The following is a 227,430-nucleotide window of genomic DNA, read 5'->3' on the forward strand; positions in this document are numbered from 1 at the left end:
TGCCGTGCCGGGTCCGGCTGCACCGGTCCCTGCCGTGCTGCGTCCGGCTGCACCGGTCCCTGCCGTGCTGCGTCCGGCTGCACCGGCCCTTGCCACACCGCGTCCCGCTGCACCGGCCCCTGCCGTGCCGCGTCCGGCCGCTCCGGACCCTCGTGTGCCGTTCCCGGCCTGACCGTTCCCCTGTCGTCGGACATGGCGCCGACTCTGCCACCGGGGGAGCCGGCCCGCCCAGGGATCCGTTCGATTCCCCGTCCCGACCACCGGGCTGACGTGCTCTCATCCGGCTCTCACGCGGGCCTTATCCCACCATCACGCGCCGCTCCTACCTTCGCGCCATGTTCTTCACCTACCTCCGGCGCGAGCTGCGCCGCCGCAGAAAGGCGGCGCTCGTCGTCGCCTCCGGGCTCGCGCTCGGGATCGCGCTGGTCATCGTCGTCAACTCCGTCTCCTCCGGCATGAAGGTCGCCCAGGGCAAGGTGCTCGAGTCCTTGTACGGGCTCGGTACGGACCTGACGGTGACCAAGGCCCAGGAGCAGCTCCAGGAGGGCGCGCGGCCGCAGCGGCCCCGGTTCGAGTTCGAGGGCCAGGGGGAGGGCGAGGAGAAGCAGAGCAGCGACCGCCTGATGGTCCAGGGCTTCCAGACCCTCGCGGACTCCACCGTCGCCACGGTCGCGAAGCAGCAGGGCGTCGACCGGGCGGTGGGCGGGCTGAGCCTCGTCAACCTCAAGATCGACGGCGAGTTCACGCGCGGCCGGATCCAGCGCGGCGAGCAGCAGCCCGGGCAGCAGGCCCAGCCCGCCCAGCCCGTTCAGCCGGGCGATGCCACAGGAGGAGGCTCGGGCGGTCCCGGCGACACGGTCACCGGCGGCGGCGCGGCCTTCGACGTCGACTCCTTCACGCTCTACGGCACCGATGTCACGGCCCCCGATCTCGGCCCCCTCACCACCTCCACCGTCTCCAAGGGCCGTACCTTCAAGATCACTGAGACCGACGCGAAGGTCGTCGTCCTCGACAGCGCCTACGCGCAGCAGGAGGGTCTCGCGGTCGGCGGGAAGCTGACGGTCAAGGGTGTGTCGTTCGAGATCATCGGGATCGCGACCGCCGACAGTGGCCAGTCCGCCGCCCAGGTCTACCTGCCCCTGAAGCAGGCGCAGACGCTCTCCGCCTCCACCGGCAAGATCACCACGATCTATGTGAAGGCCAACGACTCGACGAGGATCGAGGCGGTCAAGACCGCCATCCAGAAGAACGTCTCCGGTACCACCGTCACCACCTCGGCCGATCTCGCCCAGACGGTCTCCGGCTCCCTGGACACCGCCGCGAACCTCGCCTCCAGCATGGGCAGGTGGCTCTCGTACGCGGTGCTCCTCGCCGCCGTCCTCGTCGCCGGCCTGCTCACCTCCTCGGCGGTCGGCCGCCGCGTCCGCGAGTTCGGCACGCTCAAGGCGCTCGGCTGGACGAGTGGCCGGGTCACCCGCCAGGTCGTCGGCGAGGCCCTCGTCAACGGCGTCGTCGGCGGAGCCCTCGGTATCGCGATCGGCCTCGCCGGGGCGTACGCGGTCACCGCCGTCAGCCCGAACCTCACCGCCGAACTCGGCTCGAGCGTGGGCGGCTTCGGCGGTCGGGGCGGCGGCGGGGCGGTCTTCGGCGGCGCCGCGGGCGGCGGCCCCGGCGGAGCCCGTACGGCCGTCGGCAAGACCGTCGACATCGCCCTCACCGCCCCGGTCGGCGTCACCACGGTCGGTCTCGCCGTGCTCCTCGCGCTCGGCGGCGGTCTCGTCGCGGGCGGCTTCGGCGCGTGGCGCGCCTCGCGCCTGCGCCCCGCCGACGCGCTGCGCCGCGTCGAGTAGCCGAGCAGCCGGGCACGCGCGTGGTCGCGGGGCCGGGCAGCCAGGTACTCGCGTGGCCGAGCGCCCGCACCGCACCACCTCACACAGGAGTCGCACCATGTACGAACTCATCGGCGTCACCAAGCAGTACCGGCGCGGCCGGACCAGAGTCGACGCACTCGCCGGCGTCGACCTCGCGATCGGCCAGGGCGACCGGCTGGTCATCCAGGGCCCCACGGGCGGCGGCAAGTCCACTCTCCTCCAGATGCTCGGCGGCCTCGACCGCCCCACCTCCGGCAGCGTCCTCCTCGACGGCACCGACCTGGCGAAGCTCTCGGAGCGCCGGCTGACGGCCGTACGCGGTCAGAACATCGGCTTCGTCTTCCAGAGCTTCAACCTCATCCCCACCCTCACCGCCCTGGAGAACGTGGAGACCGCCCTGGTCCCGCTCGGCGTCAAGTCCGCCGACCGCCGCGACAGGGCGGCCGAGGCGCTGGAGTCGGTCGGGCTCGGCGAGCGCCTCGGGCATCTGCCGTCCGAGCTCTCCGGCGGTCAGCAGCAGCGCGTGGCCATCGCCCGCGCGCTGGTGAAGCGGCCGAAGGTGCTGCTCGCCGACGAACCGACGGGCAATCTCGACGAGTCGATGCGCGACGAGATCGTCGACCTGCTCGAAGGGCTCTGCGAGGAGCACGGGCTGACCTTCGTCATGGTCACCCACGACAGCGCCGTCGCCCGCCGCGCACCGCGCCTGGCCACGATCCGCAAGGGGCGGATCACGGTGAAGGAGAACCGCCCGGTCGGCTGAGAGGTCGAGTGGTCGGGTGGCTGAGACGGGGATCACTCCACCGTAACGGTGTTCGGCATTGTCGAACGCCGTTACGGTGTCCGGGCGTCAGGAGCCAGGATTCCGGCGCCAGCGGTCCGCAGTCCGCAGTCCGCAGTCCGCAGTCCGTAGTCCGCAGTGCGCAGTGCGCAGTCACGAGTCAGGAGAGCCGCGATGTTCACCTTCACCTCCCGGGACGGGATCGCCATCCACGTCCACACGTGGCTCCCCGAGGGGGACGCGCGGGGCGTCGTGCAGATCGCGCACGGCATGGGCGAGCACGCCGCCCGCTACGCCCCGCTCGCCGAGCACCTCACCGGCCTCGGCTTCGTCGTCTACGCGGGCGACCACCGCGGCCACGGACTCTCGATGCACGCGGGCGCGGGCCACTTCGGCGAGAACGGCTGGAACCTCCTCGTCGAGGACATCGCCGCCCTCACCCGGATCGCCCGCGACCGGCACCCCGGGGTGCCGGTGATCCTGCTCGGGCACAGCATGGGCTCCTTCGCCGCCCAGCAGTACCTCCTCGACCACGCCGCCCTCGTCGACGGAGTCGCCCTCTCCGGCACCACGGCCGTGGACGGGCTCCTCACCGGGCTCGCCGAGGCCGCCCGGCAGGCCGCGGAGGCGGGCGTCGAAGGAGGCGGGGTCTTCGACGCCTTCAACGCGGGCTTCGCGCCCAACCGTACGGAGGCGGACTGGCTCAGCCGCGACGAGAAGCAGGTCGACGCGTACCTCGCCGACCCGCTCTGCGGCTTCGCCGCCGACGACCGGGGGATGGCCGACATGGGCGCCGCCGCGGGCCGGCTCGCCGCACCCGAGGGCATCCCGGCGGGCCTGCCGGTCTACGTCCTCGTCGGCGACCACGACCCGCTCAACGCCCGCCTCGCCCTCTCCGACCTGCTGGTCGCCCGCTACCGCGAGGCCGGGCTCACCGACCTCACGTACCGCAGCTACGAGGGCGCCCGCCACGAGGTCCTCAACGAGACCAACCGGGACGAGGTCGTCGCCGACCTCACCGCCTGGATCGAACGCGTGGCGGGCTGACCCCTCTTCCCCTACTTCGCCTCACGGCTCCCTAGATGCGCACGCCGTGGCCGCGCAGATAGGCCAGCGGGTTGACGTCCGAGCCGAAGTACGGCGTGGTCCGCACCTCGAAGTGGAGGTGCGGACCCGTCACCCGCCCCGTCCTCCCGGACCGCGCGATCCGCTGACCCGCCGACACGCTCTGCCCGGGGGACACGTCGATCCGCGAGAGATGGGCGTACTGGCTGTAACGGCCGTCGGGATGGCGGATCACCACCTCGTAGCCGTACGAGCGGCTGTACTGGGCCGTCACGACGCGCCCCGGGCCGACCGAGCGGACCGTCGTACCGATCGGCACCGCGAAGTCCTGCCCCGTGTGGTAGCCCCGCGACCACGCACCCGGCTGGCCGTAGTACCCCGTGAAGACGTACGAGGAGACCGGCGCCGTCCAGCCCCGCGAGGACGGAGCGGTCGGGGCCGTGGGGCCGGTCGGCTTCGAGGTGTTCCCCGAGGTGCCCGTCCGCTGCTCGTACTTCGACTGGTGACTCGTCCAGTACCAGTGGCCGCGGTACTTGTACCAGTAGACGCGGTCCTGGGCGTCCCAGCCCTGCCGCCCCCGGAAGACGGGCTCGCCGGTACGGCCTCCGCCGGCCGCGGTCCGCTGCCCGCCGCTTCCGGAAGCGCTGCCGCGGTCGCCGCCGCCGGCCGTGCGCTGGACGTACGTGGAGTGGTGGCTGGTCCAGCGCCATTCGCCTGCCGCGTTCCGGAACCAGTACTTCGAGCCGTCCCAGCCGGCGTGCGCCGGGGCGGGTTCGGCGAGTGCCGCTCCGCTGCCGGCGCCCACCAGGGCGACCGCGCCGACGGTCGCGACGACGGCGCGGCGCACCCCGTGCAGGGTCGCGGCGCCGGAGCGCACGCCGTCCGTGCCCAGGCTCCGGGCGGCTGCGCCGCAGCCCGCGCAGGAGCAGTCCAGAGGTATCTCGTCGGTGAAACCGGGTGCGGCCAGTTCGAGTTCGAGTGCAGTGAGGTCGGGTGCGGTCGGTTCGGGTGCAGTGAGTTCGGGTGCGGTGAATCCGGGGGTGTTCACGATCCTCGTCACTCCTGATTCTGTGGGGCCGGCCCGCCACGCCGGGTGTAGAAGGCCACGGTCAAGTCCTTGACCAGGGCCTGGCGTTCGAAGTCGTCGAGTTCGACGAGTCCGCGTGTGGTCAGCCGGGTCACCGTGTCGTCCACGGCGTCGATCACGCCGGTCAGGACGGTGTCCCGGTGCTTGGCGTCGAGCGCCGCGATCTGCCGCCGCTGCATCGCGGCGGCCACCTCGGGGGCGTACTCGATACGCGTCGGCTGGGCGGAGAAGACCGCGATGCCGACCGGCCGGCACTCGGCCGCGAGCATGCAGGTGAGGGCGTCGCCGACCGCCTCGGCGTTCCGCAGGGTCGGCGCGCCACCCCGGAAGGCGTCGGCGGGCAGCTGGGAGAGGACCCGCGCGGCGGCCGCCTCCACCTGCTCCCGCAGATAGCCGAGATGGTCGTCGACGGCGAAGAGCGCCCGGGCGGTGTCCCGTACCGACCAGACCACCAGGACCACGACGCGCAGCGCCGAACCCTCGGCGTCGACGACGGAGATCGGTTCGCTGCGCCAGTGGCGCAGCCTGACGTCGATCCGGCGGCGCAGCACGAACGGGCTGATCCAGGCCAGGCCGGTGCGCCGCACGGTGCCGCGGTAGCGGCCGAAGAGCGACAGCACCCAGGCGGAGCCCGTGCGTCCGCGGGTCAGGCCGCCGAAGGCGACGACGGTGACGACGGCGCAGCCGGCGAGCGCGGCCCACTGCCAGGGCGGCAGTTGCGCGCCGCTCAGGGGGCGGGCCCGCCACAGCGTCGCCGCCGCCCCGGCGAGTGCGGTCAGGCCGGTGAGCACGGCGAGCCAGCCGGGGGCGGCGGGCCCGCGGCGCTCGACGAGGTCGGGGTCGGGGTCGGAGGGCGGCGGACGCCGGGAGACGGCGACCGCAGGGACGGTCTGTGGTGACTGCGGGGACTGTGGTGACTGAGGGGGCTGCGGGGAGTGTGCGGCCCGTGAGGCCCGTACGGACGCCGGCCGGCCGTGGGCCTGCTCGGCGGACTCGGCCGCTCGTACCGCTCCGGTCAGTCCGCTTGATTCGGTCAGTTCCGCCGCCTCCGGCCGGTCGTCGGGCCTGAGCAGGGTGCCGGTCGGTAGCGCGGGATCCGACCGGAAGAGGTCGTCCATCGGTATGCCGTCGGGGTGGCGACGCACTCGGACGGGCAGGGGCCGCTTCTGTGGCTCGGTCATGAGGCCCTTCCGGCCGTCGTCCGGAGATGACGGCACGTCGGATGATCTTCAAAGACCATCGTCACAGGGGTGAATGTCCGGAATGCCGCGACGAAAGTCCCGAATGTCCGGGACTTTGGTCCCTTGGCCAAGGCTTCACGGCGGGCTGATGTCAGTGGCGGCCCCTACCGTTTCCGTATGACGACGACGAGCGGTGGGGGAACGTTCGAGGCGGCGACGGGGGACGGCCCGCCGCTGCCCGCGGCCGAGGCCGAGCAGCGTTCGCGAGAGGTCCGGACGGCCCGGGACGGCCTGCTCCAGATCAGACGGCTGACGAACGGTCAGGGTGGCGACCCGAAGGCCGTCCCCGCCGAGTGGGAGCGCGGCAGACCGGTCCGCGCGGTGGCCCTGGCCCTGGAGTCCGGCGGGCTCACCCCCTCCTCCGTCGACGCCTCGGGCACGCGGGTCGACACCGGCTACCGGGTCCGGACGGGGGACAGGCCGGCGACGGCCGTGGTGGAGTGGCTGGGCCCGCCGGGCTCGGGGGCCGCCCAGGAGGAGGCGGAGGCACTCGCCGCGTGCATGGCCGCCCTCACCCGCCTGGGCTGGGACGCGCTCCTCTACCGGGGCCCGCGGGGCCGCCGCTTCCTGGAGGTGGAGCCCATGAATCCGTGACTGCGTGAAAATCCTGAGGGCAGCCGGTGACGGCGTGCCAGAATCCGGCGCATGGCGATCCGTTATCCCCAGCCCCTGCGCCCCGGCGACCGCATAGGTGTCACCTCTCCCTCCAGTGGGGTGTCGAAAGACCTGCGGGCGCGCCTCGACGTGGCGATCCGTGACGTGGAGGCACGGGGGTACGAGGTGGTGGTGGGCGACTGCATGGATGGCGACGGTCACCTCAGTGCGCCCGTCGCCGATCGCGCGGGCGAGCTGATGTCGATGCTGACCGACCCCGCCATCAGGGCCGTCGTGCCGCCGTGGGGCGGCGAGACCGCGATCGACCTGCTGCCGCACCTCGACTGGGACCGGCTGCGGGACGCGGAGCCGACCTGGCTCGTCGGGTTCTCCGACATGGCGACCGTCATGACCCCGCTGACGCTCCTCACCGGGACGGCGACCCTGCACGGCAACAACCTCATGGACACGCCCTACCGTGCGCCGGACGGGCTCCTGTCCTGGCTCGACATCGTCACCGCCCCCCGAGGGCACCGGTTCACGCAGGTCCCGCCGAACCGCCACCGAACCGACGGATGGGACGACTACGCGGTCCACCCCGAGGTGCGCGAGTTCACGCTCGACACCCCAGGGCGGTGGACCCGGCTGGACGGCGACGGGGACGTGGACGTCGAGGGGCGCCTCATCGGGGGCTGCATCGAGATGCTGTGCAACCTCGCGGGAACGCCCTACCTGGACGCCTCGGGTTTCGCCCGGGCCGAGGCCCCCGAGGGGCTCCTCGTCTACGTCGAGGCGGGCGGCGACGACTCCTTCGCCATCTGCAGGTACCTGCACGGGATGCGGCTGGCGGGCTTCTTCGACCAGGCGAACGCCGTCCTCGTCGGCCGGACCTCGGCACCCGGCCACGAGTCGCTCGGCCAGCACGAGGCCGTGCTCGACGCCCTCGCGCCGCTGAACGTGCCGATCATCGGCGACGTCGAGTGCGGGCACGTGGCGCCCTACCTGCCGATCGTCAACGGAGCGCGCGGCCGCGTCGTCCACACGGCGACGCACAGCGAACTGACCCAGACTCTGGACTGACGCCGGACCGACGGGCTCGGCCCGACGCAGAGAGGACGCGACCCGATGGGGGCCGCGTCCTCTCGTACGGACGACGATCGACAGGCGATCGTGCGGGGCGATCGTCAGGCGATGGAAGGCGTTCGTCAGGCGATCGAGGCGGAGACGATCGCCGAGACCGCGAGGTTGCAGGAGGCCGTCACCCACACCGCCGGGTGCGGCTCGGGGTCGACGAGCGTCGCGCCGAGCTTGCCCGGCGTCACCAGGTCCAGGACGAGGAAGGCGACCGCCATCATCACGAGGCCGAGCAGGCCGAACGCGGCAGTGGAGACGAGGCCCTTGCCGAAGTTGTCGTACGTGGTCCAGATCGAGGTGAAGACGATGCCGCCTATGCCGAGGAGCGCCGAGCTCAGCAGGATCGCGGCGTTGCGGTTGCGCTCTTCCCAGATCTGCCGGCCGAGCTTCCCCGGCGTCAGCAGATCCACGAGCACGATGCCGAGGATCAGCAGGACCACGCCGAGGGCGCCGTAGGCACCTGCGCGGCCCAGGCCGTTGACGATGTCGCTCATGGGATGCCGGCTCCGAAGGGTTGCGATCGCGGGGGATCGGTGGTCAAGGACCGGCAAAATGTAGCGCACAGGTCAAGCGCCCCCGCCGCCCGCCCGGGAATCGGGCGGACGGCGGGAGCGCGGTGGGGGTGTGGAGAGGCGGCGGGCAGCGGCGACGGGCCGCTCCGTCAGGCCCCCGGAGGCAGGTTCCCGGCGCGCGAGCGGATCATGAAGGCGGTGGCCGCCTCGACCAGGCCGACCATGATCAGCCAGATCCCGGCGAGGACGGTGAGCACCTCCGCCGACTCCAGCGGCGACACGATGAGCACCACACCGGCCACCGCGCTCACGATGCCGAGGAAGATCTGCCAGCCTCGGGCCGGCATCGTGGGGTCGGAGGCCGCGGCCACCGTCTGCGTGATGCCCCGGAAGAGCCAGCCGATGCCGATCCAGAGCGCGAGCAGCAGGGTCGACTGCATCGCGCCCCGGAAGCAGAACAGGCCGAGCAGGATCGAGAGCGCGCCGCTGATGAACGCCATGACCCGCAGCGCGGTCGTCGCATGCGTACCGAAGGCCGTGACCAGCTGCATCACGCCGCTGAAGAGCAGATAGAGGCCGAAGAGCACCCCTGCCACGCGCAGGGAGGCATCGGGCCAGACGAGCACCATGATGCCCAGGACCACCGAGACGAGCCCGGCCACGAGCAGTGCCTGCCAGGCCGCGCCCGCCAGGACGCCGAGTGGACCGGGCGGTACGTCGTTCCGGGTGGGTCCGTCATGAGTCTGTGTCATGGAACCATCGCTCCCTTTCCGTTCGGGGTCGCCGGGGCCGCCGCAGTCGACGGGGTCGCCGGGGTCATCGGGCCGCCGCCGCGTAGCCGCTCAGGAACAGCGCCTCGGCCAGCGCCATGTGCTCGATCTCCGAGGGGTCCACGCTCTCGTTGGGCGCGTGGATGAGGCAGCCGGGCTCCTCGACGCCGATCAGCGCGATCTCCGCCTCCGGGAAACGGTCGGCCAGGACGTTGCACAGCGGGATCGACCCGCCCTGCCCGGACTCGACCATCTCCTTCCCGTACGCCTCGCGCAGCGCCGACGCCAGGGCCCCGTAGGCCGGGCCGTCGGTGCGCGCCCGGAAGGGCTGCCCGGCGCTCTCCGGCTCCACGTCGACGCGGGCGCCCCAGGGCGCCATCGCGGTGAGATGGTCGGTGAGCGCGCGGAGCGCGTCGTCCGAGTCGATGCCCGGCGGGACCCGCAGGCTGACCCTGGCCCGTACCTTCGCCTGGACCGCGGCCGAGGAGCCCACCACCGGCGGGCAGTCGATGCCGAGGACGGTGACGGCGGGCCGGGCCCAGAGCTCGTCGGCGACCGAACCCGTACCGACGAGGGACACGCCGTCCAGGACGCCCACGTCGGTGCGGAACTGCTCGACCGGGTAGTCCACGCCGTCCCAGGAGCCGTCGCCCGGCAGTCCCTTGATCGCGGTGTTGCCGTCCGCGTCGCGCAGGCTGTCGAGGATCCGTACGAGCGCGGCCAGCGCGTCGGGCGCGGGGCCGCCGAACATGCCCGAGTGCATCTCGCCCTTGAGCGTGGAGACGGTGACCACGACATTGGTCAGCCCCCGCAGCGAGGTGGTCGCGGTGGGCAGTCCGAGCGCGAAGTTGCCGGTGTCGCAGATCAGCAGGGCGTCGGCGGCGAAGAGGTCGGGCTGGAGCGGCACCAGCTGCTCCATGCCGCCCGTGCCCTGCTCCTCCGAGCCCTCCGCCACGAACTTGATGTTCACGGGGAAGCCCTTGCCCTCCGGCCCGCCCAGCGCGCGCAGGGCCGTCAGGTGCATGGCGATGTTGCCCTTGCAGTCGGCGGAGCCCCGCCCGTACCAGCGCCCGTCGCGCTCGCTGAGCTCGAAGGGCGGTGTCCGCCAGGCCGCGTCGTCCAGCGGGGGCTGGACGTCGTAGTGGCAGTAGAGCAGCACCGTGGGCGCCCCCTCGGGGCCGGGCGCGTGGCCGACGACCGCGTCCGTGCCGTCCGGGGTCGTCACCCGCCGCATGTCACGGAGCCCGGCCTCGGTGAAGGCCCGGACGAGGAAGTCGGCGGTCTTCGCGCACTCCTCGGGCGGGAACTGCCGGGGGTCCGCGACGGAGCGCATCGCCACCAGCTCGGTGAGGTCCTCCTTCGCCCGGGGCATCAGCGCCCGGACCTTCTCCCGCAGGGCTGCGGTCTCGGGGGACTCGGCGGTCATGCGTACCCACTTTCATCGGGACGGCCACAGCACCCTCACTTAAGCAATGGAGGACAAACGCCGCAAAAGATGACTCCGATGGAGCAGAGGACGGCGGTCCCGGGCGGCGCGGCCCGGGGAGCGGGCCGAGAGTGGACGGCGTACGAGTCCGCGCCCCCGACGTTACGGAGACCCCCTCATGGCCGACCTCAACCGACGCGACCTCGGGCTGCTCGTGCTGCGGGTCGGCACCGGCGCCGTACTCGCCGCCCACGGCGCGCAGAAGCTCTTCGGCTGGTTCGGCGGTGGTGGCATCGAGGGCACCGCCAAGGGCATGGAGGCGATGGGCTTCTCACCCGGCCGGGAGAGCGCGATCGCCGCCGGTCTCGGCGAGGCGGGCGGCGGTGTCCTCCTCGCCCTCGGCCTCGCCACCCCGGCCGCCGGCGCCGCCGCGGCCGGCGCCATGACGGGAGCCGTCGCCGTCCACGCCCCGGCCGGCTTCTTCGCGCAGGGCGGTGGGTACGAGTACCCGGCCTTCCTCGGCTTCACCGCCGCGGCGATCGGGATCGCGGGCGCCGGACGGTACTCCCTGGACCACGCCACCTGCCACGTCCTCGACCGGCCGTGGGTGGTGGCGACCGCCTTCATCGGCACCGCGCTCGCGGCGGCGGCCGTGGTGGGCCGCCGAGCCCAGGACCAGGCGTCCCCGTCGAACGGCGAGTCGGCGGACACCGAACCGGCCGACGCCGCACCGGGCGAGGAGCGTTAGGCTCGCCGCAGAGGAAGGGACGGCGCCGCGCATGAAGATCGATCTGACGGACACCAACTCCAGCGAGATCAACAAGGCGATCCTGGAGGGCCGGCGGGCCGTCGGCACACCCGCCGTCGGCGTCGTGCTCACCCTCCTCGTCGTCACCGACGAGGAACACGCCTACGACGCGGTCAAGGCCGCCAAGGAAGCCTCCCGGGAGCATCCCTCCCGGACCCTCGTCGTCATCAAGCGCCATGCCCGCACCCCCCGCGAGCGGCACGAGACCCGGCTCGACGCCGAGGTCAGGCTCGGGTCCGACGCCGGCGCGGGCGAGACGGTCCTGCTCCGCTTCCACGGCGAACTCGCCGCCCGCGCCGACTCCGTGGTCCTGCCGCTGCTCCTGCCGGACGCGCCCGTCGTCGTCTGGTGGCCCGTCGACGCCCCGGAGGTCCCCTCCCGGGACCCGCTGGGCGCCCTCGCGCAGCGCCGCATCACCGACATGTACGCGGTCGAGGACCCGCTCGCCGCACTGGAGGCCCGGGCCGCCTCGTACGCCCCCGGCGACACGGACCTCGCCTGGACCCGGCTCACCCCGTGGCGTTCGATGCTGGCCGCCTCGCTCGACCAGGCCCGGGCGACCGTGACCTCGGCCGCCGTCGAGAGCGAGGCGGAGAACCCCAGCGCCGAGCTCCTCGCCCGCTGGTTCGAGGTCCGGCTCGGCGTCCCCGTCGACCGGATCGTCACCGACGGCCCGGTCGTCACGGCCGTCCGCATGGGCACGCCCGACGGGGAGATCCGCATCGACCGGCCGGAGGGCCCGGTGGCCCGGCTCGCCATCCCCGGCCAGCCCAGCCGGGTCCTCGCCCTCAAGGTCCGGACGACCGCCGAGCTGATCGCCGAGGAACTGCGCCGTCTCGACCCCGACGAGGCCTACGCGGCCGCTCTGCGCGGCCGCGTGTGACGTACTCCGTACGTCGACCTCGTCGGCTCAGCCCTCCGGAGTGAAGGCCACCGGCAGCGTCGCCATGCCCCGCAGGATGCCCTCGCGCCGTGAGAGATCCGCGTCCGGGTCCGCGAGCCGCAGATCCGGGAAGCGGCGGAGCAGGGTGCCGATGGCGATCCGGGCCTCGGCCCTGGCCAGCGGGGCACCCAGGCAGAAATGCACACCGTGGCCGAAAGCGAGCTGTTGTGGGACCTCGCGGCGTGCGATGTCGAGGATGTCGGCGCGGTCGTAGCGGGCCGGGTCGCGGTTGGCCGCGGCGAGCCCGATGATGATCATCTCGCCCGCCGGGACGGTCACCCCGCCGATCTCGTAGTCGTCCACGGTGAAGCGCGCGACACCCCGGCTCACGGGGCCCTCGTAGCGCAGCAGTTCCTCGATCGCGCCGGGGAGCAGCGAGGGGTCGTCGCGGAGCGCGGCGAACTGCTCCGGGTGGCGCAGGAGCGCGTGGACGCCGTTGGCGATGAGGCTCGCCGTCGTCTCGTGGCCGGCCAGCGTGAGCAGGATCGTCATGGCCGTCAGCTCGCGGTCGCTGATCCGCTCCTCGGCCTGCGCGGCACACAGCGCGCTCAGCAGGTCGTCCTTCGGGTCGGCCTTGCGCTGGGCGATCAACGGCAGGAAGAACTCGGCGAGTTCGGCCCGGGCCTGTGCCCCCTTGGCGAGGCGCTCGGGTGTGTTGGGCGGCATGATGAGGCCGACCGCGAGGCGGGCGAAGTCGGGCTGTCCCTCGGCCGGGATGCCGATGAGTTCGCTGAGTACGGCCATGGGCAGCGGGAGCGCGAACTCGGAGACGAGATCGGCGGATCCGCGGGTCGCGAAGGCGTCGATGAAGGCGTCGGTGTGTGCCTGGACGCGGGGCGCCATCTGCTCCACGCGACGGAAGGTGAAGGCCTTCGAGACGAGGTTGCGCAGCCGCGTGTGGTCCTCGCCGTTGGCGACGAGCATGCTGGCCATCAGGACGTTGGTGCGCTCCTGATGGGCCATCTCCTCCTCAAGTCCGTTGACCCCGACCGGGCTACTGCTGAGCCGGGGGTCGGTGAGCGCCGCCACCGCCTCGTCGTAGCCGGTGACCATCCAGACTTCAAGGGTGGGATTCAGCCGGACACGCTGGACGACTCCGTGTTCGCGGATGCGCTCGAAGAGGGGGTAGGGGTTGGGCTGTTGGGCGACGTTTACCGGGACATCGTGAACTATCGTCTGGTCTTGGCCGGTCATCTTCCGTAACTCCCCGAAGATTTGTGAAGGATCTCTGGCAGGTAGTCATACCAGCCACCTCAGTTGCGTGGTAGCGTCACCGGCGCTCGGCTCGAATGATGTACGGGGAAGGACCGGCGAACCGCCGGTGACACACCAGCGAGGCGCTCCGCCCACCGGCGGATCGGCGTCTCGCACAGCTCGACTCGTCAGCAGTCAAGGCCTCAACCAGGCCCTATGCGAAGGGGGAGATGTTTCGTGGAGCAAGCGACAGGCGTGGACCCGATCCTGGACCTGATCCGTCCGTCGAACCTGCGGAACCCCTACCCCGCGTATGCCCGGATGAGGGAGTCCGCCCCCGTCTACTGGCACGAACTGCTCGGTTCCTGGGTGCTCACCCGGCACGCCGACTGCCTCGCCGTACTCACCGACAGTCACCGCTTCGCCTCCGACTGGCGCCGCGCCGGGGAGGACATCCCCGCGCCGCTGCTGAGCGTGCAGACCCTCGACCCGCCGGAGCACACGGCGATCCGGCATCTGCTCCTCGACGGCTTCCGGGCCCAGGACCGACGGGCGTTGCACGACGGTCTGGACCTCCAGATCGACGACCTGCTCGCGGAGTTGGCCGAGCGGCCCTCGTTCGACTTCGTCGGAGAGCTGGCCGAACCGGTCGCGCTGCGCTTCGTCACCGCCTTCCTCGGCGTCCCGGCGCCCGAGCTCGACTGGTTCGTGCCCATGTCCCGTACCGTCGTCGACGGCATGGACGCCGGCCTGTGGCCGGAGAAGCACGAGCCCGCCGTCGCGGCGCGGGCACGGCTCGCCGAGTACGCCGGCGGGTGGCTCGCGGACCCGCCGAAGGAAGGGCTCATCGCCTACGTCGCCGAACACGCGGCGGACAGTGGCGTAGAGGAAACGATTCTTCGGAACAGTCTGCGCGCGGTCCTGCACGCCGGCTACGAATCCGCCTCACGGCTCCTCGGCAACGCCGCGGCGGCCCTGCTCACCACCCCCGGCGCGATGGCCGCCTTCCCGGCGACCCCGGCCTCCGCCGTGGACGAACTCATCCGGTACGACGCACCCGTCCAGGCGGACGCCCGGGTCTGCGTCACCGATACCGAACTGGGTGGCGTCACGATGAGAGCGGGTGATCCGGTCACGCTCTTCCTGGGCGCGGCCAACCACGACCCGCTCCGCTTCGACCACCCCACAGAGCTGCGACTCGACCGCGCCCCGAACCCACACCTCGGGTTCGGACGCGGGGCCCATGCCTGTCTGGGCGCGTCCATGGCGATCCGGCTTGCCGGATCGGTCCTCGGGGCCCTGGCCAGGGACTACCCGGACGCACGGGGAGTCGCGGAACCGGAACACCGGCGCAATCTGACCCTCCGCGGTCTCGACCGCTTCGAGGTCACTCTGCGCCCGAGAGCGGGGGAGGGGGTACGACCATGAAGTACTGGCACTGAAACCAGTGAGCGGGGCGCCCGTCCGGGAGGCGCGCGCCACGCCTCGTGCACGACCGTGCACGACCTGAAGCCCGAGCCTGTTGTACGGCTCGGGCTTCAGCCCTGTCCGGAGCGGGACGGACGACGGACGCGGAGGGATCCGGACCCGGACCCGGGCGGAATCGAACCGGACCCGGACCCGGGCGGAACCGAACCGGAGCCGAACCCGGTCGGACCGACCGGACCCCGGACGGGTCATCGGCGTCAGCCGCGCAGCCTTCCCGGCAGCCAGCGGAGCTGGGCGGCCTGCTGGAAGGAGCCGCCGCCCTCGTGGTCGTTGAAGTCGTAGACCTCGATCTCCTTGTCGTCCTCCGCGTACGCGTTGAAGGCCGCGAACACCGTGGACGGCGGGCACGTCTGGTCCTCGAGGGCCGTCGAGAACAGCGCCGGCGCGGTGGCGCGGGCGGCGAAGTGGACCCCGTCGAAGTACGCCAGGGTGTCCCGCGCCCGCTGGACGCGGCCCCGGTGGGCCTTGAGGTAGTTGCCGATCTCGCGGTACGGCATGCGGTCCGTGAGGGTCGTCGCGCGCGGGAAGTCGCAGAGGAACGGCACGTCGGGGGCGACGGCCACCAGGTCCCGTACGAGCCCGGCCACCGCGAGGGTGATGCCGCCGCCCTGGCTTCCGCCGGTCACCGCCGTGCGGCCGGCGTCCACCAGCGGGTGCGAGCGCGCCGCCTCCACGGCGCGGACCGCGTCCGTGAAGAGCCGCCGGTAGTAGTAGGTGTCCGGATTCTCGATGCCCCGGGTCATGAATCCGGGGGCGGCGGGCGCGCTGCCGACCGGGTCGGGGGTGTCGCCGGTGGCCCACCCGCTGCCCTGCCCCCGGGTGTCCATCACGAAGTGCCCGAACCCGGCGGAGGCCCAGAGCAGATGCGTGTGCGGCAGCCCGCGCCCGCCTCCGTAGCCGAGGAACTCGACGACCACGGGCAGCGGTTCCGAGATGCCCGCGGGCAGCGCGAACCAGCCCTTGACCGGCTGGCCGTCGAACCCGGCGAACGTCACGTCGTACGTCTCCACCGTGGCGAGCCCCGTGGCGACGCGCTCGAAGCGCGCGTCGAGCGGGTGCGCGCGCGTCTCGGCGAGGGTCTTCGCCCAGAAGGCGTCGAAGTCCTCCGGCTCCACGGACGCGCTGCGGTACGTCCGGAGTTGGTCGATGGGCAGGTCGAACTGGCTCATGGAAACCGCCTGGTGAGTGAGGGTCGCGTTCGAAATCTCGACCGGTCACTCCGGTCCTCCCCACCCTAGTAGGACCCCTCGGCCGATTCATATACGTGAATCGGTCGAGGTGCCATCCAGCGGCGCCGCACCGACACATCACACGGAGCGCGCCACGAGAACGCCCCCGGGGCAGTCCCCGTGGCATCCTCGGACGATGCCCCACCGCGTCCGGCTGCGGGCCTTCGTCGTCCTGCGCGGAGGAACACCATGCTCATCAGCCACACCGTTCGCCACCACGTCCTGCACGTGGCGCTCCACCGCGACCTGGACGTCACCAACAGGGCCGCGGCCGCCCTTCAGATCCAGGCTCTGGTCCAGACCCACCGCCCGACCCGGGTGGTCATCGCACTCCCGGCAGCCGACCCCACCCCGGCCACCCTCAGCGCCCTCGCCCGCGCCCACCGCATGTGCGGAAGCCTCGGCATCCCCCTCACCCTGACGGGCGCGAGCACCCGCACGAGCCGCCTCCTGGAGGCGAACACGCCTTAGGGGCCGCGGAGAATTCGCATGCGGCGGCACCGGCCGTCTGCTGAGCATGCGTCGCTGTGGAGATCGACGACTCACTCGTCCGCCGCGCTGTCGACCATGTGTGGTGCCCCGAGGATCCCCAGCGCTCCGGCCGAACGGTCGGAGCGCTGGGGAAAGCCGCCTGACCGTGAACCGAACGGGGGCTAGGCTCGCACCGTGACTGCTGTATGGGAACCCACGACGGCGGGCGTGCTGCGACTGCCCTCAGGCCGGCTCGTCCGCGGCCGGGGACTGAACTGGCCGCTCCCGCAGGGCCCGCAGCCCACCTTCGCGCTCTACCTGCTGGGCCACCGGCCACCACCGGTCGCCTGGGAAAGCCGCTGGCTGCGCTGGCCCGACTTCCGGCTGCCGTCCGACCGCGCCACAACCGCCGAAGCGTTGCGCGAGGCATGGGAGCGTGCCGAGAGCGAACGTGTCGAGATCGCCTGCGCCGGTGGACGCGGACGAACCGGCACCGCACTCGCATGCCTCGCCGTGCTCGACGGAGTACCCAGCCGCGAGGCCGTCGCCTACGTCCGGGAGCATTACGCTCCGCGCGCCGTGGAGACACCCTGGCAACGCCGTTACGTCACCCGCTTCCCGTAGCGGCATCGCTCATCCGTCACAGACACCACCCGACGTGACCGACAGGCGGTAGGCGGAGCCCGAGGTGAGCTCGGGGCCGGGTTCGTGTTCCTCGAAGGAGAGGTTCTCGGCGGTCAGGAAGTAGACGTCCAGCTGGGCCGACTCCCCGCCTTCGGTACGCGAGAAGCACAGGCCCTCCGGCTTCCCGGGCGGCGGAGGAGTGGGGTTCGAGGGCGCCTTCCAGCCGTCGCGCTCCGCCGCCGTCCGGTAGTGCCGGAGCACTTCGGCCCGGGTGCCGGGGAACGCGTACGTCCGGTCGGCGTACACCATGACGTCTCCGCTGTCCGCCCAGCATCCGGCGTCGACGTTCTCGTAGTGCACGGGGCTGGTGGCCCCCACGGGCCGGGAGTCGAGGATCGCGAGCGACTCCAGTTCCTTCACACGCCCTTCGGTGCCCTCGCAGTCCTTGAGCAGGTCGAGCGCGGCCGAGCAGCCGGTGAGGCCCCCGACCCCCAGCACCGCCGACAACAGCAGAGCGGTCGGGCGGATCCGTATCGGCAACGTCGGCTCCCGGGTGAACGTCGAGGTGGGTGAGTGGCGCACGCCATCCGCGGAGAAGGCTATCCCCACGCCCGGGTCAGGGATTCCTCTGAACTTCCCGGCCGTACACATGGAACCCCCGGCCGGTCTTCCGGCCGAGCAGCCCCGCCTCCACCATCCGCTGCAGCAGCGGGGGAGGGGCGTAGAGCGGCTCCTTGAACTCCTCGTAGAGCGACTCGGCGATCGAGTGGACCGTGTCGAGTCCGATGAGGTCGGCGAGCCTCAGCGGTCCCATCGGGTGGGCGCAGCCGAGTTCCATGCCGCGGTCGACGTCCGTGGCGGAGGCGTGGCCCGACTCGGTCATGCGGATCGCGGAGAGCAGGTACGGGACCAGGAGCGCGTTGACCACGAATCCGGCGCGGTCGGTGGAGCGGACGACGGTCTTGCCGAGGGTGAGGGTGGCGAAGTCGTGGACGGCTGCCGTGGTCGCCGCCGAGGTGTGCAGCGTCGTGACGAGCTCGACCAGCGGCAGTACGGGGACGGGGTTGAAGAAGTGGAGACCGACGACCCGGTCGGCGCGGCCGGTGGCTCTGCCGAGGCGCATGACGGGGAGCGAGGAGGTGTTGGTCGCCAGGATCGCCTCCGGATCGGCGACGATCTTGTCGAGCGCCGCGAAGACCTCGGTCTTCGCCCGGGCGTTCTCGGTGACGGCCTCGACGACCAGCTGCCGGTCGGCGAGGTCGGCGAGTTCCGCGGTGACCGTGACACGGGCCAGGGCCGTCTCGGCGGAGGACCGGTCGAGCTTACCGCGCTGGACGGCCCGTTCCAGGGACACGGCGATCCGCTCGCGGGCCGCCGTCGCGGCTGGACGGGAGGTCTCGGAGACGATCGTGTCGAGTCCGGCGCGGGCGCAGACCTCGGCGATGCCCGCTCCCATCCGGCCGCCGCCGACGACGCCCACGCGCCGGATGTCCAGGTGCTGGATGTCGACGTGCTGGATGTCCACGCCTCGGGCGCGCGCGCCGCTCATGACCGGTCCTCGGCAATCCGGACGAGGTGGCGCTCGTACGCGGAAGGGGTGAAGAACGAGGGCAGCTCGGTCGCGAGCGTCGTCTCGGTGAACAGGTCCCGTACCTCGTCGAGCGCGGCCCACGGGAACTCGGCGCCGAGCGAGGCGAGTTCCTCCTCCAGGATCCGCAGGACGGTGTCACGCTCCACCACCCGGTGGCGGAGCCACTGCCAGATCTGGACCCGGGCGATCTCGGCGGTGGCGGCGTCCTCCATGAGGCCGTACAGCGCCACGGCGCCCTGGCCGCGCAGCCAGGCGTCGAAGTACCGGAGGGTGACGGCGATGTTGGTCCGCACGCCCTCCTCGCTGGGCGGGCCGCTGATCCGGCGTACGGAGAGCAGACCGGCCGCCGTGGCCTCCACGTCCTCGCGGGTCCGGTGGAGCTGGTCGGGGCGGTCGCCGAGGACACCGTCGAAGACCTCGCGGCAGGTCGGGACCAGGCCGGGGTGGGCCACCCACGAGCCGTCGAAACCGTCCTCCGCCTCCCGTTCCTTGTCGAGCCGCACCTTCGCCAGGGCAGTGGCGTTCGCCTCCTGGTCCTTGCTCGGCACCTGGGCGGCCATGCCGCCGATCGCGTGCGCACCGCGCTTGTGGCAGGTGCGGACGAGGAGGTCGGTGTACGCCCGCATGAAGGGGGCCGTCATGGTGACCTTGGCCCGGTCGGGAAGAAGGAAGTCGGTGCGGTGTCCGAAGGTCTTGATCAGGCTGAACAGATAGTCCCAGCGGCCCGCGTTGAGCCCGGAGCTGTGCTCGCGCAGCTCGTGGAGGATCTCCTCCATCTCGAACGCGGCGGTGATCGTCTCGATGAGGACGGTCGCGCGGACCGTGCCGCGCGGGATGCCGAGGAGCTCCTGGGCGAGGAGGAAGACGTCGTTCCACAGCCGGGCCTCGTAGGCGTTCTCCAGCTTGGGGAGGTAGAAGTACGGTCCGTGGCCGGCGTCGATCTGCCGCCGGGCGCAGTGGAAGAAGTACAGGCCGAAGTCGACGAGCGAGGCCGGCACGGGGCGTCCGTCGAACAGCAGGTGGTGCTCCTCCAGATGCCACCCGCGTGGCCGGACCACGATCGTGGCGGGGTTCTCGCGGAGGCGGTACTCCTTGCCCTCCGGTGTGGTGAAGTCGATGCGCCGCTCGATCGCGTCGAGGAGTACGAGCTGTCCGCCGATCACGTTCTCCCAGGTGGGCGCGGTGGCGTCCTCGAAGTCGGCCATCCACACCCGGGCACCGGAGTTGAGGGCGTTGACCGCCATGCGCCGGTCGGCGGGCGGGCCGGTGATCTCGACCCTGCGGTCGGTGAGGCCGGGCGCGGGCGGCGCGACCCGCCAGGAGGCGTCGGAGCGGACGGCGGACGTGGTCAGGGGAAAGTCGAGAGGGGTGCCTGTGGCGAGGCGGATCGCCCGCCGCCGGCGCTCCTTCAGGAGCCAGCCCCGGCGCGGGGCGAAGGCATCGACGAGCCGGGCGACGAAGTCGAGGGCCTCGGGGGTCAGGATCTCGTCGTGACGCTCGCCCGCGGCGGCGAGGACACGGAGGGAGCGCGGTGGGGCACTGGGAGGCATCGGTTCTCCTGAACGGCGGGGCGAGGGCGGGCCGAGGTGGGGGTGGGGCGGGGGAGGAGGAGTACGGGGCGGGCGGTACGTGGAGCCGCCCGCCCCGTACGGCTGTGGGCCGCGCGACGCGCGAGGCGTGGGCCGTGTCCGGCGGCCCGCGGCCTGACAGGCCCTAGTGGAACTGCTCCTCTTCGGTGGAGCCGCTGAGCGCGGTGGTGGAGGAGGCGGGGTTGACGGCGGTGGAGACCAGGTCGAAGTAGCCCGTACCGACCTCGCGTTGGTGCTTCACGGCGGTGAAGCCCTGAGCCTGGGCGGCGAACTCCCGTTCCTGGAGGTCCACATAAGCGGTCATGCCGTGCTGGGCGTAGCCGCGGGCGAGGTCGAACATGCCGTGGTTGAGGGAGTGGAAGCCGGCCAGCGTGATGAACTGGAACTTGTAGCCCATGGCGCCGAGTTCGCGCTGGAACTTGGCGATCCGGTCGTCGTCCAGAGCCGCCTTCCAGTTGAACGAGGGCGAGCAGTTGTACGCGAGCATCCGGTCCGGGTACCGGGCGTGGATCGCCTCGGCGAACTCGCGGGCCTGGTCGAGGTCCGGGGTGCCGGTCTCGACCCAGATGAGATCGGCGTACGGGGCGTAGGCCAGGCCGCGGGCGATGACGGGGCCCATGCCGTTGCGGACCCGGTAGAAGCCCTCGGCCGTGCGTTCTCCGGTGACGAACTCGGCATCCCGCTCGTCGACGTCGCTCGTGAGCAGGTTCGCGGCGAGCGCGTCCGTACGGGCGATGACGAGTGTCGGGGTGTCCGCGATGTCGGCGGCGAGCCGGGCCGCGTTGAGGGTCCGGACGTGCTGGGAGGTGGGCACGAGGACCTTGCCGCCGAGGTGGCCGCACTTCTTCTCGGAGGCCAGCTGGTCCTCGTAGTGGATGCCGGCCGCACCGGCCGCGATCATCGCCTTCGTGAGTTCGAAGGCGTTCAGCGGGCCACCGAAGCCGGCCTCGGCGTCGGCGACGATCGGCGCCAGCCAGTCCGTGCCCCCGTCGGTCGAACCGGTCGTGCCGCCCTCGGCGGTGGCGATCTGATCGGCCCTCAGCAGCGCGTTGTTGATCCGACGCACCACCTGGGGAACGGAGTTGACCGGGTAGAGACTCTGGTCGGGATAGGTGTGACCGGCCTGGTTGGCGTCGGCGGCGACCTGCCACCCCGACAGGTAGATCGCCTGGAGCCCGGCCCGTACCTGCTGCACCGCCTGCCCGCCGGTCAGCGCGCCCAGCGCGTGCACGTAGTCCAGCTCGTGCAGCTGCCGCCACAGCCGCTCGGCGCCGCGGCGGGCCAGCGTGTGCTCCTCGCGGACGCTGCCGGAGAGCCGGACCACGTCCTCGGCGGAGTACGTGCGCTCGATCCCCCGCCAGCGCGGGTCCGTCGCCCAGCGCCGGGCCAGCTCCTCGGCCGCCCGTGTCGTCGCCGCTGCCTGCGCCATGATGTTCTCTCCTCGGGTGTGTCGAATCCTGCAAAGATTCGTGGGAGGTGAAGGACGGCCCGCAGGTCGCGGTGTGGAGGCGTCCGAAACCGGCGGTGTCAGGGCATGAACCGCGCCCCGGTTTCCGCCTGTCAGAGCTGCTCTCGGCGGGCCGTTGCCATGACTTTCGCAGTGGCACCCCGTGCCAACAACCGTGGCCGACTGCCAAGTTCTGCGAATCTTCCCGCGCGATTCCGCGAAGTCTGCGAAGCCCTGAGCCAGGCGCGACCCGACTAGGCTGCCGACGACCCGTAGCCGCGACCCGAGGGAGGACCATGAGCAAGATCTACGCGGGCGGGAGACTGCGCAGGCTCCGTGAGGAGCGCGGGCTGAACCAGGCCGACCTGGCCAAGGTCCTCAGGATCTCGCCGAGTTACCTCAACCAGATGGAGCACGACACCCGGCCGCTGACCGTGCCGGTGCTCCTGCGGCTCACCGAGTCCTTCGGCCTCGACCCGGAGTTCTTCTCCGAACGGGACGCCAGCCGGCTCCTCGCCGACCTGCGCGAGACCCTGGCCGACGAACTGGACCGGGCCGCGCTCTCCGCCGCCGACCTCAAGGACCTGTCCGGCCGCCTGCCCCACGTGGCGGCCCTCCTGCTCGACCTCGGCCGGAGGAACCGCGCCCTGACCGAGAGCCTCGCCGAACTGACCGGGGCGCGCGGCGGTACGACCGCCCCCGGCGCGGCCCGCACCCCGCACGAGGAGATCCGCGAGTTCTTCCACCGGCGCCGCAACTACCTCCACGACGCCGACCGTGCCGCCGAGGACCTCGCGCATGAGATCGGCGTCCGCCCCGGCGAGGTGGGACGGGCCCTCGCCACCCGCCTCGACGAGCACCACGGCGTGCGCATCGCGAACGACGCGGGCGACCGTCTCCACCGCTACGACCCCGGCGCCCGGATCCTGCACCTCTCGCCCCGACTGCGCCCCGGCCAGCAGGCGTTCCGCATGGCCGCCCAGCTCGCCCTGCTCGAACACGACGACCTGCTCCGCGCGTACGCCTCCGAGGACTACGAGGAGGCCACCACGACCTGGTCACTGGCCCGCATCGGCGTCGCCCAGCACTTCGCCGCCGCCCTGATCCTCCCGTACCGGGTCTTCCACGCGGCCGCGGAGGAGAGCCGGTACGACATCGAGCGGCTCGCCGACCGCTTCGGCCTCGGCTACGAGACCATCTGCCACCGCCTCAGCACCCTCCAGCGCCCCCGGCTGCGCGGTGTCCCCTTCTCCTTCGTACGGGTCGACCGCGCCGGCAACATGTCCAAGCGGCAGTCCGCCACCGGATTCCACTTCTCCCGCGTCGGCGGCACCTGTCCCCTGTGGAACGTCTACGAGGCGTTCGCGGCGCCCGGACGCATCCACGTCCAGGTGGCGGCCATGCCCGACGCACAGCGCTACCTGTGGACGGCCCGGACGGTCACCCGCCACGGCGGCGCGTGGGGCGCCCCCGGCAAGACCTTCGCCATCGGCCTCGGCTGCGAGGTCCGCCACGCCTCCCGCCTGGTCTACTCCGACGGCCTCGACCTCGACAACCGGGCCGCCGACACCCCGATCGGCATGGGCTGCCGAGCCTGCGAACGCCTCGACTGCACCCAGCGCGCGCTGCCGCCGGTGGGTCGCGCACTGGCCGTCGACGAGAACGTGGGCAGCTTCGTGCCGTACGTCGTGGAGGACACCTGACCGCATTCGATACGGATTACCATGTGTGAAAGCGCACCAAAGGCGCATAAGCACCTACGAAAGACGCAGGCAACGGAAATCGACTTTCCGCTACCACCGCCCGACGTTCGGTGACCGGGAGGAGATGGCCGTGACACTCGGATCGCGCCGCCACGGTCGCCGGAGAAGGCGTCGTGCGCGGGCCCGACGGACTCCGGGCGCTCTCGTTCGCCGAGGTGTCGTGCGCGTGGCGAAGTGGGAGCTCCGCCTGATGGCCTGGAGCGTCCGGACGCGGTTCCGGGCGGCATGCCAAGCGGCGCTGCCGACGGCGGTCCGGCGCAGGCTGTAGGGCTCTGGGGCGGGCCGGTGCGAGTACAGCAGGATTCACGACACGGGACCTCGCGTCCGTCGGGGCGTGCGCGGGCCCGTGGCTGAACGCGTGCCCCGTCCGTCCATGAACATCCCCTGGAGGACAGCGAATCGACGGTTCCGGCGTGCTCGCGGGCCGGGAGGGATCCGGGCCGAACGTCTCCGAGGACGGACGGAATGATCCCCGGAGACCCGGGTAGGCGGACGCTGTCCAACCCGCAGGGAGGAGCAACCAACCATGGGTCTGGGACTGTTCATCATCATGATCGCCGTCGGCGCCATCCTCACGTTCGCGACCGACTGGGAGCTCGCAACGGTCGACCTCGATCTGGTCGGCCTGATCCTGATGGGCGTCGGCCTGCTCGGGACCGCCGTCTACAGCAGCGTTCTGCGCCGCCGCCGGATGGTGGTCCCGCCGGTGGCGCCCACGGTCACCGACGACGACCGTCGTGGCCGGCTCTGAGGCGGCCCACACGTCCGGCGCCGCGCCCTGCACGAACACACGACAGAGGAGTGACAGCGATGACCGACCATCTGTGGTCCTTCAGCACCGAGTCCGGCCACCTGGCGGGTACCGATCTCACCGGGTGGCGCGTCGAGGCCTCCGACGGGCACATCGGCAAGGTGGACAAGCACTCCGACGAGGTGGACGACTCCTATCTGGTCGTCGACACGGGCGTCTGGATCTTCGGCAAGGAGGTGCTCATCCCGGCGCGGGCGGTGACCCGCATCGACCTGGAGGAGCAGACCCTCCACCTCGCCCTGTCGAAGGAACAGGTGAAGGACTCGCCCGAGTTCGTCTCCGACAAGCACCTCGCGGACCGCCAGTACCGCGAGGAGATCGGCCAGTACTACCGCACGTCCTGGCCCTTCCCGGGAGGTATGGGCGGCTTCTGACGGGCCGTCGGTCCACGCCGGTACTCGGGTTCGTCGAGCGTAAGGCGGCCGACGACCTCAAGCGGTCACGTCGTTCATCGAGGAGCGGCGGCCTGCAGGCAGGCGGCCGGCGCGGATCGGTCCGATGATCCGGCGCCGGCGCGCCCTTGGCAGGGGTGACAGGAGTCGAACCTGCGGCATCCGGTTTTGGAGACCGGCGCTCTGGCCAGCTGAGCTACACCCCTTCGGTGTGCGGCAAGCGTGCCACTCCGACGGGAGGCGGCGCCACCGGATATCGCGGCGGGGAGCGGACGACACCGCGCACCCGGTACCTGCCGGGTCGACCATGGATCGGACGAGGATCCACCTGAGGTTCGTCGGGGAACTGGCCCAGGATCAGATCGGTGGGTGCTGGCCCCGCCCCACCGGAGGGCCGGCCAGTGGCGTGGGGGAGAGTGCCGACGGTTCCTCTCCCGGTTCCAGGAGGGTGTCGGCGGCGCCCACGATCAGGGGATCGGGCCGGCCCACGGCCTCGGCGTCCTTGTTGGCATAGTCGATCCGCCACAGCAGATAGCGCATCGCCTCCAGCCGCGCCCGGCGCTTGTCGTTGCTCTTGACGACCGTCCACGGCGCGTCGGCGGTGTCGGTCGCGCGGAACATCTCGATCTTCGCGGCGGTGTACGCGTCCCACAGGTCCAGCGAGGCCAGATCCGTCGGCGACAGCTTCCACTGGCGGACGGGGTCCACCTGCCGGATCGCGAACCGGGTGCGCTGCTCCGCGCGGGAGACCGAGAACCAGAACTTGACCAGGATGACGCCGTCCTCGACCAGCATCGACTCGAAGGCCGGGCACTGCCGGAGGAAGAGCGCATGCTCCTCCTCCGTGCAGAAGCCCATGACCTTCTCGACACCCGCGCGGTTGTGCCAGGAACGGTCGAAGAACACGATCTCGCCGCGCGCCGGCAGGTGCGGGACGTACCTCTGGAAGTACCACTGTCCCGCCTCCCGCTCGGTCGGCTTGTCCAGAGCGACGATCCGCGCCCCACGGGGGTTCAGCCGCTCCGTGAAGCGCTGGATCGTGCCGCCCTTGCCCGCGGCGTCCCGCCCCTCGCAGATCACGACCAGCCGGGCCCCCGTCTCCTTGGCCCAGCGCTGGAGCTTCAGCAGCTCGATCTGCAGGACCCGCTTGGTCCGCTCGTACTCCCGGCGGCGGACCTTCCGGTCGTAGGGGTAGTTCTGGCGCCAGGTCCGGATGGGTCCCCCCTGCGCGTCCAGCAGGACGGGCTGCTCCGGCTGGCTGGTGTCCACCCTCAGCCCGGCCAGCAGGTCGTCGGCGGGGTCGTCGGCGTCCGGGGCGGCGGATCCGGGGTCGTCCCGGTCGCCGTCGTGAGTGCTCATGGGGGCCCCTTCCCCCGTCGGCGGACCGACACGAGCGTGACAGCCGATACATCACCCGGACGGCGCGGTCGGGCCGGAGGGCGCCCCGCTCCGCGGAACGCGCTCCGGCCCGGCCCGGCGGATCCCGCTCAGACGAAGGTCACCGTCACCCGCTCGAAGCCCAGGCCCCGCAGCAGTTCCCGCAGCATCGCGGCGGTGTTCCGTTCCGCCCGGGACGTCAGGTCGGACTCGCGGGCCGCGTCGCCGATGCGCCGGGCGGCGAGGACATGGACGGCCTGCTCGCTCGCGGGGTTGTCCGAGAAGAGGTCGCCGATCCGGTCGAGCAGACCGCGCTGCTTCGACACGGCGTACGACCGCTCCGGATCGAGAGCCGGGTCGGCCAGCCGGGCGTGCGGCAGCCGGAGGGTGGCCTCGGTCCGGTCGGCGTCGACGGTCACGGCGTCGTCCCCGAGGCCGCCGAACTCGACGTAGGAGGCGACGCTGCCGCTCGCCACGTACAGGATGCGGGTGCCGCGGATCGCGTCCGGCAGGAGCCGCGCGTCGTGCTCCAGGTCGACCACCACCTGGTAGGTCCCCGCCGCCCCCTCGTACCGGCTCAGGTCCTGGACGGACTTCAGGACGGCGGGGCCGGAGCGGTCCTTCACGTCCGTCCCGAAGACGTCCAGGCCGGGGACCCGGAGGAACTGGCCGATCAGCATGAGGGCGACGGCGAGCACGAGCAGGACGACGACGGCGAGGCGCCACCTCCCTCCGGGGCGCTTCCACGATCGGCGGGCCGGCGCGGGACTGTTCTCGGTCTCTTCTCCCATGCGGGCCGGATGCCCGAGTCCGCCGCTCCCACACCCGACTCCGCCCGAAACGCGCTCTGTTGGGGCCCGAGGGGAGGGTGGTTCGGAGGTGAGCGCCCCGGGGGACCGCAGGGCATGCGGTCCCCCGGCGGGGGTACGCGGGATCCGTTCGCACCAGGGCACCAATGGGAGGAGACGGCTCATGTTCGGTCGGAGAGCGTCCAAGGGACGGGGCGGTGCTGCGCCCGCCGGAGGTGACGGGGGCGACGGGGGCGAAGGAGGAGCCGCGGGGGGCGCGGGCGGTGTGGCGCCGGCCGGCGGGAGCCCGGAGCGGAAGGAGCCGGACACCGCGGCGCCCCCGGCGGCGGTCCCGGTCCGGCGCGGCCCGGGTCGGTTCGTGCGGACGCTCGTCGCCCTCACGGCCCTCGCGGGCATGGTGGCGTTCGCCGTGGTCCTGGCCCGGCTGACGCTGGAGGCCTCGCCGGCCTCCGTGCCCCTCACCCACAGCAACCTGACGCCCGGGCGCTCGATCGAGGCCTACCTCGGCCGGCCCGCGTTCGTGGACACCGTCAAGCAGCTCGGGGGCAACATCCTCCTCGGCGTCCCCTTCGGGATCCTGCTGCCGCTGCTGTCCCGCAAGGCCCGCGGCTTCCTCCGCGTCGCGCTCCTCACGTCGGCCACCATGCTGCTCGTGGAGCTGGTGCAGGGGGCGCTCGTCACGGGCCGTGCCTTCGACATCGACGACGTCCTCCTCAACACGACGGGAGCACTGCTCGGCTACGTGACCGTCGGCCGGAGGCTGGGCCGTGCCGTGCACCCCCGCCCCCGCCCCCGCCCCCGCTGGTGGCAGCGCCGGCGCCCGGCCCGTACCTCGCCATGACAGCCGGGACGGCGGGCTCCGGCGTAGGACCGGCCGAGGGGGGTAGCCGCCCGGGCATGGCCGAACGGAACGTCCCGGAACGGCGGGCTCCGGAGTCACGGACCCCGCCCCCCGACCCGTCCGACGCCGAGGGCCCCGGGCCGGGCCCCGGCGTCGAGGAGCGAGCCCCCGATTCGCCCGCCGACCTCCCCTGGGCCTCCTGGTTCGCGGTCCTGAAGGGGTCGGTGCGCGAGTTCACGGACGACGAGCTCATGGACCGGGCGGCGGCGCTGACGTACTACGGCGTCCTGTCGCTCTTCCCCGGACTGCTCGCCCTGGTCTCGCTGCTCGGGATCAGCGGGCAGCGGACCACCGACCGGGTGACGGAGAGCCTGCGGGAACTGGCGCCGGGACCGGCCCGCGACGTCCTGGAACAGGCGCTGGCGGCCCTGAGCGGCAACACCGGCACCGGCGCCGTCATGGCCGTGGTCGGACTCCTGGTGGCGCTGTGGTCCTCGTCCGGCTACGTCGGCGCCTTCATGCGCGCCGCGAACCGCGTCCACGACGTCCCCGAGGGGCGCCCCGCGTGGAAGCTGCTGCCGATCCGGCTCGGCATGACGGCGGCGCTCATGGTGATGGCCGCCGCCGGCGCCCTGATGCTCGTGCTCAGCGGTGACGTGGCACGCCGGGCCGGAGAGGCGCTGGGCGTCGGCGACACCGCCGTGACGGTCTGGTCGGTGGCCAAGTGGCCCGCCCTCCTCCTTCTCGCCGTGGTGATGGTCGCCCTGCTGTACTGGGCGAGCCCGAACGCCAAGGGCCGCGGATGGCGCTGGATCACCCCGGGCAGCGTGCTCGCCCTGCTGATCTGGATGGCGGCCTCGGCGGGCTTCGCGGTGTACGTCTCCGAGTTCGCCTCGTACAACCGGGTCTACGGCACCATGGCCGGCGTCGTCGTCTTCCTCGTCTGGCTGTGGATCAGCAACCTGGCCGTGCTGCTGGGCCTGGAGTTCGACGCCGAACTGCTGCGCCGGCGCGCGGTGGCCGGTGGCATGCCGCCGGACCGGGAACCGTACGTCAGGCCGCGCGACACGCGGACGTGGAGCGACGAGGAGCGCCGCGAGGCAGGCCTGCCGGAGAAGTCGCACCACCACGACGGATGAGCACGACGTACGGGACCGAGGACCGCCGCCGGCGCGGCGACCCGGAGCGACGGCATCGGGCCCGGGTTCGGAGCGCCCCGCTGCATCCGTCACCCGCCCGGCGGCGGAACTGGATACGAGTCCCTCGACGCCGCCGAAGAACCGGAGGCCCTCATGCCCCGCACCTGGGAACCTGAAGGACGTACCGCCGTCGTCACGGGCGCGGCCCGCGGGCTGGGCGCCGCACTGGCCCGCCGGCTCGCCGGGCGCGGGATGCGCGTGGCGCTGCTCGGGCGGGAGCACGCCACGCTCGCCGCCCTGGCCGAGACGCTCGGCACGGAGAGCCACGCCGTCGAGGTCGACGTGACCGACGACGCGGCGATGGAGCGGGCCGCCGGGGAGGTGACCCGGGTCCTCGGCGCCCCGTCCGTCGTCGTCGCCAACGCGGGCGTCGCCGAGGGCGGGCCGTTCGAGACCTCCGCCCCCGAGACCTGGCGCCGCGTCGTGGAGGTCAACCTCGTGGGCAGCGCGATCACCGCGCGCGCCTACCTGCCCGGTCTGCGTGCCAGCGGGGGCTACTTCCTCCAGGTCGCTTCCACCGCCGCCTTCGGCGCGGCCCCGATGATGAGCGCGTACTGCGCCTCCAAGGCGGGTGCCGAGGCCTTCGCCCGCTCCCTGCGGGCCGAGGTGGCGCACCAGGGCGTCGGCGTGGGCGTGGCGTACCTGCACTGGACCGACACCGACATGGTCCGCGACGTCGACCGCCACCCGGTGCTGCGCGAACTGCGCGGGCACATGCCCGGACCCGCCCGCCGCGTGTATCCGGTGGACCGGGTGGCGTCCTGGCTCGTGCGGGGAGTGGAACGGCGCTCCGCCTCCGTGTACGCCCCGCCCTGGCTGAGGCTCGCCCAGGCCGGCCGGCCGTTCTTCCCCCTCGCGGTGGACCTGCTCTCCCGGCGCGAACTGCCCCGTCTCATGCGGGCGCACTCGTTCGAGCAGACCGGACTGCTCGGCGCGGGCGGCCGCATCGAGGAGAGGCTGATCGACCGGACGCCCGCCGGGCCGCCCGCGGACGGGCACGGAAGGTGACGAGGAGCGGGATTGCGACGCCGAGCCGAGCCGTCGGCTCACCACGACCCACCACGAGGTCGGTTACTCGTCGTCCTCCTCGTCTTCGTCGTACCAGCCTTCGATCATGCCGACGAGCCGTTCGTCGATCGGGTTGTCGAACTCGTCCTCGGTGACGAGGAGTCGGCGAAGCGTGTTCAGGGGGTACCAGTGCTCGCCGGGCTTGGCGTCGGGCGCGCCGACGCAGGGGGTATCCAGGTATGCGGGGTCCGGGACCGCCGGATAGAACGCCGGGAGCAGGCCGAAGGTGACGTCCGGTTCGAACTTCCATACCCAGCCCTCGCGCCGTCGGCGCAGGGTCTCGCCGATGTACCACACGGCACCCTGGACGAAGGGGGAGCGGCGCTGTGCGGTGATCTCCTCCGACTCGGCGAATGACTCCTTGACGAGGTCTTCCAAGGCATCGAGGGAGGCGTCGGAGAAGTCGAACCGGTCGACGCCGCCGGCTTCCCGAGCCCAGCGTTCGAAGGCGGCCTGGCGTTCGGTGAGCCAGACCAGGAGGTCGGGGTGGCGGGTGGAGTCGTAGTCGGAGTGGGGTGTGGTCATGGCCAGAACCTACCGAACCGCGCTGTCACCCACGCAGGATCTTCGCGGAGTCATCACACGCCACGTCAACAACGCCTTGTACGCGCGGTGTTGACGGCCTCTAGTGTGGTGGGTGGGCAGGAGTGGGCACGATACGGGGGCCCCATGTCCGGCCTGCCCTCCCAGTCTTGAGTCCCGTGGCCCCCACGACCAGGGACACTAAGTGAGCACATCCATACGACAGCGCCTGAAAAGGCGCCTCTCTGCCGCGCTGGCGGTCGTTTCCTCGGCGGCGGTGCTGCTGGTCGGCCTGCCGTCCGTGGCGTCGGCCGCGCCCGGGGACTACGCGAAGATCAGCGGCGGCAAGCGGTGCGATCAGATGCACCTGAAGAGGACCGTCCCGCGTACGCCCAACAACTCGGGTGCGCCGACGGGTCAGCACCAATGGACGAAGTCCGGGCCGGACGAGGAGTACTACTACAACAACGCGTTCAAGGGCTTCGAGAACGTTCCCGCGCCCACTGCGGCCGAGCTGGGGCAGGTCACCGGCAGCCGCGCGGACATCGACAAGTGGGACAAGGCGTACGCGGCCTCCAAGGACCCGGAGGACATGCGCAAGGCGATCTACTCCCGCTATCAGCGGCACCGGAACGAGTCGAACAACCCCAAGCCGTTCGGCAGCTGGAAGGTCAACCTGATCAGCGCGCAGGTCAGCAAGCAGAAGGGGGGCGTGTTCGAGGTCAAGGCGGTTCAGGACTTCAACATGGTCGGCCCCGACTGGCTGTGCGAGGTCACGATCGAGATCTTCGACAAGGACGGCAAGAAGATCGCCTCCCGGCGGTACGACTCCTACAACCAGCGCACCGGTGAGCTGGGGGAGTTCAAGTCCGACGGGAAGCGCAAGCCGGCCCAGCTCCGGGCCGACAGGATCATCCTGCGGCACAAGGACGCGAACCACGACTTCACCCGGCACCGCCTGACGATGTTCACGTCGGAGAAGCCGAACGGGGCCACCCTCCGCGACTACAAGGCCGAGAACGACAAGCTGCGGGCGGAGCGGGGGACGGGGAACAACCCGATCCGGATCGCGGAGCGCCGGGCGACCGCGAAGGGCCTGTGGCCGGAGACGAAGTACACGAAGACGTACAACGTGTTCAACCCGCTGCCGAACCGCGGCACCCAGGGCCCGGGCGCCTCGATCGCCTACGGGTCGGGACAGAACCCCGCCCAGGCCCGGCAGTTGCAGAACCAGTACCTGGCGGACAACGCCCGGTCCGCGCTCGGCCGGGGCCCGGGCGGGGTGGACTTCTCCACCCTGGAGCTCCAGTACGTCGGCAACCCGGTCAAGGGCAAGGCCCTGGACTACTCCATGAAGGCCGACCTCATGCCCGATGAGGACGACAACCCGGGCTGGGGCGGACAGGCGAAGCTCGAACTGGCCTCCGATGCCCTGTTCACGTGGCTGGCGCTCACCCCGGACCGGCAGTGGGTGAACCTCAACCCCGACCAGCCCGACACCATCATGGACAAGGCGTTCGGTGAAACCGACGCCGGCCGTGTCCTCCTCGTGGCCGACATGGAGATGAAGCGGGACTTCTCCCGCGCCATGGACCCCAAGAAGTCCCCGGGCAAGGAGTTCATGGAAGCCGCCCCCAAGGTCGACGGGGTGCCGTGCTGGGGATCGGGACGCAACTGGATCGTTCCCGGCCGGGCGAAGGTCCGCGAGCAGGACGGCGGGATCTACATCCTCGACGCCCCGCTGGAGGTCAACCACGCGGCGATGGACTTCGACACCCCCGTACAGGGAGAGGACTGCTCGAAGAAGCTCAGCAAGGAGGAGAACGAGCGCAGCCACCGGCTGATCACCCAGTACCTCGTCCCGCATGTCGAGAAGCAGATCAACACCGACCCCAAGTACGCCGACCTGCGCCGCGTCTACAAGTCCCGCGTCGCGGCCGAGTGGATCCGCCAGCAGGACGCGAGGAAGGCCACCGACTTCCGTCCCCTCATCAACAGCAACAGCCTGAAGCGGTGGCCGCTGCGCGGTGAGAATGCCCACTGGGACAAGCGGACCGTGTGGCGGGAGATGGTGAAGTCCTTCACCGAGGGCGACTTCACCTACGAATGGCCCCTCGGTGACGGCCGGATCTACACGTTCTTCGTCGGCGGCATCGACTTCGCGAAGGCCCCCAAGCGGAACGTCACCGCAGTCGAGTTCACCGCCCAGCACCGTGAACTGCCCCGCACGACGAAGGACTCCGTCCGCACGGAGACCTCCGCCCGCGACAGCGACACCGCGTTCCTGGGCGGCAACGGCATCGCCCCGGCAGATGACGGGAAGCCCGACCCGACACCGACGCCGACGCCAAAGCCGACGCCGACCGACCCGACACCGACCGACCCGACGCCGACCGACCCGCCCACGTCGCCGGGCCCGGACCCGACCAAGCCCGGCAACGGCGACACCGGCGGCAGCGGGGGCGCGACGCCTCCGGCGAACCGACCGGACCCGGACGGCGGCCTCGCCGACACCGGATCGGACACCCCGATCGGCCTGATCTCCGGCATCGCCGCGGCGATCGCCGCCACCGGCGCGGCCCTGGTGTGGTGGACGCGGCGTCGCCGCACCGTCCAGGAGTAGCCAGAACGAGCAGCAAACAGGAAGGGCCCCACCCCGGTTCGCCCCGGGGCGGGGCCCTTCCCATGTGCACTACCGGTGTCACAGATCAGGTCGCTCGACCGTCCACGACCTTTCAGCACGGCGTGAAAGCCCAGGTGTGAAGCCGTCCAGCCTGACCGGAAGCGATGTTCCTCACAACCATCGAATAGGGGTGTCGGTGTAGGGCCGAGAAAGCCCGTGACCTGCACAAAGCAGGCAGGGAGCCGTCTCGGAGGAGTCCCGAATGCTGCGCATTCTGTTCAAGTCCAAGATCTGACTATTTGGCGTCGCCGCAGGTCAGGGGCATCATGTGCCCTCCTCAGGTCAGCAAACGGTCAGCATGCGTCCGCATGGTGTCCCCGCTCGCTGACCTTCGACCTGCAGTGCGGTGCCTGAGCATGATTCCTGGGCTGGATCGGATGGGTCGCCACATCGCCCGACAGCTCGCCCGCGGCATGGGTTCCTTCTTCAAGGACTGCGTCTGCGCCAAGCCCACCCACTGCCCCCACCCCTACTCGATCCGTTTCCGCGACGCGCGCGGCAAGCAGCGAGAGGAGTCCGGATACGGCACGCAGGACGACGCGATCGAACGCCTCACGCAGCTCTATGCGGAGAAGAAGACCACGGTGCCCTCAGTGGCGGTGGCCCGCCGTGAGCTGGGTCAGCTGACGATCGAGGAGTACGCGATGCAGTGGCGGCCCCGGCAGCGAAGGATGACGGACTAATCCACCGGCTGGCACGTCGACAGTTCGATCAACGTCCACATCGTCCCCCGCCTCGGATCGCGGAAGCTGAACGCGGTCACGCCGATCGTGGTCGAACGGTTCCTGGACGAGATGGAGAACGATGGATGCACGATGCGACCGCAGCACGCAATGAAGGCATCGCCGTCTGTTTCCAGCACTTCCCAGGGGTGGAAGTGCTTCTGGATGACGGCTACCTCGGCCTCAGACGCGACCACCTCGATAAGGCGATCACACCGCTCAGAAAGCCCAACAAGATCGCCGTCTCGCAGGTGCACGCCGCCAGAGAAGAGGCCCGGCACCGGCACTCATCGAAGCGCATCACCGGCGAGCACGCGCCCGCCGACCACAAACGCTGGAAGCAGCTGACCCGCTGGACCCACCGGCGAGAGGTCTTGCCCGACACCTACCGGGTCATCGCCGGCCTCGTCTCCGGACCGCAACACCATCGCCTGACAAAACCACCAGCTCAGGACCGTGCATCTCCAACGCAATCACGCACCAGTTTGTCAGCGCCGGACAGTTCCCATGCCTTGCAGTCGTTGTACGGCTCCTGATCCCTGCGCCGGCTCCGGCGCTGGGGTCACAGGTCCCGGTGCCCGCCGGGTGGGGCTGCCCGGCTCTCGGCGGTGCCGGGTGGACCCGGCGAGGACTCGCCCGCCGCGAGGTGCTCCAGGACCTCCGCCAGTTCCTGGCAGGCGCGGCGCACCGACCGGCGGGTCGCACGCTGCTCGGTGATGACGGAGGAGAGAAGCAGGGCGGTCAGGGCGGCGGAACCGTTGAACGCCTGGAGCTTGGCCATGATCTCGACGTCCGTCAGGTGGAGGAACGCGCCCCGCCCGGAGGTCGCCTCGAAGGTGGTGAGCACGGAGGCGAAGAGCGCGCACAGCATGCTTCCGGCGAGCTGGAAGCGGAGTGCTGCCCAGATCAGCAGGGGGAAGACGAGGAAGAGCATGCTCATCGGGCTGAGCACGGCCATGGGCATGAGGACCAGGGTCGTCAGCCCCAGAAAGGCCGCCTCCTTCCAGCGCCGTACCCGGAACCGTCCGGCCGGCCCCGCGAGGACGAGCAGGAGCGGGGCGACGAGCAGCACCCCCATCGTGTCGCCCACCCACCAGGCCAGCCAGACGGGCCAGAACTCGCTCTTGTCCAGGGAGCCCTTCGCCACCTGTAGTCCGACCCCCGCGGTCGCGCTGATCAGCATGGCGCCGAACCCGCCGAGGAAGACCAGGGAGAGTCCGTCCCGCAGCCGCGCCATGTCGCGCCGGAATCCGGCCCGTCTCAGCAGCAGGAAGGCGCAGAGCGGCGCGACGGTGTTGCTCACCACGGTGACCACTGTGGTGGGCCCCGGAGCGGTGAGGGAGGTGATGACGAGGAAGGAGCCGAGGGCGATCCCAGGCCAGACCCGCGCGCCGAGCAGCAGCAGGGCGGCGACGGCGACGCCGGTGGGCGGCCAGATGGGGGTGGCCACCACGTCTTCGACGACGAGGCGGCCCATCAGGCCGAGTCGTCCGGCCGCGTAGTAGCAAACCGCCACGGCCAGCGACATCAGAGCCGCCTCCGTAGCGGACCGGAACTGCCGAGTATCCAACACGTCAGCCATCAGACACCGGCCGGGCCGCCACGACCGGGCAAGGCCCCTGCGTGTCGGGCGCCGCCGTCCGGCACGGGCCCGGGCCGGTCCGAGGACCGACCCGGCCCGAGGAGAGCCCCCTCCCCTCACTCCTCGGCCGCCGACCGCGCCGGACCGCCGTCATGGCCGACGACCAGGACGGCCGCGTCGTCCTCGTGCCCCACCGTGGCCGCCAGCTTCATGACGGCGGTGGCGAGCGCGTCGACGTCCAGCCCGGCGACGGCGGTGATCCCGGCGAGCCGCGTCACCCGGTCCAGACCCTCGTCGACGTGGAGCGAGGGCCCCTCCACCACCCCGTCGGTCAGGAGGACGAAGACACCGTCGGCGGTGAGCCGGTGGCGCGTGGCCGGGTAGTCGACGCCGCGGAGCACACCGAGCGGAGGCCCGCCCTCGCTGTCGTCGATACCGGAGCGGCCATCGGTGGTGGCCCAGATGTAGGGGATGTGACCGGCCCGGGCGCACTCCAGGGTGCCGGCAGCGGGGTCGAGCCGCAGGAAGGTGCAGGTGGCGAAGAGGTCGGCGCCCAGAGAGATCAGCAGGTCGTTGGTGCGACCGAGCAGCTCTCCCGGGTCTCCGGTGACGGAGGCCAGCGCGCGCAGTGCCACGCGGACCTGTCCCATGAAGGCGGCGGCCTCGATGTTGTGCCCCTGCACGTCACCGATGGACATGCCGATCTGCCCGCCGGGCAGGGAGAAGGCGTCGTACCAGTCACCGCCGACGTTGAGCCCGTGGTTGGCGGGCTCATAGCGGACGGCCAGCCGGGCGCCCGGAAAACTGGGCAGGTCCGAGGGCAGCATGTCGCGCTGCAGGGCCACGGCGAGCTCGACCCGGGAACGCTGCGTCTCGGCCAACTCCCGCGCCCTGGCGGTCAGCGACCCGAGCCGGACCAGAAGGTCCTCGCTGTTGTCGGCCGGCCGTCTGCGGAACATCGATCACTCCGACGTCACGACAATCCTCGCATCACTCCGTCCCGTCTCCAGCACGCGGGACCACAGGGGACCACCTCGGTACGAACAGGTCCTTCCCCACTCTGCCCGGAGGGGACGGCGTCCGCATCTCATCGGCGGAGAACGCGGCGGATCCCAGCCGGGCCACCCCACACCGCCGGAAACGAACAGCGGTTCGGCGAGATCGAAGGCATCGCCCGCCCCTGACCTCTGTCCGGACCGAGCAGGCCGACGCCGCGCGACTCGCCCGGCGGTCACCCGCCGCACCCGCCACCCCGGCGCCCGGTGCCTGCCTGACCTGGCGGCAAGGCACCGGCGGCCCCAAGAACGGCGGGCACGACCACGAACCACACCCTCGCCCCCCGGGCGCGCCGGCCGGTCTCGCGGGCGCCGCTCAGCACACCTTCCGGTAGAGGATGCCGGAGGCGCTGCCGCGGTCCTCGACACCGACCGGCGCGTCCCGCAGCACGAGCCGGTCCCGGTCTGGGGCTCCGCACACCCCCGTCGCCACCTCGGGGCCAGTGCGTCCCGCGCCGTGACCGGCCCGAGGACGTCGCGGCCCTGGTGGCATACCTTGTGGGCCCCTCCGCCTCGTTCATCGCGGGGCAGTCCGTCCACGTCTACGGCGGCTGGCTGCTGCACTGAAGACCGTCAACAAGCAAGGAGACGAACCGAAATGATCGAACGAGTCCGCGCCGTCCTCGTCACCCCCGACGACACGATGCTGGTCATCCGCCGCACCCGGCCCGGCATCCCCGAGTACTGGGTCCTTCCCGGCGGCGGCGTCGAACCCGGCGACGCGACCCGGGAGGCCGCCCTCCATAGGGAGATCCACGAGGAGATCGTGGGGAAGCCCAACATCGTTCGCCTCCTCCACACGATGGAGTCCGACGACGAGCGCCAGCTCTTCTACCTCGCCCGCATCGCGACCTGGTCCTTCGACGACCGCACCGGCCCCGAGTTCAGTGCCGAAGGCCGCGGCGAGTACGCGCTGGAGGAGGTCCCGCTGACTCTGGAGGGGCTCGACGGCATCGACCTCAAGCCCGAGGAGATTACCAACGTGTTGAGGGGAGCCATCGGCGCCGGGAGCCTTGGAGCCGGGGTACCGCTCTGAGCCTGCAAGCAGATCGAGATCGACATCCCGTCGGGGCCGGCTCCGAGGAGGGTCGGCCCGGACGGCGATCCCCGGTCCTACCGGGGCTTCTCGTCCTGCCCCGGCAGCAACCGCAGGGCGAAGACGGAGCCGTCGGCGTGGACGGAGACGGGGCCTCGTCAGCTCTTGTCGAAGGTGAGCCGGGGGCGAGTGTCGCGGCCGGCGTGGACGACGGCGCGGTACTCCTCGACGTCGCCCCTGGCGAGGAGACGGAAGAGTGCCTGGTCCACGCCGGAGAACGCCTCGACGTGAGGACCGTTCAGGCGGAAGACGTGGTCGGTGCCGACGTACTCGGTCCCCAGGAGCTTGTGGGCAGTGTCCTGCACACTCGTGCTGGCCGCGTGTCGTAGGCCGGTGAAGCGTTTGTGACCCTGCGGCTCGGTGAGGTAGCGGGCGGATGGCGCGGCCGGAGCCCGTAAGGGCCATGAGGCCCGCCGCGGTGGTGTGGGCCAGGGACTCCTGGAACCAGGCGAAGTCCTTCGGCTGCACGTGGCAGCCCCGCACCGGATCGGGAGCCACCAGGCCCTGGCCGGCGGGTGGATGTCCGGCATCACGTTCGCTTGCGTCGGAGACGCGTCCAGGTTCGGCTCCCGGCCCTCCGCCGGGGACAACCGGCCGCCGCTGCCCGGCGCCTCAAGGGCGTGGACGGCCATTGTGCCCCCGTCCGTCGGGATCTCCGTGCTGCACAGCAGGGCCGGGGTCTCGTTCCACGCACCGATGTGGACCGCTTCGGTGTGGACGGAGGCGGAGGCCAGCTGGTCGGCGGAGGCAGCGGAGTTGCCGTGGTCGCCCTTGCAGGCGAGGGGGAAGACGCGGGACGCCTCGCCCGGCCGCCAGACCTCGGCGAAGTACTGGGGCCAGTAGCGGTACTTCACCTTCTCGCCCTTGTCCCGGCTGGTGAGGGCCCAGCCCGCGCGCGATGCCGTGTCGGCGGGGACGATCGTCACCGAGTGGCCGGGGAAACGGCGGCGCAGCATGTGCTCGGCGGGGGTGAGCGCGAAGCCGATGTCGAGCTCGCCGGACTGCAGCGACTTGTTGTCGCAAGCACCGTCAGCTGGGAACCGGCCCTGGGCAACGTCTCTTCCTCAGGTCGTTCGAGGGGTTCCTGTTGACGCTTCATCCCATCGGCGTAGCGTGAATCTAGGCCCTGTCCATTGGCAGGCGGCCTCGGGGCTCGCGGGAAGTTCCACCGTTGGACGCCGCGCCGCTGCCACAGGCACCACGCCTTCCGAGCCAGGGCAAGAGGAGCGATGGCCATGGGTAACCTCTCTGTGGACCAGCTGCGCCAACGTGTGCGTGGCGCGGTCGTCACTCCCGGGGACAAGGCCTACGACGAGGCCCGCAAGGTATACAACGCCATGATCGACAGACGGCCGGCCGCTGTCGTGCGTTGCGTCAACGCGGGTGACGTCATGGCGGCCGTCGACTTCGCCCGGGAGAACGGGCTCGACCTGGCGGTCCGTGGCGGCGGGCACAGCGTGCCCGGCTTCGGCACCTGTGACGATGGCGTGGTCGCCGACCTGTCCGCAATGCGTGGCGTCCGCGTCGACCCCGTGCGCCGGACGGCGCGTGCCGAAGGCGGCGCGACCTGGGGCGACTTCAACGCGGCCACCCATGCCTTCGGCCTGGCGACGACCGGCGGGATCATCTCCACCACCGGCGTCGGCGGCCTCACCCTGGGCGGCGGCCTCGGTTACCTCGACCGCGGACTGGGCCTGAGCTGCGACAACCTGGTATCGGCCGACGTGGTGACCGCGGACGGCCGGCTCGTCGTGGCGAGTGAGCAGGAGCACGAGGACCTCTTCTGGGCGCTGCGCGGCGGTGGTGGCAATTTCGGCGCGGTGACCTCCCTCGAATTCCGGCTCAGCCCCGTCAAGGACATCTACGGCGGGCCGATCCTCTTCGAACTGGACAGCGCCGGCACGGTCCTGCGCTCCTTCCGGGACTTCATCGCCGACGCGCCGGAGCAGCTCGGCGGGTTCCCGGCCTTCCAGATCGCCCCGCCGCTGCCGTTCATCCCCGAAGACCGGCACGGCGAGCCCTTCGTCCTGATCGTGTCGTGCTGGGCGGGTCCGCCGGAGGAGGGCGAGCGGGCGCTCCAGCCCTTCCACGACTTTGCCCCGGTGGTCGCGGAGCACGTCGGCGTCATGCCGTACCCGGCACTCAACAGCGCCTTCGACGCGCTCGTGCCGCCCGGTCTCCAGCACTACTGGAAGGCCAACTTCGTGACGGAGCTGAGCGACGCCGCGATCGAGGCGCACTTGGTGCACGGCCCGCGCCTGCCCGCCGTGAACTCGACGGTCCACATCTACCCGATCAACGGCGCCTGCCACCGGGTCGCCCCGGATGCGACGGCCTTCGCCTACCGGGACGCCTCCTTCGCCACCGTCATCGCGGGCATGTGGCCGGACCCCGCCGACAACGAGGCCAACACCGCCTGGGTCCGCGACTACTACGAGGCCACCGCCCCGCACTCGGAGGAGGGCGGCTACGTCAACTTCATGGCGGACGACGACCAGGGCCGCATCCGTGCCAACTACAAGGGAAACTACGACCGCCTCGTCGAGGTCAAGCGCACGTACGACCCGGGGAACCTCTTCCACCTGAACCAGAACATCAGGCCTTAGCGGGTGTCTCACGTGGCGGGATTTGCGAGCCTCTGCGTTCGCCGGACTCGATGCCGGGCCGAGCGATGTGCGTGACGATCCGGTCACGCTGCCACGCACCATCGCGGTCGCGGCTTGGGTCAGGACGGCGACGGCCCCGATGACGGCTGTGATCCGCTGTCCGGCGATGAGGCAGTGATGGCGGGGGCGGAGACCAGAAACGGGGCGTTGCCCGGGGCCCTCCCCATGCGAGGAACCTCTTCGACCGCGGGTCACATCGGTCCGTGCTGAGGCCAGGGCCCGGTCTGGCCACGGCGGATGTGCGGCCCGCATCGGATCTCGTCTTGGCCGGTGCTCTCGGCCGGGCTGCGAGGGGGCGGGGGCCCGTGCATGCTGGCTTTTGAGGCGGTGAGTGTCGGGCCCGCCGGGCCGGCCGTCCTGGATGAGGGTGAATGCCGGTGTGGGGCGAAGGGGAAGCGTACGAGCCCTACATCGGGCGGTGGAGCCGGCAGGTGGCGGTGGAGTGCGTCCGCCGGCTGGACGTCGCGGAGGACAGCGACTGGCGGGACATCGGCTGCGGGACGGGTGCCGTCACGCGAGCGGTCCTGGACGTGGCCGACGCCCAGCGGATGGCCGGGCGTCGGTGGCGATCAGCGGCCTGGTCCTCAACTTCGTCCCTTGCTCCCGAGCGGGCCGTCGCAGAGATGGCCCGCATCGTGCGCCCGGGCGGCACGCTCGCCGCGTACCTCTGGGACTACACCCAGGGGGCATGGAACTCATCCGCTACTTCTGGGAAGCCGCCGTCTCCCTGGACGAGGGCAGCCGGGAGCTGGACGAGGCCCTCCGGTTCCCTCTGTGCGCGCCCGGTCCGTTGGACGAGTTGCTGCGAGCGGCCGGCCTGGCGGACGTGGAGGTCGACGAGATCAACATCCCCACACGCTTCAGGGATTTCGACGACTGCTGGGCCCCGTTCCTGGGCGGGCAAGGGCCTGCCCAGTCTTACCTCGCTTCACTGCCGCCGAAGGGGCAGGACGCGTTGCGCGAGCGTCTGCGCGCTCGCGTACCCATCGAGGCCGACGGTTCGATCGCCCTCACCGCTCGCGCCTGGAACGGCCGGGGAAGACGTCCGACCCGCTGACGTCAGGTTACGGGCCTCACGCCCCCTACGGGGAGGGGAGTGGGAGCAGGCCGGGACAGACGATTCGCCCCGCCTGCGCCGTGCCAGCCGGTCGCGACGGGGTACCAACCGACGTTCCCGCCTGCGGCGTCCCGTCTCTCGCCGACCCTGGCGCTTCAGGCATAGGCACGCGAGTCTGCGCTAGCAGATGAGGGTGCAGGCGATGCTGGTGAAGGCGAGGAAATGCTCGGCTTTGCGCCGGTCGAGCATCATGTGGCCAGCGTCCTCCCCGTCACCGTCGCGACGGCCCAGCCGACACGCCCGGCTCCGCGCATGAGGTGCCTCCTCATCCGGCTCTCACTTCCCTCCTGGACCGCTCCGTTCCGTACAGCGTGCACATGTGGCACCCGCACGATGACGAAGCGCAGCCGGGAGAACCCCCGATCGGCGGCGAAACAGACGCTGCCGCCGCGGCCACCTCCATCCGCCGGTCGATCCTGTCCCGCTCCCAGGTGCTGGTGTCGACGTACTTGTCGTGGCCGTAGCCGCGGTCACCCAGCACCACGTCAGGCCGGCGTCGAGGTCGGCCACGCCGGCCGCGCACGGGCGGCACGGCCTGGAGGAGCGGGATCAGCTGGGTGACGTCGCTGCGGGTTGCCACCGGTCAGGTGGCTGGAAGCGGGATGCCGGTGGCGTCGGTGATCAGGTGGTGCTTGCTTCCCACCCTGCCCCGGTCCACTGGGCTTCGTCCGGTATTGGGTCTCCTTTTAACGCCCGGATGTGGGACCCGTCGACCGCCGCACGGGAGAAGTCCAGAACGTTCGCGCCGCGGAGTCTGGCGAGGAGGACCTCGCGCAGAGGACCTCGCGCAGAGGTTCCACACACCAGCCTCAGCATCATCAGGAGTCCTAAGCGCCGGTGGGCTCGGGGTTCGGTTCCAGCAGTCGCTCGGCGAGCTGTTGGAGCTGGACCCCGCGGGATGCCTTGACCAGGACGACGTCCCCGTGTCGGAGCGTGTCGCCGAGCAGCTGGAGGGCGGTGTCCTGGTCGGGAAGGTGGACGGCGCGCGTGGTCCTTCGCATGCCTGATGGCTCATCAGGTAAGTCAGCATCCGGTCAGCATGAGTCGCCAGGCAATCCCGAGCGATTGCCTGTAAAGGCGTCGGTGACGGCGCGAAACCCCAGGTAGGGAGCCATCTCGCCTGACCGGAGCGATGTTCCTCACAAACATCGAATAGGGGTGTCGGTGTAAGGTCGAGAGCGCCCTTGACCTGCACAAAGCAGGCAGGGAGCCGTCTCAGAGGAGTCCCGAATGCTGCGCACTCTGTTCAAGTCCAAGATCTGACTATTTGGCGTCGCCGCAGGTCAGGGGCATCATGTGTCCCCCTCAGGTCAGCAAACGGTCAGCATGCGTCCGCATGGTGTCCCCGTTTGCTGACCTTCGACCTGCAGTGCGGCGACTGAGCGCGGTTCTTGGGCTGGAACGGATGGTGCGTCACATGGCTCGACAGCTCGCCCGCGGCATGGGGTCCTTCTTCAAGGACTGCGGCTGCGCGAAGCCCACCCGCTGCCCTCACCCGTACATGATCCGTTTCCGCGACGCCCTCGGCAAGCAGCGCGAGGAGTCCGGTTACGGCACGCAGGACGATGCGATCGAGCGCCTCACGCAGCTGTATGCGGAGAAGAAGACCACGGCGCCGTCCGTGGCGGCGGCCCGCCGTGAGCTGGGTCAGCAGACGGTCGAGGAGTACGCGAAGCAGTGGCGGCCTCGGCAGCGCAAGATGACGGACTACTCCACCGGCTGGCACGTCGACAGCTCGATCAACGTGCACATCGTCCCGCGCCTGGGGTCGCGGAAGCTGAACTCGGTCACGCCGCTGGTGGTCGAGCGGTTCCTGGACGAGATGGAGAGCGACGGGGTTGGCCGAGGCAACCAGGTGAACATCTTCCGGGTCCTCAAGACCATCCTTCGGGACGCGTACGCCAAGGGGGGGCATGGCGGACGACCCGGTGAAGGGAGTCCAGGAACCGGAGTACGTCCGCGAGCAGGTCGCCATCCCATCCCTCGCCTACGTGAAGAAGGCACTGACGGTCGCCGACGAGGACCTGGCACTGGAGATCGTCATGATGGCGGGATGCGGCCTGCGTAATGGTGAGGCGCGGGCGGTGAACGTCCACAACGTCGTGGCCCAGGACGTGTACCGGGTGCGCGAGCAGATCCACTCCAACACGCTCAAGCCGGCGAAGCTGAAGCACCGCAAGACGGGGGAGTTCCGGGAGGTTCCTCTGCCACGATCGGTCCGGGAGGCGATCGAGCACTACGCGGCCAAGCACGGCACCACGAAGGAGGGCTACCTCCTGTGCGGCCCGGGCGGCTATTTCACCGAAGGCATGGAGCGACGCCGGGTGAAGAGGCTCTTCGAAGACCTCCCGCCGGAAGAAGGTGTCGGGATGTACGGCTTCCGGCACTACTTCGCCTCGAACGCCCTCGACAGCGGCATCCCGATCACCGACGTGGCGGAATGGATGGGCCACAAGTCCATCGAGGAGACGTACCGGACCTACCGGCACCTGATGCCGGGCAGCATCACCAAGGCCGCACGGATCCTGGACGCCGGCCTCTGGGAAGCAGCCTGAAGGGCGGTTAGAGCGACACATGACCTGTTGAGGTGGCGAGGAGATCTTCTTGAAGTCGTCGCCCTCAATGCGCTGACCTGCGAAGATCGCTGTACGAGGTGTGCTGACCTGGGGCTTTGCTCGTTTCTGGGGCTTTCACGGTGACGCCGTTTTACGCGTTCGATTCTCCCCAGCCACTCCCCGGGGCAGCTCCATTCTCCCCAGATTCTCCCCAGCGAACGCTGGTTCCGGGTGGTGTTTCCGCTGGTCATTCGGCTCTTCCTGGACCTGCGAGACGCTTACGCGCTGTATCGGCGGGGCGCGCGGCGTGTGTCGGACCGGTAGGTGATACCTGACTGTTGGAAGCAGGGTCATGGCTGTGGAGGGAAGGGTGGGGCGGTTAGCAGGGAATACAACCACCACCGTTTTCGCTGAGATCGGAGGCTCGGCGTACCCCGGGGTTCGTGCTGGTCGAGGGGTGCGTCTACACGGCGCGGCGCTGGGTCCTGAAGGCAACCGCCGCTTGGACATGTACACAGGCCCGCCCGTGGAGCGGAGGCGTCATCCGCGCGGGCCCGCGAGGCGAGGCCAAGGCGTCATACGAGGCCGCCGTCGACACCATGCTGAATCCCGGCGTGTTGCCGTCGAACGGTGCCCGCGTGGAGTTCCTCGCCACGCCGCTGTTCCACCGCGACGGGGCGCTCGTCGCCACACCGGTGTTCGTCGCCCTCTCCACCTGCCGGCGGAACGGGGACGCCGGCGGCTGATGCGCCCGTGTCCTCCGAGCGGCCTGCGTTGGGCCAGTGACGCGTGCACTGGTCTGGACGCCCCACGTCGGGGCCGGTGCAGTCCGCGGCCCCCGATTCCGTGCTCTGGCGTCGGGGCCGTGTCAGCTCCCCCGATGCATGCGAAGGTCCCGATCTCCCCGAGCGGTCGGGGCCTTGCTCATCGTGTCCATCAGGCCCCTGGTCCGTGATCGCCAGAACCGGCCCCTACCCGTCCGTGGCGTGTGCCCGGATATGCGGTGAGTAACCCGGCGATGACCGCCCCGCGACCCTCCGCGTCACCGTTCGAGGTCGATTACCTGCCCACCGGACACACGGAAATCTATGTCGGCCGGAGTAGACATTGGGTGGTGGCGTGGTTATGGTTTCTCTCGTAGCCCAGAGAGACGGCAGGGCCTGGCAGGGACGAACTGCCGGCAAGCAGTACCAGCAGTACAGGTAGTTGCAGTGAGCAGGACGGTGCGGCGGTGGAGTTTCGAAGCCAGGTTGTTGCAGGACGGCGACGGGACCGACGGCCGGACCGGGTGGCCCGCAGTGATCAGGGGCCGCCGTGAGCGGGACCGCGGTCATGGCAGGTGCGGTACCCGTGAGTGCAGTGCGCAGTACCCAGCAGTGAAGTCAGTGAGCAGTACCCCTGGTGAAGGCGTCGGCTGCGGACGCGCGCACCGGGAAGTTCGGCAGTGGGGTTCTAAGCCAGAGCAGACGCAGGACGGGCGACGGGGCTGGCTGCCGAAGTGTGGCGCTTTCACAGGCCACTGAGTGGTTCGCATCACCAGCAGTACCCGCAGTACGCAGTACCCCGTAGTAAGTAGTTGATCACCGAGGAAGAATGGAGGAACTCGCGCCATCAGGATCGCCCGGGCGGAAGTCTGAGCCCGGGTACCGCAGGACATCGATATCGAGGTGGTCTCCGGTCAAGCAACCGCGATCCCCGCACCCCCGACAGCAGCCAGGTCGGGTACGCGGACACAGAACGCCGGCGCAGTATCAGGGCCGGCAGGTGGTGTAGAAGTTCCTTCGGGGCCCTGGTGCCAGTACGGCACCAGGGCCCCTCCACGCGTTCCACGAGAGAGGTGCAGATGACAGCAGACGACTCGTACGGCCGTCTCGACGACGACGACTACCCCGCCTACACGATGGGCAGGGCCGCCGAAATGCTCGGCACCACACAAGGATTCCTCCGCGCCATCGGCGAAGCCCGCCTCATCACCCCGCTGCGCTCGGAAGGCGGCCACCGCCGCTACTCCCGCTATCAGCTGCGCATCGCCGCCCGCGCCCGCGAACTCGTGGATCAGGGCACACCGATCGAAGCCGCCTGCCGCATCATCGTTCTGGAAGACCAGCTCGAAGAGGCCCAGCGCATCAACGCCGAATACCGCCGCGCCACCGAAACGGCCCACCCGCCGGCCCCGGCCTGAGGCGGTGCCAGCCCGCCGGGACCGCGCACTCACCCAGGGATACGTTTCCTCTGGTGACAGGCTGTGCGGACGTGTACCGTCCCCGTTAGCTGTCGTGGTTCGGAAGTTCCCTTTGCCCACGCCTAGGCGTGGGCGTTTTGCTGTGCTGTGCCGCAGGAACCAGGGCGATCACCTCCGTCTTCCGCAGGGTGCGGGAGGCGTCCATCGACTGGAAGGCATGAACATGGCTACCGGAACTGTGAAGTGGTTCAACGCTGAGAAGGGCTTCGGCTTCATCGCCCAGGACGGCGGCGGCCCGGACGTCTTCGCCCACTACTCGGCCATCAACTCGACGGGCTTCCGTGAGCTCCAGGAAGGCCAGGCCGTCACGTTCGACGTCACCCAGGGCCAGAAGGGCCCCCAGGCGGAGAACATCAACCTCGCCTGACCCGTTCCACCCGCCGGTGGAGGTGGAACCGGGGGCACTGGGCTCAGGGCGCACGGCTGCTTCGCGTGTTCCGGGTTGAGTGTCCCCGGAACCCGCTCATGGCCTCGTCGCCACCGTGGCACTGGCGGTATGAGCAGGGCCCGGCGATGCCGGGGGGACCTGGCGCAGTGGGCGCTGGTCGAGGCGAGCGCGCGCCGGTCGCCGAGCTGCATCGATGTTCACCGCGGCCCTACTGCCAGTAACGTGCCGCGCCGCGATGCGGCAGACCTGTGGCCGACTCTCTCCTGGGGGATGATGTGTATGTGAAGAGCCTGGCTGCTGGCGCTCACCCTGGCGGATTGCCGTGTCGGCGCGGGCGGGGCTCGTCGAAGGGACCGTGGCCGTGGCTGCTGGGCAGAGTGAGCTTCCTCGGCTTCTGACCGCAGCGGAGACGGCCGCGCCGGTGGAGGCCGTCGACGTCGTTGCGCGGGATCTGCGTCGGCGGTTCGAGGCCGTCGAGGGCTCCTTCCTCATCGTGGACCTGACGGGGAGGGCGGTGGCCCGGCTGTCCACCACCGCTGCGGGGGAGGGCGGCCGGGGAGCGGAACGGATTCCCTTGCTCGGCAGCGTGTACGAACATGTGCCGTACCCAGCGGCTGTACCAGGAGGCGACCCACCGCGGACACCGCGTGATCGCGCCGGTCACCAACCGGGGGGACGCGATCGGGCTCCTGGAACTCCTTCTGCCGGCCGGACCCGGCGAGGGCACCCTCACCGCGGTCGAGGAAGCCGCGCACGTACTGGCTTACGTCGTGATCGCCAACGGTCGCTTCACCGACCTCTACACCTGGGGCAAGCGCTCCAGACCGCCCACCCTGGCCGCGGAGATCCAGTACCAGCTGCTTCCCCCGTCCCTGTCGTGCGAGGCGGCCCAGTTCACCCTGTGCGGGAGCCTCGAGCCCTCCGAAGACCTCAGCGGCGACACCTTCGACTACACCCTGGACCGCGACACCCTGCACGTGTCGGTGACCGACCCCATGGGGCACGACATCGACGCGGCCCTGGCCGCCACCGTGCTGGTCGGCGCCTTGCGGGGCGCCCGTCGCGCAGGTGCCGGCCTGGTGGAGCAGGCCCATCTGGCGGACCAGGCCCTGGCCGACCACGGCCAGGGCCACGCCACGGGGCAGCTGTTGCGCATCAACCTCCACACGGGGCGGTCCCAGCTCGTCAACGCCGGTCACCCCTGGCCACTGCGACTGCGCCAAGGGGTCGCGAAGGCGATCACCTGCGAGGTGGACCACCCCTTCGGACTGTCCGTCCCCGTGCCCCACCCGTACCGCGCTCAGGACGTCGACCTGCGCCCCGGCGACCGACTGCTCATGTTCACCGACGGCATGCTCGAGCGCCACGGAGAGAACGTCGATCTCCCCGGCCTGTTGGAGCGCACCCGGAACCTGCACCCCCGCGAGGCCGCTCTGGCCATGACTTCAGCGGTACGGGGCGCAGCCGGCGACCGACTCGAGGACGACGCCACCGTGATGTGCCTGGACTGGCACGGCCCTCAGGAGACCCAGCGGCAGGTCAGCTCCGGGGCGGACACCCACCAAGCCTCGCCCGACCGCCCGAAGCCGTAGGCTCGGCCGTACCGGCCGCGAGAGCGAACGCCGCAGAGCAGCGTGGTTGCCTTCGGCCGACGCGGTCGGCCGGCCTTCGGGGTCTTCTCCCGGATGCAGCCGCGCTCGATCCGTCTGGCCCCACGGCAAGCACGGCGAAAAAGCCTGGCGTCGATGCCGTTGGGGTCGTAGATGCCGGTGAGCGGGCCTGTGAGGAGTTCGAGCTGGATACCGCCGGCCTGGAGCTCGGCGGACATGCCATCCCTGGTGAGAGCTCAACCCCTGTCGCGACCCTGGCACTGGTAGTCCCCCCGAGAGCGCTGGGCCAGGTCCTGCCCGCTCCCCACTCAGCCCGCGCTGAACGCGCTGCCCGACATGGCCGCCCCTCGGCCCCAACGGCCTGCTCGCGGAGAACAACCTCTGCTCCCCGCGTTAGAGGCGACGGGCTGGTACTGGGACGAGGGCGAGGTCGCCGACCTCGACTCGACAGCGGAGCGCATCAGCGCGCACGACGACCTGCACATGGGAATGGACGGCCGATGACCCGCCTCTACCACTTCGCATGGGGTGACAATTCGGGCGGTGAGGGCTCCCGAGTGTCTTCTCGTGGCCGGCTGGCCGGGGCGGCCGCCTCCGCCTACGGCATCCGCCGGTTCACCGTATGTCCCGGCTGATGAACATCTCTGCGGGGTGGCGAAGCGGCCCTCGGTGCGTATCGAGCTGGGACCTGACCTGGCCGGCGCGGATGTGCACCAGGTAGGCGAGGTGCTCGCCGCCCGGGCGGGAACCCGACGCGTAGCCAGAGGTGGTCGGCAAACACGGCATCCCGGGAGACGCTGACGACAGCACTGTCAGCGGGCCGGGTCACCGCGGCGGAAGGGCCGGACGGGTGACGTCAGGGCACGGCGGGACGGGCGGCGGCGATCCACCGCTCCGAAGGGGCCGATGGTCGGGCATGGACAGTGACGCGGCGTGGTGTCAGACCGACCTTCCCGGCCTCGAAGTCCACCGTGAGGGAGACGCGGTGCTGGGGGTCCGTCTGTTCGGATGGCAGGAGGTGCTGCCGCGATCTCTTGTCGCCGCCCTCCATGTCGATGGCCACTGACGATCGACGTCCACGCAAGAGGGCGACCAACCGAGAATCCCCCGTCCTTAAACCGGTCCGCTGCCCCTTCTGCGCTGATGATGGACCTCTGCCGCCGGATTGAAGCCCGGCGAACGGTCCGCGCGTGACGTCGACCGGGTTCGCGACGGCCCGACGTGACGGCCTTCTCGGCGTGAGCGTGAGCGAGCAGGCATCCTCCGGCTCGCCGGCCTCGGCTCATCGTGGCTCGGCGGTCAGCCGCACTGCCGTGCTGCACATGGACTACGTTCCGCGTTCTTGCGCACTGGCGTCCCTACCTCCGAATCGTGGCCGAACCGCTCAGGCCGGCCCGGGCCGGCACGACCAGCGATTGGATCGCCCGCCTTGTGAGGGCCTGCCAGGTCGTTGGCCGGAGGGGCGATAGGGGTTCTCATAGGGGTGCGGCGCAGCGGAAGCCCGCGTGCCCGCTGGAGCTGTCCGGGCTGTTGGCGCTGCGGGCCGCGACGCGGTAACGGTTGCAGTAGGACTTGTGGCACATGTGGGAGCCGCCTCGGATGACCTTTTCGGTACCGGCGGCCGGGCCCTTGGGATTCACCAGGGGGCGGGCTGCGTCGTGGTCGGTGGTCCACCAGTCGGTGCACCACTCCCATACATTGCCGGCCATGTTCCACAGGCCGAACCGGTTGGGTGAGAAGGCGTCGACGGGGGCGGTGCCGCGGTAGCCGTCCTCGGCGGTGTTCTTCGCGGGGAAGTGCCCGCGCCAGATGTTGCAGCGAAAGGCTCCGTCCGGGTTCAGCTCGTCGCCCCATGGATAGCGCTTCTGTTCCAGGCCGCCGCGCGCCGCGTACTCCCACTCGGCCTCGGTCGGTAGCCGCTTGCCCGCCCACCGCGCGTATGCCGCCGCGTCGTTCCAGGACACGTGCACCACCGGGTGCGCGCCGCGACCCTCCAGCGTGCTGCCCGGCCCCTCGGGGCGATGCCAGGAGGCGCCCTCGACGCCGCACCACCACGGGGTGCCCTCGGGCCGCGGTGCGCCGCGCCGTAGGTCAGCGGGGAGGAAGCCGGCGAACACGTACGACCAGCCGAACCGCTCGGCGTCGGTCTGGTATTCGGTGTCGGCGACGAAGGCCGCGAACCGTTCGTTGCTGTCCCCCGCCTCGGATCACGAAAGCTGAACTCGGTCACGCCGCTGGTGGTCGAGCGGTTCCTGGACGAGATGGAGAGCGACGGGGTCGGCCGAGGGAACCAGGTGAACATCTTCCGGGTCCTCAAGACCATCCTGCGGGACGCCTATGCCAAGGGGGGCATGGCGGACGACCCGGTGAAGGGCGTTCAGGAACCGGAGTACGTCCGGGAGAAGGTGGCCATCCCGTCTCTCGCCTATGTGAAAAGGGCGCTGCTTGTCGCTGACGAGGACCTCGCGCTGGAGATCGTCATGATGGCGGGATGCGGCCTCCGGAACGGCGAGGCGCGGGCGGTGAACATCAACTATGTCGTGGCGCAGGATGTCTACCGGGTGCGTGAGCAGATCCATTCCAACACGCTGAAGCCGGCGAAGCTGAAGCACCGCAAGGTGGGGGAGTTCCGAGAGGTGCCCCTGCCACGGTCGGTGCGGGAGACGATCGAGCGCTACGAGGCGAAACACGGCACCACGAAGGACGGCTACCTGCTGCGCGGTCTGGGCGGCTACTTCACTGAAGGCATGGAACGGCGCCGTGTGAAGAGGCTCTTCGTGAACCTTCCGGCGGAGGAAGGGGTGGGGATGTACGGCTTCCGGCACTACTTCGCCTCGAACGCGCTTGGGAACGGGATCCCCATCACCGACGTAGCGGAATGGATGGGCCACAAGTCCATCGAGGAGACGTACCGGACCTACCGGCATCTGATGCCGGGCAGCATCACCAAGGCCGCACGGATCCTCGACGCTGGCCTCTGGGAGGCAGCCTGATTGCACCGTTTCGGGGAACAACAGGTTCTTCGTCTCCTGGTGGCACAGGCTTCGTGTGGCCGCCGACCAGCGGAGACGGCAGAGAATCGGTCGACCAGCAGCTGGCTGGGCAGCGCACGGTCCGGATCTTGGTTTGAGCCTGCGCGAACAGGTCGTCGACGCGGGAACAGCCTGCGGTGAACTGGGGCTTGGGCACGGGCAGCACGTAGCCGAAGTCCCGACTGCAGCAGCCGACGGAAGCGGCTCTCCTGCCCGTAGGCAGCGTCCGCGGTAACCCAGGTGATGGGCATCGGCGAGGTGACGGCGCGCAGCACCATGCGCCGGGACGGTTCGTCATTCGTGGCGAGCTCCCGGTCGTCGGGGACTTTGGCGGCGCGGCATCGTTCGCGGTCCTCGGTCCAGGACTTGGGCAGGTAGAGCTAGCGGTCGGCCAGGGCCCGGCCGCGGGTGGCGACATAGGCGGCGAAGACGTTGAGCTGGCAGTTTTCGGTGCGTCCGAGGGTCCCGGAGTGCTGAGGCTGGAGCCTGGCGTGGCGGGGACGGGGTCGCCGATGGCTTCTCTATGGACCGTTGACTGCCTGTAGCGCTGGATCCCGATGCTCGCCGGAGTCGTCGCCGCGTTCGTCGCAGGCAGCAGGGCCGCCCGGGCTGTGGCGGGCGTCCTGTGGAGCGTCATCTCCCCGACGGCCGCCTTCAGTCACCTCATGGCACGCGACGATCCGGCGGGAGTCGCGCAAGCACACCAGGCGGCTCGACAGCCCCGTCGCCGCCGCATCGTCCGTTCCCGCCGGACACGAGGGCGAGAGTTCTTACTCTCGGGAAGGGAGCTGCTCCGGGACGTCGCCGGGCTCGACGTGCTTCTCCGGTGCGTCCTCCTTGCCGAACTGGCGGGCGGCGCGGTCGAAGTAGCGGAGAAGTTCCACCGGGAAGGGCATGACGAGCGTGGAGTTCTTCTCCGCGGCGACCTCGACGACTGTCTGCAGCAGGCGCAACTGCATGGCCTCCGGGGTGTCGGCCATGATCCGCGACGCGTTGGCCAGCTGCTGAGCGGCCTGGAACTCGCCGTCCGCGGTGATCACTCGGGCCCGCCGCTCGCGCTCCGCCTCGGCCTGCCGGGACATCGATCGCTTGAGCGACTCCGGCAGCTGTACGTCCTTGATCTCGACCCGGTCGATGTGGACGCCCCAGCCGGCCGCCGGGCTGTCGATCATCAACGCGAGGCCCTCGTGGAGTCGTTCGCGGTCGGAGAGGAGGTCGTCCAGGTCGCTCTTGCCGATGATCGAGCGGAGGGAGGACTGCGCGACCTGGCCGACGGCGAAGACGTAGTCCTGCACCTCGATCGTGGCCTGCGCCGGATCGACGACCCGGAAGTAGACGACCGCGTCGACCTTGACCGAGACGTTGTCCCGGGTGATGCCCTCCTGCGTCGGGATCGGCAGGGTCACGACCTGGACGTTCACCTTCCGCATCCGGTCGGCGAAGGGGACCAGGAAGGTGATGCCGGGCTGTCGATGGCCAGGCAGCGCCTTGCCGAGGCGGAACACCACGCCCCGCTCGACCTGATTGACCACGCGCAACCCGCTGCGCAACAGCAGCAGGATGAAGACGACGGTGATCACGGCTCCGACGACTGCGCCATCCATGACGGCTCACTCCCTCTTGAATTCGTTCTCGACATTCGGCAGGACGTCCGTGGGGGAGTGTCGGATGCAGGGCGAGACGTCAGGAACGTGTCAAAGTCTGCGTGCGCCTCGGCCCATTCCTCGCATGTCCAGAAGGAGACGCTGCCGGTTCCGCCGGGATGGCCCGTCCCGTACAGGCCGTGCGAGCGGGGAGGCCACGCTCTGCTGATCCGGCTTCGCAGAGCGTGGCGGAGGTCGGCGCGCATGATGGAAGGAGAGCGTGTGGGTGCGACAGACCGGCAGGAGCTCGTCGATGCCGCGTGGACGATTGCGGATCTATCTCGGGGCAGCCCCTGGGGTGGGAAAGACGTATGCCATGCTCGAAGAAGGCCAGCAGCTGCGCTCGATCGGGGCCGACGTGGTCGTCGGTTTCGTCGAGCCGCATGGGCGGCGGCCGACCGCCGCCCTGGTCGAAGGGCTGGAGACCATTCCCCGGCGGAGCATGACGCATCGCGGAGCGGCCTTCACGGAGATGGATCTGGACGCGGTGCTCGCCTGCCGCCCGCAGGTCGCCCTGGTCGACGAGCTGGCCCACACCAATGTGCCCGGCTCCCGCAACACCAAGCGATGGCAGGACGTCGAGGAACTCCTGGACGCGGGTACGGATGTCGTCACCACGCTCAACGTCCAGCACCTGGAGTCCCTGGGCGACGTGGTCCGGCAGATCACCGGCGTACCGCAGCGTGAGACCCTGCCCGACGAGGTCGCGCGCCGCGCGGACCAGATCGAGCTGGTCGACCTGGAGCCGGAGCTGTTGCGCCGTCGCATGCTGCACGGCGAAATCTATCCCTCGGACCGCGTCGAGGCCGCCCTCACCCACTACTTCCGCGTCGGCAACCTCACAGCTCTGCGGGAGCTCGCCCTGCTGTGGCTCGCGGACCGCGTGGAGGAAGGCCTGCAGCGCTACCGTGCCGAGCACGGCATCACCGCCCCCTGGGAGACCCGCGAACGCATCATGGTCGCCCTGACCGGTGGCCCGGAGGGCGAGACTCTGATCCGCCGGGCTGCCCGCGTCACCGCCCGCACTCCCGGCAGCGAACTCCTGGCGCTTCATGTCGTGCCGAGCGACGGACTCGTCCACGCCGATCCGGCTGCCCTCACCGCCCAGCGTGCCCTGGTGGAGTCGCTGGGAGGCAGCTACCACCAGACGTCCGGCGAAGACCTCCCCGCGACCTTGGTGCAGTTCGCCGAAGCCGAGAACGTCACCCAGATCGTGCTGGGCGCCAGCCGGCGGGGACGGCTGTCCACGTTCCTGTACGGAAGTGTGGGACACCGGACGATCCGGCGATCCGGCCCCATCGACGTACTCGTCGTGACCCACGAGCACGCCGCAGGGGAGTCCTCCCCCCTGCGGCTGCCCCACCCGACCCGAGCCACCGGGCCGCGGCGCTTCTGGGCCGCGATGCTGATGACGGCGGTCGCACTGCCGGCCCTCACCCTGTTGCTGGCCGCCCTCCGTGACGACGTGGAGCTGGCCTTTGTTCTGGTGCTGTATCTCCTGACCATCGTCGTCATCGCACTCGTCGGTGGGCTTGTCCCTGCTCTGCTCGCCGCTCTGGCAGCGGGCCTGCTCGCCGACTACTACTTCACCGCGCCACTGCACTCGCTGCATGTCGAGCGCACCTCCGACGTCCTGGCCCTCGTCGTGTTCGTGGTCACGGCCGTCGTGGTCGGCATGGCCTCGGGCACGGCCGCGCGCCGCACCTACGAGGCTGTCCGCGCGAGATCCGAGGCTCGGGCGCTGAGCAGGCTGGCTGCCGCCCTGATGCACGGCGAGGGCCTGGCGTCTCTCCTCGAACAGGTCCGGGAGGACTTCGGCCTGGATGCGGTCAGCCTGCTGGCGGAAGACACGGAGCACCCAGCCGCGCCTCGTTGGCACATGGTCGCCGGCGCCGGTGAGGATCCCCCGGAACGCCCGTACGACGCGGATGTGGAAAGCCCCGCCGCCGACGGACTGATACTGGCCGCCCGAGGCCGATCGCTGAGCAGTGACGACCGGCTTGTACTCGAAGCGTGTGCCGCGCAGTTGGTGATGGCACACGTGCACGGCCGGCTTGCCGCCGTGGCGGCCGAGACCGGCCTTCGTGCCGAGGCCGAACACACCCGGGCGTCCCTGCTCCTCGCCGCGAGCCGTGACCTGCGGGCCCCGCTCCGCACCGCCGATGAGGCGCTCCACCGCCTTTCCAGCCTCCCTGCCGGGCCGGACAGCCGGCCGCCCGTCCGGGAAGTGGAGCGGTTCCTCGCCACAGCTCGATCGTCGGTGCGCCGTGCCGTCCAGCTCGTCACGGACCTCGACGACCTCAGCCGTCTGCACGCGGAATCCCTCGACATGTATCCGCGCCCGGTCGACCTCGACGAAGTGCTGACCGCGGTCCTGGACATCCTCGGTCCCGGCAGCCAGCGGATCCGCTGCAGCCTGCCGGAGCAGTTGCCCGACGTGATCGCCGACGCGGCAGTGCTCACCCGCGTTCTGGCCGCGCTGGCGGCGGAAGCCCTGCGCCACGCCCCACCCGAGCGGCCCGCGGACCTGACCGCCGAGACGGGGCCCGGACGCCTGGCCATTCTCGTGACGGACGGGACCACTGGCGATGCCGACGGTGTGGTGTCCGGGAAGCAGGAGGGCCGAACGACGGACAGCGTGATCCTGCGGCTGTCCCGCGACCTGGCCGAGGCCATGGGCGGCACCCTGGCACCCGTCGCGGCCCTGCCGGGATTCGCGATGGTGCTCACGCTTCCGACGGCGGGCCCCCTGGCGTCGCGGAAACCGGCGTAGGCGCGTCAGAGAAGTGTCAGGCGCACGCGGAGGCCATGGTCTGCCGCTGTCCTCGGGCGTATGCAGGGAGCGCAGATGTCCGAAGGTGCGTACGCCGAGGGGTGATGGAGCGATGAGCGGTGCCGAGGGGCGGCGCGTCGTGGTCGGAGTGAGTGGTTCGATGGGCAGTCTGACAGCGCTGCACCGGGCCGTGGACGAGGCACGGCGTATCGGGGCGGAGCTGGTGGTCGTGCTGGCCTGGCTGCCACCGGACGGTGAGGCGGCTCAGCGTCACGTGGTGACCCCTCCGGCGATCGACTTCCGCCGGGCGGCGGCGGACCGGCTGCTCGAAACCATCGAAGACGCGTTCGGCAGTGACGGCCCGGGGGTGCCCTGGCAGGGCATGATCGCGCGTGGTCATCCGGGCCCCGCACTCGTGGAATCGGCTGACCGCGACGGTGATCTCCTGGTGATCGGCGCGGGGCGACGCGATGGTCTGCGGCGGCTGCTGTTCCCGTCGGTCGTCCGGTACTGCGTCGCCCATGCCGCCTGCCCGGTCCTCGCCGTACCGCCCTCGCCCCTGCTGAGCGACCTCGCTTCCGCGCACCGCCGGTTCAACCGGTGGCTGCGGTTCGACGCCCGTCAACTGACGGAGGGCACGCCCTGACCGAGCCCCGCTCCTCCTGCCGCCTGCATTCCGTCAGGAGCGCGTTACGGGGCAGGGGAATCCCGTCAAGCGCCCGTCAGCGGAGTGGCCGGACCCCATCCCGGCGGGCATAGCTTCATCTCGGAGCAGGCACGGCCGATCGGCCGGGCGTGCGATGGCCGGCTTCAACGGAGCCACCGACTTCCACAACCTGCTGATGGTGGTGGCGATGCCGGCCGGGCGTTACCTGCCGAGGGTCTGCGTCCTGGCTCTCGCCGGGAGGCTTGCCAAGCAGCAGCCCGGTGTCGTCACGGTGGGCACCCTCCGCGCGCGCACGGCGTGAGCTTCGTCGTCCTGGCCACGGCGGCTTCGGTGATCCTGGCGTTGCTGAACTTCCTCCCCGCCCTCTCGCTCGGATCGGTGGCGGACGGACTGCTCCAGCTGCTCCGGCGACGACCGAGCTCGACCGCCGGTTCCACGGGCGCACGGCCCTCGTGAAACCGGCGGGAGCGTATGTGCTGCCGGGGAGGGCAGGTGCCAAGGGGTGCGGCGGGAACGGTCGTTCATCCGCCCGGTGGCCTGGGGTCGCTGCCCGTCCCGGGCGCCCGCTCAGCCGACCAGGTGGCCGACGAGGTCGGCGAGGCGGTCGGGTTGTTCCTCGATCACGAGGTGTCCGGCGCCCTCGACGACCCCGAGTTCGACGTCGAGCGTTCGGCGCACGGCGGCCCGGAGCCGTCGCGGAGGCAGGAACACATCATGCTCGCCGGTCACGACGCGCCGGGGGACGGACCGGCTCGCCACGTGGGCAAGCCCCGGGGCGCCGCTGGACCGGGCGTGGCGGGCGACGAGCGTCATCCAGTCCACCAGCGCGGGCCGGGGAGTGCCGCCGGTGCCGTACATGGTGCGGAGGAGCCAGGCGCTGTGCCGTGGCCGGGGAATCGCGAGCCAGGTGGCGGAAGCACACAGAACACCGGGCGTCAGCCGCAGCCCGGTGAGGCCGCCGGGGGAGACGAGGATCTGCCCGTCGATGCGGGGAGAGGCGCTGGACAGCGCGATCGCCGCGCCGAAGGAGTGGCCCAGCACGATCACCGGCCCTGACGCGCAGGCCTCGACGGCGTCGGACAACCATGCCCCGTACCAGTCGAGCCGGCCCTCCGCCAAGCCTCGCTCACCCGAGCTCAACCCCGGCTGACCCGGTACGTCGATCAGGACGGTCCGGTACCGGGTGGCGAGGGCGGTGGCCAGAGGCAGGCAGGTCGCCGCGTTGAAGTTCGTCCCGGGTACGACCACCACCGTCGGCCCGCCGCTGCCGGCGACGACCGCATGGGTCTCGACACCGCCTGCCTTGAACACCCGGCATTCATGCGGTACTTGCCATGCAGCCAGCTCTTCGACACACCAGCGCCGAACGGCTTCCCGGCCCTCCGCGCTTCGATAGATCGACATCACGCGGCGAGTATCACACGGGCTGTCCGGGGCAGAGCGGTGTCTTCACGCTCGCTTGACGGCCCATGCATCCACAGGATTCAGAGAGGATCTCCGTATGAGCAAGGTGACGAACAGCGGAACCGGTGACACCAGTGGTCTTCCGGAGTTGTCGATCCTCGACGGTCGGCACCGGTTGGCGGTGCACGGTCTGACCATCCATCAGGACTCCTTCACCATCCGGTACACGATCACTCCGCCCCTGCCGGGAGGGGACGACGAGGCGTCCATCCTGCTGTTCCTCGAGGCGGAGGACGACCTCGGTCGTACGTACTCCGACTGGGGTGGCGCCTTCGGACGCAGTCCCGACGGCACGCACACCGACGGAAGCATCACGGGGCAGCCGGCCGTCGCTGCCGGGGCCGGCGAGATCCGGGCGCGGATCACCTTCCTGCGCGACGGGGAGGAGTTTCCGTACGCCCTGACCCTGCCCCTGCCCTGACGGGCTCCGGGCTGCCCCCGGGTCACGGCGGGGAGTCTCGCTGCGGGCGCGGGAGGCATGTCGAGGCATGACGACGGGACGAGTCACCGCCATGACTCGTCCCGTCGGAGGTCTGGCCGATGGGGCGGCCGGAACCTCACGCCACCGGACATTCAGGTTGTTCGGCGACTGAAGAGGAACCTAAGGCTCCGTCGGGCTTCAGAGGCGTTGCGCGGGACAAACTTGCGCACTCTTGACGGTCACCCCGCCCCGTCGTCAACAACGCGTGAATCCGGCCCCGAACAGCATCAGAACCACGTAAACGAGCGCCGCTCCTGGCCAGAACAGATCACAGAATGATCGACGCGGGGGACGGAAGACCCTTCGTGGCGTGGGTCGGAGGCGATTGACCATCACCTCCGGAGAAACACGAAGTCCGGAAGCGGGGGCCCGGACAGGCGTGAAAGACCTGCCACGGACGGTCTCCCCGAGGGGGACCGCCCGGGCCGAGCTGAGGGGCAAGGGCCGGGCGGTCCCCGTACTCGGGTACAGCGGCGGACCGCCGCCGCAGCGGGGTCCCTTCCCGCGCCCTATCCGTATGGGAATCGTCAGGACTGCGTCAGCATCGCCCCGGACCGCGCAAGAGAGCCGTCAAGCTGACTGTGCGCCCCGGATGCGGCGCGGTTCTGTGTACCTGAATCCGTACTCCAAGGTACGTACGGGCAAGGGGAGTTGATCGTGCATGGGCGTGGAGAACGTCGTCGGCCTCATCGTGGCCATCAGCCTGGTCGGCCACCTGGTGGCCGCCCTGATCCGCCCGGAGAAGTTCTGAAGCACGAAGAAACCCCGGCTGCCTCGCCTCTGCCCGCGACGCGCCCGGGAACGCTCAAGGTCTTTCTCGGCGCGGCACCAGGAGTCGGGAAGACGTACCGCATGCTGGACGAGGGTCGGCGCAGGGCCGCACGTGGCATAGATGTGGTCGTCGGATACGTGGAGTGCCACGGCCGGCCGCACACCGAGGCGATGCTGGACGGCCTGGAGGTGCTGGAGCGAGCCCGGCGGGAGTACCGCGGGAGTACGTATCCCGAGCTCGATCTCGACGCCGTGCTGCGGCGCCGACCGGACGCCGTCCTGGTCGACGAGCTCGCCCACTCCAACGTGCCGGGCTGCCGGAACGCCAAGCGCTGGCAGGACGTGCAGGAGTTGCTGGCCGCCGGCATCGACGTCGTCGCCACCGTCAACATCCAGCACCTGGAGTCCCTCAACGACGTCGTCGTGAAGATCACCAGGGTTCCGCAGGTGGAGACGGTGCCCGACGACGTCGTACGCCGAGCGGACCAGATCGAGCTCGTGGACATGCCTCCGGAGGCGCTGCGCCGCAGGATGGCGCACGGCAACATCTACCCGCCGGAGAAGATCGACGCCGCGCTCGCCAACTACTTCCTGCCGGGCAACCTCACCGCGCTGCGCGAACTGGCCCTGTTCTGGACCGCCGACCGCGTCGACGAGGCCCTGCGGAAGTACCGCTCCGAGCACGGCATCGGCCGGGTGTGGGAGACCCGGGAGCGGGTCGTGGTGGCGCTGACCGGCGGGCCGGAGGGCGAGACGCTGATCCGCCGCGCCGCCCGGATCGCCGACCGCACGGCCCAGGGCGGCGCCCTGCTCGCCGTACACGTCGTCCGCAGCGACGGTCTCGCCGCGGGCGCCTCGCACTCGGCGCTCGTCCGGCAGCGACGCCTCGTCGAGAGCGTGGGCGGCAGCTATCACACGGTCGTGGGCGACGACGTGGCCACCGCGCTGGTGGAGTTCGCACGCGCCGAGAACGCCACCCAGCTGGTCCTGGGAACGAGTCGGCGCGGTCGGCTCGAACGCTTCCTCACCGGCCGTGGTATCGGCGAGACGACCGTCGCGCTCTCCTCCGACATCGACGTCCACATGGTCACCCACGAGCGGGCCGGCCGCGGCCGACTGCTGCCCTCCCGCCGCCGTACGCTGCCGACCTCCCGGCTCGTCGCCGGTCCCGTGGCGGGTCTCGTCCTACCGGTACTGCTCACGCTCTTCCTCGACCGCACCCGGGGCACCTTCAACCTGACGAGCGAGGCGCTGCTGTTCCTGGTGACCGTGGTGGGCGTGGCCTCCATCGGCGGGGTCGTCTCCGCGCTCGTCGCCGCGGTGACCGCGTCCCTGCTGCTCAACTACTGGTTCATAGCGCCGATCGGCGAGTTCAGCTTCAGGGATCCCGACAACCTGCTCGCGCTCGTCGTCTTCGCCCTGGTCGCGGGCACGGTGGCCGCGATCGTGGACCGCTCGCTGAGAATGTCCCGGCGTGCCGCGGCGGCCACGGCCGAGGCGGAGACGCTCTCCTCACTCACCGGCGACGTCGTGCGGGGCGACCAGGCGATTCCGGCGCTCCTGGCCCGTACGCGGGAGACCTTCGCGATGGACTCAGCCGAACTCGTCGAGCAGCAGGTGGACGACCCCGCCGCGACCCAGGTGTCCGTGGGCCCCGGTCTCCACCTCGTCCTGCGCGGCCGCGCCCTGCCGTCCTCCGAGCGCCGGGTCCTCGCCGCGTTCGCGGCCCATGTCTCCGCGGCCGTCGAGCGGGCCCGGCTCGCCGAGGCCGCCGCCGAGGTCGAACCGGTCAAGGCCGCCGACCGGATGCGCACCGCACTGCTCGCGGCCGTCAGCCACGACCTGCGCACCCCCCTCGCCGCGGGCTGGGCGGCGGTCGGCTCCCTGCGCAGCCCGGACGTGCAGTTCACGGACGAGGAGCGGGGCGAACTGCTCGCCACCGCTGACGAGTCCATGGCGCGCCTCAGTCGGCTCATCGACAATCTGCTGGACATGAGCAGGCTCCAGGCCGGAGCGCTCACCTTGAACCTTCGCGCGACGAGCCTGGAGGAGGTCCTGCCCTCCGCCCTGGACTCGCTGCCCCCGGACGCGGCACCGCCCGTGCTCCACGGCGTGGAGGCGATCCCGCTGGTCCTCGCCGACCCGCCACTCCTTGAACGCGTCATCGCCAACCTCATCGGCAACGCCGCGCGCTTCGCCCCACCGGGAACCCCGGTGCTGGTCACCGCGAGCGCGCTCGCCGACCGCGTCGAAGTGCGCGTCGTCGATCGCGGCCCCGGCCTTCCGCCCACCGACCGGGAACGGGTCTTCGAACCGTTCCAGCGGTTGGGCGACACCGACAACTCCACCGGCGTGGGCCTCGGGCTCGCCTTGTCGCGCGGCCTCACCGAGGCCATGGCGGGCACCCTCACCCCGGAGGACACCCCGGGCGGTGGCCTGACGATGGTCGTCTCGCTGCCCGTCGCGGAACCACCGGGAACGGCCGCAGCGCGGACACCGTACGGCGTCGGTACGCAAGGAGCCGCCGGCATGTGAGGAGCTTGTAGGCCGGGTTGGTTTCCCGCTGTGGGCCGACTGGGTGTAGGAGGTTCGTCAAGACGGTGCATGGCCTCGTAAGGGCGTCGTCAACGGAAGCCGCGACGTGGCCGAGAAATGATTCTCTCCAACCGTCCCGCAGTTGCTTCTTCCCCCCCCGACGCCCCACCCCGGTTCTCAGCTCCCTGGAACAGAAAGGCCGCACGTCGATGAGCCAGGTGCTCGTGGTCGAGGACGATCCCCGGTTGGTTCGGACTCTCACGATCAATCTGAAGGCACGCAACCACGAGGTGGCAGCCGCGACCGGCGGTGTCGCGGCGCTGAGGATCGCCGCGGGCGTCCCTCCGGACGTGATCCTGCTGGACATGGGTCTGCCGGACATGGACGGAATCCACGTGATCAAGGAGTTGCGTCGTTGGAGCAGAGTACCGATCGTGGTCGTCTCCGCTCGTCGAACCTCCGGCGAGAAGATCGCGGCCCTCGACGCCGGCGCCGACGACTATGTGACCAAGCCCTTCGACATGAACGAACTCCTTGCCCGGCTGACGGCCGCTGTCCGCCGCAGGGAGACCACCGGGCCGGCCGCTGACGAAGTGCAGGTCGTCACCACCGACGACTTCAGCGTCGACCTCGTGGCGAAAAAGGTCCGGCGTGCCGCCCACGACGTGCGGCTGACGCCCACCGAGTGGCACCTGCTGGAGACCCTGATCCGCAACCCGGGCCGGCTCGTCAGCCAGCGGCAACTGTTGGAGGAGGTGTGGGGTCACCATGCGGGAGACAGGACCAACTACCTCCGGGTCTACATGGCGCATCTGCGGCGCAAACTCGAACCCGACCCGTCGCAGCCGCGGCACTTCATCACCCAACCGGGCATGGGCTACCGCTTCGAGACGTGACCCGGACAAGAGCTGACCGAGGCCACCTCATGACGTACTGAAGTGTCTTGTGGTGCTGGAGAGTCCGGGCATCGTCCGTGCCCGGTCGGCCGCAGGGCGTATGCATCACGTTGGGTGGCGGTCGTCCTGCGTCAAGAGATCGCGAATGATTCCGGCCAGAACGTGCTGGGGGCTCCGGGGGATCGAGGATCGACCCTCATGGGAGCTGATGTTCGATGACAACAGAGGTCATGTACGCGATGACGGACGGCGCGTGGGAGCAGCCGGTCCGCTGGTACTCGGCGAACGGGGCCCCGCAACCGCAGCACATCGCCACCGTCGCGGACACCATCAGTGTCGCCGCGGCGCACCGCCTGATGGCCGAGGGCACCGCCCTGCTGTGGTCCGGGGACTACGAGTCCGCGCGCCGGCTCCTGGCGGCCCTGGGCCGTCGCAGCGAGCGCAGGCAGCCCGCTCTGGCCCAGAGCCCTGCCGAGGCGTTCGGGCGGCACCGTCGTGAGCAGGAGAGGCGTGCACGGCTGCTGGGGATGCTGCTCGTTCCGTACGGCGGCGACTGGATAATCCCGCTGCGCCGGGCGCCCCGTGTCCGCGAGGCATGCCTGCACGCCTACGGCCCGTCCGGCGGCCCTGGCGTCGGCTCGTTGCGGGAGCTGCTCGGCGTGATCGGCGCGTACGAGTGGTACAGGAAGGGCGTGGAGATCCCGGCGCTCGGCGGTGAACGCATCCATCCGCACTACGGTGTCTTCTCGCCGGTCCGGGGCGAGTACGTGGATCTGGTGGCCGAGGCGAAACTCCCCAGGGGAGCCACGGCCTTCGACATCGGCACGGGCACGGGCGTGCTGTCCGTCCTGCTCGCCCGCCGCGGGTTGCGCCATGTCGTCGCCACCGACCAGGACGCCCGCGCCGTGCACTGCGCCCGCGACAACGTCGCCCGGCTCGGGCTGGCCGACAGGATCGCCGTACGGCACGCCGACCTGTTCCCCGCGGGCCGTGCCCACGTGATCGTCTGCAACCCGCCCTGGCTCCCGGGCCGTCCCCGTACCCCGCTCGACCAGGCGGTCTACGACCCGGACAGCCGGATGCTGCACCGCTTCCTGACCGGTCTCCCACACCGTCTGGAGCCTGGCGGAGAAGGCTGGCTGATCCTCTCCGACCTGGCCGAACGGCTCGGGCTGCGGGGCCGTACGGAACTCGACGACGCCATCCGGGCCGCGGGCCTGCGCGTGCTGTCCCGCACGGTCACGAAGCCGCGCCACCCGCGTGCGTCGGACCCATCGGACCCCCTGCATCGGGCCCGCGTGGGGGAGGCGACCTCTCTGTGGCGCCTCGGAGTCGCCTGACCCCCCACTGCTCCGGGTCCCGCAGGGCGGTCGAACCGCCGCGGTCGATGCCGACCCTGGGGACGCGGGCGCTCGTGAGACTCGGAGGGACCGTCAACGGCACTCCGCCCTCCCGCCAGAGGACCTTGCCCAGCCGGATCGCACGGCGCTTGCCGACCGGCCTGAGCGTGTCAGGGATTCGCATGAAGACGACCGGTGGCCGTCAAGGTCCTGTCAGGGCCCGGCCGCAGGTGTGGGGACCTGGGCATAGCTTCGAAGCCGTGCCGGATCACGCTCACGCGTACGGCAGGTATCCACCCGTTTCGAGGTTCCTCAAGGAGCGCCTCATGTGCCTCTTCCAGTACGACGACGATCCCGAGCCCGAGGAACCCGGCCCGGCCGGGCTCCTGTACGTCCCGGTCCGGCCGGGAACACACGCGGTGGCGGTCCGCGTCTTCCGCACGCCGCTGGGCAGCCGTACCGCTGTCGGGTTCACCACCGTGGCGAGGCTGGCCGTCACACTCGGCGCGGAGCAGCCTTGGATCCGGCTCTCGGAGTCGGTCCTGCGCTCTTTGGCCGAGCCGCTCGGCGCAGAGCTGCTGACCGTCGACCCGACGCTCACCGCCCCCGCGGTCACCAGTCCCGCGGCCTCCGCCCTGGCGTCGCGGAAGGAGCCGGCTGCCCAGGAGGTCGGTCAGACGGCCCCGACCGCCTGACCGTGCTGCACTCCGCGCCTCGCCGACTCCGCCCCGCCGGTACCGGCGGGGCGCGGTAGTGACCTGCACGGTGCGGCCGGACACGTGACGCGGTGGCTTCCGCGATGTGGCTCGCGGGCCGGCTCCGGTGTCAGCCGACGTGGACGCGGGGGCGGCGGTCGCGGTCGGGTTCCGCCTCGCGCAGGACCTCGCGGGTGACCGGGGCGACCTCGCCCTGGCCGAGGAGGAAGAAGCGGAGGAAGTTGGCGAACGGGTTGCCCTCGGTCCACTCGAAGTAGATGTGCGGGCGGGTGCCGGTGGTGTCGCGGGCGTGGAGGAGGAGCGCGGCGAGGCCGTTGGGGATGGAGGAGGACTCGATGGTGAGGACGCGGTAGCGCCCGTGCAGGACCTCGCCCCGTACGGTCAGACCGGCCTCGAACTCGGACGGGTCGGTGACCGTGACCTCGACGAAGACGAAGTCCTCGGAGGTCGGGATGTCGTTGTCGGCGCGGATCTGCTCGATCTTCTCGCGGTACTCGGCGATGTCCCTGCGGTCGGGCTCGTTGGCGATGAAGCGCGGTGTGCGGCGTGAGATGTCCTGGATGAAGCGCTCGGCCAGCTCGTCCAGCTCGACGTGCGTGACGCGCAGCTCGAAGGCGCGGCCGAGGCGGGAGAGGAGGGAGATGAGGATGATGCCGGCGATGAAGCAGGCACCGATCTTCACGCCGTCGGGGCGCTCGATGACGTTCACGACGGTCGTGTAGAGGAACACGACCGAGATGACGCCGAAGCCGATGGTCCAGCCGCGCTGGCCGGCCTTGCGCGCCGCGATGGTCACGGCGATGGCGGCCGAGCAGATCAGGACGAGGACACCGGTGGCGTACGCGCCGCCCTGGGCGTCCACGTCCGCGTCGAAGATCCACGTCACCAGGAACGCGACGAGGGTGAAGACGATGACCATGGGGCGCACGGCGCGCGCCCAGTGCGGGGCCATGCCGTACTTGGGCAGGTAGCGCGGCATCAGGTTGAGCAGGCCGGCCATGGCCGAGGCGCCGGCGAACCAGAGGATGGCGATGGTCGAGACGTCGTAGACCGTGCCGAAGGTGTTGCCGAGGTACTCGTGGGCGAGGTAGGCGAGGGCGCGGCCGTTCGCCTGACCACCCGACTCGAACTCCTTCTCCGGGATCAGAACCGTGGTGATGAAGCTGGTGCAGATCAGGAAGACGCTCATGATCAGCGCCGCGGTGGTCAGGAGCTTCTTGGTGTCGCGGATCCGGCCGGTCGGCTTCTCCTCGGTGTCGCCCGGGTCGCCCTGGACGTGCGGCATGACGGCGACGCCGGTCTCGAAGCCGGACAGACCGAGCGCCAGCTTGGGGAAGACGAGCAGGGCAACGCCGATCATGGCGAAGATGTTGCCGTGCTCGGCGGTCAAGGCGCTGGTCCAGTCGGTGACCACATGGCCCTCGGTCACGACGTGCCAGAAGCCGGTGACCACGACGACCGCGTTGAGCGCGAGGTAGATCCCGACGAGGACGACGGCGACGCCGATGGCCTCCAGGAACCCCTTGAGGAACACCGCGCCGAGCAGCGCGATCAGGACCATGGTGATCAGGACCTGCTTGTTGTGCAGGGCCTCTTCCAGGTGAGGGTTCTCGACGAGGTGGGTGGAGGCGTCGGCGGCCGACAGGGTGATGGTGATGAGGAAGTCGGTGGCGGCGAAGCCCAGCAGCGTCAGGACGAACAGCTTCCCCTTCCAGAACGACAGCAGTCGCGACAGCATCGCGATCGAGCCCTCGCCGCTCGGGCTCTCCTCGGCGACCCGGCGGTAGACGGGCAGTGCGCCGGCCAGGGTGACGATCACCAGCACGATGGTGGCGATGGGGGAGAGGAGACCGGCCGCGAGGGCGGCGATGCCGGGCTGGTAGCCGAGGGTCGAGAAGTAGTCGACACCGGTCAGACACATCACCCGCCACCAGCGCTGTCCCCGATGACCGGCATCCGGCGCCGACTCGACGGGCCGGGAGGGTTTGCCCTTCCCCATGTCGGAGAGGCCCTCCAGCATCCACGCGCGCAATCGTCCCGTGCGCGCGTCCTTCGTGGTGGCCATGGGAGTACTCCTGAGCTGCTGCTGGGTGAGGGGTTCCGGCCATCGTGCGGACGGCCGGGCCAGCGTAAGCAAGGCGTCAACGGCGGATCGGGGCGGGCGCGTCAGGAAAGCGTCAAGATCCACCGGGCGGGCTCATCCCGGGTGCTCACCGACCGAGGGCGCGCTCGGTGAGGCCTCAAGGCCGACACGTGTGCCCGAGGAGGCCGAGGAGGCGAGCTGGACGGCAGGGTGCCGACGCTGCCTCACGGGCGGTAGACGAGCTCGATCAGGACGGCCGCGATGAGGAGCCAGGCTCCCACGCCGAGCAGCCACATGGCGTCGTAGACGACTCCGAGGACGCAGACGGGCAGGCCCGCGGCGGCGAGCGACAGCGACATGCGTCGCATGCGCCTGTCGGCGGGTGTCCGCGCGCTGTTCCGGCTCATGGCATGACCGTAGACCCGAAGGACGTCCATGGGGCGCTCGATGAGCGGCGGTTTCCGGCCGCTCGCGTCAAGAAGGTGTGAAGAGAGCGCCGTCGGGCGCCAAGAACCCGCCAGGGACTGTGGGGAGCGCGCTGACCAGGGCACACCCTGAGCGGACCTGAGTACGAAGGAGAACCCCCGCATGTCCGCTCTGACCACCGAGAACGGTGCCACGCCCGCCGTCGAGGAGCCCCCGGATTCCGGTGCGCGCCACAAGCTGACGACCGTCACCGGGCTCGCCGCGCTGTCGCTCGACGCGATGGCCTCCGTGGCGTACGGCCCCGAGGCGATCGTCCTGGTCCTCGCGGCGGCCGGCGGCTACGGCCTCGGCTTCACGCTCCCGGTCACGCTGGCCATCGCGGGCCTGCTGGCCGTCCTCGTGGCCTCGTACCGGCAGGTCATCGCGGCCTTCCCGGACGGCGGCGGTTCGTACGCGGTGGCCAAGACGCATCTGGGCCGTCGCACCAGCCTGGTCGCGGCGGGCTCGCTCGTCCTCGACTACGTTCTGAACGTCGCCGTGGCCGTCACCGCCGGCGTTGCCGCCCTGACCTCCGCCTTCCCCGAGCTGTACGGCGACCGGCTGTGGATATGCCTGGCGGTTCTCGTGCTGATCACGGCGGTCAACCTGCGAGGCATCGTCGACTCGGCGCGTGCGTTCATCGTCCCGACCGCCGTCTTCATCGGCGCGATCCTGGTCATGATCGCCGTCGGTCTCTTCCGCGACGGCCCGGTGTCCACGGCAGCGTCCGCCGGCCATGCATCCGTCCTCGCGGACAACGCCACCACCGTCGGCGCGCTGCTCCTCCTGAAGGCCTTCGCCTCCGGCTGCTCGGCTCTCACGGGTGTCGAAGCGATCGCCAATGCCGTCCCGTCGTTTCGCGCCCCCGCGGCCAAGCGGGCGATGCGCGCGGAGGTCGCGCTCGGCGCGCTGCTCGGCGTGATGCTGATCGGCCTGTCCGTCCTGATCTCCCGCTTCGGCCTCCAGCCGGTCGAGGGCGTCACTGTCCTCGCCCAGCTCACCGACGCTTCCCTCGGTCACAACTGGGCCTTCTACGTCGTGCAGTTCGCGACCATGGTTCTGCTCGCGCTCTCCGCGAACACCTCCTTCGGCGGCCTTCCCGTCCTGCTGAAGCTGCTGGCCCGCGACAACTACCTGCCCCATGTCTTCGGTCTCAAGGCCGACCGTCAGGTCCACCGCCACGGCGTCGTCTGGCTGGCGGTCGTCTCCGCGGCCTTGCTGGTCTTCTCCGGTGGAGACACCAACACCCTGGTCCCGCTCTTTGCGATCGGTGTCTTCGTCGGCTTCACGATCGCCCAGACCGGCATGGTGCTGCACTGGCGCCAGGAGAGAGGCCCCAAGTGGGTGGCGAAGGCCCTGCTCAACGGTCTCGGCGCCGTCCTCACCGGTGTTTCCGCGGTCGTCGTCACGGCCACCAAGTTCCATGACGGCGCCTGGCTGATCGTGATCGCGCTGCCGGTTCTCGTCCTCGCCTTCGAGGCCGTGCACCGGGCGTACGGCAAGATCGGCGAGCGCCTCGGCGTCGGCCGGATCCCCGAGCCCCCGCACCGCGAGCGCTCGCTCGTCCTCGTCCCGGTCTCGTCCCTCACCCGGCTCACCAGCGAGGCGCTGACCGCCGCTGTCTCCCTCGGAGACGAGGTCCGCGCCCTCACGGTCTGCCACCCGGATGCCGAGGACCAGGCGGCCACCGAGGCCCTGGAACGCGACTGGGCCCTGTGGAACCCCGGCGTCCCGCTGGTCCGGCTTTCCTCCGAGCGCCGCTCGCTCGGCCGGCCCATCACCGCGTACGTACGCGATCTGGGGACGACCGAACCCGGCACTCAGGTCACCGTCCTCATCCCGGAAGCCGAGCCCGAGCGTCTCTGGCAGCGTGCCCTGCAGAACCAGCGGGGCGCGGTCGTCGCCCACGCTGTCCGTCGCGACACGAACGCTGTCGTCTGCCGGCTCCGCTTCCGCTGCTGACGTCGACCGCTGCCCGTCAGGGATCCGTCAAAGACACCTCCGCCCGGTGCCACCCACGCCGCACCGGGCGGAGGCTTGACGTGTCGGGGGATAGCGGGGGGCTGGATCCTGCGAGGTGGATCATGAGGATTCCGCTTCGGGACACGGTCGCCGTCGCCGCCGGAGTCCTGGCACCGTTCGTCGTGGCCCGTGTTGATCCCGCTGCGGACGTCCGTCACGCACACCAATCTCGCGCTGCTGCTGGTCGTCGTGGTCGTCGCCGTGTCGGCGTTCGGCAACCGGTTCGCCGGCGCGCTTGCCGCGCTGTCGGCTGCCGCGTGGTTCGACTTCTTCCACACCGAGCCGTACCAGAGCTTCCACATCGAGGACCGGGCGGACATCGAGACCGCCGTCCTGCTGCTGGTCGTCGGCCTGATCGTGTCCCAACTGGCGGCGCGCGCCCGGACGATGAAGCGGGTCGCGGTCACGGACGCCACGCATCTGGAGCGGCTGCACGGCACGACCCGCCTGGCCCGTTCCGGCACGTCTTCCTCCGACGACGTCGTCCAAAGGGTGCGGCACGAACTCGTCGAGGTGCTGGAGCTGAGGGCGTGCCGTTTCGAGTACGGCACGCTCATGGGGCGTCCGCCGCGGCTCGACCCGGACGGGACGGTGAAGGTGGACGGCTGGATCTGGGACCTGGAGCGGCAGGGCTGGCCGGAGGGTGAGACCGAACTGCGCGCCATCGTCCACGGGCGGTACCAGGGCCGCTTCCTTCTGACTCCCGAACCCGGCTCCGTACCGCCGCCGCTGGAGGCGCGGCTTGTCGCCGCCGACCTGGCGGGCCCAGGCAGCCGCCGCGCTGGACGACGACGAGGTCAGTGCAGGCCGGAGATCGTGAAGACGGAGTGCGCGGTGTCCCGTTCGACGTGGCGGGCAAGCCGGTCGAGGTCCCGCACACCGTGCCTGAGGGTGCCGTTCGCGTAGGAGGTTCTCGCGTCGGTTTCCAGGAGCAGCCAGAGCGGCGGGTTGGCGAGGAGCACACGCAGGTCGATCCGGGCCCGGCCGCCGTCCGTGTCGGTCAGCGTGAGGCGCCGCTCGATCCCGTCCGGCCAGTGGAGGGTGGCGAGCCGGTCCGTGCGTACGGACGTCCGGGTCCAGAGGGTCCGGACGGTCAGCCGGCCCGGTGCCGCGACGACCCTCGCGGGCAGCAGGGCCATGAAGAGGGCGACGGCCAGGGCGATCCACAGCAGCGCCGCAGGCAGGTTCAGGCCGCCGTCGCAGGCCTCCACGATCAGTGAGACGACCAGCAGGAGGCCGGCGCAGCCGACGGCGGCCCGGGCCTCGCCGGCCCATGTGTTGTCCTGGACGGTGAGACCGTCGGATTCTGACTGCGGGACGAATCGTGGCTCCATGGAACGGACGCTAGAACCGCGGCGGAACGCCACCGGTCCGTCCTGACGCCGTTCCTACGCGGCCTCGGTCAACTTTGACGCGTGGCTGACGGGTCCGGCGACGTGGTGGACGTACTCGTGCTCCAGGCGGAAGCCGGCGGTCCAGGCGAGGAGACGGCTGGGGCGGTTGTCGCGGGAGCAGCTCCAGCTGGCGAGCCGGCCGCGCGCCGCGATGTCGGCGGTCAGTCCGGCGACGCAGGCCAGGGCGAGGTGCTGACGGCGCTCGTCGGGCGCGGTGGCGCAGGCGACGTCCTCGTAGCGGTGGCCGAGGTACCGGCTGCAGGCCACGGCGAGGACCTTTCCCTTGCGGACCGCCACCCAGCCGAGCCCCGACGCGGCGAGGGCAGAGGGTCCTTCCCAGCTCTCGTGGATCCAGGCCATGGACGGGTCGAGCGCCGCGAGTGCCGGGGCGTCCTCGGGGGAGAGCCGGCGCACCGTCACGCCCCGGGGCACACGAGGCGTGACGGCCTCGGCGCGGTGGAGGTAGAGCATCCGCTCCCAGGGGACGAGCTGCTCGAAGGCGGCGCCGAGGACGGGGACGAAGCGGCCCGGCGTGTCGACGTAGTGCCGGGCGAGCGGGGCCAGTTCGTCGGGGGTGACGGCGCTGGGGTCGCCGGCCAGGAGGGCGTGTCCGCCGCAGGTCACCGCCACCACGCGGGGCTCTTCGGCCCGGTCGGTCCACCACTGGCCGTGGCCGGTGGTGAGGACGTGCTCGGCGAGGGCCCCGGTGCCGGGCGCGCCGGACAGGAACACACGGGCAGGGGCGGGCGGTTGGTGGGACGCGTGGGGGATCACGGGCACCTCCTGGTGCGGGAAGGACGCGGAAGAGGGGGCGGCCCGGGTGCGGGCCGCCCCCGGGGGGTTCAGCGGGCGCCGGCCCTGCGGCCGTGGTTCGCCTTCTTCTTGCGGCGGTCCTTCTTCTTGCGGGCGCGCTTGGACATGGCGGTACGGGTTCCTTTCAGGTCGTGCAGGTCGTGCAGGCCGTTCACGGCGTGCGGGGCATCAGGAGTTCTGGCCGACGAGGAGGTCGGCCAGCTTGGTGAGGCGCTTGACGGTGCGTTCCTCGGAGGCGGCGGGTGCGGGGGCGACGCGGTGGTCGCGGTCGTAGTAGGCGCCGTTGACGATCTCGACGGCCGGGTCGCAGAGCCGTACGACGTGGGCGGCGCCCTCGGCCGGCGCGAGCCCCTCGTGGGCGTACAGGGGGAGGAGGCTGGTGGTGCAGATGCCGGGGTGGACGGAGACGGCGGTGACCCGCGGGTCGGCGGCAAAGACGGTGAGGGCGAGCTGCGACTGGGCGTAGGCGGCGAGGCGGGAGTAGCGGCGGACGCGGTTGGGGTCGTTCCACTGGATGGAGCCGGTGCGGTGCAGGGAGGACGAGACGTTGACGACCCGGCCGCCGGGGTCGCTGGTGAGTGCCGGCTCCAGGAGGTGCGTGAGCAGGTAGTGGGCGAGGAAGTTGACCTGGAACGCGATCTCGTTGCCGTCGGCCGTGACGGTGTGCCGCTCGGGCGCCGCCATGCCCGCGTTGTTGACGAGGACGTCGAGGCGCGGGTGCTCGGCGAGGATGCGGGCCGCGAGGTGCTCGACCTCCTCCAGGTGCGTGAAGTCGGCTTCGAACGCACACAGTCGGTTCGCGTCGACCCCGGACAGGGTGACGAGCCGGTCGGTGGCGGCGAGCGCCTCCTCGGCCGTGCGGCCGTGGACGAGCACCGTGGCTCCGCGCTCGGCGAGGAGCCGGGCGGTCTGGTGGCCGATGCCGGAGGTGGCACCGGTCACCAGGACAGTGCGGGAGGAAAGGTCGGATTCGGGCATGACTGGTCAGTCCCTCAGGGATGAAAGGTGTGTACGGGTACGAGGAAGGGGCGCCGGACAGGGATGTCACGACGCCCCCGGAACTCCGGAGACTTCGGTCAGCGGTGGGCTGAGGTCTCCGGGCAGCGGGGCTCGCGACGGGGCGCCTGATGAGGCGGCCGGTCGGTCAGGAGCCACGCGCTGTTCATGCTTCCCATCGAAGCCGCACGGGAAGACCCGGGCAAGCGGGGCGGGAGATCCCTGACGCCGCCCTGACGGAACTTCATCCCAGGCCGGGGATACCGGTGATGAGCAGGTCGATCGCCTTGATGCCGAGGAAGGGGAGGGCGAGTCCGCCGAGCCCGTAGACGGTCAGGTTGCGGCGTAGCAGGTCGTGCGCCGAGGCGGGCCGGTAGCGGACGCCGCGCAGCGCGAGGGGGATCAGGGCCACGATGATCAGGGCGTTGAAGATGATGGCCGAGGTGATCGCCGAGGTCGGGCTGTGCAACCCCATGATGTTCAGTGCCTCCAGCCCCGGGTAGGCGCCGGTGAACATGGCCGGGATGATCGCGAAGTACTTCGCGACGTCGTTGGTGATCGAGAAGGTCGTCAAGGCACCTCGGGTGATGAGGAGTTGCTTGCCGATCTCGACGATCTCGATGAGCTTGGTCGGGTTGGAGTCGAGGTCGACCATGTTGCCGGCCTCCTTCGCGGCCGACGTACCCGTGTTCATGGCCACGCCGACGTCCGCCTGCGCCAGTGCGGGGGCGTCGTTCGTCCCGTCGCCGGTCATCGCGACGAGCTTGCCGCCCTCCTGCTCCTTCTTGATGAGGGCGAGCTTGTCCTCGGGGGTGGCCTCGGCGAGGAAGTCGTCGACGCCGGCTTCGTGGGCGATGGCGCGCGCGGTGAGCGGGTTGTCGCCGGTGATCATCACCGTACGGATGCCCATGCGGCGCAGTTCGGCGAACCGTTCCTTGATGCCGTCCTTCACCACGTCCTTGAGGTGGACGATCCCGAGGACCCGTGGGCCGTCCCAGTCGTTGACGGCCACCAGGAGCGGGGTGCCGCCGGCCGCCGAGATCTGGTCGCTCCAGGCACGCGCCTCGCCCGGCACCTTCCCGCCGTACATCTCGACCCAGGCGACGACCTGCGCCGTCGCACCCTTGCGGATGTGGCAGGCGGCGCCGTTGTCCCAGCGCAGGTCGATGCCGCTCATCCGCGTCTGTGCGCTGAACTCCACGAACCGGGCGTTCGCCAACTCGCCCTCGGCCGGGGCCCGCAGCCCGTACCGCTCCTTCGCGAGGACCACCACGGACCGGCCCTCGGGCGTCTCGTCGGCCAGCGAGGCCAGTTGCGCGGCGTTGGCGAGCTGCGCCTCGTCGATCCCCGGCAAGGGGACGAAGTCGGCGGCCTCCCGGTTGCCGAGGGTGATGGTGCCGGTCTTGTCGAGGAGGAGGGTGTTGATGTCGCCGGCGGCCTCGACCGCGCGGCCGGACATGGCGAGGACGTTGCGCTGCACGAGCCGGTCCATGCCCGCGATGCCGATCGCCGAGAGCAGCGCGCCGATCGTCGTCGGGATCAGGGTCACGAGCAGGGCGACGAGCACGGTGGTGGAGGGGACGGCGCCGGCGTAGGTGGCCATGGGCTGGATCGCGACGACGACCAGGACGAAGACGACGGTGAGGGCGGCGAGGAGGATGTTGAGCGCGATCTCGTTGGGCGTCTTCTGCCGGGAGGCGCCCTCGACCAGGGCGATCATCCGGTCCATGAAGGAGTGGCCGGGGCGGGAGGTGACCCGTACGACGATCCGGTCCGACAGGACCGTCGTCCCGCCCGTCACTCCCGTCCGGTCGCCGCCGGACTCGCGGATGACGGGGGCGGACTCGCCGGTGACGGCGGACTCGTCGACCGCCGCAACGCCGTCGACGACGTCGCCGTCGGCCGGGATCAGCTCGCCCGCCTCGACGAGCACGAAGTCGAAGAGCCGCAGGTCGGTGGCGGCGACGGCCTCCGTCTCGGCCCGGTCGAGGTCGGTGCCGTACCGCCAGTGCTTCAGCCGCAGCGCCACCGTGTCCGTGCGTGCCTTGCGCAGCGACTCGGCCTGCGCTTTGCCGCGGCCCTCCGCCACGGCCTCGGCGAGGTTGGCGAAGATCACCGTCAGCCAGAGCCAGACGCTGATCACCCAGGTGAACACGGACGGGTCGTAGAGCGCCGACAGCGTCGTGAGGACGGAACCGACGCCGACGACGAAGAGCACGGGATTGCGCACCAGGGCCCGTGGATGCAGCTTGCGTACGGCCTCCGGGAAGCACTTCACCAGCTGGACAGGGTCGAGCAGGCCACTGCTCTGTGCGGAGTGCCGCCGCTTCGGCCCGGGGTTCGGGTTGCGGGGTGGAGCAGACGGCGGAGCCGACATGGGCGGAGCGGAGGGCGCCTGCTGGGGCGCGCGGGAATGCATCGCGGAAGACCTTCTGATGAAGCCCGGCCCGCCCGATCGGCGCCGGCCGGGGAGAGCACGGCAGGGCCGCCCTCGTCCGCGCCCCGTGGGCGCACAGGGAATTTCCCGGCGCCCACAGGACGGCTGCGGACGGACAGCGACGCTCGCGGAGCGGGGGCACGGCAGCCGGATGGGAGGGGCAGCCGTGCCCCCGCGGTCCGGGGACGATCAGGCCACTGACGTCCGCGGCCCGGTGAGCGACCGAGAAGAAAGCTAGGCCCACGGCAAGGCGGAAACGGCATCGGAACGCCCGAATTGACGTCTCTCTGACGGACGTTGGCCCCGGCCGTCAAGGGACCGTCAAATCGGACCCGAGAACCGCCAGGGGCACGTCAATGCCGTTGGGTGGTGGCCGCATCGGACCCCAGACTCCTCGGCACGGGGGATCGGACAACCGTCCGAGTCGTGAGGGTGGGAGGGATGCGTGGCCACCACAACCGGTAGCGCGCACGGTCCGGAGACGACGGCCCGGACCGTCACCACCACACCCACGACGGTTGTACGACCGGTGGGCCGTCCCGGTCCGCGACCACGAGCACGTCGCGGACCGGGCGGCCCGTCCGCCGGCCCCGCCGGCAAGGGCTTCGAACGCGTGAAGAACCGCCTCAGCACGCTGCGGCGCCGCTCCTGGGGCACGCAGCCCGCTCGCCTGCGCCTGCTGCGTACGGCGATCCTGCTGCTCACGGCGGCCTGCGCCGGGTTGATGATCACGGCCGGACTCACCGCCTCCGACACCTGGGACGCCGTCACCGGCCATCACGCCCCGCGCACCGTGAGTGCCGCAGGCCTCAACCTCGCCCTCAACGACATGGACGCCCAGGCCGTCAACTCCCTCCTGGCGAACGGCGACGCGGGCAAGGGCCGGATGACCGTCCCGTACGACAAGGCCGTCCAGCTGTACGACGAGGCACGCGAGGCCGTCAGCCGAGACCTGCGTACTCTCGGCGTGGCAGCGGAGGGCGACATCGAGGCCGAGCGCACCGTCGAACGCCTCACCGCCGACTTCGCCCGGTACCAGGAGTTCATCGGACGAGCCCTGGAGAGCGACACCCGCACCGGCGGCAAACCGGACGCCGTCGAGAACTACCGCACGGCCAACGACATGCTCACTCAGCGGCTCCTGCCGGAGGCCCGCACCCTCGTCGACGGCACCAACCATCAGTTCGAGGACGCCTACGCCGCGGAACGATCCGACCTCGGCACACAAACGACCCTGCTCCTGGCCCTCGGCCTCACCCTGCTCGCCGTACTCGCCCTGCTCCAGCGGTACCTCGCGCGCAGCTTCCACCGCATCCTCAACCCGGGCCTGCTCGCCGCCACCGCCTGCGCACTCCTCGCCGTCGTCCTCGGCTCCCAGGCGCTCACCACCACCTCCGAGCAGCTGAGGGTCGCCCGCCGCGACGCCTTCGACTCGACCGTCGCGCTCTCCCGCGCCCGCGCGATCGCCTACGACGCCAACGCCGACGAGAGCCGCTACCTCCTCGACCGGGACCACCGGACCACCCACGAGACGGCGTTCCTGACCAAGTCGCAGAGCCTGTACGGGATCACGGGCGCCGACCTTCCCTCGTACGAGCCACGGCTCGCCGAGACCTGGAAGGCGTACCAGGAGGACCACGAGGACAAGCGGTTCACCGGCGAGTTCCGGCGCGAGCTGGACAACATCACGTTCCCCGGCGAGCGGGCCGCCGCCGAGCGGACCGTCGAGGCGTACGCGGTGTACCAGCGCGACGACCGCACCATTCGCTCCCTGGTCGCCGCCGGCAGGGAAGGGGAGGCCGTCTCGTTCTGCATCAGCTGGGAACCGGGGAAGTCCAACGCCCACTTCGGCACGTGGATGAAAGCACTCGACGAGGTCACGGCCGTCAACGGCCGGGCCTTCGACACGGCCGCCGACGACGGCAGGGACACGCTCACCGGGCGCCTGCCCTGGGCCATCGCCTGCCTGCTCGCCGCCGCCGTCCTGGCCGCCCTGGGCCTGCGCCCGCGCCTTGCCGAGTTCCGCTGACCGCGCTGCTCCGCTAGAGAACCGCCAAGACGCCGTCAGCATGCGAAGGCGCCTCGCAAGGGACCCGTCAAAGTGCTCGTACGCGCGCCGCGCACCGGGTTTCCTCGCAACAGGACACCCGCAGGGACCCACCAGGAAGTGAATCGCTCATGAGCGTGGAGAAAGTGGTCGGACTGATCGTCGCCGCCAGCATCGTCGGCTATCTCGTCGCCGCGCTGATCCGCCCGGAGAAGTTCTGAAGCGGCCCGCGCCGCCGGGGCCCGTCGACCCGGAGGTCCGTCCGGGGAGGCTCAAGGGCTGCCGACCATGCACGTGACCTTCGCCCGCCACGACTGACCACGCCTCGTGAACCGACGAAGGCTCCTGCCGGGACTTGGTTCAGGCGAGGTCAGTGGCCTCGTGGGGCGTACATGATGACCGCCATCCCGGCGAGGCAGACCAGCGCGCCGATGATGTCGAAGCGGTCGGGACGGTAGCCGTCGGCGACCATGCCCCAGGCGATCGATCCGGCAACGAAGATCCCGCCGTACGCGGCGAGGATGCGGCCGAAGTTGTCGTCGGACTGGAAGGTGGCCACCACCCCGTAGAGGCCGAGGGCGATGACTCCGGCGCCGATCCAGATCCAGCCCCTGTGTTCGCGGATGCCCTGCCAGACCAGCCAGGCGCCCCCGATCTCGAACAGCGCGGCGACGGTGAACAGGGCGATGGAGCGGGCGACGAACACGGGCGGGACTCTCCGGGGCAGGGGAAGCTGGAATCGGGTGCCGGTCAGGCGACCGGTGCGCGGTCAGGCGGCCGGGCCGAACAGGGCGGTGAGCAGGCCGGAGGCGTCGGCCGGCGCGCGGACCTCCAGGTGCAGGTGCGGGCCGTCGAGGTGGATCCGGAAGTCGAAGAACGGGCAGCCCTGCTGCTCGGCCGCTGCCAGCGTGGCCACCCGGGCCGTCCGATCGACGGGCAGCGTCAGCCGCAACCCGTCGGGCACCGCGTTCCGAACGGCGCCGTCGACCGCATCACGCCACTGTGCGGTCCGCTCGTGCAGGCCGTTGCCGGTCAGGGAGCAAGCCACCGGCGCCGTGCGCCACCCCTCCACCTCCGCCTCGGTGGCCTGTCGGCTGGGCGCGAGCACCACGTCCACCGGCCGCGTACGTGCGGCGGGCGGAGACGAAGGGGAGAGGAAGCCGCACTCGGGATCACAGGGGCTCGCACGGTCAGGCAGCGCGTCCAGGTGCTCCATTGCCGTGTGCAGGGAGGCGGTGAAGGCGGCCAGCTCGGCCGCGCGGGACTCGGCCTCGGCCAGGCGGGCGGCGATCCGCGGCCGCAGATCGGCCTTCACGTCCCGACAGGCACCGGCCTCCCACACCGAGAGCAGCTCGCTGATCTCCTCCAGCGGCAGCCCCAGGTGCTTGGCCGCGCCGATGAACGCCAGCCGCTCGACCGCGTCCTCGCCGTACACCCGGTACCCGCCCGGAGTCCGGTCAGCGGGCAGGAGACCGGCGCTCTCGTAGAAACGCAAAGTGGTCGCCGGCACGCCAGAGCGCTCAGCGAGCCTGGAGATCCGCATCATGCTCACGCCGTCGACGATAGACCTTCGCCCCAGGTCGAAGGTCAAGCCCAACCACGGGCCGTCTGCGGCTACGGTCGGTCACGACTCCGTTCGTGCGCCCCCGCGGCAGGGCAGCCGGGAGATGGTTCAGGGCCTGCAGAGGAAGCCATTCTGCAGGCAGAGAACCGAGTGTTGGCCACGGCTGATTCGAGGCTCTCCGGCGATCCTGACGCGATCTTGACGTCGAACTCTCGTGCGAAGGGAGACGTGGCGGGCTCCGTTCGGCAGGGTTGCCGGACGTGACGTCAACGATCCATCTCCGTATGCCACTTGGGCAGCGTTCCCAGCACATGGTGATCTGTGGGGACGACGGTCTCGCCCATCGCCTCGCCGTCGAACTCGACGCCGTGTGCGGCGAGGCGGTCACCGTCGTCCTCCCTTCACGGCGCGACCAGCACGGCGCCGACATCGCCGCCCTGCACCGTGACCCGCACTCTCCGGTCGAACTGATCGTGGCCCCGGGCCCCGACGAGCGGACGCTCCGGGCCGCGGGCGTCGAGCGCGCCGCCGCCCTTGCCCTCACCTATGCCGACGACCAGGTGAACATGACGGCCGCGCTCCTCGCCCGCAGTCTCAACCCGTCCATACGCCTGGTCATCCGCATGTATCACCGCGAGCGAGGGCGTCACCTGGAGCGGCTCCTGGACCGGGCCGCAGGTGTTCAGGGTGAGTCGGACGCCTCGACGACCGTCCTCTCCGACAGCGACACGGCCGTCCCCGAGCTGGTGGCCGCCGCCGTCGGCGAGGGCCACACCCTTCAGGTCGAGGGAAAGGTCTTCCGCGGCGTGGTGCGCGCGGCCGGAACATCGCCGCACACCGCCGACCTCGCCACGCTCGCCATCCTTTCCGGGGCGCACGAGAACGACCCGGCGAGCGAGGACAGCGCCGAGACCGCCGGCCTCGGAGGCACCCAGCTGCTGCCCGACACCAGGACCGCGGACCGCCGTCAGTTCACGCACGGCCGTCTCATGCTCGAAGAGGTCACTCACCACCACGCGCCGAGAGTCCCGGACGACCGGAGCGCCAGCCGTGCCTGGCTGCGCGCACGGCTCTCGCACCTGCCCTGGAAGGTGTTCCTCGCACGCGAGGTCCTGGCCGTCTTCGGCGTACTCGCCGCGATCGTCGTCGCTCTCTCCGTGGCCACCTGGCTGGTCGAGGACGGCCCCCTGTGGAGAGCCGTCTATCTGCCGCTCCTGGACATCTTCACCATGGGCGACCCGGCGACAGGGGAGGGCGAGTCGCCGGCACGGCGGATACTCCAGCTCATCGCCGGCTTCGTGGGGCTCGCCATCCTGCCGCTGGTGGTCGCCGCGACCATGAACGCCACCGAAGCCTTCCGCTCCGGCTCGGCGAACCAGCCACCCGCTCCGGAGATGGCCGACCACATCGTCCTCGTCGGCCTGGGGAAGATCGGCACCCGCGTCCTGGCCCGCCTGCGGTCCACCGACCACAGGGTCGTCGTCATCGAGCGCGACCCGGCGGCCCGCGGCGTCGCCTACGCCCGTGAGCTGGGCATTCCTCTCCTCCTTGAGGACGCGACCGCGCCCGGGGTCCTGGAGCAGGCCAGGATCCGGCACAGCAAGTCCCTTCTGGTCGTCACGCACGGTGATGGGGAGAACCTGGACCTCGCGATGGCCGCGCGGGAGATCAACCCGGCGATCCGGGTGGTCATGCGCCTGTACGACGACGATTTCGCCGCCACCGTGTCCGCCACCATGCGTGCCTCGTACCCCGACGCGCTCACCCGCAGCCGCAGCGTCTCCGCCCTCGCCGCTCCGGCGTTCGCCGCCGCCATGATGGGCCGCCACGTCCTCGGTGTGATGCCGGTCGAGCGGGGATCGCTGCTCTTCACGGCTGTCGACGTGGCCGGACACCCGGAGCTGGAGGGGCGCTCGGTCCACGAGGCGTTCCGGGAGAACGAATGGCGGGTCCTCGCCGTAGGGGCGGGGAGTGTTCCACCGGCGGCCGCAGGGGACACCCTGGCGGGGATTCGATACGACCGGGCCACCGGCTTCGACTGGCGTCCGGTGCACGGCCGTGTGCTGCGCGCGGGTGACCGCGTGGTGCTGGCGACCAGCCGACAGGGCTTGGACGTACTAATGTCCGGGGTCCAGCCGCACCCGGGGCGCAGACGCGAACGGGCGGGGGAGTGACCTGGTTCCGCGTCGCGAGCCAGGGAGCCGTAGGAGACGCGTCAAGACCGCGCTGCGGGACGTAAGAGCGGCGTTAACGAAGGCCGATCCGTGGCCGAAAGGCGATTTCCTCATCTCGTCCGAGAATCCGTTCTTCCTTCTTCCTGCATCCGGGAGCTCACGATGGCCGACGTGGCCTTCGTCGTCACCACGATCGCGATCTTCGCGCTGGTGGCCTTCATCGCCAAGGGGGTGGCCAAGCTGTGAGTGCCGAGAACATCATCGGTCTGATCGTGGCCGCCGCCCTGCTGGTCTATCTCGTCCTCGCCCTCGTCAAGCCGGAGAGGTTCTGAGTACGGATATGAGTCCTGTTCTTGCTGGAGTCCTCCAGCTTCTGGCGTTGATCGTCGCCCTGGGTCTGTCGTACCGGCCGCTGGGTGACTACATGGCGAAGGTGTACTCCTCGGAGAAGCACTACAAGCCCGAGAAGTGGATCTACAAGGCCATCGGGGCCAACGCGAACACGGAGATGCGCTGGCCCGCGTACCTGCGCGGTGTCTTGGCCTTCTCCGCGGTGAGCGTCCTCTTCCTGTATCTGCTGCAGCGGGTGCAGGGTTCGCTGCCCGGCTCGCTGGGCTTCGTGTCGATCGATCCGGACCAGGCGTTCAACACGGCGGCGTCGTTCGTGGCGAACACCAACTGGCAGTCGTACTACGGCGAGCAGGCCATGGGCCACGTCGTGCAGACCGGCGGCCTCGCGGTGCAGAACTTCGTGTCGGCGGCCGTGGGTATGGCCGTGGCCGTCGCGCTGGTGCGTGGCTTCGCCCGGTCCCGAACCGGTGAACTGGGCAACTTCTGGTCCGACCTGGTCCGGGGAACGGTCCGCATCCTGCTGCCGATCTCGGTGATCGGCGCGCTCGTGCTCGTCGCCTGCGGCGCGATCCAGAACTTCGCGGGCATCCACGAGGTCGGTCAGTTCATGGGTGGCGCGCAGCAGTGGAACGGCGGGGCGGTGGCCTCGCAGGAGGTCATCAAGGAGCTGGGCACGAACGGCGGCGGTTACTTCAACGCCAACTCGGCCCACCCCTTCGAGAATCCCAATCCGCTGTCGAACCTCTTCGAGATCTACCTGATCCTGGTCATCCCGTTTGCCCTGACCCGGACGTTCGGCCGGATGGTCGGCTCGATCAAGCAGGGGTACGCGATCCTCGGCACGATGGCCACCATCTGGGTCGTCTTCACCGGCCTGATGATGTGGACCGAGTTCGCCCACAACGGTCCGGCCTTCGACCTGGCCGGCGGTGCGATGGAGGGCAAGGAGACCCGCTTCGGGATCGGCGGTTCGTCGCTCTTCGCGGTGGCGACCACGCTCACCTCGACCGGTGCGGTCAACTCCTTCCACTCCTCGTACACGGGCTTCGGCGGCGGGATCACGATGCTGGGCATGCAGCTCGGCGAGATCGCGCCCGGCGGTGTCGGTTCCGGCCTCTACGGCATGCTGATCATGGCGGTCATCGCGGTGTTCATCGCCGGTCTGATGGTGGGCCGCACCCCCGAGTACCTGGGCAAGAAGATCGGCACTCGCGAGATCAAGTTCGCGGCCTGCTACATCCTGATCACCCCGGCTCTGGTGCTCTGCTTCACGGCGGTCGCGATGGCCCTGGACACCCCGTCGAACTCGATGACGAACTCCGGCGCGCACGGCTTCTCCGAGATCCTCTACGCCTACACCTCGGGTGCGAACAACAACGGTTCGGCGTTCGCGGGTCTGAACGCGGACACGCAGTGGTTCAACTCGACCATCGGCATCGCGATGCTGCTCGGCCGGTTCCTGCCGATGGTGTTCGTGCTCGCGCTGGCCGGCTCGCTCGCCGAGCAGACCCCCGTACCCGAGACCGCGGGCACGCTCCGGACGGAGAAGCCGCTGTTCACCGGCCTCCTGGTCGGCACGATCATGATCATCACCGGTCTCACCTACTTCCCGGCCCTCGCGCTGGGACCGCTCGCCGAAGGGCTCGCGGCATGACCCACGACGTAAAGAAGCACGAGGACGGCATGTCCACCGCGACTGCGACCAAGGCGCCCCACGGCGACCTGTCCGGGGGGCATCATGCCCCGGGCCGGGTCGGTGGAGGTCTCTTCGACCCCAAGCAGCTGATCAAGTCCTTCCCGGACGCGGTCAAGAAGCTCGACCCGCGGGTGATGATCAAGTCGCCCGTGATGTTCGTGGTGCTGATCGGCTCGGTGGTCACCACCGTGCTGGCCGTCAAGAACCCGGGGGACTGGTTCGGCTGGGCGATCACGGTCTGGCTGTGGCTGACGACGATCTTCGCCAACCTGGCGGAGGCGGTCGCCGAGGGCCGGGGCAAGGCGCAGGCCGACACCCTGCGCAAGGCCAAGACCGACACGGTCGCCCGCCGTCTCATCGGCAGGAACGAGGAGCGGGTCCCGGGCACCGAGCTGCGCATCGGTGACCTGGTGGTGTGCGAGGCCGGCGACATCATCCCCGGCGACGGTGACGTCGTCGAGGGCGTCGCCAGCGTCGACGAGTCCGCCATCACGGGCGAGTCGGCCCCGGTCATCCGCGAGTCCGGCGGTGACCGCTGCGCGGTCACCGGCGGTACGAAGGTGCTGTCGGACCGCGTCGTCGTCAAGATCACGACGAAGCCGGGCGAGACGTTCATCGACCGGATGATCAACCTGGTCGAGGGCGCGTCCCGGCAGAAGACGCCGAACGAGATCGCGCTGAACATCCTGCTCGCCTCGCTGACGATCGTCTTCCTGCTCGCAGTCGTGACTCTGAAGCCGTTCGCGATCTACGCGGGCGCCGACAAGCAGACCTCGATGATCGTCCTGACGGCCCTGCTCGTCTGTCTGATCCCGACGACGATCGGCGCGCTGCTCTCCGCGATCGGCATCGCGGGCATGGACCGGCTCGTGCAGCGCAACGTCCTCGCCATGTCGGGCCGCGCGGTCGAGGCCGCGGGCGACGTGTCGACGCTGCTGCTCGACAAGACCGGCACCATCACCCTCGGCAACCGCCAGGCTTCGGAGTTTGTCCCCGTCAAGGGCACCACCGAGGCCGAACTGGCCGACGCCGCCCAGCTCTCGTCCCTCGCGGACGAGACACCCGAGGGCCGCTCCATCGTGGTCCTCGCCAAGGAGAAGTACGGCCTGCGCGAGCGCCACCAGGGCGAGCTCGCCCACGCCACCTGGATCGAGTTCACCGCCCAGACCCGCATGTCGGGTGTCGACGTCGACGGCAGGCAGACCCGCAAGGGCGCGACCGGCTCGGTCGTCGCCTGGGTCCGCGAGCAGGGCGGCACGGTCGCCGACGACGCCGAGACCCTGACCGACCGGATCTCGCAGGCCGGCGGTACGCCGCTGCTCGTCGCGGTCAAGGACGACAAGGGCGCCCGCGTCCTGGGCGTCATCCACCTGAAGGACGTCGTCAAGGAGGGCATGCGGGAGCGGTTCGACGAGCTGCGCCGCATGGGCATCCGCACGGTCATGATCACGGGCGACAACCCGCTGACCGCGAAGGCCATCGCCGAGGAGGCGGGTGTCGACGACTTCCTTGCCGAGGCCACCCCCGAGGACAAGATGGCCCTCATCAAGCGCGAGCAGGCGGGCGGGAAGCTCGTCGCGATGACCGGCGACGGCACCAACGACGCACCCGCGCTGGCCCAGGCGGACGTCGGTGTCGCGATGAACACGGGCACGTCGGCCGCGAAGGAGGCCGGCAACATGGTCGACCTCGACTCCAACCCGACCAAGCTCATCGAGATCGTCGAGATCGGCAAGCAACTCCTCATCACCCGAGGCGCGTTGACGACCTTCTCGATCGCCAACGACGTGGCGAAGTACTTCGCGATCATCCCCGCGATGTTCGCCGTCGCCTACCCGAGCCTCGACAAGCTCAACATCATGGGCCTGGCCTCGCCCGAGTCCGCGATCCTCTCGGCCGTTATCTTCAACGCCCTGATCATCATCGCCCTCGTGCCGCTCGCCCTCAAGGGCGTCCGCTACCGGCCGTCCAGCGCCGACTCGATGCTCCGTCGCAACCTAGGGATCTACGGACTCGGCGGCCTGGTCGCCCCGTTCATCGGCATCAAGATCATCGACCTGCTCCTCTCTCTCATCCCCGGAATCGGCTGACCACGATGAACAACTCAGCAGCGAACACCGGCCGCGTGCTCTGGGCGGGCCTGCGCGCCCTCCTCGTCCTCACCGTGATCACGGGTGTCCTCTACCCGCTGGCCGTCACCGGGATCGCCCAAGTGGCCTTCCCTGGCAAGGCGAACGGCTCCGAGGTGAAGGTGGACGGCAAGGTCGTCGGCTCCGAGCTCATCGGCCAGACGTACAACCTGCCCCTCAAGGAGGGTGAGGAGACCGCGGCCCCGGACCTGAAGTGGTTCCAGCCGCGCCCCTCGAACGGCCTGGGCTCCAACAGCGTCAACACCCAGTACTCGATCATCCTCTCCGGCGCCACGAACCGTTCCGGTGACAACGAGGATCTGATCACCTGGGTCAAGGACGCGAAGGCGGCCGTGATCAAGGACAACTCGGTGAACGGCTACACGGTGAAGCCGTCGGACGTGCCCGCCGATGCGGTCACCTCCTCCGGCTCCGGCCTGGACCCGCACATCTCCCCGGAGTACGCGAAGCTCCAGGTCCACCGGATCGCCGAGAAGAACAACCTCGACGTCAAGCCGGTGGAGAAGCTCGTCGCCGACCACACCGACGACCGGATCCTCGGCTTCATCGGTGAGCCGCGCGTCAATGTCCTCCAGCTCAACATCGCGCTCAAGGAATTGACCAAGGGCTGATGGCCTTATCGAAGCGGCATGGGAGCCGGCGGACCCGGGAGTGCCCCGGGTCCGCCGGCTCCCGCAGCACGACGAACGACACGAACTACACGAACCGCACGTACAAGAGGAAGGCAGCACGCCGATGACGCGGGTGCTGGTGGTCGAGGACGACGCGCAGCTCGCACGAGCGCTGGTGATCAACTTGCAGGCGCGCCGATACGTGGTGGATGCGGCACCGGACGGTGCCACGGCGCTGTCCCTCGCCGCTTCCGAGCCACCGGACGTGTTGATCGTCGACCTGGGGCTGCCGGACATGGACGGCGTCGACGTCATCAGGGCGTTGCGGCGCTGGAGCCGTTCCCCCGTGCTCGTCCTTTCGGCGCGTAGCGGTTCCGAGGACAAGATCCGTGCCCTCGACGCGGGCGCGGACGACTACATGACCAAGCCCTTCAGCATGGACGAGCTCCTGGCCCGGCTGCGGGCCGCCACCCGGCGTACGGCCGAGGCGCCGGCGGAGTCACCGGCCACGGGTGGCGGCCGGGTCGTCACCGATGAGTTCACCGTCGACCTGGTGGCGAAGAAGGTGAAGCGTGTGGACCGGGACGTACGGCTCACCCCGACCGAATGGCATCTGCTGGAAATACTGATCTGCAACCCGGGGCGGCTCATCAGCCAGCGCCGGCTGCTCCAGGAGGTATGGGGCCCGAGCTACAGCACCAAGACGAACTACCTCCGGGTCTACATGGCCCAGCTGCGGCGCAAACTGGAAGTGGACCCGTCGCATCCTCGCTATTTGATCACCGAACCCGGTATGGGTTACCGGTTCGAACCGTAGGAGAGACGCAGTACATGGGACGCGGAAAGCTGCGCATCTACCTGGGAGCGGCGCCGGGCGTCGGCAAGACGTACTCCATGCTCTCCGAGGGGCACCGGCGCGTCGAACGCGGTACGGACTGCGTCGTCGCCTTCGTGGAGCACCACAACCGGCCACGGACCGAGGTCATGCTGCACGGCCTGGAGATGATTCCGCGCCGGACGATCGAGTACCGAGGCACCTCCTTCACGGAAATGGACGTGGACGCCATCCTGGCGCGGCGGCCCGCCGTCGCGCTCGTCGACGAGCTGCCGCACACGAACGTGCCGGGCTCGCGGAACGCCAAGCGCTGGCAGGACGTCGAGGAGCTGCTCGCGGCTGGTATCGACGTCGTGTCGACCGTCAACATCCAGCACCTGGAGTCCCTCGGGGATGTCGTCGAGGCGATCACGGGTATCCGGCAGAAGGAGACCGTCCCCGACGAGGTCGTCCGCCGCGCCGACCAGATCGAACTGGTCGACATGTCGCCCCAGGCGCTGCGCCGCCGCATGGCGCACGGCAACATCTACAAGTCGGACAAGGTCGACGCGGCCCTCTCCAACTACTTCCGCCCCGGCAACCTGACCGCCCTCCGCGAACTGGCCCTGCTGTGGACGGCCGATCGGGTCGACGAGTACCTCCAGGAGTACCGGACCGAGCACCGTGTCTCCAAGATCTGGGGCTCGCGGGAACGCATCGTCGTCGGCCTCACCGGCGGCCCGGAGGGACGGACCTTGATACGCCGCGCGGTGCGGCTGGCCGAGAAGGGCGCGGGTGGCGAGGTCCTCGCTGTCTACATCTCGCGCAGCGACGGTCTGACCTCGGCATCCCCGAAGGAGCTGGCGGTCCAGCGGACCCTCGTCGAGGACCTCGGCGGCACCTTCCACCACGTCGTCGGCGACGACGTCTCCGCGGGGCTGCTCGAATTCGCGCGCGGGGTGAACGCCACCCAGATCGTGCTCGGGGTGAGCCGCCGCCGCTCCTGGCAGTACCTCTTCGGCCCCGGTGTCAGCGGGACGGTCGCCCGCGAATCCGGGCCCGACCTCGACGTCCACATCGTCACCCACGACGAGGCGGCGAAGGGCCGTCGGCTGCCCGGTCCCGGGGGCGCCCGGCTCGGCCGGTCCCGGACCATCTGGGGCTGGCTCGTGGGCCTGGCCGGTCCGGCGCTGCTCACTCTGCTGCTCAGTACCGCCGCCCCCGACGTGGGCCTGGCCAACGACGTCCTCCTCTACCTCACGCTTACCGTCGCGGCAGCGCTCCTGGGCGGGCTCAAGCCGGCCCTTGCCTCCGCGGCCTTCGGATCGCTGCTCCTGAACTGGTTCTTCACCCCGCCGATACACCAGCTCACCATCGCCGACCCGCGCAACATCGTCGCCCTGGTGATCTTCGTGGGGGTGGCGATCTCGGTGGCCTCGGTCGTGGACCTGGCAGCCCGCCGGACGCACCAGGCCGCCCGCCTGCGGGCCGAGTCGGAGACCCTGTCCTTCCTCGCCGGGAGCGTGCTGCGGGGCGAGACGACGCTCGAAGCGCTCCTCGAACGGGTCCGGGAGACCTTCTCCATGGAGTCGGTCGCCCTCCTGGAACGCCCCGACGAGACGGAGCCGTGGTCCTGCGTCGCCGTCGTCGGCCACCGGCCGTGCGACCGCCCGGAGGACGCGGACGTGGACATGCCCGTCGGCGACCACCTCGCGCTCGCGCTCACCGGCCGAGTGCTGCCCGCCGAGGACCGGCGGGTCCTCGGCGCCTTCGCAGCCCAGGCAGCCGTCGTCCTCGACCGGCAGCGGCTCGTAGGAGAGGCGGAAGAGGCCCGGAAGCTCGCCGAGGGCAACAAGATCCGTACGTCACTCCTCGCCGCCGTCAGCCACGACCTGCGCACCCCGCTCGCCGGCATCAAGGCCTCCGTCACCTCCCTCCGCTCCGACGACGTCGAGTGGTCGGAGGACGACCGGGCCGAACTCCTCGAAGGCATCGAGGACGGCGCCGACCGCCTCGACCACCTCGTCGGCAACCTCCTCGACATGTCCCGCCTGGAGACAGGCACCGTCACCGCCGTCATCCGGGAGACCGACCTCGACGAGGTGGTGCCGATGGCACTGCTGGGAGTCCCCGAGGACAGTGTCGAGCTCGACATCCCCGAGACGCTGCCGATGGTGGCAGTCGACCGCGGCCTCCTGGAGCGGGCCGTCGCCAACATCGTCGAGAACGCCGTCAAGTACAGCCCCGACGGCGTGCCCGTCCTCGTCTCGGCGAGCGCCCTCGCCGACCGCGTGGAACTGCGCGTCGTCGACCGGGGCCCCGGCGTCCCCGACGAAGCCAAGGAGCGTGTCTTCGGCGCCTTCCAGCGCTACGGCGACGCCCCGCGCGGCGAGGGAGTCGGCCTCGGCCTGGCGGTGGCGCGGGGGTTCGTGGAGGCGATGGGCGGAACTCTGACCGCGGAGGACACCCCCGGCGGGGGCCTGACCATGACGGTCACCCTGCGGATGGCCGCCGGCGCCGTGCCGTCCGTACCGGACCTGGCGGCCGAGGCGACCACCTGACACGGGCGTGCCGGGGTCAGTCCCGGTGCTCGTCCGCCGATTCCTTCAACAGCTGCTCCAGCTGACTCCCGGCCTCGTCGTACCCGGCGTCGGAGATCCGTTGCAGCTCGCGCAGGTCGCCGGCCGCGGCCGCGCGTCGGGCGAGGAGGAGCCCGGCGCGCAGGGATCCCTCGTCCAGCAGTTCGCTCAGCTCGTCGAGGTCACCGGCTGCGTCGACAAGGTCGGCCAGCCGGTCCAACGCGGTCTCGTTGCCCTCGTCGGCCAGCTCGCGCAGGGTCTCCCGATCGATGTTCGTGTTCTCCATGACGCCATGGTGCGACCCTGCCCCAGGGGAAAGGTCAAGTGCGACGATGGCCGGGTGATCACCATCGGGCAACTGGCCGCCTATGTCGGAGTGTCGATCAAGACCATCCGCGTCTACCACGACAAGGGGCTGCTCCCCGAGCCCGACCGCGATGCGTCCGGCTACCGGCGATACGACGCCGACGACGCCATCGACCTGATCAAGATCCGGACGCTCGCCGAAGCCGGCGTCCCCCTGGCCCGTATCCGAGAGCTGAGAGCGGCGACCGACGGGGAGTTCCGGGAGGCACTGAGCGAGATCGACGAGGAGCTCACCGCACGCATCAGGGACCTGCGGGCGACACAGGCGCGCCTTCGCCGACTCGTCGCCGGGCAGCCGGCACCGGTACCTGCCGAGGTCGCTGCCCACCTGGAGCACCTGGCCCGCTGGGGATTCACCCCGTGGTGGGTCGATCTGCAACGCGACCTGTGGATCCTCGTCTTCGCCACCCACCCGGACCACGCGATCACTCTGTTCCACGACCAGGCCGAGTCCCTGGCCGAGCCGGCCCTACGGCAGCTCTTCCTCGACTACGACCGCGCGCACGACCTCGACGCCCGGGATCCCCGCATCGACGACCTCGCCCGCCGCATGGTCCAGGCGACCAAGGCTCGCTACGGCTCCGAGGAGCTGCCCCACCTGGATGAGGACTCCGGCATCCCTTCACTGATCCAAGGCACGGTCAACGCCTCGTCTCCTGCGTGGCGGCGAATCGACGCGCTGGTTCGGCAACAGCTCAACGCGTGAGGCGAAATTGCCGGATGCGCTGACACTGCCCAGAGGGTCGGACGTGAAGATCCTGCGCTTCGCGGATCGCAGAGTCCGGTCCGCGTTCACCGAACCCTGGCAGCCTCCACTACTCGGTGATACTGTATAGCAGTACTCGGTACTACGGAGTACCGCTAGGCCGAGGAGGACTCGCGATGGAAGACCTGACGGAGATGCTGAAGGGCACGCTCGAGGGGTGCGTGCTCGAGATCATCGGCAGCGAGGAAACCTACGGGTACGCCATCACCCGTCAGCTGAACGAGCTCGGCTTCGCCGACGTCGTCGAGGGGACGGTGTACACCATCCTGCTGCGGCTGGAGAGGAACAAGCTCGTCCAGGTGACGAAGCGGCCGTCCGGTGTCGGTCCGCCGCGTAAGTTCTACGCGCTCAACGACGCCGGACGCGAGGAGCTCGCGAAGTTCTGGGCGAAATGGCAGTACGTCTCATCACGCATCGACAGGCTCAAGGAGGGCGGGAGATGAACTTCTGGGAGACCATCACCGGCAGCGATCTCACCAGGGAATGGAAGGCGTTCGAAGCCCGGGCGGAGGCCCTGCCGGACGACTACCGGGCGGCGTGGGCGCAGATCAAAGCCCACCTCTTTCCCCATGGGGACTTCACCGGCCGCAACCTGATGCCGATCCTCGACGCCGCCCTGGGGCTGCTCGAAGAAACGGCGGCGGACGGGCAGGGCGTCCACGAGGTCCTCGGCGACGACATCCGAGGCTTCTGCACGGCGCTGGCCGGTGGAGAAGGCGCTCGCACCTATCGCGACCGGTGGCGCGAGCAGTTGAACAGGAACGTCGCAAGGAAACTGAGCCGGCTGGGAGGCTGACATGGGCATCCAGGACATCATCGAGGGCAAGAAGCAGTGGCGGGCGCACAAGGCTCGGGTCAAGGCACTCCCGCCGGACTACCAGATCGTCTACAAGGAGATGGAGAAGTACTTCTTCAAGGTCGGACCGGTCGACCTGCCGGACGGGCCCCTGCTCCCCGGGATCGTCGACTTCTTCGAGGGGGGCGTCGCCTCGGGCAGGGGGGTCCTGGAACTCATCGGCAACGATGTCGCCGCGTTCTGTGACGACCTGATCAAGGACTCTCCCACCTACGCGGACGTCTACCAGGAGTCCATCAGCGGGGAACCCGGCGCGGCCGGGAAGTAACACCCGGCTCCTCATGGCCCGTGCGCGTAGCCCGCACGCGCGGCTCGTTCGCCTCGGCGCAGCGCGAACAGGCGTGGGCCCACCGGCCGCCAGAAGCCGCCGCAGATCCTGTCCAGCGAGGTGGTCGAGCAGGCCGGCGAGCCCTGGCTCAGTCCTGCCCGCGGTCCCGGCGGGCAGGTCTCCGGCGGCGGGCCGCTCGACACCCTTCCTCAAGACGACACGACTGACGTGCAGTCACGGACAGTCGCTCGATCCGAGTTGCGAAACAGCCCCCCCCTTTGTCTTCAGCCTCCGAAAGGAAGCCTCCATGCCTTCATCTGTCATGCCCACATCCAGGCAGGGTGACGGTCACCTGTCGACGACTGCAATCTCCGCCGTCGGGCTACGCAAGTCGTACGGCGAAAAGCTCGTCCTCGACGGTATCGATCTGCACATCCCGGCCGGGTCTGTGTTCGCGCTCCTCGGCCCGAACGGCGCCGGCAAGACCACCGCCGTCAAGATCCTCTCCACCCTGATCGCCGCCGACGCCGGCGAACTGCACGTCGGAGGCCATGACGTGGCGGCCGACCCGCAGGCGGTCCGTGCCGCGATCGGTGTCACCGGCCAGTTCTCCGCGGTCGACGGCCTGATCACCGGCGAGGAGAACATGCTCCTGATGGCGGACCTCCATCACCTGTGCAAGCGCGAGGGTCGGCGGGTCGCCGCCGAACTCCTGGAGCGTTTCGATCTGGTGGACGCCGCGAAGAAGCCGGTCTCCACGTACTCCGGCGGTATGAAGCGCCGCCTCGACCTCGCGATGACGCTGGTCGGCAGTCCGCGGATCATCTTCCTCGACGAGCCGACGACAGGGCTCGATCCGCGCTCCCGCCACAACATGTGGGCCATCATTCGCGGCCTCGTCTCCGACGGTGTCACCGTCTTCCTCACCACCCAGTACCTGGACGAGGCCGACGAACTCGCGGACCGCATCGCCGTGTTGAACGACGGGAAGATCGTCGCCGAGGGCACCGCGGAGGAACTGAAGCGGCTCGTCCCCGGAGGCCACGTACGGCTCCGCTTCACCGACCCGACGGCGTACCAGTCCGCAGCCGACGCTCTGCGTGAGGTCACTCGGGATGACCAGGCGCTGTCGCTGTCCATCCCCAGCGACGGCAGTCAGCGCGAACTGCGCTCCATTCTCGACTGGCTCGACTCCGTCGGCGTCGAGGCGGACGAACTGACCGTCCACACACCCGACCTCGACGACGTCTTCTTCGCCCTCACCAGCGGAGGCAACGTCCCCCACCAGCCCCAGAAGGACGCCCGATGAACTCCCTGTCCCTCGCCGTCCGCGACTCGCACACGATGCTGCGCCGCAATCTGCTGCACGCCTGGCGCTACCCGTCCGCGACGCTGAACCTGCTGCTCACGCCGATCATGATGCTGCTGCTCTTCGTCTACATCTTCGGCGACGTGATGAGCGCGGGCATCGCCGGCGGCGGCGCCGACCGCTCCGACTACATCGCCTACATCGTCCCGGGCATCCTGCTGATGACCGTCGGCAGCACCGTGATCGGGGCGGCGGTGTACGTCTCCATGGACATGACCGAGGGCCTCATCGCCCGTTTCCGCACGATGGCGGTCTACCGCGGCTCGGTGGTCGTCGGGCACGTCGTCGGCAGCGTGCTCCAGTCGGTCGCCAGCGTGGTCCTCGTCGGCGCCGTCGGCGTGGCCATCGGCTTCCGGTCCACGGACGCCACGGCCTTGGAGTGGCTGGCGGCGTTCGGTCTGATCGCGCTGTTCGCCCTGGCCCTCACCTGGATCGCCGTCGGCATGGGCATGGCCAGCCCGAACCCGGAGGCTGCCAGCAACATGGCGATGCCGCTGATCCTTCTCCCGCTCATCTCCAGCGCCTTCATCCCGGCCGGTACGATGCCGGGCTGGTTCCGGCCGATCGCCGAGTACCAGCCCTTCACCCCCGCCATCGAGACCCTCCGCGGCCTCCTCCTCGGCACCGAGATCGGCCACAACGGCTGGCTCGCCCTCGCCTGGTGCGTCGGCCTGATCGCGCTCGGCTACCGCTGGTCGACGGCACAGTTCAACCGCGACCCGATGTAGACACGACCGCGCCGGCCGCCTCCCGCAGCTCGTCCCGCCCCGTCTGCGTCAGACGGGGCGGGACGAGCTGCGGGAGTCCCATCGCAGCGAAGAGTGCACGGCTAGAACGCTGGCTCTTTCCCAGTCATTCACCGTCGACGGATCGGGTGTGGGGAGGGCGAACCGGCAACGAGAAGTTCACGAGCAGCAGGTGCAGCCCGGCTTGCAGCCGCACGCGTCCGCCTCGGTCGCGACGGCCCCGGCGGGCGCCGGGGTGTGGGTGGTGGGTGCGCAGCAGCCCTTGCCCTGCCAGGCGTCGTGGCCTTCCTTGACCGCGATGGCGGCGATCACGAGGGCGGCGATGGGGTCGGCCCAGGACCAGCCGATTGTGGCGTTGAGGGCCAGGCCGACCAGAAGGGCGGCGGAGAGGTAGGTGCACAGGAGAGTCTGCTTGGAGTCCGCGACCGCGCTGGCGGAGCCGAGTTCGCGTCCGGCGCGGCGTTGGGCGGCGGAGAGGAACGGCATGATCGCCAGCGAGAGGGCGGCGATGACGATGCCGGGGACGGACCGCTCTGCCTCGCCGGTGCCGGTGAGGGCGCGGACGGCGTCGACGCCGACGTAGGCGGCGAGGGCGAAGAAGGAGACGGCGATGATCCGCAGGGTGCGTTGCTCGCGCGCCTGGCGGACGGCGTGGTCGCGGGCGGAGAACTGCCAGGCGACCGCGGCGGCGGAGGAGACCTCGATGACGGAGTCGAGGCCGAAGCCGATCAGGGCGGTGGAGGAGGCGATCGTGCCGGCGGTGATCGCGACGACGGCCTCGATGACGTTGTAGGTGATCGTGGCGGCGACCAGGAGCCGTATTCGTTTGGCGAGCGCGTCGCGGCGGGCCGGGGACGGCCCGAGGGATATCGCGGTCATCTCAGCAGCAGTCCTTCGTGGCGGCGTCCGGGCAGGTCTGGTCGGACTCGACCGCGACCACGGCGGCCAGGAGGTGCTCCAGGGCATGGCCGAGGCGTGCGTCGGCGAGCTCGTAGCGGGTGCGCCGCCCGTCCGGCACCGTGACGACCAGGCCGCAGTCGCGCAGGCAGGCCAGGTGGTTCGACAGGCGGGTCCGCGAGATGCCGAGCGCGTCGGCGAGGTCGGCCGGGTAGGCAGGCGCGTCGCGCAGGGCGAGCAGGATGCGGCAGCGGATCGGATCGGCGAGCGCGCGGCCGAACCTGGCCAGCACCTCGATGTCGGAGGCAACAGTCAGCACGGCATGAAGATACACGTATCTCTGAATTCAGGGAACCCTGAACTGCGAGATCGAGGCGGGATGGCGGGATGTAACGCCTGCTACATTCTCGGTCGTGACGAATGCTGAGCAGGCTTTCCGATGGCTGATCCTGGTGGTCAAGCTGCCCGCCGACCCGTCCCGCCACCGCGTGGCGGTATGGCGAGAGCTGCGCAAGATCGGCGCCCTCTCCCTGGGGCAGGGCATCTGGGCGGTGCCGGAGGTGCCCGTCTTCGCCGACGGGGTCCGGCGCGCCCTCGAACTCACCGACAGCGCCGGCGGCCAGGGCGTGACGCTCCAGGCGTCCGGCCGCTCCGACCAGGACGCCGCCCGGTTCCGGGAGATGTTCACCGCCGCCCGCTCCGCGGACTGGACGGAGTTCCTCGCCGACTGCGCCAAGTTCGAGGAGGAGATCGCCAAGGAGATCCGGATCGCCAAGTTCACCCTGGCCGAACTGGAGGAAGAGGAGCAGAGCCTGGAGCGGCTCCGCCGCTGGCACCGCGACCTGACCGCCCGGGACGTCTTCGGGGCCCCCGAGGCAGCCGAAGCCGGCCGGCGGCTCAAGCAGTGCGCCACCGCCTGCGAGGACTACGCCGAGCGCGTCTTCGACGCGCTGCACACCACGGACGAGGACCTCGCATGACCGCGCAGCCCATAGCCCCGGCCGCCCCGAGACAAGCCATGTGGCCTCTGTACGCGGCCGGGTTCACGACCGCCTTCGGCGCCCACGGCATCGCCGCCAATCTCGGCGGCTTCTCCGAGGACGCCGTCACCTCCCTGCTCGTCCTCGGCGGACTGCTCGCCCTCTACGACGGCGCCGAGGTGCTCCTCAAGCCCGTCTTCGGTTCGCTCGCCGACCGCATCGGCGGCAAGCCCGTACTGCTCGGCGGTCTCATCGCGTTCGCCGCCGCTTCCGCGCTGTACGCGATCGCCGACAGCCCCGGCTGGCTGTGGGCCGCCCGCCTCGGCCAGGGTGCCGCGGCCTCCGCCTTCTCGCCCTCCGCATCCGCGCTGGTCGCCCGCCTCAACCCGGCCGCCAAACGCGGGCGCGCCTTCGGCTCGTACGGCTTCTACAAGTCCATCGGCTACACCCTCGGTCCGCTCCTCGGCGGCCTCCTCGTCTGGGCAGGCGGCCTGCGCCTGCTGTTCACGGTGATGGCCCTGTGCGCGGCGGCCGTCGCCGTGTGGGCCGCACGCGCGGTGCCCGTCGTGCCACCGCTGCCGCGCAAGCGGCAGACCGTCGCCGACCTCGCCCGCCGCCTGGCCGACCGCTCCTTCCTCGCCCCGACTGCAGCCCTCGCCGCCGCCACCGCCGCCCTATCCGTCGGCGTGGGCTTCCTGCCCGTCTCCGGAGCCGCGGCGGGACTCGGCACCGTCGCCACCGGCGCCGCCGTCTCCGTCCTGGCCGCCACCGCCGCCGTCGTCCAGCCGAAGTCCGGCCGTGCGCTCGACGCTGGACGCCTCACCATCAGCACCGGACTGCTCAGCGGACTGCTCATCACCGCCGCCGGCCTCGCGGCCGCCATGCTTCCCGGCCTCGCCGGCGTACTTCTCGCCGCCGCCCTCATCGGAACCGGCACCGGGCTGATCACCCCGCTCGGCTTCGCCGCCCTCGCCGCCTCCACCCCCGAGGAACGCATGGGCCAGACCATGGGATCGGCCGAACTCGGCCGCGAACTCGGCGACGCCGGAGGTCCCTTGCTCGTCGCCGGCGTCGCGACCGTCTCGACGCTCACCACGGGCTATGCGGCCCTCGCCCTGCTGCTGGCAGTCGGTCCGCTGCTCGCGTTGGCAATCCGTCCCCGCACGGCACCCGCGGCAGAGTAGCCCGAACACTTGGGTGCGTAGGTGAGGTCGGAGACCACCCATAAACGAGGTTCGAGAGCAGAGGATGACTTGGCGTCGCGCAAATGTCGCTGAGAGCTGACAGCACCCGCGAGCCGGCTAGTGCTGATCAGCTGTCACAACTGCTCGGCGGAGATGGCGGAGTCGCTGTGGTTGCCCTTGCAAGCACGGCTCGCCCGGCCGCCAAACCGCCGCGAAGTACTGGGGCCGATAGCGGTACTTCACCTTCTCGCCCTTGTCCCTGCTGGTGAGCGCCCAGCCCGCGCGCAACACGGTGTCGGCGGGGACGATCGTCACCGAGTGGTCGGGGAAGCGGCTGCCCAGCATGTGCTCGGCGAGCGTGAGCGCGAAGCCGATGCCGAGCTCGCCGGACTGCAGCGACTTGTAGTGGTCCGCGATGCGGTGGCCCTCGTCGGTGAGGCCGAGGAAGGAGTTACGACCGCCGGCCAGGGCCTGGGTGTACTTGAGCGCGCCCCAGTGCTCCGCCAGCCCCCGGCCCGCACCGCGCCACGACAGAGCGGTGGCTCGGGCGAGGGTGTGGAGGACGTCCCAGAGGGTCACTTCGAACTGCCGGGGCAGCTCCGTCTGCGGGATCGAGGCGAGGTCGGGCTTCCTGCGGAGCGGCTCGTCCTCGTTCTCCTTCCGCTTCCTGTCGTCCGCCGTGACGGCGGCCTTCACCTTGCCGATGAGTGCGTCGTCGGAGTGGACGGAGATGTTCGACGGCTGGGTCAGTTCCTGGAGCACTTCCTCGGCCGGCTTCAACAGCTCTCCTCACGGCGTGCGCGGGTGGTTCACCATCGGCCGGACCGTACGGAAGGGAGGAGCGGCGCACGCATGTGCGCAGGGGCGCGTGACCTGGGCTTCGGCCCTGGCAGGCCGGCGTCTGCGCCTTGGCCCCGCCTCGCTCGCGAGTTCCGCACTGCCGAGGGGCCTCGGGCGGGTGGCAGGCAGCGAGCTGGCTTCCGAGGCGGCCGAGCGTCGACCGGCTGATGGCCGAAGGAGCCGTGTTCCGTGAACCGGAGCGATGCCGTGCCCGACAGGGCGGTGGTGTGTGGGCGTACGTCGTGCCTGTGTGCAGAGCGGTCTCCCGCATACCTGATGGCTCATCAGGTAAGTCAGCATTCGGTCAGCATGAGTCCTCGCGCGTTCCGGGACGGTCGTCCCAACAGGCGTCGGTATGAAGGGAAAGCCCAGGTAGGAAGCCGTCTCACCTGACCGGGGCGATGTTCCTCACAAACATCGGACGGGGGTGTCGGTGTAGAGTCGAGACCGCCCTTGACCTGCAGAAAGCAGGCAGGGAGCCGTCTTCGAGGAGTCCACAGTGCTGCGCACTCTGTTCAAGTCCAAGATCCACCGGGCGACCGTGACCCAGGCCGATCTGCACTACGTCGGGTCCGTCACCGTCGACGCCGACTTGATGGAGGCGGCCGATCTGCTGCCCGGCGAGCTCGTGCACATCGTCGACATCGACAACGGGGCCCGGCTGGAGACGTACGTCATCGAGGGCGAGCGTGGCTCCGGGGTCATCGGGATCAACGGTGCCGCCGCCCACCTCGTGCACCCGGGCGACCTCGTGATCCTCATCAGCTACGCGCAGGTCGAGGACGCCGAGGCGCGCTCGTTCAGGCCGAGCGTGGTGCACGTCGACGCGGACAACCGCATCGTGGAGCTCGGGGAGGACGCCTCCGCGCCCGTTCCCGGGAGTGACACGGTCCGTGCACCGCACGCCGTGCCCGCACAGGTCTGAGCCGAGGGAGAGCCGCCGCATGCCCGAGCTGAAGATCCGCGACGACCGGACGAACGGGCGCCTGGAGGCGTTCGAGGGGGACACCTACGTCGGTGTCGTCGTCTACTTCGTCCTCGACGCCGAACCCCATGCCCTCGTGGCGGTCCACACCATCGTCGAGGACGGGCACGAGGGGAAGGGCATCGCCGGAGCGCTCGTGCGCGAGTTCTACACGATCGCCGCCGGCGAGGGCGTGCCCGTCGTGCCGCTCTGCCCGTACGCCGCCAAGTGGGCCGAGCGCCACCCGGACGAGGCCCCCGTCCCCCCGGCGGACGTCGTCCGCGCGGCGAAGCTCCAGCTCAAGGCCACCCCCGGCCTCTGGTGACCCCCGAAGGAAGGGACCCGGCGGGCGAGAGTCCGTCCGTCGGGTCACCCTGGGGAAGGCAGGATCCCGACGACCGAGAGGTCCGTGATGACGCACCCCTTCCCCGATCCGCAGCCCTCGCCCGTACCGCCCCCCGTGCCCTCCCCGCCGCCCGTACCCCCGCCCAACCCCGTACCGGTGCCGCCGGATCCCGTGCCCAACCCGGTGCCCGAGCCCGGCGGACCTGTTCCGGAACCCGAGCCTCAGCCCCAGCCGGGCCCCGCCGGGCTCCGCCCGCCGTCAACGGCAAGGTGACGTAAGAGGCTTGAGGTTCCGCGCGCGCCCTTGTCACGGAGCGTGCGCCACCCCTAACTTGGACGGCTGTCGCTGTGTTCCAAGGGGGGCCCATGGCCGTACGCGGACGTCACCGCCGCCACCAGCCGAGCCGGATCAACCGTGCCTCGCTCACCGTCACCGCCGGAGGTGCCGGCATGGCGCTCCCGCTGATCGGCGCGGGAGCCGTGCAGGCGGCCTCTCTGGACGTCTGGGAGAAGGTCGCGGCCTGCGAGTCCTCCTCCAGCTGGCACATCAACACCGGGAACGGCTACTTCGGCGGCCTCCAGTTCAGCCAGTCCACCTGGGAGAGCTACGGCGGCACGCACTACGCGCCGCGCGCCGACCTCGCCTCCAAGGACCAGCAGATCGTGATCGCCGAGCGCGTCCTCAAGGGGCAGGGGCCGGGCGCCTGGCCCTCGTGCGGGCCGCGCGCGGGCCTCGCCCGGGGCGGCGAGGCCCCCGACACCACCACGAAGTCCGCGTCCACCAGGGGGAACGCGCCACGGACCGCCTCCGTGCCGGGCCAGCGCGTCTTACCCGAGCAGGCCACCCGGCGCGCCGATCCGACCACCGTGCCCACGGTCCGCGAGATGTACACGGTCACGCCCGGCGACTCCCTCTCGAAGATCGCCCGCGAGGAGCGCGTCCAGGGCGGCTGGAAGCGGCTGTACGAGTCGAACCGGCCGGTCGTCGGCGACGACCCCGACCTGATCCACCCCGGCCAGCGGCTCACCCTGCGCATCGCCGCCCCCAGGAAGTCCGCCGAGTCTCCCGAGCTGATCGACGGGGGCAAGGCGACCAAGGGAGCCAAGGCGGTTCCGCGCGTCGTGACGTCCCCGGCCGTGAAGCCCGCCCCCTCGAAGCACCCGGTCGCGAAGACGCCCCCCGTGAAGACGCCTCCCGCGAAGACTCCCGCGGCGAAGGCTCCGGCCACCAAGGCGCCCGCCTCCAAGCCCTCGACTCCGAAGGCGCCCGCCACCAAGGCCCCGGCTCCCCGGGGCACTCCCGCGGCGAAGCCTTCCGTCAAGCCCAAGCCCAAGCCCAAGGCCACCAAGCCCGTCAGCCGGCCCGCGTCCAAGCCGCGGCCCGCCGCCGCGCCGGACGAGGACCGCTACTCCGCTCCCATCGCCGCCGGCATCGGCACCAGCTACGGCACCCGCGGCTCCTCCTGGTCCAGCGGCTACCACACCGGAGTCGATTTCCCCGTTCCCACCGGCACCTCGGTCAAGGCCGTCGCCGACGCACGGGTCGTCTCCGCGGGGTGGGGCGGCGCGTACGGCTACCAGGTCGTCCTGCGCCACGACGACGGCCGCTACAGCCAGTACGCGCACCTCTCCGCGCTCACCGTCCGCGAGGGACAGCGGGTCCAGGGCGGCCAGCGCATCGGACGCTCAGGGTCGACCGGCAACAGCTCGGGACCGCATCTCCACTTCGAGGTGCGGACGGGTCCCGGGTACGGCTCCGACATCGATCCGCTGGCCTACCTCAGGGCGCGGGGCGTCTCCATCTGACGGCGCCCCCGACGACGGCACCGATCGCGGTGACGACCCCGATCGCTCCGACGCCCCCGATCCCGCCGACGCCCCCGGATCTGACACCGACAGGGCCTCCGGCGGGACCGTCATGCGGTCGAGGGTGAGCTGGACCAGGCCGCCCGCCGCGACCGCGCCGCAGGCCAGTGCGGCGACGGTGCCCGCCGTGCCGTAGCGGAAGCTCTCGCCGAAGAGCGTGAGACCCACGGCCGCCGCGACCACCGGGTTCACCACGGTGACCGTGGCGAGCGGGGCGGCGAGCCCCGCGCCCCGGTACGAGGCCTGCGAGAGGAGCAGCCCGGTCACGGCGAGTGCCGAGAGCACGAGCAGCCCCGTCCACTCGGCGAGCGGGGCGGCGGAGGTCCACTCCTCGGCCACGGACTTGGTGAAGACCGAGGCCATGCCGAAGGAGACGCCGGCCCCGGCGGCCAGGATCACGCTGCGCAGCACGGACCGGCCCACCAGGTGGGCCGCAGTGAAGAGGACGGCCACCACGGCGGTCGTGCCCGCCGCGAGCATCCATCGCTCCCCGTCGGCGAGCGACTGCGCGTCGGAGCCGTTCGTGAGGCTCAGCAGGCCGGCGAGGCCGACCGTGGCCATGAGGGCGCCCCGCCAGGCCCGCCGCCCGGCCCGGCGGCCGACGAAGAGGGCCGCCATGGGCAGCGCGAAGACGATCGTGAGGGCGCCCAGCGGCTGGACCAGGCTGAGCGGACCGTAGGCGAGCGCGACCACGTGCAGGGTCGCGCCGAGACCGTTGAGCAGGACGGACACCCACCACGCCGGGCTGCGCAGCGGCGCGTAGCGCGGACCGGAGGCGGAGGCCGCGACCCGCTCCTGCACGATCGCGGCGGCAGCGTAGGCGACCGCCGAGACCAGGGACAGGAGCACGGACAGCAGGAGTGGGCTCATACCTTCCACGATCTCTCTTCCGGGCGGATTCGGCGTCGTACCAGGGAACGCTTCGGGGGGTACCGCCGTCGCAGTACACGGCGCGCGCGTACGACCGGAGATGTACACCCGCGCAGGTCGGAAGGGGTGGAACGGGATCATTCCGGCGTCCGGTTCCCGGTGCGGAAGAATCATGGAGGGGCGGCGGGCCCCGCCATGGACACGAGGAACCGGGGGCAGGCACGTGGGACCGGAGCTGGATCTCGTCGAGAGCGGATCGGTGGGCGGATTCTTCGCGCTGCGGACCACCCCGCCGGAGACCGGAGGGGAGCACCGCCCCCTCTCCCTGCTGTACGCGGGGGAGGACGGCCCCCTCACCGCGCGCGTGGACCGGGTCGCGGCCCGGCTCCACGCCCCCGAGCGGCGGGTCGGGGCCTCCGTCGCTCACCTCGGGCTCGCGGCGAGGCTCTGGTCGACCGCGCTCGGGCCGGCCGCGCTGTACGGCGCCTTCCCCGACCTCGCCCCCGGCGAGCTGCACTGGGACGGGGCGCTGACCTCGCCCGACGACCTGTGGTGGTCCGGTTCGGGCACCCGCCCCGCCACCGTCGACGCCCTCCGCGAGGCCGTTCAGGAGGCCCACCTCGTCCCGCTGCACGCGGCGCTGCGCCGCGACGGCCGGATCTCGCCCCGGCTGCTCTGGGGCAACGCCGGCTCCGCCCTCGCCGGCGCCCTGCGCGAGCTGACCCGCTGGTCCCGCGCGCGGGACCGGCCGGAGGTCGCCGAGCGGGCCGCCGCCCTGGTCTCCGGGCTCCTCGACCAACCGGACCTCGCCGGCACGGTCCGCGGCCCCCGGCTGCGCCGCTCCAGCTGCTGCCTCTACTACCGGTGTCCCGGTGGCGGACTGTGCGGGGACTGTGTCTTCGACCACGCCCCCCGAACGGGTTTGGAGGCGCGGCCCCCCGCTCCGTAAAGTTGGGTCTTTGAATGCCCGCGAACGGCGACGTACGAGCGAACGAGGAACCCGAAGGCCATGACGGTGACCGAAGAAACCCAGGACTACGGGCCGGGCGTCGACCCCGAGCGCCTGGCCGTCTGCCTCAGCGTCCTCGACGAGCTCGACAAGCTGGACGTCGACCACCCGGACGCGATCATGGTCCGGCGCGCCACCGCCGGGATCTACCGGACCGTGAAGCAGCGTCGCCGCCAGGAGCGCCGGGCCGCCAAGACCGCCAACGACAAGGCGGTCACCGAGGCCACGGCCACCGGTTCCGCGCAGCGCATCGACGACGAGACCGAGGGCATCCTGCCCTCCTCGGTCACGGAGGAGGGGCGGATCGCGGGGATACTCCAGCGTCCGCGCTCCTGCTACGTCTGCAAGACGCGCTTCGTCGAGGTCGACTACTTCTACCACCAGCTCTGCCAGCCGTGCGCGACGCTCAACCGGGCCAAGCGGGACGCGAGCGCCGACCTCACCGGCAAGCGCGCGCTGCTCACCGGCGGCCGGGCCAAGATCGGCATGTACATCGCGCTGCGGCTGCTCCGCGACGGTGCCCACACGACCATCACCACGCGCTTCCCCAAGGACGCCATCCGCCGCTTCAAGGCCATGGACGACTCCGCGGACTGGATGCACCGACTGGAGGTCGTCGGCATCGACCTGCGCGACCCGGCCCAGGCCGTGGCGCTCGCCGACCAGATGGCCGAGGCCGGGCCCCTGGACATCCTCATCAACAACGCGACGCAGACCGTGCGCCGACTGCCCTCCGCCTACGCCGCCCTGGTCGACGGCGAGAGCGCCCCGCTGCCCGCGGGCGAGCTCCCGGCCCACCACGTCATCGGCGCCTTCAACTCCGGCGCGGTCGGCGAGCTCGTCAGCGGCTCGTCGCTGCCCGCCGGCGTGAGCGGCCTGGAGGCCCAGCAGGTCGCCGACCTCGCGCTCGTCGCGGGCAACGCCACCATCGCCAAGCACCTCGACGGCACCGCCATCGACGCCGGCGGCCTGGTGCCGGACGTCGTCGAGAGCAACACCTGGGTGCAGAGCATCGAGCAGATCTCCCCGGTGGAGCTCCTCGAGACCCAGCTGTGCAACTACACGGCGCCGTTCATCCTGATCAGCAAGCTCCGTCCGGCGATGGCCGAGGCCGCGAAGAAGGCGGCCAGCGGGCGCGCCTACGTCGTCAACGTCTCGGCGATGGAGGGCGTCTTCAGTCGCGGCTACAAGGGCGCCGGGCACCCGAACACCAACGCGGCGAAGGCCGCGATGAACATGGTGACGCGGACCAGCGGCCAGGAGATGTTCCAGACCGACGGCATCCTCATGACCTCGGTCGACACCGGCTGGATCACCGACGAGCGTCCGCACTTCGACAAGCTGCGCCTGGCCGAGGAGGGCTTCCACGCCCCCCTCGACCTGGTCGACGGCGCGGCCCGCGTCTACGACCCGGTCGTGCGCGGCGAGGCCGGCGAGGACCTCTACGGCTGCTTCCTGAAGGACTACGCCCCCGCCAACTGGTAAACGGCGGATCCCGTCCCCGGTCGGGGGCGGGTCCGGCCCCCGGCCGGACCGCGGCCCTGTGCCGTCCGAAAAGAGCGCTCTACTCCCTGGTAGAGCGCTCTTTTCGGCTTCATTCACTCGAACGCATCACACTTCTGAGCCCGGTAGAGCGCGGACGCGCTCATTTGGTTACTCTGATGTTCACGGTCGGCCACCGAGGAGACACACCATCCTCACGGCCGGTCCGGGGACTGGCCTTCCACCAAGGCCGCGGTCCCGCCCGACGAACGGCGCCACCGCGACCGACGGCACCAAGTCCCCATTGGTACGCGACACAAAGGAGTGCGCGGTGACACCCGAACTGACGAAGCAGGAACCGGCACCGGCCGAACCCAAGGACCGGCCCCGCCGGAACGGCGAGCTCGGAAGCCTCGACGTGTGGGCCCACGCGGCCCCGATCCGGCTGGCGGGCTACGAGGACGACCTCGCGGAGCCCCACATCCTGCCCGGTATCGACTGAGCCTCCGGTGCCCTGACCGTCCTGACGTGACCTTTGCTTCACCCGGTGCCCCCGACCGCCTTCCGGCCGGGGGCACCGCCGCGTCCCGCGCGCGTACGCGTCCGTCAGCGGTCCGCCCGCTCCCGGAGCCGGATCGGTGGCAGGTACTCCCGCAGCAGTGTGCGGTGCCACCAGGCCCCGGTCGCGCGCAGCTCGCGCCAGGTCGTGTACCGGTACCGGTACAGCCGGGCGCGGACATGCGTCGGCGGCGCGTCGGGGAACGGGTTGTGGGCGAGCAGCCGCAGCGTGTCGCGGTCGCCGTCGAGCAGCCGCTCCACGAAGGGCCCGAACCAGTCCCGCGCGTACCCGGGGGAGAGCGCCGCGAACCACATCAGCCAGTCCAGGCGGAGGTGGTACGGGGCGAACTGACGCGGCAGCCTGCGGGGGTCGCCGGGCTTGCCCCGGAAGCCGTACTCCCGCCACACCGTGCCCGCGTGCGGTACCGGGTCGTCGGTGCCCTCGACGACGATCTCGTCCCGCACGCGGCCGACCGTGCCGAAGGCGCCGTAGGTGTTGACCAGGTGGAACGGGTCGTACGAGCGGTTCATGGCCTGGTTGCGGGAGAGTAGGTTCCGCACCGGGCGGTAGCTCCGGACCAGGACGAAGCCGGTCACCGCGACGACCGCGACCACGTACCAGAGCGGCGGATCCGGCCGTGGGTGCGCACCGGTGAGCGCGGAGGCGTCCACGACCGAGACGGCGAGCACGATGGTCAGCCAGTTCAGCCAGGCGAAGTTGCCGGAGAGCACCAGCCACAGCTGCGTCGCGATCATGAGGCAGGCGGCGAACGTGGCCACCGGCTGCGGGGTGAAGAGCAGGAACGGCACGAACAGCTGGACGACGTGGTTGGCGCCCGCCTCGACCCGGTGCAAGGGGCGCGGGAGGTGGTGGAAGAACCAGCTCAGCGGGCCGGGCATCGGCTGCGTCTCGTGGTGGTGGTAGAGACAGGTCAGGTTCCGCCAGCAGCGGTCGCCCCGGATCTTGATGAGACCCGCGCCGAACTCGACCCGGAAGAGCAGCCAGCGCAGCAGGAAGAGGACCAGCACGGGCGGTCCCGTGTCGGCGTTGCCGAGGAAGACCGCGAGGAACCCGGTCTCCAGGAGCAGCGACTCCCAGCCGAAGGAGTACCAGGTCTGGCCCACGTTCACGATCGACAGGTACAGCGCCCAGAGCACGAACCACAGGAGCATCGACACCGGCAGCGGCACCGCGTCACCGGCGCCCGCCACGAGGGCCAGGGCGATCGCGGCCCCGGTCCAGGCGACGGTCGCGAACAGCCGGTCGGAGTAGCGCCAGTGGAAGAGCGAGGGGGCGTGGCGGGGCCGGGTCCGGCGCAGGTACTCCGGTACGGGGAGCATGCCGCGCTCGCCCATCAGCGCCCGGAACTGGAGGGCGGCCGACAGGAAGGCCACGCAGTACAGCCCGGCGAGGCCCCGCTGGAACAGGATCCGGCTCAGCCAGAGGTCGGGCGCGGTGAACCACTCCATCACTTCCAGTATCGGCCCGGCGTCACGCCCTGACGAGACGCCGGAGGGTCCGGCCGAGTCGGCGGGCGTACGCCCGCTGGAGCACGGGGACCAGCGGGCCGGCGAGCCGGGTGTACCAGGCGGCGGGCCGGCTGAACGCGGTGACCGTGAACCGGACCGTGCCGTCGGGGGCGAGGTCGACGACGAAGGACTCCTCGCCGCACTCCGGGTGCCCGGTCAGGGTGCCGTAGGCGAAGCCGGTCCGGGTCTCCTCGTACGCCGTCCAGATCACCGTGCAGGGGACGCCGAGCCGGAGCCGGCCGATCCCCGCCGACACCTCCAGGTGGGCACCGGGCTCGGCGCGGACGGCCTCGCTGCGGACGGTCGCCCCGGAGGCCCTGTGCGTACGCCAGGTGGTGACGGCGGCACCGGCGGCCTCGAAGGCGGCACGGCCCTGGCCGACGACCGTGCTGTACCGCAGGTGGTGGTAGCCCTCGGGGAGGTCCTCGGGGGAGCGGGTGGCGCCGACCTCGCGGTAGGTGAGGCCCGGGCGGGGGCGGGCGGTGCGGGAGAAGCTGTTCGTGAGGCGGGTCATGCCGGGAGCTCCGTTCGCGGGTGAGCCGGGTGAGCTGGGTGAGCCGGGTGGGCCGGGTGAGCTGGGTGAGCCGGGTGGGCCGGGTGAGCTGGGTTGGCCGGGTGAGCTGGGTGGGCCGGGCGAGGCGGTGCGGGTGCTGGGGGTGGTGTGTGCTGGTCGGTGCGGTCGCTCTGGAGGCGGCGCCGGGCGAGCAGGGCGCAGACCGCGAAGCCGAGGGCGTTGCCCAGGCCGTGTGTCGCGGCCGTCCAGGTCAGGCCGAGGTGCGGCAGCCCGGTGGCCTCGCCGAGCGCCCAGCTCAGCGCGAGCAGCATGGTGACCACGAGGACCAGGGCCGAGACGGCGAGCAGTGCGCGCGTGAGCCGGCCGGTCGCGAGCTCGCGGCGCTCGCGCAGGGTCAGGACGGCGACCCCCGCCATGCCGGCCGTCAGGACGACCGCCCCGGCGAACTCGGCCCAGTCGTCGAGGAAGTAGCCGACCAGGACCAGCAGCGTGCCCGCCGGGACGCTGAGCGCGGCGAAGCGGGCCGTGGGGCCGTCGTCGGCGCGGCAGACGAGACCGGCGACCAGCGCGGCGGCGAAGCCCGCGAAGTGGAAGTGCGGGACGGTCAGCGCGAGGAGGTCCAGGTCGAAGCCGAAGAGCGGGTACGAGGCCCGTTCGGCGACGAGCGCCAGGCCGGCGACCGAGGGGGCGGCAAGCGCGGTGAGGACGGCGACCTCTCTGGGGTGCAGGGAGCGGGTGAGCACGAGGCGGGCCGGTGCCTGGAGCGCCAGGGCCACGGTGGCCAGGGCGTAGACGGCGGCGAGTCCGGCCGAGACTCCGGAGCGGGGCAGCCACAGGGCCAGCGCTCCGGGGACGGCGAGCAGCGGCCAGGCGCGCCGGAGTGGCTCCAGGCCCGGTGGCCTGGGTGCGTCCAGGAGTGCGAGCCCCGTCGGTACCACCCAGAACATGCCGATCATCACGACCGGATTCACCAGGATCGACAGCGCGGTCACCGGACACCCCCCGACTTGAACGTGTTCAACTGTCGAGCCGAGCCTAGAGTCTTTCTTGAACGTGTTCAAGTGGGGTGTTCGGCCGGGCGGGTGCCGACCGACCCGGTCGGCCTTCCTCCGCTTGCGGGGCCCCGGGTGCTGCGACAGATATGAGGGACTGGCCGGAACCGGGCGCCGGGCCCCGGATCGAGACAACGGGAGAACCAGGTGCGCACATCTCAGCGGCGCCGGACGCGGCGGACCCCCACCGCGATCACCGCGGCGCTCGCCTCGGCTCTCCTCGTCGCCGGCTGCTCCTCCGACGAGCAGGGCGGGAGCCACGGCGAGCAGCCCGCAGCCGCCGCGGCCCAGGAGATCCACCTCCAGCCGCTCACCGCACGGGGCCCCGACCCCTTCACCGCCTCCACCGCCCGGATCACCGGCCGGACGGTCGTCCCGGAGCGGGACCCGGCAGCCGCCTCCGTCCAGCAGGCCCGCGAGATCACCGGCTCCACCCCCGGCCTCTACGGCGGTACCCGCTCGGAGGCCAGCTGCGACGTCGAGCAGCAGGTCTCCTTCCTCTCCGGTGACCCGGGCAGGACGCGCGCCTTCGCCGAGGCCGCCGGCATCCCCGAGGTGAACGTCCCCGGCTGGCTGCGCGGGCTGACCCCCGTCGTCCTGCGCGCGGACACCCGGGTCACCAACCACGGCTACCGGGGCGGCCGAGCCGCCCCCTTCCAGTCCGTCCTCCAGTCCGGTACGGCGGTCCTCGTCGACCAGTACGGCTCCCCGCGCGTCCGCTGTGCCTGCGGCAACCCGCTCCGCAGCCCGGTCTCGGCCCAAGGAGGAGTCCACCAGGGCGAGCCCTGGGAGGGCTTCGACCCCGAGTACGTGATCGTCGTCCGGCCGACCAGCACCGTCGTCACCAGCCTGGTGATCGTGAACGCCGCGGACAAAAGCTGGATCGAGCGCAGGACCGGCAGCGACGGGGCCGAGGACCGGAAGCCAGCCGTGGACCCGGACTGCGACCCGGACGCGTGCCACCTGACCGGCACCGTCACCCCGGAGACCCCGGACTCGGCGACCCCGGACTCCGTGGTGCCCGCCCCCGCGACCCCCGAGCCGTCGCGCCCCGACGTGGCCACGCCCTCCGCGCCGGATCCGACCGGCCCCGCTCCCGTGAACCCCGACCCGTCCGGGGCCCCGACCCCCGACGCGCCCGCGGAGCCGTCCACCGACCCGTTCGCCGATCCGCCCGTCGATCCGCCCTCGGACCCGTACGAGAATCCGTACGCCGACCCGTACGCCGAGCCCCCCGTCTCCCCGCCCGACGTCCCGGAAGGGGAGCTGCCGCCCGGGGAGCTCTTCCCGCCCGACATGCAGGAGCAGCCCGACACGGGGCAGGAGCAGCCCGAGACCTTCGAAGGATGAAGGGGGCGAAGGGGGGAAACGGATCTTCGTGGTGCGCAGGGGCGGGGCTGCGCCTAGCGTGGCCCCATGAACGCGGGTAGAGGGGGCGGGGAGGCGGCCGAGCGGGCCGGAGCCCGGATCCTGCACGACTACGGCTCGGCCTTCCGGATGGGCGGCTTCGACTGGGACCTGCTCACCGGGACGATGAGCATGGACGACGCCGCCCTCGAGGTCTTCGACATGGGCCGGGACGAGTACGCCGACCGGCCCGAGAGCCTCGGTTCCCGCGTCCTGCCCGACGAGGGCCGCCGCCTCGACACGCTGGTGGCCCAGGCGCTCAAGGAGGGCAGCGACCAGTACGGCGCGTACTTCCGCATCCGCCGCCGCGACGGCAGCCACCAGTGGACCCACACCCAGGGCCTGGTCGAGCGGGACGACACGGGCCGTCCGGTGCGCATCGTGGGCGTGATCCGCGACGCCACCCACGAGCTGACCGAGTCCGCCGCCCGGCTGGGCCTCGACGAGGGCCGCCGGCAGCGCGCCGGTGTCGTCGAGGGCACCACGGCCGCCCTCGCCTACGCCCGGACCGTGCAGGACGTCATCGACCTGCTCAACGACTCGCACGCCCTCGAACACTTCGGTGCCGCCAGCCTCGTCATGGGTCTCCTCGAAGCTGGCCGCATCCATCTCGTCGCCGAGGGGCCCAACGGCGCCTTCGTGCCGGGCACCCGCTTCACCCGGGTGGACGAGCCGTACCCGATGAGCGAGGTGATCAGGACCCTGCGGCCCCGGTTCATCGACTCGGCCCGCGACTTCGCCGACTCCTTCCCCGTGCTCTGGCCGCACATCAGCGGGCTCGGCATCACCGCCGCCGCCTATCTGCCGCTCATCGCGCAGGCCCGGCCCATCGGCGCGCTCGGCCTGCTCTACAGCGACAAGACCGGATTCAGCGAGGACGAGCGGACCCTGCTCGTCGCCCTCGGCAGCAGCATCGCCCAGAGCCTCCAGCGGGCCATGCTGTACGAGCAGGAGCACGACCTCGCCGAAGGGCTCCAGCAGGCGATGCTGCCGCGCCGGATCCCCGAGGTGCCCGGCGCGCAGACGGCCGTCCGCTACCGCTCGGCCCGCCTCGGCCGGGACATCGGCGGCGACTGGTACGACATCATCGCGCTCCCCGGGGGGCGCGTCGGCGCCGTCATCGGCGACGTCCAGGGCCACGACACCCACGCGGCGGCCGTCATGGGCCAGCTGCGGATCGTGCTGCGCGCCTACGCCGCCGAGGGGCACCCCCCGGCCACCGTCATGGCCCGGGCCTCGGTCTTCCTGCACGAGCTCGACACCGAACGCTTCGCCACCTGCACGTACGCCGAGGTCGACCTCGGCACCGGGGTCGTCCAGATCGTCCGCGCCGGCCATGTCGACCCGCTGGTCAGGGAGATCGACGGCAGTTGCCGCAGGCTCCCCGTCGAGGGCGGGCTGCCGCTCGGGCTCTCCGCGGAGTTCGGCCGGCTCGACTACCCCGTGACCACCCTGGAGCTCGACCCCGGACAGACCCTGATGCTCTACACCGACGGCCTCGTGGAGAAGCCGGGCGCCGACCTCGACGAGGGCTTCCAGTGGCTGACCTCCCTCGTCCGGCGCGGCTCCGCCGACCTCCAGCAGCTCGCCGACCACCTCTGCGACGTGGTCGCCGACCGCGGCGGCGAGGACGACGTGGCGATCCTGCTGCTGCGTCGTCAGGCCGCCTTCGCTCCCCACGGGGCCGGGCGGTTCCAGCAGCACGTGGCCCAGAGCGACCCGGAGGCGCTCAGCTCGGCCCGGCACATGATCAGGGCCGCGGTGCGGGCCTGGGGCGCGGGGGAGCGCGCCGACGAGATCGAGCTGGTCGCCGACGAGCTGATGACCAACGCGCTGATGCACACCGACGGCGGCGCGATCGTGACCCTGCGGGCCCTCAGCGGGCCCGAGCGGCTGCGCGTGGAGGTCGAGGACCGGTCCAGCGCGCTGCCCAGGCGCCGCGAGGCGGGAGACGCGGGCGTCTCCGGGCGGGGGCTGCTGCTGGTCGAGCAGCTCTCGGACGCGTGGGGCGTCGAATCGAGGGGCGGCGGCAAGTGCGTCTGGTGCGAGTTCACGGTGACGCACTGAATGATCCGAGGATGTTAACTTAGCGTGAAGTGATCGTACTTGACCGTAACTGTCGGTACGCGATTGACTTCGTTCTCCCGCCTCTCCGCGCAGGACGTGAGGACACACTTGAGCAGCAGTGAGCTACTGGCCCCCCTGGACCTGGCCTTCTGGCATCTGGAATCGCCCACCCACCCCCTGCACCTCGGGGCCCTCGTCCACTTCGGGCCCGTCCCCGCCGCCCCGGGCCACGAGCCGCCGGTGGACGTCCTGGAACTGCTCGCCCGCCGCGCCGCCGCCGTCCCCCGGCTCCGGATGCGCGTGCGCGACGTCCTGATCCCCGTCGGCGGCGCCGCCTGGAGCGCCGACCCGGACTTCGACGTGCGCCGCCACGTCCGCGAGATCACCCTCCCCGGCGCCGACTTCCCCGCCGAGGCCACCCGGATCGCCGCCGAGCTCATGGAGAGCCCGGTCGAACGCGGCCTGCCGCCCTGGGAGATGTATCTGCTCACCGGCGCCCCCGACGGCTCCTTCGCCGTCCTCGTGAAACTCCACCACGCCCTGGCCGACGGCATGCGGGCCGTCGCCATCGGCGCCGGGATCTTCGACGAGATCGCCGCCGGCCGCCGGCCCGCGCGCCGCCCCCGCCCCGTACCCCCGCGCTCCTGGCTCCCCGGCCCCGGGCGCCTCCTCGACCTCGCCCGGGACCGGCTCGACGACCTCGGCCGCGCCGTCGAGGTCGGCGCCTCGGTCGTCGGTGCCTCCGTCGTCCGCGCCGGCCGTCTCGACGCCCCCGCCACCGCGCTCACCGCCGAGTCCAGCGGTACGCGCCGACTCGCGACCGCGACCCTGCCCCTCGACCGCGTCCACCGGATCCGCCGCACCACGGGCGGCACCGCCAACGACGTCCTCCTCGCCGTCACGGCCGGAGCCCTGCGCCGCTGGTTCGACGGACGCGGCCTGCCGCTGCCCGGCGCCGACCCCCGGGCGCTCGTCCCCGTCTCCCGCCGCCGCCCCGGTGCCGCACCCGGCTCCGGCCCCGGCAACAGCCTCTCCGGATACCTCCTCGACCTGCCGGTCACCGAAGCGGACCCGGCGGCCCGACTCGCCGCCGTACGGCACGCGATGGACCGGAACAAGGCCGCGGGCCCCTCCAAGGGCGCGGGCGCCGTCGCCCTCCTGGCCGACCGGCTCCCTCCGCTCGCCCACCGCTTCGGCGCGCCCCTGGCCTCCGGCGCCGCCCGGCTCCTCTTCGACCTCCTCGTCACCCAGGTGCCGCTGCCCCGCTCCGCGCTCTCCCTCGGCGGGGCCCCGCTGCGCGCGCTCTTTCCCATGGCGCCGCTCGCCCGCGGCCAGTCCCTCGCCGTCGCCATGTCCCCCTACGGGGGACAGGTCCACGTCGGTCTCGTCGCCGACGGCGAAGCGGTCCCCGACCTCGACGCGCTCGCCGCCGCGTTCACCGCCGAACTCGACCTCCTGGACCCGTGAACGTCACGCCGTGAACGTCCACGCCATGGACGTCACGCCGTGCAGGTCGTGCCGGGCAGGACCTTCGTGAGGGAGATCAGGTACGCCTCGACCTTCCTGTCGACACAGGCACTGCGACCGTATCCGGTGTGGCCGGGGGCGTCCAACGACAGCAGCATCCCGCCGGGGAACTGGCGCGCCAGGCTCACGGCCTCCCCGTACGGCGTGGCCGGGTCGCCCGCCGTTCCCACGACCAGCACCGGCGGCACGCCCTCGGCCGTCACCCGGTGCGGGCGCTTCGGACCGGCCGGCAGGTCCGCGCAGACCAGCTCGCTCGTCACACCGGTGGTCCCGTAGGCACCCGCGGCCTTCTCCGCCGGGGCGAGGGCGTCCCAGTAGGCCTGGGCGTCGCGCGGGTGGGGGACGTCGCGGCAGTTGATCGCGATCAGGGCGGCTTCGGCGTTGTCCTCGGGCACGCCGTCCGTCCCGCTCTCGGTCGGTCCCTCGGACGGGTCGGCCTCCGTGGGTTCCCCGGAGGCCTCCGCGTCGGGGTCCTGGGTCTCCGCCTCGCCCGCCGCCAGGGCCGCGAGCCGCGTGCCGTCCCCGCCGTCCGCCGCGACCAGCGCCTCGGACAGGGCCTGCCACTGAGCCTCCGGCGTGTACATGGACAGGCTCAGCGCCGAGATCAGGGCCGGGGCGTCGAGACCGTACGCGGAGTCGTCGACCGGCAGCGGCTCGCGCCCGGTCCGCTCCAGGAGACGGTCGATGAGCGCGCGTGTCTCCTCGGGCGTCGTGCCGGGGCAGGCGTCACCGACGGTGTCGGCGCAGGTCTCGGCGTACTCCGCCACGGCCTTCCTGAACCCCGTGGCCTGGCCGAGCATCCGCTGCCGCCAGTCGAGCGACGGGTCGACGGCCCCGTCCAGGACCATCGCCCGTACGCGGCGCGGGAACTGCTCGGCGTACGAGGTACCCAGGCTCGTGCCGTACGACCAGCCGACGTAGGTCAGCCGTCGCTCGCCGAGGGCCGCCCGCAGCACGTCCAGGTCGCGGGCGGCGTCGTCCGTCCCGACGTGGGGGAGCAGCGGACCGCTGGCCGCGCGGCAGCCGGCGGCCGTCGCCCGGGCGCTGGCGAGGGCGTCGGCGCGCTCGGACGCGGTCCGGGGGTGGAGGGGCACGACGGCGGCTTCCTCGCCGTCCGCCGACTCCTTCGATTCGTTCGATTCGTTCCACTCTGTGGAGTCGGCGGTCGTGCAGGTCAGGGCGGGCTTGCTCGCGCCGACTCCGCGCGGGTCGAAGGACACGATGTCGAACCGCTCGCGCACGCCCCGGCCGATGTCCTCGGCGACGCCGTCCTTGATCAGCCGCACTCCACGCTCGCCGGGTCCCCCGGGGTTGAGCACGAGCGAGCCGACGCGCTTCCCGGTGACCGCGGTGACGGCCTTCGCGACCGGCAGGACGAAGGTCTTGCCGTCGCCGGGGCGGGAGTAGTCCATCGGGACGGTGAGCGAGGCGCACCGGTGGTCGCCGCAGGGCCGCCAGTCGAGCTTCTGGTGGTAGAAGCGCCGCAGGTCGGGGCGGGAGGCGGGGTCGGCCGGGGCGGCGGAGCTTCTCGGCCGCTTCCCGTCCGCGCCGGTGCCGGTGGTGCAGGCCGCGAGAGAGGTGGCGCCGAGGACGGCGAGAGCGAGGACGAGGGCCCGACGGCGGCGGGTGGGGGCGGTGATCACGGAGTACTCCCATGGGTGGTCGGTCCAGGGAAGGATCACGCGCGGATGCTGAGGATTTGCTGAGGGCGGGAGGGGGCCGGGCGCGGGGCGGGCGCGGTGGGAGTCGCTCAGTCCGACGACGTCGGGAGTCGCAGGACGAATCGGGCACCGCCGCGCTCCCCGCTCCCCGCCGTGAGCGTGCCGCCGTGGGCGTGGGCGACCCAGGACGCGATGGACAGGCCGAGGCCCGTGGACCCGGATCCGCTGCGGAAGCGTTCGAACAGGGCGTCCGCGACCTCCGGCGGCAGGCCGGGACCCGCGTCCTCGACCGTCAGCGTGCCGTCCCGGGCCACCGTGACCAGCACGTCCGCCGGAAGCCCGGGGGCGTGGCCGTGGGCGAGCGCGTTGCCCAGGAGGTTCCCGACCGCCCGGCGCACCAGATCCGGGTCGGCGACCACGACCGTGTCCTCGGCCTCGACGCGGACACGGTGGCCCTCCGCGTTCGCCTCGGTGACTTCCTCGACGACCGCCTCCACCAACTGGTCCAGGCGCAGCGGCTGGCGCGCCACCGTGGCCGTACCGGACATGAGCCGGGCCCGGGTGAGCAGCCCGTCGACCAGTCGGCCCATGCCCTCCGCCAGGCGCAGCGTGCGCCGGTGCACCTCCGTGCTGTCGGTCTCGCCGCGCAGCGCGGTCTCCGCGAGCGTCCGGAGCGAGGCGGCCGGGGTCCGCAGGTCGTGCGCCGCGTCCGCGAGGAACGCCTCCTGCTGGCCGAGCGCGGCGAGCGCGGGCCGCACCGCCCGCCCCGACAGCACGTGCCCGACGGCCGCGGACAGCAGCACGAGCACCGCGCAGCCGCCCGTCACCACCCACACCAGCCGCCGGTGGTCGTCCCGCTGGGCCGTCGCGTCGGCCATCGCGACCAGGACGCCCTGCGGGCCCTCGTCCTCCGCCGCTTCCGGCGCGTAGAAGGGCAGCGCGAACACCCGTACCGGCCCACCGCTTGTCGTACGCCGGTCGAAGCCGTGCGCCTCGCCGGTCCGTGCCGCCGCCTGCCCGGCCTCCAGGACCACCCCGGGGCTCACCGACAGGCACGGCTCGGACGGCGCGTGCTGGACGGTCAGGCCGCCGCCCGTACGGTCCGGGTCGTCGCCGTTCACGAGGAGCACGGTCAGCGGCGGGCAGCCGGTGTTCACCGTGTCCGCGAGGACGTCCGTGGCCAGCCGCCCGTTCTCGTCGGTCTCCAGGAGACCGAGGGCCCAGCTGGTGTCCGCGTCCATCGCGTGGTCGAGCTGCTCCCGCCAGCGGGCGCTGTCGCTCCGCACGGCGAGCACGGCCATCGCGATCAGCCCCACGGCGCTGGTCAGCGCGAACAGCAGACTGATCCGCCGACGCAGGCGCAGCACCCGCGCGGTCGGCGTGAGCGGGCGCTTCGGGCGCGCCCTGCGGGTGAGCGTCCGGAGCGGGTGCGCGGGACTCACCGGGCGTCGTCGGCCGCGAGCCGGTAGCCGACACCGCGCACGGTGTGGATCAGCGGCGGGGCCCCGAGCTTGCGGCGGAGCTGCGAGACGAGCACCTCCAGGACGTTGGACTGCGGCTCGGCCATCTCGTCCCAGCAGCTCTCGATCAGCTCGGCGCGGGAGACCGCCTGGTCGGCGCGGGTCGCGAGGACTTCGAGGACGGCGAACTCCCTGGTGGTCAGGGAGAGCAGCACCCCGGCCCGGCGGACGTGCCGGCGGGCGGTGTCGACCTCCAGGTCGGCGACGCGGTGCACCGGAGGGCGCACGGCGGCGGAGCGGCGGCACAGGCTGCGCACCCGCGCGACCAGTTCGGGCACGGCGAACGGCTTGACCAGATAGTCGTCGCCGCCGCTCGCGAAGCCCTCCACCCGGTCCGCGACGGTGTCGCGCGCCGTGAGGAACAGCACGGGAACGTCGCGGCCGCCGCGCCGCAGCTCCTCGACGTAGGCGGCGGCGTCCCCCGACGGCAGCATCCGGTCGAAGACCGCGCAGTCGTACGCGGTGACGAACAGCGCCTCGTCGGCCCGGGGCAGATCGGCGGCCTCGTCGACGGCGAGCCCGGCGGCCCGCAGAGCGGCGGCCACCCCGAACCGGAGGTCTTCGTCGTCCTCGACGAGCAGTACGCGCACGTCACACACCCTAGGCGGTCACAGGGAGACGGGGCCGACGTCAGCGGCGGTTTGGGTCAGTGCGCGGATGGTGGGGCTGTCGGCGGTGGAGCGCCAGATCAGGGCCAACCGCAGGTCGGGGGCGTCGTGGATGGGCACGAAGGCGATGCCGGGGTGGCTGTTGTAGCGAGCGGCGAGCACGCCGAGCGGGTGGACGCAGACTCCGGCGGCCACCAGGGAGAGGATTTCGTGGAAGGTGTGCGCGGCGGGCCCGCGGGGGATGCGGCGGCCGAGTGGTGTGCGCGTGGGGACCATGGAGTCGATCCAGTACTCGGGTGCGTCGGGGCCGAGGTCGGCGACGTGGTGGTCGGCGAGGTCTTCCAGGGACACGGAGCCGCGAGCGGCCAGCGGATGGTCCACGGGCACGGCCAGAACGCGTCCTCCGGTGGCCACGGTGGGGCCGACGGTGAGGTCCGGTTCGGCGACAGGCAGCCAGAGCACGTTCACGTCCGTCTCTCCGGTGCGCAGGGAGGTGAACGGGTCACTGCCCACGACTTCGGTGAACTGCACGTCGCTGCCGGGGTAGCGGCGGCGGAACGCGTCGAGGTGGGGGCGCAGTTCGTAACCGAGCGTGCCGATGACGCCCAGCCGTACCCGGCCCGCGCCCAGACCGGCCGCCTCGGCGCGGGCCAGTCCCGCCTGGAGGAGGTCGTGGGCTTGCTGCAGATCCTCACGGAGGCGCCGGCCGACCGGGGTCAGGGCCACGCGGCGGCTGGTGCGGTCGAACAACGCCGCGCCGATGCGCCGCTCCTGTTTGCTGATGGCCTGGCTGACGCGGGCCTGGGACACGTGCAGCCGTTCGGCGGTGCGGCCGAAGTGCAGCTCCTCGGCCAACGTCAGGAAGATCTCGATGTCTCGTAACTCCACACATAACTCCAGCGTTATCGATCGCCCCACGAAGCCTACGTTGTTCCGCCGGTGACCTCCCTCGATGCTGGACATGCCACCGCCCGGTGGCAGACGTCCAGCTGACAGCGCATCAGGAAGGGAACCCGATGAGCATCCCCCAGTCCATCGCCGACCGCTTCGAGATCGAAGCGCTGCGCGGCGAGCTCAGCGACGCGGTGATGATGCGCGACTACGACCGCGCCGCCTCGCTGTTCACACCCGCCGCCGCGATGCGGTGGCCGCACATCGACAAGGAGTTCGTCGGTCGCGACGAGATCCGCGCCGGGATCGAATGGGGGCAGGGCCTCTGGGAGTTCTTCGTGCAGAACGTCCACCCCGGCACCATCCGGCTGAACGGTGACAGCGCGGTCGGCCGGGCGTACGTCCAGGAGTTCGGGCGCATGCGTGACGGCGGCTCACACGCGAACCACGCCGTGTACCACGACCGCTACCAGCGCACCCCCGACGGCTGGAAGTTCGCCGAGCGCGTCTACGAGGTCAGATACCTCGACTCCACGCCCCTGGCCGGCTCCCCGCTCCCCGCGCTCCCCGTCCCGGTGCGACTACTCCCCGGGGAGTAGTCGCACCGCCTGCCGCCGGGGGACGACCACGGCTCCACGCGGGCGGCATGCTGGCTTTCGCGCGCCGGGGTTCCACGCCCGCACCGCCCGCCGGGGCCCCTGTCGCATCCCGTCACCTCATCCCTTCACCTCTCTTGACCCACGATCGAGGAGATGTCATGACCACATCAATCCAGGACTCCCGCTCGGCCTCACTCAGGGGTGCGGCCCCGCGCCCGAGCGGCGCCGTCGCGCTGCTCGCCGCCTCGCTCTCCTACGCAGTGCTCACCGCCGCGTACGTCGTCGCCAACCGCGCCACCCCGCAGCCCGACACCCCCGGCCGCGACGTCCTGCGGTACGTACGCGACCACGGCACAGCGATCAACCTGGGCGCCTTCCTGCTGCTCGTCACCGCCGTGCTCCTGGTGCCCGTCGCCGCCGTCCTGTCCCGGCTGGTGCGGCGGGGGCGGGGACAGGATCAGGGCGCCGCGGCGGCGGCGGTCCTCGCCGGTGGACTGCTGGCCAGTGGCGCGCTGGCCTCCAGCGCCGCGTTCACCTGGACCCTTGGCCGGCTTCCGGAAGAGGCACCCGCAGACCTGGCCCGGGCCCTGGCGGACCTGGCCTTCCTCGCCGGCGGTGTCGGATACGCCGTGTCCTTCGCCCTCCTGGCGGCGGGCACCGGCCTGGCTGCCCGCCGGAGCGGGCTCCTGTCGCGCGCCTGCGCCACCACCGGGCTGGTCATCGCCGCCGCCGGCCTGGCCGCCACCCTCACGCTCCTCGCCCTCGACTTCGGCTACCTGCTGCCCGTCGTCCGCTTCGGCGGCACGGCATGGCTGGTGTGGGCCGCGTGCGCACTGGTCCGCTCGCGCCCGACCGCACCGGGCGTGAACGCGTGAGCGCGAGCGAACGCACGAAGGCCACCGCGCCCGTACGATCGCGCTCGGCCTGGCGGATCCCCGTCGGCGCGGCCCTTCTGCTGCTCGCGTCCGCCGCCTTCCACACGGTCGTCCTCGTGCTGGACGGCGGCCCGTGGGACGGCCCCGTCTCGTGGCGGAAGCCGATCACCTTCGGGCTGTCCTTCGGTGTCAGCGTGCTGACCGTCACCTGGATCTGCCGGCTCCTCCCGCTCGCCGAACGCACCCGCACGCTCCTCCTGGCCGCGTTCACCGCGGCGTCCCTGCTGGAGACCGGCCTGATCACCCTGCAGGCATGGCGCGGTGTCCCCTCGCACTTCAACACCGAGACCACCTTCGACGCCTTCGTCACCCGCGCTCTCGCGGCCGGCGGCATCACCCTCATCGCGGTCGTCGTCGCCCTCACCGTCGCCGCGCTGCGCCCCGCCCCGGGCGTCGACCCCGGCATGCGGCTCGCGCTCCGCGCCGGGCTCGTGGCGCTCACCGGCTCCATGGCGGCCGGAGCGGTGATGATCGCCTACGGGCTGACGCTGGAAGGCGCGGGCCGCGCGGCCGAGGCCTACCGGTCGGCGGGCTTCCTGCGGCCCGCCCATGCCGTCACCATGCATGCCGTCCTGCTGCTGCCCTCCCTGGCCTGGCTGCTGAGCCGTACCCGACGACCGGAGGCGGAACGGCTACGCCTCATCCGCGTCACGGTCGCCGCGTACGGGGCCGTCGCCGCGCTGGTCACCGCCGCGGCCGCGGTCGGCCTCACCCTCGCCGACCCGGCCACCACAGCCGTGGTGAGCGCGGTCGTCACGACGGCTCCGGCCTTGGCGTTCCTGGCGTTCGGCGTATCGCCGTCCGTACGGGAGAACCGCGCTTCCACCCGGCCGGGCAACCCCGAACCCACGCATGGCTCGCACCGTGCCGCCCTCGCCGGCGGCCCGGACGACGACCGGAGGCATGACGCATGACGCGTACCGTGAGCGAGAAGCACCCCGGACCCGCGGTCCGCCCGGCAGGCGGCCCGGCATCCCGTACCCGAAAAGCGCCCGCTGGAAAGGGTCGGCGCCTGCCCCCGCGCCGGCGCAAGGCGATCCTCACCCTCCATGTGACGGTGGCGGTCGGCTGGGTGGGAATCGAGATCGCCCAGCTGCTCCTCGGGCTGGTCGGCCTCTTCACCGACGACGAAGCGGTCGTCCGCGCGACCCACGTCGTCATGGAGATCCTCGGGATCGAACTGATCGCCGGCATCGCCTGGATGACCCTGCTGACCGGCCTGCTCCTCTCGGCGGCGACGCAGTGGGGCCTGCTGAAGCACTACTGGATCGTGGTCAAGCTCGTCCTCACCGTCGTCCTGATGCTGGACGGCCACTTCTTCCTCCAGCACTGGCTGCGCGAACAGGCCGAGACGGGCGGGGCCTCCGAATCCCTCGGACTGCGGCTGGTCGTCAGCATGAGCGTCGCCCTGGTGCTGCTGGTCGCGGCGACGGCACTGTCCGTCTACAAGCCTTGGGGCAAGACCCGCCGCGGCCGCCGCCCCGCGGCCAGGAGCGCCCGCCCCTGACCCGCACCCGCCGCGCGATCCCGCCACCCGTACGGCAGGGTGGTGCCATGCCCGAACTGCCCGAGGTGGAAGCGCTGCGCGAGTTCCTCGACGCGCATCTGGTCGGCAAGGAGATCGCCCGCGTCCTGCCCGTCGCGATCAGCGTCCTCAAGACGTACGACCCGCCCCTCACCGCCGTCGAAGGCGCCGAGGTCACCGCGGTCGGCCGGCACGGGAAGTTCCTCGACCTCACCACCACGGGCGCGGCGGGCGAACTCCACCTCCTGATCCACCTCGCCCGCGCGGGCTGGCTCCGCTGGCAGGACCCGCTGCCCTCCGGGCCGCCGAAGCCCGGCAAGGGCCCGCTGGCGCTGCGTACCGCGCTCACCGGAGGCGACGGCTTCGACCTCACCGAGGCCGGCACCACCAAGCGCCTCGCCGTCCATCTGGTCCACGACCCGGGAGACGTGCCGGGCGTCGCCCGGCTCGGCCCCGACCCGCTCGGCGAGGAGTTCGGCCCCGAGGCCTTCGCGGACCTCCTCGCGGGCGAACGGCGGCAGATCAAGGGCGCCCTGCGGGACCAGCGCCTCATCGCGGGCATCGGGAACGCCTACAGCGACGAGATCCTCCACGCCGCGAGGATGTCGCCCTTCAAACCCACCCAGAACCTCACCCCGGAGGAGACCACCGCCCTCTGGACGGCGATGCGGACCACGCTCCGCGAGGCCGTCGAGCGCTCCCACGGACTCGCTGCCGGCCGCCTCAAGGCCGAGAAGAAGAGCGGCCTGCGGGTCCACGGCCGCGCCGGCGAGCCCTGCCCGGTGTGCGGGGACACCATCCGCGAGGTGAGCTTCAGCGACTCCTCCCTCCAGTACTGCCCCACCTGCCAGACCGGCGGCAAGCCGCTCGCCGACCGCCGGATGTCGAAGCTCCTCAAGTAGCCGCGCGGGGCGTCCCACTACACTCCGCCGCATGCTGCGCGTACTGGCCGTCGACGACGAGGAACCCGCCCTCGGGGAGCTGCTCTACCTGCTCCGCGCCGACCCCCGGGTGCGTACCGCCGAGGGCGCGGGCGACGCGACCGCGGCGCTGCGCAGGATCGGGCGCGCCCTGGAGACCGGGCCCGACGGGGACGACGGCATCGACGTCGTCTTCCTCGACATCCACATGCCCGGGCTCACCGGACTCGACGTGGCCCGGCTGCTCGCCGGCTTCGCCCGCCCGCCGCTCGTCGTCTTCGTCACCGCCCACGAGGGCTTCGCCCTCCAGGCCTTCGACCTGAAGGCGGTCGACTACGTCCTCAAGCCCGTCCGCCGCGAGCGTCTCGCCGAGGCCGTACGCCGTGTCCACGACCTGGTCCACGTCACGGCCGCGGCCCCCGCCCCGCCCGCCGCTCCCGCCGTGAACGAGCAGATCCCCGTCGAGCTCGGCGGAGTCACCCGCTTCGTCCCCGTCGACGACATCGCCTATGTGGAGGCCCACGGCGACTACGCCCGCCTCCACACCGACCACGGCAGCCACCTCGTCCGCATCCCGCTCTCCACCCTCGAGGAGCGGTGGGCCGCCCGGGGCTTCGTCCGTATCCACCGCAGCCATCTCGTCGCCCTCGACCGGATCGACGAGCTGCGGCTCGACGGAGGGTCCACCTCGGTACGGCTCGGCGACACCGACCTCGCGGTCAGTCGCCGTCATGCCCGCCACCTCCGTGACCTGCTGATGCGCCGGGCCGGCGGCTGACCCGGGAACCCCTACCGGCGCCGGGCGCCGTCTGCGTACACTCCACGGGCCTGGGGCCTGTCCGACCCTTCCCGTCGGGTCCGGCCCGCCCGGCACGCACGCCCCGGCCCGATCCGACGCGCATGGTCGGACAGGCCCCAGCCAGTCAGAGAGCGGACGCCGATGCCGGAGCCCCACCCGCCGCGCAGACCCCGGCGCGAGACCGTCACCTACGCCTCCGCCCACGGGGACCCCGCCCATGGCGTCGTCCCCGGGCCCGCCCGGCGGCCTCTCGCGCACGCCCCGGCCCGCTCCGAGATCGACGAGCAGACCACCCTCGGGCACACCTACGTCCGCTCCCTGATGCGCAGCCAGCTGCGCGCCGCACTCACCGCCCTCGCCGCGCTCGCGCTGCTCGTCGGCTCGCTGCCCCTGCTGCTCGCACTGCCCGCGCCCGAGGCCCTGGTCTGGATCGCGCTCGGCGCCGGGGTGTACCCCGTCGTCTGGGCCATAGCCCACTGGTACGTCCGCCGCGCCGAGCGCAACGAACGCGACTTCACCGGCCTCGTCGAACGGTGAAGCACCCCGCGTGAACCAGACCTACGCCGTCGCGGCCGTCACCGCCGTCGTCCTCGCGACCGTCCTCATCGGCGCCCTCGGCCTGCGGATCTCCCGCACGACGTCCGACTTCTACGTCGCCTCCCGGACCGTCAGGCCGGGCCTCAACGCCGCCGCCATCAGCGGCGAGTACCTCTCCGCCGCCTCCTTCCTCGGCATCGCCGGACTCGTCCTCGTCCAGGGCCCCGCCATGCTCTGGTACCCGGTCGGCTACACCGCCGGATACCTCGTCCTGCTCGTCCTCGTCGCCGCCCCGCTGCGCCGCTCCGGCGCGTACACCCTCTCCGACTTCGCCGAGGCCCGCCTCGAATCCCGGCGGGCCCGCCGCCTCGCCAGCCTCTTCGTCGTCGGCATCGGCTGGCTCTACCTGCTGCCGCAGCTCCAGGGCGCGGGACTCACCCTGGAGATCCTCACCGGCGCTCCCGACTGGGTCGGCGGGCTGCTCGTCGCCCTCGTCGTCACCGGTACCGTCGCGGCGGGCGGGATGCGCAGCATCACCTTCGTCCAGGCCTTCCAGTACTGGCTGAAACTCACCGCCCTGCTCGTCCCAGCCCTCTTCCTCCTCGCCGCCTGGTACGGGGACGGAGCTCCCCGGGCCCGCTTCGACGCCCCCGCGGTGCTCCGCGAGCACACCGTCGTCCGGGTCGCCGACACGGTACGGATCGGCCTCGACGCCCCGCTGACCGTCACCGTCACCGGCCGCGTCGACGCCGTCCCGTACGAGCACCGGACCGTCACCCTCGCCCCGGGCACCCATCACGTCCTCGCCGGGACCGAACTCGCCTTCGCCCCGGGATCGGTGCTCCCCGAGAGGGCCGCCAGCGGCACCGATCCCCTCGGCTGGTCCCAGCCGCTCGCCGGGGGACACGACGGACACCAGCTGTACGCCACCTACGGACTGATCCTCGCGACCTTCCTCGGCACCATGGGCCTGCCGCACGTCGCCGTCCGCTTCTACACGAGCCCCCACGGCCGCGCGGCCCGCCGGACGACCCTCGTCGTGCTCGGCCTCGTCGGCGCCTTCTACCTGCTGCCGCCGCTCTACGGAGCGCTCGGCCGGATCTACGCCCCCGAGCTCGCCCTCACGGGCTCCGCCGACGCCGCCGTGCTCGTGCTTCCCGAGCGGATCCTCGGCGGACTCGCCGGCGACGTCCTCGGCGCGCTCCTGGCGGGCGGGGCCTTCGCCGCCTTCCTCTCCACCGCGTCCGGGCTCACCATGTCCGTCGCCGGCGTCCTCACCCAGGACGTGCTGCCCTCCCGGGGCGTGCGCCACTTCCGCCTCGCGACCCTGTTGGCCACCGCCGTCCCGCTCGGCGTCGGCGTCGTCGCCTCCAAGGTGCCGGTCGCCGACGCCGTCGGCCTCGCCTTCGCGGTCTCCGCCTCCTCCTTCTGCCCGCTGCTCGTCCTCGGCATCTGGTGGCGGCGGCTCACCCCGCCCGGCGCGATGGCCGGACTCCTGCTCGGCGGCGGCTCGGCCCTCGCGGCCGTGATGGCGACCCGGGCCGGGCTCGCGCCCGAGGGCTGGGCCCACACCCTGATGGCCTGGCCCGCCGTCTGGTCCGTCCCCCTCGGCTTCCTGACGATGGTCCTCGTCTCGCTCGCCACCCCCGGCCGGATCCCGCCCGGCACCCCGGCGCTCCTCGCCCGGCTCCACCTGCCGGAGGAGTTCACCGGCTCCGTCCCCTCCCAGGAGGTACGCCGATGACCGGCACCGCTCCTTCCCGGGGGGTACGCCGATGACCGGCATCGCCCTCGCCGCCGCGGCCGCCGTCGGGGCGGTGCTGCTCGCGGTCGGCTTCGTCCTCGGGCGGTTCACCGCCCGGCGCGGGGGCCGTACCGCCGATCCCGACCTCGGCACCCCCGTCGAGCGGGCCACCTTCCACACCCTGCACACGGCCTCGCTCGCCGCGCCGCCCCTGCGCGCCGGGCTCACCGAGGAGACCGCCCGCAAGGCGGCGAGCACACTGCGCTCGCTGCTCGGCACCGAGGCGCTCTGCCTCACCGACCGGAGCGCGGTCCTCGCCTGGGACGGACCCGGCGGCGACCACCATCGGGCGCACGTCCCCGCGCTGGCAGCCGACACCCTCGACACCGGCCGCAGCAGGTCCGCGCACACCGACTGCGACGACCCGGCCTGCCCCCTGCGCTGGGCGGTGATCGCCCCGCTCACCGGCGAGGACGGGGTCCTCGGCGCGCTCGTCGCCTACGGCTCACGGGAGTCGGCGGTCCTGGTGCGGGCCGCGACCGAGGTGGCCCGCTGGGTCTCCGTCCAGCTGGAGTTGGCCGAGCTCGACCGCTCGCGGACCCGGATCGTGGAGGCCGAGATCAGGGCCCTGCGTGCCCAGATCTCGCCGCACTTCATCTTCAACTCCCTCGCCGCCATCGCCTCGTTCGTCCGCACGGACCCCGAGCGGGCCAGGGAACTCCTTCTGGAGTTCGCCGACTTCACCCGGTACTCCTTCCGAAGGCACGGCGACTTCGCCCAGCTCGCCGACGAACTGCGCTCCATCGAGCAGTACTTGGCGCTCGCGGGGGCGCGCTTCGGGAGCCGGCTGAAGGTGACGCTCCAGATCGCCCCCGAGGTGCTGCCGGTGACCCTGCCCTTCCTCTGCCTCCAGCCCCTCGTGGAGAACGCCGTCAAGCACGGCCTCCAGGAGCGCGAGCGGGGCTGCCGGGTGACGATCGCCGCCCGGGACGCGGGCGCCGAGGCCGTGGTGACCGTCGAGGACGACGGTGTCGGCATGGACCCGGAGCTGCTGCGGGCCGTCCTGCGCGGGGAGCACCCGGCGGGTTCCGGCATCGGTCTCTCCAACGTGGACGAGCGGCTGCGGCAGGTCTACGGGGCGGAGCACGGTCTCGTCATCGAGACCGGGGTCGGCGCGGGGATGAAGGTGACGGTGCGCATTCCCAAGTACCGTCCGGGCGTGCACCGTTCAGCATAGGTAGAGCGACAGGTGGGCGAGGGGCAGGCCCAGCTTCCAGGCGGGGAGCCAGACCTGGTCCTGCTCGTCGACCGGCGCGGGAGCGTCCGTCGCCGCCCCGGAGTCGCCGGTGGAGGGGCCGTCCAGGTCGGCGGCGCGCACCCAGGTGTCGCGCAGTCGTCGCCAGGCGGTCAGGGCGAGGGCCAGGTCGGGTCCCTCCCCCTCCGCCGCGAGGCGCTCCGCGAGCCGCTCCTCGACCCAGGAGGTCCAGGGACGGTCGTGCGCTGTACGGCGCAGCAGGGCCTCGATCCGTACGGGGGCCCTGCGGCCGCCGGGCCCCTCGGCGCCGTCCGGCCGGTCGGCGTCGTCCGCGTCCTCCGTCAGATGGACGGTGAGGGCCAGGGCCTGGAGGCCGGCCCGGTACTCCAGCGAGCCGGGCGCCACGAGCGCGGCAGTCCGCAGCACCTCGTCGGCCAGGTACTCGGCGCACAGCCAGGCCATCGGGACGGCGAGCCCGCCGCCGCTCCTGCCGCCGGTGCCGTTCGTGCTCTCGGGCAGCAACGCTCCCACCTTCTTCTCCCGGACGTCGGGCCCCGGACGTCGGGGGCCCGGGGGAGAGCCTCCACCGTGAAGGGCCCCCGCGGGTCCCGCTTTGCTCAACTCGCCGGTGTGGTTTCGGATACGTTTCCCGGCCGGATCGGTGCTGGTGGGATTCCTGTTACCACAGGTGGCAGGCGGGGGAGGAGTGGTGCGGGCGGCCGCGGTGAGAGGGGGCGTGGCCCGTTCAGCCGAGCAGCGCGTACACGGCGGTGGCGTGGGCGGCGATCTCCTCCGTGCCGTCGGCGGTCATCGTGATGTCGGCGAAGGCCATCCGCTTGCCCGACTTGGTCAGCCGGGCCCGCACCAGGACGTCGCTCCCGACGACCGCCCGCTGGAAGGTGATGGACTGCTGGACGGTCGTCATCGGGACGAAGCCGCCGCGGGCCGCCGCGACCGCGATGACCGTCGCGGTGTCGGCCGCGGCCATCAGGGCCTGCCCGGAGAGGCCGCCGCCCTCCCGGGCGAGCCGGTCGGACCAGGGGAGCCGGAGCACGGCCCCGGAGCCGTCGGCGGATTCGATCGTGAGCCCCAGGTCGAGCACCCAGGGGGCGAAGTTGTCGGCGAGGATCTTTTCGGCGGCGGCGGTGGGGGTCAGGGCCGCGGCGTCGGGAGTCGGCGTCACGGCGTCATTGTGGGGCCGCGGCCCGCGGCCGGGCAACGCCCGCGCGGCGCGGGCGGTAGCCGGGCAGGGATCGGCCGAGCTGCCGCAGGGCGTAGTGCGAGCGGGACTTGACGGTCCCGGCGGGGATGCCGAGGTCGACGGCGGCCTCGTTGACGGTCAGGCCGTGGAAGTAGATCCGGACGAGCACCTCGCGGTGCTCGGGGCTCAGTTCGCGGACGGCGGCCCGTACGTCGAGCGCGGCCTCGGCGGAGGCGGTGGCGTCGGCGGGGTCGGGTGTGACCGCGAGGACGCCGTCGCCGATCTCGGCGGGCCGGGCCAGGCGTGAGCGGCGGGCGTCGATGGCCAGCCGGCGGGCCACGGTGAAGAGCCAGGGCCGCATCGACTCGTAGGGCCCCTCGAAGGCCTCGGGGTGGAGCCAGGCGCGCACGAGTGTCTCCTGCGCGAGGTCCTCGGCGCGCTGCCGGTCCCCGTAGGTCAGGCCGAGGAGAAAGGAGAGCAGCGCCGGGCCGTGGTCCCGCTGCAAGTCCTCCAGGTGCCGTTCTTCGGTCGTCGCCGTCGTCATGCTCTGTGCCTCTCCCTCGGCTCCTCGTCCCGGCGGTATACGAACGCATCCGGAAGCGGAGAGACAGGGAAGGGACATCGGTATGCGACGAACGGTCGCACGGAGCGGCGAATGGTACGGCGAACGGTCAGGCGGAGTGGTTGCGTCCGTTTCGGTGTGGTTCATGAGCTTGTGCGGCCTTGACCCTTGACTGCGGCTTTCCCGCGCGATCAATTCTTCAGAACAGGTGTTCATAGCAAGAGTTGAGCGGAGTGCCGTAGATGACCTCACGCACCACAACGGCGGCGGTGGCGGTCGCCGCCCTCGTCGTCGCGGCGGCCACGGGCTGCACCGGGGGCAGCGCCCAGGGCGGTGGCACCCCGGCCCCCGGGATCTCGGACCGCCCGCCCGCCGCCGAGCGGAGCGGGCCCCCGCCGTCCGCCGCCCCGGGCGCAGCCTCCGCACCCGCCGGATTCACCCTCGTCGCGTCCGGTGACGTCCTCCCGCACGACTCCATCATCCGGCGCGCGGCCCAGGACGCCGGCGGCGACGGCTACGACTTCGGCCCCATGCTCGCCGGCGTCAGGAGCGTCGTCGCCCCGGCCGACCTGGCCATCTGTCACATGGAGACCGTGTACGGGAAGGAGGGCGGCCCCTACACCGGCTACCCCGCCTTCAAGTCGCCGCCCGAGGTCGCCGCCGCCCTCAAGGCCACCGGGTACGACTCCTGCTCCACCGCCTCCAACCACACCCTCGACGACGGCGCGGACGGTCTCCGCCGCACCCTCGACGCCCTGGACGCGGCCGGGATCCGGCACGCCGGCTCCGCCCGTACCGCCGAGGAGGCGGGGCGACCCACGCTGATGAAGGCGGGCGGTGCCACCGTCGCCCAGCTCGCCTACACCTACGACACCAACGGCTACCCGCTGCCCGAGGGGCAGCCCTGGGCGGTGCGGCTGCTCGACGAGGGCAAGGTCATCGCCGACGCGAGGGCCGCCCGCGCGGCCGGCGCCGACGTCGTCGTGGTCAGCGTCCACTGGGGCACCGAGTGGCAGACGGCGGCCGACGAGCGGCAGCTCTCCCTCGGCCGGGCGCTCACCGCATCCACGAGCGGCGGCCGACCCGACATCGACCTGATCATCGGCACGCACGCCCATGTCCCGCAGGCGTACGAGAAGGTCAACGGCACCTGGATCGTCTACGGGATGGGCGACCAGATCGCCGGAGACATGATCAACCACGAGGGCGCCTTCGACCCCCGGGGCAACCAGGGCACCCTCGGCCGCTTCACCTTCGCCCCGCCCAAGGAGCCCGGAGCGCGCTGGGAGGTCACCAAGGCCGAGTTCGTCCCGCAGTGGTTCGACACCGGCCGGGGCCGGGTCGTCAACCTCGGCTCATCGGGCGACGGCGACCCGCGTCATACCTCGATCCGCGAGACGATCCGGCAGGTGGTCCTCGGCAGGGGCGCCGAGAAGGACGGCCTGACGATGGGGAAGTAGGGCGACGGCCTTGCCAGGGCTATCGGCTCATCGGGTGTTTTCGGACAGGGGGCCGGTGTCGATGAGCCGGGCGGGCCCTCGCCCGGACGAACCATTGGTCATGAAAAAGGATCAGATGCCTTACGGGCGCCGGGCGGTACTGCGGCTCGCCGCGGCGCTCGGCGCCACGGCCACCCTCGGATACCTCGCTGTGGACCGCTTCGGCGAGCCCGAGCGACCCGCGGGCGCCGCCCCCGCACCCCAGGGCCCGCCGGGTGCGGGGCCCGGAGCGGCGCCGGCCGCCGGTCCGCAGGCGGCGCGCGCGGCCCGGCTGCACCCCTCCTCGTACCGGCTGCAGCCGATGACCGCGTACGCGCCCCCGGCCTTCCGGCGCGCGGTGCCGCCCGTGCGCCGGCGGCCCTTCCTCAGCATGTCGGGGGTCGGCCGTTCGATGGTGCTCTCCTTCGACGACGGCCCCGACCCCCGCTACACCCCGGCCATCCTGGAGACCCTGCGCCGGTACGAATGCCGGGCGATGTTCTTCGTCTGCGGCGAGATGGCCGTCGAGAACCCGGACCTGCTGCGGGAGATGGCCGCCGACGGACACGTCGTCGGCAACCACTCGTGGTCCCACCCCCTCATCCCCAAGCTGCGGCCCTCCCGGATCCGCGACGAACTCGGCTCCACCAGCGAGGTCGTCGAGCGGACCCTCGGCGCGGCGCCGCTCTGGTACCGCGCCCCCTACGGGGCCTGGAACCGGCACTCCTTCGAGATCGGCGCCGAGCTGGGCATGGAGCCGCTCGCCTGGACCGTCGACACCCTCGACTGGAAGGAGCCCGGTACGGGCACGATCGTCCGCCGCGTGCTCGACGGCGCCGCACCCGGCGCCGTCGTCCTCTCCCACGACGCGGGCGGCGACCGCTCCCAGAGCGTGGCCGCGCTCCGCCGCTATCTGCCCGAACTCCTCGACGCGGGCTACCACATCACCGTCCCGAGACGCTGACGAAGGCCGTACGCGAAGGGCCCCGGCACCTGTGGATGCCGGGGCCCTCCGTGCGCCGCGAAGCTCAGCGGGAGCCCACCATGCGGGCGTACACGACGACGTTCCCGTCGTAGCCGTGCGCCCGTGTGTAGCCGCCGCCGCAGGTGATCACCCGGAGTTCGGGCTGCCCGGTGTCCGCGTAGACCTGCACGCCGGGGAAGTCGTTCTTGGCGTAGACCTCGACACCGTAGATCTCGAAGACGGCGACCCGGCCGTCGTACCTCTCGACCTCGACGTGCTGTCCCTTCTCCAGCGACCCGAGGCCGTAGAAGACCGCCGGGCCCTGCGCGTTGTCGACATGGCCCACGACGACCGAAGTGCCGCGCTGGCCGGGGGAGATGCCGTTCTGGTACCAGCCGGCGAGGTTGGCGTCCTGCGGGGGCGGCGCCGCCACCCAGCCGTCCGCGTCCAGGCCCACGTCCATGATCGGCGCGGCGACCCGGATCGCGGGGATCTTGATCCGGGAGGCCGGCGCGAAGGGCAGCGGCTCCAGACCGGTGGTCGCCTCCGTCGGCGGCGGCGGGACGACCGGCCGCGCCACGGGCCGTGCGGCGGCGGCGGGTTGGGGCGGTCCGGGGGCGACATCGACCCCGTTGCGCATCATGGCGAGCCCGGACAGCATGGCGAGGGCCAGGACGCCCCAGGGTCGGCGTCTCCTGCGCTCGAAGACGCGGAAGTCCTTCGGGGGCATGGTTCTCCCTTCGTGGCGTCGTCAGAACGGTAAGGGCGGGGGGACGGTCCGTCGCCCCGGACGCGGCGAACGGGTGGGGGGCGCCGCCGGACGGGTGCAGGGGCGCGGGAGAGCGGCCGGAGAACCGGCGAACGCGGACCGCCGGGCGCGCTCCGGGGGCCGGTGCGCTCCCCGTGGGGACAGCCGGGTGACAAACGGCTGGCCCATCCGAGTATTCGTCAGATAAGCACCCTGGGCGGCTGTGACCTGCGGTTCCGTCCCGTGCGCGGGGTCGATTCCGGGCGTGTCGCCTCACCGAGGTGGACCAGCGCCGACGTGCACGGCTTGCCCCGACTTGTGATGGTTCGTCATGGAAGGCGTACTCGTCGAATTTCCCGGAGCACCGCTTTGGGGCGTCTTCCACTGGAGGTTCAACCATGCGTGCTGCACGCACTCTGGCGGTGGCCGCCACCGCGTTCGCGGCGGTCGGGCTCGCCGCACCCCTCGCCGCCGCCACCTACGGCCCGGGCAACGTCGTCACCGGTGGCTCCAACAACACCCCGAGAGACGTCACCGTCAGCCCCTTCGAGGTCCACCCGGGGTCGACGCTCACGATCACCGCCAGGGGCTGCAACCGTGGCGGCACGGTCACGTCCAACGCCTTCCCGGACGCCACCCTCTCGGGCGGCAACAACCTCAACACCGCCGTTGCCCGCGTCCACAACAACGCCACGCCCGGCAACTACAACCTGGCTGTCAGGTGCAACGGCGGCTCCAACGTGGTCACGGAGTCGTTCCGCGTCCTCCCGGGCCGTGGTGCGCAGGGCGGTCTCGGCGGTTCGCTGGCACCCAGCTCCACCGAGATGGCCGTCGGCGGCAGCCTGGTCGCCGCCGCCGCGCTCGGCGGCGGACTCTTCATCATCCGTCGTCGCCGTATGACCGGCGCGGGAGTCTGACCGGCCGAACCTCCCGGTCGGCCTGCTGTGCCCGTCGCCCCCGAGTCCTCGCGAGGACCCGGGGGCGACGGGCGTCCGGGGACGCCGGTCGCGGGTCCGGTCCGCGTCACGCTTCCATCGTTCCCGGTCAGTGGCGGCGGGAGGAGCCGGAGCGGCGCCGGACCACGTACACGACACCGGTGGTGGCGGTCAGGACCAGGGCCGTACCGGTCGCGAGCATTCCGGTATTCACCTCGTCCACGGACCCGCCGAGACCGCCCCGCACCCCGCGCGGGGGAGTGAGCAGCGTGGCGCTGATGGTCGGGGTGGCCGTGGGCGTACCGCTGATCGTCAGATCGACGGTGTCCTGCACGCCGCCGGTGCAGTTGAACGACACCGTGTACACCGCGCCGGGCCGGGCGTCGAAGTCCACGGTGGCGGTCGCCGTCGAGTTCGGGGCGATGACCACGGTGTCGAAGATGCCGGCCGAGGCCGTCGCCGTACTGGCGCAGCCGGGGGCCCTCAGCGTCACCCGCCCGCCCGGGGCGACGACCGAGGGCGACACGACGAAATCGCCCGGTGCCTTCGCTCCCGGTGCCCGCGGATTGGTGGCGGGGGCACCCTCCGCCGCGTGGGCGACGGTGGCGGGGGCGGCCAGGGCGAGGGCGGCCGCCCCCAGCAGGGCAGTGGACGCGGCACGTATCGCGCGCATGGTGAATCCTCCGGGTCCCGAGGGGCAGCCGCGGAACGGGATTTCCGCGAAAGGCTGCATGCACCTCGATGCCCGACACGCTAGGAGCGCACTACCACAGCCGCGATCCCAGACGTGCGAATGGGGCACGCTTGTCCCTCGTGCGGCCCATTCGGACGCCCTGACTCACCCCGTGACCTGCGGGAACAGATCGGTGAACGGCGTGGCGGTGGCGGAGATGCCCCGGCCGAACGGCGCGTCGAAGTCCCAGATCAGGAAGAGCAGGAACGCGATCAGCACGCTGAACAGCCCGGCGAGCAGCACCTCCCGGCCCGTTCTGCGGATCTGGAGCGTGAAGATCAGACCGACGGTCACCAGGGCGCCGATGATCAGGCCGAACCAGACCACCCCCGGCATCGTCGCCCCCGCGCTCTGCCCGCGAGCGCCCCGGGCGTCGTCGGCCGCGGCCACCTGGTCGACCAGCGGCTGGTAGGCCTGCCCCTCGAAGTCGTTGGCGGGCTGGTAGTCGGTGACGCTGCGGCGCACCTTCTCCAGGAGGGCGGTGCCCTCCTCGCTCAGCTCGCCGTTCTCGGACATGTACGTCCACTCCTCGTCGACCACGTACGCGACGTACGCGTCGACGTCGGCGCGGATCCTGGTGCGGACGTCCACGGGATAGACCTCGGCACGGGCCGAGATCTCGTGCATCGCCTGGGCCTCCTGCCGCACGGTCTCCTGGGCGGCACCGCGGGCCTCCCAGACGCCGGCGATCGCGAGACCGAGGACGATCGCGTAGATCACGCCGATCATCATCGTCATGTACTCGATGACGTCGGGGGTCTCGCTGGGGTCGTCGTCCTCAGGGATACGACGGTGGTTGATGACGACGATGGTCAGGACGACGGCGCAGGCGGCGGCCATCGCGAGGGTGAGCACGAGCCATTCGGACATGAAGGGACCTCAGGGGGAGTTCAGCGGGAGCGGGGGCGCAGGATCGCGGTCGCGAGCACTGCGGGGGCGATGATCACCAGCGTCATCGTGACGACGGACGTGCCGCCCTTCGGCTGGGGCCGCGAGGTGCGGCGGTAGTGCGGGAGGGCGACGGGCCCGGGGGCCGCGGGCCGGGGCCGCGCGCTGGCCGTGGGGGCGGGCGCGGGCGCCGGGGCGGGAGGTGACGCCGGCGGCGCGGGCGCCGGAGTGCGCTCCGGCGGGACCGGGGTGGCCGGTGCGGGGGAGGCGGGCTCCGGGCGCGGTGCGGGGGTCGTCACCGGGGGAGGCGGCGGCGTCGTCGTCCGTACGGGAGGCGGGGGTGGCGCCGGGACGGTCGGGGGCTGCGGCTGAGGCTGCGGCTTCGGCGTCGTGGGCCTGGGCGCCGGCTTCGTGGGCGGCGGAGGCGGTGGTGGTGCGGGGGTGGGTGAGCACGCGCCCGGCCCGATGACCGCCACCGAGGTGTGCGAACCGTCGGGGCCGGTCGTGGCGTAGGCGCAGGAGTCGGCGGCGGCGGGGACGGGTGCGGCGAGCAGCCACACCAGTCCGAGGGCCGCCAGCGACCGCGCGAGGAGTGATCCGTACAGAGACACGCCGTCGAGCTTGATCACAGGCGCGGCGAACCGGGGCCGAATCGGCGGGGATTCGCCGGATGGTGGGGTTCTCACGACGCGTGGTTTGACGTTTCGGCGGCCCGGAGGCGGATTCGGCGCAATGACCGGGTATCGCCGAGCCGTGCGATTCGGCGCCCGCGCTCATCTCCGCTTCGGCGGGCCGGCGACCTGACTTAGTCAGGGTCTCGTCGGTACTCCGGCGGTACTCCATGGGACTCCGTGAGGGCCCCTGTGCAAGAAGTGTCCGGTTGTCGCCCTGCCGGGGGCGTCGGCCGGCGGGGCTCCCCGAGTCGTCGACGGGGCCGCGCAGGCGGCAACGACCGAGGTGCGCCAAGGGCCTGGGCCCCCGTAAGGTGCGGCTGACACCGGCCGGGAAGTCGACGCACACTCATATGCACGTGAATTTGCACGAGCTGAAGGCGTGAACTCTGCGCTCCACGAGCATGTGCCAATGACGTGTGACCAAGAACGGACCGCTAATTTCCGTTTCTACTCGCTCTCCCGGCGGGCGATCAGTAGCCTCACCTCGAACACCGGCCGCGAACACATGGCCGCATCCCCCATGGCGACTTGTTGGAGACATTGATGGAGCGTCCCGCCTGGGCTCCGCCGGGTATCGACATTTCGGTGCCGAGCGTGTCCCGTATGTACGACTTCTATCTGGGCGGCTCGCACAATTTCGAAGTGGACCGGGAAGCGGCGCGCAAGGCCATGGAGTTCATGCCTGGCCTCCCCAAGATCATGCAGGCGAACCGTGCCTTCATGCGTCGCGCCGTCCGCCACGCCGTTGACAACGACGTCACGCAGTTCCTCGACATCGGCTCGGGCATACCCACCTTCGGGAACGTGCACGAGGTCGCCCGGGCCGCCGACCCCGCCGCGCGGGTCGTCTACGTCGACCACGACCCGGTCGCCGTCGCCCACAGCCGCGCCGTCCTGGAGGGGGACGAGACCGCCACGGTCGTCTCCGCCGACCTGCGCAAGCCGGCCGACATCCTCTACAGCCCCGAGGTGACCCGACTCCTCGACCTGGACCGGCCGGTGGCCCTGCTCCTCGTCGCCGTCCTCCACTTCCTGGAGGACCAGGACCGTCCGTACGAGGCGGTCGCCGAGCTCATCGACGCCCTCGCGCCCGGCAGCCTCCTCGTCGTCACCCACGCCTCCTACGAGGGCATCCCGCTCACGCAGGAGCAGGCGGGCGGCACCGTCGGTGTCTACCGGAACATCCGCAACCCCCTGGTGATGCGGTCGGGCGCCGAGATCGCCCGCTTCTTCGACGGCACCGAGATGGTCGAGCCCGGCCTCGTCCCGATGCCGGCCTGGCGACCGGACAGTCCGGTCGAGGAGGAGGATCCGTACGCCTTCTCCGGTTTCGCAGGGGTGGGGCGCAAGGCGTGAAGGTCCCGTCGCAGCCCACCGGTTCCGTCGCCGAGGCGGACGGTCCGGAGGACAGACTCAGGCGGTTCGTCACCATCTGGAGCCGCGCGATCTTCCCGGTGACGGCCACCTCGCTGACCCGCACCGAGTTCGAGGGGCATCTGCTGCCGCTGGCCCGCACCCTGTGCGACGCGCTGCACGCCCGGCCCTTCGACACGACCCCGGCCCAGCGCGCCGGCGAGGGCCTCGTCGCCGCCCACTGCACCGACCCCGACGCCCTCGGCCGCAGCCTCGGCGTCGTCGACTCGTACCTGGTCCTCTACTGCGGTACGGAGTCCGACGTCCCCGCCGAGGAGCTGCGCGCCCGCTGCGCCCGGCTCCAGCACGCCATGGCCACCGGCTACGCCCAGGCCCTGCGCGAGCGGACCCGCGCCGAACAGGAGGCGATCGCCCGCTCCGCGCTCGCCGCCCGCAGCGCCGCCGAGATCGCCCTGCACGCCACCGAGAGCCGCTTCCGCGCGGTCTTCGACGGGGCGGCCATCGGCATCGGCATCGCCGACCTCGACGGCAACGTCCTGGAGGTCAACGAGACCCTCACCCGCATGTTCGGCGGGATGGAGGGCCAGGTCCGCAGCCGGAACGTCAGCGAGTGGGTCCACCCGGAGGACGGCCCGCACGTCTGGAAGCTGTACGAGGAGCTCGTCCGCGGCGAGCGCGAGTCCTACCGGGTCGAGAAGCCGTACTACCGAGGCGACGGAACGGTTCTGTGGACCAACCTGACCGTCTCGCTCCTCCGCGACGCCGACGGACGGCCCCAGTACCAGCTCGCGCTGATGGAGGACACCACCGAACGGCGGCTGCTCCACCTGCGCCTGCGGTACGAGGCCACCCACGACGCCCTCACCGGGCTGCCGAACCGGACCCTGTTCTTCGAACGCCTGGAGAAGGCGCTCGTCTCCGGCGACAACGCCCGCTTCGGCCTCTGCTACCTCGACCTCGACGGCTTCAAGGTCATCAACGACAGCCTCGGCCACTCCGCCGGCGACCGGCTGCTCGTCGAGGTCGCCGACCGGCTCCAGAGCTGCGTCACCGGCCCGGGCGAGATGGTGGCCCGGCTCGGCGGGGACGAGTTCGTCGCCCTCACCACCGGGTGCGCCGGCCAACGGGACGTCACCGAACTGGCCGACCGTATCCTCAACGCCCTCGCCACCCCCCTGCGCATCGACGGCCGCGAACTGACCGTCCGCGGCAGCCTCGGTGTGGTCGAGGGACCGGCGGGGGAGCGGACCCCGGCCGAGGTGCTCCGCAGCGCCGACATCACCATGTACCGCGCCAAGTCCGCGGGCGGCAACCGCTTCGAGCTCGCCGACGCCGAGGCCGACGCCCGCGCCATCACCCGGCACGGTCTGACGACGGCGCTGCCCACGGCCCTGGAGCGCGGCGAGTTCTTCATCGAGTACCAGCCGCTCGTCCACCTCGGCGACGGCAGCGTCCACGGGGCGGAGGCACTGGTCCGCTGGTGCCACCCGCAGCACGGCGTGCTCGGCCCCGACCGGTTCATCCCGCTCGCCGAGGACACCGGCCTCATCGTGCCGCTCGGCCGCTGGGTGCTCCAGGAGGCCGTGCGCCAGGCCCGCTTCTGGCAGGCACGGCACTCCGACGGCGGACCGCTGCGGATCAACGTCAACCTGTCCCCGACCCAGCTGCACCACCCGCGGCTGGTCGCCGACACCGTCGACGTCCTCGAGCGGTCGGGGCTCGAACCGGGCGCGCTCTGCCTGGAGGTGACCGAGTCGGCGCTGATCGGTGCCGACGAGGACCTGCTGAAGCCGCTGCGGCAGCTCGCCGAGATGGGCGTGGACATCGCGCTCGACGACTTCGGCACCGGCTACTCGAACCTCGCCAACCTGCGCCGCCTGCCGGTGAGCGTCCTGAAGCTCGACAGGTCCTTCACCCGGGGCATGCAGCAGCACCCGGTGGACCCGGTCGACCTCAAGATCGTCGAGGGGATCGTCTCGCTGGCGCACAGTCTGGAGCTCGCCGTCACGGTCGAGGGCGTGGAGACCGGCGCCCAGGCCCGCCGGCTCCGCGACCTCGGCTGCGACACGGCGCAGGGCTGGTACTACGCCCGCCCCGGCGCCCCGGACCGCATCCACTCGCTGCTCCTGGCGGACGCGGTCTGAGGGCCGGCACGTACGAAACCGGCCTCCCCGCACGGAGCGGGGAGGCCGGGAAGAAGTACGGGGGAGGAAAGCGGAGAGGCTATTCAAGGAGTATGAGAAGGAAGCCTCTCCATGGCCTCGCCCCGGAACGACCGTAACACTCAGGCGGGCAGCAGGTCGCGTAGATTTTCCGGGGTGAACACGCGCGAGCCGGGGGCGAGGCTGTCCGGCCGTTCCAGACCGATGTACGTGACCGGGGCGTCCGGCACCGTCCGGCCGTCCCACAGTGTCGTCCGCGCCCCCGACTCCTGCATCAGCGACACGAGGTGACGGACTGTCAGAGAACTGCGCCCCATCAGGCCGCGCAGCAGGACCGCGATCGACACCCGGTGCTCTTCGACCTGGTTCGCCGACGGCTCGCCCTGCAGGTAGAGGTGGAGCCAGTGCGCGTGCCAGCGGCCCTCGTCGTCCCGGCGGAAGGCGAGCGGCAGCGCCACCCGGCCGGGGCCGCGCAGATCCGACTTCATGCGCACCGTACGCGGCTCGAACGGCCGGCCGCGCTGCTCGGACTCGCGCAGCATGAAGCCGAAGAAGCCCTCCGCCACCTGGTCGAAGCCCTCGCCCGAGTAGACGTGCACCTGCGGCACGATGAACGTGCCGCGTACCGCGCCGAGTCGCAGGTCGATGAACTCCGAAGCGCCGTCCGGGGCCGCGGTGACGTCACCCGAGTGCCGGCCCTCGACATCGGTCAGGGCCGTGTACGACAGCCAGGTCACGGTCGCGTAGTCCGCGTCCAGGACGAGCGCCGACAGATCGAGGTCGGTCGTGTGCCGCGCCTCCCTCCAGTGCGTGAAGAAGCGCAGCAGTTCGCCCTCGACCGGCGAGACGGAGCCGCGCGGCAGGACACCGAGCCCCGCCGAGGCCGCCCGGCCGCTCAGCGGCAGGGCCACGTCCAGGACGTCGGGGTCGATCAACAGGTGCCCCGGGGACGGGAGTCGGCGCCGGGTTTCGGCATCGAGGACCGCGACGAGCCGCTCGCGGTCGGCCTCATCCAGCGGCGGACGCGTGTCGTCGGCGACCCAGGCCTTGCCCTCCCGGTTCACGAACACCCGGCGCTCCCCGCCGCTCCCGCCCGCGCGGTTTCGGACGTGCTCGCGCACCGACAGGACGACCCGGCCCGACACCTCCGGCGCGGCCCGCTCGACGGCCGCGAGCACCGCCTCCCGCTCTTTGCCGTCCGCCGCGGTGCGCAGCAGCCGGTCCAGCGCGCGGAACAGCCGCCCCGGGGCGTGCGAGGCAAGGAGCTCCGCCGCTGCCACGACATCGCCCCGCGTGAGCAGTTCCTCCACGCGGCTGTCGAACGACGGGGCCTTCCGCTCGCCCCGGGCGACGGCGAACACCTCGGCGGCGTGCGGCCAGTGAGGGTACTCGTGGGGGTGCAGCCGCTCCCCGAGGCGCTTCCACGCCTCCGCGTGCGCGGACACGTCCGACAACTTGGCCGGGGACGCGGCCACGACCGCGTCGAGCCCCGCGAGAAGGGTGCGGCGGTACGGGCGGGACAGTGCGCGGAACCGGGTGGGCTCCCGCAGGGTGACATCGCCCTCCGCGAGGGCGCAGGCCAGCCGCAGGACGTCCGTCACGGTGTCGAACAGCGGAGTCGCGCCCGCCCGGAGTCGGGCGTGGTTGACGACGCCGCGGTTCTCCCGGACCGGGATCTCCTCGGGTTGGGGGCCGTCCGCGCCGTGCTCGGCCAGCACGGCCAGATCGCTCAGGTGCTCCTCGCCGAGCGGGGTCGTGCTCCCGGCCAGGGCCAGATAGAGCGCGGTGACCTCGGTCTCCCCGTCATCGCCGAGGTGCAGCACGGTCAGCCGGTCACCCGCCGCCGCGATCAGCTCGTCGTGCGCGGCGAGCATCTCCTCGTACGTGTGCCGGTACCGGCCGTACGAGGGGAGGGTCAGCAGATCGAGGACGCCCTCGCGCAGCTGGTCGAGCGTCCGGGCGCGGGCGTCGCCGTCGTCGAGCGTCTCGGCGACGCAGGCGATCCAGAATTCGAGCGTGTCCGGCACGTTGGCCGGGAAGTCGATGAAGTAGACGTTGTGCCGGACGTGGTCGCCGACGAGCTCGCGGACCGTGGCGAGCGTGCGGACGGCGGTCTCGACGACGGTCGGCTCGGCGAACCCCGAAAGGCGCTCGATCAGCTCGGCCGAGAGCTTGAACCCCGCGGTCATCAGGGCCGCGTCGAACCGGCGCGCGGCGGCGGCCCCGTCCCCGGCCGGGCCGGCGGGAGACGGGAGACGGTGGGTATGGCGGACGACCAGGTGTTCGAGAGCGTGGACCATACGGGCATGCTCGCAGCCGCCGACCGCCGACCGCACGGGGTTTTGTCCCACCGCCTCGGTCGGTCACCGCCGCCCGGTCGGGGGTGCTCCGGCTGCTGTCTCCGGTCAGGCGTCCGCGTCGCGCGCCGGGTTCCTCCGGAGCGAGGCGAGCAGGACCCGCTGGAGCTCCCGCGCCGCCCGGGGCGGCGCCACGTCGCTGCGGTGGGCCAGGGCGATAGTGCGGCGCAGGCCCGGCCGGGCGAGCGCCGTCACCCTCAGGTCGCGGCCCGCCCGCGCCGCGACCATCGCGGGGACGACCGCGAGCCCGAGCCCCGCACGGACGAAACCGAGCACCGCGTCCAGCTCCCCGCCCTCGACCGTGAAGGTGGGCTCGAAGCCCTCCGCACGGCAGGCCGCGACGGTCAGTTCCCGCAGGTCGTAACCGTGCCGGAACATCACGAGCGGCTGGTCCCGCAGGTCCTTGATCCGCACCGGCCGGGTCGGCGCGGGCGCCGAGGCCGAGGAGACCGCGACCAGGTCCTCCCGGAGCAGCTCGACCGTCGTGAGCGCCGGTGACGGTGACGGCAGCGGCAGGACGACGAGCGCCAGGTCGAGCGCCCCGCGCGCCAGCTCCCGTACGAGATCGTGCGAGCCGCCCTCCTCGATGAGGAGCTCGATCCCCGGGTGCAGGTCGTGGAAGGCGCGCAGCACGTCAGGAAGGAGCCCCGTGCACAGGCTCGGGGTCGCGCCGAGCCGCACCCGGCCCCGCTTGAGCTGCGCCAGCTCCTGCACCTCGAGCCGTGCCGTCTCGGTGTCGGCGAGGATGCGGCGCGCGAGCGGCAGCAGCGCCTCGCCCGCGTCGGTGAGCGTGATGTTCCCCCTGGCCCGGCTGAACAGCTCGGCGCCCAACTCCTGTTCCAGGGCCTTGATCTGCTGGGAGAGCGAGGGCTGTGAGACATGGACGCGCTCGGCCGCCCGCGTGAAGTGCCGGGTCTCGGCCACGGCGACGAAGTAGAGGAGCTGCTGGAACTGCATGACCCCAGCGTATGCGACATGGATAGGTGATGCCTATCGAGATCAGCCGCACCATGTCTTGGACCTCTGGGGTCCTTCGGCCCTAGCGTCGTGAGCATGGCTCTGGCACCCACGAGGGACCGGACGACGGGCCGCCCGCCGTCCCCCACACCGTCACGCGGATTCCTGTCATCGACCCTCGGCAAGAAGACGGTCATGGCCGTCAGCGGGCTGTTCATGCTCGGCTATCTCGTCGCCCATGTCGCCGGAAACCTGAAGGTCTTCTTCGGCCCCGAGGAGTTCAACGCCTACGGCCACTGGCTGCGGGTCATGGGCGCCCCCGTCCTGCACCACGAGTGGGCCCTCTGGCTCGTCCGGATCGTGCTCCTCGCCGCCGTCGGCGCCCACGCCGTCTCCGCCTACCAGCTCAGCCGGCGCGACGTGAAGGCCCGCCCCACCGCGTACGTCCACCGCCGCAAGCGCGCCTCGTACGCCACCCGCACCATGCGCTGGGGCGGCATCATCCTCGCCCTCTTCATCGTGTGGCACATCCTCGACCTCACCACCGGCACCGTTCATCCCGGCGGCTTCGAGGAGGGCAAGCCCTACCAGAACGTCGTCGACACCTTCTCCACCTGGTACGGCAACGTCATCTACATCGTCGCCATGCTCGCCGTCGGCCTCCACGTCCGCCACGGTTTCTGGAGCGCCGCCCAGACCCTGGGCGTCGGCAACGCCCGCCGCGAGCGACTCCTCAGGGTCCTCGCCAACACCCTCGCGCTCGTCCTGACCGCGGGCTTCGTCTCCGTCCCCGTCGCCGTCATGACCGGAGTGGTGAGCTGACATGACCTTTTCCGAGTACGCCACCGGTGAGCCGATCACCGACATCAAGGCCCCCGCCGGGCCCGTCGCCGAGCGCTGGGACACCCGCCGCTTCGAGGCCAAGCTGGTCAACCCCGCCAACCGCCGCAAGCACCGGATCATCGTCGTCGGCACCGGCCTCGCCGGCGGCTCCGCCGGCGCCACCCTCGCCGAACAGGGCTACCAGGTCGTCCAGTTCTGTTTCCAGGACTCCCCGCGCCGCGCCCACTCCATCGCCGCGCAGGGCGGCATCAACGCCGCCAAGAACTACCGCAACGACGGCGACTCCGTCCACCGGCTCTTCTACGACACCGTGAAGGGCGGCGACTTCCGGGCCCGCGAGTCCAACGTCCACCGCCTCGCCCAGATCTCCGTCGAGATCATCGACCAGTGCGTGGCCCAGGGCGTGCCCTTCGCCCGAGAGTACGGCGGACTCCTCGACACCCGCTCCTTCGGTGGCGTCCAGGTCTCCCGTACCTTCTACGCCCGCGGCCAGACCGGTCAGCAGCTGCTCCTCGGCGCCTACCAGGCGCTGTCCCGGCAGATCGCCGCCGGCAACGTCGAGATGCACGCCCGTACGGAGATGCTCGACCTGCTCGTCGTCGACGGGCGGGCCCGCGGCATCGTCGCCCGCGACCTGATCACGGGCGAGATCTCCACCCACTACGCCGACGCCGTCGTCCTCGCCAGCGGCGGCTACGGCAACGTCTTCTACCTGTCGACGAACGCGATGAACTCCAACGCCACCGCCGTCTGGCGGGCCCACCGGCGCGGCGCGTACTTCGCCAACCCCTGCTTCACCCAGATCCACCCCACCTGCATCCCGCGCACCGGCGACCACCAGTCCAAGCTGACCCTGATGAGCGAGTCCCTGCGCAACGACGGCCGCATCTGGGTCCCGAAGGCCAAGGGCGACACCCGTCCCGCGGCCGAGATCCCCGAGGACGAGCGCGACTACTACCTGGAGCGGATCTACCCCTCCTTCGGCAACCTCGTCCCCCGTGACATCGCCTCCCGCGCCGCGAAGAACGTCTGCGACGAGGGCCGCGGCGTCGGCCCCGGCGGCCAGGGCGTCTATCTCGACTTCGCCGACGCCATCCGCCGCATGGGCAGGGGAGCGGTCGAGGAGAGGTACGGCAACCTCTTCGACATGTACGCGCGGATCACCGCGGAGAACCCGTACGAGGTCCCCATGCGGATCTACCCCGCCGTGCACTACACGATGGGCGGACTCTGGGTCGACTACGACCTGCAGACGACCGTCCCCGGCCTCTTCGCGATCGGCGAGGCCAACTTCTCCGACCACGGGGCCAACCGGCTCGGCGCCTCCGCCCTGATGCAGGGCCTCGCCGACGGCTACTTCGTCCTCCCCGCCACCATCAACGACTACCTCGCCCGCCATCCCCACGCCGAGCCGGTCACCGACGAGCACCCGGCGGTACGCGACGTCCTCGCCGAGACCGAGGACCGGCTGAACCTCCTCCTCGCCGTCGACGGCGACCGCACCCCCGACTCCTTCCACCGCGAACTCGGCGAACTCATGTGGGAGTTCTGCGGCATGGCCCGCACGGAGACGGGCCTGCGCAAGGCCCTCGCCCGCATCCCGCAGATCAGGGAGGAGTTCTGGCGCCGGGTCAAGGTCCCCGGCACGGGCGAAGAGTTCAACCAGTCCCTGGAGAAGGCCAACCGCATCGTCGACTATCTGGAGCTGGCCGAACTGATGTGCCTCGACGCGCTCCACCGCGCCGAGTCCTGCGGCGGCCACTTCCGCGAGGAGTCCCAGACGCCGGACGGCGAAGCGGCGCGCCGCGACGAGGAGTTCGCGTACGTGGCGGCCTGGGAATTCCGGGGGTCCGGGGGTCTCCCCCCGGGAGAGCACGGCACGGCGCCGGGCACCTCACCCGTCCTCCACAAGGAGGACCTCACCTTCGAGTCCGTCCACCCCACCCAGCGGAGCTACGCATGAAGCTCACCCTGCGCGTCTGGCGCCAGCGCGACGCCGCCGCCCCCGGCGCCATGTCCACCTACGACGTCGACGGCATCTCCGCCGACATGTCGTTCCTGGAGATGCTCGACACCCTCAACGAAGCGCTCATCCTGCGCGGCGAGGACCCCGTCGCCTTCGACCACGACTGCCGCGAGGGCATCTGCGGCGCGTGCAGCCTCGTCATCAACGGCGACGCGCACGGCCCCGAGCGCACCACCACCTGCCAGCTCCACATGCGCTCCTTCCGCGACGGCGACACGATCGACATCGAGCCCTGGCGCGCGGCGGCCTTCCCCGTCGTCAAGGACCTCGTGGTCGACCGCTCGGCCTTCGACCGCGTCATCCAGTCCGGCGGCTACATCAGCGCCCCCACGGGCTCGGCACCCGAGGCCCACGCGACCCCCGTGCCGAAGGCCGACGCCGACTCGGCCTTCGAGCACGCGGAGTGCATCGGCTGCGGGGCCTGCGTGGCGGCCTGCCCCAACGGCTCGGCGATGCTCTTCACCTCGGCCAAGATCAACCACCTCAACGTCCTCCCGCAGGGCTCTCCGGAACGCGAGACGAGGGTCCTCGACATGGTGGCCCAGATGGACGCGGAGGGCTTCGGCGGCTGCACGCTGACGGGGGAGTGCGCGACGGCCTGTCCGAAGGGCATCCCGCTGCCGTCGATCACGGCGATGAACAGGGAGTGGCTGCGGGCGCGGAGGAAGGTGAAGGGGTAGGGCATCCGGACAGTCTTGCGACGTGGGCTCCGCCACACGGCGGGCCCTGCGGCGAAAGATCATTCACAAAATGATCACTTTCTCCGTAAGATCTTCGCTCAGGGGTGTCGCCTGCCACCCGGACAGCAAGATCAACTCCGTTCAACTCTGTACATTTTGTTGCAAGTTGTCCACTTCGTAGCCAACCGACGTCCGGCGATTTCCGCCCCGCCCCCACCCCCGGGTAGTGATGGGCGCTGCCGGGGGCATATGACCAAACCCCCGGTCGCACAGACCAACTAGGGGGTTTCATGTCCCACATCACCCGCCGCCGGGCTCTCGGCGTCGCGGCAGGCGCCGCCGGCGCCGCCGCGGGCCTCGCCCTGGCCGGCTCCGCCGTCGCCGACGCTCCCCGAGCCGCCGCTCCCGCGGCCGGCCCGGCCCCGGCGCCCTTCGACGAGGTCTATCAGGGCCGCCGCATCCAGGGCGGGCCCGCGCACGGCGGAGGCCACCACGGGGGGCACCACGGAGGCGGCTACTCCGTGACGATCGACGGCGAGGAGCTGCACGTCATGCAGAACGCCGACGGCACCTGGATCAGCGTCATCAACCACTACGAGCCCGTCGCCACGCCCAAGTCGCTGGCCCGCGCGGCCGTCCGCGAACTCCAGGGCGCCCCGCTCGTACCCCTCACCCTCGGCTGATCGATCCAGGAACGGCACCCGTCATGACCGTACGCAAGAACCAGGCCTCCCTCACCGCCGACGAGAAGCGGCGCTTCGTCAACGCCCTCCTGGAGCTCAAGCGCTCCGGGCGGTACGACACCTTCGTCACCACGCACAACGCCTTCATCATGAGCGACACCGACAACGGCGACCGCGTCGGCCACCGCTCGCCGTCGTTCCTGCCCTGGCACCGGCGCTTCCTCATAGAGTTCGAGCAGGCGCTGCAGTCCGTCGACCCGACCGTCAACCTCCCCTACTGGGACTGGACGGCCGACCGCACCTCCCGCTCCTCGCTGTGGGCGCGCGACTTCCTCGGCGGCACCGGGCGCGCCCGCGACGGCCAGGTGCTCGACGGCGCGTTCGCCCGCAGCGGCAACCGCTGGACGATCAACGTCCGCGTCGACAGCCGCGACTACCTCCGGCGCGACCTCGGCGCCGGCGGCCGCCAGCTCCCCACCCGCGCCGAGGTGGACTCCGTCCTCGCCATGGAGACCTACGACACGGCGCCGTGGAACAGCTCGTCGGACGGCTTCCGCAACCACCTCGAAGGGTGGCGCGGTGTGAACCTCCACAACCGCGTCCACGTCTGGGTCGGCGGCCAGATGGGCACCGGGGTCTCCCCGAACGACCCCGTGTTCTGGCTGCACCACGCCTTCATCGACAAGCTGTGGGCCGACTGGCAGGCCCGCCACCCCAAGTCCTCGTACCTGCCGGCCGCGGGCACCGCGAACGTCGTCGACCTCGGCGACACCATGCGTCCGTGGAACGACGTGACCCCGGCGGACATGCTGGACCACACCCGCCACTACACCTTCGACACGGCAGCCTGACCCCGCCGGACCCGGGCCTCGGCTCCGTCGGCCCCGATCCCGCCGGACGGACCTCAGGACCGTCCGGCGGGCCCCAGGGCCCGGAGCAGATACGGCGCGGTGCGGCTCTCCGCGGCCCGCGCCACCCGGTCCGGGGGGCCCGCGGCCACGATCCGGCCGCCCTCGTCGCCGCCGCCCGGGCCCAGGTCGAGGACCCAGTCGGCGGTGGCGACCACGTCCATGTCGTGCTCGACGACGATCACGGAGTGGCCCGCGTCCACGAGGCCGTGGAGCTGGCGCATGAGGACCTCGACGTCCGCTGGGTGCAGCCCCGTCGTCGGCTCGTCGAGCACGTACAGCGTCGCGGAGCGGCGCGGGCGCTGGAGCTCCGAGGCGAGCTTGATGCGCTGCGCCTCGCCGCCGGACAGCTCCGTCGCCGGCTGCCCGAGCCGCAGATAGCCGAGGCCCACGTCCAGCAGCGTCCGCAGGCTCCGGGCGGCGGCCGGGATGTCGTCGAAGAACTCCGCGGCCGACTCGACGGTGAGGTCAAGGACCTCGGCGATGGTGAGCCCGCGCCACCGCACCCGGAGCGTCTCCGGGTTGTACCGGGCGCCGTGGCAGTCGGGGCAGGGCGCGTAGGTGCTCGGCAGGAAGAGGAGCTCCACCGACACGAAGCCCTCCCCCTGGCAGGTCTCGCAGCGTCCGCCGGGGACGTTGAAGGAGAAGCGGCCCGCCTTGTATCCGTGCTCCTTCGCCTCCGCCGTCTCGGTGAAGAGCTTCCGCACGACGTCGAACAGTCCTGTGTAGGTGGCGAGGTTGGAGCGCGGGGTCCGCCCGATCGGGCGCTGGTCCACCGTCACCAGGCGCCCCACCCCGGGGAGTTCCTCGGTCAGCGCGCCGACGAGCGTCGACTTGCCCGAACCCGACACGCCCGTCACGGCGGTGAGGACACCGAGGGGGAAGGCCGCGTCGACCGCCCGCAGATTGTGCCGGGTCACCGGCCCCGTACGCAGCCAGTCCGCCGGGACCCGCACCGTCCGCGCGGGAACCGGTTCCCGGTCGAAGAGGAACCGCCGGGTCGCGGACGCCTCGACGGCCGCCAGCCCCTCCGGCGGACCGCTGTGCAGGACGCGCCCGCCGTGCACCCCGGCCCGCGGCCCGACGTCGACGAGCCAGTCGGCGTGGCGGACGACGTCGAGGTGGTGCTCGACGACGAAGACCGAGTTCCCGGCGGCCTTCAGCCGGTCGAGGACCACGAGGAGCGCCTCGGTGTCGGCCGGGTGCAGACCGGCGGACGGCTCGTCGAGCACGTACACGACGCCGAAGAGTCCCGAACGCAACTGGGTGGCGAGCCGCAGCCGTTGAAGCTCGCCGTTGGAGAGGGTGGGGGTGGCGCGGTCCAGGCTGAGGTAGCCCAGGCCGAGTTCGGTGACCGTCGCGATCCGGGCGACGAGATCCTCGGTGAGGACCCGCGCCGTCTCCGCGCCCTCCACCGGCGTCGCCGAGAGGAGCCCGGACAGGACCGTCAGCGGAAGCGCGGCCAGCTCGGCGATCGACCGCCTCGCGAAGGTCACCGCGAGCGCCTCCGGACGCAGCCGGCTGCCGCCGCACACAGGACAGGGCGCGCTCGTCAGGAAGCGCTCCGCCTTCGCCCGCAGCGTCGTGCTCTTCGAGTCCGCGAAGGTGCGCAGCACGTACCGCCGTGCACTCATGTACGTCCCCTGGTAGGGGCGTTGGATGCGATCCGCCTCCCGCACCGGGTGCACGGTGACGACCGGCTGCTCCTCGGTGAAGAGGATCCACTCCCGGTCCTTCGCGGCCAGCTCGCGCCACGGCCGGTCGACGTCGTACCCGAGGGTGTCCAGGACGTCCCGCAGGTTCTTCCCCTGCCAGGCGCCCGGCCAGGCCGCGATGGCGCCTTCACGGATGGACAGGTCCCGGTCGGGGACGAGGAGTTCCTCGCTCGTCTCGTGGACCCGGCCGATGCCGTGACACGAAGGGCACGCGCCCGTCGCCGTGTTGGGGGAGAAGGCGTCGGAGTCCAGGCGCGCGGCGCCCTCCGGGTAGCGGCCGGCCCGCGAGAACAGCATCCGCAGCGAGTTGGAGAGCGTCGTCACCGTACCGACGGAGGAGCGGGCGTTCGGCGAGGACCGGCGCTGCTCCAGGGAGACCGCCGGGGGCAGCCCGCTGATCTCGCCGACCGCCGGCGCCCCCACCTGATGGATCAGCCGCCGCGCGTACGGCGCGACCGATTCGAAGTAGCGCCGCTGCGCCTCCGCGTAGATCGTCCCGAAGGCGAGCGAGGACTTGCCCGAACCGGAGACCCCGGTGAAGGCGACGAGCGCGTCGCGCGGGATGTCGACGTCGACCCCGGCGAGGTTGTGCTCGCGGGCGCCGCGGACACGGACGTACGGATCCTGGGGGCTGTCTTGCATGCGTCGATATTAGCTACGGCTTCCTGTTTGCCCCGGTCGGGTGGGTGGGGCGGGGGAGCCGTGCCCCTGCCGGGCACCGCCCATCCGGGGGTCGCGCGGGGCGTGTGAAGCGTCCGCCTGGCGGACGGCGAATGGCGAAATGTGCACGGTCCGCACCACTTGACGGGCGCGACCACCCTCCACCGCGTCCCCGCGCGGGCCGGCTCGTCGGACCGGCCCCGCGAGGCCGGGCACCGTCACCCACCTCGGCTCGCGTCCCGGCGCACCGATCGGCGGACACCGGACCGGCGGCACGGCGGCGGCTCCCCGGCCGGGCCGGAGACCACGGAACGCCCCGTCGAAGTTTGACCGGTTCTGGCAGGTCTCGGACGGACATCCTCCGGTGGATTCTGTAGCTCCGCGCAATCCCGGCTCGTAGGAGGAAACGCATGCCCGTCATCTCCGCCACCCGTACCGACGCGATCGTCACCGCCTGGCTCCAGGGCGCCGAGACGGCCTTCGGCGCCGACAACCCGGCCGGACCGCTCTACGTGGGCGGTGCGGCCGGAGAGGCCGCCCTGACCGACGCCACCGAGGCGCTGCTCACCGGGTGCAGCAGCTGTACCGGTTCGTGGCACAGCTACTGCTGCTGACGAACCGCCGTACGGCACAGCACCTCACGCACCACCCGGGGAGCCCGCACGGGCTCCCCGGCCCGCGTCACCACGGCAGGCCGGATCACGGGCACCAGGCGTCAGGAGAGGACTCAGCATGGGGGAACCGGTGGCAGCGGCCCGCTCGGCCGATGGAGCGCCGCCCGAGGGATGGTTCGCCGCACCGGTGAACACCTTCGTGGGCCCGCTGTTCGCGGAGCTGGACGACCGGATCCCGCAGACCGCCGGGCTTGCCGCCGACGAGCGGGCGGTGCTGCGCGAGGCGACGCGCGAGGCCCTCGGCCGCACCCTGCAGCTCCGCCTCAACCGGGTGCTCCTCCTGGAGCTGAGGGCCGCCGCCCTGGCCGGCGAACTGCCCGGAGCGGACTCGGCCGCCCGCTGGGACTCCTTCCTCCGGCACGCCTCCGCTCCCGCGTTCACCGAGACCCTGCACCGGCGGTACCCGGCCCTGCTCGACCGGGTCTTCGCCTCCGGGCGCCTCCTGATCGAGGGCGCGCTGGAACTGGGCACACGGCTCGCCACGGACCGGGAGGCCGTCGCAGGCCTGCTCGGCGGCGACCCGGGCCCCCTGCGCGGCCTGGAGCTCGCCCGCGGGGACACGCACCACGGAGGGCGCGCGGTGGCCCGGGTGCTCTTCGAGACCGGCAGCGTCATGTACAAGCCGCGGCCGACGGAGGTGGACGCGGCGCTGCGCTCCTTCGTCGCCGCCGTCCCCGGCGCCGAGGACCTGGGCGTGCCGAGGGTCGCGGTCAAGGACGGCTACGGCTGGGCCGAACACCTCGGGCACCACTACTGCCGGGACGAGGCGGAACTCGCCCGCTTCTACCGTGCCCTGGGCGGCTGGCTCGCGGTGATGCGACTCCTCGGCGGAACCGACCTGCACGCCGAGAACCTCGTGGCCCACGGCCCGGTGCCCGCCGTGGTCGACGCCGAGGCCCTGTTCACGCCCGACGTCGAGGTTCCGCCGAGCGGGCGCGGCGACGCCGTCGACCGGGCGGCCCGGACCATCCGCAACACGGTGCTGCGCACCGGCATCCTCCCGCTCCGCACCGACGGCTACGCCCTCGCCGGCGTGGACCTCTCGGCCGCGGGCGGTCTGCCCGGCCAGCAGCCGCAGATCCGTGTCCCGGTCATCGCGGACGGAGGGCTGGACACCGCCCGCATGGAGATCGGTGTCGTGGACCTGCCGCCGGCCGGCAACCACCCCAGCCCCGAGCCCGTGCTGATCCGCCACTGGGACCAGGTGCTGACCGGATTCGACAGGCTCACCGGGGCGCTGGCGAATCTCGACGCGGGCGGCGAACTCGGCACGCTGATGAAGGTGTTCGACGGCTGTCAGGTCCGCAGGATCCGACGGCCCACGCAGACGTACACGGACATCGGCCGGATGCTCTGGCACCCGGCTTCGCTGCACGACCCCGAAGCCGCCCTGGCGCGGGCCCGGGACATCCTCCACCGCAACGCCCTCGCCGCCCCGGGTGCGCCCCGCGAACCCGCGGTGATCGACGGGGAGATCGCGGACCTGCTGACCGGTGACGTCCCCGTGTTCGGCGAGCGGGTGGACGGACAGCGGCTGACCGCCTTCCTGACCGGCTGGCGGCAGGCGGACCTCACCCGCGAGCGCGACACTATCCGCAGCGCGCTGGTCGGCGCCTATCTGAACGAACGGCAGCTCCCCGACCGGGTACGGACACCGGCCCGGTCTCCGAGCGCCGAGGACCTGGACCGGCGCCGCCGGACCCTGGCGGCCGCGGCCGTGGACACGATCTGCGCGGCGGCCGTGCGCGGGACCGACGCCACCGCGACCTGGATCAGTCCGGTGCTCACCGACTACGGCTGGGCCGTCCGCCCGCTCGGCGCGGACCTCTACACCGGCCAGGGCGGCGTCGCCCTCGCCCTCGCGGAGTACCTGCGGGAGCAGCGGGCGGGGCGGGCCGACCCGGTGGCCGACGTCGAGCCCGTGCTGGCCGGCACCCTGGAGGTGCTGGCCGCCACCGAGGACACCATGCCGACCCGCCAGCTCGGCGGGTTCACCGGGCTTGCCTCGCAGGTGTGGACCTGGGCTGCCCTCCACCGTGTCCTCGGGACGCCCGGGCTGCTCGACCGGGCCCGCGCCAGGGCCGCGCTGCTGACCCCGGAGGTCGTCGCCGAGGACCGGGCCCTCGACGTGCTCGGTGGTGCGGCCGGGGTGATCGTCCCCCTGCTCGACCTCGCCGAACTCACCGGCCAGGAGCGGTGGGTGGACGTCGCCGCCGAAGCCGGGCGCCGACTGGAACGGACCGCGGTGGTCGACGACCGCGGAGCGCGGTGGTCCACGGTCATGTTCCCGGAGGGCATCGGCGGATTCGCCCATGGCGCCACCGGCGCCGGCTGGGCGCTCACCCGGCTCGCCCTCTCCGCCGCCGGGAGCACGGCCGACCGGCGCCGCTGGCACGAACTGGGCTCCCTCGCCCATGACTTCGAGGAGTCCCTGTACTCGCCGGGGGTACGTGCCTGGGCCGACGCGCGGGTCGGCGGAGACGTCGACCATCCCACCGCGTGGTGCCACGGCAGCACGGGCATAGGCCTGGCCGCGATCGATCTCCACGGGCGCACCGGCGACCCCCGCCATCTCGACACCGCGCTCCGCTCGGCACCGGCGGGCCTGCGCGAGGGCTTCGGCTGGAGCCACACCCTCTGCCACGGCGACCTCGGACTCTGGGAACTCCTCCACCGCCTGCGCGGACTGACGGGGTACGAGGGGCCGTCCGCCGCCGAGGCCGACGCGGAGTTGCTCACCGGAATCGAGCAGCGCGGTCCGGTCGGCGGCCTCGCCAAGGAGGCGTTCGCACCGGGGCTGCTCCCGGGGCTGGCCGGAGTGGTCCACCAGCTGCTGCGGATGCACCAGGACGCCCGGCTGAGCTCTCCACTCCTCCTGGCTCTCCCGGCTCCTACGCTGGGACCGTGACACGAGACAACCGGCCGTTGGCCGTCTTCGACCTGGACAACACCCTCTCCGCGACCGCCCATCGCCAGCACTTCCTGGAGGGGCGGCCCAAGAACTGGGACGGCTTCTTCGCGGCGGCGTCCGACGATCCGCCGCTGGAGGTGGGCGTCGCGCTGTGCCGGAAGGCGGCGGAGGAGTGCGAGGTGGTCTACCTGACCGGGCGGCCGGAGCGGTGCCGCCGGTCGACCGTGGCCTGGCTGGCGGCACAGGGCCTGCCGGAGGGGCGGATCCACATGCGGAGCAACCGTGACTTCCGGCCGGCCCGGGTGACCAAGGTGGAGGTCCTGCGGCGGCTGGCCGCCGACCGCGAGGTCCGGATGCTCGTCGACGACGACGTGCTGGTGTGCGACGCGGCGGAGGCGGCCGGGTTCCGCGTCGTACGCGCCGGTTGGGCGGCCCCGTCGGAGGCGCTGAGGGACGCCCAGGAGAAGGAGGGCCGGACCTGATCCGGGCCTGGTCCCGGTCCTGGTCCCGGTCCTGATCCCGGGCCTGATCCTGGACGTGGACACGGGCCTGATCCCGGGCCTGACGCCGGATCTGGCCCAGGGCGGCATGGCCCCGGGCCCGGTTCCGGCCCTCGGTCAGGCCGCCTCGTCCTCCAGGCGGAAGCCCACCTTCAGCCCGACCTGGTAGTGCTCGATGGCGCCGTCGACGATGTGCCCGCGGACCTGCGTGACCTCGAACCAGTCGAGGCCCCGCAGCGTCTGGGAGGCGCGGTTGATGCCGTTGCGGATGGCTTCGTCGACGCCTTCGGTGGAGGTCCCGACGATCTCGGTGACGCGGTACGTGTGATTCGACATGGGGGCCGAACTCCTCTCGGTGCGTCCCTCCACCGTGCCCCAGGCCGCGTCGGCGCGCGACAGGACTGCCGCCGTACGACGCGCGGTCGATTACCGAGGGTAATGATCATGGCCTGCTGTCCGGAGGCCGGAACGGGATGGTCAAGGACTTGACCACTTCGTTGGTCCAGACCAGAATCCAGGCCACATACCCGCGCGAACACCCCGTTCGGTCCCCCCACGTCGGGTCAGCCCCCAATGCCGCACGAACCTGTGCAGAACCCGCAGAAGGTGACCTACGTGAAGAACCGCCATCTCGCCTGCCCCTTGGCAGCCGCCACCGCGCTCGCGCTCGCCGGGTGCGGGATGCTGCCGGGCGGGGGCCAGACGAAGACCGTCAACATCTGGCTCATGCGGGACAGCGCCAGCGAGGACTTCCTCACGCGATTCACCGAGGCCTACGAGGAGGAGCACGACGGGGTCGACCTCAACATCACCATCCAGGACTGGACCGGCATCGGGAAGAAGGTCACCGAGGCCATCGAGGGCTCCGGCGGACCCGACGTCATCGAGGTCGGCAACACCCAGGTCGCCCAGTACGCCGACACCGAGAAGCTCTACGACCTCACCCTGGAGTCCGTGCGCGACCTCGGCAGCGAGGACTGGCTGCCCGGTCTCGCCCAGCCGGGCAGCATCGGCGGGTCCCAGTACGGCATTCCCTGGTACGCGGCCAACCGCATCGTCATCTACAACAAGGACCTGTTCCGGGACGCCGGCATCGACAAGCCCCCGGCCACCCAGGCCGAGTGGCTCGCCGACACCGAGAAGCTCAACCGCGGCGGCACCCAGGGCATCTACCTCGCGGGCCAGGACTGGTACACCCTCTCCGGCTTCATCTGGGACGAGGGCGGCGAACTCGCCGTCGACAAGGGCGGCGAGTGGACCGGCGCCCTCGGCAGCCCCGCGGCCCTGCGCGGCATGGACTTCTACAAGAAGCTCCAGTCCCTCGGCAACGGCCCCAAGAACGCCGACGAGCAGAACCCGCCGCAGGCCGACGTCTTCGCCAAGGGCGACGTCGCCCAGATCATCGCCACGACCAGCGCCGTCGCGCCGATCCTCAAGGCCAACCCTGACCTCAAGGACAAGCTCGGCTACTTCGCGATACCCGGAAAGAAGGCCGACCAGCCCTGCGTCGTCTTCACCGGCGGCTCCGACCTCATCATCCCGGAGAACGCTCCCCAGCGCGGCGCCGCCCTCGACGTCGTCAAGGCGCTCGCCGGCGAGAAGTGGCAGACCGAACTCGCCCGCGCCATGGGATACGTGCCCAACAAGAAGGGGCTCGCCTCCGTCGTCTCCGGCCAGGAGGCGACCGCCGTCATGGCGGCGGCCGCCGCACGCGGCCGGGCCACCCCCAACTCCCCGCAGTGGGCGAACGTCGAGGGCGACAACCCCATCAAGCCGTACATGACGGCCGTCCTCCAGGGCGAGGACCCGAAGGAGGCCGCCGAGAAGGCCTCGGCGGAGATCTCGGACACGCTCGCCGAATAGCATTCAGCGTTCGCACATCCGCGAGCCCCCGGACGGTCATGTCGAATCCAGCCGGTGACGGAAGAAGTAAGGAGCCGGGCCACCGCTCACGCGGCCCGGTCCCGCACCTTCCCCTTCCGTCCGCCGGAGGAGCCCGACATGACCGCACCGTCGCCCACGCTCGCCGTCCCCGCCGGAGCCCTCGCCACCGGGGCCGTTCCCGTCGGGGCGGTATCCGTCCCCGCCCAGCCCCAGCCCCAGCCCCGCACCGAGCAGCCCACGCCCCGGTACGTCGTCGGACTCGCCCGTGACCAGGAGGACGTACGGGCCGCCCAGCGGCTGCGCCACCAGGTCTTCGCCGGCGAACTGGGCGCCCGGCTCGACGGCCCCGAGCCCGGCCTCGACTCCGACGCCTTCGACGCGTACTGCGACCACCTGCTCGTCCGGGACGAGGCCACCGGCGAGGTCGTCGGCACCTACCGGATCCTGCCGCCCGAGCGGGCCGCCGTCGCCGGCCGCCTCTACTCCGAGAGCGAGTTCGACCTCACCCGACTCGCCCCCGTCCGCCACGACCTCGTGGAGGTCGGCCGGTCCTGCGTCCACCCCCTCCACCGCAACGGCGCCGTCATCTCCCTCATCTGGGCCGGCCTCGCCCGCTACATGACCCGGACCGGCCACAACTGGCTCGCCGGCTGCTGCTCGATCCCCCTCGCCGACGGCGGCACCCTCGCCGCCTCCACCTGGGACACCGTCAAGGCCAAGCACCTCGCCCCCGAGGAGTACTGGGTCACCCCGCACAGGCTCTGGAACGCCGACGGCATCGCCCGCCCCGAAGGCCGCACCGAACTCCCGCCCCTGCTGCGCGGCTACCTCCGCCTCGGCGCCTGGGTCTGCGGCGCCCCCGCCCACGACCCCGACTTCGGCGTCGCCGACCTGTACGTCCTGCTCTCCCTGCGCCGCACCAACCCGCGCTACCTCAACCACTTCCTGTCGCTCGCCCCCGCCCCGTGACCGGCTCCACGGCACCCTCGCCGTGGCTCCCCACGGCGCCCTGCACCCCGGGCCGCTGCGCCGCCCACCCGGACCCGGCGGCCGACCGCACGGCCCTCGCGGCGGGCGCCGCCCTGGCCTCGGCGCGGCTGGCCGCCGGGATCGGCGCGGTCCTCATCGGCGTCCTGTGCGTGCCGGCCGCCCGACTCCTGCCGACGCCGGTGCGGCTCGCCCTCGTCCGGTACTGGGTGCGGGCCGTGGTCCGCGCCTTCGGCGTGCGCGTCCGCTTCGCGGGGCTCCCCGCCCCGGCCGACAGGCCGCTCCTGGTCGTCGCCAACCACGTCTCCTGGCTGGACATCCCGCTCCTCGCGGCCGTCCTGCCCGGCCGGATGGTCGCCAAGACCGAGGTCCGGCAGTGGCCGGTCCTCGGCGCGCTCGCCGTGCTCGGCGGGACCCTCTTCATCGACCGGGACCGGCTCAGGGCCCTGCCCGGCACCGTGCGGGCGATGGCCGCGGTGCTCGCGGGCGGCGGCCGGGTGATCGTCTTCCCCGAGGGGTCGACCTGGTGCGGACGGGCCGGGGGCCGCTTCCGGCCGGCCGCGTTCCAGGCCGCGCTGGACGGCGGGGCCGACGTCCAGCCCGTACGGATCGACTACCGGCCCACCGACGCCGCCGCCTACGTCGGGGACGACCCGCTGGGCGCCTCCCTGTGGCGGCTCGCAGCCACCCGCGGAGTCACCGCCGACGTGACGACACTGGAACCGATACCGGGCGCCCGGTACCCGGACCGCCGCTCCCTGGCCGCCGCGGCTCAGCGGGCCGTCGCGAGCGAGAGTGCGAACCTGCCCTCGTCGTCCGTCCACCAGCGGGACAGATCGAGCCCCGCCTCCGCCAGCTCGTCCCGCACTCCCGCCTGACGGAACTTCGCCGACACCTCCGTCCGTACCTCCTCGCCCGCGGCGAAGGGCACCACGAGGTCCAGCTCCGGGATCTTCACCGTGAGCGCGTGCCGCGCGCGCAGCCGCATCTCGATCCACTCGCGGTCCCGGTCCCAGACCGCCACGTGGTCGAAGTCGCCCGGATCCGCGTCGGCGCCGAGCTCCCGGTCGATCACGGACAGGACGTTCTTGTTGAACGCCGCCGTCACCCCGGCCGCGTCGTCGTAGGCGGCGACGAGCGTCTCCTCGTCCTTCACCAGGTCCGTGCCGAGCAGCAGCGCGTCGCCCGGGGTGAGCATCGCCCGGACCGAGCGCAGGAAGGTCCGCCGCTCGGCGGGGAGCAGATTGCCGATCGTGCCGCCGAGGAACGCCACCAGGCGCGGACCGGGCATCCCCGGCAGCGCGAGCCCCCGGGTGAAGTCGGCGACCAGGGCGTGCACCCGCAGCTCAGGACGGTCCGCGAGCAGCGACTCGGCCGCCCCGGTCAGCGCGGACTCGCTCACGTCCACGGGCACGTAGCCGTCCAGACCGGGAAGGAGCGCGTCGATCAGGAACCGGGTCTTCTCGGAGGATCCGGAACCCAGCTCGACCAGGGTCCTGGCCCCGGTCGCCGCGGCGATCTCCGGCGCCCGGGCGATCAGGATCTCCCGCTCCGCCCGGGTCGGGTAGTACTCGGGCAGCCGGGTGATCTCCTCGAACAGCTCGCTGCCCCGCGCGTCGTAGAACCACTTCGGCGGCAGGGTCTTGGGGGAGCGGGACAGCCCGTGGAGGACGTCGGCGCGCAGATCGGCGCCCGCGGCGTCCGGGGCGAGGGTACGGGTCAGCTGGAACGGGCTCACGCGGACGGCTCCTTGAGCGGGGTGAGGGTGACGTCGCCGCGGTCGGCGGTCACGAGCGTGTGCTCGGGGACCTCGCGCCACCGCGGATCGTCGTCGTACGGTTCGGAGGCCACGACCACGCGGTCGGGGCCCGTCAGGTACCAGAGGCTGTTCCCCCATCTCGTCGCGGTGACGGTCGTGCCGTCGGTGAGCAGCACGTTCAGCGAGGATCCTGGAGCCGCGGCGGCGGCCTCGCGCACGGTGTCGGCCAGGGCCGTCCCCGGGGCGTCCCCGGCCCGCAGCCGGTGCAGCACGAGCGCCCACAGGAGCGCCGAGTCGGTGCGCGCCTCCAGCCGCAGCAGCGCCTCGGCCGGGAGTGCGCCGGCCAGGGCGGCCAGCGACTCGGCCCAGCCGGTGACGGCGCCGTTGTGGCTGAAGAGCCAGGGGCCGGCGGTGAACGGAGCGGTCGCGGCCTCCCCGTCGGCGCCGGCCAGGGTGGCGCCCCGTACCGCCGCGAGCAGCGCCCCGGTGCGGACCACCCGGGCGAGGTCCGCGAAGGAGAGGTCGCCCCAGATGGGCGCCGCGCGCCGGTAGCGCGCGGGCACCGGATCGCCCTCCGCGTACCAGCCCACCCCGAAGCCGTCGGCGTTCACGACACCGCTCGTCTGGTGACGCGGTTCCCAGGACTGCCGCAGCAGGGCGTGCTCGGGCCGGACCAGCAGCTCTCCCAGCGCCACCGGCCTTCCCACGTACGCCAGATGACGGCACATCAGTCGAACTCCGCGGTCCGAGCCGTGCGGAAGCCCGAGAAGATCTGGCGCCGCACCGGCAGGTCCCAGTTGCGGAAGGTGCCCCGGCAGGCGACCGGGTCCACCGCGAACGAGCCGCCCCGCAGCACCTTGTGCTCGGGCCCGAAGAACACCTCCGAGTACTCCTTGTACGGGAAGGCCGTGAAGCCCGGGTACGGCAGGAAGTCGCTCGCCGTCCACTCCCACACGTCACCGATCAACTGCCGCACCCCGAGCGGCGAGGCGCCCTCCGGATAGCTGCCCGCTGCCGCCGGCCGCAGGTGCCGCTGCCCGAGGTTCGCGTGCTCGGGACCGGGATCGGCGTCGCCCCACGGATAGCGGCGCGAGCGCCCCGAGACCGGGTCGTGGCGGGCGGCCTTCTCCCACTCGGCCTCGGTGGGGAGCCGGCGTCCGGCCCAGCGCGCGTAGGCGTCCGCCTCGTACCAGCTCACGTGCAGGACCGGCTCCTCCGGGGGTACGGGCTCGGTCACCCCGAAGCGGCGGCGCAGCCACTGCCCGCCGTCCCGGCGCCAGAACAGTGGCGCCCCGATGCCGTGCTCCCGGATCTGCGCCCAGCCCTCGGGCCGCCACCAGCGCCGGTCCGTGTACCCGCCGTCCGCCATGAACGCCAGATAGGCGCCGTTCGTGACGGGGGTGGTGTCGAGGAAGAAGCCCGGAACGATCCGGGCGTGGGCCGGGCGTTCGTTGTCGAGGGCCCACGGCTCTTCGGAGGTGCCCATGGTGAACGGGCCGCCCGGGACGAGGACTTCGGGAGGGAGCGGCCCGGACCGCGAGACCGGCGGCGGGGGCGCGGTGAGCGCCGCCGGACCCCGGCGCAGCTGATGGGTGATCAGCATGGTCTCGTCGTGCTGCTGTTCGTGCTGGGCGATCATGCCGAACGCGAAGCCGTCGTCGAGCAGCGGCCGCCCCTCCAGCGGGGCGCTCTCCAGCACGTCGAGGATCCGCAGGCGCACGTCCGCCGCATAGGCGCGGGCCTCGCCCGGCGGGAGCAGCGGGAGCGAGGGGCGGCTGGCGCGCGGGTGCTCGAAGGCGTCGTAGAGGGAGTCGATCTCCGGCCGCAGCGCGTCCCGCCCGGCGACGGCCCGCCACAGCCACTGCTCCTCCTGGTTGCCGATGTGTGCCAGGTCCCAGACCAGCGGCGACATCAAGGGCGAGTGCTGGGCGGTGAGTTCCTCGTCGTCGACGCAGGAGGTGAGGAGGGCCGTGCGCTCGCGCGCGGCGGTCAGGGCGGCCAGGGCCCGCGCGCGCAGCGCCTCCGGATCGACGGGATCGACGGGATCGACAGGATCGACCGGATCGACGGGATCGACGGGATCGACCGGATCGATCGCGGGGGCCTGTTCGGTCCCGGTGGCCCGATGGGTCCCGGTCATGACGTCACCACCTGAAGCTCGTCGGCCGGGCAGCCCCCGGGGATCACGTACCTCTCCTGGAAGGCGGCGACGGACCGGCGCACCTCCTCGCTCGCCCCGATCCGGGGCAGCGCCGCGAGAGCGGCCGAGAAGACCGCGCGGGCCGCGGTGTGCAGCCCGGGATCGGTGAGGCCGTCCCGCGCCGCCGCCAGCCACAGCGGATTGCGCGGCGCCGGCCCCGGACCGGCCCGCTCCGCGAGGGGTTCGACCGCCCGGTGGACGGTCTCCGCCGCCTCCGGGTCCTCGAAGACGGCCGTCGTCACGGCCACCGGCACCATCCAGCCGTCCGGGCCGGGCTGCGCGTCGATCATCCGCAGCTCCAGATGGCCGCGCGGCCGGACCGGCGGGAAGAGCGTCGTCACGTGGTAGTTCAGATCGTCGAGGCCCGCGGGCCGGGGGTGACCGGTGCGCAGCCACTCGCGGAAGGTCAGCCCCTCCGGCACCGCCCACGGCCCCTCGTCGGCCCGCACGCACAGCACAGGGGTGTCCAGGACGTGCGCGGTCCACTCGTCGCGGGGTTTCCCGTCCGGCGGCGGCGCGAGGGCCCGCCGCGGGTCGAGGTTCGTCCACAGCGCCTGACGCGTCGAGCGCCAGCCGGTCCGACGGCCGCCGTGCACCGGGGAGTTGGCGAAGACCGCCACGAGCACCGCGCCGAGGACATGGGCCAGCCGCCAGCGCCGGTGGTAGCCGAGCGGACCCGGCTCGTCGAGCCCGGCGTCGAGACAGACCTGCACGGAGGCCGAGTCGCACATCATCGCCCGCCCGGCCGGCCCCGTGCGGTCGAGCGCGATCTCCATGGCGTCGTACCGCGGCTCGTGGAGCACCCGGCCGCGCGGCGCGTGCCACGGGTCCACCCCGTAGCCGTTCAGGGTGAGACCGAGCGGTCCGAGCGCCTCCCGCACCACGCGCAGATCGGCGGCGAGCGAGTCGAGACACTCCATGAGCGACCCGGCCGGACGCGAACTGAGCTCCAGCTGACCGCCCGGTTCGAAGGTGAGCGACGAGACCAGCGGCAGGGACCGCACGGTGTCGAGCGCGGCGGCCAGTCTCGGCGGCCGTACGGGCAGACGCGGGTCGCGCAGATCATGGACGAGCCACTCCAGCTCGGCCCCGACCGTGCGGGGCGGACCTGTCTTGAAACAGATGCCGCGCAGCAGTTCCTCCGCCTCCGACTCGGTGAGTGGGGGGCCGCCACGCGGTGTGCCGCTCGCTGCCATCCGTGCACCTCCTGATCCACTGGACAGGCCCGGAAGGGCTGGCCCCGGATGCCGCTGCTTCCACCTAAAGCCACTGCCGACCCGCGTGCAAGAGCGCCTCACAGTGACCGCACGCGCCCCCTGCGCCCCCATTGGCCCGAAACTTCCCCCGGCGGTGGAAACCTCGGAAAATCCGTTGTCCCCGCCCAGGGGAAACGATCATGCTGGCGGCCATGAGTGCACGACTGCGCGAGATCGCCCGGAGGACCGAGGAGATCGTGGCCGCGGGCGGATACCGGGCCCCCGACGGCCGGACCGTCTCCCTCACGGAAGACCTGACCGCCGCCCTGGCCGGAACCCGCCTCCACGGACCCGAGCCCGTCCCCGTCACCCCCGACACCGACCGCACGGCCACCCTGGACGTCACGGGGGAGAGCAGCCTGGCCGCCGCGCGCCGGATGGTCTCCGCCGACCCCGCCCGCCCGGTCGCCGTCCTGAACTTCGCCTCCGCCCGCAACCCCGGCGGCGGCTACCTCAACGGCGCCCAGGCCCAGGAGGAGGCGCTCTGCCGGGCCTCCGCCCTCCACGCCACGCTGCTGCGCGCCCCCGGCTACTACGCCCACCACCGTGCGGACCCGGACGTGTTCTACACCGACCGGGTCATCCACTCGCCCCGGGTACCGGTCTTCCGCGACGAACGCGGCGCGCTGCTCGACGAGCCGTTCACGGTCGGCTTCCTCACCTCGCCCGCCCCCAACGCGGGCGTCGTCCGCCGCCGCACTCCCGAACGGGCCGTGCAGCTGCCGGCGGCGCTGGCAACCCGCGCCGAAAGGGTCCTGGAGACGGCGGCAGCGGCCGGCTACCGACGGCTCGTCCTCGGAGCCTGGGGCTGCGGGGTGTTCCAGAACGATCCGACGGTGGTCGCCGGCGCCTTCGGAGCGCTGCTCAGGGGTGACGGCCGGTTCGCCGGCCACTTCGAGGAGATCGTCTTCGCCGTCCTGGACCGCTCCTCCGGCGCGCCGACGCTCGCCGCCTTCGCCAGGGTCCTCGCCAGTCCCGTCTGACATGCGGCTTTCGTCCCCCCGTGCGAGGCTGAGGGCATACGGACCACAGTCCGAGACCCCTTCATGGGAGGCACGATCGTGGGCAAGAAACAGACCCGGACCAACCGAGGCGCCCGTACCGGCGGTCATGAGCACCGCACCGAGGCGGCCGCGAAGGAAAAGACGGCGGCGACCCCCACGAGAGAGCCCCAGATGCCCCTCGTGGAGCACGCGTCCCACCGCAAGGAACGGAAGTTCGGCCACAACTGAGGCCCGGACGCAGCCGACGCCGAAGCGCGGCTGACGCCAAGGGGCAACCGAGGCCGGCGCACACCTGAGGCCAGGCCTCCACCCAGGCCAGGGGATCGCACGAACGGGCCCGGCGCCGTGACGGCACCGGGCCCGTCGCGCGGGGCCGACCGCATCGGCCGACCCGCGCACTCACTCACCGCGTCGGCCACACCATGTCGGCTGCACCGCGTCGGCTACTCCGTGTCGACGACTCCGTGTCGGGTAATCCGTGTCGACCGCTCCGCTTCGGCTACCCCGTGGCGACTACTCCGCATCGCCGACCGTGATCTCCACGCTCTCCTCCGACCGCGGAGCCGGCGGCACCCCGCCCAGCCGCTCCGGCGCGCCCGGGTTCATCGTGGAGAGCAGCTGCCGGGCCAGACCGAGACCGGTCCCGCCCATGGTCAGCGCCTTGGCGAAGACGTCCGCCATCCCGTCGGCGCCGTTCAGCAGCACCATCTGGTCGACGTTCCCGAAGGCGGACGCGCCGGCCGAAACGATCTCCGGCCACTTCTCCGCCAGCTGCTGGGCGACGACGGCCTCCTGGTTCTCGGCGAGCGCCGCCGCACGCGCCTTGATCGACTCGGCCTCCGCCAGACCCTTCGCCCGCGTCGCCTCGGCGACGGCGAGCCCCTTCGCGTGCTGCGCCGCCGCCTCCGCCTCACCGGTGAGCCGGGTCGCCGTCGCCTTGGCCGCGCTCGCCAGCTCGGTCTCCTTCGCATCGGCCTCGGCCGCCGAGATCCGGGCGTCGCGCTCGGCCGCGGCCAGCGTCCGGGTCTCGTACGCCATGGCGTCGGCCGGCTTGCGGACCTCCGCCTGGAGCTGCTGCTCCTTGCGATGGCCCTCCAGCTCGGCCACCCGGGTCTCCTGGACCACGACCTCCTGGCGCGAGGCCGCCTCGGCCAGCGGGCCGGCCTGCCGGGCCTTCGCGGATGCCTGGTCCCGTTCGGCCTGGTAGCCCGCCTGGAGGATCTCGCTGTCCCGGGTCGCCTCCGACATGCGCGCCGCGGCCTGCTGCTCGGCCTCGGTCGCCCGCCGGTTCGCCTCCGCCTGCGCGATCCGCGCGTCCCGCTGGACGGCGGCGGCGTGCGGGGCGGCCAGGTTCTTGATGTACCCGGTCGGGTCCTCGATCTCGTGGATCTGCAGCGAGTCGACGATCAGACCGAGCTTCTCCATCTCCGTGCCACAGGCCGAACGCGCCTGCCCGGTCAGCTTCTCCCGGTCACGGATCATGTCCTCCACGGTCAATCCGCCGACGATGGCGCGGAGATGACCGGCGAAGACGATGTGCACCCGCTCCGACATCAGCTTCTGCTGGTCGAGGAAGCGGCGGGCGGCGTTGGCGATCGACACGAAGTCGTCACCCACCTTGAAGATCACCACACCGCGGACCTTGAGCGGAATGCCCTGGTGGGTGACGCACTCGACGGACAGCTGCGTCTCGTTGAGGTCGAGCGAGAGCTTGCGCACCGCCTGGACGCCGGGCATCACGAGGGTGCCGCGACCGGTGACGATCCGGAACCCCATCCCCGCGCCGAGACCCTCGTTCTTGTGGTTGGAACCGGAGATGATCAGCGCCTCGTTGGGTTCCGCGACGCGCCACATCATCTTGAAGACGACGATCAGAAGGACGAAGGCGCCGACGACGACGCCCGCCAGAATGCCGATGCCCATGGGCAGTTCCCCCTTCACCGGAGCCGTGCGGATCCGGTGAAGGGAGTGTGCGCCCGTCCCGGGCGCCACTCAACGGTCCGGTCAACTGTCGTACGCGGCTGTGACATAGACGGTGCGTGGAGGGAGATGTTCCATGACCATCACCACCGTCCCCGTCTCGATCCGCTCCTTCGGGGACGCGGGATAGGCGAGGAAGTGCTCGGCGCCGCCCCGGATCCGGACGATCACCTCGCCGACGAGGCCGGGCCCGATCACGCCGGTCACCCGGCCCAGCAGGCCCACCATCGAGGAGTCCATCGACGCTTCGTCCATGGATCAACGGTACGTCAGATCCAGCCGTCCAGCGCGGACATGAACCCGTCGAAGTCGTCCCGGTGGATCGTGTGACCGGCACCCGCGACGGTGCGGAGGGTGAAGCCGCGACCCTCCAGCATCGCGGCGTCACCGGCGGGGATCAGCGCGCTCGGATCGGCGAGGGTGACGAGGGAGGGGACCACGGGGTGCGCCGGCCACATGTCCGTACCGACGACGTCGACCAGGCCGTACGCCGACCGCTCGTCCCAGACGCGTACCGACTCCATCTCGGTGTCGAGGTCGTCGTCCGACCAGCCCGGGTTGAACTCCTTCACGAAGTCCCTGGAAAGGGACTTGCCCCGGACGAAGAGCTCCGGCACGTATCCGAAGGGGCCGCTCTTCAGATGCCATGCGGGGTCCGAGTACACCGCGCGGGCCGGCTTCAGCCGCTCCACGGCCCGCGCCAGGGCGAGCCCGCCGAGCGAGTGCCCGACGGCCAGGTCGGCGCCGGCCGGGAGAGTCTCGACGAGGTCGTCGGCGTAGTCCTCCGGCCGGTACTCCTCGGGCCCCGCCGCCCGGGCGCTCGCCCCGTGCCCCCGCAGGTCCACGGCCATGACCCGGTAGCCCCGCGAGGCGAGGGCCGGCCCGACCCGTCGCCAGGTGCGGTGGTCGGCCATGAGGCCGTGGACGAGCAGGGCTGTCCGGTCACCGGATCCCCATGTGGTGGTGTGCAGACGCACGGTGCTGCCTCTCCTGGTGGTGCGACGGGTACGGGGGTGCCCGGCGGATCAGGGGCATCGACAGCCCCTGATCCGACCGGACACCCCCGGGCGGCACCGACCGTCGGTCAGCGCACGCCGCGGATGGGGCGCACGGCGAGCGCGCCGAGCACCGACAGTACGGCCGCCACGAGGAACAGGGCCGTGTATCCGCCACCGCTCAGCGAGACGATGAGCGAGGCCACGAACGGGGCGATGATCTGCGGTCCGGCGTTGGCGACGTTGAGGACGCCCATGTCGCGGGCCGCGTCCTCGGCCGTGGGCAGCACCATCGTCACCAGGGCGGTGTCGACGGCCATGTAGCAGCCGAAGCCGAGGCCGTTGACGACCGAGAAGGCGAGCATCGCGGTCCAGCTGGTCGACACGGCCGGGATGACCAGGGCGACGGCGGCGAGCGCGGCCGACGCGCCCACGAAGAGCTTGCGGCGGTCGAAGCGGTCGGAGAGCCAGCCGCCGAGGACGGTGGAGACCACCATGGCGATCGCGTTGAGCGGGGTGAGGACGGCCACGGCCTCCTCGGCGGACAGTCCGGCGGGCAGCACGGTGTGGTCCTTGAGGATGTACAGCTGGAATCCGGCCACCGCGAAGTAGCCGAGGATCAACAGGGCCCGGCCGATGAACGCCCAGCGGAAGTCGTGGTGCCTGAGGGCGCTGCCGAAGGCCGCTATCTGCTGCCTGACCGGCAGGGGGGCCTTCGGGGGCATGCGCTCCTCGCGGGCGCAGGCGGTGAAGAGCACGGCCGTGCCGGCGACGATCGCGCCGAAGACGAGGTAGCCGGTGCGGTAGTCGTCGGAGAAGGCCGCGCCGACGAGGGCGCCGATCGTCGAGCCGACCGGCAGACCGAGGCCCACGGCCGCCGAGGCCTTGCCGCGCGCGCCCATCGGGACCCGGTCGGGCACCACGGAGGTGATCGCCGCCTGGTAGATGTTCATGACGGCCTGGCCGAGACACCAGGCGATCGTGACCAGCAGGATCGTGTCGACGCTGCCGAGGAGCAGCATCACCGGGAGGGCGAGCAGTCCGCCGCCCAGGATCCAGGGGTTGCGCCGTCCGGACCGGTCCGAGAGCGCGCCCGCGACCGGGTTGAAGACGGTCGCGAAGATCGCGGATATACCGGCGACGAGGCCGAAGTTCGCCACCTTGTTCGCGGGGTCGATGTCCTCGATCTGGAGCGCGAGGAGCATCCCGGCGACGCCGACGTACAAGGCGTACATCGCCGAGTTCCCGGCGAGGAGCAGCGGCAGCAGCCCGCGCGTCGGCCGGCCGGCCGCGGGGGAGTCGGGGCCGGCCGTACCGGATGCGGGGCCGGCGGTGCCGGTTCCGGAGCCGGTTCCGGAGGAGGAAAGGGCCACAGTGCCCTCCTGGGAGAGATCGCCCGATGAGGGGGCGAGGAGCGGAATGAGCGAGGGGGTTACACGTGTCAGTGACGCGTGTGAGCACTGTGTAGCACTCAAATCAGGCCATCCGCCAGACCCTGTGCCGGATCGTTCTGGAAAGATGCCGGAGCGATGAGCCACTCAACCGATCAGACCCCCGAACGCCCCACCGGCCACGCGGTCCCCACCAGTGCCGACGTCGCGCGCCTCGCGGGCGTCTCCCGGGCCACCGTCTCGTACGTGCTGAACAACACCTCGGCCGTCCGGATCAGCGAGCCCACCCGTCGCAGGGTGCGCGAGGCGGCCGAGGAGCTGGGATACGTCCCCCACGCGGCGGCCCGCAGCCTGCGCGCCGGCCACAGTCGGATGGTGCTGCTGCCGAGCGCCCACATCCCCGTGGGACCGCTCTACAGCCAGTTCTTCAACGATCTCCAGTGGGAGCTGCGGCGCCTCGACTACACGGTGGTGCAGTACGGCAGCGTCGGCCTGAAGCCCGACGAGGCGGCCCGCGCCTGGGCCGAGCTGCGGCCGGTCGCCGTGGTCTCGCTCGGCGAGGTCGAGCTCACGGAGCAGGCGGTCGAGCTCCTCAAGCGCTCCGGGGCCCGCGCGGTGATCACGCTCGGCACGCAGCAGGTCCCGGGCACCCACTCCCTCGCCATGGACCAGGGCCGGATCGGCGAGGTCGCCACCGCCCACCTGATCGAGAGCGGCCGGCGCCGGATCGGCGTCGTCGTCCCGGAGGAACCGGGCCTCGGGATGTTCTCGCGGCCCCGCCTGGAAGGCGCGCGGCGCGCGGCCGAGAGCGCCGGCACCGGGGCCGCCGCCGGCGCCACCGTCGTCCCCCTGCCCCTGCGGTACGACGAGGAGTCCGCGGACGAACTGGCCGGGCGGTGGCGCGAGCTGGGCCTCGACGCCGTGTTCGCCTACAACGACGAGTACGCGATGCTCCTCATGCGGGCGCTCCAGGACGCCGGGATCTCCGTACCGGAGGAGACCGCCGTCGTCGGCGCCGACGACCTGCTGCTCGGCCGGCTGCTGCGGCCGCGGCTGAGCACCGTCCACATCGACATGGTCCTCGGCCGCGAGCTGGCCGAGCTGGTCGACCAGGCCGTGCGGGACGCGGACACCCCGCCCCGCTCCCGCCGCCTCCTCGACTCGCGGGTCGTCCGGCGGGAGTCCAGCTGAGCGCTTAGCGTCGGTGCATGAGCACAGTTCCGAAGCGCTTCGAGATCCTGCTGGTGTCCGAGCACGTCGAGGACCGCGGCGGCGCGTCCGTGGAGGACAGCGCGGTCCGCTCGGCCGTCGTCGAGGCCACCGGGCGACACGGCGCCTCCGGCTATCCGATCTACGAGGGACACGGCATCGTCGCCGACATCGACCCCGAGACGCGGACGGTCGAGGCCCTGCTCGTCGACGGCCGTGAACTCGACTACGGACTCACGGCCCTCGTCCGCACGGCGGCGCGCGGCTGACGCGGCGCTCTCCCACGGCACACGCCACGCGCCGCACGGTCCACGGCGCACGGCGCATGACCCACGGCATCGGCATCGGCCTCGCGCCTGACCTGGCACTCTCCCCCGCGGGCCGGTCCCGGTGCGGCTCGAAGACGCCCGTTGACACCGTGCGGCGACGGGCACAGACTCGGCGGCGCACGCCGGAGACGAAAGTCTCCACACCAGGCGAACAGAGTCGTTCCGAAGGTCACGTGGGAGAGAACCGATGAGCATCCGCGACGTCTACATCGTCGACGCCGTCCGCACACCGATCGGGAAGTTCGGGGGCGCGCTCGCCGGGGTGCGCCCGGACGACCTCGCCGCCCACGTGGTGCGCGCCCTCGTCGACCGCTCGCCCGCGCTCGACCCGGCCCGCGTCGACGACGTCTACTTCGGTGACGCCAACGGCGCGGGCGAGGACAACCGCGACGTGGCCAGGATGGCCGTCCTCCTCGCCGGACTCCCCGTCAGCGTCCCCGGCGTCACCGTCAACCGCCTCTGCGGCTCCGGCATGGAGGCCGTCATCCAGGCGGCCCGCGCCATCGCGCTGGGCGACGCCTCCGTCGCCATCGCCGGCGGCGTCGAGTCCATGTCCCGTGCCCCGTGGGTCCTGCAGAAGCCCGAGCGGGCCTTCCCCGCCGGTCACCAGCAGCTCCACTCGACGACCCTCGGCTGGCGCATGACCAACCCGAGGATGCCGGCCGAGTGGACGGTCTCCCTCGGCGAGGGCGCGGAACTCGTCGCCGACAAGCACGGCCTCACCCGCGAGCAGCAGGACGCCTTCGCGCTCGCCAGCCACCACAAGGCCGCCGAGGCGTGGGCGAAGGGGCTGTACGACGACGAGGTCGTCCCGTACGCGGGCGTGGACCTGAGCCGCGACGAGTGCATCCGCGACACCACCTCCATGGAGGCGCTCGCCAAGCTCAAGCCCTCCTTCCGCCCCACGGGCGGCACGGTCACGGCGGGCAACTCCTCGCCGCTCAACGACGGCGCGGCGGCCCTGCTCCTCGTGGACGAGGACGGACTGCGCGAGACGGGCCGCGAGCCGCTCGCCCGCATCCGCACGTCGGCCGTCACCGGCATCGAGCCCCAGCTCTTCGGCCTCGGCCCGGTGGCGGCCGTCCGGCGGGCCCTGGAGAAGGCGGGACGTTCCTTCGCCGATCTGACGACCTTCGAGCTCAACGAGGCCTTCGCGGCCCAGGCGCTCGGCTGCCTCGCCGAATGGCCGGAACTCGACCCCGAGATCGTGAACCCGCGAGGCGGCGCCGTCGCCATCGGCCACCCGCTGGGCGCCTCGGGCGCCCGGCTCGCCGGGTCCGTGGCGCACCAGCTCGCCGCGGCCGGCTCGGGCACGGGCCTCGCGGCGCTCTGCATCGGCGTGGGCCAGGGCCTGGCGCTGGTCCTGGAGCGCTGAGCCCACGCACGTACGCACGCATGGACGCGTGTGCCGAGCCGCGCACGCCCGTGCCGGGCTGAGCCCGCGCGCGTACGCGAGAGGGGTACGGGAGACTCTCCCGTACCCCTCATCGTCCCGTCGTCACGGGGTCACTGCTGCTGAGCGGCCTCCACGGACTTGCGGACCTCGTCCATGTCCAGCTTGCGGGCCTGCCCGATGACGTCCTCCAGGGCGGCCTCCGGCAGGGCGCCCGGCTGCGCGAAGACGGCCACGTTGTCCCGGACGATCATCAGCGTCGGGATCGAGCGGATCTCGAAGGCGGCGGCCAGCTCCTGCTGGGCCTCGGTGTCCACCTTCGCGAAGACCAGGTCCTGGTGCCGCTCGGACGCGGCCTCGAAGACCGGGGCGAACTGACGGCAGGGACCGCACCACGAAGCCCAGAAGTCGATCAGGACGAAACCGTTCCCGCTCACGATCTCGTCGAAGTTGTCCTTGGTGAGCTCTACGGTGCTCATACCTGCCTACCTTTCGGGGTCTCCTGGCGGTGTCCTCACGGTCCCCTGGGGACTCGCCCGGCACAACGGCGTATCGAGCCGCGCTATTCCGGGCCCCTGCCAGCAGACTGGGATCATGACACGAGCGGTGGAAGAGAGCACGTACGACGTGGTGGTCCTCGGGGCGGGACCGGTGGGCGAGAACGTCGCCGACCGGGTGCGGGCGGCCGGGCTCAGCGCCGCGATCGTCGAGAGCGAGCTGATCGGCGGCGAGTGCTCGTACTGGGCGTGCATGCCCAGCAAGGCGCTCCTGCGCCCCGTGCTCGCCCGCTCCGACGCCCGCAAGGTCGCCGGCCTGCGCGAATCGGTCTACGGTCCGCTCGACGCCATGGAGGTCTTCAGGCACCGGGACACCGTCGTCGGCCACTGGAAGGACGACGGCCAGGTCGACTGGCTGGATTCGATCGGCGTACGGGTCTTCCGCGGCCACGGCCGCCTCGCCGGGCCCCGCCGGGTCGCCGTCGCAGGACCCGAGGGGGACGAGCACGTCCTGACCGCCCGGCACGCGGTCGTCGTCAGCACCGGCAGCCGCGCCGTCCTCCCCGAAGTGCCCGGCCTGACCGGGGCCAGGCCCTGGACCAGCCGAGAGGCGACCAGCTCCGACCGGGTGCCCGCGCGACTGATCGTGGTCGGCGGGGGAGTGGTCGGCGTGGAGATGGCCACCGCCTGGCAGGCCCTGGGTGCGAAGGTCACCCTGCTGGTACGGGGCGGGGGGCTGCTGCCCCGGATGGAACCGTTCGTCGGCGAGCGGGTCGCCGAGGCCCTGACAGCGCGGGGCGCGGACGTCCGCACCGGCGCCCGGGTCACCGCGGTGGTACGCGACGGGGGCACCGGCCCGGTGACCGTGGTCCTGGAGGGCGGCGACCACGTCGAGGGCGACGAGGTGCTCTTCGCGACCGGCCGGGCCCCGCGCACCGAGGACCTCGGCCTGGAGACGGTCGGCCTCGCGCCGGGCTCCTGGCTCGACGTCGACGACAGCCTCCGGGTCACCGGCAGCGACTGGCTCTACGCGGTCGGGGACGTCAACCACCGCGCGCTCCTGACCCACCAGGGCAAGTACCAGGCCCGGATCGCCGGCGCCGCCATCGCCGCCCGCGCGCAGGGCGGCGATCCTCCGGCCGACGCGCGCTGGAGCGCGCACACGGCCACCGCCGACCACGCGGCCGTGCCGCAGGTGGTGTTCTGCGACCCCGAGGCGGCGGCCGTCGGGCTCACCCTGGCCGAGGCCGAGCGGGCCGGTCACCGGGTCCGGGCGGTCGACGTCGACATGCGGCAGGTCGCCGGTGCCGGGCTCTACGCCCAGGGCTACCGGGGACAGGCCCGGATGGTCGTGGACCTCGACCGGGAGGTCGTCCTCGGCGTCTCCTTCGTCGGCCCGGGGATCGGCGAGCTCCTCCACTCGGCGACGGTCGCCGTCGTCGGCGAGGTCCCGATCGCCCGGCTCTGGCACGCCGTACCGTCGTACCCGACCCTGAGCGAGGCGTGGCTGCGTCTCCTGGAGGCCTACCGGGGCTGACGGTGCGTCACGTCTCTTCCGTGCGGGGCGTGTCGGGGGCGTACGGCGCGATGAGCAGCCGTGCCGCCGAGCGCGCCGCCTCCAGTGCCGGGCGCGCGTCCCGGCCGGACTCCTGACCCAGGACGACTCGGGTGCTCAACCCGTCGAGCAGGGCCAGGAGTTCGGAGGCCCGGGCGGTGGCGTCGAGCGGTGCGAAGCGCCGCCGGGCGACCCCCGCCGTGAGCAGGGACTCCAGGTCCTCCTGCCAGCCCTGGTCCAGCGCGTCCTGGGCCTCGCGCAGCGCGGTGTTGCCGGGGGTGCGGGCCCAGAGCTCGATCCAGAGCGTCCAGCGCGGGTCGCGGGGCCCGCGCGGCAGGTAGAGCCGCAGGAAGAGGTCGAGCTTGCGCTCGGCCGGGATCCGCCGGGCCAGCAGGGCGGCCCGCTCCCCGGTGAGCGCGGCCTCGCTCCAGCGGAGGGCGGCGAGCAGCAGGAGGTCCTTGCTGCCGAAGTAGTACAGGATGTGGCCGCCGCTCGTGCCGAGCCGCTCGGCGAGCGCCGACATGGTGAGCGAGGTGAGGCCCTCCTCGGCGATCATCGCCATGGCCTCCTCCAGCATCCGCTCCTGGGTGACGTTCCCGTCCCGCCGTCGTGTCGCACCGGCCACCGCCGCCATCCCCCGATCCGGGTCCCGATCCGTGTCCCGCAGTCCCGCTGTCCGTGGGGTCGACCTTAACCGCAACATGCGAAGGTCTTGACGTGGCCTGAATTCATCGCCCATCTTGAATGCCGTTCTAAGACTTAGAACAGCATTCAAGACAGGAGTGCGGTCGTGATCGGACACGAGACGGCGCCCATGACCACGGGGACCACGGGCCGGGACGAGGTGTTCCAGGTCGAGGAGCACGGGATCGACCCCATCCCCGACGCCGAACGGCACGGCAGCGCCAAGGACGTCTTCTGGCTCTGGTTCGGCTCGAACCTCACGTTCACCTACGTGATCAACGGCGCCCTCGCCGTCGCCTTCGGCCTCTCCTTCTGGCAGGCCACCGCCGTCGTCGTGATCGGCGGCCTGTCGTTCCTCGCCATCGGCGCGGCCGGACTCAGCGGCGTGCGCACCGGCACCGCGACCCTCGTGATCTCCCGGGCCGCCTTCGGCGTCCGCGGCAACTGGCCGGCCGGTCTGCTCAACTGGATCGTCAGCATCGGCTACACCGTCGTGAACACCGTGGTCGGCACCCTCGCCCTCGAAGCCTTCTTCGCCGACCTCGGCTGGCACGGCGGACACCTCACGCGGGCCCTCGCCCTCGCCGTCACCCTCACGCTGACCTTCGCCGTCGCCCTCTGGGGCCACGCCACCGTCCAGTTCGCCGAACGCTGGATGGCGTACGTCCTCGCCGTCGGCTTCGCCGCGCTCCTCGTCCTCGTGCTGCCCGGCGCCGACACCTCCGCCCCCTCCGCCGCGCCCGGCGCCGCGGGCTGGAGCATCGCCTTCGTCGTCATGCTCGCGGGCCCCTTCTCGTACGTCCCCATGCCCGCCGACTACACCCGCTACCTGCCCCGCACCACCTCCCTCAAGGCCGTCACCCTCAGCGGCGGGCTCGGCGGCTTCCTCTCCTCCGTCGCCCTGGGCGTCGCCGGTGTCGCGGCCGCGACGCAGGTCGACATGACCGACGCGGTGGCGGGCACCGAGAGCCTGCTCCCCGGCTGGTTCCAGCCCCTCTTCCTCGCCCTCGTCCTCGGCGGCTCGGTCACCAACTCGATCATCACGCTCTACTCGTCGAGCCTGAACCTCCAGGTCCTCGGCATACCGTGGAGCCGCGCCCGCGCCATCGTCATCAGCGCCGCCGTGACGGCCGTCGGCTCCCTCGGCGCCCTCTTCCTCACCGACTTCACCACCTCGCTCCTCTCCTTCCTCTCCCTCCTGATCATCGTCTTCGCCCCCTGGGGCGGGGTCTTCCTCGCCGACATGGTGCTCCGCCGCTGCGCGTACGACTCCGCCGCCCTGCACGCGCGGGAGGGCGGCGCCTACTGGTACCGCTCCGGCTGGCACCCGGCCGGCATGACCGCGCTCCTCTCGGGTCTCCTCTTCTCCGCGCTCACCTGCGACTCGGAGCTCTGGACCGGCCCGCTCGTCGCGCCCCTCGGCGGCGCGGACCTCACCCTGCTCGGCGCGGTGGTCTCGGCCCTCGTGTACGTGCTCCTCGCGGGCAGGACCGTCGCGCCGGCACGCGGCGCCTGAGCCCCGCCCGAACCCCTCGCAGCTCCCTCGCACACGCCCAGCGGTACGCACGTCATGGAGTCACCCCGCATGCACGGCACCACCCCTTCCCCTGCCCCCGCCGATCTCGTCCTCACCGGCGCCCGGATCCACACCGTCGACCCCGCGCTCCCCGAGGCGCAGGCCCTCGCCGTCAGCGCCGGCCGCATCGTCTGGATCGGCTCCGAAGCCGGAGCGGGCGCCTGGACGGGCCCCGGCACCCGGGTGCTCGACGCCGGAGGGCGGCTCGTCCTGCCCGGCTTCGTCGACGCCCACAACCACGTCCGCCTGGGCTCGGACGACGCCTGCGTCCAGCTCGCCGGCGCCCGCACCCTCGACGCCATCCACGCACGCATCCGCACCTGGCGCGAGGCGCACCCCGACGCCGAGTGGATCGAGGCCGAGGCCTTCGACTACTCGGCCGTCCCCGGCGGGCGCATGCCCACCGCCGCCGACCTCGACCCGGCCACCGGCGACACCCCCGCCGTCGTCCTCAGCTACGACGTGCACACCGCCTGGCTCAACACCGCCGCCCTGCGGAGACTCGGTGTCGACCGCGACCACACCGATCTGCCCTTCGGCCGCGCCGTGACCGACCCGGACACCGGCGAACCCACCGGATTCGTCAAGGACTTCGCGATCAAGGGCCTCTCCCGCGACGGCCATCGCGCACTGCGCGAGCTCGGCGTCCCGTGGGCCTCGCCCGACCGGCAGTACGGCCGGCTCGCCAAGAGCCTGGACGACGCCATCGGCTACGGCATCACCACCGTCGTCGAGCCGCAGAACTCCCTCGACGACCTCGCCCTCTTCCAGCGTGCCCGCGCCGAGGGCCGACTGCGCTCGCGGATCGTCGCCGCGCTCTTCCACCCGCGCGGCACGACCGACACGGACCTGGACGCCTTCGAGGCGGCGGCGAAGGAGTTCGAGGACGACCGGCTGCGGGTCGGCCCGCTCAAGCTGTACATCGACGACGTCGTCGAACCCCGTACGGCCGCCCTCCTGGAGCCGTACGCGGGCTGCGCCCACCATCGCGGCGACACCTTCTACCCGCCCGAGGAGTTCGCCGAGCTGCTCACCCGCCTGGACGCGCGCGGCTTCCAGTGCTTCGTCCACGCCACCGGCGACCGGGGCATCCGCACCGTCCTCGACGCCGTCGCCCGCGCCCGCGCCGCCAACGGGCCGCGCGACGCGCGCCACCAGATCGTCCACGTCGAGTGCCTCGACCCGGCCGACACCCCCCGCTTCGCCGAGCTCGGCGTCGTCGCCTGCATGCAGCCCCGGCACGCCGCCCCCGACATCGCGGGCCCCGGCAAGGACTGGGCCGAGAACATCGGCCCCGACCGCTGGCACAAGGCTTGGCCGCTGCGCAGCCTGCACGCGGCCGGGGCGGTCCTCGCGCTCTCCAGCGACTGGAACGTCGCCGAGATGGACCCCATGGTGGGCATCCACGCGGCCGTCACCCGCCGTCCGCTCGACGGCGGGGAGAGCTGGACGGCGGGCGAGACGATCGACGTCGCCAGCGCCGTCGAGGGCTACACGATGGGCTCGGCGTACGCCAACTTCCTGGAGGACGAGCGGGGCTCGCTGACGGTGGGCAAGCTCGCCGACTTCGTCGTCCTCTCCCGGGACATCCTCCGCATCGCACCCGAGGAGATCCCGGGCACGGTGGCGGAGACGGTCGTGGTGGGCGGCGAGGTGGTCGTGGAGCGGCGCGCGGGGTGAGGGCCGCGCGGGGTCAGTGGCCCTCCTTCCCCGAGGTCACCGTGACCCGCCGCTCGAAGGTCCGCCCGCCGTCGCGCGACTCGTACACCCCGTCCTGGGTGGCGACGAGCAGCCGGCGGGCGTCCACGACGGTGAGCGCCTGCGGGGCCCCGCCCGGCACGGCGGCGACCCGGTCCCAGCGGATACCGGAACCCGTCGCGGCCCCCGTGCTCGTCTCCGTACCGCGGAAGAGGACCCCGCTCTGATCGACGCCGAAGAGGGCGTCGCGAGCACCCCAGGAGACGTACGCGAGGACCTGGCCCTCGCCGGGGGCGAAGGTCCTGCCGCCGTCCGTGCTGCGGGCCACCCCGGTCTCGGTGGTGGCGAGGACGGTGGCAGGGCCGGCGGGGGAGACGGCGATGTCGAGGGCGCGCAGCGCGGCCCGGTCCTCCCAGGTGACGCCGTCGGGGCTGACCCGCAGGCGTCCGTTCGTGCTGTCGTATCCGTAGACCGTGGAGTCGGGTGCGGTGTCGAGGGAGTGGAAGTCCACCTCGCCGCCGAGGGACTTCTCGTGCCAGGTGCGTCCGGAGTCCGTCGACTCGACGAGGCCGAGGTCGGCGGGCCCGCCGGAGCCGGGCGCGGGGTGACCGCTCGCGAGGAAGGCGCCCGAGGCGGTGACCGTGAAGCCCATGAAGTCGTCCCTGCGGTCGCCGACGCGTGTCGGGCGGCCGGTGGCGTCCGGGGTGTGGATGCCGTCGTGCGTGGCGACGTAGAGGGTGTCGCCGCGTACGCCGAGTCCGTGGATGTGGCTGAGGGCGCCGCCGGGGGAGTCGTCGGCGGCGGGCTCCTGCGAGCAGGCGGTCAGGGTGAGGGCGAGCGTCAGGGCGAGGGCGGCGGCGGTGGTCGTGGCCGAGGGCCCGGGGAAGTGCTTCTTCATCGTTCTTTCGCCGGAGGAGAGGAAGGGGAAGGGCACGGGGGCGGCGCGGCCGGCCCCGGTGAGGGACGGGCCGCGCCGCATGGGCCGGGTCAGAGCCGGTCGAGGATCTTCCGCAGCTCGGCGATCTCGGTGGACTGGGTCCGGACGACGTCGTCGGCGAGCTTCTTCGCCGAGGCGTTCCGTCCGTTCTTCTGCTCGTCCTTCGCCATGGCGACGGCGCCGTCGTGATGGGCGATCATCAGCTCGGCGAACTTCCGGTCGAAGGCCTCGCCCTTGACGGCCGCCAGGTCCTTCATGTCCTGCGCGGACATCATCCCGGCCATGCCGTGACCGGCACCGGCGGACGCGGGCTTGCCCCAGCCCTTGAGCCAGGCCTTCATCTTCCGGATCTCGGGGTCCTGCGCCCCCTCGATCGCGGCGACGAGCTTCCTGACCTCGGGGTCCTGGGCACGGCCGTCGGCGAGCTTCGCCATCTCCAGGGCCTGCTCGTGGTGGGGGATCATCATCTGGGCGAACATGACGTCCGCGTCGTTGAAGGCCCCGGGGGCGGCGGCTTCGGCGGACGCGCCGGCGGATGCGGAAGCGTCGGTGGATGCGGTGGCCGTGGCGGAGACCGTGGCCGTGGCGGAGGCCGTGGTGGACTTCCCGCCGTGATCCATCCCGCTCATCCCGCCGTCCTCCGTCCCGCAGGCGGCGAGCAGGAGCCCGGTGGCGGTGACGGCGCCGGCGAGGGCGAACTTCTTGGCGGTGGCACGCGTGAAGGTGCGCATGGGAGTGATACCTCGTGTGCTGTCCGTACGGAGCGTGAGCCCGTACACGCGGAAAAAGGGCAGGTCGAAGGCGTTCACGGGCAGCGCGAGGCGCCCGCGGTGGCGATACGGCCTAGATCCGCAGGATCGACAGCTGGGCGAGGTCGGGAGGTCTGCGCGGCGGCGCGTGGGGCCCGAGGGCGGGAACGAGCCGCGCGAGGACGGCGGCGAGCCAGTCGGGGCGCCGGGCCAGCGCGGCCCGGACGAGCCCGGTGAGGAGCCAGGCGCCGAGGACGGCCACGCACAGCGTGGTCATGTCCATCCCCGCCCCGGGGTCGTGACGCGCGTCGGAGCCCTCGGTGGCCGGCGAGCCGGTCTCCGGGGCGGTGTGGTGGGCGGCGGCGGTGGTCTCCGCTGTACCGCCGGAGCCCTCGGGATGGCCGACGGCGTGCATCAGGAACACCCCGAGCGCGAGCACGACGACGAGCAGGAGGTGCGCAAGGGCACCTCCTGCTCGCATTCCGCGCTTTCCGCGGGCCGCCCGACGTGTACGCAAGACCAGGACCTCCTGGCCCGACCATACCGTGCCGGGGTATCAGAACCGCGTCAGTACCGCGGTCGGCGGCGGCGGTGTCAGGAGGGGGTCTCGCCCGCCATCGCGGCGGCCATCCGCAGGTGCGGCGCGGCCTCGTCCGTGCGCCCCTGGCGCTCCAGGGTGCGCCCGAGCATCAGGCGGGCGTAGTGCTCGACGGGGTCGCGGTCCAGGACGGCCCGCAGCTCGGTCTCGGCCCGGGAGAGCTGCGCGGAGTGGTAGTAGGCCCGCGCGAGGAGCAGTCGCTGGGCCGTCTGCTCCGGGTGCTCGGCGACGAGGCCGCGCAGGATGCGGACGGCGGTCTGGTACTCCTTCGCGTCGAAGAACAGCCGCGCGCGGTCCCAGCGTTCCCCGGCCGTTCCGAACTCGTAGTACGTGTCGCTCACTTGCTCTTCCCTTCCGGCTTCCCGGATCTGCCACTCTGTGTGACGGTCGACCAGGTCAACAAGCCTGGATGGTTGAACATTCCACTACGATTGGTTGAGCGTCATGAGCAATCTTGATCGTCAGGCCGCGTTGACGGTGTGCGGTGGCCGAGGCTTCGTCGTCGCCGAGCCTGTGCGGGAGCTCCTCAGCCCGCGGCGCGTCCAGCTCGGGGAGTCGACCGAGGTCCGCCGACTGCTCCCGAATCTGGGTCGGCGCATGGTCGGCGCATGGGCGTTCGTCGACCACTACGGCCCCGACGACATCGCCGACGAGCCGGGCATGCAGGTCCCGCCCCACCCGCACATGGGGCTCCAGACCGTGAGCTGGCTCCACGAGGGCGAGGTCCTGCACCGCGACTCCACCGGCAGCCTCCAGACGATCCGCCCGCGCGAGCTGGGCCTCATGACCTCGGGCCGGGCGATCTCCCACTCGGAGGAGAGCCCCCGGCCGCACGCCCGCTTCCTCCACGGCGCACAGCTCTGGGTCGCGCTCCCCGACGCCCACCGCCACGTGGAACCCCACTTCCAGCACCACGCCGACCTGCCCCAGGTCACGGCCCCCGGTCTCACGGCCACGGTGATCCTCGGCGCCCTCGACGGCGCCGCCTCGCCCGGCACCACGTACTCGCCGCTCGTCGGTGCCGACCTCGCGCTGGCGGCGGGCACCGAGACGAACCTCCCGCTGGACCCCGACTTCGAGTACGCGGTCCTGTCCATGTCGGGCGAGGCCGAGGTCGACGGCGTCCCGGTCCTGCCCGGCTCCATGCTCTACCTGGGCTGCGGCCGCACCGAACTCCCCCTGCGCGCGGTGTCGGACGCGGGCCTGATGCTCCTCGGCGGAGAGCCGTTCGAGGAGGAGATCGTCATGTGGTGGAACTTCGTGGGCCGCACGGACGAGGAGATCAGGAAGGCCCGGGAGGAGTGGATGACGAGCGACCGCTTCGGCGAGGTGAAGGGCTACGACGGCGCCCGCCTGGACGCCCCGGAGGTCCCGGCGACCCAGCTCAAGGCCCGGGGACGGGTGCGCTGACCCACTCCTTCCTCTCCCGGGTCGATGCGGGAGGGGTGGTCCGGCCTCCTGATGACGCTGACAGGCTGACGGGATGAGGCCGTGCCGCGGTGCGCCGTGGCGCACGACGGGGCGAAGCGCTGCTTGGTGGGCCCAGGCGCCGCCTGGGCCTTCGTGGCCGGAACCGACGGCGTGGTGCGCGCGTCCTCGGTGGCGGACGGTGTCCGGCGCCCGATCGGGTTTGGCCGAAGGCGGCTTCGCCTCGGTCGTCTCCGTCCTTTTGCGGGGCGTGAGAATGCCGCCTATCCGCCCAATCCTTGATTTAACGGACTACCCGAGTAATCGCCATACTCTACCGGTCGTGAAGCGGCTCGATCCATGCTGTCGGAGTGGAACGCATGGGGGGCGGAAGTTCGCTGACGGCCATGGTCCCGGGGTCCGCACACGGCCGGTACTTGTCGGTCGCGGGTGTGGGGGCGGTCGGGGTGCCTTGACGGTGCCGAGGTGACCAGCCGTTTCTGAGCCGTACTCGGTGGTGGGGCTCAGAGTGCGTCCTGTTGTCGCGATCTCCCGCAGTGTCAGTAGCCAGTAGCCAGTAGCCAATACCTGTACCAGTGCCAACGCCAGTGCCGGCGTCGGTGCCGGTGTTCGTCGTGCCCGCGTCCACGGCCGCAGGCGCCCGACCCGGCGGCCGTAAGGGCACGACCAACAGCAGACCAATCCGTATCCCGCCGAACCGGAGGTACCCATGGACGGCGACACCCAGTCCTATGTGGTCGTACTCAACGACGAGGAGCAGTACTCGATCTGGCCGGCCGACCGTGACCTGCCGCTCGGCTGGCGCGGCGACGGCGTCAGCGGTTCCAAGGAGGAATGCCTGGCCCACATCGGCGAGGCCTGGACGGACATGCGTCCGTCGAGCTTACGCCAGGCCGGTCAGACCGGTTTCTAGCCACCCCACTCAGAGCGAAGGATGACGTGCCAGATGGTGCTCAATGAATTCCACGCCCGGGTGGCCGAGGCACCGGATACGGTCGCGGTGCAGGACGGTGACCTGAGACTGACCTACCGGAGCCTCGCCGCGCACGCGTCCGCTCTGGCGACCGAGCTCACCGAGCGGGGGGTGGGCCAGGACAGCGTCGTGGCCGTCTACGCCAACCGGTCGGCGGAACTGGTGGTCGCGGAGCTGGCCGTCCTGCTGGCGGGCGCGGCCTACCTGCCGCTGGACCCGGCCCACCCGGCCGCTCGGATCCGTCAACTGCTGGAGGCCTCCGGCGCCGTGGCGGTCCTCAGTACCGAGCCGCTGGTGTCCGGCGGGGCGCCGCTCGGCGACGACGTCCTGCTCGTCGACCTGACCGAGGAGCCGTCCGGCGCGGCCCTCCAGGCACCGCCCCGCGTGGACGGCGCCGCACTCGCGTACGTGATCTACACGTCGGGTTCCACCGGCCGGCCCAAGGGCGTCGCGGTGAGCCACGCCAGCCTGGCCAACCTGATGCACTGGCACCACAAGACCTACGGGACCCGGCGGGAGGACCGCTCGACCCTGCTGGCCAGCCCGGGATTCGACGTGTCCGTCCAGGACATCTGGTTCACCCTGACCGCCGGCGCCACCTTGGTGGTGCCGCCCGCGGAGGTGCGCACCTCGCCTCCCGCGCTCGCCGCCTGGCTGGCCGACGAGCAGATCACCGTGACCTTCCTGCCCACCCCGCTGGCCGAGGCCGTCCTCGACGAGACGTGGCCGGCGCACACGGTGCTGCGGTTCCTGCACACCGGCGGCTCGGCGATGCAGCGCGGTGTGCCGGACGGCCTGCCGTTCACGGTGATCAATCTCTACGGGCCGACCGAAGGCACCGTGAAGGTCACGGCCGGCGAAGTGCTGCCGCAGGGAGTGGTGCCGCCGCCGATCGGGGTGCCCGTCGACGGCGTGCGCTGCTACGTCCTGGACGGGCTCGACCCGGTGCCCGACGGCGAAGCCGGCGAGCTGTGCCTGGGCGGCGCGTGCGTGGCACGCGGATACCTGCACGACCCGGTGGCCACGGCGGCCGCGTTCGTGCCGGACATCGCCGTCCCCGGGCAGCGGATGTACCGCACCGGCGACAAGGTCCGCCGCCGCCCCGACGGGGTCTTCGAGTACATCGGCCGCTACGACGACCAGGCCAAGATCCGCGGGTTCCGGATCGAACCCGGCGAAGTGGCCACGGTCCTCAAGCAGCACCCGGGCGTCCGGGACGCCTTCGTCGCGGTCGAACACTCCGGCCGCCCCGACGCGCGCCTGGTCGGCTACGTGGTCACCGCCGTCCCCACGGCCGAGCTGGTCGACTTCGTCGCGGTCAAGCTGCCCAGCTACATGGTGCCGGCGGCGCTCGTCGTGCTGCCCGAGCTGCCGCTGACACCCAACGGCAAGGTCGACCGGGCCGCGCTGCCCGCCCCCGACCGGGCAGCGGCCGGCCTGGCCGCCGCCGCCGTCGCGCCCCGCACCCAGACCGAGGCGACGCTGGCGGGGATCATGGCCGGGCTGCTCGGCGCCGCGGAGGTGGGCGTCCACGACGACTTCTTCGCGCTGGGCGGGAACTCGCTGCTCGTCGCCGGTCTGGCGGGGCGCATCGCCGCGGAGCTGCACACCGTGGTGAGCGTGCCCGAACTGTTCGGCGCGCCCACCATCGCCGACCTCGCCGTGATCATCGACCAGCGGGCCGCCGAAGGCGACGGCCGTGAACCCGTCGCCCAGGCGATCGCGCCGACCGCGCCGCCGGTGCGCCGAGGCGACCGGAACCGGCCGATCCCGCTGTCCCTGCCGCAGGAGAGGGTCTTCTTCTTCGAGCAGCTCTCGCCCGGCAACCTCGCCTACAACTTCCAGGCCACGGTGTCCTTGCAGGGCGACGTGGACGTCGACGCCCTGCGCGCGACGCTCGACGAGATCGTCCGCCGGCACGAGGTCCTGCGCACCGCCTTCGTCGCCGTCGACGGCGTGGGCTACCAGCGTCCGCTGGCAGAGGCCAAGGCATCGCTGCTGGTCCTCGACGTCCCGGCCGAGCAGGCCGACGAGGTCGTCGCCGCGCAACTGCGCGAGCCGTTCGACCTGACCAAGCCGCCGCTGGCCCGCTGGGTCCTGCTGCGGCACGGCGACGGGCAGAACACCTTCCTCCACGTGGAGCACCACTTCGTCCACGACGGCTGGTCGCTCTCGGTGTTCCTGTCCGAGTTCCGCGCCCTCTACCCGGCCTTCGCCGCGGGACAGCCTTCGCCGCTGCCCGAACTGGAGGTCCAGTACGCGGACTACGCGATCTGGCAGCGGGACTGGATGCGCGGCGACGTGCTGCGCGCGCACGTCGACCACTGGACCGCCCGGCTGGCCGGCGCCCCGGACACCCTGGAACTGCCCGCCGACCGGCCGCGCCCGCCGGTGATGACCTTCCGCGGCCGGGCGCCGCGAATCCGGATCCCGGACGAACTGGCCCGTAAGCTGCGAGCCTTCAGCCGCGAGAACAGGGTCTCGCTGTTCTCCACCATGTACGCGGGCTTCGCGGCACTGCTGCACCGCTACACCGGGCAGCAGGACATGCTCGTCGGCACCGGCGCGGCGAACCGGAACGTACCCGAGCTGGAGCCGCTGCTCGGCATGCTCGTCAACACGCTGGTCATGCGCACCAAGGTGTCGGCCGACCAGTCGTTCAACGACCTGCTCGCCCAGGTGCGCCAGAGCGTCGCCGAGACACTTGCCTGGTCGGACACCCCTGTCGACGCGGTCATCGACGCGATCGACCCGGCCCGTGACCCCTCGCGTACCCCGCTGTTCCAGGTCATGTTCAGCTTCCATGACTCCGCGGTGCCCGACATCGACTTCGGCGGGCTCACCGGCAAGGTCACCGAGCGCTCGAACAAGACGGCCAAGGCCGACCTCAACGTCATCGTGATCCCGCGAGGCGAGCAGCGCATGGGTCGAGCGGCCCGGCCCGAGGACGACGACCTCACCATGATCTGGGAGCACTCGGCCGACCTGTTCGACGAAGCCACCATGGAGCGGATGGTCACGCACTACCTGACCCTGCTCTCCGACGCCGTGGCCAGTCCGGACACCCGCGTGGGCACACTGCGCATGCTCCCGGACGCGGAGGTCGACGAGCTCGACCGCTGGGCCCGCGGACCCGCACCGGCCGACACCCGGCCGGTGACCGAACTGATCGCCCGGCAGGTGCAGGAGCGCCCGGACGCCGTCGCGGTGCGCCGGCCGGACGGACAGCTCAGTTACGCGCAGCTGTGGCAGCGCGCCGGCCAACTGGCCAACAGGCTCCGCGAATCCGGCATCACCGCCGAGGAGCCGGTGGCGGTGTACGCCGACCGCTCCCTGGAACTGGTGGTCGGCGAACTCGCGGTCCTCATGGCCGGCGGATGCTATCTGCCCGTCGACCCGGCCTACCCGGCCGAACGCATCGCGTTCATAGTGCAGGACGCCGGCGTACGGAAGATCCTCACCACCCCCGAGACCCGGAAGCAGCTGCCGGAGTCCTCCCGGAACCTGCATGTACTCGACCTCGACTTCGATATCACGGACGAGCCGATCCACGCCGACCAGGTCACCCCGGAGCGGTTGGCGTACCTCATCTACACCTCGGGATCCACCGGCCGCCCCAAGGGAGTGGCACTGCCGCACCAGGGCCTCTCGAACCTGGTCGCCTGGCACATCGCCGAGTACGCGCTCGAACCGGCGGACCGCACCACACTGTTCGCGAGCCCCGGATTCGACGCCTCGACATGGGAGATCTGGCCCACCCTCGCGGCAGGCGGCACCCTGACCGTCGTCCCGTCGGACCTGCGGGCCGCACCGGCGGAACTCGTGCGCTGGCTCGGCGACGAGAAGATCACCGCGACATTCCTGCCCACCCCCATCGCTGCCGCCGTCCTGGCCGAGCCGTGGCCGGCCGACACCGCGCTGCGCGCACTGCTGACGGGTGGCGACGTCCTCCCGGCAGCGCCCTCCACAGGGTTGCCGTTCCGGTTGTTCAACCACTACGGACCGACGGAGAACACCGTCGTCGCCACGGCGGGCCTCGTACCGCCGGACGCGGCAGGACTGCGCCCGGCCATCGGCAGGCCGATCAGCGGGATCGACGCCCGCGTGCTGGACGCCGAAGGACAGCCCGTACCCACCGGCGTCCGCGGCGAGCTGTACCTCGGCGGAACCGCGGTGGCCCGCGGCTACGTCAACCGCCCCACGCTCACCGCGCAGAGCTTCCTCGCCGACCCGTTCACCGACCGACCCGGCGCACGCCTGTACCGCACCGGCGACCTGGTCCGCTGGCGCCCGGACGGGCAACTGGAATTCCTCGGCCGCGCCGACGAGCAGGTGAAGATCCGGGGCTTCCGCATCGAACCCGAGGAGATCGCGGCCACACTCAGGGAACACCCGGACCTGCGGGACGCCGTGGTCGTCGCCCACACGCCCGCACCGGGAGCCGAAGCCTCACTCGTGGCCTACGCCTGCGCCCACACCCCGAGCGCGACCGTCCTCGAGGACAAGCTCCTTTCGTTCCTGCACGACCGGCTGCCCGTGTACATGGTCCCGGACAAGGTCGTCCTGCTTCCCGCTCTGCCGCTCACCGAGCACGGCAAGGTCGACCATGACGCGCTGGCCGCCCTGACACCCGCCACGACGGCCGAGCCCGAGGCGCAGCAGACGCCGCGCACCCCGGAGGAGGAGCGCATCACGCAGCTGGCCTCCGCGCTGCTCTACGACCAGCCGGTGGGACGTACGGACGACTTCTTCCGCGCCGGCGGCCACTCCCTGCTGGCGGCCCGGCTGGTGGCCCAGGTCAACGAGGCCTTCGGCGTCGAGGTGTCGATCGCCACGTTCCTCCAGCGCCCCACGGTGGCGAGCCTGGCGGACGCCGTGACCGCCGCGGTCGCAGGGACCGCATCGGGCCCCGCCCCGATCAGGCCCCGCACCCGCCGCTCGGCCGTGAGGCCGTCCTCCGAGTCCGACCGGACCGGTGGCAGGAGCGACCAGTCGCACCTGCCCGACACGCACGAAACCGAGGTGGAGCAGTGAGCGGAGCCATAGAACCGGAGACCGAGGAAGAGGACGGTCCCGCTCCGCTGTCGTACGCGCAACAGCGACTGTGGTTCCTCGACCAACTCCAGCCCGGCAGCTCGGTCTACAACGTCCCGCTCGGCTACGACATCACCGGCCCGCTGCACCGCACGGCCCTCGAACAGGCGCTCGCCGAAGTCGTGCGCCGCCACGAGATCCTGCGAACCTCCTTCCGGTCCACCGGCGGAACCCCGCACCAGGTGGTCCTGTCACCCGCTCCTGTGTCCGTACCCGTCGTCGACCTGACCGCACCCGGCCGGACCGCGCACGAGATCGCACAGGAGGCGGCGCGACTCGCGGACGAGGAAGCCGGCACCCCGTTCGACCTGGTCGCCGGCCGGGTCATCCGGGCTCGCCTGCTGCGCCTGGGTGAGCAGCAGCACCGGCTGCTGCTCACCGTGCACCACCTCGCCTGTGACGCCGCGTCGGTCGCCACGCTCGGCAAGGAGATCGAGGTCCAGTACCTGGCCGCCCTCTCCGGCCAGGAGCGGCGCGAGCCCGATCTGCCCATGCAGTACGCCGACTTCGCCGACTGGCAGCAGAGCACCCTCGCCGGACCCGAACTCGACCGGCTCCTGGCGTACTGGAAAGACAACCTGGCCGGCATGCCGGCCCACCACCTGCCCACCGACCACGCCCGCCCTCCGGTGCAGAGCTACCGCGGCTCCGCGCTCACCTTCCAGCTGCCGGCCGAATCGGTCCAGCGGCTCGAAGAACTGGGCAGGTCCGAAGGCGTCACGCTCTACAGCGTGCTGCTCGCCGCTTTCGCGGTGCTGCTGCGGGGTCACGTCGGCGAGGACGAGGTCGTGGTCGGCACCCCGGTCTCCGGACGGGAACGGCCCGAACTGGCCGGCCTGATCGGATTCTTCACCAACACCCTGGTGCTGCGCTGCGACCTCACCTCCGGCCCGACGTTCCGTGAACTGATCCAGCGACTGTGGACGCAGGTCAAGGGAGCACTGGCCCACCAGGACCTGCCGTTCGAGAAGCTCGTCGAGGAACTCCACCCCGACCGTGATCTCGCCCAGAACCCGCTGTTCCAGGTGCTGTTCAGCTATCGCTACGAAGAGGAGGGCGCCGGGCTGCGTCTGGACGGCTGCCAGGTGCAGCCCGTCCTGGGCGACACCGGTGCGGCGCGGTTCGACCTCACGCTCAGCCTCACCCGGAACCCGGCGGGCGTGACCGGCCGACTGGAGTACAGCACCGACCTCTTCGAAGCCACCACCGCCCAGCGGATCGCGGAGCGCTACGTCAACGTCGTCACCGCCGCCGCGCTTGCCCCGGACCGGCCCGTCGACGAGCTGACGGTGCTGCCGGCGGGCGAACTCGCCCTCCTGGCCGACTGGCAGACGGGCACCCGGGCCGAGACCACCGACGCCCTGGTCCACCAGCTGTTCGCCGAGCGGGTGGCCGCGACACCCGACGCGGTCGCCCTGGTCGCCGCCGACGCCACGTTGACCTACCACGAACTCGACCGGCTCGCCGACCGCTTCGCCGACGAGCTGCACCAGCTCGGCGTGGCGCCGGACGAGCCGGTCGGCGTCCATCTCGGACGCACATCCCTGCTGATGGTCACCCTGCTGGGGATCCTCAAGGCGGGTGCGGCGTATCTCCCGCTGGATCCCGGCTACCCGCGCGACCGCCTGGCGTTCATGGTCAACGACGCCGGCGTGCGACTGGTCGTGGCGGACGCGGGCTCCGCCGCGGCCGCCGGGCGGCTCGGTGCCGCCCATGTCGTGGTCCCCGATCTGACCGGGGCACCGGACGGTCCGCCCGGCAGTCCGCGTCCGGCTGCCACGGCCGACAACCTGGCGTATGTGATCTACACGTCCGGGTCCACCGGACAGCCCAAGGGCGTCATGGTCACCCACCGCAACGTGGCCAACCTCTTCGCCGGGATGAACGACGTGTTCGGCGCCGACGAGCCCAGTACCTGGCTCGCGGTGACGAGCGTCTCCTTCGACATCTCCGTCGTCGAGCTGCTGTGGGCGCTGACACACGGCCACCGGATCGTGCTGCGCGCCGAACCGCCCCTGCCGTCGGTCCAGGCCGCCGCGGAATCGGCCGCGGCGGCCGAGGCCCGCGCCCGGCCCATCGACTTCAGCCTCCTCTACTTCGGCAGCGACTCCGAAGCCAGCTCCGACGACCGCTACCGCCTGCTGCTGGAGGGCGCGAAGTTCGCCGACCGCAACGGCTTCACCGCCGTGTGGACCCCCGAACGCCACTTCCACCAGTTCGGCGGTCTGTACCCGAACCCCTCGGTGATGGCCGCGGCCGTCGCCGCGACCACCGAGCGGGTCCAGGTCCGCGCGGGCAGTGTGGTGATGCCGTTGCACGACCCGCTGCGGGTGGCCGAGGAATGGTCCGCCGTGGACAACATCTCGGCCGGCCGGGTCGGCATCTCCCTCGCGTCCGGTTGGCACGCCAACGACTTCGCGCTCGCACCGGACCGGTACGAGAAGCGCAAGCAGCTGATGATGGACGGCCTCGCGGAGGTCCGAAAGCTGTGGCGCGGCGAGAAGGTGACCCGGTCCAACGGCGTCGGCGCCGAGGTCGAGGTCGGCGTGTACCCCCGGCCCGTCCAGCCGGAGCTGCCGGTGTGGCTGACCAGCGCGAAGCACCCGGAAACCTTCCGGATGGCAGGCGAGGCCGGCACCGGGGTGCTCACCCACCTCCTCGGGCACAGCCTGGAGGAACTGGCCGAGAAGATCGCGCTGTACCGCAAGGCCTGGCGCGAGCACGGGCACCCCGGCGACGGTCACGTGGCGGTCATGGTGCACACGTTCGTCGGCCCGGACATCGACGAAGTCCGGAAGCTGGTCCGGGAACCGATGAGCCGCTATCTGGAGACCTCCTTCGACCTGATCGCCTCGCTCGGCGCCACCACCGGCAGCGCCGAGGACTTCAGGGCGCTGCCCCCCGGGGAACTGCGGGAACTGGTCGACCGGGCCTTCGACCGGTTCTTCGCCACCGCCAGCCTGCTCGGCACACCCGAGGTCTGCGCCGACATGGTCGACCGGATGAAGGCCGCCGGCGTCGACGAGGTCGCCTGCCTGATCGACTTCGGCGTCGAGGACCAGGCGGCACTCGACGCCCTGACCCATCTGACGACCGTCCGGGAGATCAGCGACGAGCGCAGGAACGCCGCGCTGGCAAAGGCCGAGGACCCGGTCGCCCAGCAACTGCGCGAGCACGAGGTGACACACCTGCAGTGCACGCCCTCACTGGCCCGCGCCCTGCTGGCGGACCAGGAGACGCGCGCCGAACTGCCCCGCCTCAGCCGGCTCCTTGTGGGCGGCGAAGCGCTCCCCGCCGACCTGGCCCGCGAACTCGCCGAGACCGTCGAAGGCACGGTCCACAACATGTACGGGCCGACCGAGGCCGCGGTCTGGGCCACGACGTCCCGGATCGCCGCCGACGGCGGTCCGGTGACCATCGGGCGGCCACTGGCGAACGTACGGGCCTACGTGGTCGACCGCGACACACGGCTGTGCCCGACGGGCGTACCCGGAGAGCTGCTGCTCGGCGGGGACGGCGTGGTCCGCGGCTACCTCAACCGCACCGAGACGACCGCCGAGCGTTTCCTGCCCGACCCGTTCACCGACCGGCCCGGCGCACGCGTCTACCGAACGGGCGACCTGGCCCGCTGGACACCCGACGGCACACTCGAATTCCTCGGCCGGCTCGACGACCAGGTCAAGCTCCACGGCCACCGCATCGAACTCGGTGAGATCGAGACGGCACTCGCCGAACACGCGGGAGTCCGCTCGGCGGTCGCGGTCATCCGGGGCACCGGCGCGGAACAGCGCATCATCGGCTACTACGTCCCGGCAACCGACCGGCCCGCCACCGGTGCCGAACTGCGGGACTTCCTCGCCGCACGCCTGCCCGGCTACATGCTGCCGAGCGCCCTCCACCCGATCGATGCGATGCCGTTGACCCCGAACAAGAAGGTCGACCGCAGGGCGCTGCCCGACCTGTCGGACACGCGACCCGAGGGCACGACGGCGTACGCGCCGCCGACGAACGCGACCGAACGGCTGGTCACCGACGTGTGGCGGGACGTACTCGGCGTGGACCGGGTGGGCCTGGACGACAGCTTCTTCGCCCTCGGCGGGAACTCCCTGCTGGTGGTGGTGGCCAGGGCCCGGCTGCTCGAGCACCGCGACAGCGGGCTCTCGCTGGTGGACATGTTCCGATACCCGTCCGCCCGGGCACTGGCCGAGGCCATGGACCGCAAGCCGACCGAAGGGCCCGACGAGGCGGTCGACGCGGGTGCCGCACGAGGAACCGCCCGCCGCGTCGCCGGACGGGCCGCCGCGCGGCGCGCGGGCAGGACGGGGGCGTGACAGTGCCAACGAACATACCGATACGGCATCGAGCCGATGGGGGACTTGAGTGAGTACCGGAATGGAAGACGGGATGGAGCCGATCGCCGTCGTCGGCCTCGCCGGGCGGCTGCCCGGAGCCCCGACCATCGACGCGTTCTGGCGCAACCAGCGCGACGGCGTCGAGTCGGTCTCCAGGTTCAGCCCCCAGCAACTTGCCGACGCCGGATGGCCGGCGGAAATGGTCGCCCACCCCGATTACGTGCCCGCCGCGGCGGTCATCGAGGACGCCGACCACTTCGACGCGGAGTTCTTCGGGTACACCGAGGAGCAGGCGAAGATCAGCGACCCGCAGCAGCGGATCTTCGCCGAAACCGTCTGGCACGCCCTGGAGGACACCGGCCACGACCCGTCGCGGTTCGACGGCGCCGTGGGCGTCTACGCCGGCCAGTTCGCCAACAAGTACCTGCCGCTGAACCTCCTGGCGAACGCGGAGTTCCGGGGATCGCTGTCGGCCTTCTCCGCACGCCCCTACAACGACAAGGACTTCCTCGCCACCAGGGCCGCGTACCTGTGCGATCTCCGCGGCCCCGCGATGACGGTGCAGTCGGCATGCTCCACGTCACTCGTCGCCATCCACCTCGCCTGCCAGGCGCTGCTGGGCCACGAGTGCGACATGGCACTGGCAGGAGGAGTGGCGCTGCCGGTCCCGCTGATCGGCGGCTACCCGGTGGTCGCGGGCGGCATCTTCGCACGCGACGGACACTGCCGGCCCTTCGACGCCGCTTCCAGCGGAACCGTCCCCGGATACGGCGTCACGGTCGTGGCACTGCGCAGGCTGAGCGACGCGCTCGCGGACAACGACAACATCCGCGCGCTCATCCTCGGCAGTGCGGTCAACAACGACGGCTCGGCGAAGTTCGGGTTCAACGCCCCGAGCATGCAGGCACAGGCCGAAGTGATCGCCACCGCCCACACGGTGGCCGGCGTGCCGTCGGAGAGCATCGGCTACATCGAGGCACACGGCACCGGCACCCCGCTCGGCGACCCGATCGAACTGGCCGGACTCACCAAGGCCTTCAACACCAGCGAACGCGGATACTGCGCGATCGGGTCGACGAAGGCCAACATCGGCCACCTGGACGCCGCCGCAGGGGCAGCAGGTTTCGCCAGGGCCGTGCTGGCACTCGAACACGCCGAGATCCCGCCCAGCATCAACTACGACGCGCCCAATCCGGCCCTGCTGCTCGACCGGACACCGTTCTACATCCCGACCACCGCCCGTCCTTGGCAGCCCGCCGAGACGCCCCGAAGAGCCGGTGTCAGCGCCTTCGCGGTCGGCGGCACCAACGCGCACGTGGTCCTCCAGGAAGCACCCACGCCGCAGGCCACCGCACCGAATCCACGCGACCGGCACCTGCTCGTGCTGTCCGCACGCACCGGCAAGGCCCTGGCGGAGGCGGCGGGCAACCTCGCCGACCGCCTGGACCGGCCGGACGACCTCGACCTCGCCGACGTCGCCCACACCCTCCAGGTCGGCCGACGCGAGTTCCCGGTCCGCCGGTACCTGGTGTGCAGCGACCGGGCCGAGGCCACAGCCGCTCTCCGGACGCTGGCCCGACCCGGCACCGTGGACACCTCCGGCGACATCGACGCCCGCCAGGTGGTCTTCATGTTCCCCGGCAGCGCCTCCCACCGGCCGGACGCCGCCGCGGCCCTCTACCGCAGCGAACCGCTCTTCGCCCAGGAGGTGGACCGCTGCGCCGAACTGGCCCGGCCGCTGCTCGGCTACGACCTGCGCGGGCTGCTCTTCCCGTCCACCTGGGACGGCCCGCAGCCGGGACAGGACGACCCGCGCGGCGCGCCGACCGCGGCCTTCAGCCTCCAGTGGGCCCTCGCCCGGCTGTGGCAGTCGTGGGGAGTACGCCCCGACGCGATGATCGGCGAAGGCGACGGCGAGTACGTGGCAGCCTGCCTGGCCGGCGTGATCGACCTGGCCGACGCCATCGACGCCACGGCCGCCTCCGCCGAGATCCACTCCCGGACCGCGACGGGCACGGTGACGGACGCGTACGCCTCCGAGTTCGCCGCCAAGGTGGCGCGCTACGAGCTCAAGCCCCCGCAGGTGCCCTACATCTCCGCGGCCACCGGAACCTGGATCGACCCCGAGGACGCCGTGGACCCGACCCACTGGGCCCGCCACCTGCGCGAACCCGCCCGGTTCACCGACGGCCTGCGGGAACTGGCCGACGAGCCCGGCCGCATCCTGCTGGAGGTCGGACCGGGCAGCACACTGACCGAGACCGTCGCGCGGCAGGAGACGGCGAAGCGACTGGTGGCACTGCCGTCGCTCGCACCCGCCGACGGGACCCGAACCGACCTCGCCGCCCTGCTCGACGCCGTCGGCACGCTGTGGCAGTCCACCGTGGACATCGACTGGCACGCCTTCCGCGGCACGTCACGACCGCGGCGAGTATCCCTGCCGGGCTACCCCTTCCAGCGCACCCGCTACTGGATCGGCCCCGACTCCGGCAGTTACGAACCCCTGGGACTGGAGGAGGCGTCATGGACGAGCCACTGATCGCCATCGTAGGCGCGGGCGTCATGGGCACCGGGATCTCGACGCTCGTCGTCGGGCACGGACTGCCCGTCGTACTGGTGGACGTCGACGAAGACGTGCTGGAACGCGCCGCCACGGCAGTCGCCAACGGCCTGCGGCACGCACAACTGACAGGCTCCCTGCCGGCCGGAACCACCCCGGCGGAACTGCGCACCACCCTCTCGCTGAACGACATCGCGGACGCGGCGGTGGTCATCGAGGCGGTCACCGAACTGCCCGAGAAGAAGGCGGAAGTACTCGCCGCCGTCTCGGCCCTGGTCCGACCCGGAACCCCCCTGATCTCCAACACCTCCGGCATACCGATCGACGAAATGGCCACATGGGTGAAGTCCCCCGGCGACCTCATCGGGACGCACTTCATGAACCCCGCGTACCTCATCTCGATGGTCGAGGTGATCCGCGGCCCGCAGACGGCGGACAAGACCGTCGAGTCGGTGCTCTCGCTGCTGACCCGGATCGGTCGGCGACCGGTGGTGGTCCGTGACGCGCCCGGCTTCGTGACCAGCCGGCTCCTGCACCCCATGATCAACGATGCCGCGCAGGTCGTCAGCGCCGGCACCGCCACCGTCGAGGACGTGGACACCCTGATGCAGGGCTGTCTCGGCCATCCCACCGGACCGCTGCGCACGGCGGACCTGATCGGCATCGACAACCTCGTCGACGCGCTGGAAGCGCTGTACGAACGGACCGGAGACGAGCGGTGCCGTCCCAGTGAGCTTCTCCTCGAGAAGGTTCGGCTTGGCGAGCTCGGCCGAAAGAGCGGCCGTGGCTTCTACAACTACAGTGAGGCACAGTCATGACCCCGGAACAGCAGACCGAGAAGGCGCCCTTCGACACGGACGCCGTCGTCGACGAGATCACCAGGTTCGTGGCCAAGCAGACCCGGACCAGCCCCGAGGCGGACCAGGACCTCTTCGCCACCGGGGTCGCCAACTCCATGTTCGCCATGCAGCTGGTCGTGTTCCTGGAACAGGCCTACTCCGTGACGGTTGCCGGACCGGACCTGCAGCTGTCCAACTTCCGCACGGTCAAGAGCATGGCCGCGCTCGTCGGGCGACTCCAGGCAGACGCTGCCGCAGACAGCGATGTCTGACGGACTCTCCGCAGAGCACCAGGACATCTGGCGTTTCGTCGGCGACAACGCCGGCGCGTGGGACATCGCCGGCGAGATCCCACGAACCGTCCTGACCGAACTCGGCGCCTCCGGCGTGCTCTGTGCCGAAGTGCAGAAACAATACGGCGGACTCGGCCTGGGCAGCCAGGAGAGCGGGGCCCTCACCGCCCACGCAGGGAGCCTCTGCAGCTCCCTGCGCAGTGTGATGACCTCGCAGGGCATGGCGGCGTGGACCGTGCAACGCCTCGGCACCCGTGACCAGCGGGCCATGTTCCTGCCGCAGCTGATCGGCGGCCGGCTCGCGGCCGTCGCCTTCAGCGAACCGGACGCCGGCAGCGACCTCGGTGCGATGACCACCGAGCTGCGTTTCGTCGACGACACGGTGATCGTCGACGGCAGCAAGACGTGGATCACCGCGGCGGCCTACGCCGACATGATCGTCGTCATCGGGAAGGCGGGCGACAACGCGGCGGCGGTCGTCGTGCCGGCCGACGCCGAAGGGGTCCGGATCGAGAAGATCCCGCACCCGACCGGCTGCCGGGCGGCAGGGCACGCCCGGGTGCGGCTGGACGGCGTACGCGTACCGGCCGCGAACGTCCTCGGCGGCACCGGACTGTCCCTGCCGTTCCTGGTGACCACGGCCCTGGCCTACGGCCGGATGTCGGTGGCGTGGGGCTGCGTCGGCATCCTGCGCGGCTGCCTCGACGCGGTGACCGAACACGCCCGAACACGGCAGCAGTTCGGCAAACCGCTTGCGGAGCACCAGCTGGTCTCCCGCAGGATCGCCGAGCTCTACGCCGCCGAGCAGATAGCCACCGCGGTGTGCCGGCACGCCAGCGAGCGCTGGGATTCGGGCTCGCCCGACCAAGTGATCGCCACCGTCCTCGCCAAGCACGTCAGCGCGACCCAGGCCGTGCAGGGGAGCGCGTCAGCGCTGCAGGTCATGGCCTCGGCGGGCGCCTCGGACGGCCATGTGGTCGCCCGCGCCAACCGGGACGCGAAGCTGATGGAGATCATCGAGGGCAGCAGCGAGATATGCCAGCTCGAACTCGCCAGACACGCCCTGGCGACCGGGAACAGTAGCGTCCGGCAGGAGGAGGCGCAGTGAGCGGACCATTGCCACCCAACGAACCCGTCAGCACCGTCAAATGTGTCGTCTGGGACCTGGACAACACGCTGTGGAAAGGCACCCTGCTCGAGGGCGACGACGTCGTCGTCGACGACCTGATCCGCGAGACGATCGTGGGCCTCGACTCCCGCGGCATCCTGCAGGCCGTCTCCAGCAAGAACGACCACGACCCCGCCTGGCAGCGCCTTGAGGAGCTCGGTGTCGCCGAGTACTTCGTCCTCGCCAAGATCGGATGGGGCCCGAAGTCGACGTCGGTACGGGAGATCGCCGACGAACTGAAGTTCGCCCACCACACGGTCGCCTTCATCGACGACCAGCCGGCGGAACGCGCCGAGGTGCAGTTCCATCTGCCGCAGGTGCGCTGCTACCCGGCCGAGTCCGCGACCGAGTTGCTGACGCTTCCCGAGTTCACCCCGGCGACGGTGACGGCGGACTCGCGCCGCCGCCGCCAGATGTACCAGGCGAACGTACGCCGCGAGAGCGAGCAGGAGTCGTTCGGCGGCCCGTCGGAGGAGTTCCTGCTCTCGCTGGACCTCGAGATGGAGATCAGCCGAGCCACCGCGAGTGACCTGTCGCGGATGGAAGAGCTGACTCTGCGCACGAGCCAGATGAACGCGACCGGTGTCCACTACTCCGATGCCGACCTGCGCGCGCTCCTGGACGACGCACGCCACGAGATCCTCGCGGTGACGATGAGCGACCGTTTCGGGTCGCACGGCGCCGTCGGTGTCGCGCTGGTGGAGACCGGACCGGCGGTGTGGCACCTCAAGCTCCTGGCCACCTCGTGCCGGGTCGTCTCGTTCGGTGCCGGCGCCACCGTGTTGAACTGGCTGGTCAACGAGGCGGCGACGGCCGGTGCCCACCTCGTGGCGGACTTCCGGCCGACCACACGCAACCGGATCATGGAAGTCGCGTACCGGTTCGCCGGGTTCACCGACGAGCTCTGCACCTGCCTGGCCGAACTGCCGCCGGACAGCGGGCAGACGCAGCGACTGCACATCACACCGGCACCGAGGCCGGCGCCCGGGACACTGCGTCTCACCGCCGTTCCCCTGGCCGCGGCCTGATCCCTGAGACCGAACGCTCGCCGCCCCCGCTCCTCTGCGGGGGCGGCGGGCGTTTCGCGTTGCGCCACCGATGCGCACGTCGATGCGCTCACTGCGTTCGGCGACTTCGGCGCGCCGCCGGCAGCCGACCCTCCTCGGCCATGACCCGCCTGGCCGAGGAGGGTCGGCAACCCCGCGGTCCGGGCCCGGAGTTCTGCCACGCCGGGTGCACAGCGCGAACCCTGCGGCGCCGGGGCCAAGCACGAAGGAGTCCTCCGACCGGCTGTCGGAGGACTCCTGTGTTCGTCGGATCCCGCTACGTCACTTCTTCCGGGCGAGCGTGATTCCGTCGGCCATCGTGAGCATCGAGACGTCCACGCGCGGATCGTCGCGGAGCGATGCGTTGAGCGCACGGACCGCGGCGGTGTCCGGGTCATTGCTGTCCGGGTCGACCACTCGGCCGAAGAAGAGCGTGTTGTCGATGACGATCAGCCCTTCCGGACGCACGAGGTTGAGCGCGGCCTCGTAGTACGTCCCGTAGTTGGCCTTGTCCGCGTCGATGAACACGAGGTCGAAGCTCTCACCGCCCCGCTCGTCCGCGAGGGCGACGAGCGTCTGTGTCGCGTCACCGATGCGCACGTCGATGCGGTCGTCGACTTCGGCGCGCCGCCAGTAGTCGGCGCCGATCGCCGGCCACCGCCCTTGGAGGTCAAGGGTGACGACCGTGCCGCCCGGTGGCAGCGCACGCGCCATGCACAGCGTGCTGTAGCCGGTGAAGGTGCCGATCTCCAGCACCGATCGGGCGCCGGTCAGACCGACGAGGAGCGCAAGGAGCTGGCCCTCCTCGGCCATGACCTGCATGGCCGCACCACCCGGCAACCCCGCGGTCTGCGCCCGGAGTTCGGCCAGGATCGGATCCTCTCGCGAGGACACGGAGCGCACGTACTCGCGGATCTCCGGTGTCGCCAGAATCTGGTCTGCCATGCCGGCGCTCACCGCCGCCGGGCGGTGCAGGAGAACGACAGCGGGATCGGGTCGCCCGGAATCCGCCAGTTGTGGTCGCCGTCGGGCACCATCAACGGGAGCCGCTGCCGTGCGTCGTAGGGAACCTCGCGGATGCGCTCGATGGTCAGGCCGGCGCCTATGAGCGCGTTCAGGACCTCCTCCACGCTCCACCGCCAGCCGTAGATGCTGTGCGTCTCCACCTCCACCTCGTCGGCGATCCGGTCGGCGTAGGTCGCGGACATCTCGTGGTGCACGTCCCGGTTCTGGAACAGCGAGCGGGCCACCCGCAGTTCCCCGTCGACGTCGCCGAAGAGGGTGAGCATCGGGTGGATCTCCACGACCGTGAGCGTGCCGCCGGGCTTGACGTACTGCGCCGCCACCTTGGCCCAGGCGTCGATGTCGGGCAGGAACGAGAGGGTGCCGTATCCGGTGAACACCATGTCGAACTCGCCGTCGAGCACCTTCGGTAAGTCGTAGAGGTTCGCCTGGACGAAACTGGCGTCGAGGGCGAGGTCCTCGGCGAGCCCGCGAGCGATGTCGATCGCCTCGTCGGATATGTCGGTGCCGGTGACCTGTGCGCCCATGCGGGCGAGGGAGAGCGAGTTGACGCCTATGTGACACTGCAGTTCCAGAAGGGACTTGCCGCGGACGTCGCCCAGCTCCTCCTGTTCCAGCCTGCGCAGCATGTTGTGCCCCTGCTTGAACCTGTCCACGTCGTAGTACGAGGACTGCATATGCGCTCGTGCTCGCAGGTTGAAGCCTTCTCGGTTGGCCGAGATCTTGTCGATGTCGCTCATGGAGGTCATTGCTGTTTCCCTTCGGCGTGGATGGGCGGTTACGGACGGTCGCCGACGACCAGCGGAGCCAGATCGCGGCGGCTGGTCACCCCGAGCTTCTGGTAGGCGCGGCCCAGGTAGTTGTCGACGGTGCGGGCGGACAACCCCAGCCGTTGTCCGATGGCGGGGCTGGTGGATCCGTTGGCGGCCAGCAGCGCCACGTCCCGCTCGCGGCTGGTGAGTTCGGCCAGCGGGGCGGTGAGCTGCAGGAGCGGGGTCGTCGCGGTCGGACACGCGACGGCATCGGGGGGTCGGGACGTGTGTCGCAGTGCGGCCGCGGCTGTGGCGGTCTCCGCGGCGAGCAGCTCCATCCCGAGTTCGGTGAACGTCACCGTGGCGACGTCCAGAGCTCCGGCATCGGAGCGGGCCAAGGCGGCCGCGGCGTCGGCCATGGCGGGCACGACCGGCCCTGGCACCCGGTCGGTGAGCGCGGCCAGGCGGTGCCGTACAGCCTGGGGGTTGCCGAGACGGGCCACGTCGTAGCTTGCGGTGGCTTCGACGGCGTCCTGGCCCAGGGCCCTGGCGATGTCGGCCGCGGAGAGTGCCTGCCTGGCGGCGCGAGTGGTGTCTCCGCCCGCCGCCGTGGTCCACGCTTGGCTCAATGTCGACCACGGGAGGAACAGGCGGCTCTCGGGTGCCCGGTCGGCGGGCTGCCGGGTCTGTGGTGTGCCGGCCTGATCGCCGAACACGGCGAGTTCGGCCAGGCGGGGCGCCAGCATGAGGCGTGAGTTGCCGCCGTCGAAGAGGCGCGAGGCGCTCTCCGCTTCGGCGATGGCGGTGGCCACGTTGGCGACCTGGCCGCGCAGCGCCAACCAGCCGTCGGCCATCGCGGTGTTTCCGGCGGCCGCCTCGTCCCGGTACCCGTTCTCGGCCATGCGGCCTGCGTGCTGCACCTGGCCGGCCATCAGCAGTGCGAAGCAGTGCGCGTAGCCGATCTCGGCGAACCAGGGCCGGCCCGGGTCGGCCCGGCCGAGGGCCGCCGACGCCTGGTCGAACCAGTCGTCCGGGCTGGTCGCGACGACCACGGTGGTCACCGCCGGCCGGATCGCCCCGTCGGGCACGTGCAGGTCGCCCGATACTTCCTCGTGTGCGGCCGGTGCCGCGTGGGTACAGCCGTCCAGGAGCAGCAAGCCGGCCCAGTGCGCCTCGGCCACCGGGCTGCCGACATCGCTCTGCCCCGGGGGCGCGGCCCCGGCATCACCCGCTCCCCAGAACGGGATGGCCGCCGCGGTCACCGCCCAGTGGGTACATCGATCGGCCGGGGCGTTGCCTGACGGCTGGTGGGGCGGCGGGTCGGTCACCGCGACGGAATATAATCGGCGTTCGGTTGTTGCGTTGGATAATCGGCGTTCGGCCGATTCGTTTGCCGGAGCCGTGCCGACGGCGCTCATGCCGACGATCACGACACCCGCTCGAGCCGCCAGTCTTGCCTTGGTTATTGACTGCACAACAAATAACCCCCCCCGAGTCGTAAACGGAAACCCTTCGTGCTGATCCCACTGTCCGGAATCGGACCGTGCGTGAGTGAATGACGTCACCATTCGTGACGGCGTCCCGAATCGATCGCTCAGGAGCTGTATCCGACTCGGGACGCCCGAACTACGACCAGTGTTCACGAAATCCCTGCGGCGGTGCAGGGAATCCCCATCGCTCCCGGGTCGTACGACCGTCCGAGGGACGTGTCCTAGACCTCGACGGCCTTTTCGATGGGGGTCCCGCCGCCGATCACCACGTAGATGCGGCCGGCGGTCTCGGGCCGGTCGATGAGCGCCACGAGCACGGCGGCGACGTCTTCCCTGGCGACCTGGTCGAACCTGGCGTTCCGCGGCCCGACCCTGTCCCCGGCGGTGAGTTCGACGGTGCCGTCTCCGGCGCCGTCGGTGAGCACGCCCGGCCGCAGTACCGTCCAGTCGAGGTTGTCCCGGGTGAAGATGTGCTCTTCGGCGGCGCGCTTGGCCCGCAGGTAGACGGTGTACCCCTCGCCGATGCCGCGCTCGTCGGCACTGCCCACGTTGATCGAGCTGACGTGCAGGAACCGTCGCACACCGGCCTGTTCGGCCGCGTCCATGACGAGCACGACAGCGGCCCGGTCCATCTTGTCCCGGCGTGCGGCGGTGGCGCTGTTGCCCGAGCCGGCCGAGAAGACGACAGCGTCCGCGCCGACCAGGGCCGCGGCCACCTCGTCCACCGTCGCGTGTTCGAGATCGAGCACGACGGCCTCCCCGCCCGCCCTCCTGACGTCGTCGACGTGGCGGGGGTTGCGCACGATGCCGACGACGGATTCGCCGCGTTCGGCGAGGCGCCGGGTTAACCGCAGGGCGATCTTGCCGTGGCCGCCGGCGATGACGATTTTCATTCGATGTCCTTTTCCGGATTCGGTGCTTCGGGTTTCCCCGGATTCGGTGCTGCGGGCGTGGAAAGCTACCCCGCTGATTCTGCGCCGTGCCGAATGATAGGTTCCGGCGACTTGCCCGGCCCGGTTATTGACGTAAAGGTTCGGCCAAGCAAGTTATGCCATCGCCCTGCCGGCCGCCGCGACGGCCCCAAGTACCTCACTCGAATGAGGAATGAGTCAAGCATCGGTCTCGCCTATCGGTCAATCGCGTCTCAGCCGCCCTCCCGGGCGTCGGAGTCGATTTGGGGCCGGGCGGCGAGTGACCACAGGTAGCTCAGCGGCTCACCGTCGGGTTCGTCGGCGTACTCGGCGATCAGTTCCTCGATCCGGCGGTGCAGCGACTCCACGGACTCGGGCCGCAACCGCAGTACGCCCCGCTTGGCGCCGCGGCCGGAGTCCTTGCCCGCGGCGATCAGCTCGGTGCGGTGCGCGCCGAGCACGGCCAGGTCGACCCTCTGGGCCAGACCGGAGTCGTCGGGCGGGATGATCAGGCCCCGGGTGCGTGCCGTCGCGCGGTAGGGCCGTTGCAGCGCGCCGTGCTCACCGGTGACCACCGGTTCGGCGACCAGGAAGTTCGCCTTCACCAGGGCGCGGACGTGGCGCAGGGTGGTGGCGGGAGCGATGTCGAGTTCGACCGACAGCTCCTTGTTGGTGAAGGCGCGGTCCAGGCACAGCCGCAGGATGCGCCAACGGAGCGGGTGCCCAAGTGCTTTGAGGTCTTCGATCGTCGCTTCCACATCCCGGACTGTACCTTGCCAAGCCGGCCCTGGTTTGCTTGACTGCTATCGATTTCATTCTGTGCAATCGGTTGGAGGCTCTGTGATCGAGCAGCTCCGAGACTGGGTGGATTCCCAGGACTTGGCTGGTGAGCTGGCGGACTGGATCTCCCAGCCGAGCGTGAGCCGGACCGGCGAGGGCATGGTCGAGGCAGCGGCCCATGGTCTTCGGCTGCTGCGCGCCTCGGGTCTGCAGGCGCGCGAAGTCGAGACCGGTGGCTGGCCCGCGCTGGTGGGGACGGCGGACGGGCCCGGGCCGCACGTGCTGATCTACGGTCACTACGACGTGCAGCCGGCCGGGCCGCTCGAACTGTGGACGACGCCGCCGTTCGTGCCGTCGATCCGTGACGGCCGGATGTACGGGCGCGGTACGGGCGACAACAAGGGGCAGCACCTCGCGCAGCTGCTGGGGCTGCGTGCCCTGCGGGACCTGACCGGCGGATTCCCCTGCCGTGTCACGGTGCTGCTCGACGGCGAGGAGGAGATCGGCAGCCCCAACCTGGCCAAGGCCGTACGCCAGGTCGGTCAGCCCGACCTGGTGATCTGGAGCGACGGGCCCGTGCACGACTCGGGCCGGGCGTGCGTGGTCCTCGGCGTGCGCGGAATCCTGATGTTCGAACTGCGTGCGCGGGGCGCGAACCGGCCGTTGCACTCGGGGAACTGGGGTGGAGTCGCGCCGAATCCGGCGTGGACGCTGGTGCAGTTGCTGGCCACCATGCGGACGGCGGACGGGACCGTGACCGTGCCCGGCTTCGCCGACGGTGTCGCGCCGCTGACCGACGGTCAGCGTGCCGCGCTGGCGGACCTTCCGGTGGACGTGGCCGGAACGCTCGAGGAGATCGGGGCGGCGGGCATGGAGCCACCGGCCGGGCTGGGATTCCATGAACGCCTGGCCACGCCCACGCTGACCGTGAACTCGCTGAGCTGCGAGGATTCCGGCGACCACCGCGCGGTGATCCCTGACGTCGCCATTGCCCGATGCGAGGCCCGGCTGGTCGGTGGCCAGACACCGGAGCAGGTCGCCGACGCCATCCGGCGGCACGTCGCGAAGTACGCCCCCGACGTCGAGTTCGTGCCCGGCGCGGCCATGACACCGTCCACGACGTTACCCGAGACCCCTTACACGGCAACGATCCTCCAGGCGGTCGAGGACGGGATCGGACAACGGCCGCTGCTGGTTCCCATGCTCGGCGGAAGCCTGCCGATGGCCGTGCTCAGCGACGGGCTCTCCTGCCCCTGTTACGGCGTGCCGTTGGCCAACGTCGACGAGGCCAACCACGCGGCCGACGAGAACCTCGACCTCGACCTGTTCCTCGGTGGGGTCGTCACCGCGGCGATGATCCAGCTCGCACTGGCGGCCCGCTCATGACCGTCTGGGGAGCTTGGCCCGCGAAGGACGGCTTCGCCTGCATCAGTGACGAGTCCGGCCGGCCGCAGCCGTGGTTCCAGACCTGGGCGGGGGAGCGGCGGATACTCCCGATCGACGGTGCGGTCACCCGGCTGGCGTGGCGGCCCGACGAGACACGCCTGCTCGTCGTGACGGACGTGACCGGCGGCCAGGACTACCGGCTGGCCGAACTCGATCCGGTCAACGGTGAAGTGGAGTGGCTGGCGGCGGAACCCGGTGTGCGGCGCGAGATAGGCGTGCCGTACTCGAGCGGGAGCCAGCCGTACAGCCCGGACGGCCGCCTGCTCGCGTACGCGACCAGCGCGCGCGACGTCACCTGTCTCGACGTCTACGTGCGGGACCTGGCGACCGGCGAGTCCAGGATGGTCATGGAGGGCGACGACCGGTACGTGCCGATCTGTTTCTCACCCGACTCCAGATACCTGCTCGTCCTGAAGTTCCATCAGAACACCGACCAGGACCTGTACGCCTGCGATCTCGCGACCGGCCTGACCGAGCACCTCACCCCGCACGAGGGCCCGGCGAAGTACCAGCCGGGCGGGTGGAACGAGGACGGGATCTACGTGTGCACCACCGAGGGCCGTGACTTCCTCGGTGTCGCCCTGCTCGTGCCCGGCCGGCCGTTGCAGTGGATCGCCACGCCGGATGCCGACGTGGAGAACGTGATCGTGGGCCCGCAGGTCGTCTGGGCTCTGCCCCGCGACCAGCGCACCGTGCTGTGCACGCCGCAGAGCGAGGTCGAACTGCCCGGATTCGCCTCCCAGCCGTTCGGCTACGACGGCTTCGTCCCGCGGTTCGCCGGAGACCGCATGCTCGTACAGGTCGGCGCCGGCGACCGGGCGACCGACTACTTCCTGGTGGACCTGGCATCCGGCGAGTCGACCCGACTCACCGACTTCGGCGACGGGCTGCCGGACGACCTCGTCGTGCCGGAAACGGTCTGGTTCACCGCGGCGGACGGGCTGGAAATATCCGGGCTGCTGTACCGCCCGCGTTCGGCGGCCGGTCCCGTCCCCGCGGTGCTGACCATCCACGGCGGTCCGGAGTGGGCCGCGCTGCCGGTCCACGACCCTTTGATCCAGCGGCTGGTACGAGCCGGAATCGCCGTGCTGGCGCCGAACGTGCGCGGGTCGACCGGACGGGGGCTGGCCTATCAGCGGCTGATCTACCGGGACTGGGGAGGCGGCGACCTGGCCGATTTCGACGCCGCCGCACGGTTCCTGCGAAGCCTGGACTGGGTGGACGGCGACCGGCTCGGTGTCCACGGGATGTCCTACGGCGGGTTCGCGGCGCTCAGCTGCCTGACAAGGCTGCCGCAGCACTGGCGGGCCGGTGTCGCGATCTGCGGGCCGGCGGACCTCGAATCCGACGTCCGCGCCCTGCCGCCGACATGGAGCCGACGGGTCGTGGAGTGGATAGGGGACGTCGACGACCCGGAGGACCTGGCGAGGCTGAAGGCAGCGAGCCCGCTGACCCATGCGGCGGACGTCCGGGCGCCGCTGCTGCTGGCCCATGCGGAAGGTGACACCACCGTCGTCATCAACGGCACCGAGCAGCTGTACGAGACGCTGACCGACCTGGGCAAGACCGTGCGGTTCATCCGCCTTTCCCGCGGTCACCTTCCGGACGACCGAGAGGAACGCGACGAACTCGACGCCGCTTTCGTGCAGTGGTTCCGCGATCACCTCGAGCCGCGTCCGGACGACGCGAAAACGACCACCGAACACCAGTAGACAGACCGCGCCCGGCACCGCGCCGCCTCAGCCGCCGTACGCCACCGGCCCGTCTTGCACCCTGCGTTACTGACAAGCACCCGAAAAACCCGGAAGGAACAGGCAGAGAAATGCCTTCTGCAGTCGCCGGCGCCCAGGCGCCACCCCGCCGACGCCTCGGCTTAATCCTCGCACTGTTGGCTTTTGCCCAGTGCATCTACGCAATTGACTACAGCATCGTGTTCGTGGCACTGCCCGAAATCCGTGCCGGCATCGGCTTCTCCGCACAGACCCTCCAGTGGGTCGTCAGTGCCTACGCCGTGGCCTTCGGCGGCTTCCTGCTGCTCGGCGGCCGTGCGGCAGACCTGTTCGGACGCCGCCGGATGTTCACCTTCGGCCTGTTCCTGTACGCGGTCTCCTCGCTCGCCGGAGGGCTGGCGGGCGACCCGACGACCCTGATCATCGCGCGTGCGGTGCAGGGCATCGGTGGCGCCTTCCTCGCCCCCGCAACGCTCTCCCTGGTCACCACGACCTTCGCCGAAGGCCCTGAGCGCAACCGTGCCCTGGCGATCTGGGGCGGCGCCGGCGGCAGCGGCATGATCCTCGGTTCGCTGCTCGGCGGCGTACTGACGGGCTCGTTCGGCTGGGCGTCGATCTTCTTCGCCAACGTCCCGCTCGCCGGCGGTGCCATGCTGCTCGCGTTCGCCATCATTCCCAAGGACACCGACCGGGCCGCCTCCGGGCGCAAGTTCGACCTGCCCGGTGCGCTGACCGCGACCGTCGGTTCGACGCTGCTGGTGTTCGCCCTCGTCCAGGGACCGGTGTCGGGCTGGACCTCGCCGACGATCCTGATCACCGCGGCCATCGCGGTGGCCGTGCTCGCCGTGTTCTTCACCATCGAGGGCCGCGGCCGCGACCCGCTGCTGCCGCTCCGCCTGTTCCGCAACCGCAACCTGAGTACCGGCACCGTCGTCACCTTCATTTTCATGGGGACGTTCGGAGCGCTGCCCTACTTCTTCACCGTCTACTTCCAGACCGTGCACGGCTACTCCGCGACGATGAGCGGTATCGCCTTCCTCCTGCCGTGCGTAGGGGTGCTCATCGGCAACCTCTCCGGAGGGAAACTGGTCACCCGCTTCGGAGTGCGTGCCACGCTGATCGGCGCGCTCCTCATGGGGCTCGTCGGTACCGTGGCCTTCACCTTCTCCGTCTCGCCGAGCGGTTCGTACTGGGAACTGGTACCGGGCGTGCTCATCCTCAGTCTCGGCCAGGGCACCGTGTTCACCGCGATGTACGCGGCGGCGACCACCGGGGTCGCGGCCGAGGACCAGGGCATCGCCTCGGGCGTCGCATCGACCGGCCAGCAGGTCGGCGCCGCGGTCGGCCTCGCCCTCCTGGTGGCGGTCGCCAACTCCGGCAACGAAGGACTGACCGGCGAGGCGCTGCGCGTCGCCACCTCCGACGGCGTGCGCTCCGCCATGTGGGCCACCGTGGTCGGCATCGTCCTGATCGTGCTGGTCGCGCTGAACTTCAGGCGAAGCCCGGCGGTCACCGTCGCCGAGGAGCCCGAGAGGCAGGACGACGTCACGACCGTCGCCTGACCTTCCGGCACGAACAGCTGAAAGATGATTCCACTTCGTGTTCGACGCGCACGGGTGGAATCACCTTTTATCCAGACACACTCGTCCACGAAGCGAGAGAAGGAGGCGCAACCCCAGTGCACCGGATCGTGAACGTGGTCGGTGTCGGCGGATCGAGCCGGCCGGGATCAACCGCCGAGCAGGCCCTGCGGGTGGTACTTGACGCGGCGGAACAACGCGGCGCATCAGTACAACTGATCGCCGGCCCCGCACTTGCCATGCCGCTGTACGACCCCCGGCACGGCGCCACCGCACCCCAGGCCCGACGGCTCCTGTCGGCCATAGCGGGCGCCGACGGGCTCGTGCTCGCCAGCCCCGCCTACCACGGCGGGATCTCCGGCCTGGTGAAGAACGCCCTGGACCACGTCGAGGAACTACGTGAGGACATACGGCCCTACTTCAGCGAACGGCCCGTCGGATGCGTGGCGGTCGCCCAGGGCTGGCAGGGCGCCGTCTCCACCCTGGCCGCGCTGCGCGACGTGACCCACTCGCTGCGCGGCTGGCCCACACCCCTGGGCGCCGCGATCAACACGTCGACACCGTGCTTCTCACCCGCCGGAGACTGCAAGGACCCCCACGTCCAAGAACACCTGGAGGCAATAGCGGCGCAAGTCGTCGAGTTCGCCACCATGCGCGTCCTCGCGGCATCCAGGACGGAAATCGCCCGGTGACCGATGCCGCCGGTCCACCACGACCCGGCGGGCCCCATCGCGGGGCCCGCCGCTGAGCGGCCCGGGAAGGCCGTCCGGGCGGTGAAGCCGGTGGACACCGCACCGGGTCGTGGATCAGCGGGCGGCGGCGTCCGTCGCGATCTCCGCTCCGGTGAGACCGGCGCGTTCCGCGAGGGCGCCGCCCTGGAAACGGCTCTCCGCCCCCAACTCCTCCATGAGTTCGGCGATGTGACGGCGGCAGGTGCGGAGTGACATCCCCATGCGCCGGGCGATCACCTCGTCCTTGACGCCCTCCGCGAGCAGCCCCACCAGCGCCCGCCGCAGACTGTGGCCGACCTCCTTGTAGGCGGCCTCGCTGGTGCCCCGGAACGGGGCCGCCGCGGACCAGTGCTGCTCGAAGACCCTGCAGAGGTACGCCACCACGTCCGGGTCCCGGACGAGCACCGCCCCCTCGCCCGTACCGCCGTCGGCCCGCCGCGGCAGAAAGGCCACGGACCGGTCGAAGACCACGGCCCGGTCGGGCAGTTCGGCGGCGGTGCGGTACTCGGCGCCGGCCTCGGTGAGGCTCTCCACGTACCCCTGGGTGGACAGGCTGGCCCGTGCCGAGTGCTGGTACAGGGTGCGCATGCGCACACCCCGGCCGAGCATCGCCACATCCCGCTCGACAGCGGCCTTGAGGCGGTGCGGTGCCCGGCCCCCGCCGGGCTGGATGCTGAACACCTCCTCCCGGCAGCGGGCCGATTCCTCGGTGAGCATCGCGGATGCGGAGGCCATGTCGGGCAGTACGTCGAAGCCCTCCCGGCGGCCCTGCTCGCGCCGTGCGGCGCGGTAGTGCGGCATCAGGGAGTGCAGTTCGTCGCGGAGCGACTGGGCCCGCACGGCGGCCCGCGCGAGCTCCGCCTCCAGCGGGCCGACCACTTCCGCCGCCGCGGCGTCCGGGCTGACCGGAATCAGTTCCCCGGGCCTGCCGGGAGCCGGCCTGAGGAGGCGTAGCCGCTGGAGCGTGCGGCAGGCCGCCTCCATCTCCTCCTGGCTCAGCCCGACAGCCGGAAGCACGTCGGGTGTCCGGGGCGCAAGGCTGCCGCGCTCCAGTACGTACGCGAAGACGGCGACGGCCCTCGCGTCCAGACGAGGTATTCCGTCCACATCCATCCCAGTAGTCACGTGTTTCCCCCGTGATGCGGCCCTGCTACTTCCGTGCCATGCAGGGTATTGCCAGGTCATGGCGCTGGACCAAGCGGGCTCGCCGGGATGAACTGGTGGTGTCCGGTCGAGGGAAACCCCATCAGACCGACATTCGACGTGAACCCGCCAGACGCGGATGTTCCCGCCTGCCACCTCATCTCCCGAACCAGGAGCCGCACCATGTCCGTTGCCGTCCGCTGCCTCCTTCTCCTCACGGTCCTGCTCGCCGGCGGCGCCACCGCCGCCGCCACGGCGGACGGCGGACCTGGGGCGACGCGGACGGTCGCCGGGAGCCCTCTGGACACCAGCTGGGGCGACGACTACGTCAAGCCCGTCCTCTAGGTCCCGTCCAGGGCTTGTCGAGCGCTCGTCGAGTGCTCGTTCCCATGCGAAAGGCGAGGACGTAGAGCGTGTCGTCACCCACTGTGAGTCCTTCCCCGTCCGGCCCGGGGCCCCGGCGGTCCCGCGCCGAGAGCCCCTCGGACCTCGCGCTGCTACCCGACATCGTGCGCGCCGTGATCGCCCGGAGCACACCGGGGGAGCGCGGCGGGCGGGGAACGACAGGAGCCGGGCCGGCGGACTGGAGCGTCGAGCAGGGCGAGTTCTGGTGCCACGTCGTACCGGGCGAGCCCGTCGGGCGCGCCCAGGGCTGGAAGATCCACGTCCCGGCCACCCCGCTCTCGGCGCCTCTCGTCCTGGCCCGCTCCGCCGAGGTGCTCGTCGCCCACCGCGCGGCCTTCAAGTTCGCGGGGAGTCCCGCCAGGATCGCCGCGCTGGTGTCCGGGCGCTTCGCGCGGGGCGGCGGCGGGAAGTTCCTCACCGTGTACCCGGCGGACGACGACCGGTTCAGGCTGCTCGCCGAGGAACTGCACCGGGCCACCGAGGGCCTGCCGGGCCCCGCGGTCCTCTCCGACCGGCGCTACCGGCCCGACAGCCAGGTCTTCTACCGGTACGGCGTGTTCAGGGGAGTCCGAGAGCTGACGGCCGACGGCGCCTTCGCCGCCCGCCTCACCGATCCCGAGGGCCGGCCGGTCGCCGACGAGCGCAACGCCTGGTTCACCCCGCCGGCCTGGGCCGGAGACCCGTTCCCCGACCGCCCGGCCGCCCCGGCCCGCAGCACGGCCACGGCCAAGCCCGTCCTCCTGAACGACCGCTTCCTGGTACGGGGCGCGATCCAGCACTCCAACAAGGGCGGCGTGTTCCGCGCCGAGGACACCCGGACCGGCGAGCAGGTCGTCGTCAAGCAGGCACGGCCCCACGTGGGAGCCGGCCTCGAAGGTCTCGACGTCCGGGACCTGCTGCGCCGCGAGGCCGCGCTGCTCGAACGGTTCGGCAGCGCGCGCCCCGACCGCGTCCCCGGGCTCGTCGAGGTGTTCGAGCAGCAGGGCAGCGTGTTCCTGGCCACCGCTTCGGTGCCGGGGGCGACGCTGCGGCGCACCGTCGCCGAGCGGCTGGCCGGGGACGGCAGCGGCTGCCCCGACGCCCGTACCGCCGACTCCCTGGTCCGGCAGCTCGTCGAGCTCGTCGCCACCGCCCACGAACTGGGCGTCACCCTGCACGACTTCAACCCCAACAACGTCATGGTCACCCCGGACGGACGGCTCGTCCTGATCGACCTGGAGATGGCGGCCCGGGAGGGGGAGCGGTGGGTCCTCGGCGCCACCCCCGGCTACACCGCACCCGAGCTGCGCACCGTCGACCAGGTGGCACCCGCGCTGCCGCCGACCGTCGACATGTACGCCCTCGGCGCGACCGTCCTGCACGCCGTGAGCGGTGCCGATCCGCTCTTCGCCGAGGACCTGCCGCGGGACACGGCCCGGCCGGACGAGCAGCGTCTGGCGCGCCTCGTGGAACTGCTTGGCCGCGACCACGCGCTCGTACGCCGCTTCGCGCCGCTGATCCGGGGGTTGATGCGGGACGAACCCGAGGACCGCTGGACCCTGGAGCGGGCCCGGGAGTTCGTCACGGGCGGCCAGGGGAAGTCGACGTCGCCGGAGCGAGTGGGCGGCCGGCAGTCCAGGGCCGTCGATCCGGAACGGAACCCCGGCCCGGCGCAGGAGGCGAACCTGGACGCCGAGGCCACACGTGCACGCCTCCTGCACGACGGCATCGCCCACCTCCTGGCCACGATGCGCCCGAACGACCCCGAACGGCTGTGGGCCTCGGACTCCTTCGGCGAGACCTGTGATCCGGTGGCCGTGCAGCACGGCTCGGCGGGTGGTGTCGCCCTGCTCGCCCGGGCCCTGGACCGATGGGCCGCCGGCACGACCGGGCCGTTCGGCGCCGGGGGCACCGGGGCGACGCCGCCCGTGACCCGCGAGGCGCTCGCCGAGGGCCTCCGCTCCGCCGCCCGCTGGACGATGGAACGGCAGGACGAGCTGCCGGGCAACCTGCCCGGTCTGCGATTCGGCCGTTCGGGTACGGCCTGGGCCCTGCTCGACGCCGCGCGGGCGCTGGACGACACCGTCCTGGCGGACCGCGCCACCGCACTGGCGCTCGCCCTCCCCGTCCGCTGGCCCAACCCGGACGTCTGCCACGGAGCGGCCGGCTCCGGTCTGACCCAACTCCACTTCTGGCGCACCACCTGCGATCCGCGGTTCCTGGACCGTGCCGCACAGGTCGCGGACGGGCTCCTGGACGCGGCTCGGCGTACCCCCGAAGGGGTGTTCTGGCCGGTGCCGGAGGACTTCGGGTCGGCTCTCGCGGGTGCCTGGCACTACGGCTTCGCGCACGGCGTGGCCGGGGTCGGCACCTTCCTCCTGCTCGCGGCGGAGGCCACCGGGAACGAACGATTCCTCGACGCGGCCACCGAAGCGGGAGCCACCCTCGTGGCCGCCGCCCGCAGCGGACCCGCCGGTGCGCTCTGGCCCGTCGACCGCGCCCGCCACCTCTCAGACTCCCCGGAGCTCGCCCGCCACTGGTGCAGCGGCTCGTCCGGCGTCGGGACCTTCCTGGTCCGGCTCTGGGCGGCCACCGGCGCGTCCGACAAGGTCCTGCGCGACCTGGTGGACGGCGCGGCCCTCGCGGTACGGGCCGGCCGGGTGACCGACTCGCCGGCCACCTGCCACGGGCTCGCGGGCAACGCCGAGTTCCTGCTCGACACCGCCGTACGGACGGGCGACGAGCGCCACGGTGCCGCCGCCGAGCTGCTGGTCGAGCACCTCGCCGCCCAGGCCGTGCTGCGTGACGGGCGCCTCCTGGTGCCCGACGAGAACCGCAGGACCGTACTCGCCGAGTACGCCACCGGCCTCGCAGGAAGCCTCTCCCTGTTGCTGCGCATGCGCTGCGGAGGCCCCCGCGCCTGGCTGCCCGAGGGCGGTCCGGCCCACCCCTGAGTGTCCGGTGGCCGCCGGCCACCGGCATCCCGTCGAAGCAACCGAAGAAGGAGACCGTCATGACGGAGTACGACATCGATGCCCTGCAGGTTCTGCCGGAGGAGGTCCGCACCGAGGACGCCCGCGGTGAGGAGCACGCCGCCGCGCTGATCACCGCCTGCCGCTGGCTCACCAGCGGCTGCTGACCCACCCCGTGACCGGGCGGCGCACCCCCATGGCCGCCCAGGGTGGGGACCGGCGTGGGGCCGGTCCCCACCCGGCGGAGGCCGGGTGGCGGGGCGGCCCCGGTCCGGGCACCGCCGTACCCGGAATCTCGTCGGCGACCCTAGGTCCGCCGCCCCTACGGTCCGGCCGGTGGTTCCCGACTCCGCGGATCTGGACTTTCGGGTCACTTCTTGGATCTTCGTGGCTTCTTCGTGAGAGAGCTCGCCGAGGTCGTCAGGGTGGGTGTCATGACCTTGGAATCCATGCTGCTGAACGCTCGGCACTGGGCAGAGCCCCCGGCCGCCCTCGCACTCGACGACGACGTACTGACCGTGGAGGCGGGTGCCAGGACGGATGTCTTCACCAACCCGTTGACCGGAGAGGTCAGGAACGACGCGGCACGTGCTCTCCTGGTCCCTCCCCCCGGCGACTGGCAGTTCTCCGCCCGCCTCCGTGTGGACTTCCGAGCGCCGTGGGACGCCGGCGCCGTGGTCGTCTGGTCGGCACCGGACGTCTGGGCCAAGCTCACCTTCGAGCAGGCGCCCGACGGCCCGCCCACGTTGTACTCGGTCGTCACACGAGGGCTCTCGGACGACGCCGTGGGATGGCCCCTGCACCACGGTCCGGTCTGGCTGAGGATCAGCCGCCTCGACGGCGGCTTCGCCTTCCACGCCTCGGTCGACGGCGAGTCCTGGCGCCTGGCACGCCAGTTCAGTCTGGACGGTGCGCCCGACGTGCGGGTCGGGATCGAAGTCCAGTCCCCGGTCGGAGACGGCTGTGCCGTCGGATTCGACCGGATGACGCTGACGCCGTCGCGGCTGCACCATCTCTTCGACGGGCGCTGACCGGTACCGGTGTCCGAGGGGAGAAGTGAAGAATCCGAGAGTGCGGTGTGAGAGGTTCGGTCCGCCCTTCTTCTTTTCCGTCGGGAATTTCCTCATGAGCCTATGGCGGACGGCTTGTCGAATCGCTCGAACTCGTCGGTAACTCATCGCAGGGCCCGAGTTCCTCGCCCGTGCACCGTTTTGACCTGCTCAAATGCCATGGCGCCGTGGCGCCGTGGCGGCTTAAGGGCCCGTTCATGGGTGCGTGCGGGCGGGGGTATGGTCGTCCCCGTTCGAGCGTTCGGATGCCGTCACACATCACGTGCGGCACGTGTCATGGGATTTCACAGCTGGGGGAAAAGCCGGGAATTCCGATACGGAGAGGGGAATCGAGACACACTCGGACCCCGCGTACGCAGACGATCGAAAGATGTTCGAGGCGAGGCAAACCGATGGATGCTCCGACCACTCCGTCCGCCGATGGCGACAGGTCCGGCGACAGATCCAGCGGCAACAGTCGGGGCGCCGGCTGGTTCGGTGCGAGCCCGCAGCATCCCCAAGACGGGCAGCGGGACGGTCGGCAGGACGGGCACCGGGACGCCGAGGGTCGTGTGCCCAGCCGAACCTTCACCCAGATACGCCCCGTGGGCAGCGGCGCCGGCCGGAGCCGCACGGCACCCGCTGCACCCGCCCAGGTTCCGCCTCAGCGGCAGGGCCCGACCCAGGCCCCCGCCCCGACTCCGACCCCGACGGCTCCGACTCCGGCCCCGACGGCCCCGACTCCGGCTCCGGCCCCGGAGGACACCTCCGACGTAGGCCTCCTGCGGCGCACCATGGCCGAGATCGAGCCGATCGCCGACAAGGTCACCTCGCACTTCTACTCCCTGCTCTTCCTCCGTCACCCCGACCTGCGGGCGCTCTTCCCCGCCGCCATGGACACCCAGCGCGACCGCCTCTTCAAGGCGCTGCTCACCGCCGCGACCCACGCGGACGACACCGCCACCCTGGCCGCGTACCTGTCCCATCTGGGCCGTGGACACCGGAAGTACGGCACCCTTCCCGAGCACTATCCCGCCGTCGGCGAATGCCTCATCGGCGCCCTCTCCCGCTACGCCCCGCGGAGCTGGGACCCCAGGACCGAGTCCGCCTGGGTGGCCGCCTACACCACGATCTCCCAGATCATGATCGACGCGGCGGCCGAGGACGCGCTGCGCGCCCCCGCCTCGTGGCAGGCGGAGGTCGTCGCCCATGACATGCGTACGCCCGACATCGCGGTCGTGACGGTACGGCCCGACCAGCCGTACCCCTTCCTCGCCGGGCAGTACACCACCCTGGAGACCCCCTGGTGGCCGCGCATCTGGCGGCACTACTCCTTCGCCGGCGCACCCCGCTCCGACGGCCTGCTCTCCTTCCACGTCAAGGCCGTGCCGGCGGGCTGGGTCTCCAACGCCCTCGTGCACCGCGCCCGCCCGGGGCACGTCATCCGGCTCGGTCCCCCCGCCGGATCCATGACCGTGGACCACAGCACCGACAACGGGCTGCTGTGCCTCGGCGGCGGCACCGGCATCGCGCCCATCAAGGCCCTGGTCGAGGACGTGGCCCAGCACGGCCGCCGCCGCTCCGTCCAGGTGTTCTACGGAGCCCGCAGGGACCACGATCTGTACGACATCGAGACCATGCTCCGGCTGCAGCAGTCGCACTCCTGGCTCTCCGTCCGTCCGGTCGTCGACGACGGCCCCGGCGGCGGCCTGGGCGCCCGGCTCCCGGAGGCCGTGTACGAGTACGGCCCGTGGCACACCTACGACGCGTACCTGTCGGGCCCGCCCGGCATGATTCGCCGCGGCGTCGACACCCTGGTGGACATCGGCATACCCGCCCACCGCATACGGCACGACTCCATCGAGGAACTGGTCGGGGCGAGGAATTGAGCACCTTCGAACGCGAACAGGCCGGGCTCCGGCAGGCCGCGCCGGTACGCACCACCCGCCCGGGGAGCGACGGCGAACACCGGGTCCAGCAGCACATGGGCACCACCGAACGCGCCGACAGGTTCTACGCCGACCAGGTCCTCGACCGGCTCAACACCCGGATGCGGGAGTTTGCGGCACGGCAGGAGATGTTCTTCCTGGCGACCGCCGACCGGCACGGCGAATGCGACAACACCTTCCGGGCCGGGCCGCCCGGATTCCTCCACGTCCTGGACGACCGGACCCTCGCCTATCCCGAGTACCGGGGCAACGGCGTCCATGCCAGCCTCGGCAACATCGGGGAGAACCCCCACGTCGGCATCCTGATGATGGACTTCCTCCAGGACCGCATCGGGCTCCACGTCAACGGCACGGCGCGGATCGTGGCCGACGACGAGATGCGCCGTACGCACTTCGGCCTCGCGTACGACCCCGTACCCGGCCGTCGGGCCCGGGTCTGGGTGGAGGTCGCCGTCGAGGAGGCGTACATCCACTGCGCCAAGCACATTCCCCACCTGCGGAAGGTGCCCCCGCGCGACGCCGGCCGCGCGTGGGGGACGGACGACGTCAAGCGCAAGGGCGGCGACTTCTTCGGAGCCGCCGCCGAAGCGGACGAGCGTGGCACGTTCCTGCCCCCGCCCCGCGCGGACGCGGCCTCCTGGCGAGCGGAGGCCGAAAGGATGCTGGAACGGGCCGAGCGGCGGGCGCCCGCGGCGAAGGAGCAGACGTTCAGCGGCTGGTTCAGCAGAAGCGTCTCCGCCTGACCGGTCGATGAGGAGCACCGGACGGTCGGCTCCCGCGCGAGGGGCGGGATCGCGCCATGTGGGAATGAGGGCCCGCGCTCAACTTCCAGGACTCGGGGGACAGTCGTATGCTCCTGCGTCGGACGAAGGGTTACCGCCGGTAAAAGGGGTTGGGTATGGACCACCGTACGGGCACCTCACGACGCACCTTCGTGGCCGGAGTGGCCGCCACGACCGGAGCGGTCGCCGTCGGGGCGGTCGCTCCCGGCGCCGCACCGGCTGTCGCTGCGGAGCCGTCCGCGCCGCAGTCCGTGGCTGTTCTCGGTGGTGGGGTGGCGGGACTGACCGCCGCCCACGAACTGGCCGAGCGCGGCTTCCGCGTCACCGTCTACGAGCGCCGGGCACTGGGTGGCAAGGCCCGCTCCATGGACGTACCGGACAGCGCGCGCGGCACCCGGCGCCCGCTCCCTGCCGAGCACGGCTTCCGGTTCATCCCCGGCATCTACCACAATCTCCCCGACACGATGCGGCGCATCCCCTTCCCGGGGAACGCCAACGGGGTCTGGGACAACCTCGTCGCTCCGGCCGAGATGTCCTTCGCCCGAACCGGCCGCGAGGACCTGCGCATCCCGCTCCCCTGGCCGGGTCACCGTCCTGCCGAACTCACCCTCGACGAGATCCGCGCCGCCCTGACCGCCCTCCTCGACACCGCCCGCTCCATCCCGCTCCACGAGGCCGCGTACTTCGTCAACCGCTTCCTCGTCTTCCTGACCAGCTGCGACGAGCGGCGCGACGAGACGTGGGAGCGGACACCCTGGTGGGAGTTCCTGCGGGCCGAGCGGATGAGCTACGACTACCAGCGCATCCTGGCCGTCGGACTGACCCGCAACATCGTCGCCACGAAGGCCGAGGAGGCCAGCACCCGTACGGTCGCCACCCTCCTGGAAGCCTTCACCTTCAACGCCTTGGGGCGCGGCGCCGACGGGCCCCTCGACCGGATCCTGAACCTGCCCACCAACGAGGCCTGGATCGATCCCTGGGTGGCTCATCTGACGAGCCTCGGGGTGGAGTTCCGTGTCGGCTGGACCGTGAGGGAGCTGGTCCACGACTCCGGCTCCGGGCGGATCGGCGCGGTCGTCATCGAAGATCCCCAGGGCGTCCGCCGCTCGGTGACCACCGATCACTACGTCTCGGCGATGCCGGTGGAGCACGCCCGGAGGACCTGGGGCGCGGCCCTGCGGGCGGCGGATCCGCAGCTGGCGCGGTGCGACAAGCTGGAGACGGACTGGATGACGGGCATCCAGTTCTACCTCACCGAACACGCGCCGCTGCTCGCCGGACATGCCAACTGCATCGACTCCCCGTGGTCCTTGACGGCGATCCAGCAGGCGCGCCACTGGCCGTCCCGCGACTTCCCCGCCGACTACGGCGACGGGGCCGCCGTCGACTGTCTCTCGGTGGACATCTCGGAATGGGACCGACCCGGCATCCTCTACGGCAAGACAGCCAAACAGTGCACGCGCACGGAGGTCGCCCGGGAGGTCTGGGCGCAGCTGAAGGCCGCGTTCAACGACACCGGCCGTACGGTCCTGAAGGACAGCGCGCTGCACTCCTGGTTCCTGGATCCGGGCGTCGACGGCCTCGGCACGCCGAACCCGACCAACGAGGACCAGCTCCTCGTCCATCCCGTCGGCACGTTCCACAACCGACCGAAGGCTGCCACCAGGATCCCCAACCTCTTCCTGGCCGGCGACTACGTGGCCGTCGACATCGACCTGGCGACGATGGAAGGCGCCAACGCCTCCGCCCGCCAAGCCGTCAACGCCCTGCTCGACCGGACGGGCTCGGCCGCGGCGCGCTGCACGGTGCGGCCGCTCTTCCGGGCCCCGGAGCTGGAGGGGCTCAAGCGCCACGACCGTCTGCGCCACCGACTCGGTCTGCGGAACGCGCTCGACGTGGGCTGAGGCCGGCGTGCGGGTGCGCAGCCCTGCCAAGGTCGCTCCTCTCGCGCCGGATGGACAATGGGCGCATGACCGTACCGGCACAGGAGCCCCGCTTCGACCAGGACCCCTACGCTTCCTACGCTTCCTCCACGGCCCTGCGGTCGGCATGCCCCGTGCAGTTGCGGCCCGTTGACTCCGGCAAGCGCCCAGGATGCCTGGTACTGGGCTATGCGGAGGCCAGGGAAGCTCTTGCCGACGCCCGGTTCTCGAAGGACACGGCGGCGTTCTTCGAGGGCAGCGGGTCGCGGCGGCGCCTGCACCCCGCGGTGGGCCGCACCATGCTGGCCAGCGACCCGCCCCGGCACACGCGGCTGCGCAAGCTCGTGACCAGGGCGTTCACGACAGGGGCCGTCGCGGAGCTTCGTCCCTTCATCGCCCGGGTCGCCGACGAACTGCTGGAACGGTGGTCCCCCGGCGAGCGGTTCGACTTCGTGGCCGGTCTGGCGGTGCCGCTCCCCGTCATCGTGATCTGCGAGCTGCTCGGCGTCCCGGAGTCCGACCGGGCCGATGTCCGACGCTGGTCCGCGGAACTGTTCGCGGCGGGAGAGCCGGACGTCGTCGACAGGGCCTCCCACGCGATGGCCGACTACATGACGGACCTCATCACCGCCAAGCGCCTGCACCCGGGGGAGTCCTTGCTCGACCGGCTCATCGCGGCCCGCGCCGGGAACGAGGAGCTGAGCGAGGACGAGTTGGTCTCTCTCGCCGTGCTGCTGCTCGTCGCCGGGCACGAGACGACCACCAACTTCCTCGGAAACGCCCTCCTGGCGCTGCTCCGGCACCCGGCCGCTCTGGGCCGCCTTCGGGACGACCCGGACGGGATCCCTGCCGCGCTGGACGAGCTGCTGCGCTTTGATCCTCCCGTGAGTACGGCCACCTTCCGGTTCTCCACGGAAGCCCTCACACTCGGCGGCGTCGAGATCTCGGCCGGCGTCCCGGTCCAGGTCGCTCTGGGGGCGGCGAACCGGGACCCCGAACCGTTCCCGGCGCCGGACCTGCTCGACCTGGACCGGGACGCCACGTCACATCTCGCCTTCGGCCACGGCATCCACCGCTGTGTCGGCGCTCCCTTGGCCAAGGCCGAGGGAGAGATCGTCCTGCGAGCGGTGCTGCACCGGTTTCCCGGAATCCGGCTCGCCGTCCCGCCTGAGCGTCTGGAATGGCGGCGGACACGACTCGTTCGCGGGCTCGCCGCGCTCCCCGTTCTGGCGTAGCGCTCGAAGCCTCTGCGCGACGGGTCAGCCGGATCAGTCGGACGCCGGGGTCGCGCGCGTGAAGTGCAGGCACACCACGGGGGTGTCGTCGGTGACGACGCGGCCCTCGCTGTCCTGCCAGTAGTCGGCGTGGACGCGGCGCCAGTGGGCGACGTCGGTATAGCCCTCGCCCTCGGCCTCGGCGAAGGACCAGGGCACCTCGCCGAAGGGCACGGTCGTCACGGCAGTGACCCGGAGTTCGGCGAGGACCGTACCGTGGCTGTCGAGCAGGGCGAGGACCTCTCCGGGCGTCTCCAGGGCCTCCTCCTCTTCGGCGTACTCGGCGAGCAAGGTGGCGGTGGCGGTCTTCGTGCCCGCGAGCACGAGTGCGCTGAGCCTGTCGCGAAGGCTGCCAGGAGTGCCCAGCTCAAGCGTCCGCATGTCATTGATCCGTGGCCACATGTCGTGGAGCCTAACGATCCCTTTCCGCCTGCTGCGCCGCGGGAGCGGTGACGACCCTGGGGAGGGCGCCCGGATGCTCCCGTGCGAGCCAGCCGACGAGTTCCTCCCGTACGGCGCAACGAGTCGTCCACAGGTCGTCCGCGTCCTTGGCGGTCACGATCGCCCGCACGGTGATGCCGGTCGGCGAGGTGTCGGTGACGGCGAGGTCCCAGCCGCGCCCGTCCCAGGTGTCGCACGTGGTGAGGAACTCCTGGAGGTGCGCCCGGGCGAGTGCGACCGGTGTGGTGTGGTCGCAGTGGACGAAGACCGACCCCGTCATCTCCGCGCCGCCGCGCGACCAGTTCTCGAACGGCCGCGAGGTGAAGTACGAGACGGGGAGCGTGACGCGACGCTCGTCCCAGGTCCGGACCGTGAGGAAGGTGAGGGTCACCTCCTCCACCACACCCCATTCGCCGTCGACGACGACGGTGTCGCCGATGCGGACCATGTCACCGAAGGCGATCTGGAAACCGGCGAAGAGGTTGCTCAGTGTCGACTGGGCCGCCACGCCGGCCACGATGCCGATGATGCCGGCCGAGGCGAGCAGGGACGTGCCGAGGGTACGGAAGGAGGGGAAGGTGACGAGGGCCGCGGCAGCGGCGAGCACCCCGACGGCGACGGACACCACCCGCATGATCAGCGTGACCTGCGTACGGACGCGGCGGAGCCGTGCGGCGTCACGTGAACGCCCCGCGTACCGCGCGTACGTGGACTCGACGACGGCCGCGACCGTCCGTACCGTCAGCCAGGCGCCGGCGCCGATCAGGCACAACAGCAGGACGCGGTTCACCGCCTCCGTATGCATCGCCGGCCCCCGGCCCGCCGCCACCGGATAGGTCCATCTGAGCAAGGCGGCCAGCAGGACGACGTACAGCGGCGTACGACAGCGGCGCAGCAGCCCCCACAGCGGGGTCTCCGGATGCCGCGCGTCGGCGAACCGCGCCAGCAGGTCCGCCGCTCGGCACACGACGAAGGCCACCAGTGCCGAGCCGCCGACGGAGATCGCCAGCCGGACAACGCTCTCCATGTGCTCCCCAATCGATGAGTCGACGAGTCGAACAGGCCCGTCCCCTACGCCTCACCGCCCGCGAGCACGCCAAACATCCGCCCGGGACTCCGGCCGCCACCGGGGAGCAGGCGCCCGCCCGCACGGGACCAGGTCAGTCGGCGGTGCGGGCGACAGTCGTCTCCGGGCCCGTCGGGGCCAGGACGGCGGCCGCCAGGTGTTCGCGGAACCAGCGGTGCGCCGGATCGGTCGAGTTGCGGGGGTGCCAGGCCATCCCGAGGTCCAGGGGTGCCAGGTCGAGAGGGATGGGAAACGTGCGCAGTCCCATGGCGGCGAGGGTGTCGGGGAGCCAGTCGGCCAGGCTGAGCGCGACGAGGTCGGTGTCCCGGGCGAGCATCATCGCGCTCGTGTGGCTGGGCACCACGACCGCGGTCCGGCGTCGCAGCCCCAGTTCCGCGAGCGCGCTGTCGATGGGCCCGAGGCGCTTGCCGAGGCGGGAGATGCCGATGTGGTCGGCCGCGGCGAACCGGCGGGCGTCGATCCGCCCGTCGAAGAGGGGATGACCGCTGCGGGCGATGCCGACCAGCGGCATGCGCGTGAGCTGCCGGGTCCGGATCTCCGGGTCCAGGTGTCCCAGGACGCCCAGTTCGACGTCCACCGAGCCCTGCCGCAGCCCGGGGCCGCCCTCCATCGCCTCCGGCAGGAAGACGACGTCCACCTGCGGGGCCTCGGCGTGGATCCGCTCCGACAGGCTCCCCGCCAGTCCCACCAGCAGCAGGTCGGCGGCCTGCACCGTGAAGGTGCGCTGGAGACGCACGGCATCGAAACCGGGACCGGGCCGCAGGACGTCGTCGCAGCCCCGCAGCAACGCGCCGACCTCCTCGCGGAGTTCCACGGCGCGCGGGGTCGGGACCATCCCCTGGCCGGCCCGGACCAGCAGCGGATCGCCGACGGCGCGGCGGAGCCGGGCCAGGCTGCGGCTGACCGCCGCGGGCGAGGTGCCCAGACGCTCCGCCGCGCGGGTCACGCTGTTCTCCTGGAGCAGGACGTCCAGGATGCGCAGCAGATTGAGATCCATCGAGCTCTCCTGAACTGCATCTTTACGCCTGAGTCAAGGATTGTGTGCCCATCTTTGCATTGCTGCGACATGCCCCGGAGCGGAGAGTGGGGATGCCCGCGAAGACGCACGGGCATCCCCTTCACCCTTTCAAGGAGCCGCTGTGCACAAGTCCCCCCGTGCCGGCCGGGAAGGCGACGTCCTGGCCGTCGTCAGTCAGAGCGGACCGACGGTCTCGTTCTTCGACGCCGCCTCCGACCTGCACCTAGGCGACGTACAAGTCCCTGCCGAGCCACACGAGTTGTGCTTCGACCCGACGCGGCGACTGCTGTGGTGCACCCTCACGTACCACTCGGGCTACTACCACGCGAACGGCGGCCGGCGCACCGAACTGGCCGTCATCGACCCCGACACCCGCCGGATCGTCGAGATCGTCGACCTCGCCCCGGAACACGGTCCGCACGGACTGGCGTTGGACGCGGCGAGCGGTCGCCTCTACGTCAGTGTGGAGAGCACGGACGACCGGCCCGGCGGCGTCGTGCTGATCGACACGGAGACCCGCCGGCCCCGCGGCAGGATCGACACGGACGCACCCGGCCCGCACTGGTTCGCCATCGACCCGGCGGGGCGGAGGGGCTACGCCACCAACAAGGAAGCGCCGTTCGTGTCGATCGCCGACCTCGAACGGGGCACTCTCACCGCCAAGGTCGAGGTGCCGGGCAGTGAGGGCCTCGCCGTCTCCGCCGACGGCACGCACGTCTTCGTCGCCGCGCCCTACGGCAACTTCGCCGGCCCCGCAGAGGAGCGGCCGCCCACCGGAATCCGCGTCATCGACACCCGGACGGCGTCCGTCGTCGACACCCTGCCCACCGCGGACATCGTCCTGCCGGTGCACCTGACGTCGACGGGCAGGCTGCTCGCGGGTGAAGTACGGATGGATCCCGACCCGGCCTCCCGGCTCGGACGCCACGCACCCGGCCGCCTCACCGTGTTCTGCGCCGACACTCGCAAGCAGCTGGGCGCGCTCGAGGTCGGCCTCTTCCCGCTGACCATCACCTCGTCCCCCGACGGCCGACTCGCCTATGTCGCCTGCGTCGTCTCCTCCACCGTCGACGTCGTCGACCTGGAGACGCTGGACCGCCTGGCCCGGCTGGACATCGACAGGCTCGGCGAGCCCGGCGCGCACGGTCTGGCGTACATCCCGCGTCCGGTCTGACCGACCGCCGCCCGGAGCCACCAGCCACGGGGTGGACTCAGGTGTCGCTTCCGACACCGCGATCGGGTGCGCTCATGTCTCCCGTGGCGGGCGTGCCGTCGGCGAGCCCGTAACGCAGGTACACGGCGCCCTTCGGGCCGGCCGCCGGGGGTTCGAGGAGCGTGAGGCTGGTGGGCACCGCGCCGTCGTCGAAGACCTTCTTCCCGACGCCGAGCACGATCGGGTGCAGCCAGAGGTCGAGACGGTCGAAGAGCCTCTCGCGCAGGAGGGTCTGCACGAGGTTCAGGCTCCCGACGACCTTCACGTGCTCGTGCCGGTCGCGGATCTCGCGCACCGCGGCGGCGAGATCAGGGCCGAGGTGTGTGGACCCGGCCCACGAGAGATCGGGCGTGCCGCGGGAGGCCACGTACTTCGGGACGCCGTTGAAGAGCGTGGCGATCTCGCTGTCCGCGCCGCCCCGCTGGTGAGGCCAGTAGGCGGCGAAGATGTCGTAGGTCCGCCGGCCGAGCAGGAGGGCGTCCGTGCCCTCGTACGCGGCACCGATCTGTGCCCCGGCGACCTCGTCCAGCAGGGGCGCCTGCCAGCCGCCGAACGGGAACCCCACCGGGTCCTCGTCGGGGCCGCCGGGTGCCTGCCCGACGAGGTCGAGGGTCGCGAACAGCTCGATGTGGATGAGGCCCATGGCTCACTCCCGATGAGTCGGTTGTCCGGTGTCACCCGCCCGCTTGCCGGCAGGCCGTAACGGGCGTGATGCTGACGCTGACGTCAGGAAATGTGCCAAGGCCTCGCAGATCGGTACTCCGGCAAGGATCTCGACGAAGAGGAACTGTCCACCGGGGTTCACTTCCAGGAAGACGTGACGGCCGTCGTCGTCGACCTTGAGGTCCACGGCACCGAAGTCCAGGCGCAGTTCTGCCATGAACCGGAGAAGCGCCGCGTGGATCCCGGCCGGAAGCTCGTACGCCTCGCACGGTACGGCGAGGTCCAGTCGCGTGTCGACGGGCGAATCCGCCGTCGAGAACCGGGCCGCCAGGATCCTGTCTCCGACGATCGTCGCCCTGATGTCGTAGGCGCCCGTGATCTCCTCCTGGAAGATCACGGGCGCGATGGGCAGCGTCTCGAGCCGGCGCGTGTCCGCCGGGTCCCACCGACGCGTGTCGAGCATGAGGTGACGAGGTGAGGACATGGCTTTGTGGATGACCTTGCCATGGTGCCGCTCCACGAACTCGACGACCTGCGCCGGGTCGTTGCTGATCAGCGTGTCGGGAATCGGGAGGCCGGACCGGAGCGCCGCTTCCAGTTGCCGCGGCTTGGCAGCCTCGATGTCCGCGTCCGGTCGGTTCACCAGCACTGCCGGTGTGTCGGCGAGGACGGCATCGAGCAGGTGGCTCCATTCGTTGCGAGCGAAGCTCCGGTCGTCGGGATGGCGGACGAAGTCGGGCGGCTGCGCCGGGTAGGCGCGGCGCAGCCAGATGGCGCCCAACTCCGTGACGGACACCGTCATACCGCGACGCGTCCTGACGGTCGGCGGCGTACCGACGTGCCATTGCCATGTCTGCTCATGCGGTTGCCGTGTGTCGAGGATGACGCTGTCGCCGCCGAGCCGGGCGACCTCCCTGGCGACGGCCAGTGCATGTACATCGGTTTCGGGCGCCAGGATCCCGATCACGGGATGTGTCATCGGATGCCCCGAGCGTCGAGGAACGCCGCTTCCATGTCCCGATATCCCTGAGGGTGGCTGTAGTCAGGTGGCGTCGGCCGGGTGGCTATCGCGAACGGCCGGTCCGAGCGGCGCACGATGTCCTCCGGCATGCTCTCGCAGAGGTCCAGGATGGTCAGCGGCAGCGCCACGGTGACGCGGACGGCCGGCGCCGTCACCCGATCAGGCTCGGTCTCGATGGACTCGACCTTGACCACGGACTGACGAGGCAGTGTGAAACGCAGATGGCCGACGACGAGAACGAGCTGCTGATCGTCGGCAGAGGCCAGGAAGCAGTTGATGACGGCCATGTGTCCCCGAGCGGAAGGAAGCGTGGGAAGGTGTCCCAACAGGCTCGAAAGCCCGTCGTCGCGCCCGGCCTGCTCCCTCTTCCCGCTCACGATGTCACCACCCCATCCCGGGCGGGGGGTCGTCGTGAGTGCTCGGGCGGTGAGTATGGTCATCCGTCGCATCCTCGCCGACTTCACCGCAGACGGTCGCGGTGTCCACTCCGTCACTTTCGGTCATGGTCGAACCGTGACTGAGCAGGCTGCTGGGAAGGAACCAGCCCTTCGATCCAGGCAGGCGCACCCGCGCCAGCTGCCCGTCGCGGCTCAGTGTCTCCGGGTAGCCCGGCACGCGGACAGGAAAGACGATCCGAACCGCGGCGGGGTCGGACAGCTGCAGCGTCACCAAGGTCGGGTCGCTCGGTCGCGAGGCGCAATGCGTCACGATCGCCAGCGGCACTTCGACGATGCCGTACGGCGAGGCAACGTGGACAGCGTTCTCCGTGCGGCTGAGTGCTCGCCCTCGAACGAAGCCGCCCATCGGCTCTTCGTCCGAGTACATCGGCAATTTTTCCAGGACGTGATGCATAAGATCCGCTTCCACGGTTCTCACCGATCCTTTCGCCTGAGACGGCCGAAGCCGCGGCTTCCGTGGAGCCCGATGGTGTCCACCACTTTCGTGACGGTCCGTCGGTTTGCTCAGGCGGGCCGTCACGAAGGGTCGAGGTCAGTAGCGGAGCGGCCAGAGAAGCGGCCCGCATACGTGCCACTCGAATTCGGGGCCGTGGTAGATGTGGTGCAGGTGGGCGATGTACCAGAGCACCAGGTCCTGTCCGTCGATGTTCTCGTTGTTGACATGCGAGGAGATCTGGGACGAGTAGGCGGTGCCCAGACGCCCCTTCAGGTCTTCCGTTCCGTGGTACGCGGTGGCGTACATGTCCCCGGGTTCGAAGGCGTCGGACGGCTTGTCGTGCGGGCCGCGGTCGATGAGGTACCCACGGTTGGTCCCCTTGTTGAGTACCGCCCACCCGGTGGCCGCACTCGTCGCCTGCCAGGTCTCACGCGGCAGCGGCATCCAACCGGTTCCGTAACCCCAGTTTCCACCGGTGGCCACGTGTGCCAGTGCCAGGTTGTTGGCCGCTCCGTCGATGTCGAAGTCGAACCGCCAGTAGACGTGGTGCTGATGGCTGGCGGGGTGCTGCAGGCCCGCGCTGTGAAGCTGGGGCAGGATGAGCCCGTCGCTGCGGAAGAACCATCGATTGACGAGGTGGTACTGGCCGATCCGGTGGTAGCTCTCCACCACCAGGTGGCGGTAGCCCGACTGGTTGTGCTCGTAGACCTTGACCGGGCCCTGCATGTTTCCGATGCTCAGCGGGTCCTTGTAGGGGCCGGCGCCCGAGTCGTAGCGGACACGGATCATCGGCAGGCTCGCCTTGTGGCACACCTTCTTGCCCCGGAAGTTGATGTTCCGGAACGCGATGGCCTCGCTGTCACCGTCGTTGACCTCCCACGTGAAATTCCACACAGGGGCCTCTGGAGGCCAATTCACCTGGCCGGACACGCTCATGACGCCCCTCCTTCCTGCGACACGAGACCCGTCCGGACGACCTCCTGGTCGCTGAGATCGACGATGGCGAAGGCCGTGGGCAGGTACTGGTTCTCGGGGCCGAAGCGCAGGTCCACCAGTCGGTGCCCGTAACGAGGACTGCGAAGGTTCACATCCTCGACGATCAGTCCCACGCCGGTGGAGAGGTCGACATCCGACTCGGTCAGCTGATTGCCGTCGCGCACCAGCTCCAACGCCTGACTGTGCTCGGAGTCGGTCAGCGGGGGTTGGTAGTTCTCCACGGTCACTTCGTGCACCGCTCTGCGGACCTGATCGATCGTCACTTCGACGACCTCGTCGTCGGTGTAGTTGTAGATGATCACCAAGGGGTGGTCGGTCTGACGATCCAGCGATCGCGTTCCCACCTCCAGCACGGCGTAGCGCTTGCCTTCCAGCCTTCCGGAGGTCCTGTCGGAGGCGAGGGCCACGTCCACGGCCTGCTGTCGGCTCTCGTCGGTGACCCTGGGTTCGAGCGTCTCGAATTCGACGGGGCTGGTGTCCGCCGGGGTGAGGTACTGGCTGAATTCCGGGACGTCGACGAAGGGGGGAACGATGACGGGCCCGAAGTTGGGGATCTCGGCGCTGCGCAGGCCGGGCGGAGGCAGCTCAGGGGTAGGCAGCCGGTATGTGTCGGACATGATTCCACCTCACTGGGGCATGTGGTCGTCGAATGGCGAGTGGGAGACAGCTGCTCTCTTGCCGATGCCGTGGAGGGTCACCGCCTGCCTGCAGCCCAGGGAACATGAAGTCCCGACCCGCCTCAGCCGCCGACGACCCCAGGCTCTTGGCCCGCCGTAAGGGGCTCGGGAATGACCGTCGGAATCGCCTGCTGAAGCACTGCCTCTGGCGAGATCGCGAGGAAGTCGCGCTCCGGCGCATTACAGCCGGTCGGCAACCTGTCGCACATAGCACAATCGTTGCGCGCATAGGCCTCCTCCGCAAATTGGCCAAAGACCGGAGGGCGCCTCGCCTTGCATGGGTACTGCTACGGTAGTTTGAACGCGTTCAAGTCTTCGGAGTCGGGGGTGGGTCATGCAGGCCGCTGCGCGAGAAGGTGTGCACCCGTGGCAGTTCGGCCTCGTGCTGCTCGCCGCGACAACTCCGCTGATCCCGTTGATCTCCTGGTCGGGTCAGGGGTACGACATCCTCTCCCTGGCTCTCGTGACCGCCGGGGTGGCTGCCCTCCCGCTGCTGCTCCACGCCCGGCCGTCGGGCTTCGGCTGGTGCATCGCCGTCGTTTCGGTGCTGCTGCTGCCCTGGACCTTTGTGGGTGCCATGGCCGGGATGTTCCTCTTCTTCCCTTCGGTGCTGCAGCTCTGGCTGGCCGCCGGGGCGGACCCGCGACGCCGACCGACGGCAGCCAAAGTGATGACCGTTGCCGGTCTCCTGCTGTCGGTGGTCGTACTGGCGCGCTTCTTGAGCGAATAGGCGGCGCCGGACAGTTCCGACGGAAGTCGACGGACGCTCGCCCTATCATCTGTCGTGACTGGCAGGGGGCACCCGTGGGTGAAGGGACGGGCATGTCGGCGGTGGACGAGGCACGCGCGTGGCTGCTGTTGTGTCCGGGGCTCAGCCCCGGCGTGGACGGCGCCGGCGGCGGTAACCCGGGTCCGGTCACGTCCTCGCTCATCGCCTCCTTCACCGCGGAGCTCGGGGACCGGGCCGCGGTCGTCCGCAGCAGCCGGCTCGTACTCGGTGTGGAAGGCGGGCGGCTCACACTCGCCGACACCAGCGGGCGACGCGTCCCCGCACCCGCCGTGGCCTACGCCCGTCTGTCGACGCCTCAGCTGTCGACCGACCGGGAAGTCACCCTGCTACGGCACCTGGCCGCGATGGGCACGCAGTTGATCAACCCCGCCGAGGCGGTCCTGGCGGCGGTGAACAAGTTCTGGCACCTGCAACAGCTCGCCGCCGCAGGCATCCCCGTCCCCGACACCCGCACCCACACCGACGCGCCACTGGAGCACGTGCTCGACAGCGGTGTGCCGCAGCCGTGCGTGGTGAAAGCCGTGCGCGGCCACCGTGGCCGGCGGGTCTTCCTCTCCACCGACGACACGTCGCTGCGAGCCGTGGTGGGCAGTCTGGACGACCGGCACCCGTATCTCCTCCAGCGGTACGTCGCCCACTCCCACGGCCGGGACCTGCGCGTCATCGTGGTCGACCGCCGGGTGGTGGCCGCCGCCGTGCGCACAGCCTCCGACGACCGTCTCGTCTCCAATCTGGCGCAGGGCGGGACCCACACCGTCTGCACAGGCCGGTACCCGGCCGCGGAGGCGCTGGCCGTCGAGGCGGCGGACGCCATCGGCCTCGGCGTCGCCGGCGTCGATCTCCTCTTCGAAGCGGACGGCTCCTTCACCGTGTGCGAGGTGAACTGCAACCCGACCTGGCGACCCGACATGCCCGGAATCGCCGAAGCCATCGCCCTCGCCTGCCGCACCCGCCTCGGAGCCTAGCGACGAGCTGTCGGGGCCGAGGTGGGGCGGAGGGTTCCGGGGTGGGGTTCAGCGGACGGGGTAGCCGTAGATGTGGCCCTGTTCCTTGAGTCGGGGAAGGAGCTTGCGCAGGGCCTGGACGGTCTGGGAGCGGTCGCCGCCCGCGTCGTGGAAGAGGAGCGTCGGTCCGTTGGGGAGCTCGCGTTCGACGGTGGCGATGATGGCGGCGGTGCCGGGGCGTTCGAAGTCCTTGGTGTCGACGTTCCAGCCGAGCGGGCGCATGCCGCGGGAGGCGGCGAGCTTGCGGCTGTACGGGGTGAAGGCTCCGCCGGGTGCCCGGTAGTAGACGGGGCGTACACCTCCGGACGCCTCGGTGATCATGCGTTCGGCGTCGAGGATCTGCTGCTTCTGGTAGGCCTCGGAGGCCTTGTCCATGGCGGTGTCGTGCGAGACGGAGTGGTTGCACAGCCGGTGTCCGGCCGCGACGACCTTCTTGACGAGGTCGGGGTGGGCCCGCGCCTGCGTCCCCACCATGCAGAACGTGGCCTTCACCCCGTACTCCTTGAGCACGTCGAGTATCTGAGGGGTCCACACGGGGTCGGGGCCGTCGTCGATGGTGATGTTGACGCCCCGCGCGCCGGCCTCCGAGGCGTGCGCGATGGATATCGCGACCGGCTTGACGACCGCGCGCGGCGTGGCCGGGGCGCTCGCCTTCGGCGGCGAGTCGCTCGTGGGGCCGGCCTGTGCGGTCCATACCGAGGCTCCGGCTGCCAGGAGCGTCACCCCCAGCGCCGCCCCGACCAGCTTGCCGTACCAGCTCCGCCCACCACTGTGCCGCGCCATGTCCGCCCGCCCCACTCTTTCCCGCAGTTCTCACCGGCTCCCGGTCGCGGTGCGACCACGTGTCAGGACGACGCCGGGCGGCCTGCGGATGCGTCCGTTACCGATCACGGACAATTTCGGGAGGGTTCACGGACAACTGCCCCGTCAGCGGGGGCCGGAGGCCGTACGTCCGGTCAGGAGGCGGACCAGAGGAGCAGCATGTCCTGCCCCGACGTCTCGGCGGAGAAGTCCGTGTCCCGTTCCAGGTGGGCGCGCACCCGGCCTTCGAGGTCGGCCACCTCGCACAGACCTCCGTCCTCGGTGACGAACTCCCTCCAGTGCTCCCGGAAGATGTCCGGGCTCAGGTCCCAGGCGATCAGGTAGGAGCCCTCCCTGAAGAGGAAGCGGAGCGTGTCCCCGGTCATGCCCGCCAGCAGCGAGGCGACCACCTCGTCCGCTTCCGACGTCGGGGTCACCGCGTCGGGTTCTCTGTCCAGGCCCTGGACGACGTCGCTGTCCGGGGCCTCCCGCTCGTCGGTCACGCC

Annotated in this window: 206 protein-coding genes, 1 tRNA gene and 8 pseudogenes (1 of these 215 only partly in view); 127 read left to right on the top strand and 88 right to left on the bottom strand. The window is 71.5% G+C overall.

The genetic code is table 11. The features are described from left to right. A pseudogene (locus tag SGA01_RS41550) lies at positions 1-194 on the bottom strand (hypothetical protein); the annotation flags it as partial. 141 nt (positions 195-335) lie between these two features. On the opposite strand from SGA01_RS41550, the gene SGA01_RS05290 reads away from it, so the two are divergent. From SGA01_RS05290 to SGA01_RS05300, 3 genes are all read left to right on the top strand, one after another. After that, positions 336-1,850: an ABC transporter permease gene (locus SGA01_RS05290; protein WP_141293813.1), complete on the top strand. Its 1,515-nt coding sequence runs from the start codon at positions 336-338 to the stop codon at positions 1,848-1,850. A gap of 97 nt (positions 1,851-1,947) precedes the next feature. Continuing rightward, entirely contained in the window at positions 1,948-2,634 is a 687-nt protein-coding gene (locus SGA01_RS05295; RefSeq protein ID WP_141293815.1) for an ABC transporter ATP-binding protein, read from the top strand. Between the two features lie 192 nt (positions 2,635-2,826). Next, positions 2,827-3,699 carry an alpha/beta fold hydrolase gene (locus SGA01_RS05300; RefSeq protein ID WP_141293817.1) on the top strand — a complete coding sequence of 291 codons (873 nt, stop codon included), beginning with the start codon at positions 2,827-2,829 and terminating at the stop codon, positions 3,697-3,699. Between the two features lie 31 nt (positions 3,700-3,730). Here SGA01_RS05300 and SGA01_RS42555 read toward each other — a convergent pair whose 3' ends face one another. After that, positions 3,731-4,765, bottom strand: a complete 1,035-nt coding sequence (locus SGA01_RS42555) for a M23 family metallopeptidase (protein WP_304364576.1) — start codon at positions 4,763-4,765, stop codon at positions 3,731-3,733. Between the two features lie 8 nt (positions 4,766-4,773). Continuing rightward, positions 4,774-5,985 (bottom strand): SPFH domain-containing protein, encoded by a 1,212-nt coding sequence (locus SGA01_RS05310; RefSeq protein ID WP_141293821.1) that lies wholly within the window; start codon positions 5,983-5,985, stop codon positions 4,774-4,776. 177 nt (positions 5,986-6,162) lie between these two features. Between SGA01_RS05310 and SGA01_RS05315 the strand changes: the two genes are divergently transcribed. Further along, positions 6,163-6,639, top strand: coding sequence for a hypothetical protein (locus tag SGA01_RS05315; RefSeq protein WP_141293823.1), 477 nt, complete (start codon positions 6,163-6,165; stop codon positions 6,637-6,639). Between the two features lie 51 nt (positions 6,640-6,690). After that, on the top strand, positions 6,691-7,719 hold the full coding sequence (locus tag SGA01_RS05320) for a S66 family peptidase (RefSeq protein WP_141293825.1): 1,029 nt from the start codon (positions 6,691-6,693) through the stop codon (positions 7,717-7,719). 125 nt (positions 7,720-7,844) lie between these two features. On the opposite strand, the gene SGA01_RS05325 is transcribed toward SGA01_RS05320, so the two are convergent. From SGA01_RS05325 to SGA01_RS05335, 3 genes are all read right to left on the bottom strand, one after another. After that, the gene (locus tag SGA01_RS05325; RefSeq protein ID WP_055640239.1) at positions 7,845-8,267 is read right to left on the bottom strand and encodes a DUF350 domain-containing protein; all 423 of its coding nucleotides are present in this window, start codon (positions 8,265-8,267) and stop codon (positions 7,845-7,847) included. Positions 8,268-8,434: 167 nt separating this feature from the next. After that, positions 8,435-9,037 carry an HdeD family acid-resistance protein gene (locus SGA01_RS05330; RefSeq protein ID WP_141293827.1) on the bottom strand — a complete coding sequence of 201 codons (603 nt, stop codon included), beginning with the start codon at positions 9,035-9,037 and terminating at the stop codon, positions 8,435-8,437. 64 nt (positions 9,038-9,101) lie between these two features. Next, positions 9,102-10,481, bottom strand: a complete 1,380-nt coding sequence (locus tag SGA01_RS05335; protein ID WP_141293829.1) for a dipeptidase — start codon at positions 10,479-10,481, stop codon at positions 9,102-9,104. Positions 10,482-10,659: 178 nt separating this feature from the next. Here SGA01_RS05335 and SGA01_RS05340 point away from each other — a divergent pair, with 178 nt between their 5' ends. Together SGA01_RS05340 and opcA are read left to right on the top strand one after the other, a co-directional pair. Next, the gene (locus SGA01_RS05340) at positions 10,660-11,229 is read left to right on the top strand and encodes a DoxX family membrane protein (protein WP_141293831.1); all 570 of its coding nucleotides are present in this window, start codon (positions 10,660-10,662) and stop codon (positions 11,227-11,229) included. 31 nt (positions 11,230-11,260) lie between these two features. Then, the gene (gene opcA / locus SGA01_RS05345; protein WP_141293833.1) at positions 11,261-12,172 is read left to right on the top strand and encodes a glucose-6-phosphate dehydrogenase assembly protein OpcA; all 912 of its coding nucleotides are present in this window, start codon (positions 11,261-11,263) and stop codon (positions 12,170-12,172) included. 27 nt (positions 12,173-12,199) lie between these two features. On the opposite strand, the gene SGA01_RS05350 is transcribed toward opcA, so the two are convergent. Next, entirely contained in the window at positions 12,200-13,426 is a 1,227-nt protein-coding gene (locus tag SGA01_RS05350; RefSeq protein WP_141293835.1) for a cytochrome P450 family protein, read from the bottom strand. Positions 13,427-13,663: 237 nt separating this feature from the next. On the opposite strand from SGA01_RS05350, the gene SGA01_RS05355 reads away from it, so the two are divergent. Further along, complete coding sequence (locus tag SGA01_RS05355) at positions 13,664-14,854, top strand: cytochrome P450 (protein WP_167534015.1); 1,191 nt, start codon at positions 13,664-13,666, stop codon at positions 14,852-14,854. Between the two features lie 257 nt (positions 14,855-15,111). Here SGA01_RS05355 and SGA01_RS05360 read toward each other — a convergent pair whose 3' ends face one another. Beyond that, a complete protein-coding gene (locus tag SGA01_RS05360) occupies positions 15,112-16,083 on the bottom strand; it encodes an acetylxylan esterase (RefSeq protein WP_141293839.1) in 972 nt (323 codons plus the stop codon). 249 nt (positions 16,084-16,332) lie between these two features. Between SGA01_RS05360 and SGA01_RS05365 the strand changes: the two genes are divergently transcribed. Together SGA01_RS05365 and SGA01_RS05370 are read left to right on the top strand one after the other, a co-directional pair. Continuing rightward, positions 16,333-16,614 (top strand): hypothetical protein, encoded by a 282-nt coding sequence (locus SGA01_RS05365; RefSeq protein WP_055640231.1) that lies wholly within the window; start codon positions 16,333-16,335, stop codon positions 16,612-16,614. A 195-nt stretch (positions 16,615-16,809) separates the two neighbouring features. Continuing rightward, entirely contained in the window at positions 16,810-17,238 is a 429-nt protein-coding gene (locus tag SGA01_RS05370) for a protein-tyrosine phosphatase family protein (RefSeq protein ID WP_141293841.1), read from the top strand. Positions 17,239-17,247: 9 nt separating this feature from the next. On the opposite strand, the gene SGA01_RS05375 is transcribed toward SGA01_RS05370, so the two are convergent. The 4 genes from SGA01_RS05375 to aceA form a co-directional block, all read right to left on the bottom strand. Continuing rightward, a complete protein-coding gene (locus SGA01_RS05375; RefSeq protein ID WP_141293843.1) occupies positions 17,248-17,778 on the bottom strand; it encodes a hypothetical protein in 531 nt (176 codons plus the stop codon). Between the two features lie 76 nt (positions 17,779-17,854). Further along, positions 17,855-18,787, bottom strand: a complete 933-nt coding sequence (locus SGA01_RS05380) for a 3-hydroxybutyryl-CoA dehydrogenase (protein WP_141293845.1) — start codon at positions 18,785-18,787, stop codon at positions 17,855-17,857. Then, a complete protein-coding gene (gene aceB, locus SGA01_RS05385) occupies positions 18,784-20,379 on the bottom strand; it encodes a malate synthase A (protein WP_141293847.1) in 1,596 nt (531 codons plus the stop codon). The genes SGA01_RS05380 and aceB overlap by 4 nt, the downstream gene beginning before the upstream one ends. 163 nt (positions 20,380-20,542) lie before the next feature. Beyond that, entirely contained in the window at positions 20,543-21,847 is a 1,305-nt protein-coding gene (gene aceA, locus SGA01_RS05390; protein ID WP_141293849.1) for an isocitrate lyase, read from the bottom strand. A gap of 314 nt (positions 21,848-22,161) precedes the next feature. On the opposite strand from aceA, the gene SGA01_RS05395 reads away from it, so the two are divergent. From SGA01_RS05395 to SGA01_RS05405, 3 genes are all read left to right on the top strand, one after another. Next, positions 22,162-23,568, top strand: coding sequence for a short-chain fatty acyl-CoA regulator family protein (locus SGA01_RS05395; RefSeq protein ID WP_141293851.1), 1,407 nt, complete (start codon positions 22,162-22,164; stop codon positions 23,566-23,568). 586 nt (positions 23,569-24,154) lie between these two features. After that, a complete protein-coding gene (locus tag SGA01_RS05400; RefSeq protein ID WP_141293853.1) occupies positions 24,155-24,379 on the top strand; it encodes a DUF6458 family protein in 225 nt (74 codons plus the stop codon). 59 nt (positions 24,380-24,438) lie between these two features. Continuing rightward, positions 24,439-24,813: a ribosome maturation factor RimM gene (locus SGA01_RS05405; protein WP_141293855.1), complete on the top strand. Its 375-nt coding sequence runs from the start codon at positions 24,439-24,441 to the stop codon at positions 24,811-24,813. 147 nt (positions 24,814-24,960) lie between these two features. Here the strand turns inward: SGA01_RS05405 and SGA01_RS05410 are convergent. The 3 genes from SGA01_RS05410 to SGA01_RS05420 form a co-directional block, all read right to left on the bottom strand. Next, positions 24,961-25,037, bottom strand: a tRNA-Trp gene (locus SGA01_RS05410). A gap of 151 nt (positions 25,038-25,188) precedes the next feature. Continuing rightward, entirely contained in the window at positions 25,189-26,190 is a 1,002-nt protein-coding gene (gene ppk2 / locus SGA01_RS05415) for a polyphosphate kinase 2 (RefSeq protein ID WP_141293857.1), read from the bottom strand. A 128-nt stretch (positions 26,191-26,318) separates the two neighbouring features. Then, positions 26,319-26,999 carry a DUF4230 domain-containing protein gene (locus SGA01_RS05420; RefSeq protein ID WP_141293859.1) on the bottom strand — a complete coding sequence of 227 codons (681 nt, stop codon included), beginning with the start codon at positions 26,997-26,999 and terminating at the stop codon, positions 26,319-26,321. Between the two features lie 181 nt (positions 27,000-27,180). Between SGA01_RS05420 and SGA01_RS05425 the strand changes: the two genes are divergently transcribed. The 3 genes from SGA01_RS05425 to SGA01_RS05435 all read left to right on the top strand — a co-directional run bounded on the left by SGA01_RS05425 (position 27,181) and on the right by SGA01_RS05435 (position 30,065). After that, positions 27,181-27,858, top strand: coding sequence for a VanZ family protein (locus tag SGA01_RS05425; RefSeq protein WP_229918311.1), 678 nt, complete (start codon positions 27,181-27,183; stop codon positions 27,856-27,858). Positions 27,859-27,914: 56 nt separating this feature from the next. Then, entirely contained in the window at positions 27,915-28,997 is a 1,083-nt protein-coding gene (locus SGA01_RS05430) for a YihY/virulence factor BrkB family protein (protein WP_141293861.1), read from the top strand. A 153-nt stretch (positions 28,998-29,150) separates the two neighbouring features. After that, positions 29,151-30,065 carry an SDR family oxidoreductase gene (locus SGA01_RS05435; protein ID WP_141293863.1) on the top strand — a complete coding sequence of 305 codons (915 nt, stop codon included), beginning with the start codon at positions 29,151-29,153 and terminating at the stop codon, positions 30,063-30,065. A 63-nt stretch (positions 30,066-30,128) separates the two neighbouring features. Here the strand turns inward: SGA01_RS05435 and SGA01_RS05440 are convergent, their stop codons facing one another. After that, positions 30,129-30,650: a hypothetical protein gene (locus SGA01_RS05440; protein ID WP_141293865.1), complete on the bottom strand. Its 522-nt coding sequence runs from the start codon at positions 30,648-30,650 to the stop codon at positions 30,129-30,131. Between the two features lie 202 nt (positions 30,651-30,852). Here SGA01_RS05440 and SGA01_RS05445 point away from each other — a divergent pair, with 202 nt between their 5' ends. The 3 genes and pseudogenes from SGA01_RS05445 to SGA01_RS05455 form a co-directional block, all read left to right on the top strand. After that, positions 30,853-33,270: a hypothetical protein gene (locus SGA01_RS05445; RefSeq protein ID WP_141293867.1), complete on the top strand. Its 2,418-nt coding sequence runs from the start codon at positions 30,853-30,855 to the stop codon at positions 33,268-33,270. A gap of 437 nt (positions 33,271-33,707) precedes the next feature. Next, positions 33,708-34,013 carry a hypothetical protein gene (locus SGA01_RS05450; protein ID WP_229918312.1) on the top strand — a complete coding sequence of 102 codons (306 nt, stop codon included), beginning with the start codon at positions 33,708-33,710 and terminating at the stop codon, positions 34,011-34,013. A gap of 86 nt (positions 34,014-34,099) precedes the next feature. Next, positions 34,100-34,487 (top strand): annotated as a pseudogene (locus SGA01_RS05455) (hypothetical protein); the annotation flags it as partial. Between the two features lie 127 nt (positions 34,488-34,614). Here SGA01_RS05455 and SGA01_RS05460 read toward each other — a convergent pair. Beyond that, complete coding sequence (locus tag SGA01_RS05460) at positions 34,615-35,580, bottom strand: MASE1 domain-containing protein (RefSeq protein WP_308699038.1); 966 nt, start codon at positions 35,578-35,580, stop codon at positions 34,615-34,617. A 170-nt stretch (positions 35,581-35,750) separates the two neighbouring features. Beyond that, positions 35,751-36,593, bottom strand: coding sequence for a PP2C family protein-serine/threonine phosphatase (locus SGA01_RS05465; RefSeq protein ID WP_141293870.1), 843 nt, complete (start codon positions 36,591-36,593; stop codon positions 35,751-35,753). Between the two features lie 694 nt (positions 36,594-37,287). On the opposite strand from SGA01_RS05465, the gene SGA01_RS05475 reads away from it, so the two are divergent. Then, on the top strand, positions 37,288-37,725 hold the full coding sequence (locus tag SGA01_RS05475) for an NUDIX hydrolase (RefSeq protein WP_141293872.1): 438 nt from the start codon (positions 37,288-37,290) through the stop codon (positions 37,723-37,725). A gap of 158 nt (positions 37,726-37,883) precedes the next feature. Here SGA01_RS05475 and SGA01_RS05480 read toward each other — a convergent pair whose 3' ends face one another. Then, the gene (locus SGA01_RS05480; protein ID WP_141293874.1) at positions 37,884-38,741 is read right to left on the bottom strand and encodes a hypothetical protein; all 858 of its coding nucleotides are present in this window, start codon (positions 38,739-38,741) and stop codon (positions 37,884-37,886) included. A gap of 279 nt (positions 38,742-39,020) precedes the next feature. Here SGA01_RS05480 and SGA01_RS05485 point away from each other — a divergent pair, with 279 nt between their 5' ends. Together SGA01_RS05485 and SGA01_RS41755 are read left to right on the top strand one after the other, a co-directional pair. After that, entirely contained in the window at positions 39,021-40,391 is a 1,371-nt protein-coding gene (locus SGA01_RS05485; protein ID WP_141293876.1) for an FAD-binding oxidoreductase, read from the top strand. 748 nt (positions 40,392-41,139) lie between these two features. After that, complete coding sequence (locus SGA01_RS41755) at positions 41,140-41,508, top strand: hypothetical protein (RefSeq protein ID WP_229918313.1); 369 nt, start codon at positions 41,140-41,142, stop codon at positions 41,506-41,508. A gap of 505 nt (positions 41,509-42,013) precedes the next feature. Here SGA01_RS41755 and SGA01_RS41760 read toward each other — a convergent pair. Together SGA01_RS41760 and SGA01_RS05500 are read right to left on the bottom strand one after the other, a co-directional pair. After that, positions 42,014-42,481, bottom strand: a pseudogene (locus tag SGA01_RS41760) (transposase); the annotation flags it as partial. Continuing rightward, positions 42,396-42,569 carry a hypothetical protein gene (locus SGA01_RS05500; protein ID WP_229918314.1) on the bottom strand — a complete coding sequence of 58 codons (174 nt, stop codon included), beginning with the start codon at positions 42,567-42,569 and terminating at the stop codon, positions 42,396-42,398. The pseudogene SGA01_RS41760 and the gene SGA01_RS05500, both read right to left, overlap by 86 nt. Positions 42,570-42,985: 416 nt before the next feature. Between SGA01_RS05500 and SGA01_RS41765 the strand changes: the two genes are divergently transcribed. The 6 genes and pseudogenes from SGA01_RS41765 (at position 42,986) to SGA01_RS05525 (ending at position 48,345) form a co-directional block, all read left to right on the top strand. Beyond that, positions 42,986-43,636 carry a tyrosine-type recombinase/integrase gene (locus tag SGA01_RS41765; protein WP_229918315.1) on the top strand — a complete coding sequence of 217 codons (651 nt, stop codon included), beginning with the start codon at positions 42,986-42,988 and terminating at the stop codon, positions 43,634-43,636. After that, positions 43,560-44,123 carry a tyrosine-type recombinase/integrase gene (locus SGA01_RS41770; RefSeq protein WP_229918316.1) on the top strand — a complete coding sequence of 188 codons (564 nt, stop codon included), beginning with the start codon at positions 43,560-43,562 and terminating at the stop codon, positions 44,121-44,123. Before SGA01_RS41765 ends, SGA01_RS41770 begins: the two co-directional genes overlap by 77 nt. Positions 44,124-44,566: 443 nt before the next feature. After that, a complete protein-coding gene (locus tag SGA01_RS05510; protein WP_141293878.1) occupies positions 44,567-44,869 on the top strand; it encodes a hypothetical protein in 303 nt (100 codons plus the stop codon). Between the two features lie 1,097 nt (positions 44,870-45,966). Beyond that, positions 45,967-46,305 (top strand): MerR family transcriptional regulator, encoded by a 339-nt coding sequence (locus SGA01_RS05515; RefSeq protein WP_141293880.1) that lies wholly within the window; start codon positions 45,967-45,969, stop codon positions 46,303-46,305. A gap of 223 nt (positions 46,306-46,528) precedes the next feature. Then, a complete protein-coding gene (locus SGA01_RS05520; protein WP_030052720.1) occupies positions 46,529-46,732 on the top strand; it encodes a cold-shock protein in 204 nt (67 codons plus the stop codon). 442 nt (positions 46,733-47,174) lie between these two features. Continuing rightward, positions 47,175-48,345: pseudogene (locus tag SGA01_RS05525) on the top strand (PP2C family protein-serine/threonine phosphatase). Positions 48,346-49,838: 1,493 nt separating this feature from the next. Here the strand turns inward: SGA01_RS05525 and SGA01_RS05530 are convergent. Then, positions 49,839-50,555 (bottom strand): annotated as a pseudogene (locus tag SGA01_RS05530) (formylglycine-generating enzyme family protein); the annotation flags it as partial. A gap of 45 nt (positions 50,556-50,600) precedes the next feature. Here SGA01_RS05530 and SGA01_RS05535 point away from each other — a divergent pair. Beyond that, positions 50,601-51,356: a tyrosine-type recombinase/integrase gene (locus SGA01_RS05535; RefSeq protein ID WP_229918565.1), complete on the top strand. Its 756-nt coding sequence runs from the start codon at positions 50,601-50,603 to the stop codon at positions 51,354-51,356. On the opposite strand, the gene SGA01_RS42780 is transcribed toward SGA01_RS05535, so the two are convergent. Beyond that, positions 51,281-51,769, bottom strand: a complete 489-nt coding sequence (locus SGA01_RS42780; protein WP_174867216.1) for a transposase — start codon at positions 51,767-51,769, stop codon at positions 51,281-51,283. The genes SGA01_RS05535 and SGA01_RS42780 overlap by 76 nt on opposite strands. A 396-nt stretch (positions 51,770-52,165) precedes the next feature. Continuing rightward, positions 52,166-52,999, bottom strand: coding sequence for a slipin family protein (locus tag SGA01_RS05545; RefSeq protein ID WP_141293882.1), 834 nt, complete (start codon positions 52,997-52,999; stop codon positions 52,166-52,168). A 292-nt stretch (positions 53,000-53,291) separates the two neighbouring features. On the opposite strand from SGA01_RS05545, the gene SGA01_RS05550 reads away from it, so the two are divergent. The 4 genes from SGA01_RS05550 to SGA01_RS40885 all read left to right on the top strand — a co-directional run bounded on the left by SGA01_RS05550 (position 53,292) and on the right by SGA01_RS40885 (position 56,934). After that, the gene (locus SGA01_RS05550; protein WP_141293884.1) at positions 53,292-55,811 is read left to right on the top strand and encodes a sensor histidine kinase; all 2,520 of its coding nucleotides are present in this window, start codon (positions 53,292-53,294) and stop codon (positions 55,809-55,811) included. A gap of 112 nt (positions 55,812-55,923) precedes the next feature. Next, positions 55,924-56,457: a universal stress protein gene (locus SGA01_RS05555; RefSeq protein WP_141293886.1), complete on the top strand. Its 534-nt coding sequence runs from the start codon at positions 55,924-55,926 to the stop codon at positions 56,455-56,457. A gap of 154 nt (positions 56,458-56,611) precedes the next feature. Beyond that, positions 56,612-56,779, top strand: coding sequence for a potassium-transporting ATPase subunit KdpA (locus SGA01_RS05560; protein WP_141293888.1), 168 nt, complete (start codon positions 56,612-56,614; stop codon positions 56,777-56,779). Continuing rightward, a complete protein-coding gene (locus SGA01_RS40885) occupies positions 56,776-56,934 on the top strand; it encodes a hypothetical protein (RefSeq protein WP_167534016.1) in 159 nt (52 codons plus the stop codon). The genes SGA01_RS05560 and SGA01_RS40885 overlap by 4 nt, the downstream gene beginning before the upstream one ends. Positions 56,935-57,045: 111 nt before the next feature. Here SGA01_RS40885 and SGA01_RS05565 read toward each other — a convergent pair whose 3' ends face one another. Beyond that, positions 57,046-57,789 (bottom strand): alpha/beta fold hydrolase, encoded by a 744-nt coding sequence (locus tag SGA01_RS05565; RefSeq protein ID WP_229918567.1) that lies wholly within the window; start codon positions 57,787-57,789, stop codon positions 57,046-57,048. A gap of 190 nt (positions 57,790-57,979) precedes the next feature. Here SGA01_RS05565 and SGA01_RS05570 point away from each other — a divergent pair, with 190 nt between their 5' ends. The 6 genes from SGA01_RS05570 (at position 57,980) to SGA01_RS05595 (ending at position 64,660) form a co-directional block, all read left to right on the top strand. After that, complete coding sequence (locus SGA01_RS05570; protein ID WP_141293892.1) at positions 57,980-58,363, top strand: hypothetical protein; 384 nt, start codon at positions 57,980-57,982, stop codon at positions 58,361-58,363. Between the two features lie 721 nt (positions 58,364-59,084). Then, positions 59,085-59,174 (top strand): K(+)-transporting ATPase subunit F, encoded by a 90-nt coding sequence (gene kdpF / locus SGA01_RS05575; RefSeq protein ID WP_141294169.1) that lies wholly within the window; start codon positions 59,085-59,087, stop codon positions 59,172-59,174. Between the two features lie 101 nt (positions 59,175-59,275). Next, positions 59,276-61,729, top strand: coding sequence for an ATP-binding protein (locus tag SGA01_RS05580; protein WP_371866002.1), 2,454 nt, complete (start codon positions 59,276-59,278; stop codon positions 61,727-61,729). Positions 61,730-61,938: 209 nt separating this feature from the next. Continuing rightward, positions 61,939-62,625: a response regulator gene (locus SGA01_RS05585; protein WP_141293894.1), complete on the top strand. Its 687-nt coding sequence runs from the start codon at positions 61,939-61,941 to the stop codon at positions 62,623-62,625. A gap of 215 nt (positions 62,626-62,840) precedes the next feature. Next, a complete protein-coding gene (locus tag SGA01_RS05590; RefSeq protein ID WP_141293896.1) occupies positions 62,841-63,965 on the top strand; it encodes a methyltransferase in 1,125 nt (374 codons plus the stop codon). 326 nt (positions 63,966-64,291) lie between these two features. Next, on the top strand, positions 64,292-64,660 hold the full coding sequence (locus SGA01_RS05595) for an SAV_915 family protein (RefSeq protein ID WP_141293898.1): 369 nt from the start codon (positions 64,292-64,294) through the stop codon (positions 64,658-64,660). Positions 64,661-64,790: 130 nt separating this feature from the next. Here SGA01_RS05595 and SGA01_RS05600 read toward each other — a convergent pair whose 3' ends face one another. Together SGA01_RS05600 and SGA01_RS05605 are read right to left on the bottom strand one after the other, a co-directional pair. Continuing rightward, a complete protein-coding gene (locus SGA01_RS05600; RefSeq protein WP_141293900.1) occupies positions 64,791-66,746 on the bottom strand; it encodes an APC family permease in 1,956 nt (651 codons plus the stop codon). 242 nt (positions 66,747-66,988) lie between these two features. Then, positions 66,989-67,171: a hypothetical protein gene (locus SGA01_RS05605; RefSeq protein ID WP_141293902.1), complete on the bottom strand. Its 183-nt coding sequence runs from the start codon at positions 67,169-67,171 to the stop codon at positions 66,989-66,991. Between the two features lie 181 nt (positions 67,172-67,352). Between SGA01_RS05605 and SGA01_RS05610 the strand changes: the two genes are divergently transcribed. Both SGA01_RS05610 and SGA01_RS05615 read left to right on the top strand, forming a co-directional pair. After that, a complete protein-coding gene (locus SGA01_RS05610; RefSeq protein ID WP_141293904.1) occupies positions 67,353-69,191 on the top strand; it encodes an APC family permease in 1,839 nt (612 codons plus the stop codon). Between the two features lie 189 nt (positions 69,192-69,380). Further along, on the top strand, positions 69,381-70,157 hold the full coding sequence (locus SGA01_RS05615) for a DUF4118 domain-containing protein (protein WP_308699039.1): 777 nt from the start codon (positions 69,381-69,383) through the stop codon (positions 70,155-70,157). Here SGA01_RS05615 and SGA01_RS05620 read toward each other — a convergent pair. From SGA01_RS05620 to kdpB (SGA01_RS05635), 5 genes are all read right to left on the bottom strand, one after another. After that, positions 70,049-70,585: a hypothetical protein gene (locus tag SGA01_RS05620; protein WP_141293906.1), complete on the bottom strand. Its 537-nt coding sequence runs from the start codon at positions 70,583-70,585 to the stop codon at positions 70,049-70,051. The two genes, SGA01_RS05615 and SGA01_RS05620, sit on opposite strands and share 109 nt — an antisense overlap. A gap of 54 nt (positions 70,586-70,639) precedes the next feature. Next, entirely contained in the window at positions 70,640-71,419 is a 780-nt protein-coding gene (locus SGA01_RS05625) for a GNAT family N-acetyltransferase (protein WP_141293908.1), read from the bottom strand. A 68-nt stretch (positions 71,420-71,487) separates the two neighbouring features. Next, entirely contained in the window at positions 71,488-71,565 is a 78-nt protein-coding gene (locus SGA01_RS42785; protein ID WP_371637667.1) for a 50S ribosomal protein bL37, read from the bottom strand. 61 nt (positions 71,566-71,626) lie between these two features. Continuing rightward, on the bottom strand, positions 71,627-72,436 hold the full coding sequence (locus SGA01_RS05630; protein WP_141293910.1) for an SDR family NAD(P)-dependent oxidoreductase: 810 nt from the start codon (positions 72,434-72,436) through the stop codon (positions 71,627-71,629). Between the two features lie 262 nt (positions 72,437-72,698). Continuing rightward, complete coding sequence (gene kdpB, locus SGA01_RS05635) at positions 72,699-74,873, bottom strand: potassium-transporting ATPase subunit KdpB (RefSeq protein WP_141293912.1); 2,175 nt, start codon at positions 74,871-74,873, stop codon at positions 72,699-72,701. A 631-nt stretch (positions 74,874-75,504) separates the two neighbouring features. On the opposite strand from kdpB (SGA01_RS05635), the gene SGA01_RS05640 reads away from it, so the two are divergent. Next, positions 75,505-76,920, top strand: coding sequence for a GlnX family signal transduction membrane protein (locus tag SGA01_RS05640; protein WP_141293914.1), 1,416 nt, complete (start codon positions 75,505-75,507; stop codon positions 76,918-76,920). Positions 76,921-77,069: 149 nt separating this feature from the next. Continuing rightward, a complete protein-coding gene (kdpF, locus tag SGA01_RS05645) occupies positions 77,070-77,159 on the top strand; it encodes a K(+)-transporting ATPase subunit F (RefSeq protein WP_037642494.1) in 90 nt (29 codons plus the stop codon). Positions 77,160-77,308: 149 nt separating this feature from the next. Here kdpF (SGA01_RS05645) and SGA01_RS05650 read toward each other — a convergent pair whose 3' ends face one another. Both SGA01_RS05650 and SGA01_RS05655 read right to left on the bottom strand, forming a co-directional pair. Next, positions 77,309-77,644, bottom strand: a complete 336-nt coding sequence (locus SGA01_RS05650; RefSeq protein WP_141293916.1) for a YnfA family protein — start codon at positions 77,642-77,644, stop codon at positions 77,309-77,311. Between the two features lie 63 nt (positions 77,645-77,707). Further along, positions 77,708-78,484, bottom strand: coding sequence for a MerR family transcriptional regulator (locus SGA01_RS05655; protein ID WP_443098355.1), 777 nt, complete (start codon positions 78,482-78,484; stop codon positions 77,708-77,710). Between the two features lie 329 nt (positions 78,485-78,813). Here SGA01_RS05655 and SGA01_RS05660 point away from each other — a divergent pair, with 329 nt between their 5' ends. The 8 genes from SGA01_RS05660 (at position 78,814) to SGA01_RS05690 (ending at position 88,859) form a co-directional block, all read left to right on the top strand. Next, positions 78,814-80,676 (top strand): NAD-binding protein, encoded by a 1,863-nt coding sequence (locus SGA01_RS05660; RefSeq protein WP_141293918.1) that lies wholly within the window; start codon positions 78,814-78,816, stop codon positions 80,674-80,676. A 90-nt stretch (positions 80,677-80,766) separates the two neighbouring features. After that, complete coding sequence (locus SGA01_RS40890; protein ID WP_167534017.1) at positions 80,767-80,922, top strand: hypothetical protein; 156 nt, start codon at positions 80,767-80,769, stop codon at positions 80,920-80,922. Further along, positions 80,919-81,008 (top strand): K(+)-transporting ATPase subunit F, encoded by a 90-nt coding sequence (kdpF, locus tag SGA01_RS05665; RefSeq protein WP_037642492.1) that lies wholly within the window; start codon positions 80,919-80,921, stop codon positions 81,006-81,008. The genes SGA01_RS40890 and kdpF (SGA01_RS05665) overlap by 4 nt, the downstream gene beginning before the upstream one ends. A gap of 8 nt (positions 81,009-81,016) precedes the next feature. Continuing rightward, positions 81,017-82,681, top strand: coding sequence for a potassium-transporting ATPase subunit KdpA (gene kdpA / locus SGA01_RS05670; RefSeq protein ID WP_141293920.1), 1,665 nt, complete (start codon positions 81,017-81,019; stop codon positions 82,679-82,681). After that, a complete protein-coding gene (kdpB, locus tag SGA01_RS05675; RefSeq protein ID WP_141293922.1) occupies positions 82,678-84,813 on the top strand; it encodes a potassium-transporting ATPase subunit KdpB in 2,136 nt (711 codons plus the stop codon). The genes kdpA and kdpB (SGA01_RS05675) overlap by 4 nt, the downstream gene beginning before the upstream one ends. A gap of 5 nt (positions 84,814-84,818) precedes the next feature. Further along, entirely contained in the window at positions 84,819-85,484 is a 666-nt protein-coding gene (locus tag SGA01_RS05680; protein ID WP_141293924.1) for a potassium-transporting ATPase subunit C, read from the top strand. A 124-nt stretch (positions 85,485-85,608) separates the two neighbouring features. Then, complete coding sequence (locus tag SGA01_RS05685) at positions 85,609-86,301, top strand: response regulator (protein WP_141293926.1); 693 nt, start codon at positions 85,609-85,611, stop codon at positions 86,299-86,301. Positions 86,302-86,315: 14 nt separating this feature from the next. Further along, the gene (locus SGA01_RS05690) at positions 86,316-88,859 is read left to right on the top strand and encodes a DUF4118 domain-containing protein (RefSeq protein WP_141293928.1); all 2,544 of its coding nucleotides are present in this window, start codon (positions 86,316-86,318) and stop codon (positions 88,857-88,859) included. Between the two features lie 16 nt (positions 88,860-88,875). Here SGA01_RS05690 and SGA01_RS05695 read toward each other — a convergent pair whose 3' ends face one another. Beyond that, the gene (locus SGA01_RS05695; protein WP_141293930.1) at positions 88,876-89,163 is read right to left on the bottom strand and encodes a hypothetical protein; all 288 of its coding nucleotides are present in this window, start codon (positions 89,161-89,163) and stop codon (positions 88,876-88,878) included. A gap of 54 nt (positions 89,164-89,217) precedes the next feature. On the opposite strand from SGA01_RS05695, the gene SGA01_RS05700 reads away from it, so the two are divergent. From SGA01_RS05700 to SGA01_RS05725, 6 genes are all read left to right on the top strand, one after another. Next, the gene (locus SGA01_RS05700) at positions 89,218-89,949 is read left to right on the top strand and encodes a MerR family transcriptional regulator (RefSeq protein ID WP_141293932.1); all 732 of its coding nucleotides are present in this window, start codon (positions 89,218-89,220) and stop codon (positions 89,947-89,949) included. Positions 89,950-90,125: 176 nt separating this feature from the next. Further along, positions 90,126-90,452, top strand: a complete 327-nt coding sequence (locus SGA01_RS05705) for a PadR family transcriptional regulator (RefSeq protein ID WP_141293934.1) — start codon at positions 90,126-90,128, stop codon at positions 90,450-90,452. Beyond that, positions 90,449-90,805 (top strand): DUF1048 domain-containing protein, encoded by a 357-nt coding sequence (locus SGA01_RS05710; RefSeq protein WP_141293936.1) that lies wholly within the window; start codon positions 90,449-90,451, stop codon positions 90,803-90,805. The genes SGA01_RS05705 and SGA01_RS05710 overlap by 4 nt, the downstream gene beginning before the upstream one ends. 1 nt (position 90,806) lies before the next feature. Then, a complete protein-coding gene (locus SGA01_RS05715) occupies positions 90,807-91,133 on the top strand; it encodes a DUF1048 domain-containing protein (protein ID WP_141293938.1) in 327 nt (108 codons plus the stop codon). Positions 91,134-91,455: 322 nt separating this feature from the next. Beyond that, positions 91,456-92,442 carry an ATP-binding cassette domain-containing protein gene (locus tag SGA01_RS05720; RefSeq protein WP_229918391.1) on the top strand — a complete coding sequence of 329 codons (987 nt, stop codon included), beginning with the start codon at positions 91,456-91,458 and terminating at the stop codon, positions 92,440-92,442. Then, positions 92,439-93,230: an ABC transporter permease gene (locus tag SGA01_RS05725; RefSeq protein WP_141293942.1), complete on the top strand. Its 792-nt coding sequence runs from the start codon at positions 92,439-92,441 to the stop codon at positions 93,228-93,230. The genes SGA01_RS05720 and SGA01_RS05725 overlap by 4 nt, the downstream gene beginning before the upstream one ends. A 177-nt stretch (positions 93,231-93,407) precedes the next feature. On the opposite strand, the gene SGA01_RS05730 is transcribed toward SGA01_RS05725, so the two are convergent. Then, positions 93,408-94,127: a cation efflux transmembrane domain-containing protein gene (locus SGA01_RS05730; RefSeq protein ID WP_141293944.1), complete on the bottom strand. Its 720-nt coding sequence runs from the start codon at positions 94,125-94,127 to the stop codon at positions 93,408-93,410. A gap of 1 nt (position 94,128) precedes the next feature. Continuing rightward, positions 94,129-94,464: an ArsR/SmtB family transcription factor gene (locus SGA01_RS05735; RefSeq protein WP_141293946.1), complete on the bottom strand. Its 336-nt coding sequence runs from the start codon at positions 94,462-94,464 to the stop codon at positions 94,129-94,131. Positions 94,465-94,558: 94 nt separating this feature from the next. Between SGA01_RS05735 and SGA01_RS05740 the strand changes: the two genes are divergently transcribed. Both SGA01_RS05740 and SGA01_RS05745 read left to right on the top strand, forming a co-directional pair. Then, positions 94,559-95,125: a Chromate resistance protein ChrB gene (locus tag SGA01_RS05740; RefSeq protein WP_141293948.1), complete on the top strand. Its 567-nt coding sequence runs from the start codon at positions 94,559-94,561 to the stop codon at positions 95,123-95,125. Further along, entirely contained in the window at positions 95,122-96,309 is a 1,188-nt protein-coding gene (locus SGA01_RS05745) for an MFS transporter (protein ID WP_229918392.1), read from the top strand. Before SGA01_RS05740 ends, SGA01_RS05745 begins: the two co-directional genes overlap by 4 nt. Before the next feature lie 117 nt (positions 96,310-96,426). Here the strand turns inward: SGA01_RS05745 and SGA01_RS05750 are convergent, their stop codons facing one another. Next, positions 96,427-97,089 carry a hypothetical protein gene (locus SGA01_RS05750; RefSeq protein ID WP_174867211.1) on the bottom strand — a complete coding sequence of 221 codons (663 nt, stop codon included), beginning with the start codon at positions 97,087-97,089 and terminating at the stop codon, positions 96,427-96,429. Positions 97,090-97,648: 559 nt separating this feature from the next. Between SGA01_RS05750 and panD the strand changes: the two genes are divergently transcribed. From panD to SGA01_RS05765, 3 genes are all read left to right on the top strand, one after another. Continuing rightward, positions 97,649-98,074 (top strand): aspartate 1-decarboxylase, encoded by a 426-nt coding sequence (gene panD, locus SGA01_RS05755; protein WP_141293950.1) that lies wholly within the window; start codon positions 97,649-97,651, stop codon positions 98,072-98,074. Between the two features lie 19 nt (positions 98,075-98,093). Continuing rightward, positions 98,094-98,438: a GNAT family N-acetyltransferase gene (locus SGA01_RS05760; protein ID WP_141293952.1), complete on the top strand. Its 345-nt coding sequence runs from the start codon at positions 98,094-98,096 to the stop codon at positions 98,436-98,438. 386 nt (positions 98,439-98,824) lie between these two features. After that, positions 98,825-100,264 (top strand): transglycosylase family protein, encoded by a 1,440-nt coding sequence (locus SGA01_RS05765; protein WP_141293954.1) that lies wholly within the window; start codon positions 98,825-98,827, stop codon positions 100,262-100,264. Here the strand turns inward: SGA01_RS05765 and SGA01_RS05770 are convergent. After that, complete coding sequence (locus SGA01_RS05770) at positions 100,145-101,194, bottom strand: DMT family transporter (RefSeq protein ID WP_268257677.1); 1,050 nt, start codon at positions 101,192-101,194, stop codon at positions 100,145-100,147. The two genes, SGA01_RS05765 and SGA01_RS05770, sit on opposite strands and share 120 nt — an antisense overlap. Before the next feature lie 235 nt (positions 101,195-101,429). Here SGA01_RS05770 and SGA01_RS05775 point away from each other — a divergent pair, with 235 nt between their 5' ends. The 3 genes from SGA01_RS05775 to SGA01_RS40895 all read left to right on the top strand — a co-directional run bounded on the left by SGA01_RS05775 (position 101,430) and on the right by SGA01_RS40895 (position 104,187). Then, complete coding sequence (locus SGA01_RS05775) at positions 101,430-102,143, top strand: (2Fe-2S)-binding protein (RefSeq protein WP_141294176.1); 714 nt, start codon at positions 101,430-101,432, stop codon at positions 102,141-102,143. Between the two features lie 60 nt (positions 102,144-102,203). Beyond that, the gene (locus tag SGA01_RS05780) at positions 102,204-103,688 is read left to right on the top strand and encodes an SDR family NAD(P)-dependent oxidoreductase (protein ID WP_141293958.1); all 1,485 of its coding nucleotides are present in this window, start codon (positions 102,204-102,206) and stop codon (positions 103,686-103,688) included. A gap of 328 nt (positions 103,689-104,016) precedes the next feature. After that, the gene (locus tag SGA01_RS40895; protein WP_167534019.1) at positions 104,017-104,187 is read left to right on the top strand and encodes a hypothetical protein; all 171 of its coding nucleotides are present in this window, start codon (positions 104,017-104,019) and stop codon (positions 104,185-104,187) included. Positions 104,188-104,291: 104 nt separating this feature from the next. On the opposite strand, the gene SGA01_RS05785 is transcribed toward SGA01_RS40895, so the two are convergent. The 3 genes and pseudogenes from SGA01_RS05785 to SGA01_RS05795 form a co-directional block, all read right to left on the bottom strand. Further along, on the bottom strand, positions 104,292-105,713 hold the full coding sequence (locus SGA01_RS05785) for a lipase maturation factor family protein (protein WP_141293960.1): 1,422 nt from the start codon (positions 105,711-105,713) through the stop codon (positions 104,292-104,294). A gap of 22 nt (positions 105,714-105,735) precedes the next feature. Beyond that, the gene (locus SGA01_RS05790; protein ID WP_141293962.1) at positions 105,736-106,287 is read right to left on the bottom strand and encodes a DUF1990 domain-containing protein; all 552 of its coding nucleotides are present in this window, start codon (positions 106,285-106,287) and stop codon (positions 105,736-105,738) included. 158 nt (positions 106,288-106,445) lie between these two features. Beyond that, positions 106,446-107,270: pseudogene (locus tag SGA01_RS05795) on the bottom strand (YndJ family protein); the annotation flags it as partial. Between the two features lie 216 nt (positions 107,271-107,486). Between SGA01_RS05795 and SGA01_RS05800 the strand changes: the two are divergent. The 3 genes from SGA01_RS05800 (at position 107,487) to SGA01_RS05810 (ending at position 112,280) form a co-directional block, all read left to right on the top strand. Beyond that, entirely contained in the window at positions 107,487-108,689 is a 1,203-nt protein-coding gene (locus SGA01_RS05800) for a DUF6777 domain-containing protein (RefSeq protein ID WP_141293964.1), read from the top strand. A 66-nt stretch (positions 108,690-108,755) separates the two neighbouring features. Further along, positions 108,756-110,813 (top strand): SpoIIE family protein phosphatase, encoded by a 2,058-nt coding sequence (locus SGA01_RS05805; RefSeq protein ID WP_141293966.1) that lies wholly within the window; start codon positions 108,756-108,758, stop codon positions 110,811-110,813. A 108-nt stretch (positions 110,814-110,921) separates the two neighbouring features. Continuing rightward, positions 110,922-112,280: a wax ester/triacylglycerol synthase family O-acyltransferase gene (locus SGA01_RS05810; protein WP_141293968.1), complete on the top strand. Its 1,359-nt coding sequence runs from the start codon at positions 110,922-110,924 to the stop codon at positions 112,278-112,280. Between the two features lie 32 nt (positions 112,281-112,312). Here the strand turns inward: SGA01_RS05810 and SGA01_RS05815 are convergent, their stop codons facing one another. From SGA01_RS05815 to SGA01_RS05830, 4 genes are all read right to left on the bottom strand, one after another. Continuing rightward, positions 112,313-114,022 carry an alpha/beta hydrolase gene (locus tag SGA01_RS05815; protein WP_229918393.1) on the bottom strand — a complete coding sequence of 570 codons (1,710 nt, stop codon included), beginning with the start codon at positions 114,020-114,022 and terminating at the stop codon, positions 112,313-112,315. A 68-nt stretch (positions 114,023-114,090) separates the two neighbouring features. Beyond that, positions 114,091-115,443, bottom strand: coding sequence for a sensor histidine kinase (locus SGA01_RS05820; RefSeq protein ID WP_229918394.1), 1,353 nt, complete (start codon positions 115,441-115,443; stop codon positions 114,091-114,093). After that, on the bottom strand, positions 115,440-116,111 hold the full coding sequence (locus SGA01_RS05825) for a response regulator transcription factor (protein ID WP_141293970.1): 672 nt from the start codon (positions 116,109-116,111) through the stop codon (positions 115,440-115,442). Before SGA01_RS05825 ends, SGA01_RS05820 begins: the two co-directional genes overlap by 4 nt. Before the next feature lie 18 nt (positions 116,112-116,129). After that, positions 116,130-117,017: a LysR family transcriptional regulator gene (locus tag SGA01_RS05830; protein WP_141293972.1), complete on the bottom strand. Its 888-nt coding sequence runs from the start codon at positions 117,015-117,017 to the stop codon at positions 116,130-116,132. Positions 117,018-117,145: 128 nt separating this feature from the next. Here SGA01_RS05830 and SGA01_RS05835 point away from each other — a divergent pair, with 128 nt between their 5' ends. The 9 genes from SGA01_RS05835 to SGA01_RS05875 all read left to right on the top strand — a co-directional run bounded on the left by SGA01_RS05835 (position 117,146) and on the right by SGA01_RS05875 (position 125,316). Beyond that, positions 117,146-117,619 carry a nuclear transport factor 2 family protein gene (locus tag SGA01_RS05835; protein ID WP_141293974.1) on the top strand — a complete coding sequence of 158 codons (474 nt, stop codon included), beginning with the start codon at positions 117,146-117,148 and terminating at the stop codon, positions 117,617-117,619. 158 nt (positions 117,620-117,777) lie between these two features. Then, positions 117,778-118,494, top strand: coding sequence for a DUF4386 family protein (locus SGA01_RS05840; RefSeq protein WP_141293976.1), 717 nt, complete (start codon positions 117,778-117,780; stop codon positions 118,492-118,494). After that, positions 118,491-119,468, top strand: a complete 978-nt coding sequence (locus SGA01_RS05845; protein ID WP_141293978.1) for a hypothetical protein — start codon at positions 118,491-118,493, stop codon at positions 119,466-119,468. Before SGA01_RS05840 ends, SGA01_RS05845 begins: the two co-directional genes overlap by 4 nt. Further along, positions 119,465-120,061: a hypothetical protein gene (locus SGA01_RS05850; RefSeq protein WP_141293980.1), complete on the top strand. Its 597-nt coding sequence runs from the start codon at positions 119,465-119,467 to the stop codon at positions 120,059-120,061. The genes SGA01_RS05845 and SGA01_RS05850 overlap by 4 nt, the downstream gene beginning before the upstream one ends. A gap of 47 nt (positions 120,062-120,108) precedes the next feature. Then, on the top strand, positions 120,109-120,981 hold the full coding sequence (locus SGA01_RS05855) for an Fpg/Nei family DNA glycosylase (RefSeq protein ID WP_055640018.1): 873 nt from the start codon (positions 120,109-120,111) through the stop codon (positions 120,979-120,981). Positions 120,982-121,012: 31 nt separating this feature from the next. Further along, positions 121,013-121,777 (top strand): LytR/AlgR family response regulator transcription factor, encoded by a 765-nt coding sequence (locus tag SGA01_RS05860; protein WP_141293982.1) that lies wholly within the window; start codon positions 121,013-121,015, stop codon positions 121,775-121,777. A 162-nt stretch (positions 121,778-121,939) separates the two neighbouring features. Continuing rightward, complete coding sequence (locus tag SGA01_RS05865; protein ID WP_174867212.1) at positions 121,940-122,335, top strand: DUF485 domain-containing protein; 396 nt, start codon at positions 121,940-121,942, stop codon at positions 122,333-122,335. Positions 122,336-122,345: 10 nt separating this feature from the next. Then, complete coding sequence (locus SGA01_RS05870; protein WP_055640016.1) at positions 122,346-124,079, top strand: sodium/solute symporter; 1,734 nt, start codon at positions 122,346-122,348, stop codon at positions 124,077-124,079. 31 nt (positions 124,080-124,110) lie between these two features. Further along, on the top strand, positions 124,111-125,316 hold the full coding sequence (locus SGA01_RS05875; RefSeq protein ID WP_141293984.1) for a sensor histidine kinase: 1,206 nt from the start codon (positions 124,111-124,113) through the stop codon (positions 125,314-125,316). On the opposite strand, the gene SGA01_RS05880 is transcribed toward SGA01_RS05875, so the two are convergent. The 3 genes from SGA01_RS05880 to SGA01_RS05890 all read right to left on the bottom strand — a co-directional run bounded on the left by SGA01_RS05880 (position 125,308) and on the right by SGA01_RS05890 (position 127,079). Next, positions 125,308-125,856, bottom strand: a complete 549-nt coding sequence (locus tag SGA01_RS05880; protein WP_141293986.1) for a hypothetical protein — start codon at positions 125,854-125,856, stop codon at positions 125,308-125,310. The genes SGA01_RS05875 and SGA01_RS05880 overlap by 9 nt on opposite strands. Positions 125,857-126,079: 223 nt before the next feature. Next, positions 126,080-126,517 (bottom strand): PaaI family thioesterase, encoded by a 438-nt coding sequence (locus tag SGA01_RS05885; RefSeq protein WP_229918395.1) that lies wholly within the window; start codon positions 126,515-126,517, stop codon positions 126,080-126,082. A gap of 4 nt (positions 126,518-126,521) precedes the next feature. Next, entirely contained in the window at positions 126,522-127,079 is a 558-nt protein-coding gene (locus SGA01_RS05890; protein WP_141293988.1) for a sigma-70 family RNA polymerase sigma factor, read from the bottom strand. A 260-nt stretch (positions 127,080-127,339) separates the two neighbouring features. Between SGA01_RS05890 and SGA01_RS05895 the strand changes: the two genes are divergently transcribed. Further along, the gene (locus SGA01_RS05895) at positions 127,340-128,557 is read left to right on the top strand and encodes a CapA family protein (RefSeq protein ID WP_141293990.1); all 1,218 of its coding nucleotides are present in this window, start codon (positions 127,340-127,342) and stop codon (positions 128,555-128,557) included. Positions 128,558-128,657: 100 nt separating this feature from the next. Continuing rightward, entirely contained in the window at positions 128,658-129,539 is an 882-nt protein-coding gene (locus SGA01_RS05900; RefSeq protein ID WP_141293992.1) for a polysaccharide deacetylase family protein, read from the top strand. A gap of 64 nt (positions 129,540-129,603) precedes the next feature. Here the strand turns inward: SGA01_RS05900 and SGA01_RS05905 are convergent, their stop codons facing one another. Next, the gene (locus SGA01_RS05905; RefSeq protein ID WP_141293994.1) at positions 129,604-130,269 is read right to left on the bottom strand and encodes a class F sortase; all 666 of its coding nucleotides are present in this window, start codon (positions 130,267-130,269) and stop codon (positions 129,604-129,606) included. A gap of 416 nt (positions 130,270-130,685) precedes the next feature. Here SGA01_RS05905 and SGA01_RS05910 point away from each other — a divergent pair, with 416 nt between their 5' ends. Next, entirely contained in the window at positions 130,686-131,204 is a 519-nt protein-coding gene (locus SGA01_RS05910) for a hypothetical protein (protein ID WP_141293996.1), read from the top strand. Between the two features lie 127 nt (positions 131,205-131,331). Here the strand turns inward: SGA01_RS05910 and SGA01_RS05915 are convergent, their stop codons facing one another. From SGA01_RS05915 to SGA01_RS05925, 3 genes are all read right to left on the bottom strand, one after another. Then, the gene (locus SGA01_RS05915) at positions 131,332-131,895 is read right to left on the bottom strand and encodes a hypothetical protein (RefSeq protein WP_141293998.1); all 564 of its coding nucleotides are present in this window, start codon (positions 131,893-131,895) and stop codon (positions 131,332-131,334) included. A 165-nt stretch (positions 131,896-132,060) separates the two neighbouring features. Continuing rightward, a complete protein-coding gene (locus SGA01_RS05920; RefSeq protein ID WP_055640007.1) occupies positions 132,061-132,825 on the bottom strand; it encodes a bestrophin-like domain in 765 nt (254 codons plus the stop codon). A 20-nt stretch (positions 132,826-132,845) separates the two neighbouring features. Further along, positions 132,846-133,454 carry a hypothetical protein gene (locus SGA01_RS05925; RefSeq protein WP_229918397.1) on the bottom strand — a complete coding sequence of 203 codons (609 nt, stop codon included), beginning with the start codon at positions 133,452-133,454 and terminating at the stop codon, positions 132,846-132,848. A 606-nt stretch (positions 133,455-134,060) separates the two neighbouring features. Here SGA01_RS05925 and SGA01_RS05930 point away from each other — a divergent pair. Together SGA01_RS05930 and SGA01_RS05935 are read left to right on the top strand one after the other, a co-directional pair. Next, positions 134,061-134,873: an SAM-dependent methyltransferase gene (locus tag SGA01_RS05930; RefSeq protein WP_141294002.1), complete on the top strand. Its 813-nt coding sequence runs from the start codon at positions 134,061-134,063 to the stop codon at positions 134,871-134,873. Next, on the top strand, positions 134,870-137,035 hold the full coding sequence (locus tag SGA01_RS05935; RefSeq protein WP_141294004.1) for a putative bifunctional diguanylate cyclase/phosphodiesterase: 2,166 nt from the start codon (positions 134,870-134,872) through the stop codon (positions 137,033-137,035). The genes SGA01_RS05930 and SGA01_RS05935 overlap by 4 nt, the downstream gene beginning before the upstream one ends. 140 nt (positions 137,036-137,175) lie before the next feature. Here the strand turns inward: SGA01_RS05935 and SGA01_RS05940 are convergent, their stop codons facing one another. Together SGA01_RS05940 and SGA01_RS05945 are read right to left on the bottom strand one after the other, a co-directional pair. After that, a complete protein-coding gene (locus tag SGA01_RS05940) occupies positions 137,176-139,353 on the bottom strand; it encodes a TerD family protein (protein WP_141294006.1) in 2,178 nt (725 codons plus the stop codon). 105 nt (positions 139,354-139,458) lie between these two features. Next, complete coding sequence (locus SGA01_RS05945) at positions 139,459-140,367, bottom strand: LysR family transcriptional regulator (protein WP_141294008.1); 909 nt, start codon at positions 140,365-140,367, stop codon at positions 139,459-139,461. 96 nt (positions 140,368-140,463) lie between these two features. On the opposite strand from SGA01_RS05945, the gene SGA01_RS05950 reads away from it, so the two are divergent. The 5 genes from SGA01_RS05950 (at position 140,464) to melC2 (ending at position 145,450) form a co-directional block, all read left to right on the top strand. Continuing rightward, complete coding sequence (locus SGA01_RS05950; RefSeq protein ID WP_141294010.1) at positions 140,464-141,189, top strand: succinate dehydrogenase; 726 nt, start codon at positions 140,464-140,466, stop codon at positions 141,187-141,189. A gap of 1 nt (position 141,190) precedes the next feature. Then, entirely contained in the window at positions 141,191-143,173 is a 1,983-nt protein-coding gene (locus SGA01_RS05955; protein ID WP_141294012.1) for a fumarate reductase/succinate dehydrogenase flavoprotein subunit, read from the top strand. Beyond that, a complete protein-coding gene (locus SGA01_RS05960) occupies positions 143,170-143,916 on the top strand; it encodes a succinate dehydrogenase/fumarate reductase iron-sulfur subunit (RefSeq protein ID WP_141294014.1) in 747 nt (248 codons plus the stop codon). Before SGA01_RS05955 ends, SGA01_RS05960 begins: the two co-directional genes overlap by 4 nt. Before the next feature lie 290 nt (positions 143,917-144,206). Continuing rightward, positions 144,207-144,599 (top strand): apotyrosinase chaperone MelC1, encoded by a 393-nt coding sequence (gene melC1 / locus SGA01_RS05965; RefSeq protein WP_141294016.1) that lies wholly within the window; start codon positions 144,207-144,209, stop codon positions 144,597-144,599. A 23-nt stretch (positions 144,600-144,622) separates the two neighbouring features. Further along, on the top strand, positions 144,623-145,450 hold the full coding sequence (gene melC2, locus SGA01_RS05970; RefSeq protein WP_141294017.1) for a tyrosinase MelC2: 828 nt from the start codon (positions 144,623-144,625) through the stop codon (positions 145,448-145,450). A 53-nt stretch (positions 145,451-145,503) separates the two neighbouring features. Here melC2 and SGA01_RS05975 read toward each other — a convergent pair whose 3' ends face one another. After that, complete coding sequence (locus SGA01_RS05975) at positions 145,504-147,864, bottom strand: ATP-binding cassette domain-containing protein (protein ID WP_141294019.1); 2,361 nt, start codon at positions 147,862-147,864, stop codon at positions 145,504-145,506. Between the two features lie 428 nt (positions 147,865-148,292). Between SGA01_RS05975 and SGA01_RS05980 the strand changes: the two genes are divergently transcribed. The 3 genes from SGA01_RS05980 to SGA01_RS05990 all read left to right on the top strand — a co-directional run bounded on the left by SGA01_RS05980 (position 148,293) and on the right by SGA01_RS05990 (position 151,949). Further along, positions 148,293-148,496, top strand: a complete 204-nt coding sequence (locus SGA01_RS05980) for a DUF6229 family protein (RefSeq protein WP_055639995.1) — start codon at positions 148,293-148,295, stop codon at positions 148,494-148,496. A 118-nt stretch (positions 148,497-148,614) separates the two neighbouring features. Continuing rightward, positions 148,615-151,464 (top strand): type 2 lanthipeptide synthetase LanM family protein, encoded by a 2,850-nt coding sequence (locus SGA01_RS05985; RefSeq protein ID WP_141294021.1) that lies wholly within the window; start codon positions 148,615-148,617, stop codon positions 151,462-151,464. After that, positions 151,461-151,949, top strand: coding sequence for a phosphatase domain-containing protein (locus SGA01_RS05990; protein WP_141294023.1), 489 nt, complete (start codon positions 151,461-151,463; stop codon positions 151,947-151,949). Before SGA01_RS05985 ends, SGA01_RS05990 begins: the two co-directional genes overlap by 4 nt. A gap of 135 nt (positions 151,950-152,084) precedes the next feature. Here SGA01_RS05990 and SGA01_RS05995 read toward each other — a convergent pair whose 3' ends face one another. Next, on the bottom strand, positions 152,085-152,303 hold the full coding sequence (locus tag SGA01_RS05995; protein WP_055639992.1) for a dodecin: 219 nt from the start codon (positions 152,301-152,303) through the stop codon (positions 152,085-152,087). Between the two features lie 279 nt (positions 152,304-152,582). Here SGA01_RS05995 and SGA01_RS06000 point away from each other — a divergent pair, with 279 nt between their 5' ends. The 3 genes from SGA01_RS06000 (at position 152,583) to SGA01_RS06010 (ending at position 155,716) form a co-directional block, all read left to right on the top strand. Next, positions 152,583-153,830 carry an extracellular solute-binding protein gene (locus SGA01_RS06000; protein WP_141294025.1) on the top strand — a complete coding sequence of 416 codons (1,248 nt, stop codon included), beginning with the start codon at positions 152,583-152,585 and terminating at the stop codon, positions 153,828-153,830. 138 nt (positions 153,831-153,968) lie between these two features. After that, complete coding sequence (locus tag SGA01_RS06005) at positions 153,969-154,820, top strand: GNAT family N-acetyltransferase (RefSeq protein WP_141294027.1); 852 nt, start codon at positions 153,969-153,971, stop codon at positions 154,818-154,820. Further along, on the top strand, positions 154,817-155,716 hold the full coding sequence (locus SGA01_RS06010) for a lysophospholipid acyltransferase family protein (RefSeq protein ID WP_141294029.1): 900 nt from the start codon (positions 154,817-154,819) through the stop codon (positions 155,714-155,716). Before SGA01_RS06005 ends, SGA01_RS06010 begins: the two co-directional genes overlap by 4 nt. Here the strand turns inward: SGA01_RS06010 and egtD are convergent. The 4 genes from egtD to egtA are packed head-to-tail and all read right to left on the bottom strand — an operon-like array spanning position 155,611 to position 159,993. After that, a complete protein-coding gene (gene egtD, locus SGA01_RS06015; protein WP_141294031.1) occupies positions 155,611-156,576 on the bottom strand; it encodes an L-histidine N(alpha)-methyltransferase in 966 nt (321 codons plus the stop codon). The two genes, SGA01_RS06010 and egtD, sit on opposite strands and share 106 nt — an antisense overlap. After that, positions 156,573-157,325 carry an ergothioneine biosynthesis protein EgtC gene (egtC, locus tag SGA01_RS06020; protein WP_141294033.1) on the bottom strand — a complete coding sequence of 251 codons (753 nt, stop codon included), beginning with the start codon at positions 157,323-157,325 and terminating at the stop codon, positions 156,573-156,575. Before egtC ends, egtD begins: the two co-directional genes overlap by 4 nt. After that, on the bottom strand, positions 157,325-158,737 hold the full coding sequence (gene egtB, locus SGA01_RS06025; RefSeq protein WP_174867214.1) for an ergothioneine biosynthesis protein EgtB: 1,413 nt from the start codon (positions 158,735-158,737) through the stop codon (positions 157,325-157,327). The genes egtC and egtB overlap by 1 nt, the downstream gene beginning before the upstream one ends. Continuing rightward, a complete protein-coding gene (egtA, locus tag SGA01_RS06030) occupies positions 158,734-159,993 on the bottom strand; it encodes an ergothioneine biosynthesis glutamate--cysteine ligase EgtA (RefSeq protein WP_141294035.1) in 1,260 nt (419 codons plus the stop codon). The genes egtB and egtA overlap by 4 nt, the downstream gene beginning before the upstream one ends. 212 nt (positions 159,994-160,205) lie before the next feature. On the opposite strand from egtA, the gene SGA01_RS06035 reads away from it, so the two are divergent. Both SGA01_RS06035 and SGA01_RS06040 read left to right on the top strand, forming a co-directional pair. Further along, the gene (locus SGA01_RS06035; RefSeq protein ID WP_141294037.1) at positions 160,206-161,036 is read left to right on the top strand and encodes a TIGR02452 family protein; all 831 of its coding nucleotides are present in this window, start codon (positions 160,206-160,208) and stop codon (positions 161,034-161,036) included. 78 nt (positions 161,037-161,114) lie between these two features. Continuing rightward, entirely contained in the window at positions 161,115-161,285 is a 171-nt protein-coding gene (locus SGA01_RS06040; RefSeq protein WP_223834493.1) for a hypothetical protein, read from the top strand. Between the two features lie 285 nt (positions 161,286-161,570). On the opposite strand, the gene SGA01_RS06045 is transcribed toward SGA01_RS06040, so the two are convergent. The 4 genes from SGA01_RS06045 to SGA01_RS06060 all read right to left on the bottom strand — a co-directional run bounded on the left by SGA01_RS06045 (position 161,571) and on the right by SGA01_RS06060 (position 165,405). Beyond that, positions 161,571-162,980: a flotillin family protein gene (locus SGA01_RS06045; protein ID WP_055639985.1), complete on the bottom strand. Its 1,410-nt coding sequence runs from the start codon at positions 162,978-162,980 to the stop codon at positions 161,571-161,573. A gap of 81 nt (positions 162,981-163,061) precedes the next feature. After that, entirely contained in the window at positions 163,062-163,265 is a 204-nt protein-coding gene (locus SGA01_RS06050) for an NfeD C-terminal domain-containing protein (protein WP_494485668.1), read from the bottom strand. A gap of 41 nt (positions 163,266-163,306) precedes the next feature. Next, the gene (locus tag SGA01_RS06055) at positions 163,307-164,014 is read right to left on the bottom strand and encodes an alpha/beta fold hydrolase (protein ID WP_141294041.1); all 708 of its coding nucleotides are present in this window, start codon (positions 164,012-164,014) and stop codon (positions 163,307-163,309) included. 107 nt (positions 164,015-164,121) lie between these two features. Further along, positions 164,122-165,405 (bottom strand): MFS transporter, encoded by a 1,284-nt coding sequence (locus tag SGA01_RS06060; protein WP_141294043.1) that lies wholly within the window; start codon positions 165,403-165,405, stop codon positions 164,122-164,124. Between the two features lie 156 nt (positions 165,406-165,561). On the opposite strand from SGA01_RS06060, the gene SGA01_RS06065 reads away from it, so the two are divergent. From SGA01_RS06065 to SGA01_RS06075, 3 genes are all read left to right on the top strand, one after another. After that, positions 165,562-166,614: a LacI family DNA-binding transcriptional regulator gene (locus SGA01_RS06065; protein ID WP_141294045.1), complete on the top strand. Its 1,053-nt coding sequence runs from the start codon at positions 165,562-165,564 to the stop codon at positions 166,612-166,614. 17 nt (positions 166,615-166,631) lie between these two features. Next, entirely contained in the window at positions 166,632-166,901 is a 270-nt protein-coding gene (locus tag SGA01_RS06070; RefSeq protein ID WP_141294048.1) for a hypothetical protein, read from the top strand. Between the two features lie 247 nt (positions 166,902-167,148). Continuing rightward, positions 167,149-168,336 (top strand): thiolase family protein, encoded by a 1,188-nt coding sequence (locus SGA01_RS06075; RefSeq protein WP_055639979.1) that lies wholly within the window; start codon positions 167,149-167,151, stop codon positions 168,334-168,336. Between the two features lie 131 nt (positions 168,337-168,467). Here the strand turns inward: SGA01_RS06075 and trxA are convergent, their stop codons facing one another. Beyond that, on the bottom strand, positions 168,468-168,833 hold the full coding sequence (gene trxA / locus SGA01_RS06080; RefSeq protein WP_141294050.1) for a thioredoxin: 366 nt from the start codon (positions 168,831-168,833) through the stop codon (positions 168,468-168,470). A 115-nt stretch (positions 168,834-168,948) separates the two neighbouring features. Between trxA and SGA01_RS06085 the strand changes: the two genes are divergently transcribed. Continuing rightward, positions 168,949-170,388 (top strand): dihydrolipoyl dehydrogenase family protein, encoded by a 1,440-nt coding sequence (locus SGA01_RS06085; protein WP_141294052.1) that lies wholly within the window; start codon positions 168,949-168,951, stop codon positions 170,386-170,388. Positions 170,389-170,395: 7 nt separating this feature from the next. On the opposite strand, the gene SGA01_RS06090 is transcribed toward SGA01_RS06085, so the two are convergent. Next, on the bottom strand, positions 170,396-171,031 hold the full coding sequence (locus tag SGA01_RS06090) for a TetR/AcrR family transcriptional regulator (protein ID WP_141294054.1): 636 nt from the start codon (positions 171,029-171,031) through the stop codon (positions 170,396-170,398). A 189-nt stretch (positions 171,032-171,220) separates the two neighbouring features. Between SGA01_RS06090 and SGA01_RS06095 the strand changes: the two genes are divergently transcribed. Together SGA01_RS06095 and SGA01_RS06100 are read left to right on the top strand one after the other, a co-directional pair. Beyond that, a complete protein-coding gene (locus SGA01_RS06095; RefSeq protein WP_229918403.1) occupies positions 171,221-172,606 on the top strand; it encodes a purine-cytosine permease family protein in 1,386 nt (461 codons plus the stop codon). A 69-nt stretch (positions 172,607-172,675) separates the two neighbouring features. After that, the gene (locus SGA01_RS06100; protein ID WP_141294057.1) at positions 172,676-174,346 is read left to right on the top strand and encodes an amidohydrolase; all 1,671 of its coding nucleotides are present in this window, start codon (positions 172,676-172,678) and stop codon (positions 174,344-174,346) included. A gap of 13 nt (positions 174,347-174,359) precedes the next feature. Here SGA01_RS06100 and SGA01_RS06105 read toward each other — a convergent pair whose 3' ends face one another. The 4 genes from SGA01_RS06105 to SGA01_RS06120 all read right to left on the bottom strand — a co-directional run bounded on the left by SGA01_RS06105 (position 174,360) and on the right by SGA01_RS06120 (position 177,016). Continuing rightward, the gene (locus tag SGA01_RS06105) at positions 174,360-175,262 is read right to left on the bottom strand and encodes a F510_1955 family glycosylhydrolase (protein ID WP_141294188.1); all 903 of its coding nucleotides are present in this window, start codon (positions 175,260-175,262) and stop codon (positions 174,360-174,362) included. Between the two features lie 89 nt (positions 175,263-175,351). Continuing rightward, on the bottom strand, positions 175,352-176,032 hold the full coding sequence (locus SGA01_RS06110) for a DUF305 domain-containing protein (protein ID WP_141294059.1): 681 nt from the start codon (positions 176,030-176,032) through the stop codon (positions 175,352-175,354). Positions 176,033-176,144: 112 nt separating this feature from the next. Beyond that, a complete protein-coding gene (locus tag SGA01_RS06115; RefSeq protein WP_141294061.1) occupies positions 176,145-176,531 on the bottom strand; it encodes a DUF6153 family protein in 387 nt (128 codons plus the stop codon). A gap of 113 nt (positions 176,532-176,644) precedes the next feature. After that, positions 176,645-177,016, bottom strand: a complete 372-nt coding sequence (locus SGA01_RS06120) for a tetratricopeptide repeat protein (RefSeq protein WP_141294063.1) — start codon at positions 177,014-177,016, stop codon at positions 176,645-176,647. Positions 177,017-177,092: 76 nt separating this feature from the next. Here SGA01_RS06120 and SGA01_RS06125 point away from each other — a divergent pair, with 76 nt between their 5' ends. The 11 genes and pseudogenes from SGA01_RS06125 to SGA01_RS06165 all read left to right on the top strand — a co-directional run bounded on the left by SGA01_RS06125 (position 177,093) and on the right by SGA01_RS06165 (position 194,383). Beyond that, positions 177,093-178,058 carry a pirin family protein gene (locus SGA01_RS06125; RefSeq protein ID WP_141294065.1) on the top strand — a complete coding sequence of 322 codons (966 nt, stop codon included), beginning with the start codon at positions 177,093-177,095 and terminating at the stop codon, positions 178,056-178,058. A 727-nt stretch (positions 178,059-178,785) separates the two neighbouring features. Continuing rightward, the gene (locus SGA01_RS06130; RefSeq protein WP_141294067.1) at positions 178,786-178,989 is read left to right on the top strand and encodes an MbtH family protein; all 204 of its coding nucleotides are present in this window, start codon (positions 178,786-178,788) and stop codon (positions 178,987-178,989) included. A gap of 33 nt (positions 178,990-179,022) precedes the next feature. After that, a complete protein-coding gene (locus SGA01_RS06135) occupies positions 179,023-184,083 on the top strand; it encodes a non-ribosomal peptide synthetase (protein ID WP_167534020.1) in 5,061 nt (1,686 codons plus the stop codon). After that, a pseudogene (locus tag SGA01_RS43040) lies at positions 184,080-185,444 on the top strand (condensation domain-containing protein); the annotation flags it as partial. The gene SGA01_RS06135 and the pseudogene SGA01_RS43040, both read left to right, overlap by 4 nt. 87 nt (positions 185,445-185,531) lie before the next feature. Beyond that, positions 185,532-186,104 (top strand): annotated as a pseudogene (locus SGA01_RS43045) (AMP-binding protein); the annotation flags it as partial. Positions 186,105-186,116: 12 nt separating this feature from the next. Continuing rightward, the gene (locus SGA01_RS43050) at positions 186,117-188,474 is read left to right on the top strand and encodes a MupA/Atu3671 family FMN-dependent luciferase-like monooxygenase (protein WP_443098356.1); all 2,358 of its coding nucleotides are present in this window, start codon (positions 186,117-186,119) and stop codon (positions 188,472-188,474) included. A gap of 73 nt (positions 188,475-188,547) precedes the next feature. Beyond that, entirely contained in the window at positions 188,548-191,034 is a 2,487-nt protein-coding gene (locus tag SGA01_RS06145) for a type I polyketide synthase (protein ID WP_167534021.1), read from the top strand. Next, on the top strand, positions 191,019-191,873 hold the full coding sequence (locus SGA01_RS06150; RefSeq protein ID WP_141294075.1) for a 3-hydroxyacyl-CoA dehydrogenase family protein: 855 nt from the start codon (positions 191,019-191,021) through the stop codon (positions 191,871-191,873). The genes SGA01_RS06145 and SGA01_RS06150 overlap by 16 nt, the downstream gene beginning before the upstream one ends. Continuing rightward, positions 191,870-192,166 (top strand): acyl carrier protein, encoded by a 297-nt coding sequence (locus SGA01_RS06155; protein WP_141294077.1) that lies wholly within the window; start codon positions 191,870-191,872, stop codon positions 192,164-192,166. The genes SGA01_RS06150 and SGA01_RS06155 overlap by 4 nt, the downstream gene beginning before the upstream one ends. Beyond that, positions 192,159-193,295, top strand: coding sequence for an acyl-CoA dehydrogenase family protein (locus SGA01_RS06160; protein WP_141294079.1), 1,137 nt, complete (start codon positions 192,159-192,161; stop codon positions 193,293-193,295). The genes SGA01_RS06155 and SGA01_RS06160 overlap by 8 nt, the downstream gene beginning before the upstream one ends. Then, on the top strand, positions 193,292-194,383 hold the full coding sequence (locus SGA01_RS06165; protein WP_218037814.1) for an HAD-IIIC family phosphatase: 1,092 nt from the start codon (positions 193,292-193,294) through the stop codon (positions 194,381-194,383). Before SGA01_RS06160 ends, SGA01_RS06165 begins: the two co-directional genes overlap by 4 nt. Before the next feature lie 300 nt (positions 194,384-194,683). Here SGA01_RS06165 and SGA01_RS06170 read toward each other — a convergent pair whose 3' ends face one another. From SGA01_RS06170 to SGA01_RS06190, 5 genes are all read right to left on the bottom strand, one after another. Beyond that, the gene (locus SGA01_RS06170; protein WP_141294081.1) at positions 194,684-195,346 is read right to left on the bottom strand and encodes an O-methyltransferase; all 663 of its coding nucleotides are present in this window, start codon (positions 195,344-195,346) and stop codon (positions 194,684-194,686) included. An 8-nt stretch (positions 195,347-195,354) separates the two neighbouring features. After that, positions 195,355-196,173, bottom strand: a complete 819-nt coding sequence (locus SGA01_RS06175; RefSeq protein ID WP_218037815.1) for a class I SAM-dependent methyltransferase — start codon at positions 196,171-196,173, stop codon at positions 195,355-195,357. Between the two features lie 29 nt (positions 196,174-196,202). Next, positions 196,203-197,594: a helix-turn-helix transcriptional regulator gene (locus SGA01_RS06180; protein ID WP_167534022.1), complete on the bottom strand. Its 1,392-nt coding sequence runs from the start codon at positions 197,592-197,594 to the stop codon at positions 196,203-196,205. Between the two features lie 293 nt (positions 197,595-197,887). Next, the gene (locus SGA01_RS06185) at positions 197,888-198,559 is read right to left on the bottom strand and encodes an SDR family oxidoreductase (protein ID WP_141294085.1); all 672 of its coding nucleotides are present in this window, start codon (positions 198,557-198,559) and stop codon (positions 197,888-197,890) included. 251 nt (positions 198,560-198,810) lie between these two features. After that, a complete protein-coding gene (locus SGA01_RS06190) occupies positions 198,811-199,335 on the bottom strand; it encodes a winged helix-turn-helix domain-containing protein (RefSeq protein WP_141294087.1) in 525 nt (174 codons plus the stop codon). 82 nt (positions 199,336-199,417) lie between these two features. On the opposite strand from SGA01_RS06190, the gene SGA01_RS06195 reads away from it, so the two are divergent. From SGA01_RS06195 to SGA01_RS06210, 4 genes are all read left to right on the top strand, one after another. After that, positions 199,418-200,743 carry a M20/M25/M40 family metallo-hydrolase gene (locus tag SGA01_RS06195; RefSeq protein WP_218037816.1) on the top strand — a complete coding sequence of 442 codons (1,326 nt, stop codon included), beginning with the start codon at positions 199,418-199,420 and terminating at the stop codon, positions 200,741-200,743. Further along, the gene (locus SGA01_RS06200; protein ID WP_141294091.1) at positions 200,740-202,515 is read left to right on the top strand and encodes a S9 family peptidase; all 1,776 of its coding nucleotides are present in this window, start codon (positions 200,740-200,742) and stop codon (positions 202,513-202,515) included. The genes SGA01_RS06195 and SGA01_RS06200 overlap by 4 nt, the downstream gene beginning before the upstream one ends. Positions 202,516-202,625: 110 nt before the next feature. Beyond that, on the top strand, positions 202,626-204,095 hold the full coding sequence (locus SGA01_RS06205; RefSeq protein ID WP_141294093.1) for an MFS transporter: 1,470 nt from the start codon (positions 202,626-202,628) through the stop codon (positions 204,093-204,095). Between the two features lie 116 nt (positions 204,096-204,211). Beyond that, a complete protein-coding gene (locus tag SGA01_RS06210; protein WP_141294095.1) occupies positions 204,212-204,805 on the top strand; it encodes an NADPH-dependent FMN reductase in 594 nt (197 codons plus the stop codon). A gap of 114 nt (positions 204,806-204,919) precedes the next feature. Here the strand turns inward: SGA01_RS06210 and SGA01_RS06215 are convergent, their stop codons facing one another. Further along, the gene (locus SGA01_RS06215; RefSeq protein WP_141294098.1) at positions 204,920-205,951 is read right to left on the bottom strand and encodes a hypothetical protein; all 1,032 of its coding nucleotides are present in this window, start codon (positions 205,949-205,951) and stop codon (positions 204,920-204,922) included. A gap of 219 nt (positions 205,952-206,170) precedes the next feature. On the opposite strand from SGA01_RS06215, the gene SGA01_RS40900 reads away from it, so the two are divergent. The 8 genes from SGA01_RS40900 to SGA01_RS06245 all read left to right on the top strand — a co-directional run bounded on the left by SGA01_RS40900 (position 206,171) and on the right by SGA01_RS06245 (position 216,280). After that, entirely contained in the window at positions 206,171-206,332 is a 162-nt protein-coding gene (locus SGA01_RS40900; RefSeq protein ID WP_167534023.1) for a hypothetical protein, read from the top strand. Between the two features lie 173 nt (positions 206,333-206,505). Next, positions 206,506-209,325: a class IV lanthionine synthetase LanL gene (gene lanL, locus SGA01_RS06220; protein WP_141294100.1), complete on the top strand. Its 2,820-nt coding sequence runs from the start codon at positions 206,506-206,508 to the stop codon at positions 209,323-209,325. A gap of 59 nt (positions 209,326-209,384) precedes the next feature. Then, positions 209,385-209,510: a hypothetical protein gene (locus tag SGA01_RS41785; RefSeq protein WP_255325155.1), complete on the top strand. Its 126-nt coding sequence runs from the start codon at positions 209,385-209,387 to the stop codon at positions 209,508-209,510. 267 nt (positions 209,511-209,777) lie between these two features. Further along, positions 209,778-210,374, top strand: a complete 597-nt coding sequence (locus tag SGA01_RS06225; RefSeq protein WP_141294102.1) for a DUF1349 domain-containing protein — start codon at positions 209,778-209,780, stop codon at positions 210,372-210,374. Positions 210,375-210,805: 431 nt separating this feature from the next. Continuing rightward, positions 210,806-212,281, top strand: a complete 1,476-nt coding sequence (locus SGA01_RS06230) for a globin domain-containing protein (protein ID WP_141294104.1) — start codon at positions 210,806-210,808, stop codon at positions 212,279-212,281. Positions 212,282-212,376: 95 nt separating this feature from the next. Further along, entirely contained in the window at positions 212,377-213,084 is a 708-nt protein-coding gene (locus SGA01_RS06235) for a pyridoxamine 5'-phosphate oxidase family protein (RefSeq protein ID WP_141294194.1), read from the top strand. Positions 213,085-213,239: 155 nt separating this feature from the next. Next, the gene (locus SGA01_RS06240; protein WP_141294106.1) at positions 213,240-215,027 is read left to right on the top strand and encodes a hydroxysqualene dehydroxylase; all 1,788 of its coding nucleotides are present in this window, start codon (positions 213,240-213,242) and stop codon (positions 215,025-215,027) included. Between the two features lie 65 nt (positions 215,028-215,092). Then, a complete protein-coding gene (locus SGA01_RS06245) occupies positions 215,093-216,280 on the top strand; it encodes a cytochrome P450 family protein (protein WP_141294107.1) in 1,188 nt (395 codons plus the stop codon). Positions 216,281-216,313: 33 nt separating this feature from the next. Here SGA01_RS06245 and SGA01_RS06250 read toward each other — a convergent pair whose 3' ends face one another. The 3 genes from SGA01_RS06250 to SGA01_RS06260 all read right to left on the bottom strand — a co-directional run bounded on the left by SGA01_RS06250 (position 216,314) and on the right by SGA01_RS06260 (position 218,844). Further along, the gene (locus tag SGA01_RS06250; RefSeq protein WP_218037817.1) at positions 216,314-216,700 is read right to left on the bottom strand and encodes an ASCH domain-containing protein; all 387 of its coding nucleotides are present in this window, start codon (positions 216,698-216,700) and stop codon (positions 216,314-216,316) included. Between the two features lie 31 nt (positions 216,701-216,731). Then, a complete protein-coding gene (locus tag SGA01_RS06255) occupies positions 216,732-217,787 on the bottom strand; it encodes a mechanosensitive ion channel family protein (RefSeq protein ID WP_141294111.1) in 1,056 nt (351 codons plus the stop codon). 133 nt (positions 217,788-217,920) lie between these two features. Beyond that, positions 217,921-218,844 (bottom strand): LysR family transcriptional regulator, encoded by a 924-nt coding sequence (locus SGA01_RS06260; RefSeq protein WP_141294113.1) that lies wholly within the window; start codon positions 218,842-218,844, stop codon positions 217,921-217,923. A gap of 142 nt (positions 218,845-218,986) precedes the next feature. Here SGA01_RS06260 and SGA01_RS06265 point away from each other — a divergent pair, with 142 nt between their 5' ends. Next, positions 218,987-220,039: a YncE family protein gene (locus SGA01_RS06265; protein ID WP_141294115.1), complete on the top strand. Its 1,053-nt coding sequence runs from the start codon at positions 218,987-218,989 to the stop codon at positions 220,037-220,039. Between the two features lie 37 nt (positions 220,040-220,076). Here SGA01_RS06265 and SGA01_RS06270 read toward each other — a convergent pair whose 3' ends face one another. The 6 genes from SGA01_RS06270 to SGA01_RS06295 all read right to left on the bottom strand — a co-directional run bounded on the left by SGA01_RS06270 (position 220,077) and on the right by SGA01_RS06295 (position 224,269). After that, entirely contained in the window at positions 220,077-220,721 is a 645-nt protein-coding gene (locus SGA01_RS06270) for a dihydrofolate reductase family protein (protein ID WP_141294116.1), read from the bottom strand. A gap of 3 nt (positions 220,722-220,724) precedes the next feature. After that, complete coding sequence (locus tag SGA01_RS06275) at positions 220,725-221,708, bottom strand: ATP-grasp domain-containing protein (RefSeq protein WP_141294119.1); 984 nt, start codon at positions 221,706-221,708, stop codon at positions 220,725-220,727. 8 nt (positions 221,709-221,716) lie between these two features. Continuing rightward, positions 221,717-222,049: a hypothetical protein gene (locus SGA01_RS06280; RefSeq protein ID WP_141294121.1), complete on the bottom strand. Its 333-nt coding sequence runs from the start codon at positions 222,047-222,049 to the stop codon at positions 221,717-221,719. Between the two features lie 94 nt (positions 222,050-222,143). Continuing rightward, complete coding sequence (locus SGA01_RS06285; RefSeq protein WP_141294122.1) at positions 222,144-222,629, bottom strand: hypothetical protein; 486 nt, start codon at positions 222,627-222,629, stop codon at positions 222,144-222,146. A gap of 123 nt (positions 222,630-222,752) precedes the next feature. Then, complete coding sequence (locus SGA01_RS06290) at positions 222,753-223,550, bottom strand: hypothetical protein (protein WP_141294124.1); 798 nt, start codon at positions 223,548-223,550, stop codon at positions 222,753-222,755. Positions 223,551-223,588: 38 nt separating this feature from the next. Further along, complete coding sequence (locus SGA01_RS06295) at positions 223,589-224,269, bottom strand: hypothetical protein (RefSeq protein WP_141294126.1); 681 nt, start codon at positions 224,267-224,269, stop codon at positions 223,589-223,591. Positions 224,270-224,663: 394 nt separating this feature from the next. On the opposite strand from SGA01_RS06295, the gene SGA01_RS06300 reads away from it, so the two are divergent. Next, positions 224,664-225,059, top strand: a complete 396-nt coding sequence (locus SGA01_RS06300) for a hypothetical protein (protein WP_141294128.1) — start codon at positions 224,664-224,666, stop codon at positions 225,057-225,059. 74 nt (positions 225,060-225,133) lie between these two features. Next, entirely contained in the window at positions 225,134-226,084 is a 951-nt protein-coding gene (locus tag SGA01_RS06305) for a RimK family alpha-L-glutamate ligase (protein WP_141294130.1), read from the top strand. Positions 226,085-226,132: 48 nt separating this feature from the next. Here the strand turns inward: SGA01_RS06305 and SGA01_RS06310 are convergent, their stop codons facing one another. Then, a complete protein-coding gene (locus tag SGA01_RS06310) occupies positions 226,133-226,906 on the bottom strand; it encodes a polysaccharide deacetylase family protein (RefSeq protein ID WP_141294132.1) in 774 nt (257 codons plus the stop codon). Between the two features lie 173 nt (positions 226,907-227,079). Next, a protein-coding gene (locus SGA01_RS06315; RefSeq protein ID WP_141294134.1) for a hypothetical protein crosses the window boundary here: on the bottom strand, positions 227,080-227,430 show its 3' portion. Its footprint extends 138 nt past the window's final position; 351 of the gene's 489 nt are visible here — the last part of the coding sequence; the start codon falls outside the window, past its right edge — the gene reads right to left on this strand; the stop codon is at positions 227,080-227,082.

Origin of the sequence: Streptomyces gardneri (assembly GCF_006539185.1) — a bacterium.
Lineage (GTDB): Bacteria > Actinomycetota > Actinomycetes > Streptomycetales > Streptomycetaceae > Streptomyces > Streptomyces gardneri.

Excerpts from the sequence above, each read along its gene's own strand:
- SGA01_RS05945 (WP_141294008.1), bottom strand. The coding sequence starts at position 140,367 with ATGCAGTTCCAGCAGCTCCTCTACTTCGTCGCCGTGGCCGAGACCCGG.
- SGA01_RS05850 (WP_141293980.1), top strand. The coding sequence starts at position 119,465 with ATGACGCGTACCGTGAGCGAGAAGCACCCCGGACCCGCGGTCCGCCCG.
- SGA01_RS05955 (WP_141294012.1), top strand. The coding sequence starts at position 141,191 with ATGACCTTTTCCGAGTACGCCACCGGTGAGCCGATCACCGACATCAAG.
- SGA01_RS05395 (WP_141293851.1), top strand. The coding sequence starts at position 22,162 with ATGAGCAAGATCTACGCGGGCGGGAGACTGCGCAGGCTCCGTGAGGAG.
- SGA01_RS06035 (WP_141294037.1), top strand. The coding sequence starts at position 160,206 with ATGAGTGCACGACTGCGCGAGATCGCCCGGAGGACCGAGGAGATCGTG.
- SGA01_RS05500 (WP_229918314.1), bottom strand. The coding sequence starts at position 42,569 with ATGCGAAGGACCACGCGCGCCGTCCACCTTCCCGACCAGGACACCGCC.
- SGA01_RS06230 (WP_141294104.1), top strand. The coding sequence starts at position 210,806 with ATGGATGCTCCGACCACTCCGTCCGCCGATGGCGACAGGTCCGGCGAC.
- SGA01_RS05520 (WP_030052720.1), top strand. The coding sequence starts at position 46,529 with ATGGCTACCGGAACTGTGAAGTGGTTCAACGCTGAGAAGGGCTTCGGC.
- SGA01_RS05785 (WP_141293960.1), bottom strand. The coding sequence starts at position 105,713 with ATGGAGTGGTTCACCGCGCCCGACCTCTGGCTGAGCCGGATCCTGTTC.
- SGA01_RS05950 (WP_141294010.1), top strand. The coding sequence starts at position 140,464 with ATGGCTCTGGCACCCACGAGGGACCGGACGACGGGCCGCCCGCCGTCC.
- SGA01_RS05900 (WP_141293992.1), top strand. The coding sequence starts at position 128,658 with ATGAAAAAGGATCAGATGCCTTACGGGCGCCGGGCGGTACTGCGGCTC.
- SGA01_RS05975 (WP_141294019.1), bottom strand. The coding sequence starts at position 147,864 with ATGCAAGACAGCCCCCAGGATCCGTACGTCCGTGTCCGCGGCGCCCGC.
- SGA01_RS05705 (WP_141293934.1), top strand. The coding sequence starts at position 90,126 with ATGGAAGACCTGACGGAGATGCTGAAGGGCACGCTCGAGGGGTGCGTG.
- SGA01_RS41785 (WP_255325155.1), top strand. The coding sequence starts at position 209,385 with ATGACGGAGTACGACATCGATGCCCTGCAGGTTCTGCCGGAGGAGGTC.
- SGA01_RS06095 (WP_229918403.1), top strand. The coding sequence starts at position 171,221 with ATGACCACGGGGACCACGGGCCGGGACGAGGTGTTCCAGGTCGAGGAG.
- SGA01_RS06240 (WP_141294106.1), top strand. The coding sequence starts at position 213,240 with ATGGACCACCGTACGGGCACCTCACGACGCACCTTCGTGGCCGGAGTG.
- SGA01_RS05350 (WP_141293835.1), bottom strand. The coding sequence starts at position 13,426 with ATGACCGGCCAAGACCAGACGATAGTTCACGATGTCCCGGTAAACGTC.
- SGA01_RS05360 (WP_141293839.1), bottom strand. The coding sequence starts at position 16,083 with ATGAGCCAGTTCGACCTGCCCATCGACCAACTCCGGACGTACCGCAGC.
- kdpF (WP_037642494.1), top strand. The coding sequence starts at position 77,070 with ATGAGCGTGGAGAAAGTGGTCGGACTGATCGTCGCCGCCAGCATCGTC.
- SGA01_RS06310 (WP_141294132.1), bottom strand. The coding sequence starts at position 226,906 with ATGGCGCGGCACAGTGGTGGGCGGAGCTGGTACGGCAAGCTGGTCGGG.
- kdpF (WP_141294169.1), top strand. The coding sequence starts at position 59,085 with ATGGGCGTGGAGAACGTCGTCGGCCTCATCGTGGCCATCAGCCTGGTC.
- trxA (WP_141294050.1), bottom strand. The coding sequence starts at position 168,833 with ATGAGCACCGTAGAGCTCACCAAGGACAACTTCGACGAGATCGTGAGC.
- SGA01_RS05995 (WP_055639992.1), bottom strand. The coding sequence starts at position 152,303 with ATGTCGAATCACACGTACCGCGTCACCGAGATCGTCGGGACCTCCACC.
- SGA01_RS05980 (WP_055639995.1), top strand. The coding sequence starts at position 148,293 with ATGCCCGTCATCTCCGCCACCCGTACCGACGCGATCGTCACCGCCTGG.
- SGA01_RS06185 (WP_141294085.1), bottom strand. The coding sequence starts at position 198,559 with ATGAAAATCGTCATCGCCGGCGGCCACGGCAAGATCGCCCTGCGGTTA.
- SGA01_RS05905 (WP_141293994.1), bottom strand. The coding sequence starts at position 130,269 with ATGCCCCCGAAGGACTTCCGCGTCTTCGAGCGCAGGAGACGCCGACCC.
- SGA01_RS05835 (WP_141293974.1), top strand. The coding sequence starts at position 117,146 with ATGAGCATCCCCCAGTCCATCGCCGACCGCTTCGAGATCGAAGCGCTG.
- kdpB (WP_141293922.1), top strand. The coding sequence starts at position 82,678 with ATGACCCACGACGTAAAGAAGCACGAGGACGGCATGTCCACCGCGACT.
- egtC (WP_141294033.1), bottom strand. The coding sequence starts at position 157,325 with ATGTGCCGTCATCTGGCGTACGTGGGAAGGCCGGTGGCGCTGGGAGAG.
- SGA01_RS05325 (WP_055640239.1), bottom strand. The coding sequence starts at position 8,267 with ATGAGCGACATCGTCAACGGCCTGGGCCGCGCAGGTGCCTACGGCGCC.
- SGA01_RS05480 (WP_141293874.1), bottom strand. The coding sequence starts at position 38,741 with ATGCTGCGCCGCCGTTTCCCCGGCCACTCGGTGACGATCGTCCCCGCC.
- SGA01_RS05405 (WP_141293855.1), top strand. The coding sequence starts at position 24,439 with ATGACCGACCATCTGTGGTCCTTCAGCACCGAGTCCGGCCACCTGGCG.
- SGA01_RS05865 (WP_174867212.1), top strand. The coding sequence starts at position 121,940 with ATGCCGGAGCCCCACCCGCCGCGCAGACCCCGGCGCGAGACCGTCACC.
- SGA01_RS05910 (WP_141293996.1), top strand. The coding sequence starts at position 130,686 with ATGCGTGCTGCACGCACTCTGGCGGTGGCCGCCACCGCGTTCGCGGCG.
- SGA01_RS05875 (WP_141293984.1), top strand. The coding sequence starts at position 124,111 with ATGACCGGCATCGCCCTCGCCGCCGCGGCCGCCGTCGGGGCGGTGCTG.
- SGA01_RS06065 (WP_141294045.1), top strand. The coding sequence starts at position 165,562 with ATGAGCCACTCAACCGATCAGACCCCCGAACGCCCCACCGGCCACGCG.
- SGA01_RS05580 (WP_371866002.1), top strand. The coding sequence starts at position 59,276 with ATGCTGGACGAGGGTCGGCGCAGGGCCGCACGTGGCATAGATGTGGTC.
- SGA01_RS06255 (WP_141294111.1), bottom strand. The coding sequence starts at position 217,787 with ATGGAGAGCGTTGTCCGGCTGGCGATCTCCGTCGGCGGCTCGGCACTG.
- SGA01_RS05915 (WP_141293998.1), bottom strand. The coding sequence starts at position 131,895 with ATGCGCGCGATACGTGCCGCGTCCACTGCCCTGCTGGGGGCGGCCGCC.
- SGA01_RS06130 (WP_141294067.1), top strand. The coding sequence starts at position 178,786 with ATGGACGGCGACACCCAGTCCTATGTGGTCGTACTCAACGACGAGGAG.
- SGA01_RS05475 (WP_141293872.1), top strand. The coding sequence starts at position 37,288 with ATGATCGAACGAGTCCGCGCCGTCCTCGTCACCCCCGACGACACGATG.
- SGA01_RS06170 (WP_141294081.1), bottom strand. The coding sequence starts at position 195,346 with ATGGCAGACCAGATTCTGGCGACACCGGAGATCCGCGAGTACGTGCGC.
- SGA01_RS05460 (WP_308699038.1), bottom strand. The coding sequence starts at position 35,580 with ATGTCGCTGGCCGTGGCGGTTTGCTACTACGCGGCCGGACGACTCGGC.
- SGA01_RS05365 (WP_055640231.1), top strand. The coding sequence starts at position 16,333 with ATGCTCATCAGCCACACCGTTCGCCACCACGTCCTGCACGTGGCGCTC.
- SGA01_RS05465 (WP_141293870.1), bottom strand. The coding sequence starts at position 36,593 with ATGTTCCGCAGACGGCCGGCCGACAACAGCGAGGACCTTCTGGTCCGG.
- SGA01_RS06150 (WP_141294075.1), top strand. The coding sequence starts at position 191,019 with ATGGACGAGCCACTGATCGCCATCGTAGGCGCGGGCGTCATGGGCACC.
- SGA01_RS05590 (WP_141293896.1), top strand. The coding sequence starts at position 62,841 with ATGACAACAGAGGTCATGTACGCGATGACGGACGGCGCGTGGGAGCAG.
- SGA01_RS05570 (WP_141293892.1), top strand. The coding sequence starts at position 57,980 with ATGAGCAAGGTGACGAACAGCGGAACCGGTGACACCAGTGGTCTTCCG.
- SGA01_RS05660 (WP_141293918.1), top strand. The coding sequence starts at position 78,814 with ATGGTGATCTGTGGGGACGACGGTCTCGCCCATCGCCTCGCCGTCGAA.
- melC2 (WP_141294017.1), top strand. The coding sequence starts at position 144,623 with ATGACCGTACGCAAGAACCAGGCCTCCCTCACCGCCGACGAGAAGCGG.
- SGA01_RS05895 (WP_141293990.1), top strand. The coding sequence starts at position 127,340 with ATGACCTCACGCACCACAACGGCGGCGGTGGCGGTCGCCGCCCTCGTC.
- SGA01_RS42785 (WP_371637667.1), bottom strand. The coding sequence starts at position 71,565 with ATGTCCAAGCGCGCCCGCAAGAAGAAGGACCGCCGCAAGAAGAAGGCG.
- SGA01_RS05380 (WP_141293845.1), bottom strand. The coding sequence starts at position 18,787 with ATGAGCGGCGCGCGCGCCCGAGGCGTGGACATCCAGCACGTCGACATC.
- SGA01_RS05290 (WP_141293813.1), top strand. The coding sequence starts at position 336 with ATGTTCTTCACCTACCTCCGGCGCGAGCTGCGCCGCCGCAGAAAGGCG.
- SGA01_RS05545 (WP_141293882.1), bottom strand. The coding sequence starts at position 52,999 with ATGGATGGCGCAGTCGTCGGAGCCGTGATCACCGTCGTCTTCATCCTG.
- SGA01_RS05860 (WP_141293982.1), top strand. The coding sequence starts at position 121,013 with ATGCTGCGCGTACTGGCCGTCGACGACGAGGAACCCGCCCTCGGGGAG.
- SGA01_RS06260 (WP_141294113.1), bottom strand. The coding sequence starts at position 218,844 with ATGGATCTCAATCTGCTGCGCATCCTGGACGTCCTGCTCCAGGAGAAC.
- SGA01_RS05715 (WP_141293938.1), top strand. The coding sequence starts at position 90,807 with ATGGGCATCCAGGACATCATCGAGGGCAAGAAGCAGTGGCGGGCGCAC.
- SGA01_RS06125 (WP_141294065.1), top strand. The coding sequence starts at position 177,093 with ATGAGCAATCTTGATCGTCAGGCCGCGTTGACGGTGTGCGGTGGCCGA.
- SGA01_RS05605 (WP_141293902.1), bottom strand. The coding sequence starts at position 67,171 with ATGAGCCGGAACAGCGCGCGGACACCCGCCGACAGGCGCATGCGACGC.
- melC1 (WP_141294016.1), top strand. The coding sequence starts at position 144,207 with ATGTCCCACATCACCCGCCGCCGGGCTCTCGGCGTCGCGGCAGGCGCC.
- SGA01_RS05425 (WP_229918311.1), top strand. The coding sequence starts at position 27,181 with ATGTTCGGTCGGAGAGCGTCCAAGGGACGGGGCGGTGCTGCGCCCGCC.
- SGA01_RS05435 (WP_141293863.1), top strand. The coding sequence starts at position 29,151 with ATGCCCCGCACCTGGGAACCTGAAGGACGTACCGCCGTCGTCACGGGC.
- SGA01_RS06070 (WP_141294048.1), top strand. The coding sequence starts at position 166,632 with ATGAGCACAGTTCCGAAGCGCTTCGAGATCCTGCTGGTGTCCGAGCAC.
- SGA01_RS05920 (WP_055640007.1), bottom strand. The coding sequence starts at position 132,825 with ATGTCCGAATGGCTCGTGCTCACCCTCGCGATGGCCGCCGCCTGCGCC.
- SGA01_RS05805 (WP_141293966.1), top strand. The coding sequence starts at position 108,756 with ATGAACGCGGGTAGAGGGGGCGGGGAGGCGGCCGAGCGGGCCGGAGCC.
- SGA01_RS06045 (WP_055639985.1), bottom strand. The coding sequence starts at position 162,980 with ATGGGCATCGGCATTCTGGCGGGCGTCGTCGTCGGCGCCTTCGTCCTT.
- SGA01_RS06175 (WP_218037815.1), bottom strand. The coding sequence starts at position 196,173 with ATGACCTCCATGAGCGACATCGACAAGATCTCGGCCAACCGAGAAGGC.
- SGA01_RS05420 (WP_141293859.1), bottom strand. The coding sequence starts at position 26,999 with ATGGGAGAAGAGACCGAGAACAGTCCCGCGCCGGCCCGCCGATCGTGG.
- SGA01_RS05335 (WP_141293829.1), bottom strand. The coding sequence starts at position 10,481 with ATGACCGCCGAGTCCCCCGAGACCGCAGCCCTGCGGGAGAAGGTCCGG.
- SGA01_RS06295 (WP_141294126.1), bottom strand. The coding sequence starts at position 224,269 with ATGTCCGACACATACCGGCTGCCTACCCCTGAGCTGCCTCCGCCCGGC.
- SGA01_RS06155 (WP_141294077.1), top strand. The coding sequence starts at position 191,870 with ATGACCCCGGAACAGCAGACCGAGAAGGCGCCCTTCGACACGGACGCC.
- ppk2 (WP_141293857.1), bottom strand. The coding sequence starts at position 26,190 with ATGAGCACTCACGACGGCGACCGGGACGACCCCGGATCCGCCGCCCCG.
- SGA01_RS05320 (WP_141293825.1), top strand. The coding sequence starts at position 6,691 with ATGGCGATCCGTTATCCCCAGCCCCTGCGCCCCGGCGACCGCATAGGT.
- SGA01_RS05770 (WP_268257677.1), bottom strand. The coding sequence starts at position 101,194 with ATGAGCCCACTCCTGCTGTCCGTGCTCCTGTCCCTGGTCTCGGCGGTC.
- SGA01_RS06235 (WP_141294194.1), top strand. The coding sequence starts at position 212,377 with ATGGGCACCACCGAACGCGCCGACAGGTTCTACGCCGACCAGGTCCTC.
- SGA01_RS05620 (WP_141293906.1), bottom strand. The coding sequence starts at position 70,585 with ATGGAGCCACGATTCGTCCCGCAGTCAGAATCCGACGGTCTCACCGTC.
- SGA01_RS05400 (WP_141293853.1), top strand. The coding sequence starts at position 24,155 with ATGGGTCTGGGACTGTTCATCATCATGATCGCCGTCGGCGCCATCCTC.
- SGA01_RS40900 (WP_167534023.1), top strand. The coding sequence starts at position 206,171 with ATGTCCGTTGCCGTCCGCTGCCTCCTTCTCCTCACGGTCCTGCTCGCC.
- SGA01_RS05515 (WP_141293880.1), top strand. The coding sequence starts at position 45,967 with ATGACAGCAGACGACTCGTACGGCCGTCTCGACGACGACGACTACCCC.
- SGA01_RS06280 (WP_141294121.1), bottom strand. The coding sequence starts at position 222,049 with ATGGCCGTCATCAACTGCTTCCTGGCCTCTGCCGACGATCAGCAGCTC.
- SGA01_RS05310 (WP_141293821.1), bottom strand. The coding sequence starts at position 5,985 with ATGACCGAGCCACAGAAGCGGCCCCTGCCCGTCCGAGTGCGTCGCCAC.
- SGA01_RS05695 (WP_141293930.1), bottom strand. The coding sequence starts at position 89,163 with ATGGAGAACACGAACATCGATCGGGAGACCCTGCGCGAGCTGGCCGAC.
- SGA01_RS05550 (WP_141293884.1), top strand. The coding sequence starts at position 53,292 with ATGCCGCGTGGACGATTGCGGATCTATCTCGGGGCAGCCCCTGGGGTG.
- SGA01_RS05765 (WP_141293954.1), top strand. The coding sequence starts at position 98,825 with ATGGCCGTACGCGGACGTCACCGCCGCCACCAGCCGAGCCGGATCAAC.
- SGA01_RS05940 (WP_141294006.1), bottom strand. The coding sequence starts at position 139,353 with ATGGTCCACGCTCTCGAACACCTGGTCGTCCGCCATACCCACCGTCTC.
- kdpB (WP_141293912.1), bottom strand. The coding sequence starts at position 74,873 with ATGCATTCCCGCGCGCCCCAGCAGGCGCCCTCCGCTCCGCCCATGTCG.
- SGA01_RS05450 (WP_229918312.1), top strand. The coding sequence starts at position 33,708 with ATGGGTCGCCACATCGCCCGACAGCTCGCCCGCGGCATGGGTTCCTTC.
- SGA01_RS06110 (WP_141294059.1), bottom strand. The coding sequence starts at position 176,032 with ATGCGCACCTTCACGCGTGCCACCGCCAAGAAGTTCGCCCTCGCCGGC.
- SGA01_RS05680 (WP_141293924.1), top strand. The coding sequence starts at position 84,819 with ATGAACAACTCAGCAGCGAACACCGGCCGCGTGCTCTGGGCGGGCCTG.
- SGA01_RS05330 (WP_141293827.1), bottom strand. The coding sequence starts at position 9,037 with ATGACACAGACTCATGACGGACCCACCCGGAACGACGTACCGCCCGGT.
- SGA01_RS05440 (WP_141293865.1), bottom strand. The coding sequence starts at position 30,650 with ATGACCACACCCCACTCCGACTACGACTCCACCCGCCACCCCGACCTC.
- SGA01_RS05760 (WP_141293952.1), top strand. The coding sequence starts at position 98,094 with ATGCCCGAGCTGAAGATCCGCGACGACCGGACGAACGGGCGCCTGGAG.
- SGA01_RS05725 (WP_141293942.1), top strand. The coding sequence starts at position 92,439 with ATGAACTCCCTGTCCCTCGCCGTCCGCGACTCGCACACGATGCTGCGC.
- SGA01_RS05585 (WP_141293894.1), top strand. The coding sequence starts at position 61,939 with ATGAGCCAGGTGCTCGTGGTCGAGGACGATCCCCGGTTGGTTCGGACT.
- SGA01_RS05720 (WP_229918391.1), top strand. The coding sequence starts at position 91,456 with ATGCCCACATCCAGGCAGGGTGACGGTCACCTGTCGACGACTGCAATC.
- SGA01_RS05295 (WP_141293815.1), top strand. The coding sequence starts at position 1,948 with ATGTACGAACTCATCGGCGTCACCAAGCAGTACCGGCGCGGCCGGACC.
- SGA01_RS05960 (WP_141294014.1), top strand. The coding sequence starts at position 143,170 with ATGAAGCTCACCCTGCGCGTCTGGCGCCAGCGCGACGCCGCCGCCCCC.
- egtA (WP_141294035.1), bottom strand. The coding sequence starts at position 159,993 with ATGGCAGCGAGCGGCACACCGCGTGGCGGCCCCCCACTCACCGAGTCG.
- opcA (WP_141293833.1), top strand. The coding sequence starts at position 11,261 with ATGAAGATCGATCTGACGGACACCAACTCCAGCGAGATCAACAAGGCG.
- SGA01_RS06200 (WP_141294091.1), top strand. The coding sequence starts at position 200,740 with ATGACCGTCTGGGGAGCTTGGCCCGCGAAGGACGGCTTCGCCTGCATC.
- SGA01_RS06135 (WP_167534020.1), top strand. The coding sequence starts at position 179,023 with ATGGTGCTCAATGAATTCCACGCCCGGGTGGCCGAGGCACCGGATACG.
- SGA01_RS05630 (WP_141293910.1), bottom strand. The coding sequence starts at position 72,436 with ATGCCCGAATCCGACCTTTCCTCCCGCACTGTCCTGGTGACCGGTGCC.
- SGA01_RS05690 (WP_141293928.1), top strand. The coding sequence starts at position 86,316 with ATGGGACGCGGAAAGCTGCGCATCTACCTGGGAGCGGCGCCGGGCGTC.
- SGA01_RS05595 (WP_141293898.1), top strand. The coding sequence starts at position 64,292 with ATGTGCCTCTTCCAGTACGACGACGATCCCGAGCCCGAGGAACCCGGC.
- SGA01_RS06075 (WP_055639979.1), top strand. The coding sequence starts at position 167,149 with ATGAGCATCCGCGACGTCTACATCGTCGACGCCGTCCGCACACCGATC.
- SGA01_RS05560 (WP_141293888.1), top strand. The coding sequence starts at position 56,612 with ATGGCCGGCTTCAACGGAGCCACCGACTTCCACAACCTGCTGATGGTG.
- SGA01_RS05840 (WP_141293976.1), top strand. The coding sequence starts at position 117,778 with ATGACCACATCAATCCAGGACTCCCGCTCGGCCTCACTCAGGGGTGCG.
- SGA01_RS06225 (WP_141294102.1), top strand. The coding sequence starts at position 209,778 with ATGACCTTGGAATCCATGCTGCTGAACGCTCGGCACTGGGCAGAGCCC.
- SGA01_RS05985 (WP_141294021.1), top strand. The coding sequence starts at position 148,615 with ATGGGGGAACCGGTGGCAGCGGCCCGCTCGGCCGATGGAGCGCCGCCC.
- SGA01_RS06100 (WP_141294057.1), top strand. The coding sequence starts at position 172,676 with ATGCACGGCACCACCCCTTCCCCTGCCCCCGCCGATCTCGTCCTCACC.
- SGA01_RS05790 (WP_141293962.1), bottom strand. The coding sequence starts at position 106,287 with ATGACCCGCCTCACGAACAGCTTCTCCCGCACCGCCCGCCCCCGCCCG.
- kdpA (WP_141293920.1), top strand. The coding sequence starts at position 81,017 with ATGAGTCCTGTTCTTGCTGGAGTCCTCCAGCTTCTGGCGTTGATCGTC.
- SGA01_RS06005 (WP_141294027.1), top strand. The coding sequence starts at position 153,969 with ATGACCGCACCGTCGCCCACGCTCGCCGTCCCCGCCGGAGCCCTCGCC.
- SGA01_RS06300 (WP_141294128.1), top strand. The coding sequence starts at position 224,664 with ATGCAGGCCGCTGCGCGAGAAGGTGTGCACCCGTGGCAGTTCGGCCTC.
- SGA01_RS06160 (WP_141294079.1), top strand. The coding sequence starts at position 192,159 with ATGTCTGACGGACTCTCCGCAGAGCACCAGGACATCTGGCGTTTCGTC.
- SGA01_RS05855 (WP_055640018.1), top strand. The coding sequence starts at position 120,109 with ATGCCCGAACTGCCCGAGGTGGAAGCGCTGCGCGAGTTCCTCGACGCG.
- SGA01_RS06180 (WP_167534022.1), bottom strand. The coding sequence starts at position 197,594 with ATGAGCGCCGTCGGCACGGCTCCGGCAAACGAATCGGCCGAACGCCGA.
- SGA01_RS05890 (WP_141293988.1), bottom strand. The coding sequence starts at position 127,079 with ATGACGACGGCGACGACCGAAGAACGGCACCTGGAGGACTTGCAGCGG.
- SGA01_RS06115 (WP_141294061.1), bottom strand. The coding sequence starts at position 176,531 with ATGCGAGCAGGAGGTGCCCTTGCGCACCTCCTGCTCGTCGTCGTGCTC.
- SGA01_RS05300 (WP_141293817.1), top strand. The coding sequence starts at position 2,827 with ATGTTCACCTTCACCTCCCGGGACGGGATCGCCATCCACGTCCACACG.
- SGA01_RS06250 (WP_218037817.1), bottom strand. The coding sequence starts at position 216,700 with ATGCGGACGCTTGAGCTGGGCACTCCTGGCAGCCTTCGCGACAGGCTC.
- SGA01_RS05710 (WP_141293936.1), top strand. The coding sequence starts at position 90,449 with ATGAACTTCTGGGAGACCATCACCGGCAGCGATCTCACCAGGGAATGG.
- SGA01_RS05780 (WP_141293958.1), top strand. The coding sequence starts at position 102,204 with ATGACGGTGACCGAAGAAACCCAGGACTACGGGCCGGGCGTCGACCCC.
- SGA01_RS05730 (WP_141293944.1), bottom strand. The coding sequence starts at position 94,127 with ATGACCGCGATATCCCTCGGGCCGTCCCCGGCCCGCCGCGACGCGCTC.
- SGA01_RS05685 (WP_141293926.1), top strand. The coding sequence starts at position 85,609 with ATGACGCGGGTGCTGGTGGTCGAGGACGACGCGCAGCTCGCACGAGCG.
- egtB (WP_174867214.1), bottom strand. The coding sequence starts at position 158,737 with ATGACCGGGACCCATCGGGCCACCGGGACCGAACAGGCCCCCGCGATC.
- SGA01_RS41755 (WP_229918313.1), top strand. The coding sequence starts at position 41,140 with ATGGAACTCATCCGCTACTTCTGGGAAGCCGCCGTCTCCCTGGACGAG.
- SGA01_RS05610 (WP_141293904.1), top strand. The coding sequence starts at position 67,353 with ATGTCCGCTCTGACCACCGAGAACGGTGCCACGCCCGCCGTCGAGGAG.
- SGA01_RS06270 (WP_141294116.1), bottom strand. The coding sequence starts at position 220,721 with ATGGGCCTCATCCACATCGAGCTGTTCGCGACCCTCGACCTCGTCGGG.
- SGA01_RS06085 (WP_141294052.1), top strand. The coding sequence starts at position 168,949 with ATGACACGAGCGGTGGAAGAGAGCACGTACGACGTGGTGGTCCTCGGG.
- SGA01_RS05655 (WP_443098355.1), bottom strand. The coding sequence starts at position 78,484 with ATGATGCGGATCTCCAGGCTCGCTGAGCGCTCTGGCGTGCCGGCGACC.
- aceB (WP_141293847.1), bottom strand. The coding sequence starts at position 20,379 with ATGCCTCCCAGTGCCCCACCGCGCTCCCTCCGTGTCCTCGCCGCCGCG.
- SGA01_RS05745 (WP_229918392.1), top strand. The coding sequence starts at position 95,122 with ATGACCGCGCAGCCCATAGCCCCGGCCGCCCCGAGACAAGCCATGTGG.
- SGA01_RS05315 (WP_141293823.1), top strand. The coding sequence starts at position 6,163 with ATGACGACGACGAGCGGTGGGGGAACGTTCGAGGCGGCGACGGGGGAC.
- SGA01_RS05555 (WP_141293886.1), top strand. The coding sequence starts at position 55,924 with ATGAGCGGTGCCGAGGGGCGGCGCGTCGTGGTCGGAGTGAGTGGTTCG.
- SGA01_RS06245 (WP_141294107.1), top strand. The coding sequence starts at position 215,093 with ATGACCGTACCGGCACAGGAGCCCCGCTTCGACCAGGACCCCTACGCT.
- SGA01_RS05340 (WP_141293831.1), top strand. The coding sequence starts at position 10,660 with ATGGCCGACCTCAACCGACGCGACCTCGGGCTGCTCGTGCTGCGGGTC.
- SGA01_RS05485 (WP_141293876.1), top strand. The coding sequence starts at position 39,021 with ATGGGTAACCTCTCTGTGGACCAGCTGCGCCAACGTGTGCGTGGCGCG.
- SGA01_RS06205 (WP_141294093.1), top strand. The coding sequence starts at position 202,626 with ATGCCTTCTGCAGTCGCCGGCGCCCAGGCGCCACCCCGCCGACGCCTC.
- SGA01_RS06145 (WP_167534021.1), top strand. The coding sequence starts at position 188,548 with ATGGAGCCGATCGCCGTCGTCGGCCTCGCCGGGCGGCTGCCCGGAGCC.
- aceA (WP_141293849.1), bottom strand. The coding sequence starts at position 21,847 with ATGGCGCAGGCAGCGGCGACGACACGGGCGGCCGAGGAGCTGGCCCGG.
- SGA01_RS06105 (WP_141294188.1), bottom strand. The coding sequence starts at position 175,262 with ATGAAGAAGCACTTCCCCGGGCCCTCGGCCACGACCACCGCCGCCGCC.
- SGA01_RS06050 (WP_494485668.1), bottom strand. The coding sequence starts at position 163,265 with ATGGTGGGCCTGCTGGGCCGGGTGACCGGCGTGATCGGGCCCGGCCTC.
- SGA01_RS41765 (WP_229918315.1), top strand. The coding sequence starts at position 42,986 with ATGGCTCGACAGCTCGCCCGCGGCATGGGGTCCTTCTTCAAGGACTGC.
- SGA01_RS05600 (WP_141293900.1), bottom strand. The coding sequence starts at position 66,746 with ATGGCCACCACGAAGGACGCGCGCACGGGACGATTGCGCGCGTGGATG.
- SGA01_RS05930 (WP_141294002.1), top strand. The coding sequence starts at position 134,061 with ATGGAGCGTCCCGCCTGGGCTCCGCCGGGTATCGACATTTCGGTGCCG.
- SGA01_RS05430 (WP_141293861.1), top strand. The coding sequence starts at position 27,915 with ATGGCCGAACGGAACGTCCCGGAACGGCGGGCTCCGGAGTCACGGACC.